Genomic DNA, 229,752 nt, shown 5'->3' on the forward strand with positions numbered 1-229,752 from the left:
GGAAGACACCCTGAACATCTTCAGGAAGCGTTGCCGCAATAGCTTCGGCTTTCTGCCAGTCCTCGCTTTCTGCTCTTTCCTGATCCAGACCTGCGCGGATGGTGGCGAGGATACGCTGGAAGCGTCCGAGATCCAGAATGTTGCGTGACAGGCCCTGAATACGGGCGCGCAACTGGAAGTCCTGATATAATGTGGCAAGCGGCTTGTAGTCTGCGCCGTCTTCAGATGCGACGCCAGAAACCATATCCCAGAGCTGTGTGGCATCAACCTCCGTGAGGTCCGCTGTGGCCGCAGGCTCTTCAGCTTCGCGAGTTGCACCATAGGCATCCAGCTGCGCAAGCAGATCAGGTGGTGGCGGGCGCGTCTCCCGACGAGGGCGGGGTGAGAACTCATGAACGGGTTCGAGAATGATGTCCCGCAGATCTTCGGCCACGACGGGTTCCAGAGGAACCAGTACTGGGCCGGTATTATGGCTTGCTGTTTCTACCGGGCCAATGGTTAGAAGTTTTGGTCGACGCGACAGTGCCGGACCAAGAGCCATGAACTGTCCGCGCGCTAGATCCCTGAAAGACTCTGCGGCACGACGTTCCATGCCCAGAAGATCGGCGGCGCGGGCCATATCGATATCCAGGAAGGTTCGGCCCATCAGAAAGTTTGATGCTTCGGCCGCCACGTTCTTGGCCAGCTTGGCGAGACGCTGGGTAGCGATGACACCGGCCAGGCCGCGTTTGCGGCCACGGCACATGAGGTTGGTCATGGCCCCTAGCGAGAGGCGCCGGGCTTCGTCGGATGTATCCCCGCTTGCGACGGGGGCAAAAAGCTGCGCTTCATCCACAACCACGAGAGCTGGATACCAGTGAGCGCGGGGGGCTTCGAACATGCCGTTGAGGAACGCCCCGGCCGCACGAAGCTGCATCTCGGCTTCCACCTGCTCCAGATTGAGGACAACCGATGCACGATGGGCTCTGACACGTTCTCCCGCGGCACGAAGGCTGGCTTCAGACTGATCTTCAACGTCGATCACCAGATGGCCATAGCGCTCCGCTAACGTGACGAAGTCGCCTTCCGGATCGATCATGATCTGCTGGACGAGTGTTGCGGTCTGTTCCAGCAGGCGGCGCAGAAGATGGGATTTGCCCGAGCCGGAGTTGCCCTGAACCAGCAGGCGCGTAGCCAGCAGTTCCGGCAAATCAATGCAGGTGTCTGAGCCGTCGCGGCCCTGTCCGAGAACGATGGATGTCATGGTGTCAGCGGATACCCGAAACTGACGATTCTAGCCACCCAAGGACGCCCTTTGCAGCGGCAAGACCGGTGGAAAAACATCCCTGCAGGAGATAGCCTCCGGTCGGCGCCTCCCAGTCCAGCATTTCTCCGGCAGCGAAAACGCCGGGTCTGGAGCGGATCATGAAATGCTCGTCCAGCGCATCCTGCCGTAATCCGCCCGCTGTAGAGATGGCGCGATCCAGCGTATCTGTTCCGGTCAGAGTGATTGGAAGCGCCTTGAGGGTGTGCGTCAGTTGATGCGGCGTGGCGTCTTTGGGGGTTGCATTGCGCAGGAGTTCGCGGGCTGTGCTGTCCAGAGCGAATGCTTTTCGCAGACGGTTGGAGAGGCTTTCCCGTGGGCGCTGGGCCTGTAATCGTTTCAGGGCTGCGTCTTCAGGGAGGGTGGGGCGCAGGTCCAGTAGAATGGTCGCGCTGCGGTCTCTGGCGATCGCTTCCCGCAGGCGTGCTGAGAGTGCGTAAAGGGCAGAGCCTTCCAGGCCACGCGCAGTGAGTGTCAGGTCTCCACGGGTTGTTTCGTTCTCGAAGAACAGACCAACGGAATGAAGGATGTTGCCTTCGTGTCTGCGTAGAAAATCGTCTGGCCAGTCGGGCGTAAATCCGCAGTTGGCAGGGGCGAAGGGGGCTGTTTCGGCGGCAAGGAGGTCAGCCCATTTTCCGTCTGATCCCAAACGGGACCAGCTTGCGCCACCCATCGCCAGAAGAACGGCATCGGGAGTGGAGGCGACAGTGCCTTCTGGAGTTTCAAAGCGGATGTGTTTGCCATCCCATCCCGTAAAGCGATGGCGGGTCCTGAGGATGACGCCCTGTTTTGCGAGACGTGCCAGCCATGCGCGCAGGAGCGGGGAGGCTTTCATGCTTCTGGGAAAGACGCGCCCTGAACTGCCGCTGAAACAAGGCTGCCCTAACCCTTCTGCCCATTTGCGCAATTGATCCGGCGGGAAAGCGTGTATCGCAGTAGACAACCAACTCTGTGCAGAGCCATAGCGCGCCAGAAAGAGATCCAGAGGTTCGGAATGGGTCAGATTCAGGCCACTTCTGCCCGCCATGAGCAGTTTCCGCCCAACGCTTGGCATCTGCTCGAAGACCTCGACCCGGCATCCGTGGGCTGAAAGGTATTCGGCGGCGAACAGTCCTGCGGGACCTGCGCCAATGATGGCAACGGAAGGGGGGGTAGGGAAGCGGCTCATGGCTGTCTGATTGCCATGAGCCGGGCCGTTTGTCAGGCATTTACGCCTGAGCATGGTTCTGAGGCCGCAGGTTGATCGGCCTCAGGCAGGAGTGTTTTAGAAACCGGCGCTGATGGAGCCGGTTGCTGCGAAGGGAGCCGCGATGGCGTAGGTCGGGGCTGTGCCCTTGACCATGTTGCCGAAGATCCCCTTCGTTGCGATCGCATTTGTCTGCACACCCAGCGGGAAGCCGAGATAGTGCTTGTTGGCAATGTTGGTGATGTTGAGCTTGATGTTCGGGCTCTGCAGGAAGCCAACATTGCGGAAGCGATAGCCAACCGTCAGGTTCATCCGAACATAGGACGGAACAGCTTCGTCATTCATGAAGGTGGAATACTGCTTGGCAACGTATTTCAGGTTGTACGCGCCAAACAGGTTGCCATCGTCGTAATCCAGGTTGAAGCCAACCTGATACTTCGGCGTTTCGGGAGCGAACTTACCCTTGGTTGGCAGGTAATCAATTGCAGTTCCGCTGCCGCCCTTCAGGTTGCTGGTCGTGCGGGCATCCACATACTCAAACGAGACATAGGGGCGAAGGTGGTAGAAGATCGGTCGTGTTCCGATTTCCGCATCCACACCATTTGTCGTCTGACCGCCAGCGTTGATGTTATTGCTGAAATAGTTCGAGCAGGCATCATCCATGCACTGGCTCTGGGAGAAGAACCGGTTCGTAAAGTCGTAATGAAAATACGTAATCGAAGCCATGACGGTCGATCCCGTATAACGCCAGCCTGCTTCTTCAGAAATCGAGATTTCAGGGTTCAGGTTGGTGATGCCGTGCGTCGCATAGCCTGAGCCCTTGTAATAGGCGCCAGCGTCGAACAGGGAGTAGTTCGTTGGCATACGGAAGTTGGTTGCCCCTGAAATGAAGATCTGGTTTTCAGGATTGATCTGGTATCGAATCGAAGCCGTGGGCAGCGGTTCGTAATACGTCTTCTTGATGTAGGGGCCAGTGGATGTATCCGGCAGCATGTTGTGGGCGTCGCGGGTGACGATGGCGTATTTCAGGCCGCCTTCGATTGTGAGCTTGTTGTTCAGCAGTGACAGGCTGTCACCGATGAACATCGTATGCACGCGCGTTTGGGTCAGGTTGTAGCGGTACTGGTACGTCTGACCATTGTTGAAGAGATAGTTTGCCGCGCCACCCCAGATATCCCACGGCGTACCATCAGCACCAATGCCTGTGGCCGGTCCAGTCTGGAGTTGCTTGGAATACTCGAACCAGTAACCAACCATCAGGCGGTTTACACCTGTGGTGAGTGTCAGCTTCGTAACTGCACCAGGACGATAGGTTGTCGTGATGGACGGTTCATATAGCAGGGTGCCTTTGGCAACGCCTTTGCCTTCCAGAGTGCCTCCCATGCTCGTGGCACCATAGCTGGTCGGAACAGCATATGCGCCGCCACCACTGCCGCTGCCGTACCAGAAGTAAGGCGTTTCCGTCAGCGTCAGGTGATCCGTCAGCTTGAAGGTGGACGGCGCACTGACATAGATGTTGGTGAACGGGTTCTGGTGAAACTTGTAATAATCAGCGTCGCCCTTGGTGGTCTTGCCGTCCGGGTCCTTGTACACACCATTATAGACAGTGTTGGAGATCGTTGCGCCCGTATTGTTCTTGAAGGTTGTGCCATTCGGACGGGTGCAGGTTGCGCCAGCAGAGCAGGGGGCGATGTACTTGTCCTTCACGCCCAGCCCATATTCGTCCCAGGACGCCATGTTCACGGAACGGTTCAGGTAGTTGTAGAGACGGTTGCCCACGATCGCGAGAGAGACGCGGTTGCCGTCACCCCAGTCATTTACGATCTTCCCTTCCGCGTGCAGCTTACGGTTCGTCGCTTCGCTGTGAACGGCGTCTTCCGTAGCATACGAGCCGGAGAAATAGGCGCGCAGGTTTGTGTGGCCAATCTTGCCGGTGTCGAGGCGCAGGAAGCCACGGGTATAATCATAAGACCCGTACGACACGTCGAATGCGCCACCTGCCTTCATCTTCGGGTCGATCATGTACATATCGACCACGCCGCCCGTGGCGCTCAGATGCGGGCTGTCCAGATCTGCCGAGCCCTGAGCAAGATTGACCTTTTGAAGGTTTTCGGAATCCACGATTTCCTGGGAATACGTCTGGAAGGAGCCGACGTCGTTGATTGGGAAGCCTTCAAGCGTGAAGCCCATCTGCGTCTGATCAAGGCCGCGGGAGCTCATGTGGCTTCCCGTCAGACCCGCCGGATCGGAAGACGACACGTTGGCGCCCGGAAGCAGGGAGATGAGCTGCATCGGGTCCTGGCCCGGCGCCTGCTTTTCGATGAAGTCGCGAGACACGCTGGAGACGGATTTTGCTGCGTCCTGCTTTTGCATCAGGCCGCCGCCGACATCACGACGTGTCACGCCATCAAAATACTTGCGATGCCCACTGACCGCGACATGCTCTTCATGAACCTCATCGGTCGGTGCGGTATTGCCCATCATGGACGGTGCGGCAGCAGCTTCCTGGTGGCGGGCTGGTTTGTGATCGGGAACGGAAGGAGCAGTGGCCGCCAGCGCAGGGGCGGTCCCCAGAGCAATAAGCGCGGATGTTGAAAGCAGGCGTGCAAGGCGCATCAGGAAGATGGTCTTTCTCGGATAGTGAAATAGGCGAGAGGCAAAAACCATGCTTTGTCACAATCATCAACAGTCTGACATGTGAAACATTACGACATAAAAAATCGTGATATTTCCGCAACAAAATAGGGTTGGAAAGCTTGCTTTGAGTGCGGAGGGATCTGCGCGCTATAAGTGGTCACTGCTGACGTTCGGAGATTTAGAAAATGCAGAACGCAATCCAGCGCCGGGTCGCTCAGGGACAGGGGCGTGAACCAGCCGATCTGGTGATCCGGAACGTCCGCCTGTTCGATCTTGTAACGGGCGAGCTTGTACCGACGGACATCGCACTCTGCGGAGACCGGATTGTCGGCACTTATGGAGATTATGAGGGCCGCGTTACGATTGAGGGCAACGGGCGCATTGCTGTCCCCGGTTTTATCGACACGCATCTGCATGTTGAATCATCGCTCGTCACACCGTTCGAGTTTGACCGCTGTGTGCTTCCCCATGGTGTAACGACAGCCATTTGCGACCCGCATGAAATGGCGAATGTGCTGGGGCGTGCCGCTTTTGAGTACTTTCTGGCAGCCGCAGAACGGACAGTGATGGACCTGCGGGTCAATCTGTCGAGCTGTGTTCCTGCAACCCCGATGGAAACATCGGGTGCAACGCTGGATGCGGCCGATCTTGTGGCCTATCGCGATCATCCAAAGGTCATTGGGCTTGCGGAGTTCATGAATATCCCGGGTGTGCTGAATGGTGATCCGGGATGTCTGGATAAGCTGGCGGCTTTTGCTGGTGGCCATATTGATGGCCATGCACCGTTGATGCGCGGCAAGGCTCTGAACGGATATCTTGCAGCAGGCATTTCTACGGATCATGAGGCGACGGCTGCTGCGGAAGCTTTGGAAAAAGTCCGGAAAGGCATGACAGTTCTGATCCGTGAAGGATCGGTCTGCAAGGATCTGGAAGCTCTGGTGCCCCTCCTTAATGTGGCGACATCTCCGTTTTTCGCGTTCTGCACAGACGACCGGAACCCACTCGAAATCGCGCATGAGGGCCATCTGGATTTTCTGATCCGCCGGGCAATCGAACTGGGTGTCGAGCCTCTGGCTGCCTATCGTGCTGCGTCGCTGTCTGCTGCCAATGCATTCGGTCTGCGGGATCGCGGACAGATCGCGCCAGGCAAGCGGGCAGATATCGTGTTGTTGGATGATCTGGAGAAATGTCTGGTCTCAGATGTGATTTCTGCAGGACGGTTGGTCAGCGACGATCTGTTCGCACAACGTGACATTATCCCGCCTGTTGGGCTTGGAAGCGTGAAGCTTCCTGGAGCGGTGACGGCTGCAGATATGGAAATTCATGGATCTGGCGTGGATCGCCCAGTGATGGGAATTATTCCGGGGCAAATCATTACAGAGTATCTGCGTCTTACTCTACCTGAAGCGGAGGGTCAGGTGCTGCCTGATCTGAAAGCGGATGTTACGAAGGTCTGCGTCGTCGCGCGTCACGGGCATAACGACAATATCGGACGAGGATTCGTGAAAGGGTTTGGCCTCAGACATGGCGCGCTGGCGTCGTCTGTCGGGCATGACAGTCACAATATTTGTGTTGTGGGCACCAATGATGCCGATATGGCGGTTGCCGTAAACCGGCTGGAAGAAACGGGTGGCGGTTTTATCGCGGTGCGTGATGGTCAGGTTCTGGCTGAACTGCGGCTGCCTGTCGCCGGTCTGATGAGTGATGCGCCGTTCGAGCAGGTTCGGGACGACCTGATTGTTCTGCGCAAGGCCTCAAAGGAGATGGGGGTGTCTTTGGAGGAGCCGTTCCTGCAACTGGCTTTCCTGCCTTTGCCGGTCATTCCTCATCTCAAGATCACGGATCTTGGCATGATCGATGTTCGGACCATGGAATTCGTATAATGCAAAAAAAGCCCGCCTCTCTGCAGAGAGGCGGGCTTTTTCGACAATCCTGAAGGATGTCCTCAGTGCGTGGATGCACCAGTCGCATTCGCGATGCCCTGCTGGGCGCTCGTTGCTGCGTTGGACGTCGCATGACCTACGGCGCTAACGTCCTGACCCGCGCCACGCGTCGTGTTGCAAGCGGACAGGGAGACTGCCGTTCCCGTCAGCAGAGCAGAAACGAGCATCAGGCGGGCGAACGTGGATTTACGGTTGTTGGTCATGCTGGCATGTCCTTCTTCTGAATGTTTCAGTTCGGACATAACTGCCTGTCTTGCCCGAAAGTTGCGTTTTCTTTTTTCGCGATGCTCGGAAAATGGGATGTCTGCGAGGCGTTATGGTGGGCACACTGATTTCCAGTTATCGAAATCTCACAAATCACATAAAATTATGATGATGTAACTAATTTAATGTTATATATGGGGCGAATAAACCAGTCGTCGTATGGCGAAGGGGTAATTCTTTCCTTTCAGCGGCATGTCCTGCGCGGGTGCCGGAGTTCCTTTCCATGAGTGATGCAACATTTCACGCTCAACCCGTTGCGGTACGTCCTCCGATGGTCGGACGTATGCTGCTGGCTGTCGCGTTGGCGGCCATTGCGGGACTGATGTTCGGCTTGGATATCGGTGTGATTTCCGGTGCTCTGGGCTTCATCAAGACCGAGTTTCAGGCCTCTGATTTCGAGCTGTCCTGGATTGTGTCGTCCATGATGGTCGGTGCGACGGTTGGCGCCCTTCTCGCAGGGCGCATGTCCTATGCGCTGGGGCGTCGCAAGTCCCTGACCTACAGCGCGGCCATGTTTGTCATCGGGGCAATCCTCTGCGCTGTTGCACACTCGGTGGCCATTCTGATCATCGGACGCGCCATTCTTGGCCTGGCAATCGGTATCGCCAGTTTTGTCGCTCCGCTCTACATTTCCGAAATCGCGGATGAGAGCCGTCGCGGCAGCCTGATTTCGATGTATCAGCTGATGATCACCACCGGCATTCTTCTGGCCTTCGTATCCAATGCTGTTCTGTCTTACAGCGGCTCATGGCGCTGGATGCTGGGCATTGTTGGTGTTCCGGGAGCGCTGTTCCTGATCGGCTCCCTGTTCCTGCCGGACAGCCCACGCTGGCTCATGCTGCGCGGTCGGGATGAGGAAGCCTTGAAGACCCTCAGCACGCTGCGCCATACGCATCAGCATGCTCATGCGGAAATCCAGAATATTCGGGACCAGTTGAATTCGCAGGCCAAACAGCGTGGTCTGGCCATGTTCCTTGAAAACCCGAACTTCCGCCGGTCTGTCATGTTGGGGATTGGCCTGCAGGTCGTGCAGCAGTTCACAGGCATCAACGTGGTCATGTACTATGCCCCACGAATTTTCGCAGAAGTCGGGTTCGGCCAGGATGGTCAGATGTGGGGAACGGCAACGGTTGGTCTGGTGAACTGCCTTGCGACCTTCATCGCCATTGCTTTTGCTGACCGTTGGGGCCGCCGTCCGATGCTGATCGCCGGATTTGCCATTATGGCTGCTGGGCTCGGGATTCTGGCCATGCTGATGGGAATGGGCGACCATGCAAGCTCCCTGACTCATTACCTCGCAATCTCGGTTCTTCTTTGCTTCATCGCGGGCTTTGCCTTCTCTGCTGGCCCCCTGATTTGGATCCTGTGCGCTGAAGTGCAGCCTCTTCAGGGCCGTGATTTCGGGATTACCTGCTCAACCGTGACCAACTGGGGAACGAACATCATCGTCGGTGCGACATTCCTTGGCCTGTTGAGCACGCTTGGCTCTTCAAACACCTTCTGGCTCTATGCCGGTTTGAACGCCCTGTTCATCATCGTGACGCTGCTGTTTGTCCCTGAAACGAAGGGTGTTTCTCTGGAGACGATCGAAAATCGCCTCAACCATGGTTACCGTCTGCGGGATATCGGGCGGTAAAGATTTCTCCGTTTCTCATGAAAAAGGCCTTTCCGTTTCGGGAGAGGCCTTTTTTGTACTAGGGAGTTTTTCGGATGGCTCAGGCCGGATTGATGGCGACTGTGGCTTCACTGGTCAGCACGCGGAAGGTGAAGCTTTCCTGGATGTAAAGTTCAACCGTCTCGGCAGTATGGCCCAGATAGCCGATCGAGAAATCCTGCCCGATATCGAGTGCCAGATCACCGCCACGTGTTGTGACAACAAACGCGCCTTCAATGGCAGGCGCCCAGATGATCTTGCCGTCGATCATGCTCTCAAGATGTCTGCGGACCGGATACCCATCATCATCGCCACCGCTGACAGCCTGATAGGCTTTGGCACCGAGAACGATGGAATAGGGTCCGTTGACGCCTGCCAGACGCAGTTCGTTCAGGGCATCAGCGATGACGTGGGAATAGTCCTGAATGCTTGCTGGAAGTGTGAGAGGCGTGTTGGACGTTGCTTCGCGGATACCCTTGATGCCCGCAGGGGCGTAGCCGTTGAAAATGGCGCGGTCTTCAGCAAACGCGATCTTCTGGGCGGCATCCTTGACGGGCTGCCAGTCGGAATCTTCTGACCCTCTGTCCACAGCATCGATTTCAGCACGCGAAAGCGTAAAAGGGACGCGCAGTTCGACAACGGGAAGAACCTGACGCAGGGACGCACTGACTCCGTCGTTCGGAGCCTCGATGCTGATCACGCGACCCGTCTCAACGGCGGAAAACTTTTCGCCCTTGGGCTCGGATGTGTCCACGATGCGGCGACCGGCCAGATGGCGGCGCAGCGTGCGGGAGGCTTCATCCTCGATCTGCGCCCAAGCGGCTGTCGAAATCGGGGCGAGATGACGGTGGAGATTGTTCATGTCAGTGATCCTCTTTCAACGAACCGATACCTAGTGAGCCGGATGGTTTTGAAGCTGTGGTGGCTTGCGCGGGAGCAGGGGACTGTTCAGCCGAAGGGGCAGGCATGTCCGGAGCATTATCCAGAAAGTCCGCCGTGGGAATGAAGAAGAGATTGCCTGTAACGGCGCGGCTGACGTCCAGAATGCGATCGTAATTACCGACCGGCTTTCCGATGAACATGTTACGGAGCATCTGTTCGATACGGGACGGGGATTTGGCGTATCCAATGAAGTACGTGCCGTATTCCCCTTTGCCGACTTCACCGAACGGCATGTTGTCCCGCACGATCTGAAGCTGCTCGCCGTTTTCTTCAATGTTGGTCAGAACATTATGGGCGTAACTGGGTTTTTCGGCTTCGCGCAGTTCGATATCCGACAGCTTCTTTCGACCAATGATGTGTTCCTGCACTTCCGTCGGAATGGCGTTCCATTTTTTCAGGTCGTGCAGGTATTTCTGGATGATGACGTAGCTGCCGCCCGCAAAATCCGGGTCTTCATCGCCAATCAGTGTGCAGTCGAGCGCCGCCTGACCGGATGGGTTTTCCGTTCCATCCACAAAGCCGAGCAGGTCGCGCTCATCGAAATATTTAAAGCCATGAACTTCATCGATGATCTTGCCTGCGCCTTCCAGTCTGGACGCGATCGTGGCGGCCATTTCAAAGCACAGATCCATGCGGGCTGCGCGGATGTGGAACAGCATGTCGCCGGGCGTGGACGGGGCGTCATGAACGCCGCTGATAGCCTCGAACGGGTGAAGACCCTTGGGCATGGGAGCGCTGAACAGTCGCGTCCATGCGTCTGCGCCAATGCCCGTTACACAGGAGAGGCGCCCATCGGGAATACGAAAGCCGACGCCGCGAACCAGGGAGGACATGTCCCCGAGCAACTCGCGGATCTGCGTGCCGTCGGAAAGAGTTTCATCCAGTGTCGCGACAAGGAAAACAGAGGCACTGGTCAGTGTTGCTGCGACAGGTTGAGGATTCTGCAAGGCTCTCAGATCTTCTTTACAAAGTGTTGAAGCGTTCTGAGATCACCATAGGAGGGAAACGGATTAAGGCAAGGTTCTGACCCTTACCACTTGTCCTTCGAGCCGCCACCGCCGGAATCTCCGCCGCCGGATCTGTAGCTGTTCCGGTTCCCGGAGTTGCCGCTTCCGCGAGAGTTATTGCGGGCGGCGGCGGAGAGAATGTTGATAAGGAGGTTCAAAAGAACATCCCATGGAACACTGATAAGAAAGCGGTCCAGTCTGGACAGAGGCTCGCCCCGGCTCGCTCGGCGTTGCGCCCGGATCGCGAAGACGGTTCCGACAAGGAACAATAGAAGTCCACCACCGCCAAGAAGCATGTCCGTGCTGGAAAAGCTGACGGCTTCGTCAGGCGCTGCGGTTTCCTGCATTGTAGTATCGCTCTTGCGCAGGGTTTCGCCGATTGTATCGACCATGCCGTTTAGTGCTGCAGCATAGTGTCCGGCTTTCAGGTCGGGTCGCGCCGCAACGAGAATGGTGTGTGTCTGAAGATCTGTCAGATCGCCTTCAAAGCCATACCCGACTTCAATGCGGGACTGTGTGTCCGGAATATCCAGAACGATCAGCAGACCATTGTCCTGCCCTTTCTGCCCGATGCCCGAAGCATGGAAAGTCTCATTGGCATACTGGTCGATGTCCTCCACATGGCCGGGAAGATCGATCAGGATATGCGGGTGGCTCGGGAGCGTTTCGCGGAGGGTCGTGAGTTTGTCGACCAGCTGATCCCGTTCTGCGTTTGACAGGACATTGTGCGGGTCAGTGACAAGCTGGGTCAGTGGGGCTGCTCCTGCTGTGCCAGCCAGAGAAAAGCACAGCAGGGCGAGCGCGCAGAACACAGCATGCAGAATGCGCGTGAGCGGCGGACGGGTCATGGTCAGCACAGTCTGCATGGTAGTTCTGTCAGGTCAGTGTTTTGAAAAATCGACGACGGGCGGCGTCTGGGCAGCCGGTGAGGCTTCGTAATAGACGCGCTGGTGATAGCCCATCACGCCGGCGAGAAGGTTGCCAGGGAAGTGCATGACCGTTTGGTTGTAGGACAGAATGGCCTGCTGAAGGCGCTGACGAGCCACGGTAATGCGGTTCTGTGTGCCTTCAAGCTGCACCATCAGGCTTGAGAAGTTCTGGTTGGCCTGAAGCTGCGGGGACTGCTCGGCAACGGCGGTGATGGCCTTGATCTCCTGAGCGTTGCGCGTCTGGGCATCCAGAATCTTCTTCTGAAGAGCTTCGTCACTGACCGAACGGGGATCAATACGATTCAGCGGTGTTTCACCGGAGCGGGCAGCGGCGTAGTCGGTCAGGGTGTCATGCTCATGTGTGGCATAGCCTTTGACCGTGTTGACTAGGTTGGGAATCAGGTCTGACTGGCGCTGCACTTCGTTCTGAAGCTGGCCCATCTGTTCCTGAACGCGCTGATCCGCACCCATGAAGCGATTGTAGTTCGATCCCATCAGGATGATGAGCCCGATGACCAGAATCGCCGGAATGAGAAGTTTTTTCATCAAGAGTCCTCTGAAATCAAAAATCGGATCATCACTCTGACGTTAGAAGAAAGAGCCAGTCGTGAGGGTCTGTTCCTGAGATCTTTACAACAGATTGGACTGAACGAAAAAACGTTTCTTTTTCGTGTACGATGAAACCCGAAGTATTGGGTCCGTTTGCTACGTTATATCATGGTGAAGCATTGGTTTTATTTGAAGTTCTGGCGGTCTTTTGCGGGGCCGGGAGCCTGTCACGGGGAAGGGCTTTCAAGCATCTGGTATCACGCGCAATCATGCGGCATTAAGGCGGCATGAAACTGCGCTTCGCCCCTTCGCCTACGGGCTATCTTCATGTTGGCAATGCCCGTCAGGCTGTGGCCAACTTCCTGTTTGCCCGTCGTCATGGCGGCAAGTTCCTGCTGCGGATCGACGATACGGACGTCGCACGGAGCAAGCCTGAGTATGAGGATGCCATCCGCAAGGATCTTGCGTGGCTTGGCTTGGACTGGGATGAAGAAGCCCGTCAGTCCTCGCGGATGGAGCGGTATGCAGCGGCGATCGACAAGCTGAAAGCGTCTGGTCGGCTATATCCGTGTTTCGAGACGGAATACGAGCTGAACGCCAAGCGCGAGATGCGCATTCGGGCTGGCAAGGCACCGATCTATGATCGCGCCATGCTGAAACTGACGCCGGATCAGCGCGCGCGCGCGGAAGCCAATGGCAAGACGCCGCACTGGCGCTTCAAGCTGACGGATGGCAGCCGCAAGTGGCAGGATCTCGTCATGGACGACTGCTCCGTCAAGCTGACGGCAATCTCCGATCCAGTCCTGATCCGCGCGGATGGCACGATCCTCTATACGCTCGCCTCTGTCGTTGACGATCTGGAAATGGGCATCACGCATATCGTCCGCGGCGAAGACCATCTGACGAATACGGGTGTTCAGATCGACATTGCTGAAGCTCTGGGTGCAAAGCCGGATCGCTTCACGTTTGCGCATCTGCCGCTGCTGCTGGATTCCGATGGTGGCAAGCTGTCTAAGCGTTTTGATGCGCTGGGCCTGAAATCGTTGCGTCAGGATGGGATCGAGCCGATGTCCATCGTGGCGTATCTGGCGCGCGTTGGTACGTCTGATGATCCGGAAGTCATGACGATGGAAGAGGCCATTGCGGCCTACGAAATCTCCCATGTCTCCAAGTCTGCAGCGCGGTTCGATATGCGCCAGCTGCTTGCTCTGAACCGCAAGGCTCTGCACAACCTGCCGTTCTCGGTCGCCAAGGCCCATCTTCCGGCTGAGGCGACGGAAGAGTTCTGGAATGCGGTGCGTGGCAATGTCGATCTGACGGCAGAAATCCCGCATTGGTGGGATGTGACGCAGGGCACGATCGTCCCTCCGTCACAGCCGGAAGACCGTGAGTTCCTGCAACAGGCGCTCGAGACTCTTCCCGCTGAGCCTTGGGGGGAAGACACCTGGAAGGATTGGACGACAGCTCTGAAGGACAAGTCAGGTCGAAAGGGTAAAGCCCTGTTCATGCCGCTCCGTCTGGCGCTGACGGGGGAGGACAATGGGCCGGAACTGCATGTTCTGCTGGGCCTGATGGGCCATGCGCGGACTGTGTCACGTCTTCAGGACGCTATTGGCGCGTGATTTAGGATGGGAATGCCCTTTGATTGGGGGCATTCCCAATGTCGAGTCTTAGATTGGCTCGACGCTCCAGAAAGCTTCCCAGCTTTCGCCGGGCTGGAGATGAAGCAGACCCGGCTTTTCTGAAAAATCTCCGGCGAAACCAACGGGTGTGGCGTAGCCGTACCAAGGCTCGATGCACAGGAAACCTGCGCCCGGCTTGGTCCAGATGCCAAGATCCTTGAACCCGTCCCAGCGGACGCGCAGGCCGCTGCTGTCCGGGCCTGTGAAATCGACGGCCTTGCTATGGGCATCCAGCATGATGATGGCATCAGCTTCGAACAGGGTGTCTGCCAGCGGAAGAACACGATCCGTGATTGGGGAAGGGACGCCCTCTGGTAGCAGACCGTCCGGACTGATGCGCCGGATCTGAGCGGCTTCGGCCTTCTCGAAAGTCAGGCGATGCCCGGCGCGTCCGGCGTCAGGATTGAGTGGCCACATGAACGCCGGATGCACGCCAAGCGAGGCATGAAGCGTAGCGTCTTCAGAGGGATTGGTCAGAACATAGCCGACATGCAGGCCGGTTTCTTCCATCCGGTAGATGAGATGCAGGCGGAATGCAGCGGGAAACAGAGTTCGCGTGTCGGGAGTATCTTCCAGTTCCAGAACACAGCCGGTTTCCGTGCGCTCCAGCCAGCGGAAGGTCATGTCACGGGCGAAGCCATGTTGCTTCAGTGTGACCGGTTTTCCGTCAAGGGTGGTGTTTTCAGGAGGCTTGCCGACGATCGGAAACAGGACCGGAGAATGACGCTCCCAAGCGGGGCCAGCATTCCAGAGGAGGTCCTGGCCAGAAGCCGTGCGGAGGGAGATCAACTCGGCGCCATGAGCGGAAACAGTTGCCGTTAGGCCATTTTTTCCAAAGCTGTGCTGGGTGTCAGACATGGTGATGGTGCCTTTCATGCGCTGTGGACGGATCAATCGGTTCGTGGTCCCCGTGTTCGGTTGTGTGGAACCGGGTGAAGTCGACCTCGACCCTGCCGTCCGGGCGGTGATGGATCATGTCCGAGAAACGGTATCCGTGTTTCACATGGCCGATCTCGTAGGCATGTCGTGCGAAGAGTGTCTGGGAGGAGATTTCGTCTGTCCCATCCATCGTGATGATGATCTCTGCATTCTGGTCAATGAGCGTGTCTGCGGACAGGCCATAAAGCGGGCTGGTCTCATCAATCATGTGTGTGGCGTTCAGGCTGATCCGGAAGATGGGCACATGGGACTGGATCAGCGTGAGCCTGTCGAAACGGCGCACCAGTCGGCCATGGTCGTCCGGCATCAGGCGCGTCAGGGTCATTTCAACATTGGCGGACAGGATCAGCGTGCGACGACGATTGGCGATGCGGATGGTAAGTGTCGGGATCAGATCATCGTAAGACACGACAGCAACATGGCTGAACAGGATACGGGCCCGGGGCCGGGAAAAACGTGCAAAGACCAACCCTGTGGCAAGCGCGTTGAGCATCATCCCGGCGAGCACTTCGAAAGACACGATGGTGTTGGTCAGCCGTCCGACTGGGGCCATTGTGCCGTATCCGACGGTTGAAATCGTCTGAACGCTGAAGAACACGTCATCAAGGAAATCCCCATGTGGGACGCCGCTGACGCTGTTGGGAATGACGTAATAAAGAGCAGCAAAACCAATATTGATGACAAGATAAAGCATCAGGGACGACCAGAAAAAGGCGGTCCATGTCATGGTCATCAGGTGATGGTAGAGGTCTCCGAAGGAACCGTCCTTCAAGCCGGTGCGGATAATATCGCCCCGGCCGTTTTCTTCCAGAACATGGGCCCGGATACGGTTGGCCGTTTCGACCACCAGCGCCTCAGGCCGTGGATGCATCCGTTGCCTGTGTCGCCAGTGGATCATTGTCTTACCGTCTTGCCTTTCTGGCGCTGACCAGTTCGCTGACCACGCCATGGAGCGTGCGAAGTTCCTGTTCGGTAACTTCGCCTCGTGTGAAGAAATGCCGCAGATTGCGGATCATGCCCGGTTTCTTCTGCTCGTTGCGCAGGAAGCCACAGTCATCAAGTTCCCGCAGCAGATGGGACATGAAGTTTTCCAGTTCGCCCTTGGTGGCCACATGCGTCTCATTCGTCATGAGGTCGCGCGGGGGCGTCATGTCTTCGGTCAGGTACCACTCATAGGCCATGACCAGCACGGCCTGTGCGAGGTTGAGGGACATGAACTTCGGATTGAGTGGGTAACGCACCAGCGTATCGGCGCGGGCCATGTCTTCGACATCGAGGCCAGCGCGTTCCGGCCCGAACAGGATACCGGTGCGCAGGCCACGCGTAGAAGCGACACGGAGTTCCGCCGCAGCGCCGCGCGCTGTCATGACAGGCTTCACGACATGGCGGGGGCGGGGGCAGGTTGCAAAAACACGATGCAGGTCAGCCACGGCATCATCGACCGTTTCGAAAACCTGTGCGTTGTCGAGAATGCGATGGGCGCCGGAAGAGGCTGGCCAGGCGCGTTCCTGCGGCCAGCCGTCCCGTGGGGCAACAATACGCAGATGGAACAGGCCGCCATTCGCCATGGCACGGGCGGTCGTGCCGATATTTTCGGCCAACTGCGGGCGTACGAGAATGACAACGGGATCAAATTCGCCGATCGGTTCCAGATCGGCACCACCATCACGTCCGGTCATGGGATTATGCCTTCCGCCATGTTGTGCCATTGGGGCCGTCTTCCAGCGTGATGCCGTCTGCGGCAAGCTGGTTCCGGATTTCGTCCGCACGGGCAAAGTCGCGGGCCTTGCGGGCTGCCAGACGTTCCTCGATCAAGGCTTCGATGGCGGACGCGTCAACGCCTGAGCGGAACCATTCAGCGGGGGAAACCTGAAACAGACCAAGCTGCTTTCCGGCGGCCAGAAGACCGGATGCGGCCTCCTGATCGCCCTGCATGGCAGCGTCTGCCAGCGGGTGAAGGGCTGCAATGGCGAGCGATGTGTTCAGATCGTCGCACAGGGCATCCAGCACCGTTGCCGGAACGTCTGCACCCTGCTGCGCGTCTCCACGCTCAAGGGCGCGATAGAGGCGATCCAGAATACGACGCGCTTCTTCCAGCTTGTCCCACGTGAAATCCAGCGTCGAACGGTAGTGCGCGCCTAGATAGAGGAAGCGCAGGGGTTCCGCCGGAGACTTTTCCAGAACTTCCCGGATGGTGAAGAAATTGCCCAGAGACTTGGACATTTTCTCCCCGTTGGAGAGCAGCATGCCATTATGGAGCCAGTGCGTGGCGAACTTGCTGCCCGGATAGCAGCACAAGGACTGCGCGCGCTCGTTTTCATGATGCGGGAACAGCAGGTCATCGCCGCCGCCATGGATATCGAAGCTCTCACCCAGATACCGGTGTGACATGGCCGAGCATTCGATGTGCCAGCCGGGGCGACCGCGGCCATAGGGGCTGTCCCAGCCGGGCTGGTCCGGTGTGGACGGCTTCCAGAGTACGAAATCACCCGGATCGCGCTTGTAGGGCGCAACCTCGACGCGGGCGCCAGCGATCATGTCATCCAGCGAGCGGCCAGAGAGTTCGCCATAAGACGGGAAGTTCCGGACGGCGAACAGGACGTGCCCTTCGGCCTCGTAAGCGTGGCCACTCTCGATCAGGCGGCCGATCATATCCAGCATTTCGGGAATATGATGTGTGGCGCGTGGTTCGATATCCGGCGGCAGAATCCCCAGTGACGCCAAATCTTCATGAAAGGCTTCGGTCGTTCGTGTGGTCAGGGCGGAAATATCTTCGCCGTTCTCTTTCGCGCGTGCGGTGATCTTGTCGTCCACATCCGTGACGTTGCGTGCATAGGTGACCTGCGGATACAGGACGCGCAGCAGCCGCACGAGGATATCCGCGCACATCATGGCGCGCAGATTGCCCAGATGGGCGCGGTCATAGACGGTGGGACCACAGAAATAGACCCGGACGTTCTGCGGATCGAGTGGTGTGAACTGTCGCTTTTCGCGCGCGTGGGTGTCGTGCAGACGGAGCACGTGAGGAACGGGATCGGCCATAGAGGCGATCAATGCGCCAGCCGCCGGTTTGGTGCAACAGGGTTTGTTACTCTTGTGCGTATGATCTGGCCTGCGATAGTGAGACTTATGCGTAGCACCTTCAAAGATCCTACTTCCCCCCGCGGACATGCTCTTGCCCTTCTGCGGGTTGCTCTGCCACTGGCCCTGTCGCAGCTCTCCGAAATGTCGATGGGCGTGACGGACACCATTCTGCTGGGCGGTCTGGGTGTTGCGGAAGTGGCTGTCGGTGGTCTGGCTAATACCTTCTTTTTTACCACTATGGTGACGTGTCAGACCATTCTTGGTGGCGCGGGTGTGCTTCTGTCTCATGGACGGGGTGCGGAAGATCATGGACGTGAGGCGCATGATGGCCGGAGCGTGATGAGCGCGACGTTTCTTCTGGCACTTCTGATTTTTGTTCCCTGCGCTTTGTTGCTCTGGAACGTACAGCCGCTGTTTGCGTGGTTGTCTGAGCCGAGCGATGTCGTGACGCAGGGAAGTCACTTCATCCGCATCCTGCTGTATTCACTACTGCCTGATCTTGCTGTCATTGGTGTTCTGCGTGTCGCGCTGCCTTCGCTGGGGGCGGAGACGCTTCTGCTGTGGATCATGCCCGCTATGGCGATCTGCAATGGCATCACCAATGCGGCGCTGATTCATGGCTGGTTTGGTTTGCCCGCCATGGGGCTGTTCGGTTCCGCGACGGCCACGACGCTGACGGGCTGGGCGATCAGTGTTGCCCTGACGGGTCTGTGCCTGATGCATCCGCGTGTACGGGCTGTCATGAAGCCAGCCGCCGTACACTGGCCGGTCATGAAAGAGCTTTTGAAGCTCGGCCTGCCAATGATGCTGGGGGCCGCTGCTGAAATTCTCATGTTCCAGATCACCAGCCTTCGTGCCGGGGAACTCGGGACGCAGAGCCTTGCAGCCCATCAGGTTGCGGTGAATGTCAGTGCGCTCCTGTTCATGGTGTGTCTGGCGATCGGACAGTCAACGAATGTCCGCGTAGCGTACTGGCGTGGGGCGGGACGGATGGATCAGAGCCGCCGTGCGGCCTGGACCGGGATCTGGATTGTGCTGGTCTGGTCCGTGCTGTCTTCGGCGTTGCTGCTGATTTGGCCAGAAAAGATCGTCAGTCTGTATTTCACGGGGCATGCTCCTGATCCGGCAACGGCGGCGCTTGTTATTACCCTGATGAAGATTGCCGGGATCTACCAGATTGTGGACGGTCTTCAGGTTGTCTTTAGTGGTGCTTTGAGAGGCTGTGGCGACACGGTCTGGCCGATGGTGATTGCCGTTTCAAATTACGGCCTGATTGGTCTTGTCTTTGGTGGGTGGTTGGCCTTCCAGCAGCACTGGGGGGCGGAAGGCCTGTGGATTGGCATGGCGACAGCCCTGACGGTCAGTTCTGTCGCTCTTGGTATTCGGCTTTTCAGCGTGATGCGGAGAGCCGAGCCTGTGCCATCGTAATCAGGTAGGCGAGGAAGCCGCCTGCGGAGAGCAGGGCGGACCCCCAGCCAATAGATGCAAGTCCAAGCCCTGAACTGACCAGGAAAGCGCCCAGCCATGCGCCTGCGGCGTTGGCGATGTTGAAAGCCGAGTTGTTCAGGGACGCGGCCAGTGTCTGCGCATCTCCCGCGACTTCCATCAGATGGCTCTGGATGGCTGGGGAAATGCCGATCAGCGTCGCCGGGATCAGGAATGTGATGAGAAGCATGGCGACCGGCGAGGGCAGCAGGAGCCAGAAAGCCAGCATGAACACGCAGCTTGCGGCGAGGGAAAATAGGATCGTCCGATTGATGTTCCGGTCCGCCATGGCACCGCCGAACGAATTACCTGCGACCATGCCTAGGCCCCAGACGATCTGATAGAGCGCCACAGCCCAGTCTGGCAGGCGCGTGACTTCCGACAGTGCTGTGGTGAGGAAGGTGTAGACTTCAAAGAGGCCACCGAAGCCGATGGCGCTTGTCAGGAGTGTCAGCAGAACCTGAGGGCGTTTGAAGGCCCCGAGTTCGGCCAGGGCATTGGCATTCGGATGGGGTTTATCACGCGGAGCGAAGTACCACAGTGCGGCAAAGCAGAGCAGGCCGAGCACGGAAATTGCGCCGTATGCCGTTCGCCATCCAAGGTGATTGGCGGCGTAGGTGGACAGAGGGGAGCCCACCACGGTGGAGAACATGATCCCGGACAGAACGCGCCCAACAGCGCGCCCACGTCTTGCGCGTTCAACCATTGATGCGCCAACAAGTGCTGAAACACCGAAGAAAGCGCCATGGGGAAGCCCGGTAATGAAGCGCATGACTTCAATGTCGAGCAGGTTCGGCATCAGGATCGTGCCGATATTTCCCACAAGGAAGAGCACGAGCATGGCCAGCAGGAGTGTACGGCGGGGGAGTTTTGCGCCAGCAACCGCAATAAGGGGTGCTCCGACCACGACACCCAGCGCATAGGCGGAAATGACGGAACTGGCACGGGAAATGGAAATACCCAGGGAATGGGAAAACTCGGGCAGAAGGCCCATCATGGCGAATTCGCCAGTCCCGATTGTAAATGTTGCCAGCATGAGGGCGAACATGGCTGGTTCGACGCCGTGAGGTGGACGCACCCGCTCGACATCGACTGGTTCGATTAATTCCATATGGAAAAGGTCCGGAATAGGGGGAAATCTGCCCACCATCCGGACCCTGAAATGCTAGCCGGATACGTTCACGTGGAAGTGTCCTGGCTGGTCAGTTCAATTCTCCGTTGGCAGACGGATTGTCTGTCCCGGATAAATGTCATCCTTGCTTGTGACAAGCGGTTGATTTGCATCAAGAAGCTCATCCCCCGAAATATCTTCCGGCAGCTTTTCAGCCACCTCGTCAAGGTTCTGGCTGGTCTTGATTTCCAGGAACTTTGGATCGGGGGTTCCGGGGGGCACCTGAATTTCGGCCTCGACAGCGGCCACGCCAGCGACGTTGCCTGCCGTAAGGATCATCTGGTCACGCGCCTTTGCGGTGTCCGCCTTGCCGCGCAGATAGATTGTGCGGTCATCAATTACGAGATGCGACATGTGCATCTGTGCGAGGCCGAACTTCTTGAAGGCACGCTTGATGGCGCTTTCACCCGGCTTGGGCGGCGCTGGTGCATCAAGGGACTGGATCAGTCCTTCGAAGGACCCTTCGGCAATACGACCAGCCTTGGGATTGAAGCGATAGATTTTCATGGGCAAACTCAAAAAGGCATGGCTCCCCGATCAGAGGGGAGGACCAGACCGTTAGCGCAAACCCCCCGGGAGGGGTTGCGCGCTTTATAAGCATCTGCTGCGAGAAAATAACAGGGGCCAGAATCGGCCTTTGATTGACAAAAGAGCATGAGACCTGTTAGGCGCGGGTCCACTGCCGGAAACGAGGACGTACCGACCGGGCCATTATTGTGGGTTTCTGTACCCTGCAGGCTCCGGTTTTTGGGTGCGCGCCCGTCTTTTCCAATTCGGGGAAGGGCCTACCGGCGCAACAAAACGGCTTGCCATGCAGCATGGGGCGGGCCTGATGTATGAACAGGGGTTAACCCATGTCAAAGCGTCTTGAGAGCAAGTACAAGATCAATCGCCGTCTCGGCGTAAACCTTTGGGGCCGTGCAAAGTCCCCTGTGAACCGTCGTGAATACGGTCCGGGTCAGCATGGTCAGCGTCGTAAGCAGAAGCCTTCTGACTTCTCCATCCAGCTGATGGCCAAGCAGAAGCTCAAGGGCTACTACGGCAACATCAGCGAGAAGCAGTTCCGCAAGTACTACGACGAAGCCGTCCGTCGTAAGGGTGACACCTCCGAGAACCTGATCGGTCTGCTGGAGCGTCGTCTGGACGCCGTTGTGTACCGTCTGAAGTTTGCGATCACGCCGTTCGCAGCACGTCAGTTCGTCAGCCATGGCCACGTTACGGTCAACGGCAAGAAGGTGAACATCCCGTCCTACCTCGTGAAGGAAGGCGACGTCATCGAAGTGCGCGAGAAGTCCAAGCACCTCGCCATCGTTCTCGACTCCGTGCAGACGGGCGAGCGCGACACGCCGGAATACGTTGAAGTCGATCACCGCCAGATGAAGGGTACGTTCCTGCGTACGCCGGTTCTCTCCGATGTGCCGTATCCGGTGCAGATGGAACCGAACCTGGTTGTCGAATTCTACTCCCGCTAATTCAGGTCCCGGGCTTTCGGGCCCGGATCAGAACGCGATCGGAAAACGCCGGATGGGTCTCCCATCCGGCGTTTTTTGTTTGTGCTTGCAGAAGAATGGGAAGAGTTGCGCAGGATTTTACGTTCTTGCTCTATAATTGTATCAATTTGTCTCCGAATGATACTTTATATGGCATATCAAAGAGGGGCGGCAAAAGATGCGCTTTGGGCTGGGTGTGGTTCTGATCTGTGCTGCGGCCTGCGCGTCAGCTAATGCCCGCGGGATCAACACTTTCGTAGCTCCCGATACGCATTATCATCCTCAGCCACCGCCCCATTTACATCTTGTTCGCTGCAGGGATGGAACCGTGATTGTTTCATCCCAGAGATGTCCGATCAGGCCTCCTGTCATGGAGCGCACTGCGGCGGGAAAAGCCGTAGATACTGTCACGGGTGTTGTTCGAAGTCTGACTGGCCATAATTTAGGGTTCAGATGGTAGGTAATAAGTAGAACTTCAGGGACGGACAGATGCGGTCAGGGATGCTGAAAAGTTTCTGTCTGGCAGTATTGGTGGGCTGCACGATGCACCCTTCTGAAGCAAAGGGGATCAACACCTTTGTGCCTCCGTCTTTTGCCGTGCCTCCAGCTTCAGGGCGCTATGATGTAACATCACGGCAAGTCATGCCGGGAGCGTATATAGAAGCGCCTCAACCTCGAATGATTGTGCCACCCGCTCTGACCTGGACGGCCAGTGGTAAGGTATTTCAGTTTCTGAGGCGTCAATTTTCCGGAAATGGTTCAGATCGTGCGGGCGTGGGCGGAGTTCCTGCGGTGCATGATCCCGTTTCCGGGAGTGCGATCGGGCAGTTTGGGGAAGCGTATGCTCAAGCTAGCCCGATGGGGATGACGGGGATTGCGCCACATGGGAATACTGTGAACTGATTTCCGCTTCGTAAAAGTGAAAATTCGCGGAAAAGGCCCGTTAAGCGAGGGAATGCTTGACGGCAAAAGCGGTCTTCTGCACATTGCGCCTCCCGATGGGTAAGGCTTCCATGAGGGCTGTCCTCTGTATTTGCTAACAGGCCATGTGTCTGTCTGGACGTCGCGAAAGCTCCAGTCCCGGATTTTTTCTACGTTGCCGGAGGCATCATGTCAGAGGCGCTGAGCGCTGAAATTACCCGCGAGATCGCTCGTCGGCGTACGTTTGCCATCATTTCCCATCCAGACGCCGGTAAGACGACCCTGACGGAACGGATCCTGCGCGCAGGTGGTGCCATCCAGCTTGCTGGGAACGTGCGTGCCAAGGGTGAGCGCCGCCGGACCAAATCTGACTGGATGGGCATTGAGCGGGATCGTGGCATTTCCGTTGTGACATCCGTCATGACGTTCGAATATGGCAACTGCGTCTTCAACCTGCTTGATACTCCGGGCCATGAAGACTTCTCCGAAGATACCTATCGAACCCTGACGGCTGTGGACTGTGCCGTCATGGTGATCGATGCCGCAAAGGGTATCGAGGACCGGACGCGCAAGCTGTTCGAAATCTGCCGTCTGCGCGATATTCCGATCATTACGTTCATCAACAAGATGGACCGTGAGGCGCAGGACTGCTTCGCCCTTCTGGATGAAATTTCCAATTCTCTGGCGCTGGATGTCTCGCCTGCGACATGGCCGATCGGGCGTGCTGCGACGTTTATTGGCACGTTCGATATCCGCACCCGTGAAGTGCATACCAAGGATCCGGTGGACGAAGCTGATCCGCGGATGGTGCAGCTTCGGGAAGATCTGGAACTGGTGGAGGCCGCGCTTCCCGAGTTCGATCGTGAGTCTTTTGACGCGGGGCATCTGTCTCCCGTGTTCTTCGGGTCGGCCATGAAGGAAATCGGTGTGACCGATCTTCTGGATGCACTGGTCGCTTACGGTCCTGCGCCACGCGCCCAGCCGACGGAAAGCCGTGAGGTCAAGGCGGATGAAGAGCAGGTCACGGCTCTGATCTTCAAGATCCAGGCGAACATGGACCCGAATCATCGGGACCGCATGGCTTTCGCCCGTGTATGTTCAGGACGTCTGACGCGCGGGATGCGTCTCAAGCATGTGCGGACCGGCAAGCAGTTTGCTCTGCATACGCCACAGTTCTTCTTTGCACGTGATCGCCAGTTGGCTGAGGAAGCTTTTGGCGGAGATGTGGTGGGGATTCCAAACCATGGCACACTCCGTATTGGTGATACGCTGAGCGAGAACGAGGAACTGCGCTTCACGGGTGTCCCGCACTTTGCTCCGGAAATCCTGCGTCGTGTCCGTCTTGATGATGCCATGAAGGCCAAGAAGCTGCGTCAGGCTCTGGTAGAACTGGCGGAAGAGGGTGTCGTGCAGCTTTTCCGCCCGCAGGATGGTCTGCCGCCGATCGTGGGTGTTGTGGGAACACTTCAGCTTGACGTTCTTCAGTCACGCTTGAAGGGGGAATATGGCGTATCCATTGGTTTTGAAAGCACGCCATTTACACTGGCCCGCTGGATTACCGGTGATCGTGAAAAGATCGAGATGTTCATGATGACGAACCGCTCATCCATGGCGGATGATCTGGATGGAGACCCTGTCTTCCTCGCCAGTTCGTCCTTCATGATGCGTCGCACCATCGAAATGAACCCCGATCTGGCGTTCCACGACATCAAGCAGATCGGTCTGGCTTCGGTCTGATCTTTCAAGCCTCGCTCCTGTATTTGGGAGCGAGGCTTTTTTATGTCTGCTGCCTGCGGCTCTACGGGCAGCTTTACTTGAGCGTTAGTAAGCTCAGAAAGCCTTCCAGATTATGGACGGTCGGCGCTTCCAGAATAAGGAGACGTCCTGTCTGGAGTGCCTTACGACGCGCTTCCATACGGCTCCCGGGCGTTGTGCAGAGCGAATAATCCGCAACCTGGGCAAAGCCGATGGTGCGGCGGATCATTTCAAGGCCACAGAAGCCTACCGTGTCCTGCAGGATGGCGATCAGGAAATTTTCGAGCAGTTCTTCACGCTGGGTTGCATCAGAGAGTGCCCACACATCGCCGCCGCCTGTTTTCAGAAGCATGCGGAGTTCTGTTGTAAAGCTGTTCCAGAAAGCCTTGATCTCAGCTTCAATCAGACCGTGCTTGCTGGGTGCCGCGCAGGCATGCAGGGCCAGATTTCCCAGATAGAGTCCACAGTCGAAACCGATCGGACCCATCGTGGCAAATTCGCCATCAATAACGCGCACATCGTCCTTGTGCTGCATGATGGAGCCTGTGTGCAGGTCTCCATGCAGAAGTGCCTGTCGTGCGGTCAGGAAGCGGTCCTGAAGGTTACTGACCGCACGGTGAAGGGGCTTGTCCGTGTGCAGGGCTTCTACGTCAGGGAGAAGGGCTGTTTCCGGTGCAGGGTTGCGTGAGCAGGGGCGGAACGGATCGGTCAGGATCAGATCGACCGTGATGCGGGTGAGGGCCGTATTGCCAGCGAAGTCGGCCAGTAATTTAGAGCCGTGTTCAAAGGGTTGGCTGATCCAGCTTGTAGCATGCACGCTGCGGGCCACGTACTGGCCGATAACGGCGGAAAATCCCGGCTGTGCTTCATCGCGGATCAGGGCAGTGCGCAGAACCTCATGTGGGGTCAGGCATTCCATAACGAGAAGGAACATCTCGTCATCGTAGAAATAGAGTTCGGGTGCGGCTGGGCGGACGGCATCCGCAGTTGCCCGCATATAGCGGGCTTCGTACAGAGCCCGCTCCAGAGGCATGGGCCAGTCCGGTGCAACGCGGACATGGGGGAGGGCCTGTTTGCAGCACAGGGAGCCGCCCGAACCATCTACAAGGAAAACGGTATTCAGATTGCCGTCACTGACTTCGCGGATGGTCCAGTCTGCGGGTGAGCCGCCAAGGCGAGACGCAAGGTCCGCGTGGTTTGTGAGCCAGTGCTGAAGGCTGGACGCATCAAGAGTAAAGTACGGCATCAGGAAAGTTCCAGCAGGGCGGCCAGTGTGGGGACGACAGGGCCTTCGGGTGTGTGGTTAGGGCGGATCAGGTGCAATGCGCCATATTCGGCATTCCCCTGCTCGCGACATCGCGTCTGAAGGTCGGAAAAACTCAGGGCTACGTCAATGCGCATCCCGATGTCGACGATGTGTGTGGAGGGATGTTCACAGGCGAGCAGGCATGGCCCGACACGACATTCCGCAGGCGTCAGGCCCAGTTCTTCCTCACATTCCGCAAGAAGCTGGGTCGCTAGGTTTACGATGTTTTCCTGTGCGCGGCTTTCGACATTCCCTGCTGGCGCGCCTTGCCAGTAGCCGGGCAGGTAGATGGAAGTCTCCGCGCGTCGGCCGATCACAACGCCGTCCTGCGCAAACATCAGCCCTACGACAGCCAATGGTTTGAGCACTGTGTCTCCGTAAATGCCGGGCTGCTTCATTTGTGCGAGGACACGACGATATTCGGACCAGTGGCCATGGATATGGGAAGGGGTGATTTCGTCTGCACAAAAGACGCGGCCGTTATAAAGTGCAGGATACGATTTCAGTGCGTCAGCCCAGATACGCGAAACGGCTGCTTCCTGTGCCTCTGTAAGGGCCGGAAGAGGGCGGTCGGCCAGAACATGCACATCTGGCTGAAGGGATATAATGGGCCAGGAAGCAGGGTGTGACATGACGAACCTTGGCTTGGTTGGAAACTGTACAGTCCTTCATGCGGCAAAAGTCTGGAGAGGCAAATACGTCTCAGCTCAGGGAAGATGAAGCCGCACTGAAACGGGACAGTGATCCGAGAGGCCATCTGGCAGGGTGTCGTTCCGGTACGTCATGACCCGCAGGCTGTCCGGGATGAGCCAGGAGCGTGCTTCATTACCGAGCATGATGTGGTCGATGAAGTATTCGCCGCTCCAGCATGGGCTGGCTTTCCCGGCTGTTGTGAGCAGGACGGGGGCATCATGTTCAATCTGCTGCATGAGGGGATCATGGAGCGTCAGCCGGCGATTGAAATCTCCGAGAACAGCGTAGGGTTCGCCTTCATCCTGACGTTCGGCAATCCAGTCTTCAAGAATCTGGAACTGTTGATACAGCGTCGGGCAGGAGTGTTTGCGTTGAGTGAGAGGCTGATCCCAGCACCCGGTTTTCAGATGAACGACCAGAATGCGGAGATGGCTTGTCCCGTCAGAGACTGTGACGTCCAGGCCTGTTCTTAGATGGTGGGATGCATCTGGGGCGGCCACATCCAGAGCAGACAGCTCTTCGTTGACCGTCACATTAAGCGGTCGTTTCACGGCGAGGCCGACGCGCTGGATAACGGGCGCTTGGGAGAGAATGATCTGATAGGTTTGCGGATCGAAGACCCGTGCAGCGGGTTCGGGGCCGTCCACTTCCTGAAAAGCGATGATATCGGCTTTCAGGTGGGTTGCGTAGTGATGCAACCGGATGAAATCATTTGGCTGGCGGCCATGGACATCATCGGGAAGAGCAGGGTCTCCCGTCTGTTTCAGGGAGAGCCAGTCCAGATTCCAGGTTGAGAGTTTGATGTCTCTGGCCTGAGTTGGAATAGCCTCGCCACACATCAGTGCGGCGAGGAGAAGTAGAGAAAAAAACCTCAGACGGCTTCTTTCTCAGTTGCGCCCATTTCGGCGAGGACACTTTCGACGGACCGTGTGGTGCGTGTTTTCTCGTCGAGAACGAGAATTTCACCATTCGGGATGTCGTAGAACCAGCCTTGCAGCGTCAGTTCACCCTGCGACAGGGCGCGGACAACAGCAGGATGCGTGCGAAGATGAGCAAGCTGAAGCAGGACGTTGTATTCTGCAAGCTGGCGGATATCGGCCGGGCCGGCATCTTCCGCCTTCAGGTCACCCATGGCGGCGCGGGCGGCTTCAGCGTTGCGCAGCCAGCTCCGGACGGTGGGGAGGCCATCCAGTTTCGGGGCGTTCAGGTCCAGCAGGGCGTTCATGGCGCCGCAGTTGGAATGACCGCACACAACGACATTCTTCACCTTGAGAGCCGCAACAGCGTACTCAATGGCAGAAGACACGCCACCAAGCATTTCGCCGTAGGCCGGAACGATGTTGCCGACGTTACGGACGATGAAAAGCTCGCCCGGTTCGGTCTGGGTAACGAGGCTCGGGCTGATCCGGCTGTCGGCGCAGGTAATGAACAGTGTGGAGGGGGACTGGCTGGTGGCCAGACTTTCAAACAGCTCCGCACTCTCTGGATAGACGTCCGTCTCGAATGTACGGACACCGCTCAGCAGTTTCGCCAGAGTATCACGACCACAGGCCATGGTGTTCTCCTTTCTATAAACTAATGAGCAGTTAGGAGGCTTTGTCAGGACAGGTAAAGCAGTAAAAGAACGGCTTCATCATTTGTTACTGCCCTGACATACCTTGTCGTTACGCTTTACGACGTAGCCAGACGCTCGCGCAGCATTGCAAAGACTTCTTCAGCATTTGCATTTGGGCCGCCAGCCTGAGCCATATCTGGCCGTCCACCGCCGCCTTTACCGCCCATGACTTCCGACGCTGCACGCACCAGTGTTACGGCATCCAGGCGATCTTTCAGATCGGCTGTCACGGAAATGACAATGCTGCCACGACCATCGGCTTCGGAAATGAGTGCTACAACACCGGAGCCGATCTGCTTGGAAATGCTGTCTGCAAGGCCTTTGAGTTCCTTGGGGCTGACATCGCCAAGATTGCGGGCAGAGAGAGTAATCCCATTAACGGTTTCTGTGGCACTGGTGCCTTCACCCGTCGCCAGCTTGCGCTGAAGATCGGAAATCTGGCTGTTCAGAGACTTCCGTTCTTCCAGCAGGGCGGTAACGCGAGCGATGGTGTCAGACACCGGAACCTTCAGTAGTTCGGCGATCTGCTTGAGACGGCTTTCGGTCTCCAGAGCCAGCGTCTCGGCGGCAACACCGCAGACGGCTTCGATACGACGAACGCCAGCAGAAACACCACTTTCAGAGACGATGCGGAACGGACCGATTTCACCAACGCGTCCAACATGGGTGCCGCCGCAAAGCTCGATGGAGTAAGCCGGGCGGCCTTCTTCACCCTTGCCCATGGAAACCACGCGAACTTCGTCGCCATATTTCTCACCGAAAAGCGCCATAGCGCCTTCTGCCACAGCCTGTTCCTGCGTCATCAGGCGCGTTTCGACAGGTGCGTTTTCGCGAATGCGGGCATTCACTTCGGCTTCGACAGCGAGAAGCTCTTCGTCCGTCAGCGGGCGAGGCTGGCTGATGTCGAAGCGCAGGCGCTCGGGTGCATTCAGGCTGCCCTTCTGCGTGACATGCGTGCCGATCTGGCGACGCAAAGCTTCATGCAGCAGATGGGTGGCGGAGTGATGGCCACGAATAGCGGTGCGGCGCGTATGGTCGATTTCGGCATGAACGGCCATGCCGGGCTTCAGTGTGCCTTCAACGACTTTGCCGTAATGAACGATCAGATCGCCATTGCGCTTCTGGGTATCCGTGATTTCGACTCTTACGCCATCAGCCGTGAGCGTACCGTGATCGCCGACCTGACCGCCACTTTCACCGTAGAACGGTGTTTGGTTCAACAGGATGGCGATGGTGTCAGCACTAGCAGGCGCTTCGGCCAGTTCGTCATTGCCCCGGAAAATGCCCTGAACTTCAGCATCAGCCTTTTCAGAAACATATCCGAGGAACTCACTTGCGCCATGCTTGTCACGCGCATCGAACCATACGGTTTCGGCAGCAGTATCGCCGGAGCCGACCCAGGCCGCACGGGCACGCTGGCGCTGTTCGGTCATGGCGCTTTCAAAGCCGGCTTCATCAACGGTGCGACCCTGCTCACGCAGGGCGTCCTGCGTCAGATCCAGCGGGAAGCCAAATGTGTCATAGAGTTTGAAGGCGACATCGCCGGGAAGGGCCTGCTTGTCGCCGAGGCGGCTGACTTCATCGGACAGAAGTGTCAGACCGCGTTCCAGCAGGGCTGTGAAGCGTTCTTCCTCACCCTTCATGGTTTCGGTGATGAGAGCCTGATGCTGCACGAGTTCCGGATAGGCTGCGCCCATCTGCTGGATCAGGGCGGGAAGCAGACGGTAGAACACCGGATCCTTGGCGCCCATGATGTGCAAATGGCGCATGGCGCGACGCATGATGCGACGCAGGACGTAGCCGCGACCTTCCTTGGATGGCAGAACGCCGTCAGCAATCAGGAATGCCGTGGAGCGTAAGTGATCTGCAACAACGCGATGGCTGGACTTGAACGGGCCGTCTGCGTCCTGGCTCATGATATCGGCGGAGGACTCGATGAGCGCACGCATCGTGTCGGTGTCGTAGTTGTCGCGCTTGCCCTGCATGATGGCGGCAAAGCGTTCCAGACCCATGCCTGTGTCGATCGATGGGCGTGGCAGATTGTCGCGGGAGCCATCGGCCTGATCGAGGAACTGCATGAACACGAGGTTCCAGATCTCGACGAAGCGATCGCCATCCTCATCCGGGCTGCCCGGAGGGCCACCGAAGACGCTCTCACCGTGATCGTAGAAGATTTCTGAACACGGACCACATGGTCCCGTGTCGCCCATGCGCCAGAAGTTGTCAGACGTGGCGATGCGGATGATGCGATCATCGCTCAGGCCGGCCACTTTTTTCCAGAGATCGGCAGCTTCTTCATCGTCGGCGTAAACCGTAGCGAGGAGCTTTTCTTTCGGAAGGCCGAAATCGCGTGTCAGCAGCGTCCATGCGAAATCAATGGCATCAGCTTTGAAGTAATCTCCAAAGCTGAAGTTGCCCATCATTTCGAAGAAGGTGTGATGACGGGCTGTATAGCCGACGTTATCGAGGTCGTTGTGCTTGCCGCCTGCGCGCACGACTTTCTGGGCCGTGGTCGCACGGTTGTAGGGGCGTGTTTCCTGACCCGTAAAGACGTTCTTGAACGGCACCATGCCAGCGTTCGTAAACAGCAGCGTTGGATCGTTCTGCGGCACGAGGGAAGCCGAGGGAACAATGCGATGGCCGTTCGACCCGAAATAGTCGAGGAAGGCTGAGCGGATGTCGTTTGTGCTGGTCATGAGCTGAAGCGTCAGGTTCCGGAGAAGGCGGGAAAAACTAGCCTTACTCCTAGACCATTGTGAGCCGCTTGGAAATGTACGGGTCAGGGAGCTTTCTGCTGAAAGACTTCTGAATTTTCCTGAGGCAACGATATTTGCGGTTCGGGTTCAGGGGAGGTCAGGCCTGCTGCAGGAATTTCTACAGCCATCTGAACAAGTTCCATGGGTGTTTCAGGAACCTTGGCGCGGAAAACCAGTCGTCTGGACAGGTTGAAATTTGCCAGCATTCCGCAGCCAGCGCCAATGGCAAGTGCAACGACCGGGTAAGTGACCGTGAACGGTACGAGGGCGTAAAGCAGGAAAACGGCACCGCGATTGAGGAGAAAGCCGAAAGAATTAGCCAGAAGAAAATGCAGCCATTGCAGGATCAGGTGCTGGTTGTCGGCTGCTGTGGACCGAAATGTCCACAATCGATTGAGAACCCAGTTGAAAGTGGCGGCAGTAAAATATGCTCCGATCGTTGCTGCGATGAGGCCGATTTCAGGTCGCAGAAGATCAACGCTTGCCCAATCCACAAAAAAACCAAGTGCGCCAACAATGCCAAACCGCAAAAACTGGTCAACGATCTGAGGGCGGGATCGTGGATAGAAAATACGGGTGCGTCGCAAAGAGGCGTCTCCGTGGTAGGGGTGAAGTTGCTCTAACGTGAAGTGGAGGGGGCTGCAAATGCCCTGAAACTAAAAAAGGCGTCCCGAAGGACGCCTTTTTCAGAAAACCCGGAGCCCGAGGGCTCCGGCGCCTTATCAAACTGAATTACTTCAGGATGATTTCGACGCGACGGTTCTGCGGCTCGCGGGTGTTCGGGCCTGTCGGAACCAGCGGCTTGCTTTCGCCATAGCCGTGGATGTCGACAGCAGCTGCCGGAACGCCGTCACGAATCAGTTCAGCCTTCACGCTCTGGGCGCGGCGGAGGGACAGACCCATGTTGTAACGCTCACCACGCGGGCCCGGGTGGGCTGCGGAGTTATCGGTGTAGCCGTTAACTTCGATGCGCGTCGTCTGGACGTGCGTGGAAGCCTGAGCTGCCTGAGCAACGATCTCACGAGCGCGGCCCGTCAGGTCAGACTTATCCCAGTCGAAGAACACGAGGTACGTGCGAGCTGGGGTCGGTGCTGGCGGAACAACAACCGGAGCCGGCGGCGGCGGCGGCGGAGCCGTGTCGAACGCATAACGCAGGCCCAGGATGAACTGGTGCGAGAAGCGCGGATCGAAGTTCACGTTGCCCTTGTGCAGGCCGCTGCCGTTACGGTTCCAGGAGGTGGAACGGTAAGCGCCATCAGCAAACTGCTGACCGATGAAGCGGTATTCGGTCGTGACAGCAAGACCCGGAACGCCCGGAATGTCGTAAGCTGCACCGACGATACCCTGATACGCGAAGCTGCCCTGCGTACCACCGACGCGGTTAACCGCACCGTTGGAGTAGTTCGTCGTGATCGGGTTGTAGTGCTGCCACAGGTAGCCAGCGCCAACACCAACGAACGGCGTGACAGGAACGTTCAGGCCGAAGTGGGCCAGATCGATGTCATACAGGACGTTGACGAAGCCGCCATATGCCTGATCGGAACCCTTCGTGGAGCCCGTAGCAGCCGTCTTGTTGCGGTGGTTGATCTGGGAGTAGTTGTATACGCCCTCAACTTCAACGCGCAGACCGTTGCCGAAGCCCCAGCCGAAAGCGCCGAAGCCCGTGAAGCCGTCCTTGTGACGGAACTGGGAGCTGCTGCCAGCATTGCTGGTGGAGCCATCAGCCTGCGTGGTTGGCGAGAAGCTGGCGTGCTGGTTCTGAACCAGGTTGTAACCACCGCCAATGTTGACGTACGGGCCAGTGACCGTGCTGGCCATGGCGAGCGACGGTGCGGCGACCATCGACGTCATGGCAAGGAGTGCCGTGCGGAGACGCATGTTTTCGTCCTCTTAGTGACTAACGTTTCGAGCCAGTGGCAGAACTGCTTCGACCAACGGACCCAGCGCGATGCATAAGCGCATATAGATCGGGTAGTTCCCTCGGACAAAGCCAGACAGAGCATCCCAGATCCACTCGGGGTGGAGGGAGTGACAAAAAAGTCACATTCCATTCCGCCCGGTTTACGATCTACGCCTCGCGTCCCTGTTGCCATAGCTGAACGTTTCTGCGGATGCCAGAGCATCCGCTGGATTTGTGAAAATCAAATGCAGTGAAAAAACAGAAAGTTAGGCTCTTTCATAAAGGACTGTAACAGTCCTCATGGCTGGCAGCCTTCATTTATCAGCAAGTTACGCACACTTTCCATCGGAACGTCACGACTTGTAAAAGCCTTTCCAATACCGTGCAGCAGAACAAAAGAAATGCGTCCATTCTGCATCTTCTTGTCCCGAGTCATGTGGTCGAGAAGTGTTTGTGCTGAGAACGATTCTTTAAACCAGTCAAAACTGGTGGGCATCTCAAGGGAGCGAAGGTGGCTGTCGAGGCGAGCGAGATCTTCTTCTGGCGCGTGGCCAAGCTTTACAGAAAGAGCCATCGCCAGATGCAACCCGATGGAAACGGCTTCCCCATGAAGGATACGACCGTCGTAACCGAGTTCAGCCTCAATGGCATGGCCAAAGGTGTGACCAAGATTGAGGAGTGCGCGTCCGTTCTGTTTGGCTTGTTCTTTTTCATCAGCGGCCACAACGGCGGCTTTGAAAACACAGGCACGGCGAACCGCCTCGGCGAGTGCGGCCGGATCTCCGCTCAGGACATCGCTGCCGTTGTCTTCACACCAGGCGAAAAGATCTGAATCTGCGATCAGACCGGACTTCACAATTTCGGCATAACCGGCAACCCGCTGTCGACGGGGTAGAGTCGCGAGGGCTGAATTGTCGGCCAGCACGATGATGGGTTGATGGAATGCGCCGATCAAGTTTTTCCCGGAGGGAGAATTGATGCCGGTTTTGCCACCGACGGAACTATCGACCTGTGCGAGAAGAGTCGTTGGAATCTGGACGAAGGGAATGCCGCGCAGTGCCGTAGCTGCGACGAAGCCTGCGAGATCCCCAATGACGCCTCCTCCCAAAGCAACGATAGTTGTGCCGCGTTCGATTCCCAGAGACAGAAGGCGCGTCATGATCTCGCCGTAACAGGAGAGGGATTTGCTCTCCTCGCCACCGATGACCGAAATAACCTCGGTCTCAATCCCGGTTTCTGCGAAGGATGCCAGCAGACGTGGAAGGTGCAGGGCAGCGACCGTGTCATCTGTAATGATGACGATCCGCTTCTGGCGCAGGAGGGGAGCAATTCGGGCGCCCGCGCGTGAAATTAGGTCTGAGCCAATCAGAACGTCGTAGCTGTGCTGCGCCAGTGCGACATGGACTTTCTGAGGATGTGTATGCTCCGAAAGGCTTTCGCAAACACGTTGGACGCCCTGTTCCACGGTTTCATCTCCACAATCTATGATGATGTCAGCTTCCGCATAGACGGGGTACCGGACCCCAACCAGACGGGTCATGATGTCTTCCGGGCTGCCCTGAGCCAGAAGTGGCCTGCCCCCTCGACCATGCACGCGCCGCAGAAGGACGTGGACTGGCGCTCTCAGCCAGACCGAAACGGCATGCTTCCGCACAAGCTGGCGCGTCTGCGCGTCCATCCATGCACCGCCGCCTGTTGCCAGGATGCAGGGTGGTCCCTTGATGAGGCGCTGGATGACCCGGCGTTCACCTGCTCGGAAATAGGCTTCTCCGTGACGGGCGAAGATTTCGGGAATCGTGCAACCGGCGGCGCGTTCTATCTCTGCATCGGCATCAATGAACGGCAGGCCATAAACCTGTGCCAGGCGGCGGCCGACAGTGGTTTTTCCGGCTCCCATCATGCCGACGAGAACAACTGTGCTTGTCGGTGTGGGGTGAGTGACCGCCCAATCGGCGGAAAGTGAGGGTGGCAGAGGTGACATGCTCTGCTACCTATCATAGGAGAGGGCATCACGTCCTGCCTGCACTTTGAGACCTGAACATAATGGCCCAATCTGATCGTTCGTCTTCCCGTCTTCCCATGATTGCCGGGGGAGGCCTTGTCATTCTCGCTGTTGTGCTGGGTGGCGGTTTCCTGCGTCTGGGCATGAATGCTGTTCCGCCTGAGCAGACGCAGGTTCACAAAGACATTCCGGCGTCCACGTTTGCGACGACGAGTGCCGCTCCGGCTGCGTTGCCTGCCATGCCGCCTGTGCCAGCCGCTCCTGTTCCGGGAACTGCCCAGCCGGTTGCTGCGCCGGTGGCCCCGACACCTGCGGCTCCGGCCCCTGCTGCTGGTACGGTTCCTGCGCCCGCTCCGGCTGCGTCAAGTGCCCCTGTGCTGACGCCATCTACACCGCTGCCGACAATGCCAGCCCCCAAGCCTGCACCGTCTCAGGGCGCGGCGGTGGCGCCTGCACAGGCGGCACCAGCACACTGAAGGATACGGTCTGCCGGATGACAGAGGTCACGGATCGTCACGTCGAGGCATTTCTGGAAATGCTGGCGGCGGAGCGTGGTGCGGCACTGAAAACCCGGCAGGCCTACGCATCTGACCTGTCTGACTTTGCCCGTCATTGTGCACCCGCGTCGTTGGCGCAGGCGACGGGTGAACAGGTTCGGAATTATCTGGCGTCTCTGTCGCAGGCTGGAATGGCGGCCCGGACGGCAGCGCGGCGTCTCTCCTGCCTGAAGCAGTTTTATCGTTTTCTCATGCTGGAATCGATTCGGTCCGATGATCCGACCGACCGTCAGCAGGCTCCCAAAATCTCTGCTTCGCTTCCGCGTCCGCTGGATGAGAAAGAAATCCGCCTTCTTCTGGAAGAAGGGACGAAGGGGCATGAGAACGAGCGGCGGGATCTTCTGTCCCGGGCCGCTTTGGAACTTCTTTACACAACCGGACTGCGTATTTCCGAATTGCTGTCGTTGCCGGCCAGTTGTGTGAAGGCAAAAGGCGCGATGCTTCTCGTGCGTGGCAAGGGGGGCAGGGAGCGTCTGGTGCCGCTGTCCCGCAGTGCGCGGGAGGCAGCGGAGGCTCTTGTCTATTTTGATCGGGATCTGGGGAGCCCTTATCTCTTTCCGGGACGTGATCCGAGCCAGCCTCTAACCCGTCAGGGGTTCGACAAGATCCTGCTGGCCTGTGCGCTGAAAGCAGGGATTGATCCGGAGCGCGTCAGCCCGCATGTGCTCAGACATTCCTTTGCCAGTCACCTTCTGGCGCATGGAGCTGATCTGCGGGCGCTTCAGATGCTTTTGGGCCATGCTGATATCGCGACCACCCAGATTTATACGCAGGTGATGGCGGAACGTCTGAGGCAGCTTGTGACAGCGCATCATCCTTTGGCGAAAGTTGTGCCTGCGGGCCCCGCTGATTCGGAATAGCACGGGGGGCTGTTTCCGGATGCGCTGGCGTGCTATCCGGCTGGCCATGCGCCAATTCCTAGATTTCGAGAAGTCGGTCGCCGAACTCGAGACCAAGATCGACGAACTCCGCCAGATGGGCAGCCAGGAGAAGGACTCCGGCACCAGCGGCATCAATATCGATGACGAGGTTGCCCGTCTTTCAGACAAGGCGGACAAACAGCTTCGTGCGACCTATGCAAAGCTTACGCCATTGCAGAAGGTGCAGGTTGCCCGTCACGCCCAGCGGCCCAAGGCTCTGGACTATGTTCGTCTCCTGACCACAGATTTCACGCCTCTGGCCGGTGACCGCGCCTTTGGTGATGATGAAGCCATGATCGGTGGTCTGGCCCGCTTCCGTGGAGAGCCTGTCGTGGTGATCGGGACGGAGCGCGGTCACGATACGGAAACGCGTTTGCGCCATAATTTTGGCATGGCCCGTCCGGAAGGGTACCGGAAGGCGCAACGTCTCGTGGAGATGGCTGGTCGTTTCGGTCTGCCGATTCTGAGCTTCATTGATACGGCCGGTGCTTGGCCGGGAATTGACGCAGAAGCCCGTGGGCAGGCTCAGGCCATTGCGAAGTCCATCGACATTTGCCTCAAGGCTCCTGTGCCCCTGATCGCTACGGTGATCGGTGAGGGTGGTTCCGGCGGCGCTATCGCCATTGGTGCCGGTGACCGTGTGCTGATGCTTGAGCACTCGATCTATTCCGTCATTTCCCCGGAAGCCGCTGCCTCCATCCTGTGGCGCGATCCGAAGCTGGCTCCTGCCGCCGCCGAAGCCCTGAAGCTGACAGCGCAGGATCTGCAGGGTCTTGGCTTGATTGACCGGATTGTTGCGGAGCCGATCGGGGGCGCGCAGCGCTCTCCGGACGATGCGGTTCATGCGGTTGGCAACGCGATTGCCGAGGAACTGGCAGAGCTTCAGAAGTTGACGGGGCCAGCTCTTCTCCAGAAGCGCCGGGACAAGTTCCTGTCCATGACCCGTGGGTCTCTGAACTGATACAAAAAAACCGCTGCCCTTTGGAGCAGCGGTTTTTTTTTTGACCTTACGCTTTGTGCGGAGGGTCGCCGCTGACTGGCTCACGGCCATGGGCCATGATGAGGTCGTGAAGAAGTGGTCCTACTGTTGTAACGGCTTCTGCGTCATAGCCTTTGGCGACGAGAGCCGTGCCTTTCGTGCCATCTGTCAGACCGTAGGGATAAGAGCCGAGGTCAATTCCCGGAAACCTGTCCTGCAATCGGCGCAGATCATCTGCGAAATCGCCTTCCTTCAAGCCTGCCGCGTGCCAACTGACGGATGTTAGAGGAGGGCCTTTTTCCAGTTGAGGGACCAGAGCGTCCACCATGGACGCGAAGATGGACGGAACGCCGGCCATCACATGCACATTTCCTATGCTGAAGCCGGGTGCCGCAGAAATTGCATTTTCGATGGGAACTGCGCCCTCCGGAAACATGGCCATCCGCTGTCGCGCGGTATTGAACTTCTCTTTCCCCATAAGAGCTTCAAGCTTCTGAAACGTGGGCTCATGGCGAAGCAGGGGAACGCCCATGGCCTTGGCGATGCATTCTGCCGTGATGTCATCATGGGTGGGGCCAATGCCACCGCAGGTGAAGAGAATATCGAATCGGGCCCGACATTCAGTGACGGTCTGGACGATGTGATTTTCAATGTCTGGAATGACGCGCACTTCGAGCAGCCGGATGCCTTGGGCATTCAGAGCGCGGGCCAGAACCTGTGTGTTGGCATCCTGTGTGCGGCCGGAGAGTATTTCGTTGCCTATGACGAGCAGGCAGGCGTTTTTTTGAAGCATGAGTCTCGTCCTGATAGTCTGATGGATCAAACGTAGCGCGTTGTGCCACGTTGTCGAGCAGGGGCGGACGTCTAGCCCTGCGCAATTTCAAACAGGACACTCATGAGCACTCTGAAGCACCATCTCCCTGAATGTATTCTCGATCTGCGTGCAACGCTGGGCGAGGGCCCTGTCTGGAGTGAGGCTGAAAAGTCGCTTTATTTCGTGGATATTATTGCGGCCAAGGTGCACCGGTTCACGCCGGAAACAGGTGCGCACAAGACGTGGGATGCGCCGGACCGCCTGGGGTTCCTGCTGCCTGTGGCAAACGGAACTTTCCTCGCTGGCCTGCGGGATGGGCTGCATGGCTTTGATCCGGAAAGCGGCGATTTTGAAGCCGGGCCGGAGATCGAGCCTGAGAAGCCGGGTAATCGTCTGAATGACGGTTGCGTGGATCCGTTGGGTCGCGTCTGGTTCGGCACAATGGATGATGGGGAAGAAGAGCCGACGGGTTCAATCTATCGCGTCGTGCATACGGAAGATGGTCTGGACATTACGCATCATAACGAAGGCTATATCGTCTCGAATGGTCCGGCGGTCTCACCGTGCGGGCGTGTGCTGTATGTCTGTCACAGCCCGAAGCAGACGATTTATGCATTCGATGTGGATGAGAATGGCGATCTTTCCAATGAACGGGTTTTCGCCACACTGACGCATGGCTATCCGGATGGAATTGTGACGGACAGTGAAGGCAATTTGTGGTGCGGAGCATGGCTGGGTGGCCGTGTGGTTCGTTTCCGCCCGGATGGAACGGAGCTTCCTTCCATTCCCATGCCTGTGAGCAATGTGACGAAGGTCGCTTTTGGGGGCGATGATCTGAAAACTGTATTCGTCACGACGGCGCGTAAGGGGCTGGATGAGGCCACGTTGGCCAAGGAGCCTCAGGCTGGTTCGCTGTTTGCGTTCCGAACGGATGTGCCTGGTAATCGGCAGGCTGAATTTCAGTTGAACGACTGAGTCAAAGGGGGCTGCTTTTGGGAAAGCAGCCCTTGGGTGGTTTAACCCAAAAGTTCCTGCAAAAGTGGAATGAGTGGCAGATCCGGGTCCGGCATGGGATATTTCGCCAGATCTGCGGCGTTGACCCATGCCAGTTCCTGCCCTTCCCGCGGTGCGGGAACACCCCGCCAGCGGCGCACAATGTAGAGTGGCATCAGAAGGTGGAACGGTCCGGCGTTTTCGCTGACAAACGTAAACGGTGCGAGACATGAGCCTGTCAGGTCCACGTCCAGTTCTTCCTTCATTTCCCGGATGAGGGCCTGTTCCGGCGTCTCTTCCCGCTCAACCTTTCCGCCTGGAAACTCCCAGAGACCGGCCAGGCGTTTTCCTTCCGGGCGACGGGCCAAGAGGATGCGCCCCTGTGCGTCCAGAAGGGCAGCGGCTACGACCAGAAGGGTTCGGGGTTTGGGCGATTGCACGGCAGGAGGTATCGGGGCTTTTTCCTGCATAGGCTGCGGGATAATGACGTCCTGAATGGTAGAATCCTGCTGTAGAAACCCTGAGCGGGTTAATTCATGTACAATGATGGGACATTCGGCCCCACGAGACACGAAGCGTCGGGTGGCGCGGCCTGTTTCCTGAAAACCCAGCTTGTGCAGGACAGCAGAGGAGCCGGGATTATCGACTGCAACATCCGCCGTCAGTTTTTCGATCTTGAGAACCTGCAAGGCCCATTCCACGACGCGCTTTGCCGCAGCCGTTGTCATGCCCTGACCCCAGACCGCTGGAGACGCCCAGTATCCAAGAGAGGCGGAGCGTCTGTCGTCTGACAGGACAAGGCCGACCGCTCCCAGAAGGGTTCCATCGCGCGTTACGGCGAAGTGATGTGCTTCGCCGCGTGCGCTGTCTTCCAGCGTGGAGGCGATCCATTTTTCGGCAAGATCGCGTGGGTAAGGGAAAGGGAGGCGGCTGAGCATGCGGACCACGCTCCAGTCGTTCACGAGGCGATGGACGGCTGGTGCGTCTTCCGGGCGGAGGGGACGTAAAAGAAAATCCCCCGCTTTCAGTTCGGGTGTCATGTCGGGCTTGTTGAATCCTGCTCCTCAGGGACGCCGCAACGGGCCAGCAGACGGCGCAGCGTGTTGATGACGGGGAAGACTTCCTGATTGTGATCGCCGCCCAACTCGTTCCAGGCGGCCTGTTCGAGTTCTACGATATCACGGTCTTCCTTAAAAATCCGTTCCGTGAAGGCGACAAGGAACGGCCATGCCAGATCCAGAACAACGCGGACTTTCGGTTTGCGGACTGACAGAAGGCCGAAAACACGACAGGTTTTTTCGTCGGCATCCTGCGGGACATAGATGATCCACAGATCCATGACCGGCGGTTCGTCACCCGTGGCGATCCTCAGGGTCTGGTAGGGATATTCTGTCCGGATCGTCATGACGTCGCGATGGGCGTAGCGCTCGCTGGCATCCCGGCGCTCGCCAAAGATCAGAGCTTCACCCCAAGGCTGCTTGCCGCTTGTCCGGGCGAAGCTGTAACGGGCTTCGACCAGTGTTGGCTCGTCCTTGCCGCCCAGAAAGCGGGGTTTCATCTGGCCCATCTGCTTCATGTGCATGAACTGATGGTTCATATCCATCAGGTTTTCATGCATGAAGCTGTAGTGGCAGGCGACTTTCTTGCCGAAACGACGCGTCTTGTAGGCCGGGTCGCGAACAGAGCCGAGTGCCGGGAAGGGCGTGGTATCCGCTTTTGCCGGATCTCCTGGGAAAATGAAGATCAGGCCGCCTTCTTCGCGGCATGGATAGGTGCGGACGCCATTCGGAAGTTTGTTCTTGCCCAGATAGGGGACGTCAATGCAGCGGCCTGAGCGGCCGTAAGCCCAGCCGTGGTAGCAGCACTGCACCGCTTCACCGCTGACGCGGCCAAGGCTCAGAGGAACCTGCCGGTGAGCGCAGCGGTCTTCGAGTGCGAAGACGGTGCCATCCAGAGGGCGGACAAGGGCAATCGGCTGTCCGGCATAGCGCGTGCCGATGGTCTTGCCGCGCTGGAGTTCATGGGACCAGGCGACAGGGTACCAGTAATCCGGGTTGGAGCGGATGCGACGCAGGTCTGTATTGCGGGCTGGAGGCTCGTTTGGGGAGATGCTGCTGATAATGGCGTCGGCATCTACTGTACTCTGCGACATTGATATCCCGATCCTTGATGAAGCCGGGCCTTTGAAAGGCATAGTCTTGAAACGAGCCTAACAGGCAAAAGGTCCATACCGGAAGGGGGAAGGCCGTATCGCGGCAAATCGCGTCATTTGGGCAACATGAGGCTGGAAAAGCACAGGTCAGATGTCATTGAAACATCATCCACGGCCTCAAAGGCTTTGCCTAATAAAGATGCTTGGCTAGGACACCGCTTCCCTAATCTTGTGATCCCCCATATTTCCGGAGTATTGGCCTCAGTGCGCAACAAACCCCTGCTTCTGTCGTCTATTGCACTGTTGGCCCTTCACTCTCAGGTCCATGCCGCTGAGGCGACCAAGACGGTTGCTCCGAAGCACCGGCATATGCCGACCCGTCATGATGTGGCTCCTGCTGCCGTTGCGGTTGCGCCTGCTGCGCCCGTAGTGGCGGCAAAGCGCGTTCGTCGCACCAATGTGGAATCCCGTTCGACCGAGAGCGTGTCCGTGACGGCGCGTCAGTTGACGGGACGTGATGCGGAGCAGGCTGTTTCCAAGGCTGTCATGCGGCAGTTCGTGCCGGGCACCAGTCCGTATCGGATGCTGGACCGAATGCCGGGCGTCAGTTTTACGTCTACCGATCCGTTCGGAATCGATAGTTTCGGTGCAAATCTTTACGTCCGTGGCTTCTTTATGAACCAGATGGGTGTGACGGTTGATGGCGTTCCGCTGAACGACCAGACCTACCAGTCTGTGAGCGGCATGAGCCTTGCCTCTGCGATCATTCCGGATGACATCCAGTCCATGCGGATGTCTCAGGGTGCCGGGTCTGTGGAACTGCCTTCCACCAACACGCTGGGCGGGACAATTCAGATCGGGTCGTCTGATCCCAACGACACGCGGGGCGGCAAGGTCAGTCAGTCTTTCGGCAGTTACAACTCCTATCGCACCTATGTTCGACTGGACTCTGGTAAGCTGAACAGCTCTGGCACGAAGTTCTACACGTCCTATGCCCGGACAGATGAAGGCATGTGGATGGGGAGTGGTGACCAGTTCATGCAGCAGGTTGATGCCAAGCTTGTGCAGCCGATCGGGCAGCGCAGCCGTATGTCTGCATTCTTTAACTGGTCCAGTCTGGCGCAGTGGAACTATCCTGATACGTCCATCGGGATTTTGAAGAATCTCGGCTGGCGGACGCCGCATCTTTATCCGAATTATGGTCTGGCGTACCGGATTGCCAATGGAGAAGCGGCGCTTCCGGCAGGCTATGGTGGCGTTCCGGGTATCAATGGTTCTGAAATTGCCATGTATGATGGTGGTCAGGCTGAAACCAATTACATGGGCGGTCTGCATTTCGATCTTGCCCTGACTGATCGTCTGACCTGGAATACGACGGTCTATGGTCACAGTCAGACCGGCTATTACAGTTACACGGACTCTGAAGATCCGTCCCCGAACGGGGCGCCGTTCTCCGAAGAGGTCTGGCAGAACCGTCAGGAGCGCTACGGCCTTGATACGAGCCTTCGCTACAAGTGGGGGCGTCACACGATCGAAGGCGGTGTCTGGTACGAGAACAACACCCAGCAGGCTGGTCTGTTCAATTATCAGCAGCCGGTGCTGGGTGAGGGCGCACCACTTAAGGCGGTCGGTCCCTACAATGTTTACGGACGGGCCTTCCTTCAGGGCTATAATTTCGATTGGACGACCAATGTCATGCAATTCCATCTGCAGGACAGCATTCGTCTGACGGAGGGCCTAACGTTGCACGCCGGATTCAAGTCCATGGTTGCGACGACGGCTGGGGGCGCGAACTATAATAACGCGGACTGGACCGGCTCTGATGAGCTACCGAATGGGTCGCTGACGGCGTCTCAGGCCTTCCTGCCGCATCTCAATCTGGACTGGCACATCAACAACCACCACGAACTGTATGTGGATGTGGCGGAGAACATGCGCGCCTATGAGGTGTCAGCCTATGGCGTGGCGAACTCTGTTTATTCGGTTGAAGATCAGGCGACTTTCCAGGCACAGAAGAAGTCCCTCGAGCCGTCCAAGGCATGGGTTTATCTGGGCGGATATCGTTATACGTCCAAGTATCTTCAGGCGAATGCGACCGTCTATCATGCCAGCCTGATCCATCCGATCCTTGCGGCGGCTGTCGGGTCTTTGACCAATCCGGTGTCTCAGGTCATCGACTTCGGTCATATTTCCATGACGGGTGCCAATGGCGATATCACACTGACGCCCGTTGAAGGGCTGAGCATTAGCAATAACGTCAGCTACAACAAGGGAACCTATGATCGGGATGTTGATACGTCGGGCGGGTTCTATGCATTGGCAGGCAAGAATATCGTCAATTACCCCGCCTGGATGTACAAGACGTCCGTCTCCTACACATGGAAGGGGGCGACGGCGCATTTCGATGCCAACTACTATAGCCGCCGCTACTACAGCTTCATGAATGACACATCTGTTGGTGGGTACTGGCTGGCAAATGCTGGCATGCAGTATCGTTTCGGCAAGCTGAGTGTGCTGAAGGATGTTACGGCGAGCTTCAACGTCTATAATCTGTTCAACACGAAATACATCGCCATGATGGGCCAGAATGATAACCCTGCGACGGGTGATTATCAGTCCATGGAGCGGGGTGCGGTTCGTGAGTTCTTCGGAACGGTCAGCGCGTCGTTCTAAGGAGATCAGATAGAGTATTAAAAAAGCCGCCCAACATTTGCTGGGCGGCTTTTTTTTGTGAGTTCTGGGCCGGTCAGGCGCGGAGTGCGGTCTGAGCTTCCTCTACGGATACGACATACGGACCTGAGCCAGCGATTTCCATGCTCAGCACGGCCATGCCGTCCTCGGCGCGTTCTTCAAGAGAAAGCCATGCGCTTCCTGCCGTCCAGCGGTAGCGGGACGCATCTGTAGGATACCAGCCGGCGAGCGGTGCCTCAGTCTGGTGGGATGTGATCTGTTGTGTGCCTTTGGCATTTGAGATCGTGACGTTTCCAACAGGCACGCCAAGTGTACGGCGGTCGTCCAGGAATGGTCCCACCACGTCTGAAGGGCGGCTGGCACGAGACATGATCTGAATGGCCCGAACCCCTGCTGGAAGCAGGAACTCAACCTTGCCCATTTCAGTCTTGACCGGGCGGAGCGTGCACCCGTTGTCGCACAGAAGGTGCAGGTCTGAATCGGATGTCAGAACAGTCTGTGGAGCTTCTGTATTAGGGGCGACGTGCTCAGCCCGGGCTTCGATCTCACGGAAGATGGGTTCGACAATCGCGCGGTCTGTCGTGAGGGGAGCTGCCGCATCTGCTTCCCAGCTTTTGGCTGGACTCGTCAGGCTGACCACTGTGCCGCTCTGGCTGAACATGCCGCGGTTACCGGTGTTGAGGTATGTCTCTGTCTGTACACCGTCAGCCGTGATGATCGCGTGATCCTCGGTTTCGATATGGTAATAGTCATAAGAGGTAATCGAGCGGTCGTAGGAAATGGAACGGCCGTTCACCAGCATACGTGCTGGGATGAAATGCCCGTTCAGGAAGAGGCAGTGCTCGGCAGTTACCAGAAGATCCTTGAACGGAACGCCTTCAGAAATTGCGTTTTTCAGAATACGGACAGGATAGCCAGCTTCATCATCATGCTGCCACGGAAAAGTCTGCTTCCGGTTTGATCCGGCCCAGATGACTTTCCGGGTTGCTGCCGTACCGTTCGGCAGGGTGATGGAGAGAACATCACCGATTTTCAGATCTTCAACCGCTACCAGGCCATTGGGAGTCTGAATGAGAGTTCCGGCCAGGAAGCATGGATCGAAGCTTCCTGAAGAGGACATCGTGGAGTCCTGATTGAGAGTGTAGTTCTTTCCGTTGTTCGTTACATTCCACTGATTTTTGGACGTGTTGGAACTATAGCTGTAGCTGTAAGATGTTCCAATATTGTTCTTGGATGTTGTTATTATATAATAGCCGCCATGTCCATTTCCTGCGATGATTTCGTTCAGGGACGTTGATCCCCAGGAGTAGTCGTAAGTATAGGAATAAGATGTCCCGTTAGCCGTAAACGACAGGGTCTTGCCGCTTACTGTGACTGTAACATCTGAAAAAACGTTAGAGACCTGACCGCTGCTGCTGAGGTCAGCAAGGGTCAGGGTATATGTTCCGTTGTTTATGACCTGACGGGGTGCCATGTCAGCCATCCTTTGAAATGTTCGTATTATGCTAACCTATACGGTGGTGATAAAAATAAAGAAACAAATAATTGGCGGTGCTTCCAAAATAACCTTTTTATACCGTCAATCGGGTTCGATATTCTGTGCTTGTCGGGCGTAAAATCTGGTTCAGAAATGGGTGCCGAGTTCTGCGCTAAGATCGTCGATGAACTGGGCTGCGACACGGCCGGAGCGGCTTCCTCGTGTGAGAGCCCACTGAAGGGCTTTCCTGCGCAGGTCTTCCGGGGAAATGGGAAGTTTCCGGGCAGTGGCGTAGGTCTGAACGATATCCAGATATTCGTCCTGGCTGGCACCATAGAGGCCGATCCAGAGGCCAAACCGGTCTGAAAGAGAGACTTTTTCCTCAATGGCTTCGGAAGGGTTGATGGCACTTCCGGTTTCGTTCTCGATCATGTCGCGCGGCATGAGGTGGCGACGGTTCGAGGTTGCATAGACAAGAACATTGTCCGGGCGGCCACCGATGCCGCCATCCAGAACGGATTTGAGGGATTTGTAGTCAGCGTCCTGGCTTTCGAAGGACAGGTCATCGCAGAACAGAATGCAGCGGCGATCGGTCGTGCGCAGAACGGCCAGAAGCTTTGGCAGGGTGGAAAGCTCGTCACGCTGGATTTCGATCAGGGCCAGTGTCGGCTTTCCCTTGGCGCGCTGCTCGGCGTTCACCGTGGCAATCGAGGCTTTGACCAACGACGACTTGCCCATACCGCGTGCGCCCCAGAGCATCACGTTGTTAGCCGTGAATCCTTCCGCGAAATGACGTGTATTTGTCATGACCTGAGAGATCTGCCGTTCAATGCCCCGAAGTAGGGAGAGCGACACGCCGGAAACTTTCTCGACAGGAGCCAGCGTTCCCATCGCGGCCTGCCAGATGAACGCATCATGATGTTTTAGAATATCGGCACTCGGCGGCTTGGGGCTCATGCGCTCAAGGCTGTCCGCAATACGTTCAAGGACGCTGAGCAGGGCGTGATCGGTCATGGAATTCGCTTTGTGTCAGGAATGAAGGAAGCGCCCGTCCTTGACGGGGAAGCTCCGGACGATATGGTCCCCGCACGTTTCACTCAAGACTGGACCAATATTCCATGAGCAGTCTGTTCATTTCTTCCGCACAGGCCGCCGATGGCGGCGGGCTTCTCGCGAACCCGACGGTGCTTCAGTTCGCCCCGATGATCTTCATCTTCGTGGTTTTCTATTTTCTGCTGATCCGTCCGCAGCAGCAGCGTCAGCGCAAGCTGCGCGAAGAGCAGGGCGCTCTGCGTCGTGGTGACAAGATCGTCACGGCTGGCGGCATTGTTGGCGTCGTGCAGGCAACCCGCGAAGGAAGTGACGAAGTTGACGTTGAGATTGCTCAGGGCGTTCGCGTGAAGATCGTTCGCAGCACGATTACGAACATCGTGGCGCGCGACAAGGCAGCAAACGACTCCTGATCGGGCCGTAGGGTACAAAGAAAAACGCCCCGCCGGGAGACCGGTCGGGGCGTTTTCTGTTTTCAGGCTGTCTGAAAAATTACGGCCTTATAAAGCTCAGGCAGACTTCAGTTCAGCTTCTGCAAACTCATAGTTCGCCAGCTTGTCCAGATAGTTGGTGATGTAATCCGGACGACGGTTGCGGAAGTCGAGGTAGTAGGCGTGCTCCCAGACGTCGAGGCCGAGAAGGGCCTTGCCCTGGCCTTCGGCAAGCGGGTTGGAGCCGTTGGCCGTCTTCGTCACGGCAAGCTTGCCGGACTTGTCGAGCACGAGCCAGGCCCAGCCGGAACCGAACTGCGTTGTGGCAGCCTGCTTGAATGCGGTCTTGAAAGCATCAACGGAACCGAAGTCTTCCGTGATCTTCTTTTCAAGTGCTGTCGGCAGCTTGCCACCTGTTGGGGACAGGTTCTTCCAGAACAGGATATGGTTCCAGTGCTGGCCGGCATTGTTGAAGACCGGAGCAATGTCAGGCTTGCCATGAGAGAATGCGATGATCTCTTCAAGAGACTTGCCAGCCAGTTCCGGCTTGCTTTCGACGAAGCCGTTCAGAGCTGTGACATAGGCCTGATGATGCTTGCCGTGGTGAAGTTCCAGGGTCTCCTGGCACATGCCAGCGCCTGCGAGCGCGTTGGCGGCGTAGGGCAGTGAAGGCAGTTCGAAGGCCATGATGTTACTCCTTGGCAAAAATGAAGGGGTCGGGTTTTCAGGAACGAAGACCGACCGCTGACACAACCGATCTCATTTATGAGGCGTGTTGGCAACGCTGTGTTCCATCGCGCCGAGCAGGGCTGAGTAATCCTCATCGGCATGACGACGGTTCGAAAGAGCCAGAGCCTGATCTGCTATCGCCATGGCGGGCATGAAAGCTCCGGCTTTCCGTCCTGCATCCATCAGCAACCCCATGTCCTTGGACATCAGGCGTGTTGGGAACTGGGACGGGAAAGACTTGTCCTGCGCCATTTTCAGTTTACGCTTGTGATGGGGGCTGATGACCGCAACCTGCTGAAGGGCATCAAAGAGAACTTCTCGGTCTAGGCCAGCAGAAAGACCGAAACTGACGCCTTCCGCCACAACATTCAGGGTTGCGCCCATGATGCCGTTGATGACGAGCTTGAGGCGCGCTGCTGAACCTATTGGCCCGGCGTGAATCGTCAGCTTTCCGATGACGTCGAGAATCGGTTTTGCGCGTTCAAGGGTTTCGGCGTCTCCACCGGCCAGCATGACCAGTTCGCCTTTTTCAGCTTCCGGTGTACTGCCGGACATTGGGGCTTCCAGTACGATGAAGCCGTGTTCGGCGCCCGTTTTGGCCAGTGCTAGGGCTTGTTCGGGCGAAACGGTAGATGTGTCCAGAACAAGCTTTCCAGCCGAGATCCCGGCCAACATTCCGTTTTCGCCATTCAGGGACTGGTTTTCAGCAGCGTCGTTCGGGACGCAGAGGATAATGACATCTGCGGCTTCGGCGATGGCGCGCGGAGTAGGGAGCATTTCGGTCTCATCTTTGCCGCCTGAGGGAGCGAAGGCCACGACGGAGTATCCGGCGCGTCTGAGGTTGGCGCCCATGAGGCGCGCCATTGCGCCATAGCCAATAAAACCGATTTTCATATCGGACATGCAAACAGGCTCCTTACTATGCGTTGAACAAACTCACGCACTATGGCTGCCAGAGTTTCATCCAGATCGGAAATTGATCATGGCGATTTTCCGCTATCCGCGTCCGCTGCCGTCGGACATCACACCGAAAGATGTTTATCTTTCACGTCGGGAACTTCTCGGGGCTGGGGCTCTGGGTCTGACGGCTGCACTGGCTGGTTCTGCGCATGCAGAGGCTCTGAAAACGCATCCGGGTCCATATTCTGGCGGGTTAACCCCGACGCCTGAAGAATTCGTGACAGGCTATAATAACTTCTACGAATTCGGGATGGAGAAGGATGATCCGGTCTCCCATTCCAGCGACTTTCATCCGTTACCGTGGACGCTTGAAATTGGCGGGATGGTGAAAAAGCCGCAGCGTCTGGATGTGGGGGCGCTGTTGAAGTCCTCTGATATTGAAGAGCGGATCTACCGGATGCGCTGTGTGGAGGCCTGGTCCATGGTTATTCCGTGGGATGGGATACCACTTGCCAAGCTTCTTCAGGCTGCGGAGCCGGACAGCGCTGCAAAATATGTGGCGTTTGAAAGTGTTGTGCGTCCGTCTGAAATGCCGGGGCAGAGCAGTGCGTTTTCCGGGATTTCGTGGCCTTATGTGGAGGGGCTTCGGTTGGATGAAGCCATGAATCCGCTGACTCTTCTTGCTGTCGGAATTTATGGAGAAAGCCTGCCCAACCAGAATGGGGCGCCGATCCGGCTGGTTGTCCCGTGGAAATATGGGTTCAAGGGCATCAAATCCATTCAGCGTATCCGGCTGACGGATAAGCAGCCCCCGACTACATGGAACCGCCTCGCGCCGGAGGAGTATGGGTTTTATGCCAATGTGAATCCGCAGGTGGATCATCCGCGATGGAGTCAGGCCAGTGAGCGTGTCATTGGCTCCAAAACGCTTTTTGGCACGAAGCGCCAGCCTACTCTGATGTTTAATGGATATGAGGAGCAGGTGGCAGACCTGTATCGGGGTATGAACCTGCATGACAATTTCTAGAAGCGGAATGTCTGGATTTGTCTGCCGACAGTGGGCTGTCATTCTCTATCCGCTTGGCCTGCTTCCGGCGGTATGGCTGGTTTGGCAGGGGCAGAACGGAGGGCTGGGGGCAGATCCGGTCAATGTCTTTGAGCGCTCACTTGGTCTGTGGGCCTTTCGTTTTTTGCTGATCTGTCTGGCGTTAGCTCCGCTTCAGCGGATGGTCCGCTTTAATCTTTTGCGTTTTCGTCGACTGACAGGTCTTCTGGCGTTTTTCTACGCCGTCTTGCATCTGGCTGCTTATGTGGCGCTGGATCTTCAGTTCGACATCAGGATTTTCGGGCGGGACCTGACGCATCGGCCCTTTATTATTCTTGGGATGGCAGCACTGGGATTGCTGCTTCCTTTGGCGCTGACGTCCAACCGCTGGTCGATGAGGCAACTGAAGCGTGGCTGGAAGCGGCTGCACCGTCTTGTTTACGGTGCAGCCGTTTTGGCCGGCATTCATTTTTTCCTGTCGTTCAAGACACTGAACAGGACAAGCGCACTTTATCTGGGTTTGCTCGGTCTCGTGCTTGTCGCAAGAGACCCTTTGGTTTGGAGCAGCGTCAGACGGAGGGTCGCAGGGCGGCCTTGATCTTCGGGATCAGTAACAGGAGGGTCTGTTTACGTTGAGCAAGAAGGTCGCTGCTGAGGGGATCTGACGGAAGGTGGCAGGCATCTGCCAGCAGGAGGCCGTCAGGAAGGCGCGTGATGTCGCCGGGTCTGAAGTCCAGGCGGGTCAGGGGGATGCCGCAGGCTCCGAGGGCTGTGATGTGGGCGCTGACGCCCAGAACCAGAACCAGGCGCAGTTGTGTCATGGTTTGCAGTTCGCGGCAGAGTGCTGCGCTGCATGCTTCCAGTTCGTCAGGCTGTGGGATGCCATCTGTTGGCAGCGAGGCGGTCACGCCGGTAATGCGTGCCCGGATGAGGAGAGCGTCCTCATCCGGGGTAAAGACAATGGCATGTTGCTCCAGAAGCGGGGCAAGTGTCTGGGTGGCTTCTGCCGGATCAAGGCAGACGATCAGGAGTTCGGCAGACAAAGGGCCGAGGCCGCGCGGATCTGCCTCAATTTCCGGAAGGAGGTGTGCGCCTAGGTGTGCGGTTGATCCGGTAGAAGCCTGGGGGGTCATGTATCGCTGGTCTCGTCACTGTTGAGGTCTGCTGGATGACGAACGGGAGCCTGACGTGTCCGTTGCTCCGACTGGCGACGCGTGAAGGACGGGGCGATATCGGCCAGTTCCACAAAGCGGTCAGCCTGTCTGCGCAGATCGTCCCCGATCATGGGGGGCGTTGACCGCATCGAGGAAATGACTGTTACGCGCACACCGCGACTTTGTGCAGCCTCGACAGCACGACGCAGATCGGAATCACCGCTGATGATGACGGCGTGATCCAGTCTTGATGACTGTTCGAGCAGATCGACGGTGAGTTCGACATCCATATTCCCCTTGATACGACGTCTTCCTGAATGATCCGTAAATTCGCGGGCATTTTTCAGAATGAGATGGAAGCCGTTATAGGCGAGCCAATCGGTCAGGGGGCGGAGGGGGGAGTAGTCGTCCGTTTCAGGCATGGCTGCGTAATAGAAGGCACGCTGAAACTGGCACTGGCTTTCAAACAGGGAGCGAAGGCTGCGAAAGTCGACTTCAAATCCGAGGTTGCGTGCAGCATGGTGAAGGCTGGCGCCATCAATGAAGAGAGCGGTGCGTTCGTTCTGACGCAGAAGCATTATGATATTCCTGATTGTAAAATGATCTTCCTCACGGGGAGGTACGATAGCCCTGCCATGAACAGGTCAAACGATCTGGGAGACGCTTAAGTTTTCATTGTGATTATGGCAGAAAAGCGGGCACGCGTTGCATTGCCACGATCAGCGTGCTAATGCCAGTTTCTTCTTGTATCCATTTTTTGTAGTTTTACCCGAAGGGGGCCAGTCGTATGGCGCGTGTAACCGTCGAAGATTGCATCGAAAAGGTTCCAAACCGTTTCGAGCTGGTTCTGCTGGCTGCCCAGCGTGCTCGTGCTCTGTCTCGTGGCGAGGAAATGCTGCTTGACCGTGACAACGACAAGAACCCCGTTGTCGCGCTGCGTGAAATTGCTGAAGACAAGCTGAGCCTTACAGGTCTGCGCGATGGAATCATCCGCTCACTGGCTCGTGCGCCTGAGCCGGAGCCAGTAGACGAAGAGGTGATGGACATCATCCCGACCGACCAGAATATTTTTGGTCTGCAGGACGTGTCTTCTGAAGAAGAGCATGCTCACATGGCTGAGCATATGTCTTCTGACGAAGCTGCTGCCATCGAAGCAGAGCTGGGTGGCCGGGGTCGCCGCTGATTTCTTTTCTATCCTGACAAAGAGGAGCGTGCATCATGCCTGACGCATCTCCTCCTGTTGAGCGGACCGCTGTCGCAACGGGAGATTTCAAACCTTCCATCAGTGGACTGCTCCGTCGGATCGAAAGTTACGATCCGACTGCTGATCTTTCCCGTGTTGAGGCTGCCTATGATCTGGCAGCCGATGCTCACAATGAGCAGCGCCGGGATAATGGTGACGCCTACATCACCCACCCCATAGCGGTTGCCAATATTCTCGCGGGTTTCCGGATGGACACGACGTCCATCATCGTTGGCCTGCTCCATGACACCGTGGAAGACACCGGTGTCTCCTGTGCGTCTCTGAAAAACCGCTTTGGCGAGGATGTTGCGTCTCTCGTTGATGGCGTGACCAAGCTCACGCGGCTTGAGCTTCAGTCAGATCGGACGAAGCAGGCAGAAAATTTCCGCAAGCTCGTGCTGGCCATGTCGCGGGATATCCGCGTCCTGATCGTCAAGCTTGCTGATCGTCTGCACAACATGCGTACGTTGCATTATGTCCAGAGACTGGACCGACGACAGCGTATTGCCCGTGAGACCATGGATATCTATGCGCCTCTAGCCGAGCGCATTGGTATGGACCGGGTTAAGACGGAGCTTCAAAACCTTTCCTTTGCCCAGCTTGAGCCGGAAGCTGACGCGACCATCCGGGCGCGACTGAACTTCCTTCGCGGGCAGGGTGCCGATATCATCGAGCATATCCGCAAAGAGCTGATTGGCCTGTGTGCGGAAGCCGGTCTCGACAAGGTGGAAGTCACCGGCCGCGAAAAGTCCCCTTTTTCCATCTGGGAAAAAATGCAGCGCCGGAATGTGGCGTTCGAGCAGCTTTCGGACATCATGGCGTTCCGTCTGCTCGTTCCGACCCGTGATGCCTGTTACATGGCGCTGGGGGCGATTCACGGCGCCTACCCAATGATTGCCGGGCGTTTCAAGGATTACATTTCTACTCCGAAGGCCAACGGTTATCAGAGCCTTCATACGGGAGTAACGCTGCGGCATCCCCGTAACCAGAAAATTGAAGTCCAGATCCGTACAGCGGAAATGCATGACCTTGCCGAAAACGGCGTGGCGTCGCATTGGGCTTACAAGGAAAATGCTACACCCAGTGAGCGTGAAGCTGCTGCGTTGTCGTCTGCTTTCGGGGCTGGTAGCCGCAAGTTGCGCTGGGTTCAGGATCTTCTGGAGATTCTGGAAGACAGTCAGGCTCCGGACGAATTTCTCGAAAATACCAAGCTTGAACTCTATCAGGATCAGGTTTTCTGCTTCACGCCAAAGGGGCAGCTGATTTCCCTGCCGCGTGGGGCAACACCCGTCGATTTTGCTTACGCGGTCCATAGTCAGGTTGGTGATACCTGTGTTGGGGCGAAGGTGAACGGGCGGCTGATGCCGCTGCGTCACGAGCTTCAGAACGGCGATCAGGTTGAGATCATGACGGCTCGTGGTGGCACGCCGTCTCCTTCCTGGGAGCGGTTTGTTGTCACGGGGAAGGCGCGCGCGCGTGTGCGGCGTTTTGTTGCCGCCCAGCAGCGTCAGGTCCATGTGGACAATGGACGTGCGGCTATCGCCAAGGCGTTCCGTCAGGAAGGTGTGGACGGTTCCGAAAAGGTGCTGGATGGCATCCTGAAGGAGCTGCGGCAGGCGTCTGTTGAAGATCTGTACGTTGCTGTTGGCAATGGTCAGATCGGGCCGAAAGACGTGGTCAACACGGCCTATCCTGATCTGAGGCAGACCAGTCGTGCGCCACGGATGGTGCCTGGGCTGTCTCCGCGTTTTGGTCAGTCACTTCTGCTGGGGGCAGGGCATGGGTCGGCAAAACCGGCGCCAGTACAGTCCACCAATATCCTTACGGGGATCGGAACAGGAATCGCCACCAGTTTTGCCGGATGCTGCCGTCCGTTGCCGGGAGATCCGATTGTTGGGATCATTGCCCAGAGCAAAGGGGTGACCATCCATCGTCGTGGCTGTCAGAACCTTTCGAGTTTTGCGGATACGCCGGAACGCTTCATTGAGGTTGATTGGGATTATGAGGCTCTGAGTCGCCGTAAGGATGCAGTGCCTTATACCGCGCGGCTCTCCGTAATTGCTGCCAATGAGCCAGAGGTTCTCGCAACGCTGACCAATACGGCAGCCAAGCATAATGGCAGCGTCGTCAATTTGAAGATCGTCAACCGCCAGCTCGATTTCATGGAAATTCTGGTTGATCTTGAGGTGCGTGATCTGAGGCATCTCTCGTCCCTGATTGCTGCCTTCCGGACGGCAGTGGGTGTCATGCAGGTCGAGCGCGCGAAGGGGTGAAGGCGTGATTTTGGGCATGGGGACGGACCTGTGCATGATTTCCCGGATCGAACGGAGCATTGACAGGTTTGGTGTCCGTTTTCTGGCCCGTGTCTTTACGGAAGCTGAACGTGCCCACGCAGAGCGTTTGTCAGGTGCGGCGCGAATGGGAAGCTATGCCAAGCGCTGGGCGGCAAAGGAAGCCTGCGTCAAAGCTTTGGGAACGGGTGTGGCTGAAGGCGTGCAGCTTCAGGATATTGGCGTGCTGAATGATGACAAGGGAGCGCCAAGGCTTGTTTTGTCGGGTGGTGCCCGCTCTGCGCTGGAACGTTTGACGCCGGAAGGCTGTCGGGCAGATGTGCTTGTCAGCCTGACGGATGATCCTCCCTTTGCGCTGGCGCAGGTGCTCATTCAGTCTGTTAAGGTTTGAAGCGCTCGCCATTGCGGGCAAGCTGCGTTAAGAGCGTCTCATGACTCAGGAGAAAAGCCCCGTGAAGGGTTCAGAGAAGGCTGGCGCGAAGCCAGAAGCCCGTGAAGAATCTCTGGGAGAGAGCGTGCGCTGGCTCGCCCTGATGGTGCTGGCGGTTGTGGCTGTGCGTTCTCTGGTGTTCGAACCATTTAATATTCCGTCGGGTTCCATGATCCCGACCCTACAGATCGGGGACTTCGTTTACGTCTCGAAGTTCAGCTACGGCTATTCACGCTTCTCATTCCCGTTTTCACCGAACCTGTTTGGTGGTCGGATTATGGGATCAGAGCCGCATCGCGGGGATGTGGCTGTCTTCCGCTACACGCAGAACACGTCCATTGATTACATCAAGCGGATTGTTGGTCTGCCTGGCGATCATATCCAGATGACGGGCGGCAAACTCTTCCTGAACGGAATTGAGGTGCCCCGCACGTCTCTAGGGCATTATGAAGTTCTGGACGAGAACAACCGTCTGCTGAGCGGAGAGCGATATCGTGAGAGTTTGCCGGGGAGTGCGGGGCGCCCGGCTGTCGATCATGAGATCCTGAAGCTGACCGATGAAGGTTTTGCCAACGATACGCCTGAATACGTTGTGCCGCAGGGATATTTCTTTGCGATGGGCGATGACCGGGATGATAGCGCGGACAGCCGTTTCCAGGGCGATGGGCCGGACGACCTTGGCTATGTTCCGATGCAGAACCTCGTCGGTCGTGCGCCCATGGTCCTGTTCTCGATCGACCTGAAGCATCCGGCATGGCAGTTCTGGTACTGGCCGGTCGAGATCCGCTGGAATCGCTTTCTGCATCCTGTCACATGAAGCTGTCGCAGGAAGAGGCCATGGAGGCCATGGAGCAGGCACTTGGGCATCAGTTTGCAAACCGGGATCTGCTTCTGGAGGCTTTGACGCATCGGTCAGCTGTGAGTGGGCGTGATCCTCGCAGGGGGAAACGTGCTCAAGGGCCTAAAGGAACGGGTTCGAACGAGCGGCTTGAATTTATCGGGGATCGTGTTCTGGGCCTTCTGATGGCGGAATGGCTCTTTGAGCAATACCCGATGGAGCAGGAAGGGGCGCTTGGTCCGAGGCACGCGCATCTGGTGTCGCGCCCTGTTCTGGCTGAGATTGCTGACGATATCAGACTGTCCTCGGCATTGAGAATTTCCCCTCATGAAGAGGCAGCGGGCATTCGGCGCTTGTCCAGTATTCGCGCGGACGCCATGGAAGCTCTTCTTGGAGCGCTCTATCTGGATGCCGGGCTGGAGCCTGCACGGCAGGTTGTTCGCAAGCAGTGGGGAAGCCGGATTGACAATCAGGCCCGTCCTCACAAGGAGCCGAAGACCCTGTTGCAGGAATATCTTCTGTCGCAAGGGTTGCCGCTCCCGAAATATGAGCTTCTTGCTGCTGAAGGACCGTCTCATGCGCCGGTCTTTCGCGTTGCTGTTCAGGCTCGCGGTCTGACGGGGCGTGGTGAGGCAGGAAGCAAGCGCGTGGCGGAAAGTGCCGCCGCAATTGATCTTCTGAAACTTCTTGGCCAAGACGTAGCGTCGTGAGGCGCATGTGGAAAAGGATAGGAACATGACCACACGCTGCGGTTTCGTTGCCCTTGTCGGGGCGCCGAATGCTGGAAAATCCACCCTGCTGAACCGGATTGCCGGGGCGAAGCTCTCCATTGTCAGCCCCAAGGCGCAGACAACGCGCTTTCGGACGCTGGGAATTGTGGTTCATCAGGATGCGCAGATTATCCTCGTTGATCTGCCGGGCATCTTCAAGCCGCGCCGTCGTCTGGATCGGGCGATGGTGAACGCCGCCTGGACGGGGTCGCAGGATGCTGATCTCACGCTTCTGCTGATTGATGCGAAAGCGGGTCTGCGCGAAGACGTCCGGGAGATCATCGCCAAGCTGGCTGAGGGCAATAAGAAGATCTGGCTTGTTCTGAACAAGACGGATCTTGTCAGTGCAGAGGAGCTTCTGCCTCTCACACAGGAAGTCAGCGGTCTGCTGACTGTTGAGCATGTGTTCATGCTAAGCGCGCGTTCCGGCGATGGTGTTGAAGATCTGATGAACCATCTGGCGCGTGAGTTGCCGGAAGGGCCTTATCTCTACCCGGAAGACGATCTGACGGATCTGCCTGACCGCCTGTTAGCCGCAGAACTGGTGCGGGAACAGATTTTCATGCAGACGCATGAGGAAATTCCCTATCAGGCAACGGTGGAGACTGAGAGCTTCAAAGAGCGGCCCGATGGTTCGGTTCGTATTGAAGTGACGATCTATGTGTCCCGTCCGGGCCATAAGGCCATTCTGATCGGAGAAGGCGGTCACAAGATCAAGTCGATCGGCGCGCGCGCGCGTCAGGAGCTCCAGGGTCTTCTGGAGCGGACCTGTCATCTTTTCCTGAACGTGAAGGAGCGTGCAGGGTGGGATGAAGAAAAGGCCCGCCTGAGAGCGATCGGTCTGGAAGAGTAAAAACAGGTCTGTGTGTTTGAGGGCGTGAGGCGTCTTGTGACGTCTCTCTTCTGACATCGCTTGTTCCCAGCCGTATGCGTCTGTATGAACAGGCGCAAAGTCACCACAATCCAGCAAGAGACGGGCACGATGACCGACAAACGAGAAGAAAGCCCCTCCTACAAGCGCGTCCTGCTCAAGGTGTCCGGTGAGGCACTGATGGGCAAGGGCTCCGGTGGAGTGGACCCGGAAATGGTGGATATGGTTGCTGCCGACATTGCTGCTGTTGTGGCATCCGGCGTGCAGGTGTGTCTGGTTGTTGGTGGCGGTAACATTTTCCGCGGCCTGTCCGCAGCGGCGCGCGGCATGGACCGTGCGCAGGGTGATTATGCCGGTATGCTGGCGACAGTCATCAATGCACTAATGCTTCAGAATGGTCTGGAGCGTCAGGGTCTTGAAACGCGCGTCATGACGGCGATTCAGATGGCGGCGATTGCCGAGCCTTACATCCGTCGCCGTGCGGTCCGTCACATGGAAAAGGGGCGGGTCGTCATTTTCGCTGCGGGAACGGGCAATCCGTTCTTCACGACCGATACGGCTGCTGCTCTCCGCGCCAACGAAATGGAATGTGACGCGCTGTTCAAGGGAACGCAGGTGGACGGAATTTATTCCGATGATCCGCGTCGCAATCCGGATGCCGTGCGTTATGATCAGCTGACCTACATGGACGTGCTGGCCCGGCAGTTGAATGTCATGGATGCGGCGGCCATCAGCCTTGCCCGTGAAAATAAATTGCCGATTGTGGTCTTTAACATGCATGCTCCGGGCGCATTTGCCACCGTTGTGCGTGGTGAAGGCCGCTTTACGAGGGTCATTGAGGCTGGCTGAAAGCCTCATTTTCAACGAACATTTCAGGATAATCTCCTGAACCTTACGTCGATTTTGCAAAGGAACAGCTTATGCCTGCTGACCTGAAAGACCTGATGGATGACCTCACGCGCCGTATGGACGGTGCGATCGAGAGTCTGCGTCGTGACCTCTCCGGCCTGCGTTCGGGTCGTGCGAGCCCGAACCTGCTGGAGCCGGTGCGTGTTGAGGCTTATGGTTCGGAAGTTCCGCTGTCTCAGGTTGGCTCCATTGCCGTCCCTGAAGCACGGATGCTGACGGTTTCCGTCTGGGACCGCACGGTTGTGGGTGCCGTTGAGCGCGCGATCCGTGATAGCGGTCTTGGCCTTAATCCGTCTGCGGATGGACAGACCATTCGCGTACCCATTCCTGTGCTGACGGAAGAGCGTCGTAATGAACTGGCTCGTGCCGCGAACCGCTATGCGGAAAACGGTAAGATTGCCATTCGCGGCGTGCGCCGTGATGGGATGGAGCAGGCGAAGGCGCTCGAAAAGAAGGGTGAAATCAGCCAGGACGATCTGAAGACCTGGTCTGATTCCATTCAGAAGCTGACGGACCAGTACGTCAAGAAAGTTGATGACACGCTCGCGGATAAAGAGCGCGAGATCAAGCAGGTCTGACCTTTCTCTTGACGATCGGATCCGTACCTAAACCCAGTGTGGCCGCTCCTTTGTCTTCTCATGGAGAGAGGAGAGCCGTTCCCGTGCATGTCGCCATGATCATGGATGGTAATGGCCGGTGGGCGCGTTCGCGCAGTCTTCCCGTCGTGGCCGGGCACCGGAAAGGGGCGGAGTCCGTGCAGGACTGTGTCAAATCCGCGATCCGTCAAGGTGTGCGTTATCTGACGCTGTACGCATTTTCTTCAGAGAACTGGCGTCGGTCTGCGGAAGAGATTGGTGATCTGACATCTCTTCTGCGTTTTTACCTGCGTCACAAGCTCAACGAGCTTCACGAACAGGGCGTGCGTCTGAGGGTCATTGGCGAGCCGGAGCGTTTTGAAGGGGCCTTGCGGGAAGAACTGCGGCGGGCTGAAGCCAAAACCATCAATAACAAAACGCTGACGCTCACTTTGGCGCTTTCCTATGGCGGTCGCGCGGATATTGCACAGGCTGCCAGACGTCTTGCCGAGCAGGTCGCAAACGGAGAGTTGGCCTCTTCCGATATTACGGAAGAGCGATTGGCTGGTGCTCTCCAGACGTCAGATATGCCAGATCCTGATCTGGTGATCCGGACGAGCGGGGAATGTCGGCTGTCCAATTTTCTGCTTTGGCAGAGTGCTTACGCCGAACTGGTTTTCATGGATGTGCTGTGGCCGGATTTTGGTGAAGCTGAGTTTGTTCAGGCTCTGTCTCATTTTGCTGGCCGTCAGCGGCGTTTTGGTGGTCGACCGGTATGAGTGGTTCCTCACGCTGGTCTGATCTGAAGCTGCGCCTTTCTTCTGCCGTTGTTCTGGTTGCTGTCGCCGGGGCCTGCCTCTGGCAGGGTGGCATGATTTACAATGCGCTCATCTTGCTCGCGATGTTCGGATTGGTGTGGGAAGGGGAAACCCTGATCCGTCAGCCATTGCCGACATGGCGAGGGATACTTCTTCTGTGCTGGCCACTTGTTTCAGGTGTTGCTGCCCTGCGAGGAGAATGGAGTGGTGCGTTCTGGATGGTCTGGCCAAGCCTTGTGTTTGGTGTGCCTGCCTGCATCCCGGTCATTGTGTCTATTCTGGGGGGGCTTTCGTTGCTTTGGCTGCGGCACCTTCCAGCCGGTTTCGAGAGCGTGCTGTTCGTGCTGTGCGTTGTGATCGCCAGTGATAGTTTCGCATATCTGTCGGGTCGTATTTTTGGTGGCCCCAAGCTGGCCCCTTCCATTTCACCGGGAAAAACACGTTCAGGGGCAATCGGGGGGCTCGTGGGGGCTTCTCTGGCGGGCGGCGCTGTGGCTTGGCTGTCTGGTCTGGGATTTGTTGGTGGCGGTCTGGTTTGGGGCGCTGTTCTGGGTGTTTTCTCCCAAAGCGGCGATTTGCTCGAAAGTGCGGCCAAGCGTCGTCTTGGCGTCAAGGATTCCGGGGTACTTATTCCAGGTCATGGTGGTTTGCTGGACCGGTTTGACGGCCTTCTCGCTGCGGCTCCATTAGCCGCTCTCTTGTCTCTGGCAGCCTTTGGACAGGTGTTCTGGTCTGTCACTCCTGCGGATCTGGTCGGCGGGTCTGCACATCATACCATTCCTCAGGGGAGTTCTTCTCATGACTGACGGTTCTGTGGCCAAGCCTCGCCGGATCAGTGTTCTTGGCAGTACGGGCAGTATCGGCACGTCAACGGTTGATCTGCTGAAGCGCATGGCTGGAGATATCGAGGTTCGTGCGCTGGTTGGTGGTCGCAATGTTGCGCTTCTGGCGGAGCAGGCACGTGAACTGCGTGCGGAGATTGCGGTCATACATGATGAAGGTTTGCATGAGGAATTAAAGTCCCGGCTTGCTGGAAGTGGCATCCGGACGGCTGCTGGCCGCCAGGCGGTTATTGAAGCAGGCGCCATGGAAGCGGACTGGACCATGGCCGCGATTACCGGTGCCGCCGGACTCGAGCCCACCCTTGCTGCTGCCCGCAACGGTCATGCGATTGCACTGGCGAACAAGGAGGCACTTGTCTGCGCTGGGGATGTCATGCTTCGCGCTGTCGGTGAGGCTGGAGCGACGCTGCTGCCAGTCGATTCCGAGCATAATGCGATTGCTCAGGCGCTCGGCGGATGTGACATGAGCACCGTCGAGAAAATCGTTCTGACGGCTTCTGGTGGTCCGTTTCGTCAGTCTTCCCTTGAAGACATGCGTGCCGCGACCCCGGAGAAGGCGCTGAAGCACCCGACCTGGACAATGGGTGCCAAGATCACGATTGATTCTGCGTCAATGGCGAACAAGGGCCTTGAAGTCATTGAGGCTGCCCGCCTGTTTGGCCTGACGGAAGACCGGATTGATGTGCTGGTGCACCCGCAGTCTGTGGTGCATGGGCTGGTACAGTTCCGGGATGGCAGTCTGGTGGCCCAGATGGGCTCCGCCGATATGCGTATTCCCATCGCGCACACTCTTGCATGGCCGCAGCGTATGGAAACGCCGTGTCAGAGGTTGGATCTGGCCGCGTTCGGACGTCTTGATTTCGAAGCCCCGGATGAAATTCGGTTTGTTCCGCTCCGGCTGGCACGACAGGTTCTTCGGGCAGGAGGGGCGGCTCCGGCTGTTTTCTCAGCGGCGAATGAAATTGCCGTTGATGCTTTTTTGAACCGTCGGATCGGATTTCTTGGTATTGGTGAGACGATCGACAGCGCCCTTCAGGCCATGACCGAAAACCCTGAATTGACGACGCTGGACGAAGTTCTGGAATGGGACGCTCGCGGGCGTGCGCTTGCCGAGGAGCATATCCTTCGGGAGAGCGGTCGTCTGCGGAATACAGTGAGCGAGAACGCCCTGCATGCATGATCTTCTGCGCACCATTATTGCCTATGTTCTGATCCTGGGCATTCTGGTTTTCATTCACGAGTTGGGACACTACCTCGCTGCACGCTGGCGGGGTGTGAAGGTCGAGACGTTTTCCATCGGTTTCGGGCCAGCTCTGCGGCGTTGGTATGACAAGTCTGGAACGGAATGGCGTTTGAGCGCTATTCCGCTGGGAGGATATGTCAAACCGCATGGGTTTGAAGGGCCGGACGACGCGACAGACGAGCAGAAAGCAGCCTGGATTCCGGGGCGGACATTCCACGATAAACCTGTGGGCTCACGGGCTCTGGTGATTGTCATGGGACCGGTTTTCAATTTTCTGTTTGCGATCGTTGCCTTCACGCTTTTGTTCGCAACGGTTGGAAAGCCCGAACTTCGGAATGATATTTCTCAGGTTGTTGCGGGGAGTGCTGCGGAAAAGGCCGGTGTGAAAACGGGTGATGTGATCACGCGTATCGGCTCGCTTTCCATTGCTGGTCCGGAAGATGTGATGGGAACTGTCGCGTCTCATCCGAACGATACGACAACTCTCGGAATTCGTCGTAATGGGACAGATCTGACGTTGCCGGTCACGATCGGTGCCGTGAAAGGTGGCTCCCATGCCACTGGCGTGCTGGGCGTGGGTTTTGCTGCTTCTCCTGGGCATCCTGTTTCACCGGTCAAGGCGGCTGTGATGGGCGTGCAGGAAACATGGACGATGTCTGTGCGCACGTTGCAGGGTGTGTGGCAGATCCTTTCCGGGCAGCGCAGTCCGAAAGAACTTGGCGGGACGATCCGAATCGCACAGATGTCTGGTCAGGTTGCCAGCTACGGCATGGCGAGCATCGTGTCATTCATGGCGCTCCTGTCTATCAATCTGGGCCTTATCAACCTGTTTCCAATCCCTGTTCTGGATGGTGGAAGACTGATCTTTTACGCGGTTGAGGCTATCAAGGGACGGCCTGTTTCACGGCGGGTACAAGAGGTCAGTATGCAGGTCGGAATGGCACTTATCGGCGCACTTTTCCTCTTTTCCACGGTGAATGACCTGACAAATATTGGGTTGTTCCACTGGATGTTTCACACGGGAAGCTAGGTTGGGATACGACCCGTAACTCTTCGTGAGTGAAGGGAGATCTTGCATGGTGGGGGGATTTTCGGATACCTCCGCCAATGGCGTATCGTCTCACGCGCATGCGAAAAATCTGTTTACAAGGAAAACCGGTTTGTCAGGATCACGGTCAAGAGGTTCCCGGTCCCCGAACATGCGTCTGATGCTGCTTGCATCTGCATGTCTTCTCCCGACCGCCCTCGGCGTGGCGGAGGCCCGCTCTGTACGTCAGCACCAGACATCCGGTGCAGCCTCAGGCAACAACGTGATCCAGGCCATTACGGTCTCTGGCAACACGCGTATCGAAACCAGCACGGTCCTGTCTTACATGGTCGCCCAGCCGGGGGATTCTTTTAACCAGGATGATCTCGACCGGTCTCTGAAGTCGCTTTATGCGACCGGCCTGTTCAAGGACGTTACGCTTCATCGTGATGGCAACACGCTTCTGGTCAATCTGGTTGAGAATCCTATCGTCAACCGGATTGTCTTTGAGGGTAATCATGCGCTGAAGGACGAAGATCTCCGCAAGGAAATCAGCCTTCGCCCCCGCGCTGTCTTCTCGTCCCAGACCACTGCTGCCGATCGTCAGAAGATCCTGAACCAGTATGCTGGAAAAGCGCGCTTCGGTGCCACGGTTACGCCACAGATCATCAAGCTGTCACACAACCGTGTGGATGTGGTCTTCAAAATCAATGAGGCCCAGCAGACGCTGATCCACAAAATTGTGTTTGTGGGCAACCATGCGTTCAGTGAAGCTCGTCTGGCACAGGTGATTTCCTCCAAGGAAAATGCCTGGTACCGGTTCTTCTCCTCTTCGGATGAATATAATCCTGAACGCATCAAGTACGATGCTGAGTTGCTGCGCCGCTTCTATCTGCATAATGGATATGTTGATTTCCACATGGTGGACGCGACGGGAGAGCTTTCTCCTGATCACAAGTCTTTCTATGTGACGTTCACCATCCATGAAGGCGATCAATATCGTATCGGCAAGATGGACGTTCGCTCCAACGTGCGTCATGTGACGCCTGAGATGGTGCGGCCCAAAATCCAGTTGTTCAAGCATCAGATTTATGATGGCACTGCGATCCAGCACAACACTACAGACATGCAAGAGTGGCTGCAGGCGCAGGGGCATCCCTTCGCTATGGTGCGTTCTGAAATTGCCCGTAATCCTGAGAAACGGATTGTGGATCTGCTCTTTGACGTGACTGAAGGCCCGCATGTGTATGTCGAGCGCATCGACATCAACGGCAATACCATCACGCGTGATAACGTGATTCGCCGTAACCTGCCGATGGCTGAGGGCGACCCGTACACCCCGTTTGACAAGAAGTACTCCAAACTGGCTTTGCAGGATCTTGGGTATTTCAGCACGGTCTCAGTGGATCAGACGCAGGGTTCTGCGCCTGATCGCGTCAACGTTGCAGCGAATGTGGTTGAAAAGCCGACGGGCGAATTCTCGCTGGGTGGCGGTTACTCAACGGACGTTGGTGTGCTGGGTAATGCCTCGATCAAGCAGCATAACATGCTGGGAACGGGTATCGACGCCGGTATTTCCGGAACGGTTGCCTATTACGAGAAGCAGGCTGACATCTCCATTACGGACCCGTACTTCCTGAACCGTAACCTTGTTGCTGGTGCTGACTTCTACTTTATCCAGAACAATTATCAGACATATCAGAGCTATAAAGAGTCCCAGTATGGTATGAGCCTGCGTCTTGGATATGCGTATAACCGCTATCTTTCGCAGTCTTTCAGCTACACACTGGTCGATCGTCAGGTTGGTAACTTCTATGATGCTGCCGCCATTGCTAAAGACCCTGATCTGATGCAGTGGGCTCCTTCCATTTACGTGCAGCAATCTGCCGGATGGTCGGTTCTTTCCCAGTTGAGCACCTCTTTGACCTACGATCGTCGTGATCGTCGCATGAATCCTCATGAAGGATACATGATGAAGGTTGGTGGTGATTTTGCTGGTTTGGGCGGCGACGCCAAGTACTATCGTGTCAAGGCGGATGGTGCTTACTACATCCCGCTGGATCGGATCATGGGCAATCATGACTGGACCGTGCAGTTCAAGGGTGGCGTTGGATATATGGGCGACTGGAGTTCCAGTGGGCGCCGGAATATCATTGATAACTTCTATCTTGGTGGTGAAAACCTGCGAGGCTTCCTGCAGGGTGGTGTCGGACCTCGCTCTGGCCATATCTGCAATGGCCTAACGAGTGAAAATAAATGTAATTATCTTCCGTCTCAGGGACAGGAAGATCTGTTGGGTGGCCGCTTCATGTATACGGCTTCTGCACAGGTCAACTTCCCACTGCCGATGGGAGACGATTTGGGTATTGCAGGGCGTTACTTCCTGGATGCCGGCAGCTTGGCCAGTGTCCGTGTGAAGAACAAGTACACGGATTACTCCCGTCGCAATCAGTCAGACTACCCGTACACCCCGATCACGGGTGACACTCTGACACCTCGTGTTTCTACGGGTCTTGGTATTTCCTGGAAGAGCCCGTTCGGCCTCGTGAACATTGACGGTGCTATTCCGCTGCGTAAGGAAAAGGGCGATCGCCTTTACCCGCTGCGCTTTGGCTTCGGGCAGCAGTTCTAAGACTGCGTGCCCGATTTCAAGACTCACGCAATTCTATCCCCTTCTCCAGAGGTGGTCATGACCCTTCATTCCCTGATGCGCCCGGTTTCAGCCGGTGCGCTTCTGGCGGCGACGATCCTTGCCGTTGCTCCTTCCGCTCACGCTCAGTCTGCCAATAATGGTGGCTGGTTTGTTCCGAAGGCTGCTCATCCGGAGGCTTCTGCTCCGGTTGCGCGGCCAGCGCCTCGTCGCAGCGTACCAGTTGCAGCAGAAGCCCCGGCTGAAGAAGATCAGGGGGCTCCGAATACGCAGCAGGCGCCGCCGGTTCTCCCTCTGCCGCCAATTCCGAATCCGCCTACAGTTGCCAAGGCTGCTCCGCCGCCAGCAGCGATTATCGGTGTGATTAATGTTCAGGCTGTCATGCAGATGTCCTCTGCGGCACAGGAAATCCAGCAGGTTCTGGGTACACGTCGTGACAAGCTGGCTCAGGCCGTGCAGCGCGAAGAAGGGGCCTGGCGTGGAGAGCAGCAGAAGCTGCAGTCCGAGGCCCGTACCCTGACGGCGGATCAGATCCAGCTTCGGGAGCGTCACTTGCAGGAGCGTCGCGCCAAGGATCAGCGCGATTTCGGCAATCAGGCTCGCATCATTCAGGAAGCCGCCCAGGTTGCTTTCCACCAGATCGAGCGCGAGCTTGAGCAGGGCAATGGCATCATTGCGGCTGTTGCTGGTGCGCATAACATGAATCTTGTTCTGCATGCAGAACAGGTTGTGTTGCATGTTGGCGAGCAGGACATCACGGAAGAAGTTGCGAACCAGCTGAATAAAACGCTGCCGCATGTCTTTATTCCGGGTGAGGGCGTTGATCCGGAGCAGCTTGCAAAGTCTGGCAAGATGCCCACCACGGCTGACGAGCAGCGTAGTCCGCAAGGGCCTGAGCAGGCTCCAGCTGCTGCAGCACCGGCACAGCCTGAGTCCGTTCTCCGTCAGCATCACTGAGGTTCGAGCCTGTGGGTGATACGATGTCTACCGAGACCCGTCCGGGCGACGAGCGCTTTTTCCTGAGGGCCGGGCCTTTTGGGCTCGCCCGTCTGGCGGAAGTGTCTGGAAGTGATGTGCGTCCCGCTGCAGAAGGTCAGAATGAGACCGCATTGTTTCGTGGTGTCGCTCCTCTGCATGTTGCAGGGCCTGAAGATGTCAGTTTTCTGGATAACCGGCGTTATTTGCCGTTACTGGAAAACACGAAGGCTGGTGCAGTTATTCTTGCTCCGGCTTTTGCTGACAAGCTGCCAGCCCGGACCGCTGGTTTGGTCTGCAAGACGCCTTATCTTGCCTGGGCGCGAATTGCAGCAGCGTTTCATCCAGCTCCGTCTTCCAGTGGGGTTCGGCATCCTTCGGCTTACGTGAGCGAGAAGGCTGAGATCGGCGATAATGTTGAGATCGGGCCGTTTGCCGTTATTGAAGATGGCGCGAAGATTGGCAGTGGAAGCCTGATCGGGTCGCATGCCCTGATTGGACGAAGCGTTGAGGTTGGCGAGCGCTGCCGGATTGGCAGTCATGTCAGTCTGACGCATGCGCGTGTCGGTCATCGGGTGACGTTGTATCCAGGCGCCCGTATTGGACAGGACGGTTTTGGCTTCGCTGTCGGTCCGGGGGGCTTCGAAACTGTTCCTCAGCTTGGGTTAGTCGTGATCGGAGACGATGTCGAAATCGGTGCCAACTCCACCATTGACCGAGGGTCCATGCGGGATACGGTTATTGGAGCAGGGACGCGGATCGATAATCTGGTGCAGATTGGTCACAATGCTCAGTTGGGTCGATGCTGCATCGTGGTTTCACAGGCTGGTATTTCCGGTTCCACCGAGCTTGGTGATTTTGTGACGATTGCTGCCCAGGCGGGCCTGATCGGTCATATCAAGATCGGGGATAAGGCCCGCGTCGGCGCGCAATGCGGCGTTATGTCCGATGTTGATGCAGGGGCGGATGTCATCGGCAGTCCGGCCATGCCGTTCCGTGAGTTTTTCCGGAACGTGGCGACGTTGCGGAAGCTCTCCAAGAAGAGCTCCGACTGACCTGAACGGGTGATGGATGGTATCCCTTGGCCAGTTTTGCTAAGGGAGGCCCATCGTACTGCTCGGAGAGCAGAAAACTGACAAGATTTCCCCCGAAAGGGTTATGGTGAAGAAGATGGATCGAGTGGACGCTCCGGCTGAAAAGACGACCCCGGCAGAAGGGGCATCAGGAACACATCAGGTTCCTGAGAGCATCGACATTCTGCAGATCATGCAGGCGATCCCTCATCGCTATCCTTTCCTCCTGATCGACAAGATGCAGGAAATCAAGGCAGGTGAATCTGCGGTTGGCATCAAGAATGTCACGGTGAATGAGCCTTTCTTTCAAGGACATTTCCCCTCCCATCCGGTGATGCCAGGCGTTTTGATCATCGAAGCCATGGCCCAAACGGCAGCAACGCTGGTTGTTTTGACGCTCGGCAAGGCTTTTGAAGGCAAGCTGGTGTATTTCATGACCATTGAGGGGGCTAAGTTCCGCCGTCCTGTGGGGCCGGGTGATCAGCTTCGCATTGAGGTGGTCAAGGAGCGTTCCAGGGCGAATGTCTGGAAGTTCAAGGGTATTGCCCGTGTTGACGGCGTTGCCGTTGCAGAGGCAACCTTCAGTGCCATGATCATGGGCTGAACTGATGCAGATTGCAGGAAAACGATCCGAGAGTGCCGAGATCCATGCGACCGCTCTTGTCGATGAGCGTGCGCGGATTGGAGATAACGTCCGTATTGGTCCGTGGTGTATGGTTGGACCTCATGTGACGCTTGGCGACGGTGTGCACCTGCATGCTTCGGTTATCGTCGATGGTCATACCACCCTTCGCGAAGGAGTGGAGGTTTATCCTTTCGTCACGATCGGGATGGCGCCGCAGGATCTCAAATATGCCGGCGAGCCAACGCTTTGTGAGATTGGGGCGAACACGGTCATTCGTGAAAACGTGACGATCCATCGTGGAACGGCACAGGGGCACGCTCTGACCAAGATCGGTGCATCCTGTCTGATTATGGCCAATGCCCATGTGGCGCATGACTGTGTTCTGGGTGATCGCGTGATCATCGTGAACAATGTCGTCATGGGAGGGCATGTTGAAATTGCTGATGACGCCAAGGTCATGGGGTCAGCTGCGCTTCATCAGTTCGTTCGCATCGGTCGTGGCGCGGTTGTCGGTGGGGTCTGTGGGGTCGAGATGGATGTCATTCCCTATGGTAGCGTTCTCGGAAACCGCGCCCGTCTTGTTGGTTTGAACTGGATCGGGTTGAAGCGATCCGGTGTTGGGCCGGATGAGATGCAGGCCATGCGTCGGGCTTTCCGGACATTGTATCCCCGTCACGGGAGCACGGATGTTGTTCTGGAAGCCCGGATCGCAGAAGTTCGCCGTGAATATGGGCATTTGCAGCGCATCGCAGAAATGCTTGATTTTATGGAAGCGCCGAGCCGCCGTGGACTAACGCGCGTAGCCCGGAATGAGGGGCTGTCCGAAACCGAAGGAGCCTGAGTATGCCAGGGGGAGGGTGCGTCGGTATTCTGGCCGGGGCAGGCCCCTTGCCTGCACAGGTGGCTGCGGCTGCTCTGGAAAAAGGGAAGTCGGTTTTTGTCGTCGGCTTCCGGGATTTTGCAGATACGGCTCTTTTGGCCCCTTATCCACATGAGATCATTCGTCTTGCAGCCGTTGGCGAGACCCTGGCGGCGCTTAAAAAACATGGTTGCCGTGAACTGGTTCTGATTGGTCCTGTAAGGCGCCCTGCCTGGCGCGACCTTCGACCTGATGCAGAGGGTGCTCGCATTCTTGCGCGTCTGGGGCGTGCCATTTTCCTGGGAGATGATGGCCTCTTGGGCGCGGTTGTCCGGGTTCTGGGGGAAGAAGGCTTCATTGTCCGCGGAGCGCATGAATTTCTGGATCATGCCACGGGTCGTAGCGGAACGCTTGGTCGCGTTCTTCCTGATGAGCAGGCCTGTCAGGATATCGCGCGGGGTGTACAGGTTCTGCGTGCGATGGCAGCGCTGGACATCGGGCAGGGATGTGTGGTGCAGAGCGGCCTGGTGCTTGCTGTTGAAGCCCTTGAAGGTACGGATGCCATGCTGGGTCGTTGCGGCAAGTTGATGCAGGCTGGCAGCGGGGGTGTTCTTATCAAGATGCCCAAGAGTGGGCAGGATCTGAGGGCGGATATGCCCACGATTGGCCCGGAAACTCTTGAAAATGCTGCCCGGAACGGATTGCGTGGAGTGGCGTTTCAGCCTGGTGTAACCCTTCTGACAGACCCGGATCGCTGCGTGGCTTTGGCTGACCGGTACGGGCTGTTTCTTTATGGGCTGACGACCGAAGATCTTAAGGAAGAAAAATGAGCACATTCCTGCACACGATGGTCCGCATCCGGGACATTGATCGCAGTCTGGCGTTCTACAGCCTTCTGGGAATGAAGGAACTGCGTCGCAAAGAGGTTCGCGAAGGGCGTTATACGCTGGTCTTTGTCGGATTCGCGGATAACGAGCACGGACAGGCCGAAATCGAATTGACCTATAACTGGGATCAGGACGCCGACTATGAAGTCGGTACGGGGTTTGGGCACTTTGCGATTGGCGTGCCCGATGTGGCGGCGTTGGTTGAGACTGTCCGCTCGGGTGGTGGCACTGTAACGCGCGAGGCAGGGCCGTTGAAGTTCGGAACGATCATTATTGCCTTCGTTCAGGACCCGGATGGGTACAAGATCGAGCTTATCGAGAAGAAGCCGACGTCTTCAGAAGACTGAGAGCTTTTTCTAGGGACTGAATGATCGTCTCTGCGTTCTGGCGTACAGAATCGTCTGTGTGGGATGACAGAATGTCGGCGCAGAGCAGGGCAGGAGACAGGGCATTTCGTAAATCGTGGCGGAATGCGCTGGATTCGACCGTCTGAGACGGTGTTGGAGTCGGTTTTTGGCTCATATCCTCAGCTTCCTGGTGGTCTGGCATTGACAGGCGGGGACCCGGTGAGTACAAGCCCGGGTCTCATTCACCGGGCGTTTCGTGCGCCCGATCGACGCGGATGTCCAGAGGGGCGTCTGCATGGTTTTAAAGGATCGATGTCATGAAGCGCACGTATCAACCCTCCAAGCTGGTTCGTAAGCGTCGTCACGGTTTCCGTGCACGTTCTGCTACAGTCGGTGGCCGTCGCGTGCTGGCAAACCGCCGCACCAAGGGTCGCTCGAAGCTTTCCGCCTGAGCGCGAACTCTACAGTTGGCCGCCTGAAAAAGCGGCCGCAGTTTCTGCGTGTTGCCGGGAAAGGGCGTAAAGTCGCTACTCCGGGAATGGTTGTGCAGATTCTGCAGGATGATGCCCAGCCTGAAAGTCGTGTCGGGTTTACGGTCACGAAAAAGGTCGGGAATTCGGTCATCCGAAACCGCACAAAACGCCGCCTCAGAGAGGCGCTGCGTCTTGTAGCGCGTGAGGACGGTCTCCCAACAGGAGACTTTGTCCTGATCGGTCGAGACGGTACGCGCCGACGCGATTTTTCTCTGCTTCAGGAAGATCTCCGCAAAGCCCTTCGTAAGGGTGCGGAAAAATGACTGGCTTTTTTAGTAAGCCTGTCACCCTCTTCCTGCTTGCACTGATTGATTCCTACAAACTTTTTGTTAGCCCTTATCTGGGGCGAAATTGCCGGTTTGAGCCGGGGTGTAGCACTTACGCCATCATAGTGATTAAATCGCATGGTCCCTTGCGTGGAGGATGGCTGGCACTCAGGAGACTCCTGCGCTGTCATCCCTGGTCAAAAGGGGGCTGTGACCTTCCTCCTGAACGCCATCAGCATTAAAAAATACCGCTAGCTATTGTTTTGATCGCGGTTTTCGGCCACTTGAGGCTCAGCATTCCTCCGTAGAGACGAAAGACCGGCATCCGCCCGATGGAAATCAAGCGCATCATTGCGGCCACTATCCTCTCGGCCCTCATCCTGATCGGTTTCGACTATTTCATGCCGAAACCCCATCAGGACAATCATCCCGCTGTCACGCAGACTGCTGCAACACAGTCCCCGTCAACTCCGGCTCAGGCGGCGCCTTCAGAGGCTGCTCCCGAACAGACGGTAACGGCGCGACGTATCGCAATCACGAGCGAAGACGTACAGGGCTCCCTGAACCTCAAGGGTGCGCTTCTGGATGATGCGGTGCTGACGAAGTATCGCGCCACACTCGCGAAGGACAGTCCGCTGGTTCGTCTGCTGGACAGGCCTGGCAGCGAGCATCCGAATTTCTTTGTCATTGGCTGGAACAACGCTCCAGGCTCGAATGCGAAGGTTCCTGATCTGAATACGGTCTGGAGCAGTGCAGACGAGGCTCTGTCACCAGGTCATCCGGTAACGCTGAAGTGGGATAATGGCGAAGGGCTGATCTTTACGATCCAGATCTCGATTGATGAGCATTACATGTTCTCGGTCGTGCAGTCCGTGGCAAACCATTCTGCGCAGCCGGTCGCTCTTGTTCCTTTTCAGCGCGTTCAGCGTGATTATCAGGCTGCAGAAGGGTTCTGGACCGCCCATGAAGGCCCGATCGCTGTCATGGATGGTCGTCTGAATGACGAGACCTACAAGAATGTCCGCAAGGGGGCCGAGCATCCGGATCATACGTTCTGGGCCAAGGCTGGTACCGGCGGCTGGGGCGGCATCAGCGACAAGTACTGGCTGACGGCTGTTGCTCCAGAAGCGACCGCTGCCGTGACGGCCAGTTTTGCGTATGTTCCGGGCAATCCGGGATCGTACCAGATTGGTTTTGCTCCGCAGGCTCCTCAGCAGGTCATGCCAAATGGCACGATCACACAGGCGAGCCACCTCTTCGCCGGAGCAAAGGTTCCAAGCCTGCTTCAGGCCTACAGCCACGATTTGCATATCACGGATTTCGATAAGGCTATTGATTTTGGCTGGTTCAGCTTCCTGACGCGTCCGATCCTGTATCTGCTGCACTGGCTGTATCTGCATCTGGGTAACTTCGGACTGGCGCTGATGGCGCTGACGCTGATCGTCAAGATCGTGCTGTTCCCGCTGGCGTCCAAGGCTGCCACGTCTTCTGCGCGGATGCGTCTTCTGGCTCCGAAGATCAAGGAGATCCGCGAGAAGAACAAGGACTACCCGATGGTGATGAACCAGAAGGTTATGGCCCTGTATCGCGAAGAGGGCGTGAACCCGGCCAGTGGCTGTCTGCCAGTTCTGATCCAGGCCCCGATCTTCTTCTGCCTCTATAAAATGCTGAACATCAGCATTGACGAGCGTCATGCACCGTTCTTCGGCTGGATCCGTGATCTTTCCGTCCCGGACCCGACGAACATCTTCAATCTGTTCGGTCTGATCCCTTTTGACCCGACGGTTTACTTTTCCTTTTTGCACATCAGTGTCTGGGGAGCCGCTTTGGGTGTCACGTTCTGGCTGCTTCAGCGCCAGACGATGGTGAGCATGGATCCGGCGCAGGCGCGCATCATGCAGTTCATGCCGCTGGTTTATGTGTTCGTGATGTCCGGGTTCCCGGCCAGTCTTCTGGTCTATTACACCTGGAACAACCTGCTGACCTTCGCGCAGCAGACCTTTATCCAGAGCCGTGCCACGTTGCCGGTTCCTGTTACCAAGAACGGACGCTGAGACATCATGAAAGAGGTCGCAGGCCCTCCTACTCCTGAGCAGATTGAAGACGGGCGTCTTCTTTTTGCCGGAGAGTGTGAGTTTTTCTTCGGATCGCAGAAGATCGAGCAGTTGCCTCCGGTTGGGCGGCCAGAAGTTGCGTTTGCGGGGCGATCGAATGTTGGTAAGTCCAGCATCATCAATGCTCTGACAGGGCGCAAGGCACTCGCCCGCGCATCTTCCGAGCCCGGTCGTACCAAGCAGCTCAACTTCTTTAATCTGTCAGACCGTATTTCCCTTGTGGACATGCCGGGCTACGGGTTTGCGAAAGCTGCAAAGTCCGTCAAGGAAGATTGGCAGAACATGATGTTCGCTTATCTTCGTGGACGGACGACGCTGGCTCGCGTCATTCTGCTTCTTGATGCGCGGATCGAACTCAAGGCCTCTGATAAAGATGTCATGGAGCTTCTGGACCGGGCCGCGGTTGTTTTTCAGATTGTTCTGACCAAGTGCGATCAGGTGCGGCCTAATGCTCTGAAAGCCAAGATAGCGGATGTGGAGGCCCTGGCGCTCAAGCACGCTGCGGCTTATCCGCGTATTGTTTGCACCAGTAGTCAGACCGGCGAAGGTATCGAAGATCTGCGTGCGGAAATCGCCCGTTTCGCAGATCCTGCCAAGACCTCAGTGGAAGGATAAGTCCGGCCGTGAGCAAAAAGACCCACAGTGACAAGCTGCCGGAAATCCCGCCAGCCGTGAACATGGATGACGCCCAGCAGCAGGCGGCTATCCTTGCCAGTGCTCTTCCCTATCTGCGGCGTTATGCCGGTGACACCATTGTCGTGAAGTATGGTGGCCATGCGATGGGTGAGGGAAAGCTGGCCAGCGCGTTTGGCTACGATATCGCCCTGCTCAAGCTGGTCGGGATTAACCCGATTGTTGTGCATGGCGGTGGCCCGCAGATCAGTTCCATGCTGGATCGTTTGCAGATCCGTTCCCAGTTCATTGATGGCCTTCGCGTGACAGATGCTGCGATGGTGGACGTCATTGAAATGGTTCTGGCCGGCAGCGTGAACAAGCAGGTGGCTGAACTGATCAACCAGGCTGGCGCCATGGCTGTGGGGATTTCAGGCAAGGATGGAAGCCTGATTAAAGCGCGCAAGCTGACCCGCACGCGTCGTGATCCTGACAGCCAGATCGAAAGCGTCATTGATCTTGGGTTTGTTGGTCAACCTGAGAAGATTGATCCGCGCGTCCTTTACGCTCTTCTGGGTTCCGGGCTGATCCCTGTGATTGCTCCGGTTGGTGCGGGCGAGAACGGTGAGACGTACAACATCAATGCTGATACAGCAGCGGGTGCGATTGCTGGTGCCGTGCATGCTTCACGTCTGCTGATGCTGACGGATGTTCCGGGTGTTCTGGATCGCAATGGCAAGCTGATCGAGGAACTGAGTGCTGAGGAAGCGCGCAACCTTATCAAGGATGGTACAATTTCGGGAGGCATGATCCCGAAGGTTGAGACTTGTCTGGATGCTGTTCAGAGTGGTGCCAAAGCGGCTGTCATTCTGGATGGTCGTGTGCCCCATACCTGCCTGCTGGAACTTTTTACACGGGCCGGGCCGGGAACCCTCATCAAAGCCTGAACCGGATTATGGCGCTTCGTAAGAGAAGCGCCATTTTTTTTGCTCATCCAGCGCGTCATGAAGGGCTTGGGTGGCTCGTTCAAGCAGGAGTTCCGGCGAAGAGTCCTGATCGTTTGGTTCCCGGCTGATCAGGCCAATATACAAAGGCAAATGCATCGGCGGGTCTATCAGTAAGGGAATCCCGTGTGCTGTCATGCGTTCTGCGCGTTCGGCCATGGCAAAACGATCCCCGCCGTCCATCCAGAGTGCGAAGGTATTCCCGCTGAGACGCGCGATGGCGTCAGTCGGACGGACGGCTTTGCGTAGCAGCGCGATGCATTGGATCAGTGCCTCTTCTCCAGCCTGAAAGCCGATATTTTGGGTAATGTCTGTCAGGCCGGGAACGTATGCGACCATCAGTGTCGCGGGTAGACATTCCCGATCCAGGCGGGGAGTACGCCTTTTCATTTCATCTTTCAGGCCATCCCAATTCAAAAGATTGGAAGCGAGGTCGTAATGGCATTCTTCCAGGACGCGCCGATGAAGAGCGTCATGCTCCTGTGTGGCGGCGATGAGAGACATGACAGTCTGGAGAAGTTCAATGTCTTCTTGAGACCAGAGTGTCTTTTTCCAGCAGATCAAGCCGAGCGGAGACTGGCTGCGAATGGCTTCGCAAATCAGAACCGCATACTTCGCATCCGCTGAAAACCGGATGGCAGCCAGGCTTGGGACGAAAGTATTTTCCTGCAAACACTCCTGCAAACCCTGCGGGAATGGGGCTGACTTATGAAGAATACTGTCGTCTGTTGGTGGCATAAAGGAGCTGAAGAGAAGAGTATCAGCCTGCAACTCCTCCTGAAGAATTGTGAGGGCAGCAGCGATGCCCAGACGCGGTAGAATGGCCTGGCGCATTGCCGTCAGAACCTTCCGGATTACAGGTAGCGGCGTGGATGTAGACTCCTGCCGCATAAGAGGATCGGGAAGACGCAGTCCGGTATCAGGGTGTGCCATAGAGGCTCCAGGCTGGTGATGAGGTAAAGTCAGCCCTGCAGCTTAGGGCGCAACGGGTTAATCATTCCATGGAACGGCTTTGAATGGGTCAGAAACGTTCTTCGCCGGTTTCTGAAGCAGGATGCCCCTGTGTTTTTTCATAGGCTTAATAGGTTAACGGAAGCTTAATGGGTGAGGTGATCTGGCTGAAAGGGGAAAGAGCCGTTGACAGGTAAAGCCGGGGAACGCATGGTCCGGCGGTTTTCTGCTCCTTTTCCGGATGGTTCTGATGCCTCACGATACGCTTCGCACCGCCATTGACGCTCTTTGGGAGCGTCGTACCACTCTGAACGCACAGACAGACGGAGAAGATCGCGAGGTCATCGAAACCGCGCTTAAAGGTCTTGATGCCGGTACGCTGCGTGTCGCTGAGCCGAGCGAAGATGGCTGGGTTGTGCATGAATGGCTGAAGAAGGCTGTTCTGCTGTCTTTCCGCCTGAATGACAGCCGCGTCATGGTTGGCGGTTGTGGTGGCCAGCCGGCTTTTGACAAGGTTCCTCTGAAGTTCGAAGGCTGGGATCAGTTCCGTTTTGCGGAAGCCGGTTTCCGTGCGGTTCCGGGCGCGATCGTTCGTCGCTCGGCTTTCATCGCCCCGAATGTTGTTCTGATGCCAAGCTTCGTGAATGTTGGCGCGCGCGTTGACAGTGGTACCATGATTGACACCTGGGCGACCGTCGGGTCCTGCGCGCAGATTGGCAAGAACTGCCATATCAGTGGTGGCGCTGGCATTGGTGGCGTTCTGGAGCCGCTCCAGGCTGCTCCGGTCATTATTGAAGATGACTGCTTCATCGGTGCACGTTCGGAAGTTGCTGAAGGCGTGATCGTGGAGAAGGGCTCTGTTCTTTCCATGGGCGTATTCATCGGTGCGTCCACGAAGATTGTGGATCGTGCGACGGGTGAGATCTTCATGGGCCGCGTTCCAGCTTACTCTGTCGTCATTCCAGGTACACTACCGCCGAAGGAGCCGGGTCAGCCATCTCTGGCCTGTGCTGTGATCGTCAAGCGCGTTGACGAGCGTACGCGCTCCAAGACGTCCATCAACGAACTCCTGCGCGACTGAGTCATGCCGACCCCATCTTTCCCAAGTGATCCTGTTGCTCTTGCTCAGGATCTGATCCGTTGCCAGTCCGTCACGCCTGCCGATGATGGAGCGCAGGCTCTTCTGGCCTCGGTACTGGAAGGGATGGGGTTTGAGGTCACGCATCTTCCTTTTGGACCAGAGGATGCGCCGACCCCGAATTTTTATGCCCGGATCGGGACGGGAAGTCCGTCTCTCTGTTTCGCAGGACATACGGATGTTGTTCCCCCCGGTGAGGGCTGGGTGCACGATCCGTTCTCTGCCGAAATCCATGATGGCCGTCTCTATGGGCGTGGCATTGCGGACATGAAGGGGGGCGTGGCCTGTTCCGTTGCAGCTATCGCCCGATTTCTGGAAAGCCGTCCGCTCAAGGGATCGATTTCTCTTCTTATTACGGGGGATGAGGAAGGTCCGGCGCATTTTGGCACGAAGCCCGTCATCGAATGGCTGGCCGCGCGGGGGGAAGTGCCGGATTTCTGCCTGCTGGGTGAGCCAACCAACCCTTCCGTTCTTGGTGATACCATCAAGATTGGCCGTCGCGGCAGCATGAATGCTGAAATTACCGTCCGTGGGGTGCAGGGGCATGTGGCCTATCCCCATCTGGCGGATAATCCTGTTCATCGTCTTCTGGCGGCTCTGACTGAACTGACAGGCTGCTGCCTTGATGAAGGGACGGAATGGTTTTCACCGTCGTCTTTGCAGGTGACGAGTGTCGATGTCGGGAACCCGGCGACGAATATTATTCCGGCTGATGCGCGGGCTCGCTTGAACATTCGATTCAATGACAGCCATACGGGAGATGGTCTGGCGGGCTGGATTCGGGACGTTGTAAGCCGTCATGCGCCGGACAGCGACGTGAAGATCGAGATCAGCGGCGAGGCATTCCTGACGCAGCCGGGACCGGCTGTGAACTGTCTGGAACAGGCTGTTCAGGACGTGACGGGACGTCGCCCGAAGCTTGATACGGGTGGCGGAACATCCGATGCCCGTTTCATTTCTCAGTACTGTGCTGTTGCAGAGTTCGGTCTTGTGGGTGCGACCATGCACAAGCGGGACGAGCATGTTGACGTTTCGACCCTTGAAGACCTGACCCGTATTTACCTGACGTTCATGGAAAGATTTGGCCTGTGACCCCAGACCGCCCGACTGGCATGCCTCCAGCAGGGGGGATGAATGTTCCGCTTGGCGTGTGGCTTCTGGGTCGAGGGCGTGGGATTGGGATCAACTGTTTCGCGCCTGGCATGCAGCCGCTTATGGCGGCGCTGGCGCCGACTGTAGCGATTGCGCTGATCGGAATTTTCGGGGCCTTTTTCATGCCCGCAGAGCAGCGCGGGCTGCGGCTGACACAGGCGTTGGTGCAGTTGGTCTGCACGCTGCTTCAGCTTGTGGTGTCCGAGCGTTATGCGGCCTATGCCGGGCGTAAAGGGCTTTGGTCCCGTTATGCAACGGCTTCTCTGTGGTGTGCGTGGCTGCCTCTGCTGATGATGATTATGGCGCAGGGCGTGATGCGGATGGTCATGCCCGGTAGTGCTTCGTCTCCCGCAGCAGTTGCGGGAGTGGCAGCGGGTGTGCAGCTCTACAGTCTTTGGCTAACCTGGTATGTCACGCGCGTTGGCCTGATGATGACGGCGTTGCAGGCGGTCATCATGACGGTTCTGCAGACACTCAGTGCGCTCTTGCTGTTCGGTCTGCTTTGGCTGCTTCCGCCGCACTACAACGCTCTTGTTGATCTGTTCGGGGGCGTTTGACGTCTTAGGCGAACGGATCTTCAGGGTAGCCGACGCCTGTCAGGCATAAGCCGTCTGGCGGGGATGTCGGCCCTGCGGCACAGCGGTTTTTCGCTTCTAGAATGTCCCGCATTTTTTCTGCTGGCCACTGGCGTGATCCGACCATGACGAGTGAGCCGACCATATTCCGGACCTGATGGTGCAGGAAGGATCGGGCTTGTGTATCGACAAGGACGAGGTCACCCTCACGGTGGATTTTTAAAACATCCAGAGTACGGACCGCGCTTTTGGCCTGACAGGCGATGGCCCGGAAGGATGTGAAATCGTGCGTTCCGAGCAGGAAGTTCGCACCGTCCTGCATGAGATCCACGTCCAGAGGTCGCTTAACGTGCCAGACATGGTTTTCCTGCAAGGCGGGGCGTGCCTGACGGTTGAGGATGGTAAACCGGTAGCTGCGCCACGTCGCGGAGAAGCGGGCGCTCCAGTCCAGAGTGACGGGCGCGGCCTGAAGCACGACGACGGGGTGGGGCTTAAGGTAATACCCCATGCCATCGCGGATCTGACGATCATTGATCGGCGCATCCGCCGGGAAATCGAGATGGATCACCATGCCGGAGGCGTGGACGCCTGCATCCGTGCGCCCCGCTGTGATGCTGGAGACGGCACGGCCGCCGACCAGTTTCGAGGCAGCAGCCTCAATCAGGGTCTGGATGGAGAGGCCGTCTTTCTGGCGCTGCCAGCCGACGTAATTTGTGCCGTCATATTCAATCTTTAAGGCCCAGCGTGCGATGTCGTCCTCAGCCAAGACGGGTCCCCTTCGGGACGGCTTGTCCTCGTACGAAATCGCTGGCGTTCATCATGCTGCGTCCGGGTTTCTGAATACGCTCGATGCGGAGCGCGCCGGTGCCGCAGGCAATCGTCAGAGCGTCATCAATGGCAGTCCCCGCGTCGGAGCCGGACTGTTCAGGCACGGGTGTTGCGGCACCAATCTTGAGCACCACATCATCCAATGTCGTGAATGCGCCGGGCCATGGGGTCAGGCCACGGATCTGACGGTCAATCTCTTCGCAACTGCGGGACCAGTCGATCCGCCCATCTTCCCGCTTGAGCATATGCGCGTAGGTCACGCCCTCTTCAGGCTGGGGGGCGGCGACAGGCTGTTCCTGCAAGGCGCGAACGATCAGTCGCCCACCGATTTCCGCCAGACGGTCATGTAGCGTGCTGGCTGTGTCGGACGCACTGATGGGAGTGGCTTCTTCTAGCAGCACGGCGCCGGTGTCGAGGCCTTCATCCATCTGCATGATCGAGACGCCGCTCTGGCTGTCTCCCGCAACGATTGATGACTGGATCGGGGAGGCACCGCGCCAGCGGGGAAGGAGGCTGGCATGGATGTTCAGACAGCCGAGACGGGGCGCATCGAGCATGGCCTTGGGCAGGATCAGCCCGTAAGCCGCGACGACGGCAGCATCGGCGTTGAGCGCGGCAAAAGCTTCGTGCTCTGCCATGTCCTTGCGGACGCGTGCAGGCGTACGGACGTCTATTCCAGCAGCTTCCGCCGCTTCATGGACAGGCGAGCGACGCACAGCCTTGCCGCGCCCTGCGGGGCGGGGAGGCTGCGTATAGACCGCAACGATCTCGTGTCCTGCGGCCATGAGGGCATGCAGGGCCGGGACCGCGAAATCCGGCGTGCCCATGAAGATCAGACGCATCGGTGATTAACGCCTTCCCAGCTTCTGCTCTTTGGCAAGGCGGCGCATGATCATGTTGCGCTTGAGCGTGGACAGATGATCCACGAACAGGACGCCATCCAGATGATCCATTTCATGCTGGATGCAGGTCGCCAGAAGGCCATCCGCATCCCGCTCGATGATCTCGCCGGCAAGGTCACGGTAACGGACGCGGATCGATTCGGGGCGGATCACTTCGGCATACTGGTTCGGCAGGGAGAGGCAGCCTTCTTCCCGGACGGCCATCTGCTCGGAATCCGTGACGATTTCCGGATTGATCAGAACCATCGGCTCGCGGGGTGCATCTTCCTCGGCGACATCCACGAGGGCAAAGCGCATGCCAAGGCCGACCTGCGGCGCGGCGAGGCCGATGCCGGGGGCCTTGTACATGGCGGAAAACATGCCTGGAAGCCGCTCACGCAGGAACGCCATGTCTTCCGCGCGCACTTCGCGGGCGACCTGACGCAGCACGGGGGCCGGGGCAATCAGGATCGGGGTCGGGGGCACCGCATCGATGCCGGACAGGAAATCGAATTCGCTCATGCTCTGCGATGTAGCGAGGGTGAGGCTTTTGTGCCAGTCCTGAGGGGCATTTCCCAAGGCAGAACTTGCATCTTTGGGGTGCTCCACCATATCCTGTGCTGATGTCAGGTGCCTCATGGAGGGTCTGATACCCATTGTCTCGCTCATGGAGGAGGCTCAAGCCCTATGTCCGGTCGTCTGTTTACGTCACCCATGTTTCTTGGTTTCGATCATCTTGAGCAGATGCTTGAGCGCGCGTCCAAATCTACGTCCGACGGTTATCCGCCCTACAATATCGAACAACTGAGCCAGACAGCCCTGCGGATCACGCTGGCTGTGGCGGGGTTTGTGATGGATGATCTTCAGATCACGCAGGAAGACAACCAGCTTGTGATCCGTGGTCGCCAGACAGATGACAGTCAGGGCCGCGTGTTCCTCCATCGTGGGATTGCTGCACGGCAGTTCCACAAGGCGTTCGTTTTGGCGGAAGGCATCGAAATTGGTGGGGCTTGGCTTGATAACGGCCTGCTGCATATCGATCTTCTGCGTCCCGAGCCGGAAGTTCGCGTAAAGCGGATAGCCATCACGCAGGGTCGTCGGACGACAGGCACGCCTCAGACTGTGCAGCACGAAGTCGTTCCGCCCGTGGTCAAGCCACGCCGGGCACGACCGGTGCGCGATCTTGACGACGAATAAACCGTTTTTTGACAGCTTGTATGTTTTAACCTGACTGGCGCCAGAGAAGCCCACAGGTTTCAGTAAGGATCAGGAATTGAACAATCCGTTCGAAAACAGTGATGGGCACGAAGAGGCGCTCCCGGCAGATCTGAGGCGGATCACGGGACCACAGCTTCGTACGCTGGGCATGTCTCAGCTCGCCTATGTGAGATCCGTCATGCATGACGGTGAGCTGATGGTGGCAATCCATGCTGCCGATGGCACACCCATGGCCGTGGCAGATGACGAGGAAAGCGCCATGGACGCGATCCTCGAACATGAAATGATTCCTACTCTTCTTCAGTAAGGTTCAGGCGTGAGCACCAATCCCGACATTACTCGTCATCTTGAAGAAAACCGTCTGGCCGGTGTCGTGACCCATAACGGTCTGGCCTATCTGGCCGGGCAGGTCGCGGATGACGCTACGCTGGATACGGAAGGCCAGACAGCTGACATTCTGCGCCAGATCGACGCGCTTTTGGCGGATCTGGGTACGGACAAGACGCGTATCCTGTCTGTTCAGATCTTCCTGACCGACATCAACGAGATCGGGAATATGAACAAGGCCTGGGATGTGTGGCTGGATAAGGGGCACAAGCCTGCCCGTGCTACCGTCGAAGCCAAGCTGGCTGATCCGGAATGGCGGGTGGAAATTACGGCGATTGCTGCCCTGCGCTGAACAGAAAGCAGCGCCTCTCAATAAAAAAAGCGGTACGGCCGACGAGGGCTGTACCGCTTTTTTTTGTTTCTCCGGGACCATTCAGATCCCAACCTAAGCGTTATTCAAACGTCCCAGAGACGGAGACAACTGCAGCGAAGCCTGTGCCGACGCTATAGGTTGGCTGGGACGCGGAGAGTGTTTTGCCATAGACGCCGCGTGTTGTTGTGGCATTGCCAGAGAAGCCGTTGACCTGTGCCAGATAGTGACTGTCCCCGACATTCATGAGGCTCAGCATGGCTTTCGGGCGGACCCGACCAATTTTCGGAAGGTAGCGACCCAGCGAAATATCGGACGTGATGTAGGATGGAATGGATTGGTCGTTCATCAGCGTTGCGTACTGGGAGTCCGTATAGCGCAGGTTGAAGTTCGCGAAATTAGTACCGTCGTCGTAGGTTAGGCCCAGAGCGCCGGTGAATTTTGGGGATGCGACTTCCTGCTTGCCCTTCGTGCGGAGATAGTCGCCCTGATAGGCGATGTTGTTGCCGACACGCGTATGCATGAACTGCCCGGACGCATAGGCGCTGATATGGTGCCAGGGACGCGTTGAAATTTCAGCCTGCACGCCTTGTGCACTTTCGCCACCCGCGTCGATCGGCTGGCTGATCATGATGGTGGAGTTGGGGAGATACGAGACGCTGGTGATCTGGTGATGCGTCAGGTTGTAATTGAACAGCGCCACGTTCAGCATGATATCGCCCGAATGGCGGTACCCGATTTCCTCGCCGATCATGTATTCCGGCTGAAAATTAGCCAGCGGAAGTGAAACAGCATTCGCGCTTGTGAAGCTGTAAACCGGAACCTGTGCCTGGAAGGAAGACGGTGCGCGGTAGCCGGTCGTGCCGTTCACGTAAATCTGGTTTTTCGGATCAAACTGGTAGCTGATCAGGACCTGAGGGATGGGAACAAACATGTTCTCCACGGACTTGAAATTGGCTCCTGGCAGATCCTGACTGAAGCTGCGGGAGATCATGTTGGCACGCAGGCCTGCGTCGATGGTCAGGCGGTCATGGAAGAGTTTGACCTGGTCTTCCAGGCCGATGGCGTTCAGTTGCTGGAAGCCATTGATGTTGTACTGACTGACAGACACGTTGTTGAAGGCCGTCAGGTAGCCGTTATTTTCCGTGTACTGACCGGATGCGTTGACCGGATAATGGTTCTGATATTCGGTATGAACCGCATAGGAATACCAGTAGGAGAGCTTCAGCGTGTTGAAGCCGCGATGCCATGCCCCCACAAGATTGATGCCGCTGGACGTCTGGACCCATGGGTGAATACTGATGGCCGTAACATTCCCTGTCTGGCCTTCATACCCGTTCAGGGATGAATACTGCTGGGTGCCAACATAGCCGTTGGATGCCGGAATATTGACGCCGTAATTATTGGGACCAAATGTCTCGATGGCATAGGGTTCTGCATCAAGCGTCAGGCCATGTCCGAAATCGAAATGGTTTTTCAGCGCCCCTACCACGGCATTCGTTGCTTTGGTGTTGAGCTTGTAATAGAGCGTGTCGCCCTTCGTATATGTTGCGTGCGTGTTGTAGCCAGTACCGTATGTTTTCCACTGTGCCAGCGTCGGGTAGAGCCATTCGGTCTGGTTGGCTTTGTTATATCCAAAAATCAGTTCGGAACTGCTTTTGGGAGCCCAGCGCTTTTCGATGGCGGCGTCCACATGCCAGCGATCCATCTGGCCCGGACCGCGCCAGAGATTGGCGCTGGAATAAGAGCCGGATGCAAAAGCCCGAACGCCACTATGCCCGATTTCACCCGTGTCGAACCGGACGAACTCTTTGTTTGTGCTGTGCGTGCCGCCGGAGGCTTCCGCATAGGCTGTCATTTTGTCTGCGGGATGGCGCAGGGACAGTGTCATCTGAGCGCCATCGGCGTTATAAACTGGCGCTGTGAGATCTGATGATCCTTGGCTAACCGAAACAGATCCCAGGTTCTCGTTATCGACCATGGCGGACGTATAAGCGCCATAGGTGAATGGATCGGCGAGAGGAATGCCTTCATACACCATGCCGATCTGCGTCTGATCCAGACCGCGGATATGAATGGTCTCTGCCGTTGTGCTCAACGGTCCTTCGTTAGTGGCCTGCACGCCGGGTAGGCTGGATGCCAGAACGCCGGGCGTAACGGTCGGGGCCTGTTTGGAAATATACTCCTGAGTGATGGCGCTGATGGTTTTGGCTTCCGTATGATGTACCATCATTCCACCGCCCAATACCCGGCGGCTGGCATGGATGCTCATGCTCTCGGCTGAATGGCCTTCCAGATCATGGGGTACTTTCGGTGCAGCTTTTGGAGCAGGGGCAACAGGCGTCTGTTTGATCTGATTTTTCCCGGCGTGATGGACGCGAGCTTGAGCCGGACCGGTGCTGCAGACCAATGCTGGAACGAGTGCGGAGGCACAAAGCAGATAAAAAGAACGTCTTTTGTAGGAAGGCATCGTTATTCCATCACACGGCACGTTTGGCTTGGGGCCGCCTCCCGGAAGGAGGCACGGGTGGAACTACGGACGCTTCCAGATCATTTCAAAGGATGTTTTTATGACTGTGGAATGAAACAAATAAGTCATCATCATAAAACGTTCAAAATATTACAGTTGTCATACGTCTTGGAGTGCTCTGTCATCGCGCCGCCTCTGACAAATGGATGACGTCACATGAACCGCTTTGCGTACGGACTGTTTTTTTCTTTTCTTGGCCTTTCATCTACTGCTTTTGCCGAGGGGTTTCCGAATGATTTACACCTGAATCAGGTTCAGATTATTGGAACCCACAACAGTTATCGGACGGATATTTCGCCTGCTACGTTGAAATGGCTCCAGGCTGTGTCCCCGAAAGCCGCAGAAGCGCTGGATTACAAGCACACAACATTAGATCGACAGCTTGATAGCGGTGTTCGTCAACTCGAAATCGATATTTATGCCGATACTCAGGGCGGCCAGTACAGTCATCCAAAGGGACCAGAGTGGGAACGTAAAAGCGGCATTACTCCCGATACTGATCCGGCGTCTGCTGCTGCCATGCAAGGTACCGATTTCAAAGTCATGCATATTGTAGACATTGACCAGCACTCGAACTGCGAGCCTTTCAGCAAATGTCTTCAGATCATTCGGAAGTGGTCAGATGACCATCCTGAGCATTTCCCGATCTTTATTGATATTGAAACAAAACAGGACATTCCGTTTAAAAGTGACAAGCTGACTTTTACGGTTCCTGAGACATTTACGCCTGTAACTTATGATCGTCTGGACAGGGAAATCACGGATATTATCGGTCGTGATCATCTTCTGATTCCTGATGATGTTCGGGGGACGGCCTCTTCGGTCAATGAGGCGATCCGAACCAAAGGCTGGCCGACACTGGCGTCTGCGCGCGGCAAGATCATCTTTGTGCTGGATCGTCCTCAGGATACGGCCCGTTATGTGTTGAACCACTCGGGTCTGAAAGGGCGCGTTTTGTTCACGAATGGTCGACCGGGTGATCCGGATGCGGCTTATACGGAGGTCAATGAAGGGTTCGCTGGTCAGAAAGGCGCGTCTTTTGATAACGCTGAGGCTGCTCGGAAAATCCCGGAACTGGTGCGACAGGGTTATCTCGTGCGGACACGAGCAGATGCCAACACGATTGAGGCGCGCCAGAATGATCTGAGCCGCCGGGAGGTCTCTTTCAAGAGCGGTGCCCAGATCATCAGCACCGATTATCCGGCTATCGAGCCTGCGCAGTGGCATGATTACAAGGTGCAGTTTGCCAATCAGGCAGTTGCTCGATGCAATCCGGTCAATGCGCCCAAGGACTGTCATGACGGCGCATTGATTAAGGACTGAATTTTTCAGGCTCGCAGATTATGAAGGGCGAGCAGATGCTTGCCCTTTTTTGTAGATCAGAGCGTGGCGTCGAACACGACGTGTTCTGCCGTTTCGTCGCCGCTTTTCATGCAGTACGCCGCGAACATTGCAATCACGACGAAGCATCCCATCGGAACAATGTATGCAAGCTGCATGTTTCCGCCGGTAGCGTCTGAGATGTAGCCTTGCAGAAGCGGAAGAATGCCGCCGCCACTGATGCTCATCACCAGAATGGAGCCGCCATATGCGCGGTCATGACCAAGTTCATCGACCGTCAGGCCATAGATGGTTGGCCAGCACGGACCCAGCAGTCCACTGACGAGGATGGCCGCGTACACAGCCGTGAAGTCATGCACCATGACTGCATAGCCCAGCGCAACGATGCAGAGCAGGCTGTAGACAAACAGAACCCGCGCCGGGCGTGCGTGCCGCATGAAGAAGTTGGCTACCAGCTTGCCGATAAAGAACGCGCAGAATGAGGCGATCAGGTACACTGAGGCCTGTCGTTCGTTAATGTGCCCCAGACGCATGGAGAGGCGGATGATGAAACTCCAGACCCCAACCTGAGCGCCGACATATAAAAACTGTGTCAGGATACCGAGGACGAAGCGCTTGTTAGCGAACAGACGTTTGAGAGCCCCGGTCGTATCCAGTTCGTGGCTACGCTGCTGATCACGTCCTTTGCAGGCCGGATAACGTGTGACGCCAATGGCGATCATGACGACCAGCAGCACCCCAAGGATATAGATGTACGGCTCAAGAGTGGCGTGGATCATGCCAAGCTGATGCTGCCAGGCCTGAGCGGCTGGCATGGCGGAAAGCTGCTCACGAGACAGATCGCCATCCTTGAAAATCAGATAGGCGCCCATGCTGGACCCGAGAATGGCGCCAATTGGCTGAAACGCGCTGGCAAAGTTCAGGCGATGCGTTCCGCGTCCCGGAGGGCCGAGCAGGGTGCAATAGGTATCGGCAGCAGTCTCAATGAAGACCAGTCCCGCTGCGACGACAAAAAGAGCGACGAAAAAGATCTGGTATGTCGCGAAGTGAGCGGCGGGGAAGAACAGGCAGCAGCCGATCAGGTATAGGAACAGCCCCAACTGGATGGACCATTTGTAGCTGAAACGCTTGATGATCATACCTGCTGGAATGCCGAGCACGAAATAGCTGATGTAGAATGAGAACTGCACGAGGGCGGACTGGAAATCCGACAGCATGAAGGCTTTACGGAACTGCCCGATCAGCACGTCATTGAGGCTCATTGCACAGCCCCAAAGAGAGAACAGACAACAGAGCAGCCCAAAGGCCAGCAATGGTGTGCGGTTCAGGTAAAAGCCGTCCGGAAGCTGGACGATAGGGTCAGATTTGGCCACAGATTGCCTCACGGAACTGGATTGAGCGCTAAAGATAAAAATCGCCCCCTTCACGCCGGTGTCAGCATGAAGGGTATGGGTTTGTTGTTATATTAAGTGCACATATCACACATATAATGTTTTAAAAGCGCTATTCCCTGATTTGTTCAATGTCTTGGCTTTTTGAGGGGATCACATTGCATGGAGGTTCCGGGTCAGGGAGAGCGGACTGTGCCATCTGGGATAACGCACGCATGACCCGACACCGGGGCTTATGACGCCATAAATGTAAGGTGTATCGGGATGAAGGGGCTTTTCTAGGGGTTCCGCCCATGCGGGGATAAGGGTAAGTCCCGACAGCCATTTATTCCCAGCTCCCAGTGCCTCCGAGGACCCATGATTCGTCTCGATAACATCAGCAAGCATAACGGCCAGCGCGTCATCTTCATCGAGGCCTCGGCCGCTTTGCTGAAAGGCGAAAAGGTGGGGTTGGTAGGGCCGAACGGCGCGGGAAAGTCCACGCTGTTTCGTCTCATCACGAAACAGGAAGAGCCTGATGAAGGCAATGTCCTGACGGATCGTGGTGTGACCATTGGGTTCTTCAGCCAGGATGTGGGTGAAATGTCTGGCCATAGCGCCGTGGCTGAAGTCATGAACGGTGCGGGGGCCGTTTCGGAAGTTGCGTCAGAGTTGGCTGAACTGGAAGCGGCCATGGCGGACCCGGAACGCATGGATGAGCTGGACAGCATCATCGAGCGCTTCGGTGAAGTGCAGAGCCGGTTTGAGGATCTTGGCGGATACGCGCTGGATGGGAAGGCACGTGAGGTTCTGCATGGTCTTGGCTTTAGCCAGGAAATGATGGATGGCGATGTTGGGCGCCTGTCTGGTGGTTGGAAAATGCGTGTGGCTCTGGCCCGCATTCTTCTGATGAAGCCTGATGTGATGCTGCTTGATGAGCCGAGCAACCATCTTGATCTGGAAAGCCTGATTTGGCTGGAGCAGTTCCTGTCCGGTTATGACGGCGCTCTGCTCATGACGTCTCATGACCGTGCCTTCATGAACCGCATCATCAACAAGGTGATTGAGATTGATGGTGGGAACCTCACAACCTATTCCGGCGACTATGAGTTCTATGAAGAGCAGCGCGCCCTGAACGAGAAGCACCAGCAGGCTCAGTTCGAACGTCAGCAGGCCATGCTGGCGAAGGAAATCAACTTCATCGAACGTTTCAAGGCCCGTGCGTCTCATGCAGCGCAGGTTCAGAGCCGTGTGAAGAAGCTCGACAAGATCGACCGTGTCGAGCCGCCGAAGCGTCGTCAGGCCATGAGTTTTGAATTCGCGCCTGCGCCGCGTTCAGGAGATGTGGTGGTCAACATTCAGGGTGTGGACAAGCGCTACGGAAGCCGCACGATCTATGATGGGCTGGATCTGATGATCCGCCGTCGGGAACGCTGCTGCATCATGGGAGTCAACGGTGCGGGCAAGTCCACGTTGTTGAAGCTGGTGACGGGGACGACTGAGCCGGATGCTGGAACGGTCACGATTGGAAGCAACGTCAAGGTTGGTTACTTCGCCCAGCATGCCATGGATCTTCTGGATGGCGACAAGACCATCTTTGAGACGCTGGAATATGCCTTCCCACAGGCCAATCAGGGAGCGTTGCGCTCGCTGGCGGGTGGTTTTGGTTTTTCGGGCGATGAAGTGGAAAAGAGCTGTCGGGTTCTGTCTGGTGGCGAAAAGGCGCGTCTGGTGATGGCACTGATGCTGTTCGATCCGCCGAATTTCCTTGTGCTCGACGAACCGACCAACCATCTGGACATGGCCACCAAGGAAATGCTGATTACGGCCCTTGCGGATTATGATGGCACGATGCTGTTCGTTTCCCATGATCGTCACTTTTTGGCGGCTCTGTCTAATCGCGTTCTGGAACTGACGCCTGAGGGTATTCACCAGTATGGGGGTGGGTACTCGGAGTATGTCGCGCGGACTGGGCAGGAAGCTCCGGGTCTGCATTAAGGCGTTCCGGGCGAGGGGGATAAAGATGGCAGGTTGGAAGATGTGCCTTCTGATCGGAGCCTGTTTCCTCGCATTCCCTGCGCTGGCTCAGCACTACAACGCGGCTACTGCCCCGTGCAAACAGGCCGGAAGCGGCGTGGACCAAGTCAACTGTCTGACAGTGGCCGCAAAGCAGGCTGATAAGGAACTGGACGCTGTTTACAATCGGATCCTGACGGTATTGGCAGACAGCCGGAAAGCCCAGCTACAGGAAGCACAGCAGGCTTGGCTTCATTATCGTGACAAGACCTGTAAGGCGGAGCACGATCTGTTTGAAGGTGGTACTGCGGGGCTGGCGGCGCTTCCTGCCTGTCGGGAAGCCCTAGCGCGACATCGGATTTCCGATCTCAGGGACGGTTACTGGTGGCTGGCCGAGAAGTTTGGAGCGAGGCAAAACGCTGCTCCTCCGCATCCGCATGGAGAGGCGTCTCCTTGATCGCGGTTATTTTCATACAGGAAATAACCCATTAAATGATAAAAGTTTTTTGTAGAGCATTTTTCAAAAAATTTAAAAATAATATTCGACTGGGAAAGTATTAGTGAAAGTATTATTGCACAGATCCGAGCGATTTATCGCCGTCGTGGCCGTTCAGAACATGCGTCAGTTCATCGACAAGGCATAGTCGGCCGTTGTTGAACTGGTAAAAAGCGATGACTTTGATCTGGCTCTGCTTGCCTGAGAGGCGGGTGGCTCGAGCAATATGCACCGTCGCGGCTTGATTGCCTTGGCAGACAATTTGCTGGATGTCGATTTCGAGCATTTTCAGAAGGCGTCTTAAAGACATAGCGTGGTTTTGAAACTCGTCGAGTGTCATCTCGCGACCATCGACAAACTGGCGGTAGTCCGGTGTCATAAAAGCTGACAGTGCTGCCGGGTCTGACGAGAAGTCGGTGAAAGCTGCAAAAATTTTCCGGATGATCTGTTCTGGATTGAAGTCTGACATGGGGATGTCCTCCGTAAACTTGTAAGGACACGATATCGGGATTGTCTTTGGCGTTCTTCCGATCTCAAGCCATACTTCGACTCATATGCGCCAAATAATAATCTTGGGGTCTGTCCGGATGAGTGACACATCGCCGTGGCTTTTTGGAAAAAACCTGCAACAGGATACGCGACGGGAAACGGAGGGTCACTTGCATGTCGAAGGACAGCTCCTGGGTATTGAAAGCGGTGTAGTGGGCATCAGGGGCGCGGCGGCTTACTGGCTGGTTGGCCCGGGATCGGTTCTCTGGTTGCCTCCCAGGTTTTGCCATGAGGCTCGCTCTCATGGAGCAGTAGCGGGGTGGAGTCTCTATGTTTGTCCTGGGGCGTGTGCTGATCTGCCGCAAGAGCCATTTCTTGCAGAATGTTCCCGCCTTCTTGGGGCTCAGGCAGAGCGGTTGTCGCAAACTGCTGAAGGGTCTCAATGGTCCCCGCCTGTGGCGCGTCTGGCGGAGAGTTTCTGGGACGAATTTCTGTCTGTGCCGCGAAGAAACGCGTCCCTGCCTTTTCCTCAATCCTCCCGGCTTGGTCGGGTGACAGAGGTACTCTGTGCAAATCCGGCTGATCGCCGTGCCCAGAAAGACTGGGCTGCTCTGGCGGGACTGTCTGTCCGCTCATTTGTGCGACATTTCACGGCCGAAACGCAGATGCCTTTTTCAATCTGGAAGCAACGTCTTCGTATCCTGAATGCTCAGGAGAGGTTGGTGCGTGGTGAGACTGTAACCTCTGTTGCTTTCAGTGTCGGCTATGAAAGTCTTGGCGCCTTTGCTGAGGCTTTCAAAAAGAACACAGGATTAAGCCCCAGCGATTACGGCAAACAGCGTAGCGTGCGGCATCTGGGCTAAGCTGCCGGCACTTTTCTGTTGTCAGAGATGCAGTCCGAAGCGTGGTCCGATCCACGTCATTGCACCATACAAGGCAATCGTCAGGCAGCAGCCGAGGGTGAGGGAGATCCAGAAATCATATCCATGCCGTAGCAGGACCGGGATCAACAAAAACATGGGTAATGATGGCATCACATACCAGAATGTCGCCTCGGCATGGGCGGCCATGTTCGCGGGGTCTGGTTTGTCGTTCCACAGCCAGATCATGCCTAGCACCGAAACGAGCGGCAGAGAGGCAATAAGTGCGCCAAAGCCTGGATAACGTCGGGCTAGCGTGGACGCGATCGCGATCAGCATTCCGGAGATCAGGGCTTTTATGGCGAGATGCAGCATGGAGCAGACCCTAACGGCCAATAAGGCAAGAAGCTATCAGGACGTTTTCTTCAACCGGCGTCTCTGGCTCGATTTTGCGATGCCCAGACCTTCGCGGTACTTCGCAACGGTGCGGCGCTGAATGGCAAAGCCCTCTTTTTGAAGCAGGGTTGTCAGGGCATCGTCTGGTAAAATGTCGTCTCCTTCTGCAGCGATAAGAGCGCGCAAACGGTGCTGAATGGCGCTGGCGCTTTGAACGGAGCCGTCACTGGCCTGAAGGGCTGTTGAGAAGAACATGCGAAGTGGCACGATGCCGCGTGGCGTATCCATGTACTTGCCGTTTACAACACGACTGATCGTGCTTTCGTGCACGTCTATTGTTGTCGCGAGCTCGCGCATGGTGAGAGGGCGGAGGGCAGAGATTCCGTCTTCAAAGAAAGCGGCCTGCTGGCGGATGATTTCTGCTCCGACTTTCAAAATGGTCTGGCGACGCATCTTCAGCGCCCGGATGACGGCGCTGGCTTCATTGGCATAGGTTTGGAGTTGTCGCCCTGTCTCCGTGCTGCCGTCGATGTGCCGTTGAATATCCGTGTCCACATGGCAACGAGGCAGGGCGCGATGGTTGAATGTCAGGCGAAAACCGTCCCCGTTCCTGCGGACGATCAGATCGGGCTGGATCGGGTGGACGGGATGACGCGGGTCGAAACCAGGACGGGGATTGAGGGCCTGAATTTCTGTCAGCATATCGAGAAGGTCATCCTGCTCAAGCTGACATTTCTGTCGGAGAAGCCGCCAGTCACGCCGGGCTAGCAGGTCCAGATTGGCCAGCAGGATTTTCATGGCGGGGTCGAGCCGACCACAGCGTTCCAATTGCACAGCCAGACACTCTTCCAGTGATCGGCAGAACAGGCCGGCAGGGTCCAGTCGCATCAGAATGCGTCGGATAGACTCAAGAGCGGCTGTTTCCATGCCGAGAACGTGTGCGATGTCGGAAACAGGCTCGGGAAGGCGCCCTGCATCGTCGAGGCTGGCCAGAAGATAGAGGGCAGCGGCCCGATCCCGGTGTTCAGGAAAGGTCAGGTGGATCTGGCTGCTAAGATCGTCATGGAGGGAAGGGCCGGGAGCGGCGGTTTCAGGTTGTTCCGCTCCTGAGGTGAAACGATCTGGATCGTCGTCATGATAATCGGGCGCTTCGGCAGGTTCTGGAAGCGCGACTGTATCGGCTGGCTCAAGAACGAGCAGGGGGTTGAGTTCTGCAATCTGCTGGAGAGACTGCGTCAGTTCCTGATGACCCAGTTGCAGCATTGCAATCGCCTGACGCAACTGTGGCGTCATAACGAGCGACTGCGACTGACGCTGTATCAGACCGGGACTGAGCATCCCGTCAGATTAGAGCGAGAAGTTCTCTCCAAGATAGACCCGGCGCACATCTTCGTTCGCGACGATGGCTTCCGGTGTGCCTTCCATCAGAACCTGACCGCCATGCATGATGTAGGCGCGGTCAATGACTTCAAGCGTTTCGCGGACGTTATGGTCCGTAATTAGCACGCCGATGCCACGATCCTTGAGGTGGGACACAAGATCGCGAATTTCACCCACGGCGATTGGGTCAATACCGGCCAGAGGCTCATCAAGCAGAATGTAGTTCGGCTGACTGGCCAGAGCGCGGGCAATTTCCAGACGACGACGCTCACCGCCAGACAGCGCCAGAGACGGGGAACGGCGAAGATGCGTGATGCCGAACTCGGCCAGAAGGCCGTTCAACATGGTTTCGCGCTTTTCAGGATCGGATTCGATCACTTCCAGCGCCGCCATGATGTTCTGTTCGACGTTCAGCCCACGGAAAATGCTGGCTTCCTGCGGTAGGTAGCCAACGCCAAGGCGGGCACGACGATACATCGGAAGCTGCGTGATGTCTGCACCATCCAGCGTGATGGACCCCGTGTCAGGCTGAACCAGTCCCACGATCATATAGAAGCTGGTGGTTTTGCCCGCGCCGTTCGGTCCGAGCAGACCCACGGCTTCGCCACGCTGAACCTGAAGCGAGACGTTTTTGACGACGGCACGCTTCTTGTAAGTCTTGCCAATACCGCTGGCGACAAGGCCGGTCTGAAGCACGGGAGCTGTGGAAGGTGTCTCGGTCACTTTGGGGCCTGGCTGCTGTTGGCTTCGTTGGGAACGACAAGTCCCTGAATAGGAGAGTCCGATCCTGGCAGCATCGTGGCAATCCCGGTTTTCATGTTCACGATGGCCTGCGACCCGTTGTTCTGGTTCTGGCCCTGCGTCACGTGAACATGGCCGATCAGGCGGGCAATCTGCGTCGCGAAAACATAGACGCCACGGTCACCCGTTGCGGTCTGGGTCTGCGTGCGCAGGACAACGTGGCCCCAGCCATAGGCACGATCCAGCTTGGACGATCCGCCACCGAGTGGATTACCATCTGTGCTGGCAGGTTGGGGCTGGCCGGCGGGTGCAGGGGAATCCGGGGCGCTGAAGGAGACTAGAACGTCTGCCTTGACCTGCTTGCCATCATTAGTCGTGACGGTTGCATCTCCACGGCCAACGGACATGCGGGTCTTGGAATGATATTCCATGACGTCCCGTGCCGTCAGAACGTCCTGTGGCGTCGTCAGCTTCAGGTGCTTGCCCGTCATGACCATGACGGCCTGATCCATGTCGTACAGGGCGTGATCGCCCCAGCCCTGATCTGTCTGGTTATAGATATGGACGTTCCCGCGTGCCTCGATGCGATACAGCTCAAGCGAGCCGCCCATCGGGTCGGCTTCGCCGCTCTGGCCATTTGCTGGCGGCGGCGGTGTTGGCTGGCCGTCGGGCGCTGTCTTTTTGCGGAGATATCCGATGAGTGTATCGGCATCGACCGTCACATCACCACGGACGGCGCGGGCGCCCCCTGTCAGGGTGACGGTCTGGGCGTTGCGGTCGTAGATTTCTTCGTTTTTCCAGAACAGTTTGACAGCCTCGCCATGAGACATGTCCAGCCCGTCCGCATAGGCGGCGGGAGTGGCTGCGGTCGCGAGAAGAAGTCCTGCAATGGGAAGCAGTCGGCTGATGCGGCTCATCATTTCTCTGTCTTGGCTCCTTCCTGGCGGAGGCGGGCCGCCGGGGAAGGGGGACCGTTATCATCATTGCGGACCGTCAGACCCGGTCCTGTAAACTGCATGATACCCGCATGCTGGTCCAGGAAATAGCCCTGAGCATCCTGCGTGCCAAATGGTCCTTCGGCGTGCACCCAGTCCCGCGATGCAATCACGTCCTGTTTCAGGTCCATATCCGCAGATGGACCGTTCATGAGTGTGCCGTCATCGCGATACAGGACGACGTGGTCATCAAGGTTCAGGGTCTGTTCATGCTGCATGTAAACGCCGCGATCGGCCTTGATATGAGCCCAGGAATTCCCTGAAAGCTCAATATCCGCCACAGGGTCCACCAGATCCACACGGTCAGGCCCCTGCTGATGCGTGGTGCGGGCCGTGATCATGTAGAGATGGTTATGCGCGTCCAGACCGCGATAGACGGCATTTTCCATGTTGCCGCTTTCGACGCGAAGCCGGGCCATTTCTTTCAGGGCCGCACGGTTCTGGTTCACGAGATGGGAAATCTCAGGCCAGGCCGCAATTGAACTGAGCAGAACCAGTGCCAAGCCGGGAAGGGCCCATTTGGCGAAACCCAGCAGGGACCGCCTGCGGGCGAGCTGCTCTGCATTTGGAGCGGTACGCACCCTGTCAAAAGCCGCACGGCGGAGGGCATCGAGTTTGGCAAGGCTCTCGCTGCGGTTCTCGGCGAAATCATCACGCCGGGGGCGTTTGTCGTCCTGAGGCGTGCTCATGCCAGACCAGCCCGCAAAAGATCATGCAGGTGAATGATGCCCTGTGGTTGCCCATCTTCGCCCACGACGAAAAGACTTGTGATGGGTTTGGAGCGTGCATTCATAAGAAGCAGAACGTCCTGTGCCAGAGTCGCGGGGGTGGTCGTGATCGGTGACCGGTTCATCACTTCTTCAGCCGTTGTCGCATCGAGATCACGGTGCAGGGCACGGCGGAGGTCTGCATCCGTGATGAGGCCGCAGAGGACACCTGCGTCGTCTGTAACACCCATGCACCCGAAAGCCTTGCGTGTCATCTCCAGAATAACCGACCGGAGTGAAAGGCTGTTCTTCCCGAGAGGCAAAGCGTCGCCGGTGTGCATCAGTTCCCGCACTGGTCGCAGTCTGGCGCCTAGGCGGCCGCCGGGATGGAAGGTCTGAAAATCATTGGCGGTAAAGCCACGTTTTTCGAGGAGCGCAATGGCCAGCGCGTCGCCCAGAGCAAGCTGGAGAAGTGTGCTGGTCGTTGGAGCCAGCCCCATGGGGCAGGCTTCTCTGGCTTTTGGAAGCACGAGCGCAATTTCCGACGCACGGGCGAGCGCAGATGTTTCAACGGAGGTTATCGCAATCACGCCCAGCTTTTTATGGGCGGCGTATGCCAGAATTGCGGCAAGCTCGGCAGTTTCTCCAGAATTGGACAGGGCCAGAATCAGGTCGCCCGGTGCCACCATGCCTAGATCCCCATGAGAGGCTTCGGCAGGATGCACAAAAAGGGAGGGGGTGCCGGTGGAGGCCAGAGTGGCTTGGATCTTGCGCCCTATATGTCCGGATTTGCCAATACCCGTGACAATCAGACGACCAGCGCAGTTCAGAATACGGTCCACAGCCTGTGTGAAGGCAGATCCGAGCGAGGACTGAAAGGCTGCTTCCAGCGCCTCAAGGCCCTGACGTTCCGCTGCAAGAGTGTGCAGGGCTGAGGGAAGCGGCGAGACAGCGTGGCAGGTCATGATTCCGGAGCCGGATTGTGATTAGGCGCGGTGCGCGAAAATATCGGGATCTTCATATCCCAGAAGGTCAAGACGGGCGCGGGCCGATAGAAAATCAAAGCAGGACTGTGCCAGTTCACGGCGATTTTCACGGATCAGCATGGCTTCCAGTTTCTCCCACAGAGCGTGCAGATGTAGCACGTCAGACGCAGCATAGCGCATCTGGTCTTCCGTGAGGACGTCTGCGCCCCAGTCAGAACTCTGCTGGTGCTTGCTCATCTCGACACCCAGCAGATCGCGGCACAGATAGGCGAGGCCATGGCGGTCCGTGAAGGTATAGACCAGCCGCGCGGCAATCTTGGTGCAAATGACGGAAGAAACGGTGATGCCCAGAGCGTGCTGGAGAACGGCCACGTCAAAGCGTGCGAAGTGCATCAGCTTCGTGATGGACTCATCCGACAGAAGAGCCTTGAGATTGGGGCAGTCATAACCGCGCCCACCCAGGGAAACGGGTTTGATCTGCACAAGATGCGCTTCACCGTCACCGGCGGAAAGCTGCACGAGGCAGAGACGATCTCTGTGGGGATTGAGACCCATGGTCTCGGTATCGATGGCGACAACAGGGCCAATATCAAAATCGTCCGGCAGGTCGCCGTCATGAAGATGGATGGCGTTCTGCTGGCTCATGTTGTTGTCACCAATTTTTTAGAAGCTCAGAGGGGGAGGCTTATAAAGCCTGACCGTCTGTGGTGCCCAGAAGAAGACTCGAACTTCCACGTCCTTTCGGACACAGGTACCTGAAACCTGCGCGTCTACCAATTCCGCCATCTGGGCTCAGAAAGCACCGAGTTTTTCAGTTTCCTGAGGCATCCCGGGTTGGTGAAGAGGCGTTTAGCCCGACTGTAGGGACGCGTCAACTGTCTGTATGAAAGAAAAGAAGAAAATGGAGAAACTTTTTTCCGGGACGTCGCCACGCAAGGTGGCGGTCCTTGGCGGCGGTGGCTTTATTGGCCGCAGTTTTGTCAGGAAACTGGTGGCGACAGGGCATGTCGTTCGGGTTGGTAGTCAAAATCCTGAGGCGATTCAGGGGCTTGGAGCGGCAAGAGGAACGGGGCGTGTCGAGTTCCTGAAAGTCTCTGTCAATGATGCGGAGCAACTGGACCGGCTGTTTGATGGAGCGGATGCGGCGGTTAATCTGGTTTCGGTCATGACGCCGGATGTGCGCGTTCTTCACAAGATCAATGTTGAAGGCGCTCATCTGGCTGCTGTCCGGGCGCAGCGTGCAGGGGTGAAGAGTTATGTTCACATGTCTGCAATCGGGGCTTCGCTCACATCGCCGGGCGCTTACGGCCGGAGCAAAGGGGCCGCTGAGCAGGTTGTCAGGCGTGTGTTTCCGGATGCTGGATTGTTGCGTCCTTCGGTTGTGTTCGGCCCTGAAGACAGTTTCTTCAATCTGTTTGCTCTGATCGCCGCAGTCTCGCCTGTTCTGCCGGTTTTTGCTCAGCACACACGCTATCAGCCGGTTTTTGTCGAAGACGTTGCGGAAGCTTTGCTGCGTTTGCTGCAGCCTGAGCATGTGGGACGTATCGTCGAGGCTGGTGGCCCTGACATTCTCAGTATGCGGGAGATGATGGCGTTTGTTCTGGAGGCATCTGGTCGTCACAGGTTTCTGTTACCGATCCCGACGGCGCTTGCCCGTCTTGAAGCCTCTGTGCTGGAGAAGCTGCCGGGCCATCTGCTGACGCGGGATCAGGTGGCAATGATGTCTGTTGATAATGTGGTGCATCCGGGGCCGGACAATTTGCAGACGCTGGATATCCATCCGGTGTCCATGCGGATGGTGGTGCCGGAGTATCTGAAGACGGGAGTTTTCAAGCTCTATCGACAGCTCAAATCCTAATTGGTCCATATCGGACCTAAATAATGTGGGATTTCTGCAATGAAAGCGGCGATCTAAATGCGGTTTTTAGTTATAGGTAAGTATCACTGACTGTTATCACGTAAAGTGACGGAATAGCTGGTACTCCACCGATTTCGTACGTTCCACGGAACATATGGTTTGTTTAGGAGACACGGCGCATGGCCGAACGGATGTTGCAGTTCGTCAATCACCCACAGATCCTTCCGGAGAAGCGCGATGCTGCTGAGCGTCGTGCGGATTTTGGAGAGATTTATCGTGGGTTTGCGACGAGCCGTGCTGAAGAGCAGGCCTCCCGCTGCTCTCAATGCGGTATTCCGTTCTGCTCCGTGCATTGCCCGCTGGGCAACAACATTCCAGACTGGCTGAAGCTGACGGCGGAAGACCGTCTGCAGGAAGCCTATGAAATGTCTTCGGCTACCAACACTTTCCCGGAAATCTGTGGCCGTATCTGCCCGCAGGATCGTCTGTGCGAAGGCAATTGCGTCATCCAGAAGGGGTTCGAGAGTGTCACGATAGGTGCTGTCGAACGCTTTATTACGGAAAATGCCTTCGAGCAGGGGTGGGTGCAGCCGCGTCTGCCGGATCGTGAACTGGGTCTTAGTGTCGGCATCGTGGGATCTGGGCCGGCTGGTCTGGCCTGCGCAGAGCGTCTGCGGGCGCGCGGCTATGAGGTTCATGTTTATGAGCGTCAGGACCGCGTGGGTGGCCTGCTGACATACGGTATTCCCAGCTTCAAGCTTGAAAAGCATGTCGTGGTCCGTCGTCACAAGCTGCTGGAAGAGCAGGGCATCATCTTCCATCTTTCCACGCCGATCGGTGCGGGCGAGGGGGAGACGTCACTGGATGATCTGCGGACGCGTCATAACGCGGTGTTCCTCGGAACGGGCGTTTATCGTTCGCGCTCTGTGGACGTGCCGGGTGCTGACCTGAACGGCGTTGTGGATGCGATTGACTTCCTGACGGCCTCGAACCGTCGTGGATATGATGAAGATCCCGGCGAAGATGTTGGCCTTCATGCCAAGGGCCGTCGTGTTGTGGTCATTGGGGGTGGTGATACGGCCATGGACTGCGTTCGGACGTCCATCCGTCAGGGCGCCGAAAAGGTCACCTGCGTCTATCGTCGTGACCGTGCGAATATGCCGGGCTCCCGTCAGGAAGTTTACAATGCCGAGGAAGAAGGCGCGAACTTCGAGTGGCTTGCTGCACCGGAAGAGTTTCTTGGCGAGAGCACCGTTGAAGGCGTGAAGGTTCTGAAAATGCGTCTTGGCGCACCGGATGCCACGGGCCGCCGTTCCATCGAAGGCACGGGCCAACATTCCATTATTGAAGGCGATCTTGTGATCCGCGCGCTGGGTTTCGATCCGGAAGACCTGCCGGGCCAGTGGCAGCAGCCGGAGCTTGCCGTGACGCGCTGGGGCACGCTGACGGTTCCGCCGGGTGGTTTCCAGACGAGCCTGCCGGGCGTGTTCGCTGGTGGCGATATTGTCCGTGGTGCCAGCCTCGTTGTCTGGGCCATCAAGGACGGCCGTGATGCGGCTGACGCAATGCATCTTTCTCTGACCAAGACCCTGGCGCTGGAGGCCGCGGAATGACACAGAACACCGATTTCATCCGCGAATACGCTGAGAACGTCGAGCGCCTGAAGGGGCTGTATGACCCGACGCAGGAGCGCGATTCCTGTGGCGTGGGCCTTGTCGCGGCGCTGGATGGCAAGCCGTCCCGTGCGGTCGTGAAGGCTGGTATCGAGGCTCTGGGGAACATCTGGCACCGTGGCGCTGTCGATGCTGATGGCAAGACGGGCGATGGTGCTGGCATCCATGTCGAGATCCCGCAGGATTTCTTCGCCGAAGCCATTCATAACAGCTCCAGCGACGATACGATCGATGGTCGTATTGCCGTTGGCATGGTGTTCCTGCCGAAGACGGATCTGGCGTCGCAGGAAGCCGGTCGTCAGATCATCGAAACCGAGGTTCTGAACTTCGGCTACGGGATCTATGGCTGGCGTCAGGTGCCGATCGACACGGCCTGCATTGGCGAAAAGGCCAACCAGACGCGCCCTGAGATCGAACAGATCATGATCCGCAATACGCTGGGTCGTTCGGAGGATGAGTTCGAGCGTGATCTGTATGTGCTGCGTCGCCGCATCGAGAAGCAGGCGACCCGCCAGCAGGTGGATCTGTATATCTGCTCGCTATCCTGCCGCTCCGTCATCTATAAGGGCATGTTCCTGGCCGAGAACCTGACGGACTTCTATCCGGATCTGCTGGACGAGCGCTTCGTCTCGCGTTTTGCGATCTACCATCAGCGTTACTCGACCAACACGTTCCCGACCTGGAAGCTGGCTCAGCCCTTCCGCAAGGTGGCGCATAACGGTGAGATCAACACGATCTCCGGCAATACCAACTGGATGCGGTCGCACGAAACGCGCCTTTCACATGCGGCGCTCGATCCTTATATGGAGGATCTGAAGCCAGTCGTGCAGGCTGCGGGTTCGGATACGGCCGCACTGGATAACGTCTTCGAACTCATGACCTTCGGTGGCCGCAGCGCGCCGATGGCCAAGATGATGCTCATTCCGGCCTCCAGCGGTGCGAACTCTGCGATTTCTCCGGCAGCGCGCGCCATGTTCCGCTACTGCAATGCGGTCATCGAACCGTGGGACGGTCCGGCTGCGGTCTGTGCAACGGATGGTCGCTGGGTCATCGCCGGGCTGGACCGTGCGGGTCTGCGTCCGCTGCGGTATTCCATCACGAATGACAACCTGCTGATCGTGGGGTCGGAAGCGGGCATGGTCCGTGTGCCGGAAGCGCGGATTCAGCGTCGCGGGCGCCTTGGTCCGGGGCAGACACTGGCGCTCGACCTCAAGGAAGGTCGTCTCTATCAGCCGGATGAACTGCTTGAAATGCTGGCCTCCCGTCAGGATTTCCAGTCCTGGGTCAAGCGCATCCGTAATATCGAGCCGATCGTGCGGGATGTGATCGAGCCGGACGGTATGGCCGCAGACGTGCTGCGTCGCCAGCAGATGGCCGTCAGCCTGACGCATGAAGAGCTGGAAACCATCCTTCATCCGATGGTTGAGACGGCCGCCGAAGCCCTTGGCTCCATGGGTGACGACACGCCGCTTCAGGTTCTGTCCAAGATCTATCGTGGGCTGTCGCACTATTTCCGTCAAGGCTTCAGCCAGGTTACGAACCCGCCGATCGACTCTCTGCGTGAAACGCGGGTGATGAGCCTGATCACGCGTCTGGGCAATCTGGGGAATATCCTCGATGAGCGCCCGGAACAGTGCGATCTGCTTCAGCTTCCCAGCCCGGTTCTGACGGTTGGTGAGTTTGATGAACTGCGGAAAGTCTGCGGTGAGAATGCGGCCCTGATCGACTGTACTTTCCCGGTTGAGGATGGCGAAGAAGGTCTGCGTGCGGCGATCGCCTCCATCCGGGTTCAGGCGGAAGATCATGTTCGTGGGGGTTGCACCCATCTGTTCCTGACGGATGAGAACACCGGTCCGGATCGCGTGGCTGTGCCGATGATCCTTGCGACGGCTGCCGTGCATGTTCATCTGGTGCGTCATTCCCTGCGGACATTCACGTCCCTGAACGTTCGGACGTCCAGCGCTATCGACGTTCACGCCATTGCCGTGACGATCGGTGTTGGTGCGACGACGGTGAACCCGGCGCTGGCTCAGCACAGTATTGCAGACCGTTTGCGTCGTGGCCTGTTTGGCCAGATGACGATGCGTGAGGCGATGGAGCGTTACCGCAAGGCGGTGGACAAGGGTCTGCTCAAGATCATGTCCAAGTTCGGGATTTCAATCATCTCGGCTTACCGCGGTGGCTACAACTTCGAAGCCATTGGTCTGTCCCGTGCGCTGGTGGCCGAGTTCTTCCCTGGCATGCCGTCACGTATTTCCGGCATTGGTCTGCCGGGTATCGCCCGCAACATCCTGAAGGCTCATGCGGCTGCGTGGGATCAGAAGGTTGAAGCGCTTCCGGTCGGTGGCCGCTACAAGCTGCGTCGTCAGGGCGAGACACATGCGTTCTCCGGCCAGCTTGTGCACATGCTGCAAAGTGCTGTCTCGGCCAACAGCTACACGTTGTATCGCCGTTACGCGGATGCGGTGCGTCAGATGCCGCCGGTTGCACTTCGTGACCTGCTGGACTTCAAGGCGCCTCATGCACCGATCCCGGTGGACGAGGTTGAAAGCATCACGCAGATCCGTCGTCGCCTTGTCGCGCCGGGCATCTCGCTGGGTGCCCTGAGCCCGGAAGCGCATGAGACGCTGGCGATTGCCATGAACCGGATTGGCGCGAAGTCTGATTCTGGTGAGGGTGGCGAGGATGCCGAGCGTTCCAAGCCGCGCCCGAACGGGGACAATGCGTCTTCCGCGATCAAGCAGGTGGCGTCTGGTCGTTTCGGTGTGACCGCGCAGTATCTGAATGACTGCCGCGAAATCGAAATCAAGATGGCCCAGGGCGCGAAGCCGGGCGAGGGTGGACAGCTTCCGGGCTTCAAGGTCACGGAACTGATCGGCCGCCTGCGTCATGCGACGCCGGGTGTGACGCTGATTTCTCCGCCGCCGCATCACGATATCTATTCGATCGAGGATCTGGCCCAGCTCATCTACGATCTGAAGCAGGTCAACCCAACGGCAACCGTCACCGTGAAGCTGGTTGCCCGGACGGGTATCGGCACGATTGCGGCGGGTGTGGCGAAGGCGAAGGCAGATGCCATCCTGATCTCCGGTCATTCCGGCGGTACGGGTGCCAGCCCGCAGTCTTCGATCCATTACGCGGGTCTGCCGTGGGAAATGGGTTTGTCCGAAGCGCATCAGGTTCTGATGCTCAACCGTCTGCGTCATCGTCTGGTGCTGCGGACGGATGGCGGTATCAAGACGGGCCGTGACGTGGTCATGGCGGCGATGCTGGGTGCGGAAGAGTTCGGTATTGGTACGGCCGCACTGGTGGCCATGGGCTGCATCATGGTGCGTCAGTGCCATTCCAATACCTGCCCTGTCGGCGTCTGCGTTCAGGACGAAAAGCTGCGTGCGAAGTTCGAAGGCTCCCCGGAGAAGGTCATCAACCTCTTCACGCTGATTGCTGAAGACATTCGCCATATCCTTGCCGATCTGGGTGTTCGCTCCCTTGAGGAGGTCATTGGCCGCACGGATATGCTGCGTCAGGTGTCTCGCGGCGCGGACTATCTGGATGATCTGGATCTGAACTCCCTGCTGGTGCAGGCCGATCCGGGTGAACATGCGCGTTACTGCACCCGTGAGGGCCGTAACGAGGTTCCGGAAACGCTGGACGCGCAGATCGTGGCCGATGCGATCCCGCTGTTTGAGCGTCGTGAGAAGCTGCATCTGCATTACAACGTGCAGAACACGCATCGCGCGATCGGGACGCGTATTTCCGGCATGATCACCCGTCAGTTCGGGATGCATGAACTGCCAGAGGGTCAGCTTACGTTGTCGCTCCGTGGGTCGGCGGGTCAGTCTCTTGGTGCCTTCGCGGTGCAGGGTCTGAAGATGATCGTGGAAGGGGATTCCAACGATTACGTCGGCAAGGGTCTGTCCGGTGCGACGATTGTTGTCCGTCAGTCTCCGGCGTCCACGTGGCGTTCGGAAGAGAACGCGATCATTGGCAACACGGTTCTGTACGGTGCAACGAGCGGCAAGCTCTTTGCGGCTGGGCAGGCTGGTGAGCGCTTCGCGGTTCGTAACTCCGGTGCGACGGCTGTTGTTGAAGGCTGTGGCTCGAACGGTTGCGAGTACATGACTGGCGGCAAGGTCGTGATCCTCGGCGAGACGGGCGACAACTTTGGCGCAGGATTCACGGGCGGTATGGCCTATGTGCTTGATCCAAAGGACCGTTTTGAATCCCGCATCAATCCGGACACGGTGATGTGGAACCGCGTGCAGCCTGGCAGCCGCTGGGACGTTGAGCTACGGGCGCTTGTCGAGCAGCATGTGGAAGAAACGGGCAGTACTTACGCTGCTGACCTGCTGCATTGCTGGGAGCACACGCTGGAGCAGTTCTGGCACATCGTTCCCCGCGAATATGCCAAGGTCATTGGCTATGTGCAGGAAGATCTGTCCAAGCTTTCAGCCTGATTGATTTGATCGAGTAAAGTCTGAAAAGCCCCGCATCAGGTTTTGGTGCGGGGCTTTTTTCTTTGTCTCAGGACTGAAGCTTTTTGGCCAAGGTGGCGAGCGCAACGATCTGACCGGCAATAAACTTGCAGGTAGGTTCGTCTATGAATTTCAGCGTTTCGGGGTCTACTTTCCCTGCGACCATGCCAATCATGACTTCGGGACGATTAAGAACAAAGGCGTCCAGAAACACCATATTCTGTCGGAGGTTGTATTGCGCTCTGGCACCCCCGATCATCCCGGGGGACGCCGTCTGGATGGCGACAGGTTTGCCGCTGAAAGGTTGGGGCGAGACGCGGGAGAGCCAGTCGATGGCATTCTTCAGGACGCCGGGAATGGAATAATTATATTCCGGGGTCACGATGATGACGCCGTCTGCGGCCCGGATCTGTTCCGCCATGGCCAGAACGGGGGGCGGAAAGCCTGCGTCCTGAACATCTGCGTTGTAGTGGGGAAAGTCCCCGATTGATCCGAGCGGGGTAATGGAAACCCCTTCCGGTGCAAGTTCTGGCAAAGCCCGCGCAACCGACGCGTTAAAAGAGGCCTTGCGGAGACTTCCGAGCAGGGTGACGAAATGCAGAGGCGTGTCGTTGGGCATGAACTGGTCTCCGTCGAAAAGCTGGTTTTTCGTTGTCATGACCCGAAGGGAAGCGGATCATGACACAAAGCAGGAGTCAGGCTGCGTTTTTCAGCATTCCATGAGGATCGAGAACGAATTTGCGCGGAGCGCCGTTATCGAAATCATGGTAGCCGCGTGGGGCGTCTTCCAGTGAAATTACGGTTGCGTTGACGATATCGGCGATGGGAAGACGTCCATGCAGAATGGCCTGCATCAGTTGCCGGTTATAACGCAGAACGGGGGTCTGACCGGTGTGGAACGACTGGCTTTTGGCCCAGCCCTGACCCAGTCGGAGCGTTAGGTTGCCTTTCTGCGCCGCAGCTTCATGGGCGCCCGGATCTTCCGTCACATACAGGCCTGGAATACCGATGGCCCCGGCTGGGCGGGTGACTTCCATGGCCTGATTGAGAATGACGGCTGGTTGTTCCTTTCCGTCATATCCCCTGGCTTCGAAACCGACGGCATCAATGAAGCTATCGACCTCCGGTGTTCCGATGGCCTGTTCGATGAGGTCTCCAAGTCTGTCGTGGTTCTGGAGGTTGATAGGTTCAAATCCGACGGACTTGGCATGGGCGAGGCGTTCAGGGTTGAAATCGCCGATCATAACGACGGCGGCCCCGAGAATGCGTGCCGATGCGGCTGCTGCCATCCCGACGGGTCCTGCACCCGCGATATAGACCGTTGAGCCCACACCCACCTTGGCATTGATGGCACCATGGAAGCCGGTGGGGAGAATATCGGTCAGCATGGTGAGGTCTCTGATGCGCTCGAGTGCCTGAGCCTTGTCAGGGAAGCGCAGCAGATTGAAATCTGCATAAGGGACCATGACGTAGCGGGCTTGCCCGCCGATCCAGCCGCCCATATCCACATAGCCATAGGCGCCGCCCGCGCGACTGGCATTCACTGTCAGGCATACGCCCGTATGTTGTTCGCGGCAGCATCGGCAGCGCCCACAGGCGACGTTGAAGGGTACGGAGACCAGATCGCCCTTGCGGACCATCTCGACATCAGAGCCTGTTTCGATGACTTCGCCGGTGATCTCGTGGCCGAGGACCAGCCCGGATGGTGCTGTTGTACGGCCTCGGACCATATGCTGGTCGGAGCCGCAGATATTGGTGGAGACGACTTTGAGAATGACGCCGTGGTCAATCTTCCGGCCATCGGGTGTTTCCATTCTGGGGTCGTCGATCCGCTGGACTTCAACATGATTGGGGCCGAGATAAACGACCCCCCTGTTTTCGTCAGACATGGCTTCTCTCCAGGTTCGGGCAGCGGCCATCCCTTGCGGCCGGGGTCGCCCGGCACGACGAAATATTGTCGTACACTGACCTCAACGTCCGTCGCGTTCAACGGCAACCGTGACATAGAAATACAGCCATATGATCGCTCGATTGTGATGGACACGTCCTGAGAACGGCCTCGTCGGACGTCTAAAAATTCCCCTTCCTGTCAGGCTGAAACAATCAGGCCTTTGAGTGGATTTGTTTTTGGGCCGGGAAAGACCGTTGGAAGCGCCCATGGTGGCAGATGAAGATGATCACACAGGACACCTGCGGCTACGGCACGCAGATCTGTTGTGGGAGCGAGATCCCGGTTTTCAAAGAGCTGGCTGGGGCGAAGGTCGGGCCATGTGCCGCCGACTTTTCCCCTCGCAACGGCACCTCCGGCAAGGAACGTGACAGTGCCGGTGCCGTGGTCCGTTCCGCCGCTGCTGTTCATGCGGACAGTTCTGCCAAACTCCGTCAGGGCAAAGGTGACCGTGCGCTTCCAGTTTTCGCCCAGACTTTCACGCAAAGCTCCAATCCCGCGATCAAGCTGGGCGAGGGGGCTTCCCAGTCGTCCAAGCTGAGCGGCATGGGTGTCCCATCCTCCGATTTCCAGTGCGGCGATCCGGGGACCATGGGATGTGGCCAGCATTTGCCCTGCGGCGGTGGAAAGCTGTGTGAAAGCGTCGATTTTGTGAGGTTTTCCTGTGGCGGCTGGTGTCTTCATGTCCGTCATGGCCGCGTCCGAGAAGCCTCTGGCTTTCAGGCCGTTTCGGAAAGCCGGCCCGGTGATGGGGTCGGATGCGTTCAGGGCAACGATCTGGTTGTAAAGATCCTCGTCCGGGTGCTGGCTTCCAGCGGGCGCATAGCTTCCGACCTTGGCAGATCCGCGGAGCAGAAGGGGAACTGTCAGCCCCATGGCCAGCCCGTATCCATCCGGTCTGTTGGTCTTCCCTTGCAGGACGGATACAGCCCGGTTCAGCCAGCCGCTGCTCAGACGGTTATCGGCACCGCTTTCCAGATAGTCCTGCGCTTCAAAGTGGGAGCGGCTGCGGTAATGGCCTGCCACGGCATGAATAGGCAGCATCTGGCCTTCGCCATAAAGGCGGTGAAGCGTCTGAAGGGAGGGGTGCAGCCCGTAGAAGCCGCCCAGATCGAGGAGGCCGCCATCCTGTCCGGGTTCAGGAAGAACAAGGTCCCGGCGATGTGTTCTGAGATCGGCATCTCCGTATGGGGTGACAGCCGACAGGCCATCCAGTGCGCCCCGAAGGATAATGACCACAAAGCGTGGATCATCCGGCCCGCCGGGTGAACCGGCAAACGCGAGAGAGGAACGCCCGAGTGTCCAGCTTGCAGCCAGACCCAGCAGGGCAGTGCGACGATGGATCATCATAGGTCAACGCCTCTGGAATTCGGGTGAAGAGAAGAGCAGGGCCAGCGTATCCTGACGGGAGCCGGCATGATGCATGGCGAGTTGGGTCTGGGGCCGGAGTGCCGGGCCTAGGGCGATATGGGCGATCTCCATTGGGTCTCCGGCCCGGACATGAGCCGCCATTCGCCATGCCCAGTCCGTGCGGACCAGCATATCCGCAGGTGCACTCCAGTCTGCCGCAGTGTCACTCCAGCCGTTTGGCAATGGGGCCGTCCATAACGGTTGCCCCAGCGAAGCGAAGGCCGCGTAAAGCTGATGGGCGGGAGAATGCGGGTCGTCTGGCTGGCTGGGTTCTCCACCCAAAGACAGGGCCCGCATGACGGCGGTGGCATAGTCCATGGGGGAGCGGAACTTGCTGCCAGAGCGGTTCGTATCGTGAAGGTCTGCCAAGGCAAGAGAGGCTTCCCGCAGATCTCCTTCACTGTCCCGAAGGACAGACGCAATATGGGTGATATCCTGCGGTGAAGGTGTGTCAGAAATGAAATGCCCGACCATCTGGGTTGCGATGTGGCGGTACGTTGCAGGGTGCGTGCCGAGGAAGTGCAGGGCCTGTATGCCGCCCTCTTCACCTTCCGGGAAGGTCTGACCCATGACGGTTTTTTCTCCTGGTTCATGAGCTTTTTTCCGAAGCACGAAGCCGGGTTGTTCGGTCTTCATGTCGATGCTCCAGCCTGTCAGGACGGCTGCGAAGGACGTGACGTCTGTTTGGGTGTAGCCAGAGGCTGGCGAGACCGTGTGCAGTTCCAGACATTCACGGGCCAGATTTTCGTTTAGCCCGTGATGGCTTTTGCGCCGTGCCGGGCTGGTGGGGCCGATGGACGATGTGTTGTCCAGATACATCAGCATGACCGGATGACGCATCACGGCGAGGAGCATATCCGAGAAGCGTCCTGTTACATGTGGGCGAATGGCCTCACGCATATAGGCGCCAATGACCGCTCTTGTGCCGCCCTGACGCAGGCTGACCGTGAAGTGATTGAACCAGAACCAGGCAAGCCGCTCGCGGAATGGCTGGTCCGTCACAAGCAGATTGTCGAGCTGGGTTGCGACTTCCGCCTGAAAGATCGGCTTGATCAAAGGGTCGCCCTGTATTTTGGTTTTGCGCTGTTCCCGCAGAGCGATCAGCCCATCCGGGGATGATCCGACGTTCCTGAAAATGGCTGCATCCGGCTCATTGAGCTGCTGCGAAAGCCATTCCCGGAGAGGCATGTCAGAGGCTTTACTGTCCCGCTGGCCCCAGCCGAATCTGTTGATCGCACTGACAAATCGCATGACACTCTCACGATCTCCGTTGAACGGGCGTGGCTCGATCCTATCGAAAGCTGCTCGTCTTATGTGGCGAAATCTGGACGGCTTTGTATGAAAATGTCAGGCACGTTCTCTGGAACGCATGCTTTTGCAGGCAAACAGATTTTGGGATTGTTTCATATTTAAAATAAAATCAGGATACCCCATAGGGTATAGAGTTAGTCATTACTTTATACCTGATGGGGGTTTATTTGCGATTTTGATGTCTCTCTGGGTATTTACAATGCAAAGCGAGTGATCTTTTCTGCGCCAGAAGATTTGAACAAGGTTGCGGACGCTGGTTTCAGGGCAGTTCAGGAACGGTCGGGATTTCTCTGCCACGACAGGTCGTTGGCTGCTGGTGATCTGCGTTCTGTTGGGGCTGTTTGGACAGCTTGCTCTTCAGAGCCAGTCCATGCCCGATGAAACCCCGCGTGCCACATTTGAGCGCCTGACAGGACTGAGCATCGGACCGGATACGCCTCCAGCCCCATCAGAAGTGATGATGATGCCAATGAGGCACACGGGGATGTCAGGAATGGTGCATCATTCCGGGCATCACCATCATCATGATGCAGCTTGCCCGCTGTGCCCCTTGCTGCATCTTCCAGCCGTTGTTCTGCTGGCAACGGTTCTTGTTCTGCTTACGCTTATCCGCTGGTCCCGCTGGCGCTATCGGAGCCATGCCGTTCGTGCGCCTCCGGTCGGGCGGGTTACGCATCTGCCACCAGCCACCGGGCCTCCGCACTTCGTCTGAAATCACGTCACTGCCGACCGCATCTTTCTCCAGGCCTGGGAGAAAGATGGCCGGCTCTCTGTGTTTCATCGAAGGTTATGGATCATGTTTTTTCCGAATGCTCGGCGTGTGTCACGTCCGGGACTGTTGCTGTGTGGCTGCGCGCTTGTCTTTTCCCTGAACCCGGCTTTTGCGGACGATACGGATAACGCGCAGACCCGGAAGTCTCCTTCCACAGAATTCATTACCGTCAATGGGGTGCGGCACACCGCAACAACGGACCCGGATGTGACAAGCCTGTTCAAGCGCAGTCTGGGGTTTAGTGCCTATTCCGCGGGCGGTGTGTCGGCGCTTCCTGTGCTCAATGGCATGGCCGATGACCGGGTGGCGACATTTGTGGACGGGATGCGCATGCAGGCCGCATGCCCTAATCACATGAATCCGGCCATGTCCTATATTGATCCGGATATGGTGTCGTCCGCTGTGGCCATTGCGGGGATTACGTCGGTCAGCCAGGGCGGGGACAGTACGGGCGGCACGATTGAGGTCAATCGCAAGGACCCGATCTTTTCAAAAAGTTCGAAGATCCTCGTGACCGGTCATGCGAAGGGAGAATATCGCAGTAACGGTGGTGGTTCGGGTGCGTCCGGTTCGGTGACAGTCGCTAATGACTGGCTCAGTCTGCGGTACACGGGATCTTACAGCCATGCGAGCGACTACCATGCCGGAGGTGGCGGGCGACGTGTTTTGTCCACGAACTATCTGAGTTTCAATCATGCTGTCACGCTCGGCGTTCGCAAGGAAAATCATCTGCTGTCCCTGACGGTCGGGCAGCAGGATATTCCGTATGAAGGGTTTCCGAACCAGTACATGGATATGACCAACAATCGGTCCACGTTTGTGAACGGAAAATATACGGGCGATTTCAACTGGGGAACGCTCGAAGCGCGCGGGTTCTGGCAGCGTGTTGATCACGCGATGAACATGCTCTCCGACAAGGGAGGGCATACGGCCTCGACCGGGATGCCGATGAATACGGACACCCGGACTGCGGGTTATTCCATCAAGGCCACGATCCCGCTTGGCCCGAGACATACGCTGGGAATTGGCAGTTCATTCGATCATAACGGCCTGAATGACTGGTGGCCGCCGCTTTTGAACAGCATGATGATGGGGCCGGACACCTTCCATAATGTGAATAACGGGCATCGGGATCGGCTGGGGCATTATATTGAATGGAAAGCCCAGTGGACGTCTCGTTTCTCCACAGAACTCGGTCTGCGCAACGATCTGGTCATGATGAATACGGGAAAGGTAGCGCCTTATTCCTGGACCAGCATGATGAGTATGGCGGATGCCGCCGCTGCAAAGGCCTTCAACGCGGCCTCCCGGGGGCGAACCGATACCAATTTCGACGTCACGGCGACGGGGCGATGGCAGGCGCTTGAGAGTCTGACCATTGAGGGTGGTTATGCACGCAAGACCCGTTCCCCCAACCTTTATGAGCGGTATGCCTGGGGGCGAGGGGCCATGGCGTCCACAATGATCGGCTGGTTCGGGGATGGGAACGGTTATGTTGGCAATCTCAATCTGACGCCTGAAATTGCCAATACGGTCAGCACGACGGTTACGCTGCACGATCCGCATGGGCATGGCTGGGAAATCAAGGTTCAGCCCTATTATACCTACACGCATCACTACATAAACGTCGTGAATATCGGGACGCTTTCCAGTGGACGGTCCATGCTTCAGTTCGCCAACCACAACGCGCAGAGCTATGGCATCAACAGTTCGATGTTCGCCCGGCTTTGGAATAGCACGATGTATGGTCAGGGTGAGGTTCAGGCCAATCTGAACTGGGTTCGCGGGCAGGATCTTGTGTCTCACGCCGGACTCTATCACCAGATGCCAACGAACGGCGTGATAACGCTGCGGGAAACATTCCAGAACTGGAGCGGGCATGTGGATGTCACGCTCGTCAAATCCAAAGAGAGCGTGGATCGACTGCGTCAGGAACCACGGACGCCCGGTTATGCGTTGCTCGGATTGGGTGGCAGCTATCACTGGCGGTATTTTACGCTGGATGGCAGTATCGATAACGTTCTGGATCAGAAATATTATCTGCCGCTTGGGGGGATGTCTCTGGGGGATTATCAGGCGACCGGCTATCTTGGTCCGCTGCTGGGGCTGGGGCGTTCTTTCAACCTGAGCCTGACCGCGTCTTTCTGACAATCATGTCAGTCCCGGAGACTGTCAGAGGTTTTCCGGGACAGACTTGAAGGCAACCTTGCAAGCCCGTTACCCTGCGGTTCATCTGTCGGCATCATGGTGCCAACTTAACGAACAGCAGAGGGGTTCATGGAAAATCACGTCAATACGTTGTGGGGCCAGTTTTACGGCTGGCTACCAACACTTCTGAGTTACGCTGGACAGCTTGTTCTGGCGATTGTGGTGCTACTGGTTGGCTGGTCCATCATCAATATGGTAACCCGCGGCATGGGGCGCATGATGGCCGCCAGCAATATTGAGCCGACGCTTCGCGGCTTTCTGCTGAGTGTTGTCGGCTTGCTGCTGAAGGCCCTTCTGCTCATTAGCGTTGCATCGATGGTGGGTATTGCCACGACCTCCTTCGTCGCTGTCCTGGGGGCGGCTGGTCTTGCTGTCGGCATGGCTCTTCAGGGCAGTCTCGCGAATTTTGCGGGCGGTGTGCTGATCCTGCTGTTCCGTCCGTTCAAGGTCGGGGATTCTATCACGGCTGCAGGCAATACAGGAACGGTTGTCTCAATCGAGATGTTCCGAACCGTGTTGCAGGATTCCACGAACGACATTGTGTATGTTCCGAACGGTACGCTCTCGAACAATGTCGTCATTAACAGCTCACAGTCTGAACGGCTGCTCGCATCGGTGAGTCTGCTGATTGATTACAATGACGATATCGACAAGGCCCGCGCGCTGCTTCTGGACCTGTTTCAGAACGATGCTCTTGTTCTCAAAGCACCGGCTCCATCCGTTTCATTCCTGCCTAAGCCAGCCAATATTGCCGTGACGCTGGGCTTCTGGTGTGCGCCGGGTAATGTGACACCGCTGGTTGCCAAGTATTCTGAAGCCTCCATTCAGGTTTTGAAGAAAGAAGGCTTCCGTCTGGGTGTTACCGCTCGTACTGCGGCCTGAGTAGAGCTGGCCTGTTGGAGAAGTGTTTCCCAGCAGGTCACAGACATTTTCTATTGATCCGTATGATGAGGTTATCAGGGTGAGGCGACTGTAATCTGGGTAGGCCGTCATCAATGGTATTTTGATAGGAGGATGTGATGTCCGGCAAAGCATACCATATCCTGCGTGTCGTCTTGGCTGTGTCATGTTTTTCCGTCTGTGCGACGGCTCATGCTGCGCTTGATCTCTCAGCAGAGGGGGAGCGCCAGCTCATTATTGCGGATAACGATTACAACGGGCCAGGAGGCTCGGACATCCAGTCTCTCATCCCGCTCCTGGCGTCCAAAAAAATTTAATTTCTGGGTCTGACTGTGGCAACAGGAGATGGATGGGAAAATGCCGAATCAGAACATCTTCGCAGGTTTCTGGAATTGGCAGGAAGGACGGATATTCCAGTTTTTGATGGGGCGATATATCCGCCTCTGAATACGGTTGATCGTATGCGTCTGCATGAGGAACAATATGGTGTTCTTCCGTGGAAAGGGGTTTGGGGTGGCAGTGGGTCCATTAAGGACGCACTCGCAGAGGAACCCGTTTTGACCCCGCTTCCTGAAGGCAGACCTGTTTTGCAAGCGAGCCATGAACAAGCAGCCCAGTTTATGATCCGGGCCGTGCACGCTCATCCCCATCGAGTAACGATATTTGAAGCGGGCGCAATGACCAATCTGGCGCTTGCAATCAGGCTTGACCCGGAGTTTCCCAAACTTGCCCGACAATTGATTTTTATGGGCGGCCTTGTGGATACCAATATGTCCGCAATTAATGGGAATGCCGCGTTTACAGATGATTTCAACATGGTGTTTGATCCCGAAGCTGCGCATATCACCCTAACGGTTCCGTGGGCCAAAATCACAGTTGTTGGGAATATTTCATCTGACCTGGTCCTGTCCAAAGAGCATCTTGCCAATATTGCTCAATCCCGGCGTCCGGTTGCGCAGTATGTTGTAAAATACATGAAACCCATGCTGCTCTGGGACGAGATGGCTGCGGCGATTGTTGTGGACCCGTCCCTTATTACGAAATCTCAGGAATTATATATGGATGTCGATACCATTCCGGGGATTAACTACGGCCGTGTGCATCTTTGGAAACGCGATCAAGCTCCATTTCGAACGGGAGTGAAATCCATGACAATCGTTGAAGGCGTGGATGAACAGAAATTCCTTGATAGGTTTATTCAGAACGCCAAAGCGCTTTAAACGGACGGACGGACGGTAAATCAAAGGATACACAATGTCAGAATGGAAGCTGAAAAAGGACGGGAACCTCGATATTTCGAGTGTAACAGCCTATCGTACAGTTGTTGTACAGGATGGTGCTGTCGTGTTGCAGATCAAGTCTGCAACGTCTCCCGAACACTTGCCTGCAGGAGACAAGCTTGAGCAGTTTTCACTTTCTCCTCAAACTGCGGCCGAACTGGGGCGTGAGTTACTGGAGGCCGCTCAGGTTCTTTTGAAGAAACAGTGAGGGTATAATCCCGGCAGGCATGAAGTGATCTGAGTAACAGAGATCGCTTCGTGTTTCTGCTAAAGACAAACGCTTTAAGATCAGTGCGAGACAGGGAATGGTTAGACCACTCTCAAACCTGCTAAAAACTAATAATTTCTGAGATTGGTGGTGGACCCGACTCAACTAGATAAATCTATGGAAAAACAAAGTTTTATCGGGTCAAACCATCTAATCTATTCTGTGGAAAAACAACGCGCGAATCTGTGGACTGTCAAACCGGATTCAGCTTGTCTGCTTGCTCAGGCAGCCGTTTCCGTCATCGGCAACCCCTTATCCTTGATCAGACGTTTGAGAGTATGGATGACCTGCGCACCTGTGATCAGACGGGTACATTCAAACTGCCTGTCAGTTCCTTTATGCCGTGGACACCAGAAGAAATCCTGATGATCGAACTGATGCTTCGGGTCATTCCAGCAGGAATTGCAGGTGTGCCAGTTGATGATGCGGTACGGCGTGGCAAACTCGTTGTCCGGATGCGTAAAACCGGAAATCATCACAACCGGCGTCCCTGCCGCATGTGCCAGCCATGCCAGACCGCTGGAGAGGCCAATGAAGAAACTGGCATGCTTCAACCAGCGCGCCCGCTCCGACAGAGGCCGGTTCCCCGTCTCATCCTCGGCGCCATGAGGAATGTGATTGTACACATACCCCGTCCCATGAAACGTCTTCTGATCAATGCAGATTACGCGATACCCTGAAGCCTTCAGAAATGCGATGACCTCCTGCCAGCCTGCCGGGTTGTTCCAGTATTTGCACTGCGTACTGGCCTGCGTGGCAATGACAACATACGGTCCCTCGATGGGAGGCGTATCGCCATCCTGGATCGTGATGGGTGGCGGAGTATCATCCCAGGGATTAACTCCCAGAATATAGGCTGCCGTCCGATGCAGGCCGACATGACGGAAATCCGTCGGCTGATGCGTGAACTCGGTGTCTGTAAAGAACAGACCGATATTGTAGCTGGCGTAGAACCCCGCCGTGAAATCCTTGTTCGCCTTGGCCTCATCATGACCCACAAGCGTGATATCCGGGTTAGCTTCCTTGACCAAAGGCAGGATCACGTCCGCAACAGAACACGTCACCTTGGCGCCACTTTCCTGCGCTAGGCGCAGAACCGCAGGCAACCAGGCAATGGTATCGCCAAGCGTTCCAACAGGAAGCTGTACCAGAACCGGTTTCCCTTCCAGTGACAACTCGTGATGCAGCACGCTTTCACGGGTGCCATCCGGCTTTTCCAGCCAGACATCAATCAGGAACGGGACAAAGAACTTCTTGGTCGAGGCGACCATTCCGCCCTTCAGGCGGGCATCGAACAGAATATTGCCCGTGGCATAGTCCGACAACCGGACGTGCCACTGACCAATCTCAGGGGCTATGTCTGGCACCATGACCCGCGCGCCGTCATTGAAGTCAAAGCGCACGCCCTGACCGCCTTCGACGACAGGAACAGGAGAAATGGCAAGATAGGGAGATTTCGTCTCTGTCTCGACGGCAGGCGAAGCACCCGAACCAGAGGACTGGAGAGGCACTGGAGCCTCCTCTGTCTGGGTTGGTATGGAAGTCACATCAGACGCAGACATACGCCTCCTTCAAATCGCACGCTAGAGCATTAAAAAAGGATCTGATAAAACAAGAAGGTCATGATTATTGACCATTTATAATATGGAAGCCAGTACCAAAATATTGGTCATCAAAAGCTACCTTCGGGATCGTAAATTTACGCTGGATTCGGACATAAATGCCGAATCGAAGGAATAATATTTACAAAGAAAATTATCGTTTTCTCGAATGAAGGGATTTTCTATCAAAAATTATTACGATCAAAAATCTTCTTATCATTTCTACATTTTTTCAAATTCCTCTTTGAGAAAATAAACGTTGTCCCCTGTTTCATTAAGAAATCGTTAAAACGAGAGGCGAAGCCAAACGCAAAAAACGCTTGAGATGAAACACTAGGACATGGAGGGTTCGAAAAACCCCCTGGTTTTGAGGTCTGCTCTGTGATTCCATTCGTCCGATTCTGACTGAGGGAATGACGCTATGAAGCAGCCGGGATTTTTTGACGTTGAAGAGCGGCTTGCCCGGTTGAGCGGGCTGGGTGATCAGCTCGAAGCATTTTCCCGGATTGTGGATTTTGAAGTGTTCCGTCCTGATCTGGAGAAGGCACTGGCTTATTCAGACGGAAGCAAAGGCGGGCGACCGCCATTTGATCCTGTGCTGATGTTCAAAATTCTGGTGATCCAGACGCTGAACAATCTGTCCGACGAGCGGACGGAGTATCTGATCAATGATCGCCTGTCCTTCATGCGTTTCCTTGGTCTGGGACTGTCGAACCGTGTGCCGGACGCCAAAACACTCTGGCTGTTCCGCGAGCGCCTGACGCGGGCTGGTGCGATTGAAAGGCTGTTTGATCGTTTTGATACAACCCTGCGCAACGCGGGCTATCTGCCGATGTCGGGCCAGATCCTGGATGCAACATTGGTAGCGGCTCCGAAGCAGCGCAATACGAACGCTGAGAAAGCCGACCTCCGGGCAGGACGTATTCCAGAAGACTGGCAGGACAAGCCGGCAAAGCTGTCGCACAAGGATCGCCATGCGCGCTGGACGCTGAAGTTCACGAAAGCAAAACGGCAGGATGACGGGACGATCCCCACAACGGATCTCGCTATCCCGTTCTTTGGCTATAAATCGCATGTTTCCATCGATCGGAAATACCGGTTCATCCGGAAATGGAAAACAACGCATGCCGCCGCCAATGATGGCGCGCGATTGAGAGAGGGGCTGCTGGATAAAACCAATACGGCCTCAAGTGTTTGGGCTGACACGGCCTATCGCTCAAAAGCCAACGAAGACTTCATAGAAAAGCAGGGCTTTGTCTCCAAGGTTCATCGCAAAAAGCCGCATCTCAAACCGATGCCCCGGCATATCCAGCGATCCAACGCAGGGAAGTCCGTGATCCGATCCCGCGTCGAGCACGTCTTTGCCGATCAGAAATCTCAGACCGGACTCTTCATCCGAACTGTCGGTATCACCCGGGCCACCATGAGGATCGGGCTCGCCAATATCGTCTACAACATGCGCCGCTTCCTCTTCCTCGAGCGGATCAGCGCGAGCGCGTAGTCATCCAGAGGGGGCAGCAATCAATCTGCTCAAAACGCAGACCGGATGCCATCGCAGAAACCGTTAATTACATCGCCAGAAGCCTGAAATCACAAACGAAGCACATAAACCAACGGTTCTTCGATCGCTCCACATGGTTTGGTTTTTCCTCTCACTGTTGTTGCTCAAAAGATAACACTCGAGCGCTCCGGTGAAACTGTTCAATGAGCCACCATCCACGACATTTTTCCTTCGTTTCTTGTGGCTTGTCGGTGAGGATAAAAGACCATGGCGACTTATAACGTTTCGTCGGGGCAGGTTGCTTCGAATGAGCTCGTGTATGGAGACGTTGAAACCGTCTCGAGCGGCGGCGTTACGCAAGACCAGCACAATGGCGGTCAGCGGTTTGTTCTTTCCGGCGGTATCGTCCGTAACGGCGTCGTCAGTAGTGGAGGTAAGGATTATATCTCCAGTGGAGGGTCCTCATTCCAAGGGGTCATTCAGAGTGGCGGCATTCGATATCTCTCTGCAGGTGCAACGGCTGACAATCCGTTCATCGCGGGAGGTGGCACTGTTAGTGCTGCAACCGGCGCAACAGTGCTGGCTGTTAACGCCTTTAGTGGTGGTGTTTTAAGCGCCGCCACCGGAGCTGTGATCAGCGGCGGTAATGTGGCAACAGGAGCCGTGATTACAGCAAATGCTGGAACGCTTCTGGAGGGCACAATCAACGTCTCTTCAGGCTCTACAGTGACAAATGGGACGCTTACCGGCTCTGGTGCAGCGCTGAGTGCTTATACCGGGTCTGTTATTAGCAACGTCAGTGTCGGGAGCAGCACGCGCCTCTATCTGGGGTCTGGTGCTACGGGGTCTGCCAATCTCGTCAATGGTGGCACACTTGAGATCGCAGGGGGAGCTACCCCCAGCAATAACCGATTTGGAAGCGGAACGGGTGGAACTATCATCATTGATAGTGGCACTACCTGGAGCAACAATAACACGACAAGCTTGGGCGTAACTTCTGGTAATACTTTGATTGTCCAGAGTGGAGGTGTTGTCACAGGCACTGTGATTGCATCCGGCGGAACGACAGTTATTTCTTCCGGCGGTATTTTACGCGGGACGCAGGCGGTTGTTTCCGGTGCTACCCTTTCCATTAATACCGTTAATTCCGGCGCAACGGTTAATGTTCAGTCGGGAGGTGTCGTATCGGGCCTTACCACAGTCGCGAGCGCGGGTGTTCTCAGTGCTGCCAGTAACTATATTTATAGTGGCACTGTAACCAATTATGGAGCGGTTTACGGCGGAACACTCTCAGGTTCTGCGCAGTTGATTGCTTCGGGGTCGGGGGCAAACTCCCTCACGTCAGGTGTATCGATTGAAAGTGGCGGGCGCCTGTATCTGGGCTCTGGCGCAACCGGATCCGCTAATCTGGTTAACGGCGGAACTCTGGAAATTGCCAGCGGCGCAACCCCAAGCAGCAATCGGTTTGGCAGTGGAACTGGCGGCACGATTATCATTGATAACGGGGTAACATGGAGTAATGCCAACAGCGCGGCTTATAACGTAACATCCGGAAACACGCTTGTTATTCAGAGCGGAGGTACAGTTTCTGGCACTGTGATTGCGGCTGGCGGTAAGACTATTATTTCTTCCGGTGGTGTTATCGCGGGTACGCAAACCGTCTCTTCCGGTGGTACACTGGTTCTGAATGGAACTGCGGGCACCGGCGTTGTCTCGCTGGCGGGTGACGGTGCAAATCTGGTCATCAGCGGCACGACAATGCCGACCAACACCATTTCCAACTGGTCTCCGACGGATACGATCGAGCTTGCGTCCATTCCTGCCGCAAGTGTCACCAGTGTTACTACAACATCTACCGGCATCACATTTTACACCAAAGGTGGCAGCTACTCGCTGAACGTACCGGGTGCCAGCAACTACGGTTATACGCTCTCGTCTGACAGCAATGGCGGCCTGATCTACACGACTTGCTTTGCAGAAGGCACCTCGCTGATGACGCCGGATGGCGAAGCAACTGTCGAAACCCTCGTGCCCGGTACCTTGGTCATGACGCCGAAGGGCGCGATGCCCGTCAAATGGTTGGGTCATCGTTCCATCACGGTAGCAAGCCAGCCTGTTCCTGAAGACAACTGGCTCGTTCGCATCCGTGAGGGCGCTCTGGCTGATGGTGTTCCGTCCCGTGATCTGCTGGTCACGCAGGAGCACTGCATGGTCTTCGAGGGCAAGCTCGTCCCGGCCCGTATGCTGGTCAATGGCACCTCAATCCTGATTGATCGCACGATCAACAGCTACACCTACTACCACGTTGAACTGGACAGCCATGAAGCGGTCTGGGCTGAAAACGCACTGACCGAGAGCTATCTCGACACAGGCAACCGTGATCAGTTCGACAACCACACCGTAACGGCCCTTTTCGGAGGCTCCAGAAAAACGGGCGGTTCATCAACGCTACCGCTGGAAACCTCCCGCGCCTTCGTTGAGCCGATCCATGCAGCCATTGCGGCACGTGCCACCAGTGCTGCGCCTCAGCCGGAACTGACCACAGACCCGGACCTGCATCTGGTCACGAACTTTGGCCAGGTTATTCGTCCGCTGCGTACGGCGCACGATCGGGTCATGTTCATGATCCCCGCAAATGTTGCGACTGTGCGTCTCATCTCCCGGACCAGCCGTCCGAGTGACACGATCGGACCATTTGTGGATGATCGTCGTGATCTCGGTGTGCTGGTAGGAGAGGTGTCTCTGTTTGCCGCTCGTCAGACAACGAACCTGACAACACATCTGTCGATAGCTGATCTGTCAGGCTGGCATGGTCTGGAATCCTCCACCTATCGTTGGACGGATGGCAACGCGGCTCTGCCACTCCAGAGTCATGTCACGCTGAACAGAGACCCCAGTGTGCTTTCCATTCAGATCGTCTCTAGCGGACCCTATCTGATGGACGCTCCTGTGGCTCAGACCGAACTGCGTCAGGTCGGTTAACAGGCTCTAAGGGCCAATGGGGAGGCATTTGCCTCCCCATTTCATAATTTAATTACTCAACCAATTAAAAGCTGGCTCTACGCCAAGCCCCAATAAATATAGACATTTCATTTCGTTCAGAGGTGCTAACTCCGGCATGCTCGGACCTGATCACGAAGTCCGATATAATCTCCTATCCAGCGCATCACCTGCGACTGCGGGCTTTTTCGGATCTCACTCGCTAATTCCTTTTGCTCAGCATCTGAGTACGAAACGAGGGTAGGGCACATAGCGGATAGAGGTGCAGCTTGTTAGGGCAAGCCCGAGAACAATCCACTTCATGCGTTTCCTCTGTTTGATCGCGCTAAAATGTCGCTCTCAGTCGCTGGTTTATCTGTTTCAGCTTGGGCCATAGTTGAGGTCCGATAGAGTGCGTCTTCTGCCTCTTTGACGTCCTGGTCAGCCCTATCGGCTTTCTGCGATTTGCCCCCTGAGGAAGGTGTCAAACCTGCCGAAAAACTGGCGGAAGATAGCAATTTCTGAGATTGGTGGTGGACCCGACGCAACTAGATAAATCTATTCAAAACAGTAGCTTATCTCGTCAAACCATCGAATTCCTACAACGGAAAGTCCACGCGCGAATCGACGCTGTGTCAAACCTTATTTTATGATCGTTGGTGTCATTCTGATAGCGATAGTTATGGCAAAATTTATTTTGGGAAACAGAAAATGAAGAATTACAAAGAAGACTTTGACGAATTCATGATTGGTGTGAATGGAGATAACCCCATAGGAATTTGGTGGTCGCTTGGTCTTAGCGATCATGATGAACTTTCGTTAAAAGAGAAGTTCAATTTATTTAAAGAATTTTTCTGTTTTGCAATAAAAGAGAATAGGATTATTGAATACGATTTGAAAAAAAATGTCGCTATTTTTTCTAGAGATGAGCCTGACGTAGTTTTTGATAGAATATTCTCAGATTTCCCGTGGGATAAAGTCGATGAAAATTCTAGTGATGAAAATAAGTATTTTGATATATACATGCATACAAAGTTTGATGGATGGGCGACTTTGTGTGCAGGAACGCATCTATTTATTCCGGAATAATAAATTTTCTTATCTATTGAATATTGCAGAATTTATGGATGCGAGACATTTGGATCGCGCTTTGAATTAAGGCAGGACAGTCCTGCCTGTGTGTGCGGATCTCGGCCGCCATTTCCTTCTGGAAATCAGCCATCCAGGGATGCAGGGCAGGGCACACCACCTTGATGCGTGGTTGCCCACACCCAGCCAGCACCAGGCACAATAGAACAGCTCGCATTATGCTTTTCCCTTATTTAGAGCATCCAGAAGCTCATCAACGGCCTGCGGAGCATCTGCACCGCGCTGTTCCATGGCTCGCAGCTGCGTCACCTGAGACTCTGCGTCTTTGACGTCCTGATCAGCCGTATCGGCCTTCTGCGATTTGCCCCCGGCTCGATAGAGCCCGAGGGCCGACGCCACAGCCACAAGGACCATGACGCCGACAATCGCCAGATTGGCGGTATTCACTGAGCTGGCGCCTGAGTGACGGGACCAGCAGCGATGACGCGCTCCAGATCCGTGGCACCTTCCAGTGTCTTGGTCAGAGCAGCATCGAATGCCGTGATATCAACATGCTCGGCCAGCTTCGACATGGATGCAGCCAGAACGCCCTGAAGCACGAGGCCACCAACGCTGATGCCCTGCTGAACCGTAGGCGTGTCAGCCTTGCCCAGAGACTGATTCACGAGACCTTCAAGGGCCGTTACAGAACTAAAAGCCATAACTGTTTCTTCCATAAAAAAAGCCACCTCGATGGGCGGCGTTGCATCCGACGGTCTGACAGCAGGATTGCTGCCTCCTTCGGAGATCTGAGGAATGAGGATGATCGAACCGGGTCCGACGGACGGGTTCAGTCAGGTAGGCGCTTTGGGCTTGCCCTTGCTGTCCAGGATTGGCACGCCACTGTCTGCGCCTGCCTTTTTCAAGAGCGGTGCTTCAGCCCGTGTCGTCATGACGGCCGTGAGCCCGATCTTGTACATGGCGGCAGCATATTTCTGCTCGAAGGCCAGAAAGCTCAGAAGCTGATACGGCCTCACCCAGATCGATCCCGGATCCGGCGGCGCAATCCTGGACCGCAGGAAGCCGCAGAGATTCAGCAGCATCGACGTCAGAACAAGAAAGATGCCACCCCAGAGCAGGACTTGAGGCGGGAGCAAGCCGAGAAGGTCAGACCATTGCATGGCTCGGCCCCATGACTGTCCGCTTGCCCAGGAACACGTCCCGTTCATAGGCGCGGCGCGTGGTCAGACCAGCCAGTTCGACCAGGTGCCCTTTCACAGTTGCCTTGTTCCAGCGTGTCAACTCATTGGCCGCACCAACGTAACAGCCGGCATTGAGCTTGCGCAGCAGCGTGGAACTTTCCACGGCCGGTGTGCCGACGTTGTACTGCCAGGACAGAAGAGCGGCCCGCTGGACGTCTGAAAGCGCAACCTTGACCAGGCGTGACAAAGAGGCGTCCAGAGCCATGACAGATTGCAGCAGCAGGCTGGCAGCATCCGCCTCACTGATAGGGGGCGTTTTGGCCGTGACGGGCTTGCCGTCCTTCAGCCAGCGGCTGCCGTAACCGATCGTCCAGTACCCGGCAGGGCAGACATACGGCTTCGACCGGAATCCTTCGAAACCGGGCAGCTTTAAGAGCGTCATGGCGAGCACGACGGCAGTTTCAGTCATAGGATTAATACCTAACAATTATTTTTTACGGATTGTGAGTCTGGATCTAAGTCGATTATGGTTTCATTGGAATAACCAAAGGAAAAACCAATGCCATACGTAGTAAGCTTTGAAGACTACAAAAAGAAAGCAATCATGTCCGCTTTTATAAAGGCGGGAGATATTGCTTTTTACGCTCAAGGCAGAGCAAATATAATGTTATCTCAATTACATAAAGATAGAAGTCATCAATCGGACTATGAGGAAGACTTTTTTCATTTTAAGATTGACTATGATTTTTTCAAGGAGAACGGCTTTATAGATTTCCGAGATGGAAGAATATTTTTCTCGGAAAAAAAGAAGCCTGATCTTAAATCCAAGAATTATGTCGCAATTTTGCTACATAATCCTTTAGAAGATATACCCAATTACGAAAACGATGATGCGTGTATAGATTGGGTGTATGTATCATTTTCTAAAATAGAACACGATTTATTCTTAAAAAAATATCCTAATGCGAAAATTATTTCGGTTTAGTTTTATTTTATAGATACAACAAGGTGAACTACTCCGGATCCAAGAATTGACGTCGCTAGGGTGACAAGTGCTGTAACCACAGCCTTGCCACCCATGACCCGATCAACCTTGGATCCGAGAGCTTTGATTCCGGCTTCCAGATCTTCCTTCAGGTCGTTAATCTGGGTGCGCAGGGACGCGATCTCCGAGCGCATTTCCACCCGAAGATCGGAATACTTGTCCCCCAGTCCTTCGACCTGAGTTTCGAGCTTCAGGGCGCGATCCTGCAATTCCCGGATCAGGTCGTCTTTGCTGGATGGTGCGATCTGGAGTGGCAACGGGGTCAGAGCGTCAGGCATGGTTTTTCCATAAAAGAAGCCGCCCGGAGGCAGCTGTCAGAGAACGTCAGAAAAGAAGGGCCAGTGATCAGGCCATGATTGGGTCAGGCCGCGCCGGCAAAGCCGTGCTGGTCGTGTCCGTGCCATCCGCGATGGCTGCGATCGCCTTCACATAGGCCTTCATCGGATCCGTGAAGGCTTCACCCATCGCGGCGGCCAGGTTGACCTGATACTGGATCCAGGCCTGTTCGGATTTTGCCTGGTCAGGAAGTGGCACAGGAACAGGCGGCGGCGTGTAGTCGATCAGCTGGCCGTCCTGAACGCCCTTGTTTCCCTTGTCCGAATAGTCTCCACCCAGAGCCTGCCAGTCAGCAGCGGACAGAAGCAGGAGATCATCAAGCGCCGGGAGGTTCTTATGAGACCCAAGGGTCCACAGGTCGTACCAGCCCGTAACAGCAGCAGGCTGCGCGGCCGTATGATCGAATTTCGCTGCATAGCGGCTGGCATAGACCAGAGCGCCGCCTGAGACCGGAATATTCGTCGCCCCAACCGTTTCGGCAAACTGGTCTGCTGTCAGGGCAATCAGATCAGACACAGCCGGCAATGCCAACACATTGATCTGTGCCTGGACGTTGTTCGTAGTCCCGGCCCAGACGTCCAGGACACCCGTGACGACAGATCCGTCTGTGGTTGCATAATAGCGGGCGGGATAGGCTGCTTTGATTGCATCGAGTGCAGTTGTCATATCGTTTTGTCCTATCGAGGCCCGGACGCAATCACAGAAATCTGCTGCGAGGCGTTGGAGTTCGAATTGATTGTAAATCCGCCTGAGTCGGCGTTGGTCCACCACAGATCAAGGCGCTGGGTTGTGTTGAAATTGATGCTGTCCGGGCTTCCGGAAAATCCGGACGGGAAATTCACCCGCTGACCATTCTGGATGACGACCTGCCAGCAGTGCAGCTTTTTCGACCTGTCCAGCGGCAGGTCTCCGATCTGGGCCAGAATGTAACTGGTGAGAGATCCGTCCGGCTTGTAACCGCTCAGGTAAGGCGCATTGGCGCTGTTGCTGAAATTGACTGCGTTGATCTTCAGATCCCCACTGGATCCGGAGGTTGTCGGCTGCGTCGTGACGTACGTGCCGGTCGGCTGTTTGTTATTGATCTGGCTCTGAAGATAGGCGGCCGTGTCCGTCAGGGCCTGTGACTGCGCATAGTTGCCAATGGGCTGGGCATAACTGCGGATCTGGTTGGAGACGTTCGCGTTCGTGGGGACAGCCAGAGCGCCCCAGGTCGTCAGGAACTGGAAATAGGCAGCGCTATTGTCCTCGGTCGGGGCATTGACCAGCTGGATATTCAGGACTGGCAGGTTGCCACCACCGACATCCTTGTTGATGAACCGGTTCTGGGCATCGACAGCGGGCAGAGCCTGCTGAGACCCCCAGTTCGTCACGGACGGAACAAGCGCCTCGACAATGACCTGAAGCCGGGACAGAGATCCACTTTGTGCCGTGATATCACCCCGCAGCGCCAGAGACCCGTTGCTATCGAGGACAGGCGTGTAGGACGCTGGCACCCAGGAATAGACCCGAACGGTTCCAGTGAAATTCAGCGCCTGCGCCGTATTCTGCGTCGTGCCTGTCACGGTTTGCCGGCTCAGGGTATTCGGTGTCCCGACTGCCAGGACGCCCACACCCCATTCGGCCTGCGTGCCATCATCAGCAAAATAGAACACCTGCCCGCCACCCGGAGCCGCCGAGGCGAAAGAGCGTCGGTCCTGGACGGCACCATTCAGCACGAACGAGGCCGTGCCCGGATTGGTGGCCGTCTCCAGGACAAGATCAAGAAGAAGCGGTGCTGCCACGTCAAAGCCTTTCCGTCAGTGTGAAGGTTTGGGCATGCCGGTCGGCTGGCCCGAAGGGATTGGAGAGATCACCGCCCGACAGACGCCCGAACAGTGCCGTGTGTGCCAGCGCAGCCGAACTGACAGACGGATCCGGCACGAACAGGATATTTTGCCCCGTAGCTGCGACACGCTGGATTTGTCGCAGCACCACTGCATCCGCATCGCCGTAGGACTGATGCGCGATCGACAGTCCGCGCTGGACGTAGCGTGCATCTACGAACTCGCCACCTGACAGCGTCGTGGTGCTCTGTTGCCCCACCGTCAGGCTTTCGGTGCTTTCGGAGGAATAGTTCCGCACGGGCTGCCAGAGTGGCCCGGCATAGGCCAGCGGGATCGAAATGAAGCCGTCCGGATTACTGGCATCCCAGACCGTGATTTCAAGAGAGTCACCAGACACAGGCGCTGCCAAAATCCGCAGGCACTGCCCGTTCTGGATATTGGCACCAGCCGTCTGATCGAACGTCACGGTCGCACCGTTCCGGATCTGGATGCGCCAGGTTGCTGCTGTCGTCAGGTTGGTCCGGTGCAGGCTGATCGCCCGGATCGACTGGACAGAGCCAAGTGCTGCCTTGACGTCAGCACTCCATCCGGTGCCCCCGGCTGCCACGCGCCAGGCTAGGCTTGCCGCGCCCTGCTGGTTTTGCAGGTTGGTAACGGGCAGGCCAGAAACGCCATTGCCGGACAACGCAGCCGGCAGCAGTACATTCTGCCAGCCAATGCCGCAGTTTTGCATTTTCAGACCAGTATTGTGAGGGTTGTCGTATTGCCGGAGCTGGTGACGTGTTCACTGACCACAATCCCCGGAACAGCGGATTTCGCACCTGGCACAGGCGCCTGAAGCGATACCGCATCCCCGAGATCCACAGCCAAAGCCACGGATTGCGGCACGTCTACCGCCCAGAGGTGACGGCGCTTGCCCCAGACCGATCCGTGCCAGTGCGCTATCCCCACGGCATCCGCCTGATTGGCCAGAGCCGTGGAGATCAGCGCGGGATCGTTTGGAACGCGCCACTGAGCTTTGACGGTCGTATCAAACCACACAGCACCCCGGTCGCTTTCGGCAATCAGGGACTGACGATCCGCCGAGGCCTGCGGATGCAAACCGGATCCGGAGGTCTGGATTGTGAAATTGTGCTGCCAGCCAATCCGCCAGCGCCAGGTTGGCGGATCCAGAGAACTGTCCAGAGACACGGGCGAAATCGCGCTGATGACGTCCGTGGTCAGGGTGAGGACCGGATCCCCCGCATCCGCAGGATCCTGCAACCGGATCGGCCGTAGGGTGCCTGTCCGTGTCGGGACCAGGGAAACGCCCAGACCCGACAGCAGCGTGCTGACCGCCTGACGGCCTGTCACACTGCTGGACCCGTCCCAGAACCAGCCGCCCGCATACGGTGCCAGGCTGGACGTCGCAGTCCAGGCCGCATCGATATAGGCAGAGGGCATCACCATGTCTTCGATCAGGAACTGTCGCAGAACGTCCAGAACGTTGGCGGGAGCTGCCCCCGATCGAAAGCGCCCCACCGCATCGACGGTGATTCCATAGACGGGTTTGGTGCCCAGTCGGATCCAGGTGCCCGCACTGCTGGACAGAACGGTGTACGTGCCGGGATCCGGAGACGTGGCGTAAAGATCAGTGACGGTACCGCCGAAAGCGATGCCGGCATAACCGCCCTCATACAGCGCCACCACATCAGCGGGACCGTCTGACAGCTGATAGACATAATTGCTGCTGTCGATCAGAACAGGCGTGACGTTGCAGACCGTACCCCGTAGCCGTGGAATGTCACGGCCGACGACGTTGCTATCGCCGTCCAGACGCCCGGTGCCCCCATAAACCGAGACAGGAACAGTCCCGTCCAGCCAGTAGGTGGCATCGAGCAGCGTGATGGACACGCTGTTTAGACCCGGCTGCCAGTTTTTCCCCAGGCCCGCGAACACGGGACGGAGGGAGCCAGAGGCCGGATCCGTCCAGATCTGCCGTGCCGTATCCCAGAGACGTTCGCCCTCCCGGAGCGTAACGGGAAGATGGTCATTCACACGGCTTTGCAGCAGACCATCCAGAACGCCGTCCGGATTGGCCAGCGTCAGGATCCCGATAGAGAACGATCCGCCCAACGCATCTGCTGACAGGGTCAGGGACCGTGACAGATCCAGCGCCTGCGTGACATAGGGCGGATAAGGGATGTGGTTCTCATCCACATAGCCCGCATCCGAGAACCGCAGGGTTTCGACGGATTCCGGATTATCCGGAAACTGCGTCAAAGCGCCCCACGGCACATTTCCCCACCCCTGAACCGCTGCCGGCTGCGTGACGGCCGGCAGAACAATTTCCAGTTCGACTGTGCGAAACCTCATGCCGCCCTCGGCCGTGTGGCGTCGGTGACAGCCTGAAGCTGTTGCTGTTTCTGCATTGCTTCCACCACTTTCAGGAGGGTTGCCATCTGATCCGATACCGCCTTGGTGGCGTCTGTCTGCTGGTTGGCCAGTTTCTGGACCAGATTGGCCGTGATCTTGTCGCTATCCGACTGGCCAAGCGCTTTGAGGATATTCGAAACCTGCGTGAAATCCGTGCTGTATCCGGTGCCAGACCCCTGCCACGTCTTGGACGTGGACAGGAAAGTGCTGGCGTCGGACTGGATCCGCGACAGGGCATCGTAATCCCCGCCCATGGCCGCCTGATAATCGCTCATCAGGTTGTCGTTGGCGCTCTGGTACTGCGCCTGGGCAGACAGCGGCGACGCGTCAGACGTATTCAGCCCCCGCGCATAATCCGTCAGGCTGGAAAACACCGACGTGACAGACTGCTGCGCCTGGGACTGATACTGTTTCAGTTGCGCCACGGACGTGCCGTTGTACTGTTGCTGGATCTGGAGGCGCTCGGCCGCCAGTGTTTTTTCCAGATCGGCCGACTGATCTACGTAGGCCTGCTGGGACGAATACGCATCGCCCAGGAACGAACGCCAGGTGTCTTTCAGCGACTGTCGCTGCTGATCGGCACTGGTATCGAAATTCAGGAGTGCTGCGCCTTCATCATCACCCGTGGCTGTCAGGTAACGCGCCCGGACACCCGCATCAGACTGATTGAGCGTGGTCATGTTGTTCGCATAACCCTGATCGTACAGCGCCTGATACTTGGACGTGATCGAAGACCCATCCAGACCATAGGCCGACGCCTGCGACGCCGCAGCGTCATAGGTCTGTTTCAGCGTCGCCATCTGGTCCACCCAGGACTGTTGCCCTGAAACCGTGGCAGACAGCAGGCTCGGCATCGTCGTGTTGACGAACGTGGAGATCGTGGAGATCTGGGTCTGGAGATCGGACGTGGACAGCGATTTGCCGTCCAGCGCCGTATCGAGCGCCGTTTTCAGATCCCCGGTCGCTTCGGTGAAATTCTGGATCGTGACGGTACCGTCCGAATTGAATTTCGAGACCGAGACACCAAGCTGGTCAACCGTATCCGCCATGGCCTTCAGGCTCTGGATCGCTGCCGTATAGGTGGAGACGTCCGTGATGTCCGAGGGCATCCCCTGAGACAGCGCCTGGTTGAACGTGGCGTCAGAGCTGGTCAGCGTGGAACTTTTCAGAAGATCCGTCAGGGAAACGGACCGCATCGCCGCGTTTTTATTGTTCTTGTCGTTGCGGACCGTGCCCAGATAGCCACCGCCGATATCAGCGCCAGTCGCAGACAGAACGCTGTTGATCGAGGAGATATCCGTCTTCAGCTGCTCCGTGATCGTGTCCGTTTGTGCCTGGTTCCAGGTCTGGCCCAGAGACAGCTGACCATCGATCGTCTGCACCTGGTCGATCGTGTAGGGGTTCTTCTTGTGCCCGAAGAGGCCTCCAAGAAGGCCACCTAAACCGCCGCCCACCAGGCCACCGATCAGCGTCCCAACGCCTGGAATAAACGAGCCGGCCAGCGCACCAATGCCGGAGCCAATTCCGCTGCCCAATGTGCCGTTGGTTCCACCGCCGATACCGCCGAGAGCAGAGCCGAGACCGAAGCCAGCCCCAACGCCGCCAAGCAGGTTGCCGACTGTCGCCGTCCCGAACAGATTGGTTTTCAGTCCGGAGGACAACCACGAGGCACCACCAAGGCCGCCAAGCGAACCATAGGCTGATGCCGCCGACCCCAGCCCACCCAAGGCATCTGCATCGTCCTGTGATCCAATATTCACTGTTGGAATGGAAACGCCTCCCACAGCGCTACCGCCTCCAAAAAGGGAGCCGATACTGCCAAGGGTTGTGCGGCTTTTACCGTCGATGGCACTCAGAAGTGGATTGATGAGCGCCAGCTTGGCGATCATGGAGACCAGCTGGCTTTCGACGCCCTGCATGGCAGATTTGAAAGTCACCCCGCCATTGGAGGCATTGACGAAGGCCTGCGTGAAGTCACCGGAGAGCGTATCCGCTGCTGAGGAAATATCACTGGTCAGCTCATTCAGTGCATCCTGCTGTTGCTGGTAGGCATTCGTGGCTGACTGGATCGCTGCCACGTTCGCCAGATCCGTTTGACTGGCCTTGGACGTGAGATCGGCACCATTCTCCAGAAGGCTGTTCCGCTCTTTCAGGACTGCCATCTGAACCGAAACCGCATCCGAGTTTTGACCCAGAGACGCCGTTTCCGCCTTGATATAATCCAGATCGAGGGACTGGCCATAAGCCTTGCGTGCGGTGGTCACGTCCGCCTGTGCGGCCGCAGACTTGTTCAGGGCATCCGTGAGAGCAGCCAGCTGACGGGCCTGTTCTTTCGTATTCCCTGTCGAGGTATTCTGAATCGTCTCGGACGCTTCCACAGACCGCAGATACTGGTCGAGGCTGCCCTTGCTGCCATCATAGGAAGACAGAAGCGCTTCCTGGGCAGTCGTCTTGCGGGTCATGGACTCGATCGAGGCGTTGAACTCGCCCGTCAGGATCTGCTGTTCCCGCGCTTCAGCCACCAGAATGTCAGCGGTGGAGGCATGGGCCTGACCCATCTTACGGGCAGCGTCCTCGACCTGTTGATCCACCTGGACCATGGCTTTCTGGGCGGCTGATCCAGTCCATGCCGCGTCCGTGGCCTGTTCCTGCTGATGCGCCAGCTCCTGAAGCGGATCCCGGAGTTCGTTCAACGCGCCCTTATGGGTCAGCAGACGATTGGTCAGATCCTGAGTGGACGCCGCATAGTCAGCGTCCGTCACCTTGCCAGCCTTGTGCAGGTCATCCAGTGCCGCCTGGGCAGACGTCAGCTGCTTGATGGCGTTGGTTTGGTCCTGCACCTGGGAGGCCGTAGAACTGTCCGAAGACTTCAGGGCATCGCTGACCTTTCCCTGCATGCTGGCAACAGTCGTGGCACCATAGACTTGGCCGCCCGTCACCTTGTCCGCATAATCCTGGACAGACTGCGGAACAGACTTCGAGCCCTTCAGGTAGGAATCAACATTTCCTTCGCCCCAGTTGTAGGCCATGGCCACAAGCTGCTGATTGCCATCATACTTGGAATAGAGGCGGATCAGGAGCCTTTCAGCAGCCGTCACGTTGCCGGTTGGGTCCGTCAGGTCATTCCCATCAGCATTGGATGGCATCACCTGCATGGCGCCAATGGCCCCAGCAGCCGACATGACCACCTGACCGTTCTTGTACTGACCCGTGGCGCTTTCCACAGGCTGGATCCGGTGTGCCAGGGAGAGGACGTCAGAACTGGCCCCGATCTGAGAACCAACACTGTCAATCAGTCCGGAAATTCCAGACGATGAACCGCTGCGAAGAGTGGCCTGCTGCGCTTCATAGGCCACATGCGCAGGCTGGAAACTGTCCATCCACTTTTTGAGGCTCTGGACTTCCTTTCCCATGGACGCCAGGGCTTCGATCCCCTTGGTAGCAGCAGAAACAATGCCGTCCCCAATAGCATTGGCATAGCTTTTCGCGCCCTCGATCTGAGGAGCCCAGTCGTCCCGCAGGTCATGCAACGACTGTTGGAATGGCGTCAGGCCTTGTTCTGCTGCGCCCTGTGTTGCCGTGCCGACCTGCTGCATGAGCAACTGCCAGGCCTGAAGACGGTTGCCAGAGTTTTGCAGATCTTCGATCTGGCTGACCAAACTCTGATGAACCCCCAGCAGGCCCTTGTCCGCAAAATCCTGGGCCGCTTTGGCCGGATCCGCATAGGCATCCGCCATGGTCTTGGCGGCTTCCGGGACGGTTTCACCCATCACTTCGGCCAGATCCCGAGCCTCGGCTGACAGTGCCTTGAGGCTGGAGCCATCGACTGTCGGCACGGCCGCAAAGGTCGTGGTGACAGATCGGCTATCATCGAGCGATAAGCCGCTGCTGGACGAAAGCTGACGCGCCGCGGCTTCGGCCGACGATGCCATGGCCGTGTAATCGTCGCGGGTCGCTCGCAGGTGCTGTGACAGGGTTGCCAGTTGCTCCTGTTCGGCTTCTGCTGCAGAGCCAACTTTGTAGAGTGCTGCAGCGCCCGCAAGAGCAGCAACAGCTAGACCCCCCGGACCCGCAAGAAAGCCGCCCACGATTTTAACCGTAGAGCCAAAGCCACCCATCACCTGCACCATATTGGGCACCTGATAGAAGGCGGCTTTCATGGCAGAGCCGCCAGACATCACCTGGTCAAAGAACTTATGCGCTTCATCAGCGACGATACCGAACTGATAGCCAGACAGCTTGACCTTGTCGGTCGTGTCCTGGAGCGCATCGCTGGCCCGCTTGGCTGATTTCACTGCTGCGTCATGTGCATCCGACAGCTTCTTGACCTTTGCGGTCTGGGCATCGATCGTGCGGGCAGCTTCTGCCTGCGTGACCTCACCTTTGCGGACACCCTCATTCACCGTTTCAGTGACTTCATTCAGCCTGTCCTGCGCCTTTCGCAGGGCTGTGGCTGATTTCGTGACGGTATCAAGGGTTTTAACCCAACCTTCGGCCGTTTTGGTCGTGCGGGTAATTCTGCTGTCTGTAACTTCGATCGACTCACCAACCCGGTCAAGACCATCCGCAACCTTGTCCAGGGCATTGGCATCTGCCTGCGCCGCAGCTGCGATCTGGCCACGATAGGAAACCTCGATCTGCTCAACTGTCGGCATGATGAAACCTCAGGTTCTTCGGGTAAGTATCAGAGCCGGATAGGTGATCGCTTTTCCGGCTGTTCGGTCTTTGGCGCGTCCATTGCGACGCAGGATGTAGGGCGCATTGTCCAGCAGGCCGGACGGCACCGTGACAAAGGCCCGGGCCGCGTTCACGGTCGGGAATTTTCGCTGAATGGATTGGCGCACAGCTTCGACAATTCCGGGCGGAACGCTCATTTTCATGGCGCCAGTGTCGATCTTGCGAGCGTAAGGCTGAGGATTAACAATCATCACCTCTTTGCCCTCCGGGACGTCAGCCACGTCGTCTGTCCAGGGCTTGCCCTCGACCACGACCACCCAGCTGTCCCGATACCGCCCGGACCGGACAGGGGAACGCTCCTTGCAAAGCTGGAGCGCAGCCTTGGCCGCCAGACCCATCACGTTGAACTTGTAGAGAATGAACCCGTCAGGCCGGACAGAGCTTTCCGGCGCACCCTGACGCCCATCCACGTTCGTGGTCCAGTGCGGAGGAGCATCACCGCGCCTTGCGGCCGTGTCACGGGCATTGATAGCAACCCGTGCCAGATAGGCCGACTGGGCCGCCGGTGACAGCGCCTGATCCCGGAACAGACGGATATTCCGGGCAACACTGCGTGGAGACGCCATGATTATTTCCTCAGAGCGTTCTGGAGATCCTGCGTGATCTGAGTGTTCCGATGCGTGAGGAACACGATGTCCAGAGCCCGCACCAGGCGGAACACAAGCGGGCGTTCGTCCGCCGTGACACCGTTGGCATCACACCACCGATCCACGGCCACCCAGCCGATGGGTTGGGGGCGGGAAATAATCCGGATCGCCCCCATGCCTGCGCCCAGACCATCGGTAATCCAGAGACGGTCGTGCTGGAGATCGTGCCAGGCGCGCCAGGGCACCTCATTCCAGGGATCCGGGAGAACACGGTGCTCCAGAGCCGCTTCGCGGATCTCCGGGATTTCGTTCTCTCCCATGAATTGGCCCCACTCCATCTCCCACTGGAGTGAGGCAATCAGTTTCCCTCAAAAACCTTCGCCTGTTCTTCCCGCTCGGCACCGACACGGCCAGCCGCCATCAGGGACAATGTGACAAGGGCCGGATACTCGCCGCTGGACAGCATGTCGCGGAACGCATCGATCGTCAGATCCTGTCCATCGTCGCCTTCCAGTCCTTTGACGCCCAGCACACATTCCTGGGCCAGAGCCTTGCCCTGACACAGATCGTCGTTCGACGGGGGCAGCGTGTCAGGCGCGTAAAAGCCAGCGCCAGCCCGAACAGAGCGGTTCAGCTCACGCGCTTCTGCCAGACGCAGCGCATACAGCGTGTCACGATAGGCAGGCGTAAAGCCGCGCGTTGTGATGAAGAACGTGTTGCCTTCAGGTCCGACTTCGATTTCTTCGCCCTGGGACACACGGTTACGATCGCGCGAAAAGGCTGACAGCTTTGCCATGTTAATTTTTTCCGTTTGAATTGAGAGTACAAAAAAACCGCCTCGGAGGGCGGCGGATATGTCGTCAGGCTGAATAGCCCCACTGGGCATCGAGCCAGGCGATGCGGCGGACGACCCAGTCCTGAAGATAGAACGGCGCGGAAATCACGTTCGTGCCCCAGGCCGCCGTCTCTTTCAGGTAGAGATCTGATCCGATCGGGCCAGAATATTTCCGGATAATCTCCCAAATATTCTGAGGATCCAGAACACCAGACGTGCGGATCCGGGACCACAGCCGTGCAACGTCTCCTGTTGCTACGAAATAGGAGAACAGTGCGTTCCAGGCCGGATCCCCTGTGTGCACGAAGCCTACATTTTCAGGGAGTGATCCTGCATCTCCCTGATGATTCCAGACACAACCAAGCGTCTCGTCCAGATCGTAGGGGAAGAAATAGGCCGTGCCACCGTTCGCGCTCCAGTCCCAACCGCCGATCATGACGTTGTTATTGAGACTGTCGAACGAGCCGACAATTTCGCAGAAGATCACATAGAGCAGGAACGACGGGACATTCAGAACTGTGTGGGCTGTGGCGGGATCCACAGTGCCGTTCACTACGCCTTTGAAGAAGTCAAAGAACCATTGCACGGCAGCATCTTTTGGCTTCTTTGGAGACGTAAACTCCCATAGATCCGGCTGCCATTCCGTCAGAACATTCTGGGACACATGCTGGGGTTGCAGCAGGTAGTGACCCGGATTTTTCTTGTCCATCAGGAAATCGCCCTCGTCAGCCGAGGTGCGCATCATGCACACGCCAAAGAAAACGCCGTTAAACGACAGGACTGCCGGATGACAGTCTGTCGAAAACAGCGCACTGGTCTGCCGGTCTGTCTGGTTCAGCGTGGCCTGTTTCCAGGTTTCCGGTGGCGCAATCAGAGACGTGGGATAGTCCAGGGAGCGATAGATCCGCCGCCAGAGTTCAGCTGAAACTGATTCACGGACCAAAGACCGATCGAAAAGAGTCGGATTTCCTGGAATATTCCCATACGACTTCAGGGTAATCTTTTTTGACGGCAGCCAGTCTCCAACCGAAACCTCGACGTCGTCGCCCGCAGCATTGGAGACCTTGAGCTTCCAGTTCTTCTTGTCAGCTCCCGCAGAAGACTGGCCCTGAATTTCCAGCGTCGTATTCAGGACCGCCACCGGCTGGCTTCCGACCGAGATCAGAACTGTTCCAGAGACAATATCCCCATTCAGGGGAACACGGGGGACATAAACATCAAAGTACAGGGGACAGTTGCCCCGCTGCAATGACAGAGACGTAGCAGTGAAGACGTCCATTACTGACCTCCAGCAGCCTTGGCAGCCTCAAGAGCAGCAAGTCGCTTTTCCAGATCAGCAATCCGGATCTTCGCAATGCCCAGCATCAGCATGGCAATTTCGTCATACCGGACGGACTGGTGCATCACAGGCTTTCCGGCCGCATCGACTTCCGGGACACGCTTGGACTGGATGCTGGTGCCGATCCGCACGCCTTCCTTGCCGTCTGCGTCCGTGAACTTCTCTTCAACCGGAACAACCATCTGCTCTTCGGTATAAGAGGCATCTTCGCCCCACAGACCAAAGTTGGCTGCATCAAGACCCGCAGCTGAAAATGCAGCCTGGATATCCTGGGCAATGACCCCGATATGCGTCCGAGCATCTGCGCCCTTGGCATCTTCAGCCGCCTTGAGGGTGTAGGTCTTTGGCGTAATCGCATCAAAAACCTGACCGAGCTTGGCACTGTCCGCGTAGGCGGGATCTCCAATCGTGCCGATGACCGTCTTGGCCTGCGCATCAGATGTCTGGATTGTTCCTGTGGCGGCATAGACTGCAGAGAAGCGTGCGCCAGAACTGCCCAAGGAGACGGTGCCGTCTTTCATTGGTTCAAATGAGCCACAATCAATCCGAAGACGTGCATTCGCTGCTGTGCCATCACCACCATCGGCAATCAGAGCGGCGTCGTAAGCCCCAACACTGAACTCGTCATTCGTGGGCGTTCCGTTACGGAAGCTGGCAGGGGCACAGTTGAAGGCCAAAAATTGCCAGTTGCCGCTGTCATGTCTGCCGATAGCGGACTGGATGGAGAAGCCCCGACTGCCAAGAACCGGATTACCCTGCCAACCCCAGGCAACATTGAAGTCCTCAGCCTTCCATGTCGTCGCGTCGTAGCCGTTGTTCTTTTCGAAGAAGGCGAAGCCTCCACGGCCAGTGCCCGGATTGATATTGACCAGGAGCGTGTTGGCATTGATGGCAGAGTCATTCCAGCCAGCCACAGCGCCTTGTCCCAGCATACCATTTTGTTTGGCGCTAAAACTGTTGGCTGCCAGGCACGACACGCCGTCCACAAATCCTGCCACTGACGTTGTCTGCGGAAATTGCAGACTGGTTTTGGCCAGGAAGGTTGCTGTTGCCCCAGAGACAGCATCAGCTGCCTGACCGGCAGCTTGCACAGCCTGGGCAACAGTTTGCTTCAGGGCGGAAAGGGATGTGGCATTCCCAGCCAGGGCCGTGTCGGTGGACAGCAGAAAATCTGCAAGCCTGCGAGAGACCGCGTTGCCTGACGTGTCGTTATACTGAACCGTCAGGGCAGAGGCATCGCCGCCTGTGAACTTGTCGACAGCAACCACGCCCAGGGTGGTTGGGTTTTGATTTGTAGGCATGATTTTCCCAGGTTTCAGAGGGGTGAGAGCAGTGGGCCATTTGCCCAGGTGCCAGCAAAAAACTGGCTGCCATCCGTCATGACGGTTTCACCGTCCGCGTTCAGGGAGAGGCCAGCCGGCAAGGATTTCGTCCCAGCCTGGTACCCAGCTGGCGCGAGGTATCGGCTTCCATCAGCCACCAGATCGGACGGCAGGATCTGCGCATCGGACGGAACAGGGCGCACAAAGCCGTCCTGGTCGATATAGACCCGGCTACCATCCAGTCCGGACACGGCCGTCAACAGGTCTGCCAGCGTGGCGACGGTGTCGCCCGTCTGAAACTGCGTTGCCCCATCCAGCGGAATGGCTGTCGCCAGACGGGCTGGCGTGGTCTGTGTGGCCGGCAGAACCTTCAGCGCCGCGACCAGAGATTTGCCGTCTGTCAGGGACAACTGCCCCAGAGCATCCAGCGCTGCCAGGCCGCCCGCTTTGCCTCGGAAGGAATTTACGGTGTCCGAGGACGCAGTCCCGGCCGCTTCAGCTTTGGCGGCCGCACTGGCAGCAGCCGTTTCCGCAGCCTCTACAGCATCATCCAGACCGATTGCCGCACTGATGGCCTGTGCCAGAACAAGGATTGTGACCTGATTGGCACCTGTTCCGCCGGCTTTGGTGACGATTCCCAGGAGCGCGTCCGTGGAGGACACGCTGTCCGCGAACGGGAGGCCGGAAATCGGCTGCCCTGGTTGATTGGTTGTTGCCATGTTGTCTCTCTATGCGAGCAGCAGCGTGTCTGTTGCCGATCGGAAAACCTGATTGAGCAACGGGACGCCGGCAGGGGATGTGAGGTGACTGGCCCCGTCCGGAGACAGCAGCTGCGCCACGGAAACCTGCTTCACCTGCGAGGTGCCAAGGGTAAGAACCCGGCCATCCGGATCCGTCAGTGCGTTCGGAATGATGGGCGTGCCATCGGCCAGAGATGGCCAGTCCGGCACGTCGTCCGGCTCGCTGTCCAGGTTGATCTGGACAGTCACGGCTTCCGTGTGACGACGCCCCTGCAACGTGTGCAGGGTCAGGCTCACCGGCACCAGTGTGTTCGGTTGGCCACCTGCCAGACAGACAACGGCGAGGCCGTTGACTTTGCCGCACCAGAGCGCTGTCAGGTCCGAGGACGTGACAGGATCCGGAGCCGTGGCAGAGACGGACTGAAGCGTGTCACCCGCATCTGCAAGCCAGCGGCGGGGATCCAGTGCAAACTCCAGGACGTCAGCCGGTGCTTTCGGTGCCCAGCTTTGCCGGATGGAGGGCAGCCGGACACCCCAGAGCGGCGGCGTACTGGACGCCAGCAGCCGCAGGGTCCGCGCCGACGCGACCGTCACGCCTGGACAATGGATGTCAGCCATGACGCAACCTCATGTCAGCCGCCAGAAGCTGGAGGCGTTGCCGGGATCCGGTCGATCTTGAAGGTTCCGCCCGCTGCCAGCGGATTGCCGGAGATGTCGAACGTGGCCACGATCGTGGTGTTCTTGCTGCCGGCATTGATCTGCGGGTTTCGGAGGGCTGCGTTCAGGAATGTGAACACGTAGCTGTTTCCGGCCGCGTCCTTTACCGTAATGGCGATCGGTCCCTGCGTTCCCGCGGCGTAAAGCTGGTATTCATCCCAGGTCTTGAAGAAATACTGGATCTGGCCTGTTGCCAGAATTTCGCCTGGACGGATCCCGCAGGCATCCGCATGGCCCATGCCATAGTCAGCCCCGGAGCCATTCCGGTTCAACGTGATCTGGACCTGACGAATACAGCCAGCAGGTGTCTTGCCCTGAATGGTCAGGCCGGAGAAGTTGCCGACCGTGTCGAAAATCCGGCCTGTCGGGGCTGCCGTATAGGCCGTGGCAGGATCCGCGTCTGCGATGGACTGCCCTTTACAGGTGAAGTCAAACGCGACGGACGAGAAGCTGCCCTGGGCAAAGGTGAGCTGTGCCTGCGTGCAGAAGGAGCCTGGACGGACCAACCATTTTCCGCCCAGCTTTTCGATGACCGTCCAGGTTTTGACGACGGCACCGTTCTGGATCGTGTTGCTGTTCCAGTCTGCCCCAAGGACGGCGGCCAGCATGTCGTCATAGGTGCCATACGACAGGGCACCAGACAGCGTGCCTGAGGTCGTGGTCTGTGTGACGACTTCCTGAGAGGCTTCGATGTCCGTATTGATTTCATCCGGACGCTGCGTTGTGTCCTGAGGGCGGAAGTTTTCGCCCGTGAAACGGGTGCTCTGGAATGTCCCGGTCGCCTGGACGCCGTAAGTCTTCTCCAGACCATAGGCAATGGCCGTGTCATTAGACTGGGCACCGGCCTGATACCCTGCTGTCGAGCCCGTGAAGGCCATGGTTTCACCTCATAAAAAAAGCCACCGCGAGGGTGGCTGTGTCAGACAAAATCAGGGGGATGGCAGAGGCAGGACGATGTCCTGGTACCGATAGGTCACGGCCAGACTGAACCGAACCCACTTTCCTGTCTGGTCACTATCGGGCGGATCGTAAGACTTCCCGTCATAATAGAGACCTTCGGGTGCGGCACCGTCCGGGACGCGGAACGCGACTGACAGGGCCTTGCGGCGTTCGAGCGCAGGCAAGGCCCCATAACCGCGTGGCACGAACAGGTGCAGCCAGATCTGGCCAGTTTCTTCGTCAACAATCTCACCGACGCCAAGGCGATCGCCGTCCGCGCTAGCAACTTCGAACAGAACCCAAGGGTGCTGCTGATCCTCCGTAGCCTGCGCCATCGCATCCAGCACCGGAATGCCAAAAGGCGCCATGGCCGCAGACGCGCGCTGGAACCCGTCCATCCAGACGACCGGAGAGGTCATGTTCCACCTGCTGCAAAGAGTTTCCAGCCGCAGATCTGATCGCCGTCATAAACAGCTGTCGCATCTGTCAGCGTGTAAATCCGATCGCCGTCCTTCAGCTGGTCCATATTGCGCGGGCGACCATATCCAGCAGCTTGCAGCTCATCATTCAGGATTTCCGCCGCGAACGGCATGACCGAAACGCCGGCTTCCAGCGCTGCCCTAGCAGGCGGCGCGGAATAGGCGATCAGGTTCACCGCAACGGGAGCAGGAAGGCTGCCATTATTCGCACGGGACAACGCCATCATGCGGCCTTTACGTCGGATCTGACGACGCCGGCGTTCTGTCTGATACCCCATCAGGCACACCCTGCACTGCGGAAACGTTGCACCAGCCCAGCCGCTTCCGGTGTCAGTCCTCCTAAGGAGGGATCCAGAACAGCCCAGCTTGTGGAGCCCACGCCCTGTTCATTTTCTGATTTCAAAGTCGGATCACGGCCCTGAGCATAGTAGGAGGCAGCTGCGACGCGCCGCACGGCCAGGCAAATGGCTCCCGGAAAATTTCCAGGCTGCACGGTTCCGTCATCCAGAGTGACGGACGGGGTATAACCCGCCTCATAGGTCACGTGATACCGGCCTGCCGGCCAGAAAGGCTGTGTGACATCAGGCCGGTAAAGTTCGCCGCAGTCGTCATCGATGACCAGATCGTTGATGGTGTCTTGCTCAAGCGCTGTTCCGTTTCGTGTGACAGCAATCACGTTGTGAACGGGATAGACGCCAAGGAGCAGAGACAGCGTGCGAGGGAAGGGACGCACAAAGATTTGGTCCTGCCAGGTCTGGGACAGAAGAGGCCGGCCGATAAATGTCAGAACGGCCTCAGTCGCATCCAGAAGGTATCTCTGGAGGTTCGTATCAGACTGGGCATCTGTGATGCCCAGGTCCGCTTTCAGATCCGCCAGAGAGGCCAAAGGCACCAGGGCAGGAGCTGACCCGAGGGGAATGCTTCTCATCGATCAGTCTCCTGCTTGAGGTTAGCCGCCGTTCGCCGGCGCTGCGCCTGTCTGGAGCGCCTTGATGGCCGTACCGGCACCAGGCATGCCGCCGCCGAAGCGCGCATATCCGAAGAAGGCGGTCTGGAGAGCATCGGCATAGCGCTCATTCAGGCGCACGACCGACAGGCCTTTCACGTTTCGGAACTTGTAGTTCTTGAAGTTGCCAAACAGCATCGCCTTATTGCCAGCCCCAATGTCAGGCATGCTCTGATTGATGTTCAAAGGCGAGCCCGCGAACATATCCGGTGCGCCTGCAGCAATGGATGGAGACCAGAGTGGGCGGCCTTCATTGTCCTTCAGCTTGCGCAAAGCCTTGAACGTCATATCGTTCAACATGAACGAAGCGCCCTGACGATAGGCTGGATCCACACTGTGCTGCAGGTCGAGAATGTCATCATAGCCGATGGCAACGGTGGCCGTGGTAGCGCCTACTCCTGCGGCCGTGCAGACACCCTGCGGCATATTCGTGCCGGTCCCTACAGTCAGATCATCTGCCAGAGTACGGCCAAAGCGCGTGGCCAGAGCCGTACGCAGGAAGGCGTCCAGATCAAGGAAGGAATCCTGCATCAGCGTCCAGGGCACTAGTACGGCATCCGTAGCGTACAAATAGGCCAGGACGTTGGAGATTCCGAACTTCAGGTCGCTGGTGCTGATCGTAGTGTTTTCACCAATGATCTTGGCGCGAGCAGATGTGTCGTCGTTCGTTGGCCAGGGAAGGGGCGCACCGGACCCTGTCTGGATCTCGTCGAACAGATCCAGGGACGTGAAGTACCCCTTCAGAGCGACCAGGAGCTGATCGGCAAAGAGGGGAGGAACGAGATAGCCGCCAGCCTGACCGGACTGGGTGCTCTGTGCGGCCCGGAACTCAGTGCCCAGGCGTGCCTGGTTGAGGGCGAAGACACGGTCCTCTCCGGCAAGGTTGTCCATGCCACCACGTAGCCATGCGCCGAAGACACGGACTTCCTGCGTTTCACGATCGCGCTGTTCGTCTGCGCCTCGGCCTTCACCTTCGCCACGGGCCGCAATCTGCACAGCCAGTTCCGCTTCAGCAGCTTCTGCTGTTTCAATGCGATCAATTCGAGCCTTCAGTTCATCTGCCTCGGCCATCATGGCATCGAACTGGGTATTCTGTTCTGCGGTGACGGTTTCGCCGTTGATCAGGGCGCGGGCGTCAGAAATCAGCTTCGCACGCTTGGCGCGTAGTTCCTTGGAACGCATGGAATGTCCTGTTTTAGATAGGAAACGGGCACGCTGCGCCTGAGCGGCGCGCTGCCGTAAATTCATGTCTGATTCTGCCTCCCCTGGAGGTCAGTCAGAGCATGGTCAGAGGGTGTTTTCGGCCTCGGCCAGACGGGCCACGCGTCGACGCGAGCAGAGCGCCATATCGGCCGCCAGTGCGAGGACATCCTTGTCAGGTGTCAGGTCGATCTTGGCGGATGGCGAGGTCGTGCGGTCATCATTCACGATGACATCGGCCAGACCTGCATCTTTGGCCTCTTCGGCCGTAAACCAGGTCTCGGCATCCATCAGTGCAGAGATCTCTTCGACACTCTGGCCTGTTTTGCTGGAATAGAGAGCCGCCATCTGGCCATCTATCTTAGCCATGACACCGGCCGTGGATGTCATGTCGGCTTTGTTGCCGACAACAAGGCCCCAGGCATTGTGAATCATCATGAAAGCATTGGGTGCGATCATGAGCGTATCGCCCGCTAAAGCAATATAGGAGGCTGCCGAGGCTGCCAGACCGTCGATGATGACATTGACCGTGCCATCATGCTGCTTGAGTGAGGCATAGATGGCTAGACCATCGAACACGTCACCGCCTGGGCTGTTGATGCGCAGGTTGATGGGTCCGGGACCGACCTGCGCCAGCTGGTTGGCAAAATCCTTTGCCGTCACCCCCCAAAAGCCGATTTCGTCATACAGCAGGATCTCGGCCGGTTGCCCATCTGCACGGGGACGGCTGGTCAGGGTCTGGGGAAGCCCTGCCTGTGTAAAGGCCAGCAAGGCACGGTTTGAGAACCGGCCTGCCTGGGCATTGTAGCGTTTCATTCCTGTTGCCCTGGTGAAGGTTGAGGAACAGGCGGGGCATTATCTGGCCCCTTCGCTGCCTGTGTTGTCAACGGCACGTTGGTGCTGTTGATCAGTGGCGTGTCGCCGCCCTTCACGGGGGGCCGGTTCTTTTTCCGGCGTGCCTCATTGATGGTGCTGACACCACTGGAAATCTCACTTTGCATGACCGTGGCTGTTTTGGCCGGATCCATGGACAGCAGGCCGTCCCGGTCAAATTCTGCGAACAGACGGGTGCCCGAGAATAGCTTGTAATTCAGCTCGCTTTCGATCCGCCGCAGATCTGCATCGAGCGAAAAGATCAGATACGCCAGCGTATTTTCAGACAGGCCTGTGCCCCACGACGTGGTCTTGTCCGTCTCGTTCAGGAGATGGAGCGGGACGCCAAAGAAGCGGGAAATATCCGCCACTTGGTAACGTCTGGCTTCGATCGTCTGGAGATCCTGTGGCGAGAGCTGAAAGGGCGTGTATTTCGACCCTTCATCTGCGATGACTGTTTTACCCCAGTTGGCCACACCCGATTGAGCCTGTTCCAGCTGCCGTCGAAGCCGATTGAAAGCTGGATCAGACATTTTTCCAGGCACCTGCATAACGCCGCTTGGCATCGAGGCGTTCTGGTGAACACGGCCAGTGCGCTCTTCCATCGAACGCGCTAGGCCGACCGATCCGCGCGCAAAAGACTGGATCCGAGATAGGCCCTTGATCCCGTCAAAGCCCGGTCCGGGAATGTGCAGCATGTCTTCCTGATGCAGCACTTCGCTGTTGCCGTCGTCGTCCGTACAAACGTAGAAATTGATTCCCCGCTTGCCTGGTAGACGGACCACCTGGACCTGCCAAGGCATATAGGCGTCAAAGCCGATGACACGGCCAGCGCCATCGTAGCGGATGGCACTGTAATGATTGCCCCAGAGCAGCATGTTCACGCCCCAGAGTTCCCGCCAGGAGAAAGCTGTAAGAGCGCGCCCTGGAAAAGGTGCAGTCTGCAGCAGTGGCATCAGCCGATGGTTTGGCAGTTCTTCGCGCTGCCCATCTGCCGACAGGCGGTAAATCTTGAGTGGAAGTCCTGCGATGACACCCGCTTCCAAGGTCACGCACCGGTAGACAGCCGAACAGGCCATAGCGGTGCGTTCACTGACAGGTGGCATCCAGTCATCGCTAGTACCTGGAAGACCTAGAAATTCGCCCCAACTGCCAATCTCGGAAAGAGGCGTGCTGGGGTTCTCTAGGCTGTGGGCCATTATAGCTGGTAAGACAGGCTCTTTCCGATCCGATTGAGGACGTTGAGAGCCGCCGAAAATTGAATTCAGGAATCCCATAAATCCTCACGGTCAAAAATGCTTTTGGATCCGGGTGGCTCCGGGTTTTTGGACATGCAGGCCACGGCATCGAACGTGGCCATCAGGGGATCGATCTTCTTTCCGCCCGCCAACTGCTTGGTGATTTCGATGTTGTTGCCGCGTGCCTGGGCTTTGGCATTGCCGACGGCCCAGGCCATGATAGGGCGTCCGCCATGATGGAAAGACCCGTCAGCCAGCTTCCGCTCTAGGGTCTTGATCGGTCCGGTGAGCTTCCATCCCTGGCTCACACCAACGATTTGGCTTTCCTCGATCCCGCGACGGCGAAGCTCAAAAACGATTTCCGCGACCCCAGCCGGATCGAGCCCGATCAGGGCAAGTTTGCCCGTTCGGTTGAGATCCTCTGCGATGTCGCCCAATTCAATGATGTCATCCTGCATGAGTGTGACCAGGACGAGATCCCCTTGTTTCTCGAAGTCGAGATATCGGGGCGCTTCTTCTTTGCGAGTTTTGAGAACATCGCAGAAGACCCAGCTGCGTTGCCAATGCAGCCACTCTTCATTTTCCTCATCACAGCCCAGAACAACCATGGATAGGAAGTCATCCAGCCCACCGCCGTCAATGCCGACGACGAGGACACGAGAGCGTCTGACAAGCTCTTTTAGGGTCAGGTCCGGATCGCCGCACTTTTCCCAGTATTTCGCACCGGCCCAGGCTTTTTCTCTGAGAGAGAGACCGACCTCGACGTTGAGGTGCTTGGCCATCCAGACCCGTAGTGGGCCTTCACCGGCTTCTTTTTGCTGGTCAAACTGACTGAGCAGAAAGTCCTCACTGACTGACAGCCCATAGTTCGGATTGGTGATGTACCAATTGTCCGGATCTTTGTGTTTCTCAGCCTCGATAAGAGAGGCGGGAAACTCATAGATGACCGGAAAGAACTTCTTGTTCTCCAGCTTTCCATCCCGGACAGACCGGGCATACTCCAGCTTCGATTTAAAAACGCCAGCGGGCTCTTCTTCCGACTGGGTGGAGAGGTAGATCACAAAGCCTTCCGGCCGTGAGGACATGCCGCCCATGGCCTCCATGATCATGTTCTCGCCTGTCGGCTTCTTCCCAAATTCCCACAGTTCGTCGATCAGGATCCCGGTGGCCTTCTTACCCACGACTGCCTGCCCATCAGCGGCCACGACCTTGAGCGTGGCACCAGTCTGCCGATGGGTGATAACGCGATTGTACTGCTGGACATGAAAGATTGCGTCCAGGTCGGGATCGTTCAGCACCATGTCCCGAGCCGGTTTAAAGGCGTTGTCAGCTGCTTCCTTGGTCGGTGCCAGAATGAGAAATTCAGCAGACCGCCGCCAGTTCAGGACTAGCTGGGTCAGCATGACGCCGGCAGCGATGGTGGACTTGGTGTTCTTCTTGCTGACCAGCAGGAAGAATTCGTTGATGTGTCGGACGCCTGTATCCGGATCGTAGGATCCGAAGAAGGATGCCGCGAAATCCTTCAGCCAGGGACGGCAGGACTCCCCAATCGTCGGCTCGCCCATCACATCGACGAGCTTCAGGGCATTGAAAACGTCCATGCCCTGCTTGGCAGCGGCAGGGAAAAGAGGTGCGCAGGGGATCAGGCTTTCGCGGGCAACAATCCGCTGTTCCCAATCATGGCAGGCCGTTGACCAGGTGAGGCTCGCAACGGCCGCTGTAATAGCTGCCACCTGTTTGACCGCTTTTTTGATGCCCGATCGTTTTGACGTCGTTTTCCGTACCCGAGAGGTTGTTTTAACCGTCCCGTCGCTTGCCATTGTTCACCACCAGTTTGGGCTGTGTCATGGGAGCAAACCGACCGGAGGACGCCTTTTCAGCTTCATCCTTTTGCTGCTCTTTCTTGCCTTTTTTGGACCCAGCTTTGCCACCTAGGAGCGTGACAGTCTGCGCAATCGTCTTCAGGATATTCGCTCGCATCGAGTGACTGACGGCTTTCATCATCTCAGCCTGGCGTCGTGGACTTTTGTCGTCAGCAGTTTCATCACTGATGGTCTCGATGATTTCATCGAGGTGCTCAGTCGAATGCTCAAGCTCTTCGGTCATACGCCCAGCCAAGCAGAGCAAACGCTCTTCCAGGTCTTCGGGAATGGCTTCCGCGACGACAGGTGAGGGGCGTTTGTGCGCAACTGGACGTTGGTGCGCAGTGGTGCGCACTTTTGGGGTAGAAGTGCGCACCTTTTGCGCGCCCGTTTTCTCCCATCCTTCAGACGCGATGCGCTTGCGCAGGGTGCTTTCAGCAATCCCGAATTGCTTGGCAATCTGGCGGTTTGACAGGCTTCCCGCGCAATAAGCGTTGGCAATTTCCGCCCAGTCTGTTGGCGGTTTCTTCGACATTCTGGACCGTCCTGCGCAGGATGGTGCGCACCTCATTTCGTAATTTCAGGAAAAATTTTCACGCGTGGGACTGGCGCGGTTACGCCCCCTGGGCCGGCCTGAAGATCCGACCCACCCCCTTAAATCCGTACCATTTCGGTATGGTTTAACGTGCCGAGATGAAAAAACAGCAGTTTTCCGCCACTTTCACCAGTTTTTGGCAGTACGCCTTGCTCTGGCCTGCGCCGTCTTGGCCGTGTGGCACGAACCACAGAGCAGCTGGACGTTCTTTGGGTCCAGCTTTGCACCGCCGTCCTTCAGTTCAACGATGTGATCACCGAAGATCCGGCAGCCCGTGCGGCCGCAGCGCTCGCAGACGCGTCCACGCTGTTTGAGGATGGTGGCCATGAGGCCTCGCCATTCCTTCGACACGTAGAACGCATCCGCAGTCTTGGGAGGAACGCGGGTAATGCTGGTGTCCAGCACTGCTAACCCGCTGTTGATGCAACGTAGCAGTGCCATGACACTCTCCCGTGTGGTCTAGTTAGAGATCAGAACTTCACCGCGCTTCCCAGCTGCGTTGGGATTGATCGAGTAGTTCACGTCCACGCGTTCAATCCGGAACCGGTTGAATGTCTCCCGAACCTCAGGGCGATCATTCAAAGACAAGATGAAGCGGCCTTTGATCGATGCCAGAGCATCAGCCATCTGCATGAACTGGTCGCGGCTGAAAGCCGCTGCATAGTCGTTCTCGTTCCCCCAGTAAGGCGGATCCAGGTAGAACAGCGTTTCAGGCCGATCATAACGCGTGATGACATCTGCCCAGGGCAGACACTCGATGACGACGCTTGAGAGGCGTGCATGTACGTCTTCAAGGATCGGTCCAAGCGTAGCGACGTCAAAGCGGGCAGGGCGTCCAACTGAGACGCCGAATGCCTGAACCTTGGTCTTACCTCCGAATGCCATGCGCTGGAGATACAAAAACCGAACAGCACGCTCCAGATCAGTCAAACTGCTCGCTTTAGCACGCCGGAGTCGTTCAAACTCGTCTCGGCTTGTCACCTGCCAGCGGAGCATGTCCATGAGTGGCACGTAATGCCGCTGGAGGATCCGGAAGAGGTTGGCAACATCACGGTTCAGATCGTTGATGACTTCAGCCTTCGACCTGAACGGACGCCGCAGAAATACGCCACCCATGCCAACAAATGGCTCAACATAGGTGGTGTGCGGAATGTCCTTGATCCGGTCGCTAATGGTCTTTGCAAGACCACGCTTTCCACCAAGATAGGGCGCAACAGGACGCACTGGTGCGACAGGGATAAGTCCCTGATTCGACTCCCTCATTTATTTACCCGATAAAAAGCCCCGCCACTGCAGTGGTCGGTGGGGCAGCTTCGCTGTGGGTGTTAGTCGCACCCGGATCAGCTGTGTAGGCAGCTTATCCCCCACCACAAGACTGCGTCCAATCAAATGGCAGGAAGCTGTTCAGGCCTTGGCGATGTCCAAGGGCACCTGAATGAACGCGCTGTCCGGTGATGCGCGCTCGTGGAAACGGATGTAACTGCGAGAGGCATTGACCTTCACCGCGTCAGTGATGGCCTGCATGGCGCGCTTCCATTCCTCATCGTCAATCGAAAGCCGGCGCAAGCCCAGGATCTTCGAGACGTTCAGCTTGCCTTCCTTACCGACATCAAAGGCATCGGTGACGACAGCGCGGATGTTGGCGTTTCCGCCTTCTGTCCAGCGTGTCAGGCAGCTGTCCACTAGCTCCTTGGCGATCTGGAGTTCAGGACCGAACGTGATGGTGTCGCTGATGGCGATAGTGATGCGCTCGCAGCCATCATAAGTCGCCAGCGTCAGATTGCCCTTCGCGCCACCTTTCTTGGCTCCATACTGCTCAGCCAGCAGGTCGAGAAAAGCCCGGATATCGCTGTCAGCATCCTCACGAAACTGGCGCATCCCATCTCGAATGGAGCGGGCACGCTCGAAGAGTTTCTTAACCAGTTCGTCCTGGAGAAGGTCTTCCGGCTTCACGTTAGCACGCGGGACAAGACGTCCTGCGGAATCTGTCATGTAGTCGTCAGGATTGTGGCTCATGCCTGTTCTCGCTTGCGCTTGGCTTCAATCTCACGGGCACGGCGCGCCTCGGCAGCCGCCCAGAGCTTCATTCCAGGCATTCGGGCGTATTGTGCCGTGCGTTCGTAACGCTCGGCGGCGCGTGTCCAGAAATTCACGTTCTCGGCTCTGATTTCATCAGGCGTCTCAGGGCGTCGTCGATATCGGGTGCTCATAGCGTTCTCCAATAATGGCCGACGCCGCGTTTTCGTGAGGCGTCAGTCTTTCAGGTAATTGCCGCCGCCATCGCCCTCTCGGACGTGGGCGTATCGTGTTGTGGTCTTCAGGTCCGAATGTCCCAAAGTCTGCTGGACGACGTGCGCTGGCGCGCCATTGTCCAGGGCGTGTGAGGCGTGGGCGTGCCGGAACCAGTGCGCAGAGGCATCAGGTAATCCGGCACGCTTCGCCGCCCGCTTCACGAGGCGATGTGCCGCTCTCAAGTGAAGAGGGCTCCCATCGTGGCCGGGGACGACAGGCGTATCGGGACGCCAGTCGTCTGCTCTCACAGCCACGATCTCTTTCCACAGCTTTGCGGGGACAAGCACATGGCGTGTCTTGTTTCCCTTGCCGAACACGGAGGCCACGCCTCCCTGTTGACGCCGTGTCATGTCTCGCCATTTGAGGGCGCACATCTCTGAGATGCGCAGCCCCATGAAATACAGAACGCGGAGCGCGACCCGCTTTCGCGGGCAGGGCTCCTGTTCGATGATGCGCTTTACATCCTCTTCCGTGAGGATCCGCTCACTGAGACGATCGTGCCCGCGCTCCAAGCGAAGCGCTGCGCCAACGTCCACATCCAGAAAACCAACGCGGACCCCGAAGGCCAGAGCCGATTTGACGGACGCCAACTTTCGACGGCGCGTGGCGTCTGATCCTGTGAGGCTGTCAAACCAGCCTTGCAGGTCATCCAGGACAACATCCGCAAGCGGCTTACCTGCCCACTGGCGGAATGCGTCCACATCTGCACGATAGGCGCGGGACGTGTTCGTAGACCTGTTGTGAAGCCACATATTCACGAGGCGATCATCATCAGAGATACGGGGCCTTTTCGCGTCCGTCGCTGGCGCCATTGGCCCAACTCTCCGACAAGGTATTGAATTATAAAGGTTTCCGATCCTGCGGAGACCCTGAAAAACCGTCAGATAACGCTGATTATCTGACGGGTTATAGACCCATCCAGAGGGTTATCTGACACTCTGTCCTGATAGGCGTGTCAGATAACTCCGGGTTATCGTGTCGGCTTTTGCCCCGATCAATCAGACGGCGATCCGCCTTTCTTTCGACCACAATCACCCAGCTTAGGACCGCGTGCCAGGACAGATTGATACAATCCTGAGCCACCAGCTTCTATTGCCTGGGCTTCGAGATCCCGACCAAAGCTGGCGAGGATTTTTCGTATTGTTGCGGGACTGGCCTGCATGATGCGGCTGTCCCAGGCGTTGCTGTCCCAGGCGTTGCTGTCCCAGGCGTTGCTGTGCCAGCGATGATCTGTGCACCGAACGACCGTAGAACCTGCCAATCGCAGGAATTTTTCGCGCTTTCCGCCCCAGACTGAGACATCGGCGCGATGGATAAAGGTGCGATTGAAGATGACGGGCACGCAAAGTGCCCGCGCACCATTTACCGCCAGCACAAAATAGTGCTGCGCGCCGCGACGGCACACGTCGCCTGCGCTCGCAGGTGCGAGTGTCCGCATTTCTGATTCACTTTTGGGGGAGGCGAAACGCCAATAAAAAAAGACGTGGACCGTTTCCAGTCACACGCCTTCGTAGAGCTTAGATGTCTACAGTCCGTTCCTGTTTCAGGTCAAGCAATTCGTAAAATTCGTTCATGAAAATCACACCATTTTCGCTGTGCAGCGTCTAAGTAATGCCGTTTGAAAAGCATATAAATCGAAAACTTCTGTTCAAAATAATGCCAAGGACGACGTTGTCTGACCTCGATTTTAATTAGAGTAAAAAAACAGGCTGTTCGTCTATCAAAGCTATATCATCCGTATGATCCAAAAAAAGTTTTTTTACAATATGTTTCTAAGTCTATTTTCGTGTGATAATGAGCATAGGCGACAATGTGTCGAATTTTACGGTAAGTAAAAATAATTAATTTTGGGGGTTTTTGTCGTGGCAAAAAGAATTAGCATAATTAATTTTAAAGGCGGTGTCGGTAAAACTACACTATCTTTCAATTTAGCTGCAGGATTGGCGCGGTATCATAATAGTAGGGTTCTTTTGGTTGATGTTGATCATCAAAGTAGCCTTTCTATAGTTTCTTTAACTGCTTCAGTTTGGTCTGAATGTGTTGATAATCACCGTACTGTGAATGAGATATTTGAGACATTTGTTGGGCAAGGGCATTTCATGCCTGGTGCTGATATCATTGAGAGGAGGGCGGTAAAGAATTCTAGAAACTATAATTCTTTAGATGTACTACCAGCAAGTCTTGAACTTGATGATATTGAAATTGACCTGACAGCTTCACATCAGGGTAATGCCATTCATTCAGAATGGAATAAAAGAACTCTTATCTGTCAATGGCTTGAACATGCAAATATTGATGATGAATACGATTATATCATATTTGACTGTCCTCCTGCGACAAAGATTGTTTCACAGAATGCTATTGCAGCCAGTCATGGTTATATATTGCCGGTAGTGCCTGAGGCGGTTATGGAGCGAGGGGCACCGCATTTAGTCAACATGATTCGTCATGGGATAGATGAACGATTGAATGCACTTTCTCGCATGGGCTCGCACCGGTCGATGTATGTCCGGCAAACTCAACTGATCGCTCTGGCGATCACTCGCATTAGAACGCATGGACCTGCTGCCTCTGGTTATACTAATGATCACACTCTTCATCTTGCCTCTTTGCAGCGGCGTTGGGGACCTAATTTAGTCCAGCCATATATCGAAGAGGGTGTTGGGGTGTCAGAATGTTTGGCTTCAGGAAGACCAGTTTATGATCACCCGCAGGATCAAAACGTAGGTGGTAGGAACTTAGATAGCATGTATCGTCAGCTTACCGACGTCCTCAAAGCTCGGATTGACCGTCTATGAAAAATAAAACACCAATATCAAAAAAAACTACGGCTCATGATCTTTTTTCAGATCATGAGCTTTCGCGCTTTCTTTTAAAGCTGGCAAATCAATATAATGATAAGGTTTTTGGTAATATCAAACTATCGGCTTCGTTACGTGATTTGGCAGGAAGATTAAAGAATGATAAAAATCATAATTTATTAGAAGAGAATTCTAAAAAAAATATCGATTACTCTTACGAATACTATGTTGGTTCTCGTGAAAAAATATCTGACGTCACTGTTGATTGGGTTATAAATATAATCAAAAACAATAAGGCTACTAAAAAATATTTAGTTGATATAGGTCATTTCAGATTTGGAATACCTGAAGCCTCTCTGAAAAAATTGAATATTGAGGGAGTAAGAAATGTTATACTTAATTCCTGTAGTCATGAAATGTCTATAAAAACCATAGAAAATGCAGCTTCGTCTTCAGGGAAGACTAGAAAAACTTAAGCATAAGATAGTTTTATGATGTAATCTTTAGTAATTTTCTAAAATTACTAAAGATTTTTATTTTAATTATTTAAATAATATTTCCATAGTGATCCACTAGCTGTTCTAAGAGCATCTCTACTGCTCCAGTAATTACTTGACGGTTTTTTCTGTATTGCTCAGCAATCTTTCCCAGCGACAGTCCGTCCAACACCAACAGCACCAGCAGATCCGACGCATAACGCCCCAATGTGCGCCTGACTCCCTCACACCGCGCTACTGCGGCAGAACGGGCAATCAGCATGTCGTGGATGTCGCCACCGCCAGATCCACGACGCTCAGGATCTGATGCTCCCATGATTCCAGTCTCGAAATCCCGCGCCCAACGTTGGGCGGCGTCGACGTGGCGTTGGGTGATCGTGCCGGAACGCAGCAAGCCGTAGAGGCCAGCTCCACGGCGTAGGACGTTGGTTGGTGGTCTGTCTTTTCCTTGCTCCAGTTCAGCTAGAGCGATGCGGTTTTTCCAAGCCCCCTGCATGGGGACGGCGTCTTCAATTGGTCGAGTTGCCTCAGCGGCAGTAGTCATTTGCATTCCACGTTCATGTGGGGTTGCGCTTCATAAATCGGCCGTCGGCATCCCGGTTCGAGGTGAGCCGAGCCAGACGGGCCTGGAGTGTGACAATCTCCAGGGCTTGATCCGCCACGGTCCGCTCCAGTGCCAGGGCAGCACGCTGCGCCTGGTCACGTTCAGAGCGGACCGTGAGGAATTCAGAATGGGTGAAAGAGGCGAGGGCGCGCCGGAGTGCCTTCATGCGGCCTGAGCCTGCGGGCGGTACCAGTCCAGATACGCGGCGCGCTCAACAGGGCAGGCGGGAAGAGCATGCTTCTTGGCCAACTCCGGCCATTCGCGCTTCACGGCTGAGTAGTCCCGCTGGAGGTGGAATGCTTCACTCCAAATCTTCTGCGCCTTGGCATAAGCCTCCAGCGCACGGTCTTCCCAGTCTTCACGAGGGGTAGGCTCTGGCACTGGGGTAGTCGAAACGCCGGCTTGATGATCCGCCCAGAAGCGTTCGATAGGCTTGCGAAAGGCGCCCATTTTATACGCTGTGTCGCCGTTCAGAGCCATTTTCTCGGTGTGCTGCTTTACAGCCTCGACCAGAACATCAGCCGGGATGCCGTCCCGAAGGAAGCGACCGCAAATGCTCTTGGCGAAACCAGCCTGACCGTCCGGGAGACGTCCAATCTTGAGAACGCGGGCGACGGTCTGGGAGATCAGGGCTTCTGAAATCTCAATAGCCGGTTTCCCGGTTTCGGTTTCAGCCGGTTTCGTAGAATTAGAATCAGAAGCGGATATATCTTTCTCTACTTCTAGATCTACGGGAAACCCAGAAACCGGTTTTGAAACCGAAACCCCGGAAACCAAAACCGTTTTTGAAAACTGGTTTTGGTTTTCAGTTTCGGAAACTGCCCCACCACTGATTGATGACAGCAGTCGCATTTCACGCTGCTCGACGGCTTCGCGCTCACGGCGTTCCCGTGCCTGCTTGGATGTCTCGCCTTTGCGTGGGCGTCCACCTTTGGCGGCATTCGTACGAGAGGTCATCACTTTCACTGAGGCTTCCGGTGCGAACTCTCCAGCGTCCTGACGCTCCTGGAACTCTTCCAGGCGGCGTTGCTTTTTAGCGCGGGCCGCAGCGCGTTCTTCGCGCCGGATCTGACGTTCCACGAGGTGAGGGCTGTAGAGCGCGCCGTCTTCATCGCGCAGTATGAACCGTGTGAACTCGAGTTCCGGCAGTACACGTTGCAGCACATCGACACGCTCGCACGCCATCTGCGCCACTTGAGCATCATCCAGTGCACGGCCGCCAACGCGGAACACGACGTCCCGAGCAGCTTTGAGGGCATCCATCAGAGAGTGGAACACACCCCGCTGTTCAGCCGGCAGAACCTTCAGGAATGCCATCGATGGAACATCGTCACGGTCAAACGTGGCAGGGATCTGGATCGTCATGGCTGCGATCCCTTCTTGATACGGGAACGAACGGCACGAAGACCATGGCTCACTGCCGTCTGCAGCTTGCAGAGTTCGGCTTCGAGTTCGACGGCTTCACCATCATCGATAACGCCGTCTGCCATGATTCGGACAGTCGTCGTCATCGTGTCGCCTGCGCGCTTGGCCACCAGTTCCATGCTGGATGGAATATGTCCTTCCCCGACATGAACTGGCACCAGGACATATCCGAGATGTTGCGCCATGACCGAGAGAATCAGGGGTTCCTGGGCAAACTCATCGAGGGCGACAGCCACGTCCACCGGAATGACCGAGGGAGAATGGCGCTTCTGGTATTCAGAGATCCGCGCACGACTGACACGCGAAACCTCAGCCGCTGGATCTACACCGCCGATAGCTTTGACGGCCATCTGAGTGGCTGTCTTGATGCGGGAAACCAGCGTCATGCGCGATCTCCTTGCATAGTGGTCGAGGACTCGCATCCTCGACCACGATCGTCCATCCTGTAGTCACCACAACAAACAGGAGACGATTCCATGAATGGATTTATGCCTGAAGCAAGATTAGAGGCTTTAGAAGAGCAGGTAAAACTTCTCGTTTCTGGACTGAATGCGATTTCAAACGACAAGATACCAAGAATAACTGTCTCAGAAATTGAGGGCGCTACAGTCATAGACACCATTATTGATGACGACACGATTAGTGACGTTGAAGCTGCTATAAGTGATGCCAAGCGTCTCTCAGAGAAAGCCCAGCAGGACACGCGCCGCCTGGAAAGTTCAGTGCGGATTTTGCGATACATTTCTGCAAGGCTTTTAGAGGCTGCAATCACGCTAGACCCTGAAGATGTTCTCCAGGAAGCTGAAAGCTGGATTAATGATGCAGGCGCAGGAAAAATCAGGATCGCAGCAGGGCTTGAAGAGCGTGCTGCCCTCAAAGAGATCGAAGAACTAAGAAAAATCGTTTCTTCAATCGAATAAGCAAGCAAGACAGCATCTTGCTGACGGCGGCATGAGCGGAGTTTACGCCTGAGGGTATGAAGGATGCTCATGCTGCTTTATTTTCATCTGAGAAAAGGTCAGGACGAAGCTGATGCGCATCGATACCTGTCACTCGGGACACGGGACCAAGGTGCTTTCTGGGCACTTTTTCCCACTGCGAAACAGCCTGCGTTGTTACATTGCAGGCCGCAGCAATTTCTTTCACTGCGAACCGGCGGCTTCTGATTTGGGAAAGGATCTCCGTGCACATAAAATAACCTTACCGCCGGTAAGGTATTTATGCAACAGAACTAAGAAGGCAGGAATAAAAACGTCTGTCATGTCAGTCTAATGACTGATCGCAAGCCATCTCGAAAAAATCCTCCCACCCCAGCTGCTATAGCAATGGGGAAGCGGATAAGAACACAACGAGAACATTTAGGGTTTACCCAGGCAGAACTTGCAGCCATGCTAGGGGTCAGCGAAAACGCCGTCACACAATATGAATCCGGGCGTTCTTCGCCTAGGAGGGAGCGTGTCCCAGCGCTTTTGAAAATATTGGGTAAATCGATCAACTGGCTACTAACCGGCGAAGAGCCAGAGGAAGAGGTCAAAGCGCAGACTCGGCAAGAGCAAGCGATTCTAATAAAGGCACGTCAGCTCTCTCCGGAGAGCCAAGAAATCCTGTTGCGAATGATAGACGCGCTAAAAAAATAACTTACCGCCGGTAAGTTTTCTCTTGATGGCAAACATTACCGCCGGTAAGGGTTTTCATCGCCAGAATGCGATGGAGATTCTTATGTCGGCGTTTCATTTAGAAACAGTTTGTCATTCAAGCCACCCCTCGACGGTTATCAGTTTCGACGTTGCGAAAGCGCTTATCATCCTGCGCCGCAACATGCCGGACAGCTTTCATAACCTTTCAGGCTTAAAGCTTGTCGCGTCCCGCGCTTATGTTCCTGTTTTCGTCATACTTGGCGAAGCCGATCACTGGGACATGGTTGCGAATTATGCCCTGCAGCATCAGGACGCGCTTCTGCCCAATGGTATCCGTTGGGCATTCGTGACGGTTTTCCGTGACATTGCGAACACATGGCGCTGCCGTGCGCCTTCGCGCCAGCTGACCCATGACCTGGGAGCTGCAGCATGATGCGTCCGCTTCATCCTCTCCTGCGTGGTCATACCGATCAGACGTTTGCAGAATATCTGTCTGATCGCCCGCTGGCAGTTCAACAGAAAGCACGGGAGCGGCGCGTGTGCCTGGTGCATGCACGCGCAAGAGCTGCTGATGCGTCTATTCCGGGCATCGCCAAGGCGTATGCCGCAACGGCTGAAGCTGTTGAGGCGGAACTAGTCGCTCTGCTGCACGCCACAAAGCCGGCAGAGGCCATCCCGTTTCCAGAGCCTCCGATGCGTGGTCCTCAGACCTTGCAGGATCTGCTGATGCGTACCGAGGCCGCAAAGGCGTCCGGTCGCCTTGCTGGCTTCCTGCGTTTTTGCACCGACCTTCTGCCAGGAGAGCGCGATGTTCACTGACCTTCTGGATCTGTTGCTGCCGTGTGGGCTGGTGGCTTTCATTTACGGGGCAGGGCTTGTGACCGGGTTGATGATCAAGTCTGCCGACAATTGGGCACAGTCTTTCAATGGGAGGACCGCGCCATGAAAGGAGAGGCAAGATCTCCGGACATGTTCACGGTCTGCATGCTTGGCGTTCGCCCTCGTCCATACGCTGGTCAGCGTTACGCGGAATACCGGGATGCCGAACGTCAGGCCAAGGAAGATGTCCGCACGACGTTCTGTGATCACGACATCTATTTGGGTATGCGTCTGGTCGCGACTGTCTGTGCGCCGTCCATGGCCGGAAAAATCAAGGTTGACTTGACCGAACTGGGGAGCCGCTACGCATGAGTGGCCGTATCGTCCAGATGGCTCCCAAGGTGCTGGATATTGGGGATGCTGCGTCCTATCTGGCGATGTCAGTTGGGACATTCAGGGCGCATGTTCTTCCGCATGTGCGTCAGATTGCTTTGTCAGCGCGGCGTCGGGGCTATCTGGTGTCTGACCTGGATCGCTGGATTGATCTGCAGGCGGGTGGGGAAGGTGTGGCAGTCTCTGTTTCCGCCAATCCCTGGGACGCGATGAGTTGACCACGCTGCGACTGCCTTACATTCAGCGTTTTAAGGATCGGCACGGGAAAGTTCGGTATTACTTCCGCAAGAAGGGGCAGAAGAGCATTCCGCTGCCAGATCTGCGCGATCCGGGCTTCATTGCTGCGTACCAGGCTGCTGTTTCTGGTGCTGAGCCACGAGGGCTCGATGCTGCAAAGGTTACGCCGACGGGAAGTCTGAGGGATGTGATCGAGTCTTGGTACGCCACGGCTCATTTTAAGACGCTCGAAGAGAGTACCAAGGCTGTGTACCGGCGCTTGCTGGAGCGTATGCGCGGCGCGGATTATGCTGCGAACCCGGTTTTACTGATGGAAAGCCGGCATGTCCGGATGATCATGGCCCGGCATAATGACTCGCCCACGACGGCCAATCGAATGTTGCGGCTGCTCTCAATGTTGATGGAGCACGCCATTCATATGGGGTGGGCGGAGAATAACCCGACGGCGGGCGTTCCGCGCATGAAGATCAAGAGCGATGGCATCCGCTCATGGACGGATGACGAGATCGCTCGATATGAGGCGCGCTGGCCAAGTGGCACGAGAGAGCGTCTGGCACTGGCTCTTCTGCTCTACACGGGGCAGCGCCGCAGTGATGTTGTGAAGATGGGGTCGCGCTCACTGACGGGTCATGGCATTCATGTCCGGCAGCAGAAGACAGGCACTGAGTTGGTTATTCCCATTCATGAGCAGTTGCGGATCGAACTGGATCAGTGGCAGCCGAATGGAGCAGGGACGTTTCTGGCGACTGAGAAGGGTCGCCCTATGTCCGTGAACAATTTCTACAATCAGTTCATCGACTGGTGCCGTGAGGCGGGTCTTCCGCCTGGATGCAGTCCGCACGGGTTGCGCAAAGCTGCGGCCCGTAGATTGGCAGAAGCTGGCTGCACAACGCATCAGATCGCCGCCATTACAGGACACCGGAGTTTGGCAGAAGTGGCCCGCTATACGCGGGCTGCCGAACAGGTGGAGTTGGCACGTTCCGCGATATTGAGGTTGAGGGGTTGAACTGAACTGAACGGAACTGAATCTTTCCGATTTGGTTGACAAAACAATAATAATTTCGTATTTGGTTGCGGGAGAGATCGTCAAGCCAAACGGGAGTGTAAAAGATGGCTGATCCAGAGCTTTTTTTTAAAGATCAGCTGTCAGTTCGTAGCCAGGCAGCCATCCCGACTGTATTCAAAACGGCTTACGCCGCTGCTGAAAGTCTGATTCAAGAGAGTCCCATTCTCCAAGTTGAAAGCGCCCGTGATAACAAAGGGCGTGTTATAACTTGGTCAGTAGATCTTGCGATCAAAAGAGCTATCGAAACAGGAGCAATCTCATGTGACTACCGATGGCAGCCGTTTGCGAAACCTACGGGTCGATACCTGGAATTGATATTTTCTCACTCGACTGCTTCTATCAGCCAGGTTGACGATCCTCACAGGCAGCCTCGGAATGTTGTATTTCGAGAGAATGCTAGACTTAATTCTCCGGATTTGTTGACCCCTTTAGAAAGTGAAGCACCTGTAGTTGGCCGTCCTCATTTCATTCTGGTCCACGGTTATCAAACACTAGAGTTTGCTCACTTTGGTATACCTTCTTCGCGTTCGAAGAGGGCATGGGCTTGGCTGTCTCCCGACTTAATGAAGCTTCCACATGCCGTGCCATTTGAGGGGCCGGAAGTAGAAGATACAGATATAGACTTTAATGAAGTGGGCCTACTGAAAGATGAGATCGAGCGTTGGGTGAAGGACAATGATGAATAACAATAATATCCTTCAGTTTCCGACGGCCGCCCAGTCTTCACGTGACGGGCGGCTTTTGATTCCTGCTCGTTTTACTGAGGCAAGATTGGCTGCGCGTCTTACTCAAACTGAGTTGGCGTCACGTATTGGTGTGAGTCGTCAAGCCGTCTCGTCGTATGAGATGGGTAGCAAACAGCCTGCTCCGGAGGTCTTACTACAGATATCAGAAGAACTAAGGCAGCCGCTGAATTTCTTTACTAAGCCAGAGACCGAAACATTTGGGCGTCAAACTGCAAACTTTTTCAGAAAAAAAGGAGCAGATACAAAGCGGCGGGATCAGGCATGTGAAGTCTACTCAAAATGGTTCGCAAGAACTGTTTATGCCTTTGACCATATTGCTAACTTTCCAAAAGTGGATTTGCCTAGCTTTGAGCCTGCCCATACTCAAGCGGAGGGATATTCTGATGAAGAAATTGAGCATTATGCCGAAGAAACACGGCAACATTTTGGATTGGGTCTAGGGCCGATCTCCAACGTGATTCGCCTTTTGGAAACAAAAGGAGTCTCGATTTGTAGATTTGAAATGCCTGCCGAAAATGTGGAAGCTTTTTCTTATTGGGTTGGCGAGCGGCCATTCATTTTTTTAGCTTCTGATAAAAGAAGTGCCGTTCGCCGTCGTTTCGATGTGGCGCATGAATTGGCACATTTATGTCTGCATAGGTGGGTCGGTGAAGAGGAGTTGGATGATCCTCAAAGACTTAAAAGAATTGAAGCGGAAGCCGATCATTTCGCGGGAGCTTTTTTGCTTCCACGTAAGTCGTTTCCCAATGAAGTATATTCAACTCGTGTCGAATCTTTCGTAGATCTTAAAGCCAGATGGAAAGTTGCAATTCAAGCGATGGTTTATAGGTGTAAAGACCTAGGAATTTTCGATGAACGACAAATTGTAAATATGTACAAGCAGATCTCTTATAAAAAATGGAGAACTGTGGAACCGCTGGACTCAGGTGTGACGGCAATTGGATTTGAAGATCCAATCCTACTTAAGCGAGTAGCCGAGCTTGTCTTTAAAAGTGGACGATACCCAGTTGATGAATTGAAAGCGGATCTGGCGCTTTCTGGCTCTACTTTGGAGCAATTGCTAGGTTTGGATGAAGGGTCTCTGACTCGACGCACAGATGTGCGTTGGGAGCCTACACTAAAGTAGAGAAAAATTATTAAATCTTGGAAAAAAGGCTCTAAAGCTCACCTTGGGCTTTAGAGCAATTGTCAAACCCGTCTTGGAAGGTGTCAAACCTACCGAAAAACTGGCGGAAGATAGCGATTTCTGAGATTGGTGGTGGACCCGACGCGATTCGAACGCGTGACCTTTGCCTTCGGAGGGCAACGCTCTATCCAGCTGAGCTACGGGTCCGTCGGGTTTCCAATAGACGGTTCAGGATGGGCTTGCCAAGCCCCAATCGGCATTTTGTTCAATCACGGTTGAGCTGTTGCTTTCCAGAGGGCTGCGGCAATGTCGCCGCCCGAGGGTAAAGCTTGGTCTGGCGTCAGTATCCATGAGGCTACGTCTTGTGCGGTAATCCGTTTGTCACGGCTTATCAGATGGTGGGCTGTCGGAAATTCATCCAGTCGGACGGCGGCGGGGAGGCGCTTCAGAAACCGTGCGGTGTATGAGGGCAGGACGAACTGGTCTCGACCGCCGAATACCATGAGCATTGGCGTTCTGATGTATGGGGCGGCGTTGAACGCTGCGGTCATGAGGTGGGTCAGGCCAGCAAGTGGATGAACTGTTGAACTGTGCTGGGTCAACGGGTCGAAATACATGCGACGCAGGGCATGAATGTTGTCGCTTGCAACGTGTTCTCCGGGGACGGCTGATCCATCCAGTTTCCAGTGAGGGGCGACTGTGTCGATACCATCCAGAACAGTCTGCCATGGCTCACCGATTTTCATGATGGCTGGAGCGAGCAGAATTGTGCCTGATAGCTCTGGTGGCGGATCGGTGGCGAGAAGCAGGGCGACCGCTCCGCCCATGCTTTCGCCCATGACATAAAGAGGGAGGCCGGGATAACGGCTGTGAAGCCACGCAAGCTCTTCCCGCGTGTCCTGAATCATGCGCGCTGTGCTGCTCCAGCCACCTTCGTCCTGTGTTGCGCCGAACCCGCGCTGATCCGGTGCAACGATTTCGATACCGGCAGCGCTTAGGGGCGGGGCAAAGAACTCCCACGCATCCCGGCTGTCTCCGAAGCCATGAAGGGCCAGAATAGCGGCCTTCAAGGAGTGTGCGGCGGGATAAATTCTTAAAGGAATGTGAGCGCCATCCGACATGCTGAGCGTCACATCCGGGAGGATGAGGGCTGTTTCTTTTGCTGTTGGGTGCAGGTCCGGCATTGGGCGGTGTGTGCAGGCTCCGAGAAGCAGCGTACAGGCTGCAAAGCAGACGAAGGTGCAGGAAAGACGCCGCAGGCGGTTTGAAACGGAGGGGAATGAGCCTATCATCGCAGGGATTTTAGAGCGTCCGCCCCTTCCGGGCGAGAAGGGAGATATTCGTGCCGTCTGAAACGCCTCATCTGGTTCTGATTGATGGGTCTGGGTTCATTTTCCGTGCTTTCCATGCCCTGCCGCCCATGACGAGCCCGGATGGCGTGCCGGTCAATGCGGTTTATGGCTTCACGAATATGCTGACGCGCCTGCTGCGCGACCATGTTGGCACACATCTGGCTGTTATTTTTGATGCCGGACGGTACACGTTCCGCAACGAGATTTACCCGCAGTACAAGGCACATCGTCCCGAGCCACCGGAAGATCTGCGCCCGCAGTTCGGCCTGATTCGGGATGCGACTGCGGCTTTTAATGTGCCTGCGATTGAACTGGCCGGTTGGGAAGCGGACGATCTGATCGCGAGCTATGCCAAGGCCGTTGTGGCACAAGGCGGCCGCTGTACGATCATCTCGTCGGACAAGGATCTGATGCAGTTGATCTGCCCTGGCGTCGAACTGATGGACCCGATGAAGCAAAAGCCGATTCGGGAAGCGGAAGTTGAGGCCAAGTTTGGTGTGCGGCCGGATCAGGTTGTCGATGTTCAGGCCCTAATGGGGGACTCTACCGACAACGTGCCGGGCGTGCCGGGCATTGGTGCGAAGGGCGCGGCCCAGCTTATTAATGAATATGGCACGCTGGAAAAGGTTCTGGATGCTGCGGAGGGCATGAAAGCCTCCAAGCGACGTCAGAACCTGATCGAGTTTGCGGATGCCGCCCGGATGTCTCGCAAGCTGGTTCTGCTGGCGGATGATGTGCCGTTGCCGCAGCCGATTGAGGAACTGGGGTGCCGTGAGCCGGTTCAGGAAACGCTCCGGGACTGGCTCGACACGATGGGCTTCCATTCCACGATCCAGCGGATGGGCCTTGGCTTGGCCGCAAAGCCAAGGCCCACGCCTCGTCCCAAAGCAGCCGCTCCGGCAGAGGGTGAAGCGCCGACCGTGACGCTCTCTGAAGCGTCCTATGGGCCGTATGAGACCGTCACGGATTTCGAGGCGCTGGATCGCTGGATTGCCGACGCACGGGCAGCCGGATTTGTGGCTGTGGATACGGAGACGGACAGTCTCAATGCGCGTCAGGCCAATATGGTTGGGTTGTCGCTGTCTGTCGCGCCGGGGAGGGCCTGTTATGTGCCGTTCCTGCATGAGGGCAAGCGGGATCTGTTGCAGGATGGGCCGGACGATCAGCCGACCGATCAGCAGCTTGATCGTACGGAGACGCTGAAGCGCCTTGAGCCGTTAATGCGCGATTCATCCGTTCTGAAGATCTTCCAGAACGCGAAATATGATCTGACGGTGTTCCGTAAGGCCGGGCTGCCTGAAATTACACCGATCGACGATACGATGCTCATCTCCTATGCGCAGTCTGCGGGAGAGCACGGGCAGGGCATGGATGAACTGTCGCAGCTTCATCTAGGGCATACGCCGATCACGTATGATTCTGTGACAGGGACGGGTCGTAAGCGCATTCCGTTCGCTGAAGTGCCGCTGGATCAGGCGACGGCCTATGCGGCGGAAGATGCTGATGTCACGCTGCGGCTATGGCAGGTGCTTCGTCCGCAACTGCGTCTGCGTCAGTCACTGGCCCTCTATGAAGAAATCGAGCGTCCTCTGATTGAAGTTCTGACGGATATGGAAGACGTCGGGATCAAAGTGGATGCGGTCGAACTGCGGCGCATGTCGGCCGATTTTGCGACGCGTATGGCTGTGATCGAGAAGGATATTCACGAGCAGGTTGGGCGCAGTTTCAATGTGGGTTCTCCCAAGCAGCTTGGTGAGATCCTGTTCGATGAAATGGAGCTTCCGGGCGGGAAACGCACCAAGAGCGGCTCCTGGGGAACGGACTCATCCGTTCTGGAAGCACTGGCGGAGCAGGGGCATGACCTGCCGCAGAAGATCCTGTCCTGGCGTCAGTTGGCCAAGCTGAAATCCACTTACGCCGATGCACTGGTTGAGCAGATGGACCAAGGGACGCAACGTGTTCACACGTCCTTCCAGATGGCCATTACGACCACCGGACGTCTCTCTTCCAATGAGCCGAACCTTCAGAACATTCCCATTCGGACCGAAGAAGGCGCGCTGATCCGCAAGGCCTTCGTGGCGGCTCCGGGACATGTTCTGGTGTCGGCGGATTACAGTCAGATCGAATTGCGACTTCTGGCCCATGTGGCGAAGATCGAGCCTTTGCTGGAGGCGTTCCATCTGGGGCAGGATATTCATGCCCGCACGGCCTCCGAAGTGTTCGGTATTCCCATTGAAGGTATGGACCCGCTGACCCGTCGTCGGGCCAAGGCCATCAACTTCGGCATTATTTACGGGATTTCAGCGTTCGGTCTGGGGCGCCAGCTTCAGATTTCGCCGGGTGAGGCACGCTCTTACATTGATGCGTATTTTGCTCGCTATCCCGGTATTCGCGCCTATATGGACCGAACCAAGGAAGAGGCGAAGGAACATGGTTACGTTCTGACGCCGTTTGGTCGCCGCTGTTATGTGCCGGGCATCAAGGACAAGAACGGCGCTCGCCGGTCCTATGCGGAACGTCAGGCCATCAATGCGCCGCTTCAGGGTGGCGCTGCTGACATCATCAAGCGCGCGATGGTGCGTCTGGCGAGAAAACTGCCTGAGACGGGCCTGAAGGCGCAGATGCTGCTTCAGGTGCATGACGAACTGCTCTTCGAAGTTCAGGAGCAGGATGCGCAGAAATTGGCGGATTTCGTCCGTCAGGAAATGGAAAGTGCCGCAAAGCTGGATGTGGCGCTTGAGGTTGAAACCGGTATCGGCCCGAGCTGGGCTGACGCACACTGAGAGACTGAACGAGCATGGAAACCCAACACGAACGCCGCAAGCGGGTCAGCAATCGCATTATCTGGGGAGTGCTGGCAGTTGCGGCGGTTCTGGCCGGGGTCGGCTTCCAGTTGGCCTCTCATGGCGGGCCGGGACTTCTTGTGCAGTCCAACGGAAATGAAGTCGGTGGCAGCTTCCGCCTTGATTCCCTTGGGGAAAGTACGGTCACGGAAGGAGACTTCCACGGAACCTGGATGCTGGTGTGGTTCTTCGACACGAACTGCCCGGAAGATCGCTGCCAGCCCGTGCTGAAGAGCATGGAGCAGGCTTATCAGACGCTCCATGCAGAAGGCGTGCGTGTCTCGCCGCTGGCAGTGTCTTTAGATCCGTTTGATGAGAATGAAGCTCTCAGGAACTACGTTATTCCGGTTGCGCCTCATGTCATGCCGTTCACGGGAACGCCCAACATGATCAAGGCCATGACGGCCGAATATCATGCACCGGATGAAAAAGAGGGCGACCATTACGTTCCGGCTCCGCGGATTGTCATCATGGATCCGAATGCCCGGTATGCGGGTACGATTGATGCGACCGGTGATGCCGATGCCCTGATTGCGCGCCTGCGCCAACTTGCAAAGCGCTGAGTGACGATGCGGTTGTCGGCTCTGGTCCTTGCCTTGTCTCTTGGTGTGGCAGGAAGTGCCCTTGCACAAGAGCAGACACCGCCAGATTGGGATGGGCAGACGCTCGGTAGCCCGCATCGTGGAGGGACGCTCCGTCTGACGGCGGATGGTCCAGGAGGAACGCTGGACCCGCAGGTCAATTACGGCACGCAGTACATGCAGGTGTTCGTCAACATGTACGACCCTCTGCTGACGTTCCGTCAGGCGCGCGGTCCTTCAGGGCTGGATGTTGTGCCTGATCTGGCCGAAGCCATGCCGACCATCAGTCCGGATGGTTTGACATGGACGCTGCATCTGCGATCTGGCCTGAAATTTTCGGACGGATCGCCTGTCCGTGTTGAGGACGTCGTTGCGTCTTTCCGCCGGATCTATCGGGTTGGTAGCCCGACGGCCGCCTCGTTTTATGGTGGGATTGTCGGGGCAAAAGAGTGCCTGGATGCGCCAGATCATTGCACGTTGCCAGGCGTTGAAGGTCATCCGGATGGCACAATTGTTTTTCATCTGACGCATCAGGATGGAGAGTTTCTCTACAAGCTGGCATTTCCTCATGCCGTCATTCTGCCCGCCGGAATTTCGTCTCACGATCTTGGAAATGCGACAGCACCGGGGACGGGACCTTACCGGATCACGCATTACGATCCCGAGCACGGACTATCTCTGGAGCGGAACGCCTACTTTCACGTCTGGAATCCTCAGGCGCAGACGGATGGGTTCGTCGATCATATCGAGTACAGTTTTGGTCTGTCGGACGAAGCGCAGATTACGGCCGTTGAGCAGGGGCAATATGACTGGATGCTGGATGCCAAGCCCTCCGACCGACTGGGAGAACTGGGGGCGAAATATACGTCCCAAGTGCATATCGAGCCGCTTCTTGGTCTCTATTATCTGGCGATGAATGTTCATGAAAAACCGTTTACGGATCAGCGGGTCCGGCAGGCGGTCAGTCTGGCGGTAAATCGTCATGCCATGACGATCCTGTTTGGTGGGAGTGCCATTTCTGAACCGCTCTGCCAGATGGTGCCTCATGGTATTCCGGGTGCGGATCTTGGGTTATCCTGCCCTCAAAATCTTGAAGAAGCGCAGCGGTTGGTTCGGGAAGCAGGAGCGGAGGGGCAGGCGGTTACATTGGTTGTCCCTAATCGCGCTATCGAACTGGGCATGGGGACGTATTTGCGAAACGTGCTCCAGCAGATTGGCCTGAAAGCGCAGTTACGTCCGATTACAGCGGGTCTGGCGGACTCTTACGAGCAGAATACGGCGAACCATGTTCAGATCGCTCTGGCCTATTGGTTTGCCGACTATCCGTCCGCGTCGACGTTTCTGGATGATCTGTTCGGGTGCGATAACTACCATCCAAATTCCGCCATTTCCCCAAACTTTACCGGCTTCTGTGATCAGCATGTTCAGAGCCTGTTCGAGCAGGCTAAGGCGCAGACTGACCCCGCCAAAGCCGCGCCCATCTGGCAGGAGGCGGGGCACGAGATCATGCGGCAGATGCCGGGTGCACCGATGATCCAGATGAAAACCATTGATTTTGTATCGAAAAGGCTGGGGAATTATTATTCTACGCTTTTGAACCACATGCTGTTTTCGCATATCTGGGTGAAATAGCGCCCGAACGAGAATAATATTGTGTAAATAGTCTTTGCTGATGCCTCCCCTGTATTGCGTGGCCTGCAAGGAGACGATTCATGAGAGTTTTGTTCGTTAGACTCATGGGCGTGTGTCTTGTTGTTTTGAATATCGGGAAAGCGAGTACGCAGGAAACACAGAAATCATCTGATGACTGCATCAAGGCTGCGGTTGTTCTTCCTCTGCTGGGTGGCCCGGGAGACGCCCCGATTATTCCGGTCAAGGTCAACGGCGTGGATGCGGCCATGTATGTCAGCCCAATGTTCGGGCGCGTTATGGTTCACGATGCCGGAAAGCTGTGGTTCCCGCGTGGAGCGGAGATGCCCTTGAAAGCCCAGAATGGCGCGGTGACGTTAACCTCCCGAACGCTCCTTGATGATGTGCAGATCGGACCAATGGATCTGGGAGAAATGGCTGCCAATCTTCTGGACGGTCAGGCTGAGCACCGTGTCGATGGCCGGCCCCTTATTGGAATGCTGGGACTGGGGAACGAGGTATTCTCCGGGACCGATGTTCTCTTCGACATTCCCAACGGAAAGCTGGCGTTTCTGAAGTTTCGAACAGACAGGGCCTGCAAGGATGCGGCGCATCGTCTCATGGGGGCTCAGGCACATGTTGTGGAACTGCGGCGTGGAGCACTGATTGCTGTTCGCGCCAATACAACATCTCAGGATATGATTCTTGACCCGGATTTATCAGAAACGGTTTTACCGACATCCTGGGAAGACGCCCTGAGCCTGACGTCGGATGACATCCGGCATGAACCGATCGTGACGACCCGGTATGTCGGGATATCGGTCGGGCACCAGTCTGTTCTTAATGGGCTGGATATTGGCGGTTATAATCCAGGTCCTCTGAATGTGCTGTTCCAGTCTGATATTTCGACTGCAGCCCTTGGGGGAGATGTCTTCAGGAAGGCGGCTGTTTTGCTGGACAGGCACGCTGGTCAGGCGTTTTTCCTTCCTGAACCAGACAATACGTCTCGCCCGACGCTGCATTTCCATTTTGATGAAAATCACGCTGGACATACAGCCGTCACACAGAGTACCGGACAGATTGAGGCGGGTGTGAAGTGAAGCTTTATGCAGGGATTACTTCACACCCATTGGGTATTTTTACAGCCCAATATCCGTACGTAAAATTTTGTCTTCCCACTGAATGGCTGACGCGCCTTCATAAGCAAGACGACGGGCCTCTTCTGGCGTAGCGGCCTTGGCGCAGACTGTCAGAACGCGTCCACCATCCGCGACAAGAACGCCGTCGACCAGCTTTGTTCCGGCATGAAAAACCGAGACGCCCGGGACGGCTTCGGCGCGGTCTATGCCCGAAATGCGTCCACCTTTTTTCGGAGCATCCGGGTACCCGTTGGCAGCCAGAACCAATGAGATGGAGGCTTCGTCGGAGAACTCGGCGGCGGCATGGTCGAGATTACCATCTGCGAGAGCGGCAAGGATCGGGAGCAGGTCTGACTTGAGGCGGATCAGGAGTGCCTGTGCTTCCGGATCACCGAAGCGGACATTGTACTCGATCAGCTTTGGGCCTTCATTGGTCAGCATCAGGCCAGCGAAAATCACGCCACGGAAAGGTGTTCCGCGACGCACCATTTCCGCCAGCATCGGACGAACGCTGAGGTCCAGAGCTTTTTCCTGAGCCGTGCGATCAAAGCCGGGCGGAGGGGAGATAGCGCCCATTCCTCCTGTGTTCGGCCCTGTGTCTCCGTCGCCCAGACGTTTGTGGTCGCGGGCAGCACCGATCAGAACGGCCTTGTCGTCTGAGCAGAACGCGAACAGCGAGACTTCTTCGCCCACCAGACATTCTTCAATGACCAGCGGCATACCGAGCTTGCGAATGGCGTCTTCCGCTTCTTCGATGCTCTGGGCGACGACCACGCCTTTACCGGCTGCCAGACCATCTGCCTTTACAACGATCGGCGCACCGCGACGGCGAACGAATTCAAGGGCCGGGGCTTCGTCTTCGAAGCGTTCCCATTTTGCTGTTGGAATATCAGCGGCATCCGCAACGTCTTTGGTGAACGCCTTGCTGCCTTCCAGAAGGGCTGCAGCCTTGGTAGGGCCAGCGCAGGGAATGCCAGCTTCGGCACAGGCATCCGCCAGACCGACCACCAGAGGTGCTTCAGGGCCGGGAACGATCAGGTCGATGTTCTGCTCTTTTGCAAAAGCGACAAGTCCTGCAACGTCATCGGCCTTCAGGGGAACGAGCGTTGCCAGAGAGGCCATGCCCGGGTTGCCGGGAGCGGCATAAAGCGCTGAAAGACTGGGCGAGCGCGCCAGACATGTTGCCAGGGCGTGCTCGCGCCCTCCGGAACCGACCAGCAAAACGCGCATTCCGCTCTCCCTTTTCATCTGCGGGTCCCTGAGATCAGGGCTTCGTCTGAGGGCGTGCGTAGCATAGACTGGCGCCATGATGGAGAGTGATGCCGCGTCCATGCGCGGGAATGTGCCGCAATATTCAGTTTCCGAGATTTCCGGAGCCATCAAGCGCACGCTTGAGACCGGATTCGGTCGCGTTCGGGTGCGTGGAGAAGTCACGGAGCTTAAGCGCTACCCGTCCGGGCATGTCTATCTGTCCCTCAAAGATGAGGGCGGAAAGATTTCCGGCGTGATCTGGCGCGGAACCGTGTCCCGTCTGGGGATGGCGCCTGAGAACGGCAATGAAGTCATCGCGACGGGGAAGGTCTCGTCTTACGGAGAGCGGTCCAGTTATCAGCTCATCATCGACCGCATGGAGTTTGCGGGCGAGGGCGCGCTTCTGGCGAACATTGAACGCCTGCGTCGGAAACTGCTGGAAGAGGGCCTGTTCGAGGCTGACCGCAAAAAGCCGATCCCGTTCCTGCCGACGCTTGTCGGTGTTGTGACGTCCCGCGCGGGGGCGGTGCTGCACGATATTAAGACGACGATCGAGCGTCGTTTTCCGCGTGATGTCCTGCTGTGGCCCGTGACTGTGCAGGGGGAAGGGGCTGCGGCCCAGATTGCAGCAGCGATTGAAGGGATGGCGCAAAGACTGCGCCGACCGGATGTTCTGATTGTTGCGCGTGGCGGCGGGTCGCTGGAAGACCTCATGGCGTTCAATGACGAGCGCGTTTTGCGTGCCGTTGCGGCGTGTCCCATCCCGGTGATTTCTGCGGTCGGGCATGAGACGGATACGACGCTGATTGATCTCGTCTCCGATCGACGTGCGCCAACCCCAACGGCGGCGGCGGAAATGGCCGTTCCGCTACGCTCCGAACTGGTGGCCGATTTGGCGCATCGTACGGCTCGTCTGGCGGGTGGGTTGAGCCGGATCATGCAGGTGTCTCGCGGGCGGCTTGAACAGGCTACGGCCGGGTTGCCGGATCTGCCGTCTCTTCTGGCGACCGCACGCATGAGACTGGACGATCGCAGTCAGCGCCTTGAACTGGCACTTCCGGCCTATGTGATGCGGATCAGAAGCCGGCTGGATGCGCCTTTGCATCAGTTGCCCTCGCCGGAACTGATCGTCAGTCGTGCCCGGGCGGCGTTGACTGCACCCTCCCGTCAGCTTCCGTCACCTGTGCTGATGATTGAACGCCGGGGAAGTGCGCTTCAGAAGGCAGAAACAGCTCTGGTGACGGCATGGCAGAACGTGGCGCAGCGTTTCCATCTTCGTGTAGAGCGGCAGCGGTTGTCTCCCGAGACGCTTAACGGGGCCATTCGTCTTCAAAAAGCACGTCTGGCAGGGTTAGGAAGCCATCTGGAAGCCGTGTCCCCCAAAGCCATTCTGAGCCGTGGTTATGTGCTGGTTCAGGATAGCAAAGGGCGCCCGGTTACCAGTTCGAAGGCTACTCCTGTTAATGACCGTATTGTTCTCTCTTTCGCTGATGGCGAACGTGGGGCAAAACTGGATGCTCTGACGTTTCAGGGCGATCTCGGGCTTTAATCATGAAGTGCCGGGCCGTTGCCCGGCTTGTAATCCGGAGTTCACATGCGTCCGTTCTGGTTGAGCCTTGTTGTCCTGCCTCTTCTGGCGGCTTGTGCCGAACAGCCTGCTGCTCCAGCCCAGACGGCTGTGCAGGCTCCGGCACAGAAGATCCCTCCGCAGGATTTTGCACCTGGGCTGGCTGAAGAAGCGCCACATACAGGGCAGAAAGTGCTGCTCAATGATCCTTCTGCACCAATAAATACGCCTTTGTGCGGCACGGCGCTGCATGAAGCCAATCAGGCTGGTGCAGCAGTCTATGCTCAGGGGCTGGCAAGCACTGCGTCCTCCTGTCCGCAGAATGCCTGTTTCGAGCCTTTGACGGGCACGTTTATTGCGGCTGATGGCAACAAGAGCGTGTGCCGGTAAAAGTTTTCAGCTCAGATTGAGCTGTCGCATTTCCCTATCATTCACCGTGCTTTAAGATGCGCCTCACAAAAGAGTGAGGCTTGCGATGACTGATAATCTGAAGTGCCCCAAATGTGGGTCCGAACATGTCTATCCGGATGGTACCCTCTGGGTCTGTCCGGATTGTGCAAATGAATGGAATCCTGAAGCCGAAGGCCAGGGTGATGCGGGTGAGGGAAGCTCCGTCATCAAGGACGCGAACGGAAATGTTCTCGTCGATGGGGATAGTGTGACCGTTGTGAAGGACCTTAAAGTCAAAGGATCTTCGCTCGTCGTGAAAAGCGGCACCAAGGTGAAGAACATCCGTCTGGTTGATGCGACGGACGGGCACAACATTGCCTGCAAGATCACCGGGATTGGCGCTATGAATCTCAAGTCGGAATTCGTCAAAAAATCCTGATTGCCCTTCTGGTCAGGTTGATTTTCCCATTCGGCCCTTGCGGATCTTCCGTGAGGGCCGAATGCGTTTTGGCGATTTTCAGGAAAGGGGATGTGCAGGCATGGATGTTATTCTGGGTGGAACAGGCCATGTGGGGCGGGCTGTAGCAGAGACTGTTCGGGCTGCAGGTCACGATGTGACGATTGTGGGTCGGCATGTTCGTGCGGAAGCGGGCGAGGGGTTTAAAGCTGTCTCTTTGGACGTACTGGATACAATGGCTTTACGAGCCTTGTTTCAGACAGCGCGCAGGGTATTTGTTCTGAACCCACCTGCTGCTGTGTCAGGTGATACGGATGTTGAGGAGCACAGAACAGTTCGTTCTCTCCTCACAGCGCTTCAGGGCGTTCGTTTGGAAAAGCTGGTGGTACTCTCAACTTATGGTGCCCAGCCTGGCGCGCACTGCGGAGATCTGGGCGTACTTTACGAACTGGAACAAGGTGTTGCTAACCTGAATATGCCGGTTTGTATTGTGCGGGCTGCCTATTACATGACGAACTGGATTGGGCTTCTGGAGAGTGTCAGAGCCACAGGGGTGATGAAGACGCTGCTGCCGTCTGCTCAGGCCTTCCCGATGGTGGCGCCAGAAGATGTTGGGCATTTCGCAGGGCAAATTCTGCTTTCCGAAGAAGGTCAGGGCGAGATCTACCATATCGAAGGTCCAAAAACTTACACGCCAGACGAGGTCGCAGAAGTGCTCTGTGATCTTCTGGGACGACCTGTTCGGGCTGAGGCTGTTCCTCAGGATCAGTGGTACGCGACTTACCTTGCCAATGGCTTTTCTACTGAAGCGGCTCGATCTTATGCCACGATGACAGGAATTTTTGTTCATCAGTGTTATGAGGCGCCAACAGGCCCGTGGCGCGGTTCAACAGATCTTGCCACCTGTCTGAAACGCTACCTTTAGGATTTGGAAACAAGCAACAAAAAAGCCGACCGGAGGGGTATCCGGTCGGCTTTTTTTTTAGACGTTATGGAAACGTTTCTTAGCGCTTCCACCATCCGACGCGGCGTGTCGCCGGGGGAAGTTCGTCAATGTTGATTGGCTGAAGAGTATTGTCTTCACCCGTCGTGTCTTCGGCCTTGGCTTTTGTAGCCTTGGTCGTGCGACGCGTGCGCTTCGGCTTGGCCGGAGCCTCCTCCTCGGGAACGGGTGCCGTTTCGACTGTCGCTTCCTCAGCCTTGGTGGCTGCGGCTTTTGTCGTGCGACGGGCGCGAGTGCGCTTTGGCTTGGCTTCGGCCTCTTCAGTTGCTGCCGGAGCAGGAACCTCGACGGCAACCTCTTCCACCACAACTGGCGTCACGATGTCTGCCTTGACCGCCTTCGTGTTGCGGCGACCGCGGCCACGCTTCGGTTTTTCCTGTGCTTCAGGAGCAGGCTCAGCCACTGTTTCCGTGATGGTAGCAATCGGAGCTGCTTCAATCACGATCGGGGTAGGCTGTGCTGTAGAGGTGCGAACCGGGCGGGCTGCCTGTTCCATCTCTGCCTGTTCAATCACGTCGAAGATGTCGAAGCTGCCACCGAACGGATCAGCCGGTGTCGGTCCAACATAGCTGCGCTGCTGAAATGCCGGACGCTCTTCGCGACGACGCTGGTTGTGCGTCGGTGCCTGACGAGGCTGCTGCTGCAGGGGAGCCTCAGGCTGCGCAGGTGCAGGCACTGGGGTTTCGGCAACAGCTTCGTCTTCCTTCTGAACGCGCTTGAAGCGGGTCCGGCGACGTCCCGGAATGAGCCCGGTTTCTTCGTTGTCCTGCTCCTGAGGCTGCGAAGGCTGCTCGACTTCGGTCTCAGAAACATTCTGCTGAATCGTCTCGTTCTCGGAAGACTGATCCCGGCGACCACGACGACGACGACGACGGCGGCGGCGATTGCCGTTGTTGCCTTCCTCCTCGTCACTGGTCTCCAGCTCGACGTCTTCGGCCCGCACAGATGCCGTAGCAGCCTCTGGAATAATAGCCTGCGGAAGCGTCGGAGCTTCGTCTTCGATGATCTCGATCGTACGAACCGTCTGAGGCGCTGCAACTTGAGCAGGGACATGAGCGGCAGCGGCCGTCTGCGGCCGCAGGCGTTCGATGCGCATCTCGGATGCTGGCAGGTCTTCTTCTGTCCGGAAGATCACACGCATACGATGGCGCTGCTCGATGTCCGACAGCCAGTCGCGCTTGTGGTTCAGGATGTAGAGCGCAATGCTTGAACCGATATAGACTTCGATTTCAGAAGCCCGCTGGCGGGTGCCTTCTTCGTCAATGGCGCGAAGCACATGCAGGGCGGAACTTTCCGTGCCGCGGATAAAGCCGGTGCCCTGACAGTGCGGGCACGGCGTCAGCAGGGATTCCGCGATGGACGGACGCAGACGCTGACGGGACATTTCGAGCAGGCCGAAATGGGAAATATGCCCGACCTGAATGCGTGCGCGGTCCGTACGCAGGGAGTCCTTGAGGCGCTTCTCGACCTGGGCGTTGTGACGGCGGCTCTCCATGTCGATGAAATCGATCACGACGAGACCAGCCAGATCACGCAGGCGGAGTTGACGTGCGACTTCTTCCGCAGCTTCGAGGTTGGTCCGCAGGGCGGTTTCCTCGATGTTGCGCTGGGAGGTGGACTTGCCGGAGTTCACGTCAATGGCGACCAGTGCTTCCGTCTGGTTGATGACGAGGTAGCCACCAGACTTCAGGCGTGCTGTCGGCGAGAACATCGCATCCAGATGGCCCTCAACGTTGTAACGCGCGAAGAGGCTCTGACCGCGGTTCTGCCACAGCTTCACCTTGCCAGCGTTGTGCGGCATCAGCAGGCGCATGAATTCGCGGGCACTCTTCCAGGCAGATTCACCGTCGACCATGATGTCTTCGATGTCTTTGGAGAACAGATCGCGGATCGCGCGCTTGATGAGGCTTGCTTCTTCATAAACCAGCGTCGGCGCGACGGAAGACAGCGCATGTGAGCGAATGTCATCCCACAACTGGAGCAGGTATTCGCAGTCGCGGATGATTTCCGGTCCCGGGCGTCCTGCACCGGCTGTCCGGACAATCATGGCCATCGACTTGGGCAGGTTCAGTTCCGCAATCAGATCACGCAGACGACGGCGATCGGTGTCGGACGTGATCTTGCGTGACACGCCACCGCCACGCAGGGCATTCGGCATCAGGACACAGTAGCGACCGGCGAGGGAGACATAGGTGGTCAGGGCAGCGCCCTTGTTGCCACGCTCTTCCTTCACGACCTGCACGAGCAGGACCTGACGACGGCGAATGACTTCCTGGATCTTGTAGTTGCGCAGGAAGCGGGCCGTGCGACGGGACGCGGCATTTTCCTCGCCGGTGTCGTGTTCACCACCGACGGTTTCCGGGGCGCGACGATCCTGGTTTTCGGTCTCGTCGGTGTCGTCAGAGACGGTTTCTTCTTCACTTTCCGGAAGATCAGTGCGCTGTTCGGACGCAACGTCTTCTTCCTGAAGGGCCAGAAGTTTTTCGCGGTCTGCAACCGGGATCTGGAAGTAATCCGGATGAATTTCGCTGAAGGCGAGGAAGCCGTGACGGTTTCCGCCGTATTCTACGAAAGCGGCCTGAAGGCTCGGCTCAACGCGAATGACCTTGGCGAGGTAGATGTTGCCCTTGAGCTGTTTCTTGGACGATGTCTCGACGTCGTAATCTTCAACGCGGTCACCGTCCATGACCACAACACGCGTTTCTTCCGCGTGTGTGGTGTCGATAAGCATACGCTTGGTCATGGAAAACTGAACTCCACGATGTTCCAGTGTGGCGCTTTGGGCCAGAGGGAACACCTGATTGTACGGGGTGGAGGGGGCGCATCAGTCGGAATACCAGTCCGCGGGACGCATCTGGTCCCGTTCCGGCTAGGCTCCTGACTGTGATCACGTCGCGTGACATTCGACCCCTGACAGACGTCCGGTCCATGGTCTGGTCCCGGATGAAAACGCATTCCGGTCAGGGTGTTATCCTGTGCCGGACTGAACTAATCCTGCCGGAGTAACCCGATCAGGACATGGCACAGAAAATGTCAGGCGCATGTCAAACGATGGGGCGTCACGGCTCGGACAATGGAGGCGGGAGCGCTGCGGGGAAAAGGGTAAAAGCCCACAAACGATCAGACCGCTCTCTTCAGGTCCTTGATGTGCAGGATGACTTAAAGAAGGGCTGCTGGCAAGCGGGGCTTTTGCGGGCTCTCCAAAAGGTGCGTCGCCTTGTTTCAGACATTGTCCTGTGTCTGTATTGTTCAGGGTCATGAAACGATCGAAAAGACGCAGGATAGACGAATGCTGACGCGACGCACGGTACTGGAAGGTCTTGCCTGTCTGTCAGCGGCAATCCCGCTGGATGCAACTGCCCGCACGAAGCATTCTACGCATCATCTCCCGACCGGAGGAACGCTTCATGCGCCTGCGGTACATCGTAATGTAGCCCCTCCAAAACCGCTTGTGATGCTGGACCCAGGCCATGGGGGAAAAGATCCGGGCGCCATTGGTATTTCCGGTACGTATGAGAAACATATTGCGGAGGCCGCCGCGACGGAACTTCAAAGACAGCTTCTGGCATCGGGGCAATACCGTGTCGCAATGACACGGTCTGAAGACCGGTTTATCCCTCTAGAGGGGCGTGTCGAACTGGCGCAGCAGCATCAGGCGCATCTCTTTATTTCCATGCATGCCGATGCGCTGCATGACCGCGATGTCCGTGGGGCCAGTGTCTATACGCTCTCCAGCGGTGCATCAGATGCGCAGACCGCGGCTTTGGCTCAAACGGAAAACAGTGCGGACCGTTTTGGTGGCCCTGCGTTTCATGGGATGTCCCCGGATGTGCAGCAGATCCTGTCCAGCCTTGTTTCGGAAGAAACCCGACGTGGGTCAGCGCATATGGCATCGAGTGTGGTCGGGGCGTTCCGGAACCGGATTGGCCTGCTGACGCATCCGTCCCGGCATGCCGCGTTTGTTGTTCTGAAATCTGCAGAGATACCGTCTGTTCTTGTTGAGATGGGGTTCATGTCTAACCGGTTGGATGAAGCGGCTTTGCGTCAGGCTGTGCATCGAATGCAGGTAGCGAGTGCGATGAAAACCGCTGTTGACAGATATTTTTCTGCGCAGCCCAGGCTTATGGCTGGCTGATTTTTGGCCGACCTTGGCGGAACGCATGGCAGAGTTTTTGGTCATGTGGGTTGCGCATAACGAAAGAATCGGACATTTTCCGTCGCCATGACATTTCTTTCGATCCTCTCGCTTCGACTTATCGGCCCCTGAACGCCATATCTTAGGCGGGCAGCGTTCCGTTGCGTTCAGGGGATGACAGACCAGAAAATTTCCTGACCAGCGAGAAGATCAAGACATGACTTTCCAACATCCGTCTTTCGGTACGATTTCCGACGACCGCGTTATCATTTTCGATACAACGCTGCGTGACGGTGAGCAGTCCCCCGGTTTCTCCATGAACCTCGAAGAGAAGCTCCGCATGGCGCATGCGTTGAGCGCTCTGGGAGTGGATGTTATTGAGGCAGGCTTCCCGGTTGCTTCCAAGGACGATTTTGAAAGCGTTCGTAGCATTGCCGAGCAGGTACGCGGATCTGTGATCTGCGGTTTGGCCCGTAGCGGTGGCAAACGCGACATTGAGTCCTGCGGTGAAGCCCTGAAGGGCGCTGAACGCTCCCGTATTCATAACTTCATTTCCACATCTCCGCTGCACATGAAGTACAAGCTGCGAATGGAGCCGGAAACGGTTCTGGACATCATTGCGTCTGGCAACCAGAAGGCCCGTCAGTACACGGACGATGTAGAGTGGTCTGCTGAAGATGGTTCTCGGACGGATCCGGACTTCCTGTGCCGCTGCGTTGAAGTCGCCATCAAGAATGGTGCGAACACCATCAATATTCCGGACACTGTAGGCTTTGCGACACCGGAAGAAATGCGCCGCATTTTCACGATGCTGCGTGAGCGTGTCCCGGGTGCGGATCAGGTGATTTTCTCCACGCATAATCACAACGATCTGGGTCTGGGCGTTGCCAATACACTGGCTGCTGTCGAAGGCGGTGCGCGTCAGATCGAGTGCACGATCAACGGTATTGGCGAGCGTGCCGGTAATGCTGCGCTGGAAGAAATCGTGATGGCGCTGCGGACGCGTCACGATCAGTACGGCAAGGTGACCGGCATCGAGACGCCGAAGCTGCTGGGCATGTCCCGGATGCTGGCAACGATTACGGGCTTTGACGTGCAGCCCAACAAAGCCATCGTTGGCCGGAACGCTTTTGCGCATGAAAGTGGCATCCATCAGGACGGCGTTCTGAAGAACGCAGCCACTTATGAGATCATGACGCCGGAAAGCGTGGGCTGGAACAAGAGCTCACTGGTGATGGGCAAGCATTCCGGCCGTGCCGCATTCCGCGACAAGCTGGCTCAGCTTGGTTACCCGCCGCTGGAAGAAGAAGCCCTGAACGCCGCCTTCGCGCGTTTCAAGGATCTGGCTGACAGCAAGAAGGTCGTGTTCGATGACGACATCTGCGCGCTGGTCGATGATGAAAGCCGTGATCATGAGCGCATTCACCTGATCTCGCTGGAAGTGGCTTCGGGGACGAAGCAGAAGGCGCAGGTCAAGCTGGAAATCAGCGTCGATGGTGCGACGCAGTATGCGGCCGTAAGTGGAAATGGGCCGGTTGACGCGGCATTCCGGGCTATTGGTGAAGCTTTCCCGCACTCTGCTGAACTGGCACTGTTTTCCGTGGCAAACGTGACGGAAGGAACCGATGCTCAGGCCCGCACGACCGTTCGTTTGCAGGAAAACGGCAAGCTTGTAGACGGCCAGGGTGCGGATTCCGACACGGTTGTATCCGCCGTGCGTGCTTATATCCATGCCCTGAACAAGCTGCTGACCAAGCGTGAGCGCACGGAGCCTGAAGCGCTCTGAGCGTTCGCGATTGATGAGAGATCCTTAAAGAACGAATAATTATCGTTCTTTAAGGATCTGGACAAAGATATCACGATTGATATTGTCTTCTTCTAAATTTGGAAGGGACAGCTATGCCGCATTCGTGGCTTTATTCGGCATCTGGTCTATTTGTAGGCTTTCTGGTTGGTATGACCGGAGTGGGGGGTGGGTCCCTCATGACGCCGTTGCTGATCCTGCTTTTTGGTGCCAAGCCGCAGTCAGCTGTTGGGACAGATCTTCTTTACGCCGCCATTACGAAAATCGTTGGAACGGGGCTCAACCGCCATATGGGGGTTGTGAATTGGCGGATTGTGGGCTGGCAGATGGCTGGCAGTATTCCTGCGGGTCTGGTGTGCCTGCTGTTCCTGCATCACGAAGGCATGTCTGACGCGGCATCCCGGTTGATCCGGATTGTTCTTGGCGTTGCTCTTCTTTTGACGGCGCCGGCTATTCTTCTGAAGCCCCGACTTAGGCGCTGGGCAGAAGGGCGCATACCCCTGAGTGAGCGGATGGAGACAATCCTGACGGTTCTTCTGGGTGTTCTTCTGGGAACGCTGGTGACGCTGTCTTCGGTTGGGGCGGGTGCTGTCGGAATGGCCGCGCTGACGATGCTTTATCCGCGCTTAAACACCCGAACGCTTGTTGCAACCGATATTGCTCATGCTGTGCCGCTGACGCTGATTGCAGGCGGCGGCCACTGGCTTGAAGGTGCCGTTGATACGGCTGTTCTTCTGGCGCTTCTGGTAGGATCCATTCCCGGGATCATTCTGGGTACATTGTGTGCAGGGAAGCTGCATGAAGACACACAGAGATGGGTTCTGGGTATTCTTCTGGCTGTCATTGGTATCCGGATGATCTGACATCCGGATACCGTTAAGCCTCAGTAGCCGTAGTTGCTCTGCTGAGGATAACCATTGTTGTAACCCTGCGGGTATCCGTTCTGGCAGTTCGTGTTGGGCGGACACCGATACTGCTGTTGCGGATACGTCGGATACTGGCCGTTCTGCTGGTATCCCTGCTGAGGGTAATTGCCCTGTTGCTGGGGATAGCCGTTCTGGTACCCGCCCTGCTGATAGCCCGGACGGTTTGGGGTTGTTACGGCCCCTGTTGCAGCACCGAGAGCGCCACCAGCCAGAGCGCCAATTGCCGCGCCGCGGCCACCACCCGCCAGAGCGCCGATTGCAGCGCCTGTTCCGCCACCTAAAAGGCCGCCGCCCAGAGCACGGGAGCCTGGATCATAGTTCCCCTGGCAGCCGCCGAGAGACAGAACGGTCGCGAAAGCTCCAATCAGAGCCATTCCCCGGAAAGCGGGGCGGGCGATAACGGACCTCATATCAAAAATCCTTAGATATCATGGTTACTGAGCCTGTATAAGACTTAGTAACTGTTCCGTGAACGTCGGCTTGGCGTTGTTGCAGCGCCGACTGCCGCGCCTGTACCACCGCCTGCCAGTGCGCCGATAGCTGCGCCGCTACCGCCACCAGCAATGGCTCCGAGCGCAGCGCCCGCACCTGCGCCGATGAGGGCACCGGATCCAGCGCGCGCGCCGCTGTCGTATGGATTGCCGCAGCCAGCAAGCGCTGCGCCGCACAGGGTCAGGACGGCAATGAGGCGAGGAGTCTTCATGTTGGTCATGTGTTTTGTCCTGTTCGATGCTCCGTCTCCTTCTGCTGACTGCAGAGGGGAAAGAGTTTGGAAACCCAATTATGGTAACGTAGGAAACGTGACTGAAGGGTGGCGGGATTAAGGCTGTAAAAAATTTTTTTCCGTGTCTGACAAGCGCGTGATGAAAAGTTGTTCCTGTTTGATGACATTATACGGCACGGAACCCTTGCTGAACGGTGGCCGCGACGTTAAGTCCACCCGCGGGGAGCCCGCCCCGCATTACACTCTGTGATCTCTCCGCTCGCAGAGCTGCGCCAGGAGTTTTGGATGTTTTCTCGTCTGCTGGGTCTCATGTCTGCTGACATGGCGATCGACCTCGGCACTGCCAACACGCTCGTTTACGTCAAAGGCCGGGGCATTGTGCTCGATGAGCCGTCTGTTGTTGCCATTGCTGAAGTGCGTGGCAAAAAGCAGGTTCTTGCGGTTGGCAACGAAGCCAAGCAGATGGTCGGGCGAACACCTGGCAACATCACGGCGATCCGTCCGCTGCGTGATGGCGTGATTGCGGATTTTGAAGTTGCTGAAGAGATGATCAAGCACTTCATTCGCAAGGTGCATAATCGCCGGGCTTTTGCGAGCCCGCAGATCATCATCTGTGTTCCATCCGGGGCAACGGCTGTTGAGAGACGCGCGATTCAGGAAAGCGCAGAAAGTGCTGGCGCTCGTAAAGTCATGCTGATCGAGGAGCCGATGGCTGCCGCGATCGGTGCTGGCCTTCCGGTCACGGAGCCTTCGGGCAGCATGATCGTCGATATTGGCGGTGGTACGACGGAAGTCGCGGTGATTTCGCTGGGCGGCATCGTCTATGCGCGTTCTGCCCGTGTGGGCGGGGACAAGATGGATGAAGCCATCATTTCCTACATCCGCAAGACCTATAATCTGCTGGTCGGTGAAAGCTCGGCTGAACGCATCAAGATCGAACTTGGTGCGGCCATGATGCCGGATGATCCGTCCAACCCGGATGGACCGATCACGGAAATCAAGGGACGTGATCTGATCAACGGTGTTCCTCGTGAAGTGATGGTCAGTCAGGCGCAGATTGCTGAAAGTCTGGCAGAGCCTGTCATGCAGATCGTGGATGCGGTGACGACGGCGCTTGAAAATACCCCGCCTGAACTGGCTGCCGATATTGTGGACAAGGGCATTGTTCTCTCGGGTGGTGGAGCGTTGCTGTATCGTCTTGATGAGGTGCTGCGTCTTTACACCGGCCTTCCGGTCACTGTTGCCGAAAATGCTCTCTCCTGCGTGGCGCTGGGAACAGGTCGCGCACTGGAAGAAATGCGTCGTCTGCGCAGCGTACTGAGCAGCATGTACTGACCCCGGACTCTCACCGGTGTTTTCCATCCATACCCGGCAGGTGCTTGCGAGAGCGGCCCTGCCAATTCTGATCCTGCTGGCGGTGGCGTTGGTATTGCTCGGGCTGGTCCGGCGACCGGTGGTGGATGGGGTGCGTCTGAGGGCGACGGATATTCTGGCTCCTGCGTATCAGGCGCTTGTCTATCCGCAGACGCGGGTTCAGGAATGGCTGGTCGATTTGCGCGGGGCGACGGATCTCGCCAAGGAAAATGTCAGTCTGCGCGATGAAAACCGTGCATTGCGGCATTGGTACGACGTGGCGGTGGCACTTGCAGCGGAAAATGCGCGCCTGAAAAACAGTCTGCACTGGATACCGGAAAGCGCTCCTCAATACGTGACGGGCCGTGTGACGCGGGATGATGGTGGCCCTTATTCCCGTGCTGTGCTGTTGGACGTTGGAAGCGGGCATCAGGTGCATACGGGGGATGTGGCGCTCGATTCGGCAGGTTTGCTTGGGCGTGTGACGGAAATTGGCCCGCATACTGTGCGTGTTTTGCTGATCAATGATGATGCAAGCCGTATTCCGGTGACCCTTTCTGGCTCTCACGGTGATGCCATCATGGCGGGTGATGACACGGATAATCCACGTCTGATCTATTACCCGCAGGATCATCATCCGGTTGAAGGTGAGCGGGTCGAGACACATGGTCAGAGCACCATGCCAGCCGGGCTACCCATTGGAACCGTGCATTATCTGGCCCCTAATCGGCCTGTGGTTATGCCGGATGCCGATCTGCGGCGGCTGGATATTGTTCGGGTGTTTGATTACGGAGAGGACGGAGGCCAGGCCCCGGATGCTCCGGGCCGCGTCAAGGTCCGTCGTCCCTCCGAGGAACCCTCCCTGCCAGGTGGATTGCCTTTTCCAAAACTGCCCGGAATGCCGGAGACCTTGGGAAAGGGGGGGCAATAAGCCATGGTGGCCGAAAACTCTACGCCCCATCTGCACTCTGCTGTGGAGCCACGCCAGACATTGCGTCGGCGGCTGGACATTATCGCGCGGGCGGCCATGCCTTCGCTGTTCATTGTGCTGGTTGCCGTTCTGCTTTCTGCACCTTTTGGTATCCCGGGGCAGTCTGAGCTTCAGTTCGGAATTGCCATATGCACTGTCTGGTTCTGGGCTTTTAGCCGGCCAAGATCCATGCCAGCCTGGGCAGTCTTTCTCTGTGGTCTGAGTGTTGAGATTTTCAGTTTTGGCCCACCGGGGGCCGTTCTGTTGTCCCTGCTGGTTATTTATGGCGTTGCCCATCACTGGCGATACGGACTGTCGCGTCTGGGCTTTGTGTCCTGCTGGCTGATTTTCAGCTTTTTTGCGGCTCTGGCATCCTTTTTTCAGTGGGCTCTCGTCTGTATCCATGCTTTTGCGCTATTATCTCCGGCTCCGGGCCTCTTTCAGGCTGCGCTGACAATCGGTATCTATCCCAGCCTGACTGCGTTGTTTGTCTGGGGACGCCGCACGTTTGCCAATCCCGATCAGGCCTGACTGCGCAATTTTCGCGTGTTTCACGCAAAATGCTGCCTTTTTTCCGGACTTGAACGCCAGACCTGATGTCTTCCAGAAAACGCCCTTTTTGGTCCCTGATGCGCTCACGACGCCAGGATGCGCCCGTGCGCTCCGGGCGGGGTGTTTTCACGCGTCGTGCGCTGGTCGTGATGGCCGTGCAGGCGGGCGTTCTTGGGGCATTGGGGCGACGGCTTTATAATATTCAGACAGTTGAGGGCGATCATCTGCGTCAGCTTGCGGAGCGTAACCGCACCAGCAAGCGCCTTTTGGCGCCAGCACGCGGAACAATTCATGATCGCTTTGGAGTGGCGCTTGCAGACAACAAGGTGAGTTGGCGTGCGCTGCTGATGCCGGAGGAAACGACGGACATTGCCGCGGTGATTGATCGGTTCTCGCAGATTGTTCCGTTGGATGAACACGACCACGCCCGGATTGAGCGTGATCTGAAGCATGTTCACAAATATGTGCCAGTCACGCTGCATGAGTTTCTGTCCTGGGACGACATGGCGCGGATTGAGCTGAATGCTCCATCCCTTCCGGGTGTTCTTGTCGATGTCGGGTCGACCCGACTGTATCCGTTTCAGGATCTGACCGCTCATCTTGTTGGCTATGTTGCGCCTCCGAATGAAGAGGATGTAGCTAAGGATACGACGCTTTCCCTGCCCGGGATGCGTGTCGGGCGTGCAGGGATCGAGCAGACGCAGGAAGTTTTACTGCGCGGTGATCCTGGCTCTGTGGAAATGGAAGTCAACGCGCTGGGTCGTGTGATCGGCGAAATTGATCGCGTTGAGGGACAGCAGGGCGAGGACGTACGTCTGACGCTAGATGTGGACCTTCAAGGAAAGGTTCTGGAGTATCTCGGAGACCGTGTGGCCAGTTCCGTTGTGATGGATTGCCGGAATGGCGAGGTCCTTGCGATGGTTAGCACGCCGTCTTTTGATCCATCACTGTTCGATTCAGGCGTAAGCCATGCCCAGTGGAACGAATGGGCGAATGATCCACGCACCCCGTTGGTCGACAAGGCTGTGTCTGGTCTTTATCCGCCGGGATCGACGTTCAAGCCTGCCGTCGCACTGGGCGCCTTGAAAGCGGGAGCGGTCACGGCGCAGGATCGCTTCAACTGTCCGGGTTATTTCGACATGGGCGGGGTGCGGTTCCACTGCTGGAACCGCTGGGGCCATGGTATGGTCAATATGCGTGATGCCCTGAAATATTCCTGCGACGTCTATTTTTACGAGGTGGCCCGCCGATGCGGAATGGATCCGGTCAAGGCAGTCGGTAACGCCATGGGACTGGGTGTCAAACTGGATATCGAACTGCCACATGTTCGCTCCGGGGTGATTCCGACACCCGAGTGGCGTCAGCAGCATGGTTTTCACTGGAACGGTGGGGATACCGTCAATGCGGGTATCGGGCAGGGCTTTGTGCAGGTGACGCCGCTGGCGTTGGCGACTTATGTGTCTCGCATTGCGTCGGGCAGGAATGTCCAACCTCATCTGATCCGGGCCACGAATGATCAGATGTCGAGCCTGGCATCGCTGGACGCCGTTCCGGTGGTGGACGTTCCGAAGGAACATCTGGATGTCATTCGGGGCGGAATGTTTGCGGTGGTGAACGAACCGCATGGATCGGCTCCCAAGGCGCGGCTGGATTTACCGGATGTGCAGATGGCAGGCAAAACCGGGTCAGCGCAGGTGCGGCGTGTCTCTCGTGCGTTGCGGGAGTCCGGGCATTTCAATTCCATGAATCTGCCATGGGAATATCGCCCTCATGCGCTGTTCATCTGCTTCGCGCCTTATGATAATCCACGATATGCGGTGTCTGTCGTGGTTGAGCATGGCAATGCTGGTGCTGATGAAGCGGCACCTTTGGCTAAGCAGATCATGATGGAAGCTTTGGCGCGAGACCCTGCGAATCAGCCTCAGCCAACGGGGCAGACCGTGGCGCAGAAGGAGCCTGTTCAGGGATGAGAGGCGGTGTCGTGAATGCATTCGGCTTTCTGAAGTCCGACAAGAGACTGCTGCGGGCAGAGCCGGATTTCCGCCCCATGGCCCGGTTGCTTCAGGTGAACTGGCTGTATGTTCTGCTGGTTTGTCTGTTGGCTGGTGTTGGCTATATCGCGCTTTATTCGGCCGGAGGCGGATCGGCAAAGCCGTTTGCCGGGCCGCAGATGGTCCGGTTCGGCTTCGGGCTTGTAATGATGATTGCCGTGGCGCTCGTCAGTCCGCGGATCCTTCGCATGGTGTCCGTTCCGATTTATCTTCTCTCTATTGCGCTACTTGGTCTCGTGCTGCGGATGGGGCATGTGGGCAAGGGGGCCGAGCGCTGGATCAATCTGGCAGGAATGCAGTTTCAGCCGTCTGAATTTGCCAAGATCGGTCTGGTTCTGATGCTGGCGACCTGGTTCCACAGGATTGGAAACGAGCGGATGGGCAATCCGCTGCGTCTCGTCATTCCCGCTATCCTGACGCTTCTGCCTGTTGTTCTGGTTCTGAAGGAGCCAAATCTGGGAACGGCGACCATTATTGGCGTTATCGGGGCCACTTTGTTCTTCGCGGCTGGAATGCGGCTCTGGCAGATCGTTCTTCTGGTGGCACCCATCCCGTTTCTGGGGAAGTTCATTTATGGCCATCTGCATGACTACCAGAAGGCCCGCATCGATACCTTCCTGCATCCTGAACATGATCCTCTGGGGGCTGGCTACAACATCATCCAGTCCAAGATTGCCTTGGGTTCTGGTGGCATGTGGGGCGAGGGGTATCTGCATGGCAGTCAGGGGCAGCTGAACTTCTTGCCGGAAAAGCAGACGGACTTCATTTTCACCATGATTGGTGAGGAATGGGGTTTTGCGGGCGGTATTGCCGTCATCGGTCTGCTGATGGTTCTGACGTTGGGAGCAACGCTCATTGCCATACGGAGCCGCAATCAGTTCGGGCGACTGCTCGGGCTTGGCATTGCGATGGATTTCTTCCTGTATTGTGCTGTCAATCTGTCGATGGTGATGGGCGCCATTCCAGTCGGTGGGGTGCCGCTCCCGCTGATTTCCTATGGCGGTTCGGCCATGCTGACGATGATGTTCGGTTTTGGGCTTCTGATGTCCGCCTGGGTTCATCGCAATGAGCGTGACCCAGGATTTGAGGACGAAGACGACTGATTTTCAGAGTTCCAGAAGAACTTTGGATGAGCTTTTTCGGTCCAGAGACGCGTCAAAAGCGTCTTTGTACTGAGCCAGCGGAAAGCTGTGGGTGATGAGACCGTCCGCAATCCACGGATTGTCTGCGAGGATTTTCAGTGCCTCTGCGAACTCTTCATCAAAGCGGAATGTTCCTCGATAGTCGATTTCCCGCGCGATAATCTGTCCTAGAGGGGCTGGTACATCGCCCGGTGGGAAAATCCCGACCTGACCGAGGGTGCCGCCTTTCTGTGTACGGGCGATTGCGGTCGGGAGGGCAGGGATGACGCCCGTGGCCTCAAAAACGATTTCGTACTCTGCGTCATGAGTGTCACGACCAGTGTTGACTGTGCCGGTTGCGCCGAGTTTGTGTGCGACGTCGAGGGCAAAGTCTTGCAAGTCGGTTGCGACAATCTCTGACGCGCCAGCGACTTTGAGACCTGCCACAATCAGGGCGCCAATCGGGCCGGCTCCCTGAACCATGATGCGTTTGCCCTTAACATCCCCGGCGCGCGCAATCGCATGGAGGGCGACAGAGAAGGGTTCGGCAAGGCTGGCGCGTTTCACGTCCAGACCTGCTGGCAGCGGATAAAGCTGGGATGTTTCGACAACCATGTCCCGCCGGAAACCGCCATCCGTATGGGGAAGAAATGCAGCGCTGCCAAAAAAGCGCATATTCCGGCACAGATGCTTCGCGCCTCGCTCGCATTCGGGGCAGTGCCCACACGGGCGAGCCGGATGAATGGCGACAGCCTCGCCGATCCGGAAGCGTGTCTCGTCGGGGCTGACAGCTTCCACAATTCCGGAAACCTCGTGGCCAAGAATCATTGGTTCGCGCAGGACGGAAGCGCCAGCACCGCCATGCAAAAAGTAATGCATGTCCGACCCGCAGATCCCACCCCAGGCGGGACGTATGAGCGCCTGACCTGCTTTGAGTGGCGGCACGGCAACGGTTTCCAAACGCAGATCACCTTTTTCATGAATAACCAGAGCTTTGGTTGTCTGAGGAGCGGAAATGCCGGGCATGGCTTTGCCTCTTTCATCTGAGCAGCGTAAATGACGGTCCTCAGATATGGCCGATCTTGTGCGCTAAAGGCAGTCACGTTTGGGCGACGCGGAAGGCATGTGAAGCTGTCGGGCTGCCATCTGTAATCAGATGGATCTTTATACTGTGGGAGAAGATCGAATTGAGGGGTTCGCGTGCGACGCTCTGTGGAGACTCCAACGCCATCCACTGCGATCCGGGTCCGTGTTGAGGAACGTGGCGACTGGGCCGGACCACCACGCTCCCATCAGATTCAGCCCTCGATCTGACCGAAATCGGCGATCAGGGCTGTGGTTGTGCGGAAGGTCGCCAGAAGCTTCAGGCGGTTGGCGCGAATGTCAGCTTCCGGGGCGTTGACGGTAACAGCATCGAAAAAGCGGTCCAATGTCGGGCGCAGTGCTGCAATCGCCTGCATCGCATCGGTGAAACGCTCGTTTTTCAGGGCCGTCTCGATTGCAGGCACGGCACTGTTCAGACCATCTGCCAGAGCGCGCTCTTCATCCTGTGCGTAGAGAGACGCATCCGGTGTTCCCTTGTGAGGGCCGTCCTTCTTGTCTTCGATGCGCAGAATGTTGGCGGCGCGCTTGGCTGCGGCGAGAAGGTTCTTGCCGTCTTCCGTCTGGATCATGTCAGACAGCGCCGAGGTACGAGCCAGAAGGCGTACAAGATCGCCATCCAGACCGCCTGCCAGTGTGGCGGCCAGAACGTCATGGCGTTCGCCTTCGCTGCGGAGCTGAACGCGCAGACGGTCTGCCATAAAGTCCGGAAGTTTGGCGAGTTCCCCGCCGGTGCGACCATTGGCCGCCTTGGCAAAGAGGTCCGTCAGATTCAGACGCAGACCGTTGTCACGAATGGTGCGGATCACACCCAGCGCAGCCCGGCGCAGGCCATACGGGTCGCCCGAGCCGGTTGGTGTCTCGCCAATCGCAAAGAAGCCAGCCAGCAGATCCAGACGGTCCGCAAGGGCTACGGCAACCGAGACAGGGGCCTTTGCCGTATCGTCGGACTGCCCGCGCGGCATGTAATGCTCGGCCACAGCCTTCGAAACAGCGTCGCCTTCGCCATCATGTGCTGCGTAATAGCCGCCCATGACGCCCTGAAGTTCCGGGAACTCGCCGACCATACCGGTTGTCAGATCAGCTTTAGACAGCAGACCTGCGCGCTTTGCCTGTTCGATCTGCTCTCCGCTCAGGCCTATGGCCGCAGCGACCGTTCCGGCAAGATCGGAAATCCGCTTCGCACGCTCGCCCTGTGTTCCCAGCTTCGCATGGAACGTCACGGCATCGAGGGCTGCCACGCGGTCCGCGAGCTTGGTCTTGCGGTCTAGATCCCAGAAGTGTCGGGCATCGGCGAAACGGGCACGCAGAACGCGCTCGTTTCCGGCGATCGTCAGCTTGCCGCCGTCCTTGAACGGCAGGTTGGCAACGAAAGCGAAGAACGGCGCGGCTTTGCCGTCTGCATTGCGCAGGGCAAAGTAACGCTGATTGATGCGCATCGAGACCTGCATGACTTCGGCGGGCAGATCCATGAAAGCATCGTCGATGCGGCCCAGAAGCGGAACCGGATATTCGACCAGACCGGCGACTTCATCGACCAGTCCTTCGTCTTCCACAACCGTAATGCCCTGCTGTTCAGCCAGACGGTGGACACCGGTACGGATCATGTCGCGGCGCTTGTCCGCGTCAACGATGACGGAGCGTGTTTCCAGCTCTTCCAGCCAGTGATCTGCCGAACGGACTTCAAACCCGCCGGGCGCCAGAAAGCGATGGCCTTCGGACAGGTTGGAGGACTTCAGGCCGTGGGCATCGTCGCCATCGCGGGCGAGCGAGAAGGGAACAACCTTGCCATCAAGAAGGCAGGTGATGCGGCGGAGCGGGCGCACCCATGAGAAGTTTGAGCCTGCACCCCAGCGCATGGACTTGGCCCAGGGGAACTTCCACAGAAGGTCCGGTACAACTTCGGCGACGCGGCTTTCCGCGCTCACGGGATCAAGCTGTTTGTTGAGAACCCAGAAGCCATTTTCCAGCGTGAGTTCGTCAGTCGTTACGCCATGCTTGCGGGTAAAGCCTTCCAGAGCCTTTTCCGGTGCGCCTTCGCGAGGGCCGCGCTCGGAGACGGTACGAGCTGGGATTTCGGCATCGACGTTCAGAACGGTCGCGATGCGGCGGGTGCCGTAGAACGTCTGAACATCGGATGGATTAAGGCCATCGAGCGCCTTGGTCAGAAGGGCGCCGAGTTCGCTGGCAGCTTTGGGCTGCATGCCTGCCGGGATTTCCTCGCAGAACAGTTCAAGCAACAGTTCAGCCATTGGACGTCTCCTCCTCGCCAGCAAGCCACGCTTCACAAGAGGCTTTCGCCAGCGTCCGGACACGTCCGATATAGGATGCGCGTTCAGAGACGGAAATCACGCCGCGGGCATCCAGAAGATTGAAATAATGGGAAGCCTTCAGGCACTGATCGAACGCAGGCTGTGCGACGCCCGCTTCCGCCAGACGAATGGACTCTTTTTCCGCATTGTTGAAATGCGTGAGCAGCATCTGAGTGTCGGCCAGTTCAAAGTTGTGACGGGAGTAGTCACGCTCGGCCCGCAGGAATACATCGCCATACGTCAGGCCCTTGCCGTTGAAATCCAAGTCGTAAACGTTCTCGACGCCCTGAACATACATGGCCAGCCGTTCCAGACCGTAAGTCAGTTCGGTAGAAGGCATGACGGTCGGGATACCGCCAACCTGCTGGAAATACGTGAACTGCGTGACTTCCATGCCGTCACACCAGACTTCCCAGCCCAGACCCCAGGCGCCGATCGTCGGGTTTTCCCAGTCGTCTTCTACGAATCGGATATCGTGCTTTTCGGGATCGATCCCGATGGCCCGATAACTCTCCAGAAGCAGGTTCTGGCTCTCTTCCGGGGTTGGCTTCAGCAGGACCTGATACTGGTAATAGTGCTGGAGGCGGTTCGGGTTCTCACCGTAACGACCGTCGGACGGGCGGCGGCAGGGTTGCACATAGGCGGCGGCCCATGGCTTTGAGCCCAGCGCGCGCAGGGTCGTATGAGGGGAGAGCGTTCCGGCTCCGACTTCTGTGTCGTAGGGCTGCAAAATGGCGCAGCCCTTTTCAGACCAGAATTGATGAAGGCGCAGGATCAGATCCTGAAAGCTGAGCGGCCGGGTCGCAGACAATTCGATAGGCTCCGGTTGGCAAAATTGGCCGCTACCTTACAGCCTGCGGTTCATAACCGGAAGTGAGGGGAATGACGAAGCTGCAGATCAGCGTTCAAGGAGCATTGTAAAAGGTGTACGTGCTCTTCAGGGCGTTTCAGTGTGAGAATGCGTAACGCTAAAAACGGCCGAGGACAGGCAACTTCTGAGCATGGCTGCATGTTGCATGGTTCAGCTATGCTGACTTGGAGCGCGAGATGCCGCTGACAGGCATTATGTGCATCCCTTGTCGATTAAGCTTGGGTGCCTCATATGATGAGGGAACGTAACTTCTTCGTCTGGAAGGATCAGAGACGATGAACAACGAAGAACGCGAAGTCATCTCCCGCTTTATTGGCCGTGTTGGTGGTGTGCAGCAGGGTGGTGGTTTTAGTCAGCAGCAGACGCCTGCGCTGCCGCCAATCGACCCGGAAGCTGATCGCTTTATTGCTGAGAATTTCCAGAAATATCCGGAAGCCCGGTATCGCGTGACGCAGATGGCTGTTGTGCAGGAAGCGGCTCTGGCTCAAGCGCAGAACCGTATCCGCCAGCTTGAGTTCCAGCTCCAGCAGGCTCAGCAGCAGCTTCAGCAAGCGCAGCAGAACCGGTCGTCCGGTAGCGGCGGCGGGCTGTTTGGCGGGTTGTTCAGTGGCGGTAATCGTCAGCAGGCGTCCTCGCCACCTCCGGGTTGGGGACCGCAGGCTGGTGCAATGCCGCCTCCGAACTTCCAGCCTCAGCAGCAGTATGGCTATCCGCCGGGATATCAGCCTGGCATGTTTCAGCGTGGCGGGTCCGGCTTCCTCGGCTCTGCTCTGACGACTGCAGCCGGTGTTGCCGGTGGCATGATGGCAGCCAACGCGCTTGAAGGCCTGTTCAGCGATCACCATTCAGGCAGTGAAGCCGGTGGTTTTGGTGGTGGCGAGACCATCATCAATAATAACTATGGCGATGCGGGCAGCGATCCGTTCGGTGGTGCTGGCACTGATGCAGGAAACGGCTTCTCCGACTCTGACTTCGGCGGTGGCGATTTCGGTGGCGGAGACTTTGGTGGCGGTGGCGACGACATGTTCTGACAGGCTGCCCTGTTTCGCCTGATATTGAAGAGTTTCAGAAGACCCGCTTGGTTCCGCCCAGCGGGTTTTTTGCTGTTTGCCAACCCGAACGCTTATGGTGCGTTGGCTTCGTAACGTGTTTTTCCATTTCCAGGGGTTTTCTGATGAGCACCAATGACTTCCGCGATCTGGTAGCCTTCAAGGATCTCGAGGACGGGCAGATCACCTCTTTTTCCATCAATGGAACCTCCGTTGTTCTGGTGAAGGACGGCGAGGATGTGCATGCCCTTGGAGGAAAGTGTCCGCACAAGGAAGCACCAATGGAGCAGGGTGCTTTCTGTCGAACTGAGAAGGGCAGCGTACTGGTCTGTCCGTGGCACAAAGCGGTGTTTGATGCGGTGGATGGAAGTCTTGTTGAGCCACTCGCTCTTGAGCCGCTGCCGCGTTACCCCGTTGAGATCGTGGATGGTCGTGTTCTGGTTGGAAGCGAGCCAATGAAGCGTGAAGCACCATTGGAGAGGCAGGAGGATGAGAGTGTTCTCATTCTCGGTGCAGGAGCGGCCGGGATTATGGCGGCAATTACTCTGCGGCAAGAGGGTTTTGCGGGCACGATCACGATGGTCACTGAGGAGAAGTATCGTCCTTATGACCGTACGGCCCTAAGCAAGACCGTTCTGCTTAGTGAGCCCGAGAAAGCGCACGCTCCTTCGCTTCGTAGTGAGTCTTTCTATGGCCAGAACCGGATCAGTGTGAAGCATGGAAGAATTGCGGCCTTTGACCCCGCAACGAGAATGGCGACACTCTCGGATGGCAGTGTTCTGACGGCAGATCATGTTCTGATCGCGACTGGAAGCCGGTCGCAGATGCTGGACCTTCCGGGCGCTGATCTGAAGCGCGTCTTTACGCTTCATAGCGAAAAAGATGCAGAGGGCATTGCCCGTGTGATTGATCCCGATCAGGCGGTTACCATCATTGGAGCAGGATTTATTGGTCTTGAGGTGGCATCCTGCCTGCGTCAGCGCGGTGTCGGCGTGACAATCATCGCGGATACGGACGTGCCGATGGAGAAGCATTTTGGTCGTGAGATTGGAATGCGTCTGCGGCAATTGCATGAAGATAATGGTGTAGCGTTCATTTCGGATGCCAAGGCTGTCAAAATCTACGGAGACAAAAAAGCCGAAGGCGTTGAACTGGATGATGGGATGAAGCTTCCGGCATCTTTTGTACTGGCTGGCGTCGGGGTGACTCCCGTAACGGATTATATCGACGGACTGGATCGGGACGAGGATGGCGCGATTGTCGTCGATCGTCTGATGCGTGCGGCTCCGGGCGTTTATGCAGCAGGCGATGCCTCGGCGATCCTTCATGATGGTAAGCCGCGGCGAATCGAGCATTGGCGTCATGCGCAAATTCAGGGCCGCATCGCCGCGCTGACCATGATGGGGCATGAGACGACCCATCTGCCGACGCCCTGGTTCTGGACGCAGCAGTTCGGCAAGAAGATCGAGCTGCTTGGATGGGGCGAAGGGTTCGATAACGTCAGCCTTGAGGGAGATATCAAGGGCTTCAGCTTCCTTGCGACCTATCTCAAGGACGGAAAGCCCGTTGCGCTGGCGGGTGCTGGTCATGCGTATGACATGGCCAGAGCCGCCGTTGATTTCGATGGATTTGTGCAGGAAAAGGTCTGAACCGCGCACGAAGCTTGACATGAGCGGGCCGTCCCGGCTTCCTGCGCCCACTTATCCGCCAGGACGTTGAAGAGGCCCGACATGCATCCATACCGCACCCATGACTGTAGCGCCCTGCGTGAACAGGACGCCGGACAGACCGTCCGCCTGTCCGGCTGGGTGCACAGCAAGCGCGACCATGGTGGCCTGCTGTTCATCGATCTGCGTGACCATTATGGCGTCACGCAGGTTGTTATCCCGGCTGGCACGGACCTGCTGGAAAAGGCCGAGCGCCTTCGCGTTGAGAGCGTCATTACCGTCACCGGCAAGGTTGTGGTCCGTCAGGGTTCCCAGCGAAACCCGAACCTGCCGACGGGTGATATCGAAGTTCTTGCCGAAGAGCTGGAAGTCCGTTCCAACGCGGCTGTTCTGCCGTTCCAGGTGGCAGGTCAGGAAAACTACCCTGAAGAGCTGCGCCTGAAGTACCGCTACATCGATCTCCGTCGCGAGAAGATGCACCAGAACATCATGCTCCGCAGCAAGGTCATCACCAGCCTGCGTCAGCGCATGATCGAGCAGGGCTTCACTGAGTTTCAGACTCCGATCCTGACGGCATCTTCCCCGGAAGGTGCGCGTGACTTCCTTGTGCCGGCGCGTCTGCATCCGGGCAAGTTCTATGCGCTTCCGCAGGCTCCGCAGCAGTTCAAGCAGCTTGCGATGGTGGCGGGTTTTGACCGCTACTTCCAGATTGCTCCGTGCTTCCGCGATGAAGCTTCCCGCGCTGACCGTAGCCCGGGCGAGTTCTATCAGCTCGACTTTGAGATGTCCTTCGTCACGCAGGAAGACGTCTTCACGGTTCTGGAGCCGGTTCTGGCTGGAGTGTTCAATGAATTCACGCCCGAAGGCTGGAAGATCACGGACGGTGCATTCCCGCGCATTCCGTATGCTGACGCCATGCGTGATTACGGCTCCGACAAGCCGGATCTGCGGAACCCGCTGATCATCAAGGACGTGACGGAGGCCTTCCGGGACTCCGGTTTTGGTCTGTTCGCCAAGATTGCGGCTTCCGGTGGTCAGATCCGTGCGATCCCGGCACCGGGTGCAGGCGATCGTCCGCGTGGCTTCTTTGACAAGCTGAACACCTGGGCGCGTGAAAGCGGTGCGGGTGGTCTGGGCTACATCATTTTCGAGGCAGAAGGCGGCAAGGGGCCGATTGCCAAGAACCTTGAAGCTGATCGCGTCGAGAGCATCCGTGAGATCTGTGGCCTGAAGGCTGGCGATGCCGTGTTCTTTGCTGCTGGCAAAGGTGACGAAGTTGCCAAGTTCTCTGGTGTTGTCCGCACAAAGGTAGCGACAGAGCTGGACCTGATCGAGAAGAACGCCTTCCGCTTCTGCTGGGTCGTGGACTTCCCGATGTTCGAGCTCAACGAAGAGACGGGCAAGGTCGACTTCTCCCACAACCCGTTCTCTATGCCGCAGGGTGGTCTGGACGCGCTGAACACGCAGGACCCGCTGACGATCAACGCCTACCAGTACGACATCGTCTGCAATGGCGTGGAACTGTCTTCCGGCGCAATCCGGAACCATCTGCCGGAAGTCATGCTGCGCGCCTTTGAAATCGCAGGTTATGGCCCGGAAGTGGTGGAAGAGCGCTTCGGTGGCATGCTGAACGCCTTCCGTTACGGCGCTCCGCCGCATGGTGGTGCTGCTCCGGGTGTGGACCGTATCGTGATGCTGCTGGCGGATGAGCCGAACATCCGTGAGGTCATTCTTTTCCCGCTGAACCAGAGCGGCGAAGACCTGATGATGGAAGCTCCGGCCCCGGTCGAGCCTGCCCGTCTGAAGGAACTGCATCTGGCGCTGGATCTGCCGAAGCCAAAGCCTGCCGTTACGAAGTAAGAGTTCCCACTTTTGAGAACGAACAAGCCGATGCTCCAGATGGGGCATCGGCTTTTTTATTGGGAAAACAGATTTTTAATGAAAGGTATAAAACCACCTTCCATCATTGTGTATTCAATATCATTCGTTTCCGCTCTGGTAGAGTCTCACAACTGTATTTGAATAGACCGCACGCGGTTGTCTGCATTCGGAATATGATTTTGAGAGTAAAAAACTTTTCCAGAGAATGACCGTTTCTTGAGGTATCTGTAGCGATCAAGAAAGGTTATCCGGTGAGTAGCACCCTTCCAGAACAAAGCGGCGGAACTGTCCAGGACCGTGTGCAGCAGGGCCGCCGGAATGCGTTTCTTTTTGCCGGGGCTGCTGGTCTCGCCGGGCTGATGTTTGGTCTGGATACGGGAGTGATCGCGGGGGCGCTCAAGTTTCTGGGCCAGGACCTGAAGGCGAATGATCGTGCGCTGGAATGGATCGTCTCGTCCCTGATGCTGGGGGCCGCGGCGGGCTCTCTGCTCGCCATTCCGCTGTCCCACCATCGCGGGCGGCGAGGGGCCATGTTTTATGCGGGGTTACTGTTCCTGCTCGGAACCGCGCTTTGTTCCCTGACATCGTCCATTCCCGTCATGATTCTGGGCCGTGTCTGCCTCGGGCTGGGCGTCGGTTTCGCGTCTTTCTCTGCGCCGCTCTATATTGCCGAAATCACTGAGAAGAGCCGTCGTGGCAAGATGATCTCCATGTATCAGCTCGTCATTACGGCGGGTATGCTGCTGGCGCTCCTGTCAGACAGTCTGCTGTCCTACGGGGGGCACTGGCGCTGGATGCTGGGTATTCTGGCAGTCCCTACGGTGGTGTTCATTCTCGCAACGATGCAGGTGCCGTATTCGCCGCGCTGGCTGGCCATGCGTGGGCGGCGGAAAGAAGCGCATACTGTTCTTCAGCAGGTTCGGGGATCCAAGCAGCACGCGACGGAGGAACTGAACCGGATTGAGGAGAACCTTCGAAAGACTGAAGGCAACGGGTTTGCATTCCTGAAGTCTTCACCAGGCTTCCGGAAAACCTTTACACTTGGAATTGGATTGCAGGTTTTTCAGCAATTCGCGGGCATTAACATCCTGATGTATTACGCTCCGCATATTCTGGAGCATCTTGGCTTTTCCACGTCAGCGGCAGTCTGGTGCACAACCTTGCTCGGTCTGGCCAATATAGTCTCGACATTTGGGGCAATTCTACTGATTGACCGATGGGGGCGGCGTCCGCTCTTACTGGTCAGTACGGTCGTGGCCTCTCTGAGCCTCGCTATATTCGGAACGCTGCTCTATCTGCACGTTGGCGGGGTGTTTGGTCAGATCGCCATTGTCAGCCTGCTTGTGCTGTTCATTCTGGGTTACGCTTTCGGGGAAGGACCGATCCCCTGGACGATGTGCACCGAAATTCAGCCGCTTCAGGGGCGTACGCTGGCCATCGCATGCTCTACGTTTGCCAACTGGATGACGAACTGGCTCATCAGTAACGTGTTCCTCTCCGTGATGGGGGCCATTCATGACTACGGTGTGTTCTGGCTGCTGGCGGGCTTCAATGCAGTGTTTTTCCTGATTGGGTATTTCTTCGTTCCGGAGACAAAAGACTGCTCGTTGGAAGAGATTGAGGATCGGCTTAAGGCCGGGTTCCCTCTCCGGGAAATCGGACAGCCCAGCCGCTTGAAGGCGGATACAGCCATGGTTGTGCAGGAGCGTGACTCGCTTCCTGTCTGATACAAAGACGCTTGCAATGTAAGGCCTTGTTTCGGGGGAGGGGGCTTATGTTCATAATGACGGCCAGAACGTCTGGAAGATCTCGGTATGTCGCTCCCCGATGAAATGTCCGTTCTTCGCCGCGCTCGTTTGGGCGCGGAATTTCTGGCCCTTTATGGTGGTGGACCAATTCTTGTTCTGCTGGAGCGTCGGGCCGGATTACTCTTTGGCTTAATCTGGACTGGCGCTCTTCTGGCTTTTCTATGGATGCGTCATGATCGTCCCAAGCCATATGTATTCAGGGTCGAGATTTGGAAAATATTTGTCAGGTTTGCGATTTTTGCACCATTGATAGCGCTGCTGACGTGGTTTTTCTGGCCCGATACGTTCCTGAGCCTGCCACGACAGAAGCCGCTCTTCTGGCTGATGATCATGTGTTTGTATCCGCTGCTCTCCGTCTGGCCTCAGGAAGTTCTGTATCGGGCATTTCTCTTCCGTCGATACAGCAATCTTTTCCGAAGTATTCCAGTGACGATCGTAGCCAGTGCCGTTGCATTTGGCTTTGCACATATTCTGTTTCTGAACTGGATTGCCGTGGGCATGACGCTCATAGGGGGAATGCTGTTTGCTGGTGACTACAGTCGTCATCGTTCTCTTACCCTGACCTGTTTTGAACACAGCCTGTATGGATGTCTCATTTTCACGGTGGGGTTAGGACGGTTTTTCTATACAGGTGCGGCGTGGAATCAATGATAAATGGAAATCTTACTATTCCATGATGTCTATATTGAACATGATGAGTGGAGCTTATCGTAAGAGCAAGGTTTCAGGGAGAGCCGATGCTTTCCTGACCTCTTAACGGAGCAGACATATGGCCAGCTTTACGACATCTGACGGAGCAGAAATTTATTTCAAGGATTGGGGAGCAGGAAAGCCCGTCCTTTTCAGCCATGGCTGGCCGCTCAGTGCAGATATGTGGGATTCACAGATGCTGTTTCTGGCGCAGAACGGTTACCGCGTGATTGCTTTTGATCGGCGCGGTTTCGGACGGTCTAGCCAGCCTTGGGACGGCAATACCTACGACCGCTTTGCCGATGATATTGCAGAACTGATCGAAACCCTGGACCTGAGAGACGTGACGCTGGTCGGCTTCTCGATGGGGGGCGGGGATGTCACCCGGTATCTGACGCGCCATGGTAGTGACCGTGTTGCGAAGTTGGTGCTTCTGGGGGCTGTCACACCTGTTTTCATGAAGCAGAATGATCATCCGGAAGGGGTCGAGGCGGCGGTTTTCGATGGCATCATCGAAGGCTTGGTGAAAGACCGTGCCCAGTTTCTGAAAGACTTCGCCGTTCCCTTTTATGGGATTAATCATGGGGCGGAGATTTCTGATGGCGTTCTGGGGCAGACGCAGCAAATTGCCCTTCAGGCATCCTTGCGGAGCACGATTGAATGCGTCAGGGCGTTCTCAGGGCTGGATTATCGGGAAGACATGAAACGGATCACGGTCCCGACCCTGATTATTCATGGGGATGATGATCAGATTGTGCCTTTTGAAGCCACGGGTGCCTTGACGGCAAAACTGGTTCCAGATGCGGTTCTCAAGGTCTATGCGGGTGCACCGCATGGTTTTGCGGTCACCCATGGTGACCAGCTCAACGCGGATCTTCTGTCTTTTCTGCAATCCTGATCAGAAAGACCCCGGCCAGAAACAGGCCGGGGTCTTTTTTGCTCAATGCTACGCCGCGTCAGCGTAAAACGGATAGTCGGTATATCCGCGTGCATCGCCGCCATAGAAGGTGGAGCGATCATAGGAGTTCAGAGGCCAGTTCTGACGCAGCCGCTCGACCAGATCCGGGTTTGCGAGAAATGAGCGACCAAAAGCAATCAGATCCGCCTCTCCGGAAGTCAGCAGGGCTTTGGCGCTTTGCCGGTCAAATCCGCCGGCAGCAATAATGGTGCGGGAAAAGACCTGCCGAAGCGTCCCTGCATCCACAGGGTTCGGTTCTGCATCGCCCCCGATGCGAGGTTGCACGACGTGGAGATACCCAGCGCCCAGACGATCCAGTTCAGAGGCCACATAGCGGAATGTTGCCGGGCGATTGCTGTCCACCATGGAGCCATAGCGTCCGCTTGGGGTCACACGCACACCAACGCGATCCGGTCCCCACACGCTCATGGCAGCCTGCGTGACTTCCAGCAGGAAGCGGGCGCGATTTTCGAGCGAGCCGCCATAGTCATCTGTCCGGGTGTTACTGCCATCCTGAAGAAACTGGTCTGGCAAATATCCATTTGCACCATGGATTTCCACGCCATCACATCCGGCTTTCAGGGCGCGTTCGGCAGCCTGTTCGTAATCCTTGATGATTCCGGGAATTTCATTCCGATCAAGCGCGCGGGGCATGTCGTAAGGCACCGTTCCATTGAGCGTCCAGGCGTCTCCATCGGCACGAATGGCCGATGGAGCAACGGGGGCAATGCCATCCGGCTGAAGGATGCGTGCTGATTGACGGCCAACATGCCAGAGCTGAAGAATCATTCTGCCGCCCTTGGCGTGAACGGCATCCGTGATGTTCTTCCATCCCGGGATTTGGCTGTCATCATAGATTCCGGCGGCGCGTTCGAAGCCATACCCCGTGAGCGAGACGGGGGAGGCTTCGGAAATCAGCAACCCTCCTTCCGTTGCACGCTGGCTGTAATAGGTCCGCATCAGGTCATTCGGGAGATTGCCTTCACTGGCTCTCATTCGGGTGAGGGGGGCCATGACAATGCGATGGCTCAAGCGTGTTGGCCCAACGAAACGTGGTGTGAACAGAAGGTTCGTCATGATGCGGTTCCGGTCTTTGAGGAGACTGTCCGGAGTGGATGCGTCTCATGACCGTGAGAGTGGCTATTCTCATTAGGCGGATGTAGACTGTTTTTAATAATATTTGTTATTCTCAAAAGGAATAAACATGGACCGCTTTCAGGCTATGACGGTGTTTGCTCGTGTTGTGGAAGCTGGTTCTTTTTCAGGCGCTGCCCGGTTGTTGAATATGGGGCAGCCCTCCGTTTCCAAGATCATTGCACAGCTTGAAGCGCATCTGGGCACAATCCTCTTGTTGCGCTCGACGCATGGTCTTGCGCCGACAGAGGCAGGTCAGCGCTATTACGAACGCATCGTCAGAATTCTTGAAGACGCCATGGAGGCTGACAGTCTTGCCCGAGGGAGTGACAGAGAACTCACAGGGCATTTGAGGATTGCATTGCCGACGACTTTCGGCCGTCTGCATCTGATACCCAGACTGGGAGAATTTACGGCTCGGTATCCAAATCTTGCTCTGGATGTGCAGATGGATGACAGGCGTGTGGATCTGATTGCGGAAGGGATCGACATGGCCCTCAGGATTGGTCGTCCGGAAGAGACGTCCGTCGTTGGGCGGCGTCTGGCGTGGGGTCATCGTTCCCTTCTGGCCAGCCCGGCCTATCTGGAGCAGACGACCATGCCGACTTGCCCGGAAGATCTGAAGAATCATCGGATGATTCTTTATTCGCAGGCTCGTCAGATTCGAACGACATTCACGAAAGGAGAGGAAACGCAGGACGTCTCTTTGCACCCCGATCTATGCCTGAGTGCGGCGGAGGGAATTCGTGCTGCCGTCCTTTCAGGGCAGGGAATGACCGTTGCAGCAGACTGGATGTTCGCTCCCGAACTGATTTCCGGTGAGGTGCAGCGTTGCTTGCCTGACTGGTCTCTGCCGCCGGTGGAACTCTAGCTCTTGCTTCCAGCCGGGCGGATGGTCAGCGCCAAGGTTCGCGCCAGGGCTGATTTTTTTGCCGAGCGGGTACAGCCGTCTTTGGGTTTGGAAAATTGAATCTTCTGAGCCGCGGAGACGTTACAGAATGAAGATCGGAATCTTTTTTCCGCCACAGATCGGCCCAATCACTGCCTTGTGAGATCTGCAAAGTGCCGCCTTTCACACCGTTACCGTGAAAGGAGCGAGACGTATGCTGAAACATCTATCGGGCTTGCTCGCTGTTTCGACACTTTTTGTGGGTGCAATGGCATTGCCGCCGCTGAGCGGGACAGCGCATGCTCAGTTTGTCCCCTATAATGGACCGTATCGACAGACGCCTCCCCCACCGCCTCGTCCGCCTAGGGAGAAAATTCCTCCTCATGCGAGAGGGATGCGATGGGTTCCTGGACACTGGGTCTGGATTGGAAACGGTTATCAGTGGACGCCGGGCCGTATGGTCCGCATCCGGCCTCCTGCACCTCCACGGCCGGCTCCCGCCCCGTTTTATCCCCGATAAAAGTTCTAAGACCGCCCCAGTTGGACGGTCTTTTTTTAGCTTAAGGTGACGAGGACAGGAACGTGATCGGACGCTTTTTCTGTAGCCCGCTCGTCACGGTCGATTGTGAAAGAGACAAGCCGTTCGGCCACACGCGGGGACAGAAGGGCATGGTCGATGCGTAGGCCCGAGTTCCGCTGGAACGCAGCGGCCTGGTAATCCCAGAAGGTATAATGGCGGCCCGTCGGCTGAACAGCGCGCAGGGCATCCGTCAGACCGAGCCATTGCAGGCGGTTGAATGCTGCCCGGGTTTCAGGGCGTACCAGTGCGTCGGTTGGGGATAGGGCACCAGGCGCAAGGTCTTCGTCCGTCGGGCAGACGTTGTAGTCGCCGATGAAGGCGAAGGATTTTTCGCTTTCGAGAAATGACTTGGCCCGGTTGGCGAGGGCATCGAAGAACGCCATTTTCTTGGCATAACCTTCTTCGCCGCCTGAATTGCCGTTTGGCAGATACAGATTGCCAATCGTGAGACCATCCATGTCCGCTTCGATATAGCGCGCGGTTGGATCTTCAAAACCGGGAAGGTGATGGGTCGTCACTTCAAATGGGCGGCGGCCAATCAACGCAACGCCGTTATAGGCTTTCTGCCCGGTCGTGGCCACGTGTAAGCCAGCCTCATGGAAAACAGTCGGGAACTGGCTGTCCTCGCATTTGATTTCCTGAAGGCAGAGCAGATCACATTCTGGATGGCGTTCCAGCCAGTCCTGAACGAGATGGGCGCGGGCGCGGATGGAATTGATGTTCCAGCTTGCGAAGGTAAAGGACATTCTATCAGGCCAGCGAAAAGCTTGTGCCGCAGCCGCAGGCTGAGGCGGCATTGGGGTTCGTGACCGTGAAATGCGCACCCATCAGCTTGTCTACGAATTCCAGTTCGGCGCCTTCCAGAAGATCGAGGCTGGTTTCATCTACATAAACCGTCGCACCATTGCGTTCGATCACGACGTCATCGTCATTCTTCGTGCGATCCAGCTTGAACTGATACTGGAAGCCGTTGCAGCCACCGGCCAACACGGCAACCCGCAGAGCCAGCCCTTCAGGTTCCGGCTGGGCGGAGATGATTTCCACGATCCGCGCAGCCGCGCTGGCAGACATGGTGAAGGTGGGTGTTTCGGACATGGCTCGTTCCTGATTTCTGAAGCACTGCTGCAAGGCAGGACGGTTCTGGTCCTGATTATATGGCCTGACTACCCCCAAGGGCAAAGGGGGTGAGTTGCGTTGCCATCAGCCTGTCGTAGAATAACATCTATGATCCGGCGAACAGCGTGCGTTTTGCGCCTGCGGATCATCAGGAGAGGGTGTTGATGGCTGCCATTTACGCGGTTCAGGAAAAAGGCGCTCGCGGGAGACTGTATCCGGAAGTGGAAAGCCCGGTTCGTTCACCCTGGCAGCGGGACCGGGATCGTGTTCTGCATTCGGCCGGCTTCCGGACCTTGCAGTACAAGACGCAGGTTTTCATCAACCATGAAGGCGATTTCTTTCGCACCCGTCTGACGCATTCCCTTGAAGTTGCGCAGATTGCCCGTTCAATTGCCCGCAGCCTTGATCTGAACGAGGATCTGACGGAAGCGCTCGCGCTGGCGCACGACATGGGCCACACGCCGTTTGGCCATGCTGGGGAAGATGCTCTTGCTCTGGCCATGCAGGACTGGGGCGGCTTTGATCACAATACGCAGTCCCTTCGTCTCGTAACGTCTCTGGAGACGCGGTATCACGCTTTTGATGGCCTGAACCTGACATGGGAAACGTTGGAGGGGCTGGCCAAGCATAACGGTCCGGTCAAGCGTCCGACACCGTATCTGGCAGAATATGACGCGAAGCATCATCTCGACCTCAGCAGTTATGCGTCTGCCGAGGCACAGGTCGCGGCGATGTCGGATGATATTGCCTATCATGGTCATGATCTGGATGACGGGTTACGTGCCGGGCTGCTGACGTTTGAGGATATTGAGGATCTTCCACTTGTCGGCGATGCGCTTCGTGCCTCCCGTGAGATGGAGCGCCCGACAAATCGTGATGCGGCGGATCAGGCGCAGCGTGTGCGTCATGAAACCATTCGCGTAGTCATTAACGCTCTGGCGACGGATCTGACGGAGCAGACGCGCCGGAATCTGGAGGCTCTTAACCCGCAGTCAGCGGATGATATCCGTCATGCCGATCATGCGGTTGTGGCGTTCAGTCCGGAAATGCGGGAAAAGAACAAGGCGATCCGCAAATTTCTTTATGCGCGCATGTACCGTCACTGGCGGGTCAATCGTATGGCACGGAAAGCCAAGATCGCACTGGCCGAAATCTTCACGATTCTTTCGGAAGAACCGGGCCTTCTGCCAGACCCGCTCAAGGACCGCGCCAAGGCTGCCGATGACATGGAACGGCGGCGTCTGGTGGTAAATTATATTGCCGGAATGACCGATCGTTTCGCGATGGAAGAACATCGACGGTTGACGGACCTCTCCGTGCTGGGCTGATAGAGCCTCTTCAAGACGTTACAGGTTACAGGAATCGAACTGAAAATGGTCGCTGCACCCATTGCCCATACGACTGACTGCCTTTTTGCCCGCACCCGAGACCAGGTGTGCGAGGCCCTGCGGTCCGTTGTCCCCGGCCTGCCGGAAGAGGTGGTGCAGCGCGTTGAAGTGACGCCCCCGCGTGATCCGTCTCACGGTCATATGGCGACGAATGCTGCTTTGCTGGCTGCCAAGCCTGCGAAGCGTAAGCCTGCCGATATTGCGGCCGAGCTGGTGCTGAAGCTCGCCGAACTGCCAGACGTCGATCATGCCGAGGCCGCAGGGCCGGGCTTCGTGAACATGACGCTCAAGCCGCATGTGCTTCAGGGTATTGCCAAGACCGTTCTGGAAACAGGCGAGGCTTATGGCCGTTCCACGATGGGGCAGGGCACGCGGGTCAATGTAGAATACGTCTCCGCCAACCCAACCGGCCCGATGCATGTCGGTCATTGTCGTGGTGCCGTGGTGGGTGATGCGCTGGCCAATCTGCTTCAGGCCGCGGGTTTTGGCGTCACGCGCGAGTATTACATCAACGATGCCGGAACGCAGGTTGTGGCTCTGACATGGGCGACATACTGGCGGTATCTTCAGGCGATCGGTACGCAGATTGATGCCGAGACATTCAGTCCGCTGACGCCGAATGGTCTTCAGTATCAGGGGGATTATCTGATCCCGGTGGCTGAGAGCATTGCGGCCAAGCATGGTCGCGCGCTCGCCAACGAAGATGGCAGCCCGGCTGATCCGTCCGTCTGGTTCGAGATCGTCCGTCGTGAGGCGCTTGAGCAGATGATGGCGGCGATCCGTCTGGATCTTGAAGCCCTCGGTATTTCGCATGAAGTGTTTGCCAGCGAAGCCGAAACGCTCGCCAGCGGACGCGTTGATGCCGCTATCGCCAAGCTCGAAAGCAAGGGCCTGCTCTACGAAGGTGTTCTGGAGCCTCCGAAGGGCAAGATGCCGGAAGACTGGGAAGCGCGCCCGCAGACGCTGTTCCGCTCCACGGATTTCGGGGATGATCAGGATCGTGCGCTCCGCAAGTCTGACGGCACGAACACCTATTTCGCCAATGACATCGGGTATCATGCCCAGAAGGCCGAGAATTCAGACGTTCTGATTGACGTGCTTGGCGCGGATCATGGCGGTTACGTCTCCCGGATGCGCGCTGCGATTTCTGCACTGACGGATGGCAAGACCGGCTTTGAAGTCGTGATGTGCCAGATCGTTCGCGTTGTGAAGAACGGCGAGCCGGTAAAGATGTCCAAGCGTGCCGGCACGTTCGTGACGCTGCGTGATCTGTTGGATGAAGTCGGGCGTGATGCCGTGCGCTTTACGATGCTGACCCGTAAGGCTGACGCGCAGATGGAGTTCGATCTGGATGCTGTCGTCGCCCAGACGCGTGATAATCCGGTGTTCTACGTTCAGTACGCTCATGCCCGCTGCCGTTCAGTCCTGCGTTCTGCCGAGACGATGTTCGGAGCTGACGCCGTGACACCTGAAGCCTTGGGCAAGGCCGATCTTTCCGGTCTGTCTTCGGATGTGGAACTGGCGGTGCTGCACCGTATCGCGTCTTTCCCGCGTTCGGTGGAAGCTGCTGCTGCTGCGCGTGAGCCGCACCGTATCGCGACCTATTGCATTGATCTGGCGTCTGACTTCCACGCTCTGTGGAATCGTGGACGTGAGGATACGACTCTGCGCTTCCTGCATGAAAATGACCGTGAGATGAGCCTCGCCAAGCTGGCTCTGGTCTCCGCAATCGCTGGAACGCTGCGGTGCGCACTGACCATTCTTGGCGTTGTTCCGGTGGAGGAAATGCGATGACCCCTGACAGCGACGACGATCGGAATTTCCGGGACCCGGGAGACTATGGCTCGGGACCTGCTACGCCACCACCGCGTGGCGGGCGTGAGCGCCTGAGCAGCGATTATGACGAAGACGCACCGCCGCGCCGTCGTCCTGCACCGGCTGCGGGGAATATGGAGCGGGCAGGGGGTGTGGCCTCCTTGCTGGGCAGTGATCCGGCAACCCGCAAGCTTGTTGGTGGAGCGGTCGGTATCGGCGCGGTGCTGCTTCTGGCCGTGGGGGGCTGGTCCTTAATGGGTGGTCATCATGGTGGCATTCCCATCATCGGGCCGCCGCCGGGGCCTGTGAAAGATGTTCCAGCCGATCCGGGTGGCATGCAGATCATGGGCAGCGATAGCGGCGACACGGATCTGACCGGGAACGGCGAGGCGCATCTGGCTCCTGGTCCCGAGCAGCCCGATGCAAAGGCGCTGGCGCGCCAGTATGGCGTCCAGCCCGGCACGCCTGCGGCCCCGGCTGACAAGCCTGCCGCAGCGTCGGATGCACCGTCTTCTGACGCTAAACCGTCTGATGGTGCTGTCCCTGCCTCCCCGGATGCGTCTGCTGATAAAGCTCCGGCTGCGGTTCCGGGAACGGCTGCTACGCCCGATGCTGCCAAGGCGCCTGCGGAAACTGCGGCACCTGAAGAGGATGCCGACGACGCAGAGCCAGCGAAGCCTGCTCCGGAGAAGCCGGTCCCTGCGCCGAAGCCGAAGGCTCCTGAAGCCCCGGTTCACAAAGCTGCGCCAGCTGCTCCGGCCAAGCCTGTGCAGAAGCCGCTTCCCCCACCGGAGCCGGTGCCTGAAAATGTTGCGCCAGCCCAGAAGGCAGCCGCAACGCCGAAGGCTGAAACGGGTGGAGCGCGTGAAGTGCAGCTTGCCGCACTCGATAGCGAAGCTGCCGCACGTAAGGAATGGGAGACCCTGCGCCATCAGGCTCCTGCTTTGTTTGCCGGACACTCACCGCTGTTCGAAAAGACCACGCATGGTGACAAGACGTTCGTGCGTCTGCGCATTGGTGGCTTTGAGGATCTGAAGGCGGCCCGTGCGTATTGCGTGAAGCTGCACGCGCAGTCCATCGCCTGCACTCCGGCCCAGTTCTGAGAGACCGGGCTTGAGCGAGGTTCTGCATCTGACGCTGGATGGGTTCGAGGGGCCACTTGATCTGCTTCTCGACCTCGCCCGTGCCCAGAAAGTGGACCTCGCAAAGATTTCCATTCTTCAGCTTGTTGAGCAGTATCTGTCTGTGGTCGAGCAGGCCCGGGCGGAAGCTCGTGCCTTGCGTCTGGAACTTGCGGCGGACTGGCTCGTCATGGCGGCGTGGCTCGCGTGGCTGAAGTCCAAGCTTCTGCTGCCTGCGGAAAGTGGTGGGGAAGACGCGGAAGAGGCGGTCGAGCAGCTTCAGGAACGGTTGATTGAGCTGGAGCGGATGCGTGCTGCGGCTGCATGGCTTATGGAGCGTCCTCGCCTCGGCATTGATGTGTTTCGCCGTGGGGAAGGCGAAGACCATACGGAAATTGATCGTTCCGGCCTGCGCGTTGATCTGTCGGCCCTGATTACGGCCTATCTGTCTGCCCGGCGCCGTACGAACCGTAAGCGCGTCTATGCACCGCGGACGCGTCGGTATTGGAGTGTGCAGGACGCTCTGGCGCGCCTGCGCCGAATGTTGGGAACGGATGCCGTTACGGACTGGCAGACGCTGACATCCCTGCTGCCCGAACATCTGGCCGATGATCCGGAAACCGGTCCGTATGGACGTAACGCTGCACTGGCAGGAACGCTGCTGGCCGGGCTGGAAATGGCGAAGGGCGGGGCCGTGGAACTGCGTCAGCCCGAAGCTTTTGCTGAAATTGAATGGCGGGCGGTGTCGTGACGTCTGACGAGATGCAGCGCGGCTGCCTGCTTCTGGAAGCCCTGATTTTTGCCAATCCGGAACCGGTGCGGCCGTCTGTCATGGCGGAGCTTCTGAAGGCTCAGGGTCTGGATCTGACAGTTCCGGATGTTTTGGCTGCGCTGTCCGAGCGTTATGCGTCTCATGCGATCGAACTTGTCGAGGCTGCCGGGGGCTGGCAGTTCCGGACACGCCCGGAATATGCCTCCGCGCTGACAAAAGTCGTCGAAAAACCGCGTCGTCTGAGCCGAGGGGCGATGGAGACGCTAGCGATCATTGCGTATCATCAACCCTGTACGCGGGCTGAGATCGAAGCCATTCGCGGTGTGTCTCTGGGCCAACCCATTCTGGATGCGCTGCTGGAAGACAGCCTGATTGCTCCAAAAGGGCGCAAGGAAGTTCCCGGCCGCCCGGTTCTGTGGGGCACGACGCCGGCTTTTCTGGAAAGTTTCGGCCTGCCGGATCTGGGTTCATTACCCAAGCGGGAAGATTTCCTTCTGGACAGGGCCCCGACGGAAGCGGCACCAGAAGCGCCTTCCCCCGTAGGCGAGACTGACGGGACGGGCTAGGATTGTTGCATGTTTGACTTCAGTTTCTCGGAAATAGCCCTGTTTGTCGTCGTGGCGATGATTTTCATTCGCCCGAAAGATCTGCCGGTTGCCATCCGCACGCTTTCGAACGGCATCAAAGCCATGCGCCGGATGGCAGGTGAGTTTCAGTCCCATATCGACGATATGGTGCGTGAGGCAGACCTGTCCGAGACGCGCGATCAGCTTCGGGATCTGAAGAATTTCAATCTGCGGGATCGTGTGACCCGCGCCATTGATGGCGATAATTCGATCCGGCGCAGCCTTGAACTGGATACGACCGGCGCATCATCCCGGCCGTCCACGCTCAATGATCTGCCGCAGGTGCCCGCGCCTCCGCCGATGCCACCACCGTCTTTCGGTGGGGGCGAGAGCAAGCCTTACAACGCCATGATGCAGGATCAGGCGGAGGAAGGGCTGAACGACGATATCGTTGATGCGCCTTCCATTCTGCCGCCTGCGACGGCGCGCCGCCTGATGCATGAGCGCCCGCGTTGGCGTGCTCCAGACATTCTGCCTCCCGTCATGGCTATTCATCACGGCAGACGCGTCGCCATTTCAAGCACGGAGAAAGACGCGTGACGGACTCGGATGCCATCAACGACACCCCGATGCCTCTGCTCGATCATATTGTCGAGCTACGCCGTCGGCTGATCTGGTCCATCGGGACGTTCGTGATTGCTTTTGCCATCTGCTATCATTTTGCAGGCGATATCTATCGCTTCCTTGCCGCCCCGCTGGGGGACATCATGCGGCAGAAGGGCGAGCAGCCGCATCTGATCTATACCGCGCTGTATGAGGCGTTCTTTACCTATATTCGGGTGGCAGTCTTCGGGGCGACGTGCCTGTCTTTCCCGATGATTGCCATTCAGGCGTGGATCTTTATCGCGCCTGGTCTGTATCGCAGCGAGAAGAAGGCTTTTGCCCCGTTCCTCGTGGCCACGCCCGTCATGTTCACCATTGGCGCTGCGCTGGCCTACTATGTGGTTTTCCCGTTCGCCTGGAAGTTTTTCCTGTCGTTCCAGACATCCGGAAATGGCGGGATGGATATCGAGCTTCAGGCCAAGGTCTCTGAATATCTGACGCTCGTGACGAAGATGATCCTCGCCTTCGGGATCTGTTTTGAACTGCCGGTGATCCTGACGCTGCTGGTCCGTGTCGGGTTGATCGGAACGGCGCAGCTCAAGAAATTCCGGCGTTATGCAGTTGTGGCGTCCTTCGCCGTGGCGGCCGTGATTGCTCCGCCGGATGCGATTACCATGCTGAGCCTCGCCATTCCGCTTGTGGCGCTGTACGAGGTATCCATTCTTGTGGCGCGGCTGGTTGAGCCGAAGCCCGTGACTGATGAAGAAGACTGACGGAGCCCTGAACCATGCATGACCTGAAAGCCCTGCGCGCCGATCCGGCCGCATTTGACGCTGCTCTTGAGCGTCGGGGCCTGTCACCTGTGGGGCAGAAAATCGTCTCGGAAGATGAAGAGCGCCGTGCCGCTCTGGCCGCGTTGCAGGAGGCTCAGGCCACCCGCAAGACCTTGGCCAAGGAGATCGGACAGGGCAAGCGCACGGGTGCTGATACATCCGCTCTGGAAGCGCAGGCGGTCGAACTGCGTGACCGGATTGTGGGTCTGGAAGAGCGTGCGGCCATCATTGAGAAGAGCATCGACGATGTTCTGGCGTCCCTGCCAAACCAGCTTGACCCGTCCGTGCCGGATGGGAAGAGCGAGGATGAGAACGTCGTCGTTCATTATCGCGGCGAGAAGCGTGACTTCACGTTCGAGCCAAAGCAGCATTTCGAGCTGGGTGAAGCTCTAGGCCTGATGGATTTCCCGACGGCGGCCAAGCTGTCCGGGACGCGCTTTGTCGTTCTCCGCGGTACTCTGGCCCGTCTGGAGCGTGCACTGGGTCAGTTCATGCTGGACACGCATACGACCGAGTTTGGTTACAGCGAAACCAGCGTTCCGCTGCTGGTCAATGACGATGCCATGTATGGCACGGACAAGCTGCCGAAATTTGCGGAAGATTCTTTCCGTACGGAAGATGGTCGCTGGCTGATCCCGACAGCAGAAGTTCCGCTGACGGCCTCTGTCATGGGCGATATTCTGCCGGCCGATGCGCTGCCGATCCGTTTGACGGCATTGTCCCAGTGTTTCCGTTCTGAAGCAGGCTCTGCGGGCCGTGATGTGCGCGGGATGCTGCGCCAGCATCAGTTCACGAAGTGCGAACTCGTTTCCATCGTGAAGCCCGAAGACAGCGATGCCGAACATGAGCGCATGACACAGGCTGCCGAGACCATTCTGGAGCGCCTTGGCATCACGTTCCGCCGTATTCTGCTCTGTGCTGGTGATACGGGTTTTGGTGCAGCCAAGACGTATGATCTGGAAGCGTGGATCCCTGGCCAGCAGGCCTGGCGCGAGATTTCATCCTGCTCCAACACCCGCGCATTTCAGGCACGGCGTATGAAAGCCCGGTATCGCTCCGAGAATGGTCCGGCCTTCGTGAATACGCTGAATGGTTCCGGTCTGGCTGTCGGACGCACCATGATTGCCGTCATGGAAACGTACCAGAACGAAGATGGCAGCATAACCATTCCGGAAGTCCTGCGTTCCTATATGGGTGGATTGACCCGTATAGGTTGAGGATTATTTCTGACATGATGACACGCCGTTCTGCTTTGTCTGTTCTGGCTGGGAGTGCTTTTGCTCTCACGGCTTGTGCGGAGGCCCTGAAACCGCTCAGTGGAACGGTCACATATCGCGAGAGAATGACACTCCCTGCAGGTGCGGTTCTTGTCGTCAGGCTGGAGGATGTGTCTCTCGCGGATGCCCCGGCAAAGATTTTGGCGGAAAGCACTCAGAGCATTCAGGGGACACCGCCTCTTTCATACATTCTGCATGTGCCGGTACTTGAAAGCAGTCGGCGTTATAATCTGCATGCTGAGATCCGTGTCGGCGAACAGCTCCTTTTCACGACTGAGGACGCTCATTCTCCAAGTGAACCTGACATCGTGGTTACAAGGGTCGCAGCGCCCGCAAATGACTTTCCTTACGGCAGTTGGGCTGTTCACGCTCTGAACGGAGAAGTGATCCCTGAGGCAGTTCGGGCCCCTACATTGACGCTGGCGCGTGATGGTCATGTCTTTGGAAGCGGCGGATGTAACAGACTGATGGGACAAGCCGTCCTTGCAGGAAACCGTCTGAAATTTCAGCCTTTTGCAATGACAAGAATGGCTTGTATCGGTTCGGGCATGAAAACCGAGAATGCATTTGTAAAAGCGTTGGATGCAGTGCGCTTTTGGTCTCTGGATCAGAAAGGAAGCCTGATTTTTCAATCTGAAAATATGAAGCCGTTGATAGTCCTGCGCTCTGAAGATATTTCAGAAAAACAGAAATAAAATATCCGAATATTGGAAATATTCTTTTTTGTATTTTAGCTAAGGTAAAATTATCTGTCAGTTTATTATAAACTTCGCGTTGAAATAAAAATTATTTGCAAAACCTCTACGTTTTTACGATAGCACCCTGATTGTTCGTGTTTTTTCTGGTCTTGAGAGCGTGTCTTTTAAAGGCTGAAAGGGGCATGGAACCTGAAGTGTTGTGAAGTCGTGGCGTCAACGACCAAGAGGTAAAGCCGATGGGCTTGGTTGGTAAAGTCGCCATGATTATTTAAGGGTGAGCTTGGGGCGTGTGATGTCTGGCTGCATTATCCGCAGGCTCTTTTCAGGGTGGGGCAGATATTGAACGTAGGGTGGATGAAGGAATGAGTGACGTAACGGACGATACCGCGAAGACACGGATTTCGCCGGGTCTGGAACTGGGGCGACGCATTCGTCTGCTGCGGGAAATGGCTGGCCTCAACCAGCAGCAACTCGCCAATAAGGTCGGGATTTCACGTTCTGCTGTGGCGTTTTGGGAAACTGGGCGTTCAGGCCATGTTGGCAAGCATCTTGGTGCGCTTGCTGAAGCGCTGGGAGTAGATGCCGAAGTTCTGCTCACCGGAATGGCCTATAAGGAAATTCAGGAAACGCTGACGCCGGACGAAAGCATGTTCCTGAACCTGTATCGTCAGCTTAGTCCCCTGATCAAACTTCAGGCGCAGAAATGGGTTGAACGTCGGGTTCGTCAGGCTGAGGAGGACGCGGAGGGCTGAAAAAGCTGTCCCTGTCTGTTTTTTCAGAAAAGAGAAAGCCCCTCCCGTTAGAATGGGAGGGGCTTTTTTTAGCTTCGTTTCCGTGGGCCAGAGGGTTTCCCACGCTTTTTGAAGCCCTCCTTGAAGGGGGGCTTGCCAGATTTGCCAGCGAAGGGCCGATCCCTTCGTTCTTTGGGCTTGAAGTTGCCGCGTTGCTGCTTCTGGCTTTCGCGCATCCGGCTCTGGGTGCGGAGAACCTGTTCGATCCAGTCATTCAGAATGGACGTATTGATTTCTGCGTTTTGTTGCGCCGGATAGGCCTCTGGAAAACGCAGAGCCAGCCAGCGCCATGCGACGAGACGCTTGTGGCGTTTTTCAGCGCGTTCGAGTTCTTCGCGACCTGCCTGTTCCGGATGGGGCAGACGACCGGTGCCTGGGGGAGGGACGGGGCGACCCGCGGCATGGTCAGCAGCCCAGGACACCAGACGCTGGATGCCATTGTCCCGCTCATCAATCGGACACATGGCATAGGTCCAGCGAGTGGTCAGATCCAGACCTTCCACGCCTTCCAGTGCTGCCGCAATCTCAAGAGACTGCTCCATGTCCGCCAGACGGTAATTGGGATCATCCGGGCGTAGAACCGCGCGTTTGATACGGGTCAGAACACCGTAAAGGCTATCGCTGCCAATTTCTTCGGCAACGGCTCGAACGATGTCGGAATCCGGCTGAACCAGAGGGCGTAGTTCCGTGACCGGCTCCGGTGGGGCCGCCAGCATCTGTCGCACAAACGCAGGGCTTCCGGATTCTGCTAGAACACAGACCAGACCTTCTTCGTGCTTGCCGAAACGTCCGGCCCGGCCACCAATCTGTTTGACTTCCTGCGAGATGAGATCGCGTGTCTGGCGTCCGTCAAACTTCCTGAGAGCGCTGAAAACGACGCGACGAATGGAGAGGTTAAGGCCCATCCCGATGGCATCGGTGGCGATCAGAATATCCGCGTCGCCGCTGTTGAAGCGGGCGGCTTCCGCGCGGCGGACTTCGGGGCTGAGAGCGCCATAAACCACCGCAACCCGTCGCCCGCGCGCCATGAGTTCGGCGCGCATGTCCAGCACTTCGCGGCGTGAGAACGCAATGACCGCATCGCCAGCTGTGAGTTCGCTGAGATGAAGTGTGCCGCCCGCCTTGAGGGGGCTTTTGCGTTCGAGGTGGATTTCGTCTACCGGGTCGTCGCAAAGTTCGGCAATGCGTTTGACCAGCGGGATGCAGTCGGCGGCCCCCAGAATAAACACATGGCGTGCTGGAACGCCCATAATGGCGGCGGTCCATGCTGCGCCACGATCGGGGTCCGCCAGCATCTGGGCTTCGTCGATGATGGCGACGTCCACAGGCTTGTGGAACGGGCACATTTCAACCGTCGCCGCCAGATGGCGTGCGCCCGGCATCTCGATGCGCTCTTCACCAGTAGCAAGGGATGCAGGGACGCCACGATTAAGGAGGGCTTCCCGGAATTCGTGCGCCAGAAGACGAAGGGGCGCGAGGGCCAGACCGCTTTCCGCGTTGGCGAGGGCGTTCAGCGCTGTATAGGACTTCCCCGAGTTGGTTGGTCCCGTAACGAGTGTGATGCGGCGCTTGAGGGAACGTGCTGTCCGGAAATGAGCGGCAAACCGGTCCAGCGCGGCAACGCGGGCGATGGCGGCATTACCGACTTTGGTGCCACGTTCCAGAACTTCTGGTCGGGCCGGTGTTGTTCCGCGCCATTCGGGAAGGCGCGCCCGCAGCTTCTTCAGTTCGTCCGGATCGAAGAAGAACAGTTCGATCCCGTCATCACGCGTTTCGCGCTTGGCGATAGGGAGACGGTTTTCGGCAACCCAGCGCAGGGCTTCACGCCGTGAGCAATGGAGAATGCCTGGGACCTCATCGAAGCTGACAAGATTGGCTTCCCATTCCTTCAGACGCTCGAGTTCGCGCTCCCGACGGCGCTCGGCACGGGCCTGAATGTCAGCCTGTTCACGGGCGCGACGCTCTTCGGCCAGACGAAGGTCGTCCTCGAAGCCCAGATCAACGCTGCCGAAAGCGCCTGCAATGCTGCGGGACAGCTTTTCAAGCTGACCGCCTGAAAGAATCAGCCCGGCATCCGCCAGATCAGCCCGGACTTCTTCCAGAACGCTGCGTGGCGAGTCTCCAAGATCCTGCCAACGCGAAACCAGAACATCGTCCAGCGTCAGACGCAGAGCCGCAATGTCGGCACGGGGATCGTGCGTGCGGGCAGCGGCTTCCTGTGTGTCGGCTTTCGTGACCCAGACTTCGCCGGCGCGACGGGCCACATTCATGAGCTGGGAGGCCCATGTTTTGCGGCGCACAATACACAACGCGTCGATCAGGGCTTCAGGAGGGAGGGTCGCCTCGTTCCCCTCAAGCCGACGCGCCACCTGCCGCAAAAGGGCGGGTCGCTCACGCGGAGTAATATCCAACGGCGTTCCGAAGTCGGCTTCAGCCTGATTCAGGGCGCGTTCGGCGGGGGAGAGAGGGGCGTCGCTCACGGAGTCGTCTGTCATGAAAAGACTTTTGCGTCATTCAGCTATCAGGTTCAACGCAGATGGGTTTTCCGAAATGTGATGATTGCGCTAAAAGGTCCGGCTCTTATCAGTCCGAGACCTTTTATCCGCGCCACACCGGAGACAGAAACCGATATGTCCACACCGAGTTTTGCCGCCCCGACTCCTGAGATCGACGAGCCCCTGACGGGCCTGGCACCGTATGAAGGCCATCCGAAACAGTACCGTCTGGCCGAGCCAAGCAAGGAATACGCTCATCTGTATCCTGCAAAGGTTTTGACCGTTCATCACTGGACGGATCGTCTTTTCAGCTTCACGACAACGCGCGATCCGGGCCTTCGGTTTGAGAACGGCCAGTTCGCGATGATTGGCATCGAGGTCGAGGGCAAGCCGCTTCTGCGTGCGTACTCCATTGCCTCAGCCAATTATGAAGATCACATGGAATTCCTTTCCATCGCTGTGCCGGATGGTCCGCTGACCTCCCGTCTGCGTCATGTGAAGGTTGGGGATACGGTTCTGATCGGTCGCAAGCCGGTAGGGACGCTGCTGCTCGACAACCTGAAGCCGGGCCGCAACCTGTACTTCCTGTCCACGGGCACGGGCCTTGCGCCGTTCATGAGCCTCATCAAGGACCCGGAAGCCTACGAGCGCTATGAAAATGTGATCCTCAGCCACACGGTCCGTATTTCGGGCGAACTGGCTTATGAGAACCACATCCGTCATGAACTGCCACAGCATGAATTCCTGGGTGAATTCGTTGCCGAGAAGCTGAAGTACTACCCGGCTGTGACGCGTGAAGATTATGCCGTCACGGATCGCATCACAAAGCTGATCGAAAGCGGCAAGATCTTCGAGGATCTGGGTATCGACAAGCTCGACCCCGAGCATGACCGCGTCATGATCTGCGGTTCGCCGGAAATGCTTGCGGATACGGAAGCACTGCTTGAGCGTATGGGCTTTGAGGAAGGCAACATGAGCCGTCAGGGTTCTTATGTTGTCGAGAAGGCGTTCGCAGAGCGCTGAGACCAGAGGCACGGAAGGCCGGGATTTATGCAGGAATTCGATCTTTTCGTCATCGGAGCCGGGTCGGGTGGGGTACGTTGTGCGCGTATCGCTGCTCAGAACGGCGCGCGCGTCGCGATTGCGGAGCGTCGTCACTGGGGCGGAACCTGCGTCAATCTCGGCTGCGTGCCGAAGAAGCTGATGGTCTACGCGGCGGAATATGGCCGCGAGATCGACGATGCCCGCGCCTATGGGTGGGACGTGACGCCAGGGCCGCATGACTGGCGCACGCTGATTGATGCCAAGGACCGCGAGATTGAGCGCCTGAACGGCATTTACGTCTCAATGCTGAAGAAAGCTGGCGTTGAGCTGTTCACGGGCGATGCGCGCTTTGTGGACGCAAATACGGTTGAAATCGGCCCGTCTGAGCTTGCCCCGGATGCCACGGTTCAAACCGTTCGCGCGAAGAACATCGTCATTGCGACGGGTGGTGCACCGACGCGCCTCGATATTCCCGGCGCAGAGCATGCGATTGTTTCGGATGATGCGTTTCATCTGGAGAACCGGCCCGAGCGCGTTGCCATTATTGGCAGCGGTTATATCGGGATTGAATTTGCAGGGATTTTCGCGGGCCTCGGCTCGCAGGTGGACTTCGTTTACCGTCAGGACCTGCCACTGCGCGGGTTTGACGAGGAAATGCGTCGCCATATCGCAGAACTGGTGCCTCTGAACGGCATCACATCCCATCCGGGCAGCACGCCGGAACGGATTGAGAAGACTCCTGAAGGGTATCGCCTCCACCTGAAGGGTGGAAAGGTCATCGAAACCGACTGCGTCTTCATGGCGACAGGACGGCACCCAAACCTGACATCCCTGCGGCTGGATCTGGCCGGGGTTGAGGTCACGGATGGTCGTATTGTCACGCGTATTGAAGATGCCAAGACGAATGTTCCGGGCATTTATGCCATCGGGGACGTGACCGATACCTATAATCTGACGCCGACCGCTATTGCCGAAGGTCATCTTCTGGCGGAGCGTCTGTTCGGTGAAACGGGCCGTGAATGGTCTTTTGCCACGACGCCAAAAGCCGTGTTCTTCAGCCAGCCGCTCGCTTCGGTGGGTCTGACGGAAGAAGAGGCTGCTGAATACCATACGCTTGATATTTACACCTCGTCTTTCACGCCGATGCGCCAGTCGTTGTCCGGCCGTAAGGGCAAGGCGTTTATGAAGCTGGTTGTGGATTCAAAAAGTCAGGTCGTGCTGGGTGCGCACATGATTGGCCCGGATTCACCGGAAATCATCCAAGGGCTGGCCATTGCCGTCACAGCAGGTCTGACCAAGCGTGATCTGGACCGCACGATCGGTCTTCACCCTACAAGTGCGGAGGAGTTCGTGACCATGCGGACGCCAACGCGCCATGTTCCTCCTTCTTCCGACAAACAGAACTGATACTCCGATGGTTCATGACGATCCTTTGCCGCCCCTGAAGATCATGAGCCATCACATAACAGAGCAGGTGCAGGCGTGAAACTCGGTTGGCTGTTTGCGCCGTCCATCACGTCTGTGATGTTTGCCCTGCGCACGACGATTGCTGCTTTGCTGGCACTTGCGATTGCTCTGTGGATGGAGCTTGGTGAACCGCAATGGGCGGCAATGACGGTCTGGATCGTTGCACAGAACTCGCGCGGCGAAAGTATTTCCAAAGGGCGCTGGCGGCTTGTCGGCACAGTTGTCGGCATGATTACTGCCATCGCCTTGATGGGGATGTTCCCGCAGTATCCTTGGCTCTTCCTGCCAGCGCTGGCGATCTGGGTCGGGCTTTGTGCCGGCCTCGCCACGCTGACGCATAACTTCCGGGGGTATGCACTCGTTCTGGCGGGCTATACCTGCACGATTATCGCGCTTGGTGCCGTTAAAGAGCCAGACAATGTGTTCAATATTGCCATGGCTCGCGGGACATATATTTTTCTCGGCGTAATCTGTGAGATGGTTATGGGAATGGTATTCGTTCCCAATGTGGCGGATCGGGCTCGGGAAGAGCTGCGCAAACGCCTTCAGGCCATTCTTACCAAAGCCAGCGCGGCTCTGACGGATGTTCTGAACCAGAAGCCGAACGCCACGGATACGCTTTGTGCGCTGATGGGGTCGCTTCAAGCGTCCAGTGATCAGATCGAGTTCTCTCGCATCGAAATTCGCAGTCAGGGCAATGAAGTCGAACATGCCTATGTGACGCTGGGTCTTGTAGCGCGTGTGCTGTCACGCGGGCTTGGTCTCAAGACGCGTATGACCTCTGTGTCTCATATTCCGGAAGCGCTTCTTCCGTTCTTGCGGGATATGGGGGTGGCGATTGAAGGGCTGCCCGCACGTCTGGAGAGCGATCGACGCGGTATTGCGGCTCTTGTTCAGACCGAGGCGCTGCTGGCGGAATGTCGAGGGCGGATGCAGGCCGTCCTTCCAAAGGACGATGAGGACTCTCTGAATGAAGGAATCATCCTGACGGGTGTGGAGGTCATGATTTCGGATCTCTGTGAAACGTTGAGATCCTATCGTGCCAGTGTGGACGGCGCACCGATTTCTGAGCGTCACCGCCTCACACGCAATACGGACTGGCGAGCAGCCGTCCGAAACGGGGTGCGGACCATGGCTGCGCTTCTTTTTGGCGCGTATGTCTGGGAAGTAACGGCTTGGCCGCAGGGCAGCGTCTTCCTGACCTTTATTGCGGTGGTCTGTGCCCGGTTTGCGACTTTTGAAAATACCGTTTTGCTCAGCGCGGCGTTTTTCTATGGAGCCGTTTTTGCGGCGTTGGCCAGCATTATTCCCGTGTTTGTCGTGATGCCAGTTACAGCCAGTTATGTGTTTTTCTGTCTGACAGTCGGCTTCTTCATGATGCTTGGCGGCCTTGCGACCCGTAATCCGGCCACGGCTGTTATGGCCGCGTCTTACGGAACGTTCTTCCCCTTCCTGCTAGGCATGGACAATCAGGGACGTATGGATGAGCTGTCCTGGCTCAATACAACAATTGCGCTTCTGTTGGGTCTTGGGGCCGGTGTGGTGATCTTCCGGGCTGTTCTGCCGTTTACGCCGCGTCGGGCGGCGGAAGTTCTGCGTTATCAGCTCAAGCGCAGTCTGCGGCGGCTGGCGCTGCCGGGTGTTGTGATGGACGAATATGTCTGGATCAATGACGGTACGCAGAGCATGGAGCGTGCGGTTCGCTTTGCTGGATCTCTGGAGAGTGACCGTGCGGAAGAAATGCTGCGCGGCACCCTGTCTGTCATGACCGTAGGGCGAAACGTGCTGATGTTGCGAAAGCTGGCCCAGCATGGAAGCCTGCCGGATACGGCGGTGGTCGCTGTGGATGGACTGATCCGGAACCTGCTACGCCGCAAGCTGCCGCTGACCCACACGGCAGCGACTATCGAGCCGACACTCGCAGAACTTTATGCGCTGGAGCGGGAGTCACAGGACACATCCATCCGGCATGACCTCGTTCTCGCCATTGGGTCCCTGCTGATTGTGCAATCGGAACTGCCAACCAGCAGGGCATTCCTCAGAGCGACGACCTGAAGCAGGTCGTGCTGTTCAGGACGCGAGGAACTTCAGAAGATCCTCGTTGACCTGTTCCGCGTGGGTCAGGAACAGACCGTGCGGAGCACCATCATATTCCAGGAAGACTGATCCCGGGATCAGATCTGCTGCGCGGCGTCCAGCGATATCAGCTGGAACGGCGCTGTCGGCAGTGCCGTGGATGATGAGTGTTGGAATAGTGAACGCCTGAAGGTCACTGCGGAAATCTGTTTTTCCCCATGCATCCACGCAGTCGAGGGTTGCCATCGGGCTTGCCATGCTGGCCAGCGTGAAGGACCAGTCGAGCACGCCTTCGCTGACCGGATGATGCAGCATGCTCATGCCATAAAAGCCGGGGAGGAAGCTTTTCAGGAACGCAAAACGGTCCTGCCGGATTTCCTGCTTGATTCCGTCGAACACGGAGATATCGACGCCGTCCGGATTGTCGCCGGTTTTCAGCAGGAACGGAACGATGGATGCCAGAAGCACGGCTTTGGAAATTCTGGCGCGGCCATGGCGGCTCAGATAACGGGCGACTTCACCGCCACCCATCGAGAAACCGACAAGTGTTGCGTCCCAGAGGTCGAGCTGTTCCAGAATGACGGCCAGATCGTCTGCCAGAACGTCATAGTTGTAGCAGTTGATGGGGTGGCCTGAGAGACCGAAGCCGCGACGGTCATAGGTAATGACACGATACCCGGCTTCAACAAGGGCGAGGGTCTGTTTTTCCCACATATCCCCCGTTAGTGGCCAGCCATGAATGAGAACAACGGGGCGGCCTGCGCCCATATCCTTCACATGAAGTCTGGTTCCGTCAGTCGCAGTAATATAGGGCATGGGTTCTGCTCCTCATATGATCTGGCTGGATGATACCAGCCGCATCCTGAAGAGCAGAACCCCGCTGTGTCGGATTGGTTGCGTCTTACCAGCCGTTGCCGCGAGGGGCCGTCCAGCCGTTTCCGGTCGCATCGCCCAACTGCCCGGACTGGGTGTTGTTGCTGCCTTGATAGGCTGAGCCGAACTTGGACAGATTGGCGCCTGTTACGCTGTCACGCTCAACGCCAGCTTCATGATCCGGATCAGGGCCATGCTCGAATTCAGTGCTTGGGGCATCCTGATATCCGGGCGGGAGAGAACGATGGCCACGGGCACGGAAATGCTCGCCGCCATTGGTTTTCTGCTGCGTGGATGGAGCCTGTGCCTGCGTGCTGTTCTGTTGAGGGGCGGCATCGTATGGCTGACCAAATGTCGTGGTCTGAGCCTGAGCTACCCCGCCCAGCAGGGCGGTTGCCAGCAGAGCGTGGCAGAAGAAGCGGGAAAAGGGCAGCATGGAGTCTGGTCCTGAACCAATCATGGAAATCAACGGCCCCATCACCATATGGGAAGCAGAACCGCATACTCTCTTTTATAATCGGCCCGGTTGGGCTGCGGTTCAAGAGTTCTTTTCCCGGATCAGGGAAGCGGGGGATGATATGGAGGATCTCTTTGCGACGCTGAGATGTCGTACCGACATTGCGGAGGGGGCGGTGCTTCTTCCCGGTTTTGCCATATCTTGTGCAGAGCAACTGCTGGAAAGTATCCGGCATCTTGCTCTTGAAACGCCCTTTCGGACCATGAAAACGCCGGGCGGCCGGACCTTGTCTGTTGCGACAACCAGTTGTGGGGACTGTGGCTGGTATACGGATCAGAGGGGATATCGATATGTTCGGACAGATCCGTTAACCGGGAAGCCATGGCCCCAAATGCCAGATATGTTTTTTGAACTGGCCTGTGCCGCAGCAAAAGAGGCTGGCTACCCGGATTTTTCTCCATCTTCATGTCTGATCAACCGCTATAAGTCCGGAGCAAAGATGGGGCTGCATCAGGATCGGGATGAGGATGATCTGTCCTCCCCCATCGTTTCGGTCTCTCTAGGGGTTCCGGCCCGCTTTGCGTTTGGTGGTTTATTAAGGACGGACCCGGTGCAACGGCATGATCTCTTCCATGGAGATGTGGTCGTGTGGGGAGGCATCTCCCGCCTTGCCTGGCATGGGGTTTCGCCCATACGCGAAACATTCCATCCGCAGACAGGTGCCATGCGTTACAATCTGACTTTTCGCGCTATCAACGCGGCGCTTTTTCAGCCATAAACAGCGCCCCGCAATTCTGTTCACTTACTGACCCCCGGAGGGCATTCAATGCACCCCTCGACCAAGACCCAGACGTCCGACAACACGATGTCATGGTCTCCTGCAAGCTGGCGTTCCCGTCCGATCGTCCAGGCTCCGTCTTATGAAGACGAAGCTGCGCTTGCCGCTGTCGAGGCGCGTCTGCATCGATATCCACCGCTGGTTTTTGCGGGGGAAGCCCGCCGTCTGAAGACGCGTCTGGCCGCAGCCTCCCGTGGAGAGGCCTTTGTGCTTCAGGGCGGCGCCTGCGCTGAGAGCTTTGACGAGTTCACGGCCGATATCGTCCGCGATACGTTCCGTGTGCTGCTTCAGATGGCCGTGGTTCTGACATTCGCGGCCAAGGTGCCGGTCGTGAAGATTGGGCGTATGGCAGGTCAGTACGCCAAGCCGCGTTCATCCAACACGGAAACGATCGATGGTGTGACGCTGCCGTGCTACCGCGGTGACATCATCAATGGTCCGGAATTCACGGCAGACGCCCGTATTCCTAACCCGGCCCGTATGGAGACCGGATACTTCCAGTCGGCTGGCGTGATGAACCTGCTGCGCGCTTTCGCAAATGGCGGTTATGCAAACCTGCATCAGGTTCATAGCTGGAACCTCGGCTTTGTTGAGCGTTCCCCGCTGGCGGCGCGCTATCGGGATCTGGCTCATCGCATTGATGAGACGCTGTCCTTCATGCGGGCCTGTGGTTTTGACGCGGCTGCGTCCCAGATTGATGAGACAGAGTTCTACACCTCTCATGAGGCGCTTCTGCTGCCATATGAGCAGGCTCTGACCCGCATCGACAGCACCAGCGGTGACTACTACGACTGCTCTGCGCACTTCCTGTGGATTGGGGATCGCACCCGTCAGCCGGACGGCGCTCATGTAGAGTTCCTGCGCGGCGTTCAGAACCCGATCGGCATCAAGGTTGGTCCGACGACCACGGTTGAGGATCTGGAAAAGCTGCTCGAAATCCTGAACCCGAATGACGAGGCAGGTCGTATCACGCTGATCTCGCGTATGGGTAAGGACAAGGTGCGCGAGCATCTGCCGCCGCTTCTGGATGCCGTTATCAAGACGGGCCGTACGGTCACATGGCTGTGTGACCCGATGCATGGCAACACGACGACGACGTCCAGCAAGGTCAAGACGCGTTCCTTCGAAAGCATTCTCGGAGAAGTCCTTGGTTTCTTCGATGTTTTCGAGGCTGCAGGCCGTCGTCCCGGCGGTATTCACCTTGAAATGACGGGTCAGGACGTCACCGAATGCATTGGTGGCGCGCAGTGTCTGACGGAGGCCGATCTGGGAGATCGGTATGAAACATTCTGTGATCCGCGTCTAAATGCGGAACAGTCGCTTGAAATGGCGTTCCTTCTTGCTCATGAACTGACAGGACGACGAGCAGGAAAGCAGGAATGAACTCTTCCGTTTCTCAACGTGCACTAAACCAGTCCAGCGGCGTCCTTGGCCCGCTGGATCGGAAAACAATAGAATCCCGGACGGACGCGTATTTCGCGCGAACCCGACAGATCGTTGAACATTTCGGGGACTCACAGGTCACCTATGCAGTGTTCATCCGGCGTCCGGTGATTGCGGCTTGTGGCATTGCCGTCACCTGGCTTCGCAACGTCGCCCAAGAGCAGGGCTTCGATCTTCACATCCGCGAGGTATATGAAGAAGGGCAATGGATTGGAGCCGGTGAGCCCATCCTTTACCTGACCGGCCCTTTCAGCTGCCTCGCTCCTCTGGAAACACTCTTGCTTCAGCGTCTTGGGGCGTGCTGCGTGGCGGCACATAATGCCTATCAGATGTCCATGGCGCTCCCGGATGTTGCATTTCTGGCTATGGAAGCACGCCACTGTGCCGGTTTCGAAATGCAGGAGCAGATGGGCTATGCGGCGGCCGTCGGATCTCAGGCCGCCCAGAAAGAAGGGGCTCGCGGGTTCATTGGGAATGCCAATGACGCGACGTCGGGTTTCTTCGGGCAGGATCATGGGCTTGGCACAATGCCTCATGCTCTGATTGGGTATGCGGGTTCGACCCTGCGCGCTGCTGAAATGTATGTGGATGTTTATCCGGATGATCCGCTGACAATTCTGGTAGATTATTTCGGACAGGAAGTGACGGACGCTCTGGAAGTCTGCCGGCGGTTTCCGGAAAAAGCGGCAGCCGGTCAGTTGAGTGTTCGTCTGGATACGCATGGTGGTCGCTTCCTTGAGGGGCTGGACCCCCAGTCTTCCTATGCCGTACTGGAACGCTACACACCGGGTACGATCCGCCGTTATCGCTCGGATGCGGAATTGCGTGATCTGGTCGGGACGGGGGTTTCGGCCGCTGCCATCTGGCGCATGCGGGAAGCACTGAATGAGGCTGGTTTTCCGAAGGTGAAAATCACGGTGTCTTCAGGGTTCAATGCGTCCAAATGCACCACGATGCGGGATGCTCATGCGCCGATTGATGTGGTTGGAAGTGGTTCTTTTATTCCGGATCGCTGGTCCGAGACCTATGCAACAGCGGACATCGTGGCTTATGACGGCACGCTTCGCGTCAAGGTTGGGCGTGAATTTCTGCTGAACAAGGCACGAGCCGAACAGGGGGCCTCATGAGCGACGAACCGGAAAACACCGAAGCCGAGACCGCAGGACAGGCCCAGTCCTGGAATGTCCGGATTATTGATCTGTCCGGTGCATCCGAGGATGACACTGTTGAAGTCGTGAAAGACTTTATGGATCTGATGCACGCGAATGCCTATGCCCGCGCCTATGTGCGGGATAGCATTGAGCGTTGCCGGGTTCCGGGTGCGACGAGCAAGGAAGTTCTGGAAAGCTGGTTTGCGTTCGGTGAGAATGCCGAAGTGGTGGATGCTGGGGAAGATGGCTGGAAATCTTCCACGGAACTGGAAGATTTTGCCGCCAATCCGGCAACGGATATGGAGCGCGACTGGCGTGCCATTGATCCACGCCGGCTGGTGGATGACGATGAAATCGCCGGGCCGCCAGATGTTGATGACGAAGACGATGATGAGGATGACGAAGACGCTCACGAAGTTATTCGTCACTAAAAAGGATCGCCCCTGCAATCGCAGGGGTTGTCACCCTGCCATGAGAGGCAGGTCATAAAATATCCACATGACTCTGGGATTGTAACTGTTACGTTACATTGACCGATACACCAATAAAGTCATGTCGATGCATATTTTTCAGAAGACATTTCTAGCCGTTTCTCTGCTTGCAGGGCTGGTCTGCTCAACGGCTTATGCCGCAGATATGGCACGCGAGACTTTGCCGAATGGTATGCGTGTCGTTGTGGTTCGCAATCCGCTTGCGCCTGCCGTCAGTGTGCAACTGACCTATATGGTAGGGTCTGCCGAGGCGCCAAAAGGCTTTCCGGGAACTGCTCATGCGCTGGAACACATGATGTTCCGTGGAACGCCCTCTCTGAGTGGGGATCAACTCTCAACGGTGATGGGAACGCTGGGCGGTCAGTTCAATGCTTTCACGCAAACGGACCTGACCCGTTACTACTGTTTGATCCCGGCGCAGGATCTGGATGTGGTTTTGCATATGGAAGCAGACCGGATGCAGCATCTTTCTCTGGACGCGGGGCAATGGGCGAAAGAGCGGGGAGCCATTGAGCAGGAAGTCTCGATGGATCTTTCAAATCCGGGGTACAAAGCGAAAGAACAACTTCTGCCTGTTCTGTTTGCCCATAGTTCTTATGACCATGCCCCTCTCGGAACGCGGTCCTCCTTTGAGGCAACAGATGTAAAACTGCTGCGGGACTTCTATACCAAATGGTATGTCCCGAATAATGCGGTTCTGGTCATTGTAGGGGACGTTGATCCTGCGGCGACCCTGAAGAAAGTTGGGAGGACTTTTGGTTCCATCCCAGCGCGTCCATTGCCAGAGCGTCCACCCATTCCCGTTGAGGGTGTTGTTCCGCAGGCGCTCACTGTGCAAACGAATTATGCCGTTGATAGCGTGGCCCTGCTCTGGAGAGGGCCATCCCTTCGGGACAAGGACGGCCCTGCGGCAGCCGTTCTGGATGCCGTCCTTTCAAGCCGCCGCGGCCCTCTTTACCCGCTGGTTCTCCAGCACAAGGTCTTGGCGGCGGGACTGAACGTCGACAGAAACATTTATACAGGAACCATTAAGGCTTCTCTGACAATTCCCAAAGGGGGTGACACGAAGGCTGCTTTGGCTCTTCTCAAGGCGACGCTTGATGATATCCGGACCAAAGGCGTGTCGTCAGATGTCGTGGAAGGCATGAAAAAGCGGTGGCTGGCATCAAAAGACTTTGAAAAAAACTCCATCCTAGACTTGGGCGACCTCTGGTCCGGTGCTGTTACAGCAGAAAATACTGATAGCCCTGATGCGTCCTTTGATCGCTATGCGAAAGTGACTGTGCAGGACGTCAATGCTCTGGCTCGCAAGCTGCTTGATCCGGAACATGGTGTTGCGATGACGATGTTGGCCTCAGATCATGGCAAGCCGCCAGCCGGTCAAGGCTTTGGAGGCTCGGAAAGTTTCGCAGGGCAGGGAAGTGCGACGGGACCGCTTCCGGATTGGGCCCAACCTGTTAGAAACGTACCCGCACCGCCAGTTTACACAGTCCCGGATGCGGATTTCACACTTCCAAACGGGCTCCGTGTTGTGGTGAGAACCAAGCATGTCAGCCCAACGGTTTTTCTATTCGGCCATATAAAATCCAATGAGAATATTCAGGCACCGGCTGGGAAAGAGGGTGTCGGCGCTCTGACGGCCCAGTTGTTTCCATTTGGTTCAGTAACGCGCGATCGGGAGACACTGGAGAAAAGCCTGGATGACCTGGCGGCCAATGCCGGAGGCGGCGTAAATTTTTCCGTCAGTGGACGGACGCAGGATTTCGATGCGGCTCTCGCTATTCTGGCAGATCTCGAATTGCATCCCGCATTCCCGCAATATGCGTTTGATCTGACGCGCCAGAATATGATCCGCGTGCAGGCTGGTGTTGAGCAGACGCCTGGCTATCGCCTTCAGCAAACCATTACGAAGACACTGTATCCTGCGAACTCTCCGGCGCTTCGTGTGCAGAGTGGGAAGAGTCTTTCTGGCCTGACGCGTGAAGACGTGCTCTCCTATTATCAATCCGTTTATCGGCCAGACATGACGACGATAGAAGTTGTCGGCGATATTTCTGTTGAAGAGGCCCGTAGAAAAATTACGTCAGCGTTCGGGGAATGGAAAGCCACCGGGCCAAAGCCGGACGTTGATCTGGCGGCCATTCCGTTCAATCCGGTTCCAGCGGTTCAGTCTGTCAGCGATCCGGTCCGGTCACAGGATGTCGTCATCATGGCACAGATTAATGCTCATGGATGGAATGACCCCCAACGTTATGACATGACATTGGCCGACATCATGTTGACCCACGGGTTCGACAGCCGTTTGTATCAGGATCTTCGGGTCAGGACGGGTTATGTCTATACGGTTGGATCACAACTCGCCCTTCAGAAGAATTTTGGGAATTACCTGTTCGCTTTTGGTGCAGACCCTGCCTCTGTGAAGGCCGCGCGACAGCATGTCGTGCAGGACCTTCAAGCCATGGTGGAAAAGCCGGTTCCTGTTGAAGAACTGGCCAGAGCCAGAGCGCACATGATTCGGGACATGATCCTGTTAAACGCCGTCGTGACGGCTCCAAGTCGTCTTGATGAAGCCCTGATGTCTCATGGATTGGGCTGGGAGCATCTGAACGATGCAGCCAAAGCCTTTCAGGCAGCGACGCCCGAAAGTGTTCAGGCAGCTTTGAAAAACTATGTTCGCCCGGATGGATTTGCGACCTTCGTGCTGGGGCCGACGCCTTCGGGTTTGAACTGATGGAAGAGCAGAAAGTATTCTGTTTTCGGACCGATGAGGGTATCAGGGGATGAACGCCCCCGACGCCCCGACAGGATAGTGCCGCTTGTGAAGAACCGAATTCTGGTCAGCGCCTGTCTGCTGGGTCAGCCTGTCCGATACGATGGCAAGGCAAAGACCCTTCTGCATCCGCTGCTTCAGCAATGGCAGGAAGAGGAGCGGCTGGTCGTGGTCTGTCCGGAGCTTGCAGGCGGGATGCCTGTTCCACGCCCGCCAGCGGAAATTGGGGCACGGCAGGATGGAAAGGACGTTCTTCTGGGCGAAGCGCGTGTGACTGATACGTCCGGTGCAGATGTAACGGATGAGTTCATAGCGGGAGCTCGGGTTGCCCTGACTGTCGCGCAGGCACAGGGGTGTCGGTTCGCGTTACTCATGGAGGGCAGCCCGTCCTGCGGAAGCCAGCTAATTTATGACGGCAGTTTCAGCGGGCAGAAACATGTCGGAGCGGGTGTAACAGCCGCACTTCTGCGTCAGAACGGGATTCAGGTCTTCAGTCAGGACACGATTGAAGATCTGAGGGCCGCGCTTCAGCAGGCCAGTTAAATCCCGCTTTAAACGGCGTCGGTTCATTTACTACAGATTTGTCATCAACCGCCCGTTTGACCCGGCGGCAGGGATGTCTAAATTCAAAGGATGAACAGTCAGAATCTCTCCGCGGCCACAGGCCTTTCTGCTCCTTCAGCCGAGAGCGTGACTCCGCCGCGCTGGGACCTGTCCGATCTGTACGCATCTCTGGACGATCCTGCGATTGAACAGGATTTCACGGCGCTGACATCCGCTGCCAGCACGTTCAGTGAAACCTGGAAGGGGAAACTGGGACAGGCTGACGGCGCCGCGCTGGCCGCTGCTTTTGTCGAGTATGAGCGGATCGAGGAAGGGCTGGGGCGCATCGGCTCCTTCGCCCAGCTTGGCTTTGCCGCTCATACGACGGATCCGACCTGGGGTCGTTTCACACAGGGTGTGCAGGAACGCATCACGGATATTTCGGCGGATCTGTTGTTCTTCTCGCTGGAACTAAACCGTCTTGAAGATGACGTTCTTGCAAAGATTTCTGCGTCACCGGACATGGCAAAATGGCAGCCGTTCCTACGGGATCTGCGTGTTTTCCGCCCTTACCAGCTTTCCGATGAGGTTGAGCAGGTTCTGATGGACAAGTCGGTGACGGGGCGCAATGCTTGGAACCGACTGTTCGATGAAACCATGGCCAGCCTGACTGTCACGCTTGATGGGGAGACAAAGCCTCTCGGTGTGGCGTTCAACACCCTCACGAGTACAGAACGTGAAAAGCGTGCTGCGGCTGCGGAGCAGATCAGTGCTGTTCTGGCCGACAATTCCCGTCTTCTGACAATGATTACGAACACGCTCGCCAAGGACAAGGCGATCGGGGACAAGCTCCGAGGCTACCCACGTCCGTCCAGCAGTCGCAACCGTGGCAATATGGTTGAAGACGAAGTTGTGGACGCGCTGGTCAGCGCTGTTGATGAGGCTTATCCGCGTCTGTCTCATCGCTACTATGCAATGAAGGCCAAGTGGCTTGGTCTGGACAAGCTGGAGCACTGGGACCGGAATGCGCCTCTGCCGGGCGTGGCGGATACAGTGATTTCTTGGGAGACTGGTAAGGAGATTGTTCTGAACGCCTATACGGGTTTCGATCCGGCGCTTGGGACACTGGTAGACCGCTTCCTGACGCACCCGTGGATTGATGCGGAAGCTGCACCGGGCAAATCTTCGGGTGCTTTTGCCCATCCGACCGTACCGTCCGTTCATCCCTATATCCTGATGAACTATCATGGCCGCTCTCGCGACGTGATGACGCTGGCTCATGAACTGGGTCATGGTGTGCACCAGATTCTTGCAGGTCAGAAGCAGGGTTATCTGAACTCCGCGACACCTCTGACGCTGGCTGAAACAGCGTCTGTCTTCGGTGAGATGCTGACGTTCCAGTCTCTGCTTGATCGAGAAACCGATCCGAAGCGCCGCCGCCATCTTCTGGCGGCGAAAGTGGAGGACATGCTAAACACGGTAGTCCGCCAGATTGCG

At 56.9% G+C, this 229,752-nt stretch carries 217 protein-coding genes and 2 tRNA genes (2 of these 219 cut by a window edge); 117 read left to right on the plus strand and 102 right to left on the minus strand.

The features are described from left to right. The 3 genes from HKD32_RS01805 to HKD32_RS01815 all read right to left on the minus strand — a co-directional run. A protein-coding gene (locus HKD32_RS01805; protein ID WP_194257400.1) for an ATP-binding protein crosses the window boundary here: on the minus strand, positions 1–1,243 show its 5' portion. The gene continues 200 nt to the left of window position 1, outside the view; only the first 1,243 of its 1,443 coding nucleotides appear in the window; it begins with the start codon at positions 1,241–1,243; the stop codon falls past the left edge of the window. A 4-nt stretch (positions 1,244–1,247) separates the two neighbouring features. Next, on the minus strand, positions 1,248–2,471 hold the full coding sequence (locus tag HKD32_RS01810; RefSeq protein WP_194257401.1) for a TIGR03862 family flavoprotein: 1,224 nt from the start codon (positions 2,469–2,471) through the stop codon (positions 1,248–1,250). A 96-nt stretch (positions 2,472–2,567) separates the two neighbouring features. Continuing rightward, positions 2,568–5,105 (minus strand): TonB-dependent receptor, encoded by a 2,538-nt coding sequence (locus HKD32_RS01815; protein WP_194257402.1) that lies wholly within the window; start codon positions 5,103–5,105, stop codon positions 2,568–2,570. A gap of 206 nt (positions 5,106–5,311) precedes the next feature. On the opposite strand from HKD32_RS01815, the gene ade reads away from it, so the two are divergent. Then, on the plus strand, positions 5,312–7,009 hold the full coding sequence (ade, locus tag HKD32_RS01820; RefSeq protein ID WP_194257403.1) for an adenine deaminase: 1,698 nt from the start codon (positions 5,312–5,314) through the stop codon (positions 7,007–7,009). Between the two features lie 62 nt (positions 7,010–7,071). Here ade and HKD32_RS01825 read toward each other — a convergent pair whose 3' ends face one another. Then, complete coding sequence (locus HKD32_RS01825) at positions 7,072–7,311, minus strand: entericidin A/B family lipoprotein (RefSeq protein ID WP_010501157.1); 240 nt, start codon at positions 7,309–7,311, stop codon at positions 7,072–7,074. 245 nt (positions 7,312–7,556) lie between these two features. Between HKD32_RS01825 and HKD32_RS01830 the strand changes: the two genes are divergently transcribed. Continuing rightward, positions 7,557–8,969 carry a sugar porter family MFS transporter gene (locus tag HKD32_RS01830; protein WP_061932543.1) on the plus strand — a complete coding sequence of 471 codons (1,413 nt, stop codon included), beginning with the start codon at positions 7,557–7,559 and terminating at the stop codon, positions 8,967–8,969. Between the two features lie 79 nt (positions 8,970–9,048). Here HKD32_RS01830 and HKD32_RS01835 read toward each other — a convergent pair whose 3' ends face one another. The 4 genes from HKD32_RS01835 to HKD32_RS01850 form a co-directional block, all read right to left on the minus strand. After that, positions 9,049–9,849 carry a family 1 encapsulin nanocompartment shell protein gene (locus HKD32_RS01835; protein ID WP_194257404.1) on the minus strand — a complete coding sequence of 267 codons (801 nt, stop codon included), beginning with the start codon at positions 9,847–9,849 and terminating at the stop codon, positions 9,049–9,051. Position 9,850: 1 nt separating this feature from the next. Beyond that, positions 9,851–10,876, minus strand: a complete 1,026-nt coding sequence (locus tag HKD32_RS01840) for a Dyp-type peroxidase (RefSeq protein WP_194257405.1) — start codon at positions 10,874–10,876, stop codon at positions 9,851–9,853. An 83-nt stretch (positions 10,877–10,959) separates the two neighbouring features. Further along, a complete protein-coding gene (locus tag HKD32_RS01845; RefSeq protein WP_194257406.1) occupies positions 10,960–11,802 on the minus strand; it encodes a TPM domain-containing protein in 843 nt (280 codons plus the stop codon). A gap of 15 nt (positions 11,803–11,817) precedes the next feature. Continuing rightward, positions 11,818–12,411, minus strand: a complete 594-nt coding sequence (locus tag HKD32_RS01850) for a LemA family protein (RefSeq protein WP_007282522.1) — start codon at positions 12,409–12,411, stop codon at positions 11,818–11,820. A gap of 290 nt (positions 12,412–12,701) precedes the next feature. Here HKD32_RS01850 and gltX point away from each other — a divergent pair, with 290 nt between their 5' ends. Then, positions 12,702–14,036, plus strand: a complete 1,335-nt coding sequence (gltX, locus tag HKD32_RS01855) for a glutamate--tRNA ligase (protein ID WP_194257407.1) — start codon at positions 12,702–12,704, stop codon at positions 14,034–14,036. A gap of 48 nt (positions 14,037–14,084) precedes the next feature. Here gltX and HKD32_RS01860 read toward each other — a convergent pair whose 3' ends face one another. Genes HKD32_RS01860 through cysS form a run of 4 tightly spaced genes read right to left on the minus strand, consistent with a single transcriptional unit; the run spans position 14,085 to position 18,077 of the window. Continuing rightward, a complete protein-coding gene (locus HKD32_RS01860) occupies positions 14,085–14,954 on the minus strand; it encodes an aldose 1-epimerase family protein (protein ID WP_228118690.1) in 870 nt (289 codons plus the stop codon). Beyond that, complete coding sequence (locus HKD32_RS01865; protein WP_228118691.1) at positions 14,947–15,933, minus strand: ion channel; 987 nt, start codon at positions 15,931–15,933, stop codon at positions 14,947–14,949. Before HKD32_RS01865 ends, HKD32_RS01860 begins: the two co-directional genes overlap by 8 nt. A gap of 4 nt (positions 15,934–15,937) precedes the next feature. Beyond that, positions 15,938–16,714, minus strand: coding sequence for an RNA methyltransferase (locus tag HKD32_RS01870; RefSeq protein ID WP_007282518.1), 777 nt, complete (start codon positions 16,712–16,714; stop codon positions 15,938–15,940). Between the two features lie 4 nt (positions 16,715–16,718). Further along, the gene (gene cysS, locus HKD32_RS01875) at positions 16,719–18,077 is read right to left on the minus strand and encodes a cysteine--tRNA ligase (protein WP_194257408.1); all 1,359 of its coding nucleotides are present in this window, start codon (positions 18,075–18,077) and stop codon (positions 16,719–16,721) included. Positions 18,078–18,164: 87 nt separating this feature from the next. Between cysS and HKD32_RS01880 the strand changes: the two genes are divergently transcribed. Further along, complete coding sequence (locus tag HKD32_RS01880) at positions 18,165–19,547, plus strand: MATE family efflux transporter (RefSeq protein ID WP_061929152.1); 1,383 nt, start codon at positions 18,165–18,167, stop codon at positions 19,545–19,547. Here HKD32_RS01880 and HKD32_RS01885 read toward each other — a convergent pair. Both HKD32_RS01885 and HKD32_RS01890 read right to left on the minus strand, forming a co-directional pair. After that, complete coding sequence (locus HKD32_RS01885; RefSeq protein ID WP_194257409.1) at positions 19,510–20,754, minus strand: MFS transporter; 1,245 nt, start codon at positions 20,752–20,754, stop codon at positions 19,510–19,512. The genes HKD32_RS01880 and HKD32_RS01885 overlap by 38 nt on opposite strands. A gap of 57 nt (positions 20,755–20,811) precedes the next feature. Continuing rightward, positions 20,812–21,282: a BON domain-containing protein gene (locus HKD32_RS01890; protein WP_010501175.1), complete on the minus strand. Its 471-nt coding sequence runs from the start codon at positions 21,280–21,282 to the stop codon at positions 20,812–20,814. 347 nt (positions 21,283–21,629) lie between these two features. Here HKD32_RS01890 and rpsD point away from each other — a divergent pair, with 347 nt between their 5' ends. The 3 genes from rpsD (at position 21,630) to HKD32_RS01905 (ending at position 24,923) form a co-directional block, all read left to right on the plus strand. Continuing rightward, a complete protein-coding gene (rpsD, locus tag HKD32_RS01895; protein ID WP_010501177.1) occupies positions 21,630–22,247 on the plus strand; it encodes a 30S ribosomal protein S4 in 618 nt (205 codons plus the stop codon). A gap of 507 nt (positions 22,248–22,754) precedes the next feature. Continuing rightward, positions 22,755–23,168 carry a hypothetical protein gene (locus HKD32_RS01900; protein WP_194257410.1) on the plus strand — a complete coding sequence of 138 codons (414 nt, stop codon included), beginning with the start codon at positions 22,755–22,757 and terminating at the stop codon, positions 23,166–23,168. A 207-nt stretch (positions 23,169–23,375) separates the two neighbouring features. Beyond that, the gene (locus HKD32_RS01905; RefSeq protein ID WP_010501183.1) at positions 23,376–24,923 is read left to right on the plus strand and encodes a peptide chain release factor 3; all 1,548 of its coding nucleotides are present in this window, start codon (positions 23,376–23,378) and stop codon (positions 24,921–24,923) included. A 73-nt stretch (positions 24,924–24,996) separates the two neighbouring features. On the opposite strand, the gene mtnK is transcribed toward HKD32_RS01905, so the two are convergent. The 8 genes from mtnK to aroB all read right to left on the minus strand — a co-directional run bounded on the left by mtnK (position 24,997) and on the right by aroB (position 35,192). Beyond that, on the minus strand, positions 24,997–26,187 hold the full coding sequence (mtnK, locus tag HKD32_RS01910) for an S-methyl-5-thioribose kinase (RefSeq protein ID WP_194257411.1): 1,191 nt from the start codon (positions 26,185–26,187) through the stop codon (positions 24,997–24,999). After that, complete coding sequence (locus HKD32_RS01915; RefSeq protein ID WP_194257412.1) at positions 26,187–26,879, minus strand: hypothetical protein; 693 nt, start codon at positions 26,877–26,879, stop codon at positions 26,187–26,189. The genes mtnK and HKD32_RS01915 overlap by 1 nt, the downstream gene beginning before the upstream one ends. 75 nt (positions 26,880–26,954) lie before the next feature. After that, positions 26,955–27,779: an endonuclease/exonuclease/phosphatase family protein gene (locus tag HKD32_RS01920; RefSeq protein WP_061929160.1), complete on the minus strand. Its 825-nt coding sequence runs from the start codon at positions 27,777–27,779 to the stop codon at positions 26,955–26,957. A gap of 32 nt (positions 27,780–27,811) precedes the next feature. Continuing rightward, positions 27,812–28,495 (minus strand): carbonic anhydrase, encoded by a 684-nt coding sequence (locus HKD32_RS01925; protein ID WP_010501191.1) that lies wholly within the window; start codon positions 28,493–28,495, stop codon positions 27,812–27,814. 116 nt (positions 28,496–28,611) lie between these two features. Further along, a complete protein-coding gene (alaS, locus tag HKD32_RS01930) occupies positions 28,612–31,251 on the minus strand; it encodes an alanine--tRNA ligase (protein ID WP_194257413.1) in 2,640 nt (879 codons plus the stop codon). Between the two features lie 83 nt (positions 31,252–31,334). Next, positions 31,335–31,898, minus strand: a complete 564-nt coding sequence (locus HKD32_RS01935; protein ID WP_194257414.1) for a GtrA family protein — start codon at positions 31,896–31,898, stop codon at positions 31,335–31,337. A 145-nt stretch (positions 31,899–32,043) separates the two neighbouring features. Then, a complete protein-coding gene (locus HKD32_RS01940; RefSeq protein WP_010501197.1) occupies positions 32,044–33,189 on the minus strand; it encodes an OmpA family protein in 1,146 nt (381 codons plus the stop codon). A 320-nt stretch (positions 33,190–33,509) separates the two neighbouring features. Beyond that, positions 33,510–35,192 carry a 3-dehydroquinate synthase gene (aroB, locus tag HKD32_RS01945; RefSeq protein WP_194257415.1) on the minus strand — a complete coding sequence of 561 codons (1,683 nt, stop codon included), beginning with the start codon at positions 35,190–35,192 and terminating at the stop codon, positions 33,510–33,512. Between the two features lie 62 nt (positions 35,193–35,254). Between aroB and HKD32_RS01950 the strand changes: the two genes are divergently transcribed. Genes HKD32_RS01950 through HKD32_RS01960 form a run of 3 tightly spaced genes read left to right on the plus strand, consistent with a single transcriptional unit; the run spans position 35,255 to position 37,651 of the window. Beyond that, positions 35,255–35,689 (plus strand): hypothetical protein, encoded by a 435-nt coding sequence (locus tag HKD32_RS01950; RefSeq protein WP_061929166.1) that lies wholly within the window; start codon positions 35,255–35,257, stop codon positions 35,687–35,689. Between the two features lie 17 nt (positions 35,690–35,706). Then, positions 35,707–36,630, plus strand: a complete 924-nt coding sequence (locus HKD32_RS01955) for a tyrosine recombinase (RefSeq protein ID WP_061929168.1) — start codon at positions 35,707–35,709, stop codon at positions 36,628–36,630. Positions 36,631–36,676: 46 nt separating this feature from the next. Further along, complete coding sequence (locus tag HKD32_RS01960) at positions 36,677–37,651, plus strand: acetyl-CoA carboxylase carboxyltransferase subunit alpha (RefSeq protein WP_194257533.1); 975 nt, start codon at positions 36,677–36,679, stop codon at positions 37,649–37,651. 46 nt (positions 37,652–37,697) lie between these two features. Here HKD32_RS01960 and HKD32_RS01965 read toward each other — a convergent pair whose 3' ends face one another. Beyond that, positions 37,698–38,462, minus strand: a complete 765-nt coding sequence (locus tag HKD32_RS01965) for a competence/damage-inducible protein A (protein ID WP_026017392.1) — start codon at positions 38,460–38,462, stop codon at positions 37,698–37,700. Positions 38,463–38,564: 102 nt separating this feature from the next. Between HKD32_RS01965 and HKD32_RS01970 the strand changes: the two genes are divergently transcribed. Beyond that, on the plus strand, positions 38,565–39,458 hold the full coding sequence (locus HKD32_RS01970) for an SMP-30/gluconolactonase/LRE family protein (protein ID WP_034881105.1): 894 nt from the start codon (positions 38,565–38,567) through the stop codon (positions 39,456–39,458). Between the two features lie 41 nt (positions 39,459–39,499). On the opposite strand, the gene HKD32_RS01975 is transcribed toward HKD32_RS01970, so the two are convergent. Together HKD32_RS01975 and HKD32_RS01980 are read right to left on the minus strand one after the other, a co-directional pair. Continuing rightward, positions 39,500–40,516 carry a bifunctional GNAT family N-acetyltransferase/(deoxy)nucleoside triphosphate pyrophosphohydrolase gene (locus HKD32_RS01975; RefSeq protein ID WP_061929172.1) on the minus strand — a complete coding sequence of 339 codons (1,017 nt, stop codon included), beginning with the start codon at positions 40,514–40,516 and terminating at the stop codon, positions 39,500–39,502. Continuing rightward, positions 40,513–41,628, minus strand: a complete 1,116-nt coding sequence (locus tag HKD32_RS01980) for an aromatic ring-hydroxylating oxygenase subunit alpha (RefSeq protein ID WP_194257416.1) — start codon at positions 41,626–41,628, stop codon at positions 40,513–40,515. Before HKD32_RS01980 ends, HKD32_RS01975 begins: the two co-directional genes overlap by 4 nt. A 126-nt stretch (positions 41,629–41,754) precedes the next feature. Here HKD32_RS01980 and HKD32_RS01985 point away from each other — a divergent pair, with 126 nt between their 5' ends. Further along, complete coding sequence (locus HKD32_RS01985; RefSeq protein WP_061929253.1) at positions 41,755–44,301, plus strand: TonB-dependent receptor; 2,547 nt, start codon at positions 41,755–41,757, stop codon at positions 44,299–44,301. A gap of 73 nt (positions 44,302–44,374) precedes the next feature. Here HKD32_RS01985 and HKD32_RS01990 read toward each other — a convergent pair whose 3' ends face one another. Both HKD32_RS01990 and HKD32_RS01995 read right to left on the minus strand, forming a co-directional pair. Next, positions 44,375–45,793: a Hint domain-containing protein gene (locus HKD32_RS01990; protein ID WP_228118693.1), complete on the minus strand. Its 1,419-nt coding sequence runs from the start codon at positions 45,791–45,793 to the stop codon at positions 44,375–44,377. Positions 45,794–45,943: 150 nt separating this feature from the next. After that, positions 45,944–46,810 carry an ATP-binding protein gene (locus HKD32_RS01995; protein ID WP_061929178.1) on the minus strand — a complete coding sequence of 289 codons (867 nt, stop codon included), beginning with the start codon at positions 46,808–46,810 and terminating at the stop codon, positions 45,944–45,946. 104 nt (positions 46,811–46,914) lie between these two features. Here HKD32_RS01995 and yajC point away from each other — a divergent pair, with 104 nt between their 5' ends. Further along, a complete protein-coding gene (gene yajC / locus HKD32_RS02000; RefSeq protein ID WP_010501225.1) occupies positions 46,915–47,259 on the plus strand; it encodes a preprotein translocase subunit YajC in 345 nt (114 codons plus the stop codon). A gap of 96 nt (positions 47,260–47,355) precedes the next feature. Here the strand turns inward: yajC and HKD32_RS02005 are convergent, their stop codons facing one another. Then, a complete protein-coding gene (locus HKD32_RS02005; RefSeq protein WP_023944982.1) occupies positions 47,356–47,964 on the minus strand; it encodes a superoxide dismutase in 609 nt (202 codons plus the stop codon). Positions 47,965–48,036: 72 nt separating this feature from the next. After that, positions 48,037–48,909, minus strand: coding sequence for an NAD(P)-dependent oxidoreductase (locus tag HKD32_RS02010; protein WP_061929180.1), 873 nt, complete (start codon positions 48,907–48,909; stop codon positions 48,037–48,039). A 79-nt stretch (positions 48,910–48,988) separates the two neighbouring features. On the opposite strand from HKD32_RS02010, the gene msrP reads away from it, so the two are divergent. Beyond that, positions 48,989–49,933 (plus strand): protein-methionine-sulfoxide reductase catalytic subunit MsrP, encoded by a 945-nt coding sequence (gene msrP / locus HKD32_RS02015; RefSeq protein WP_061929182.1) that lies wholly within the window; start codon positions 48,989–48,991, stop codon positions 49,931–49,933. Between the two features lie 7 nt (positions 49,934–49,940). Further along, a complete protein-coding gene (msrQ, locus tag HKD32_RS02020; RefSeq protein WP_194257534.1) occupies positions 49,941–50,549 on the plus strand; it encodes a protein-methionine-sulfoxide reductase heme-binding subunit MsrQ in 609 nt (202 codons plus the stop codon). On the opposite strand, the gene HKD32_RS02025 is transcribed toward msrQ, so the two are convergent. Both HKD32_RS02025 and HKD32_RS02030 read right to left on the minus strand, forming a co-directional pair. Further along, positions 50,521–51,084, minus strand: a complete 564-nt coding sequence (locus HKD32_RS02025; RefSeq protein WP_194257418.1) for a uracil-DNA glycosylase family protein — start codon at positions 51,082–51,084, stop codon at positions 50,521–50,523. The genes msrQ and HKD32_RS02025 overlap by 29 nt on opposite strands. Continuing rightward, the gene (locus HKD32_RS02030; protein ID WP_010501236.1) at positions 51,081–51,683 is read right to left on the minus strand and encodes a LabA-like NYN domain-containing protein; all 603 of its coding nucleotides are present in this window, start codon (positions 51,681–51,683) and stop codon (positions 51,081–51,083) included. Before HKD32_RS02030 ends, HKD32_RS02025 begins: the two co-directional genes overlap by 4 nt. 209 nt (positions 51,684–51,892) lie before the next feature. Here HKD32_RS02030 and rpoZ point away from each other — a divergent pair, with 209 nt between their 5' ends. The 25 genes from rpoZ to argB all read left to right on the plus strand — a co-directional run bounded on the left by rpoZ (position 51,893) and on the right by argB (position 74,850). Next, positions 51,893–52,288 carry a DNA-directed RNA polymerase subunit omega gene (gene rpoZ, locus HKD32_RS02035; RefSeq protein WP_023944991.1) on the plus strand — a complete coding sequence of 132 codons (396 nt, stop codon included), beginning with the start codon at positions 51,893–51,895 and terminating at the stop codon, positions 52,286–52,288. A gap of 35 nt (positions 52,289–52,323) precedes the next feature. Next, entirely contained in the window at positions 52,324–54,621 is a 2,298-nt protein-coding gene (locus HKD32_RS02040; protein WP_023944993.1) for a RelA/SpoT family protein, read from the plus strand. A gap of 4 nt (positions 54,622–54,625) precedes the next feature. Beyond that, entirely contained in the window at positions 54,626–55,030 is a 405-nt protein-coding gene (gene acpS / locus HKD32_RS02045; RefSeq protein ID WP_061929189.1) for a holo-ACP synthase, read from the plus strand. Positions 55,031–55,070: 40 nt separating this feature from the next. Then, complete coding sequence (gene lepB / locus HKD32_RS02050) at positions 55,071–55,886, plus strand: signal peptidase I (protein WP_194257419.1); 816 nt, start codon at positions 55,071–55,073, stop codon at positions 55,884–55,886. After that, on the plus strand, positions 55,883–56,617 hold the full coding sequence (gene rnc / locus HKD32_RS02055; protein ID WP_010501246.1) for a ribonuclease III: 735 nt from the start codon (positions 55,883–55,885) through the stop codon (positions 56,615–56,617). Before lepB ends, rnc begins: the two co-directional genes overlap by 4 nt. A gap of 25 nt (positions 56,618–56,642) precedes the next feature. Further along, positions 56,643–57,530: a GTPase Era gene (era, locus tag HKD32_RS02060; protein ID WP_034881121.1), complete on the plus strand. Its 888-nt coding sequence runs from the start codon at positions 56,643–56,645 to the stop codon at positions 57,528–57,530. Positions 57,531–57,659: 129 nt separating this feature from the next. Further along, a complete protein-coding gene (pyrH, locus tag HKD32_RS02065) occupies positions 57,660–58,397 on the plus strand; it encodes a UMP kinase (RefSeq protein WP_010501250.1) in 738 nt (245 codons plus the stop codon). Positions 58,398–58,468: 71 nt separating this feature from the next. Then, positions 58,469–59,035, plus strand: coding sequence for a ribosome recycling factor (frr, locus tag HKD32_RS02070; protein WP_010501252.1), 567 nt, complete (start codon positions 58,469–58,471; stop codon positions 59,033–59,035). A gap of 83 nt (positions 59,036–59,118) precedes the next feature. Continuing rightward, complete coding sequence (gene uppS, locus HKD32_RS02075) at positions 59,119–59,811, plus strand: polyprenyl diphosphate synthase (protein ID WP_156471969.1); 693 nt, start codon at positions 59,119–59,121, stop codon at positions 59,809–59,811. Further along, on the plus strand, positions 59,808–60,656 hold the full coding sequence (locus HKD32_RS02080; RefSeq protein ID WP_061929194.1) for a phosphatidate cytidylyltransferase: 849 nt from the start codon (positions 59,808–59,810) through the stop codon (positions 60,654–60,656). The genes uppS and HKD32_RS02080 overlap by 4 nt, the downstream gene beginning before the upstream one ends. Continuing rightward, positions 60,649–61,872 (plus strand): 1-deoxy-D-xylulose-5-phosphate reductoisomerase, encoded by a 1,224-nt coding sequence (dxr, locus tag HKD32_RS02085; RefSeq protein ID WP_061929197.1) that lies wholly within the window; start codon positions 60,649–60,651, stop codon positions 61,870–61,872. Before HKD32_RS02080 ends, dxr begins: the two co-directional genes overlap by 8 nt. Beyond that, a complete protein-coding gene (gene rseP, locus HKD32_RS02090; protein WP_061929200.1) occupies positions 61,865–62,965 on the plus strand; it encodes an RIP metalloprotease RseP in 1,101 nt (366 codons plus the stop codon). Before dxr ends, rseP begins: the two co-directional genes overlap by 8 nt. Positions 62,966–63,134: 169 nt before the next feature. Then, positions 63,135–65,594 (plus strand): outer membrane protein assembly factor BamA, encoded by a 2,460-nt coding sequence (gene bamA, locus HKD32_RS02095; RefSeq protein ID WP_010501263.1) that lies wholly within the window; start codon positions 63,135–63,137, stop codon positions 65,592–65,594. Between the two features lie 57 nt (positions 65,595–65,651). Next, positions 65,652–66,569 (plus strand): OmpH family outer membrane protein, encoded by a 918-nt coding sequence (locus HKD32_RS02100; protein WP_010501265.1) that lies wholly within the window; start codon positions 65,652–65,654, stop codon positions 66,567–66,569. A 23-nt stretch (positions 66,570–66,592) separates the two neighbouring features. Next, positions 66,593–67,642 carry a UDP-3-O-(3-hydroxymyristoyl)glucosamine N-acyltransferase gene (lpxD, locus tag HKD32_RS02105; protein WP_039792133.1) on the plus strand — a complete coding sequence of 350 codons (1,050 nt, stop codon included), beginning with the start codon at positions 66,593–66,595 and terminating at the stop codon, positions 67,640–67,642. A 103-nt stretch (positions 67,643–67,745) separates the two neighbouring features. Continuing rightward, positions 67,746–68,264 carry a 3-hydroxyacyl-ACP dehydratase FabZ gene (gene fabZ, locus HKD32_RS02110; RefSeq protein ID WP_007282468.1) on the plus strand — a complete coding sequence of 173 codons (519 nt, stop codon included), beginning with the start codon at positions 67,746–67,748 and terminating at the stop codon, positions 68,262–68,264. A 4-nt stretch (positions 68,265–68,268) separates the two neighbouring features. Next, complete coding sequence (gene lpxA / locus HKD32_RS02115) at positions 68,269–69,126, plus strand: acyl-ACP--UDP-N-acetylglucosamine O-acyltransferase (RefSeq protein WP_023945016.1); 858 nt, start codon at positions 68,269–68,271, stop codon at positions 69,124–69,126. Positions 69,127–69,128: 2 nt separating this feature from the next. Next, positions 69,129–69,974 (plus strand): LpxI family protein, encoded by an 846-nt coding sequence (locus HKD32_RS02120; protein WP_061929202.1) that lies wholly within the window; start codon positions 69,129–69,131, stop codon positions 69,972–69,974. Further along, on the plus strand, positions 69,971–70,378 hold the full coding sequence (gene gloA / locus HKD32_RS02125; protein ID WP_061929204.1) for a lactoylglutathione lyase: 408 nt from the start codon (positions 69,971–69,973) through the stop codon (positions 70,376–70,378). The genes HKD32_RS02120 and gloA overlap by 4 nt, the downstream gene beginning before the upstream one ends. 317 nt (positions 70,379–70,695) lie before the next feature. Further along, on the plus strand, positions 70,696–70,830 hold the full coding sequence (gene rpmH / locus HKD32_RS02130; RefSeq protein ID WP_010501271.1) for a 50S ribosomal protein L34: 135 nt from the start codon (positions 70,696–70,698) through the stop codon (positions 70,828–70,830). Continuing rightward, positions 70,827–71,174 (plus strand): ribonuclease P protein component, encoded by a 348-nt coding sequence (rnpA, locus tag HKD32_RS02135; protein WP_061929208.1) that lies wholly within the window; start codon positions 70,827–70,829, stop codon positions 71,172–71,174. The genes rpmH and rnpA overlap by 4 nt, the downstream gene beginning before the upstream one ends. Then, a complete protein-coding gene (yidD, locus tag HKD32_RS02140) occupies positions 71,171–71,419 on the plus strand; it encodes a membrane protein insertion efficiency factor YidD (protein ID WP_082905287.1) in 249 nt (82 codons plus the stop codon). The genes rnpA and yidD overlap by 4 nt, the downstream gene beginning before the upstream one ends. Before the next feature lie 90 nt (positions 71,420–71,509). Continuing rightward, a complete protein-coding gene (gene yidC / locus HKD32_RS02145) occupies positions 71,510–73,231 on the plus strand; it encodes a membrane protein insertase YidC (RefSeq protein WP_194257420.1) in 1,722 nt (573 codons plus the stop codon). A 6-nt stretch (positions 73,232–73,237) separates the two neighbouring features. Then, the gene (yihA, locus tag HKD32_RS02150) at positions 73,238–73,906 is read left to right on the plus strand and encodes a ribosome biogenesis GTP-binding protein YihA/YsxC (RefSeq protein ID WP_010501280.1); all 669 of its coding nucleotides are present in this window, start codon (positions 73,238–73,240) and stop codon (positions 73,904–73,906) included. Positions 73,907–73,968: 62 nt separating this feature from the next. Beyond that, positions 73,969–74,850 carry an acetylglutamate kinase gene (argB, locus tag HKD32_RS02155; RefSeq protein WP_194257535.1) on the plus strand — a complete coding sequence of 294 codons (882 nt, stop codon included), beginning with the start codon at positions 73,969–73,971 and terminating at the stop codon, positions 74,848–74,850. Between the two features lie 6 nt (positions 74,851–74,856). Here argB and HKD32_RS02160 read toward each other — a convergent pair whose 3' ends face one another. Beyond that, the gene (locus HKD32_RS02160; protein WP_082905288.1) at positions 74,857–75,840 is read right to left on the minus strand and encodes a GGDEF domain-containing protein; all 984 of its coding nucleotides are present in this window, start codon (positions 75,838–75,840) and stop codon (positions 74,857–74,859) included. A 268-nt stretch (positions 75,841–76,108) separates the two neighbouring features. On the opposite strand from HKD32_RS02160, the gene dapD reads away from it, so the two are divergent. Genes dapD through HKD32_RS02175 form a run of 3 tightly spaced genes read left to right on the plus strand, consistent with a single transcriptional unit; the run spans position 76,109 to position 78,705 of the window. Then, entirely contained in the window at positions 76,109–76,939 is an 831-nt protein-coding gene (dapD, locus tag HKD32_RS02165) for a 2,3,4,5-tetrahydropyridine-2,6-dicarboxylate N-succinyltransferase (RefSeq protein WP_061929215.1), read from the plus strand. Between the two features lie 3 nt (positions 76,940–76,942). Beyond that, positions 76,943–78,088 (plus strand): succinyl-diaminopimelate desuccinylase, encoded by a 1,146-nt coding sequence (dapE, locus tag HKD32_RS02170; RefSeq protein ID WP_061929217.1) that lies wholly within the window; start codon positions 76,943–76,945, stop codon positions 78,086–78,088. Further along, positions 78,085–78,705 (plus strand): hypothetical protein, encoded by a 621-nt coding sequence (locus tag HKD32_RS02175; protein WP_061929219.1) that lies wholly within the window; start codon positions 78,085–78,087, stop codon positions 78,703–78,705. The genes dapE and HKD32_RS02175 overlap by 4 nt, the downstream gene beginning before the upstream one ends. 4 nt (positions 78,706–78,709) lie before the next feature. Here the strand turns inward: HKD32_RS02175 and truA are convergent, their stop codons facing one another. From truA to def, 3 genes are read right to left on the minus strand one after another with little or no spacing between them, the layout of a single operon-like run. Continuing rightward, positions 78,710–79,489, minus strand: coding sequence for a tRNA pseudouridine(38-40) synthase TruA (gene truA / locus HKD32_RS02180; RefSeq protein ID WP_061929221.1), 780 nt, complete (start codon positions 79,487–79,489; stop codon positions 78,710–78,712). Continuing rightward, positions 79,482–80,393 (minus strand): methionyl-tRNA formyltransferase, encoded by a 912-nt coding sequence (gene fmt / locus HKD32_RS02185; RefSeq protein WP_061929223.1) that lies wholly within the window; start codon positions 80,391–80,393, stop codon positions 79,482–79,484. Before fmt ends, truA begins: the two co-directional genes overlap by 8 nt. A gap of 6 nt (positions 80,394–80,399) precedes the next feature. Further along, entirely contained in the window at positions 80,400–80,954 is a 555-nt protein-coding gene (gene def / locus HKD32_RS02190; RefSeq protein ID WP_167347205.1) for a peptide deformylase, read from the minus strand. 165 nt (positions 80,955–81,119) lie between these two features. On the opposite strand from def, the gene HKD32_RS02195 reads away from it, so the two are divergent. The 3 genes from HKD32_RS02195 to HKD32_RS02205 all read left to right on the plus strand — a co-directional run bounded on the left by HKD32_RS02195 (position 81,120) and on the right by HKD32_RS02205 (position 82,329). Continuing rightward, the gene (locus HKD32_RS02195) at positions 81,120–81,629 is read left to right on the plus strand and encodes an Hsp20 family protein (RefSeq protein ID WP_061929225.1); all 510 of its coding nucleotides are present in this window, start codon (positions 81,120–81,122) and stop codon (positions 81,627–81,629) included. Positions 81,630–81,705: 76 nt separating this feature from the next. Then, positions 81,706–81,957: a DUF1150 family protein gene (locus HKD32_RS02200; RefSeq protein ID WP_010501299.1), complete on the plus strand. Its 252-nt coding sequence runs from the start codon at positions 81,706–81,708 to the stop codon at positions 81,955–81,957. A 9-nt stretch (positions 81,958–81,966) separates the two neighbouring features. Beyond that, entirely contained in the window at positions 81,967–82,329 is a 363-nt protein-coding gene (locus HKD32_RS02205) for a RidA family protein (protein ID WP_010501302.1), read from the plus strand. 100 nt (positions 82,330–82,429) lie between these two features. On the opposite strand, the gene HKD32_RS02210 is transcribed toward HKD32_RS02205, so the two are convergent. Beyond that, entirely contained in the window at positions 82,430–84,817 is a 2,388-nt protein-coding gene (locus HKD32_RS02210; RefSeq protein WP_061929227.1) for a TonB-dependent receptor, read from the minus strand. Between the two features lie 216 nt (positions 84,818–85,033). On the opposite strand from HKD32_RS02210, the gene HKD32_RS02215 reads away from it, so the two are divergent. Next, complete coding sequence (locus HKD32_RS02215; protein WP_061929229.1) at positions 85,034–86,200, plus strand: phosphatidylinositol-specific phospholipase C1-like protein; 1,167 nt, start codon at positions 85,034–85,036, stop codon at positions 86,198–86,200. Between the two features lie 56 nt (positions 86,201–86,256). Here the strand turns inward: HKD32_RS02215 and fucP are convergent, their stop codons facing one another. Next, on the minus strand, positions 86,257–87,591 hold the full coding sequence (gene fucP, locus HKD32_RS02220) for an L-fucose:H+ symporter permease (protein WP_010501308.1): 1,335 nt from the start codon (positions 87,589–87,591) through the stop codon (positions 86,257–86,259). 375 nt (positions 87,592–87,966) lie between these two features. On the opposite strand from fucP, the gene HKD32_RS02225 reads away from it, so the two are divergent. After that, positions 87,967–89,586: an ABC-F family ATP-binding cassette domain-containing protein gene (locus HKD32_RS02225; protein WP_010501311.1), complete on the plus strand. Its 1,620-nt coding sequence runs from the start codon at positions 87,967–87,969 to the stop codon at positions 89,584–89,586. Positions 89,587–89,611: 25 nt separating this feature from the next. Continuing rightward, positions 89,612–90,061 (plus strand): lysozyme inhibitor LprI family protein, encoded by a 450-nt coding sequence (locus tag HKD32_RS02230; protein ID WP_061929231.1) that lies wholly within the window; start codon positions 89,612–89,614, stop codon positions 90,059–90,061. Positions 90,062–90,173: 112 nt separating this feature from the next. On the opposite strand, the gene HKD32_RS02235 is transcribed toward HKD32_RS02230, so the two are convergent. After that, positions 90,174–90,569, minus strand: coding sequence for a nuclear transport factor 2 family protein (locus HKD32_RS02235; protein ID WP_061929234.1), 396 nt, complete (start codon positions 90,567–90,569; stop codon positions 90,174–90,176). Positions 90,570–90,687: 118 nt separating this feature from the next. Here HKD32_RS02235 and HKD32_RS02240 point away from each other — a divergent pair, with 118 nt between their 5' ends. Beyond that, positions 90,688–91,452 (plus strand): AraC family transcriptional regulator, encoded by a 765-nt coding sequence (locus tag HKD32_RS02240; protein ID WP_061929236.1) that lies wholly within the window; start codon positions 90,688–90,690, stop codon positions 91,450–91,452. Positions 91,453–91,473: 21 nt separating this feature from the next. Here HKD32_RS02240 and HKD32_RS02245 read toward each other — a convergent pair whose 3' ends face one another. From HKD32_RS02245 to HKD32_RS02280, 8 genes are all read right to left on the minus strand, one after another. Then, entirely contained in the window at positions 91,474–91,824 is a 351-nt protein-coding gene (locus HKD32_RS02245; RefSeq protein WP_061929238.1) for a DUF3147 family protein, read from the minus strand. A 36-nt stretch (positions 91,825–91,860) separates the two neighbouring features. Beyond that, on the minus strand, positions 91,861–93,183 hold the full coding sequence (gene rpoN / locus HKD32_RS02250) for an RNA polymerase factor sigma-54 (protein WP_082905289.1): 1,323 nt from the start codon (positions 93,181–93,183) through the stop codon (positions 91,861–91,863). 9 nt (positions 93,184–93,192) lie between these two features. Continuing rightward, positions 93,193–93,948: an LPS export ABC transporter ATP-binding protein gene (gene lptB / locus HKD32_RS02255; protein ID WP_061929239.1), complete on the minus strand. Its 756-nt coding sequence runs from the start codon at positions 93,946–93,948 to the stop codon at positions 93,193–93,195. After that, a complete protein-coding gene (locus tag HKD32_RS02260) occupies positions 93,945–94,886 on the minus strand; it encodes an LptA/OstA family protein (RefSeq protein WP_061929241.1) in 942 nt (313 codons plus the stop codon). The genes lptB and HKD32_RS02260 overlap by 4 nt, the downstream gene beginning before the upstream one ends. Next, the gene (gene lptC, locus HKD32_RS02265) at positions 94,883–95,650 is read right to left on the minus strand and encodes an LPS export ABC transporter periplasmic protein LptC (protein ID WP_023945057.1); all 768 of its coding nucleotides are present in this window, start codon (positions 95,648–95,650) and stop codon (positions 94,883–94,885) included. The genes HKD32_RS02260 and lptC overlap by 4 nt, the downstream gene beginning before the upstream one ends. Next, positions 95,647–96,633: a KpsF/GutQ family sugar-phosphate isomerase gene (locus HKD32_RS02270; RefSeq protein WP_061929243.1), complete on the minus strand. Its 987-nt coding sequence runs from the start codon at positions 96,631–96,633 to the stop codon at positions 95,647–95,649. Before HKD32_RS02270 ends, lptC begins: the two co-directional genes overlap by 4 nt. A 21-nt stretch (positions 96,634–96,654) precedes the next feature. Next, positions 96,655–97,299 (minus strand): ribonuclease D, encoded by a 645-nt coding sequence (locus HKD32_RS02275; RefSeq protein ID WP_061929245.1) that lies wholly within the window; start codon positions 97,297–97,299, stop codon positions 96,655–96,657. Between the two features lie 60 nt (positions 97,300–97,359). Continuing rightward, positions 97,360–97,446: transfer RNA gene (locus HKD32_RS02280), tRNA-Leu, on the minus strand. A gap of 109 nt (positions 97,447–97,555) precedes the next feature. Here HKD32_RS02280 and HKD32_RS02285 point away from each other — a divergent pair. The 3 genes from HKD32_RS02285 to gltB all read left to right on the plus strand — a co-directional run bounded on the left by HKD32_RS02285 (position 97,556) and on the right by gltB (position 104,642). After that, complete coding sequence (locus HKD32_RS02285) at positions 97,556–98,512, plus strand: complex I NDUFA9 subunit family protein (RefSeq protein ID WP_228118696.1); 957 nt, start codon at positions 97,556–97,558, stop codon at positions 98,510–98,512. Between the two features lie 179 nt (positions 98,513–98,691). Then, positions 98,692–100,125 carry an NAD(P)-dependent oxidoreductase gene (locus tag HKD32_RS02290; protein WP_194257421.1) on the plus strand — a complete coding sequence of 478 codons (1,434 nt, stop codon included), beginning with the start codon at positions 98,692–98,694 and terminating at the stop codon, positions 100,123–100,125. Beyond that, the gene (gene gltB, locus HKD32_RS02295) at positions 100,122–104,642 is read left to right on the plus strand and encodes a glutamate synthase large subunit (RefSeq protein ID WP_194257422.1); all 4,521 of its coding nucleotides are present in this window, start codon (positions 100,122–100,124) and stop codon (positions 104,640–104,642) included. Before HKD32_RS02290 ends, gltB begins: the two co-directional genes overlap by 4 nt. Positions 104,643–104,709: 67 nt before the next feature. On the opposite strand, the gene HKD32_RS02300 is transcribed toward gltB, so the two are convergent. The 4 genes from HKD32_RS02300 to HKD32_RS02315 all read right to left on the minus strand — a co-directional run bounded on the left by HKD32_RS02300 (position 104,710) and on the right by HKD32_RS02315 (position 109,269). Beyond that, a complete protein-coding gene (locus HKD32_RS02300; protein ID WP_010501331.1) occupies positions 104,710–105,279 on the minus strand; it encodes an NADPH-dependent FMN reductase in 570 nt (189 codons plus the stop codon). A 76-nt stretch (positions 105,280–105,355) separates the two neighbouring features. Beyond that, on the minus strand, positions 105,356–106,549 hold the full coding sequence (gene fdhA / locus HKD32_RS02305) for a formaldehyde dehydrogenase, glutathione-independent (protein ID WP_061928428.1): 1,194 nt from the start codon (positions 106,547–106,549) through the stop codon (positions 105,356–105,358). A gap of 200 nt (positions 106,550–106,749) precedes the next feature. After that, positions 106,750–107,958 (minus strand): DUF1501 domain-containing protein, encoded by a 1,209-nt coding sequence (locus tag HKD32_RS02310; RefSeq protein ID WP_061928430.1) that lies wholly within the window; start codon positions 107,956–107,958, stop codon positions 106,750–106,752. A 3-nt stretch (positions 107,959–107,961) separates the two neighbouring features. Next, positions 107,962–109,269, minus strand: a complete 1,308-nt coding sequence (locus HKD32_RS02315; protein ID WP_194257423.1) for a DUF1800 domain-containing protein — start codon at positions 109,267–109,269, stop codon at positions 107,962–107,964. Positions 109,270–109,573: 304 nt separating this feature from the next. On the opposite strand from HKD32_RS02315, the gene HKD32_RS02320 reads away from it, so the two are divergent. The 6 genes from HKD32_RS02320 (at position 109,574) to HKD32_RS02340 (ending at position 114,697) form a co-directional block, all read left to right on the plus strand. After that, entirely contained in the window at positions 109,574–110,041 is a 468-nt protein-coding gene (locus tag HKD32_RS02320) for a DUF2946 family protein (RefSeq protein ID WP_228118697.1), read from the plus strand. An 84-nt stretch (positions 110,042–110,125) separates the two neighbouring features. Continuing rightward, the gene (locus tag HKD32_RS02325) at positions 110,126–112,249 is read left to right on the plus strand and encodes a TonB-dependent receptor (RefSeq protein WP_061928432.1); all 2,124 of its coding nucleotides are present in this window, start codon (positions 110,126–110,128) and stop codon (positions 112,247–112,249) included. Between the two features lie 129 nt (positions 112,250–112,378). Next, on the plus strand, positions 112,379–113,191 hold the full coding sequence (locus HKD32_RS02330; protein ID WP_023945074.1) for a mechanosensitive ion channel family protein: 813 nt from the start codon (positions 112,379–112,381) through the stop codon (positions 113,189–113,191). A 137-nt stretch (positions 113,192–113,328) separates the two neighbouring features. Next, on the plus strand, positions 113,329–113,526 hold the full coding sequence (locus HKD32_RS15140; protein WP_228118698.1) for a hypothetical protein: 198 nt from the start codon (positions 113,329–113,331) through the stop codon (positions 113,524–113,526). A gap of 15 nt (positions 113,527–113,541) precedes the next feature. Next, a complete protein-coding gene (locus tag HKD32_RS02335) occupies positions 113,542–114,429 on the plus strand; it encodes a nucleoside hydrolase (protein ID WP_234781696.1) in 888 nt (295 codons plus the stop codon). 34 nt (positions 114,430–114,463) lie between these two features. After that, positions 114,464–114,697 (plus strand): hypothetical protein, encoded by a 234-nt coding sequence (locus tag HKD32_RS02340; protein WP_010501346.1) that lies wholly within the window; start codon positions 114,464–114,466, stop codon positions 114,695–114,697. 281 nt (positions 114,698–114,978) lie between these two features. On the opposite strand, the gene HKD32_RS02345 is transcribed toward HKD32_RS02340, so the two are convergent. Continuing rightward, entirely contained in the window at positions 114,979–116,295 is a 1,317-nt protein-coding gene (locus HKD32_RS02345; protein ID WP_408870748.1) for an autotransporter strand-loop-strand O-heptosyltransferase, read from the minus strand. Between the two features lie 484 nt (positions 116,296–116,779). On the opposite strand from HKD32_RS02345, the gene HKD32_RS02350 reads away from it, so the two are divergent. The 3 genes from HKD32_RS02350 to HKD32_RS02360 all read left to right on the plus strand — a co-directional run bounded on the left by HKD32_RS02350 (position 116,780) and on the right by HKD32_RS02360 (position 121,927). Then, the gene (locus tag HKD32_RS02350; protein WP_194257425.1) at positions 116,780–117,859 is read left to right on the plus strand and encodes an IS5 family transposase; all 1,080 of its coding nucleotides are present in this window, start codon (positions 116,780–116,782) and stop codon (positions 117,857–117,859) included. 267 nt (positions 117,860–118,126) lie between these two features. Next, positions 118,127–120,841 (plus strand): Hint domain-containing protein, encoded by a 2,715-nt coding sequence (locus HKD32_RS02355; RefSeq protein WP_061928404.1) that lies wholly within the window; start codon positions 118,127–118,129, stop codon positions 120,839–120,841. Positions 120,842–121,549: 708 nt separating this feature from the next. Next, a complete protein-coding gene (locus HKD32_RS02360) occupies positions 121,550–121,927 on the plus strand; it encodes a hypothetical protein (protein WP_194257426.1) in 378 nt (125 codons plus the stop codon). A gap of 216 nt (positions 121,928–122,143) precedes the next feature. Here the strand turns inward: HKD32_RS02360 and HKD32_RS02365 are convergent, their stop codons facing one another. From HKD32_RS02365 to HKD32_RS02380, 4 genes are all read right to left on the minus strand, one after another. Further along, entirely contained in the window at positions 122,144–122,374 is a 231-nt protein-coding gene (locus HKD32_RS02365; RefSeq protein ID WP_194257427.1) for a hypothetical protein, read from the minus strand. After that, positions 122,371–122,628: a hypothetical protein gene (locus HKD32_RS02370; protein ID WP_194257428.1), complete on the minus strand. Its 258-nt coding sequence runs from the start codon at positions 122,626–122,628 to the stop codon at positions 122,371–122,373. Before HKD32_RS02370 ends, HKD32_RS02365 begins: the two co-directional genes overlap by 4 nt. 132 nt (positions 122,629–122,760) lie before the next feature. Continuing rightward, positions 122,761–123,087, minus strand: coding sequence for a hypothetical protein (locus HKD32_RS02375; protein ID WP_194257429.1), 327 nt, complete (start codon positions 123,085–123,087; stop codon positions 122,761–122,763). Then, a complete protein-coding gene (locus tag HKD32_RS02380; protein WP_228118699.1) occupies positions 123,074–123,577 on the minus strand; it encodes a lysozyme in 504 nt (167 codons plus the stop codon). Before HKD32_RS02380 ends, HKD32_RS02375 begins: the two co-directional genes overlap by 14 nt. Before the next feature lie 90 nt (positions 123,578–123,667). On the opposite strand from HKD32_RS02380, the gene HKD32_RS02385 reads away from it, so the two are divergent. Beyond that, entirely contained in the window at positions 123,668–124,093 is a 426-nt protein-coding gene (locus HKD32_RS02385; protein WP_194257430.1) for a hypothetical protein, read from the plus strand. 2 nt (positions 124,094–124,095) lie between these two features. On the opposite strand, the gene HKD32_RS02390 is transcribed toward HKD32_RS02385, so the two are convergent. The 28 genes from HKD32_RS02390 to HKD32_RS02525 form a co-directional block, all read right to left on the minus strand. Beyond that, entirely contained in the window at positions 124,096–124,431 is a 336-nt protein-coding gene (locus HKD32_RS02390) for a hypothetical protein (RefSeq protein WP_194257431.1), read from the minus strand. 67 nt (positions 124,432–124,498) lie between these two features. Then, a complete protein-coding gene (locus tag HKD32_RS02395; protein WP_194257432.1) occupies positions 124,499–125,155 on the minus strand; it encodes a hypothetical protein in 657 nt (218 codons plus the stop codon). Positions 125,156–125,166: 11 nt separating this feature from the next. Then, positions 125,167–126,270 carry a hypothetical protein gene (locus tag HKD32_RS02400; RefSeq protein WP_194257433.1) on the minus strand — a complete coding sequence of 368 codons (1,104 nt, stop codon included), beginning with the start codon at positions 126,268–126,270 and terminating at the stop codon, positions 125,167–125,169. Position 126,271: 1 nt separating this feature from the next. Further along, a complete protein-coding gene (locus tag HKD32_RS02405; RefSeq protein ID WP_194257434.1) occupies positions 126,272–127,045 on the minus strand; it encodes a hypothetical protein in 774 nt (257 codons plus the stop codon). Positions 127,046–127,047: 2 nt separating this feature from the next. After that, positions 127,048–128,667 (minus strand): hypothetical protein, encoded by a 1,620-nt coding sequence (locus HKD32_RS02410; RefSeq protein ID WP_194257435.1) that lies wholly within the window; start codon positions 128,665–128,667, stop codon positions 127,048–127,050. Next, a complete protein-coding gene (locus HKD32_RS02415; protein WP_194257436.1) occupies positions 128,664–133,382 on the minus strand; it encodes a phage tail length tape measure family protein in 4,719 nt (1,572 codons plus the stop codon). The genes HKD32_RS02410 and HKD32_RS02415 overlap by 4 nt, the downstream gene beginning before the upstream one ends. A 9-nt stretch (positions 133,383–133,391) precedes the next feature. Then, positions 133,392–134,030, minus strand: coding sequence for a hypothetical protein (locus tag HKD32_RS02420; protein WP_194257437.1), 639 nt, complete (start codon positions 134,028–134,030; stop codon positions 133,392–133,394). Positions 134,031–134,032: 2 nt separating this feature from the next. Next, positions 134,033–134,371, minus strand: coding sequence for a hypothetical protein (locus HKD32_RS02425; protein WP_194257438.1), 339 nt, complete (start codon positions 134,369–134,371; stop codon positions 134,033–134,035). A gap of 38 nt (positions 134,372–134,409) precedes the next feature. Further along, positions 134,410–134,847 (minus strand): hypothetical protein, encoded by a 438-nt coding sequence (locus tag HKD32_RS02430; RefSeq protein ID WP_194257439.1) that lies wholly within the window; start codon positions 134,845–134,847, stop codon positions 134,410–134,412. Between the two features lie 64 nt (positions 134,848–134,911). After that, the gene (locus HKD32_RS02435; RefSeq protein ID WP_194257440.1) at positions 134,912–136,165 is read right to left on the minus strand and encodes a CotH kinase family protein; all 1,254 of its coding nucleotides are present in this window, start codon (positions 136,163–136,165) and stop codon (positions 134,912–134,914) included. Continuing rightward, on the minus strand, positions 136,165–137,526 hold the full coding sequence (locus tag HKD32_RS02440) for a tail fiber domain-containing protein (protein ID WP_194257441.1): 1,362 nt from the start codon (positions 137,524–137,526) through the stop codon (positions 136,165–136,167). The genes HKD32_RS02435 and HKD32_RS02440 overlap by 1 nt, the downstream gene beginning before the upstream one ends. A gap of 14 nt (positions 137,527–137,540) precedes the next feature. Beyond that, positions 137,541–138,266, minus strand: a complete 726-nt coding sequence (locus HKD32_RS02445) for a hypothetical protein (RefSeq protein WP_194257442.1) — start codon at positions 138,264–138,266, stop codon at positions 137,541–137,543. A 9-nt stretch (positions 138,267–138,275) separates the two neighbouring features. Beyond that, complete coding sequence (locus HKD32_RS02450; RefSeq protein ID WP_194257443.1) at positions 138,276–138,905, minus strand: phage fiber-tail adaptor protein; 630 nt, start codon at positions 138,903–138,905, stop codon at positions 138,276–138,278. Positions 138,906–138,919: 14 nt separating this feature from the next. Next, positions 138,920–139,882 (minus strand): phage tail tube protein, encoded by a 963-nt coding sequence (locus HKD32_RS02455; protein ID WP_194257444.1) that lies wholly within the window; start codon positions 139,880–139,882, stop codon positions 138,920–138,922. A 51-nt stretch (positions 139,883–139,933) separates the two neighbouring features. Then, positions 139,934–140,362, minus strand: coding sequence for a hypothetical protein (locus HKD32_RS02460; protein ID WP_194257445.1), 429 nt, complete (start codon positions 140,360–140,362; stop codon positions 139,934–139,936). Continuing rightward, on the minus strand, positions 140,359–140,700 hold the full coding sequence (locus HKD32_RS02465) for a hypothetical protein (protein WP_194257446.1): 342 nt from the start codon (positions 140,698–140,700) through the stop codon (positions 140,359–140,361). The genes HKD32_RS02460 and HKD32_RS02465 overlap by 4 nt, the downstream gene beginning before the upstream one ends. After that, the gene (locus tag HKD32_RS02470) at positions 140,700–141,350 is read right to left on the minus strand and encodes a phage head-tail connector protein (protein ID WP_194257447.1); all 651 of its coding nucleotides are present in this window, start codon (positions 141,348–141,350) and stop codon (positions 140,700–140,702) included. The genes HKD32_RS02465 and HKD32_RS02470 overlap by 1 nt, the downstream gene beginning before the upstream one ends. Before the next feature lie 21 nt (positions 141,351–141,371). Then, positions 141,372–142,610 (minus strand): phage major capsid protein, encoded by a 1,239-nt coding sequence (locus HKD32_RS02475; protein ID WP_228118700.1) that lies wholly within the window; start codon positions 142,608–142,610, stop codon positions 141,372–141,374. Between the two features lie 105 nt (positions 142,611–142,715). After that, on the minus strand, positions 142,716–143,444 hold the full coding sequence (locus HKD32_RS02480; RefSeq protein WP_194257449.1) for a head maturation protease, ClpP-related: 729 nt from the start codon (positions 143,442–143,444) through the stop codon (positions 142,716–142,718). Further along, positions 143,441–144,700: a phage portal protein gene (locus HKD32_RS02485; RefSeq protein ID WP_228118701.1), complete on the minus strand. Its 1,260-nt coding sequence runs from the start codon at positions 144,698–144,700 to the stop codon at positions 143,441–143,443. Before HKD32_RS02485 ends, HKD32_RS02480 begins: the two co-directional genes overlap by 4 nt. A 65-nt stretch (positions 144,701–144,765) precedes the next feature. Beyond that, complete coding sequence (locus tag HKD32_RS02490; RefSeq protein ID WP_194257451.1) at positions 144,766–146,559, minus strand: terminase large subunit; 1,794 nt, start codon at positions 146,557–146,559, stop codon at positions 144,766–144,768. Further along, a complete protein-coding gene (locus HKD32_RS02495; protein WP_099181147.1) occupies positions 146,537–147,136 on the minus strand; it encodes a terminase in 600 nt (199 codons plus the stop codon). Before HKD32_RS02495 ends, HKD32_RS02490 begins: the two co-directional genes overlap by 23 nt. A gap of 186 nt (positions 147,137–147,322) precedes the next feature. Then, positions 147,323–147,637: an HNH endonuclease signature motif containing protein gene (locus tag HKD32_RS02500; RefSeq protein ID WP_194257452.1), complete on the minus strand. Its 315-nt coding sequence runs from the start codon at positions 147,635–147,637 to the stop codon at positions 147,323–147,325. A gap of 18 nt (positions 147,638–147,655) precedes the next feature. Then, positions 147,656–148,459, minus strand: coding sequence for a DNA adenine methylase (locus tag HKD32_RS02505; RefSeq protein WP_194257453.1), 804 nt, complete (start codon positions 148,457–148,459; stop codon positions 147,656–147,658). A gap of 141 nt (positions 148,460–148,600) precedes the next feature. Next, the gene (locus tag HKD32_RS02510; protein ID WP_194257454.1) at positions 148,601–149,212 is read right to left on the minus strand and encodes a DUF3164 family protein; all 612 of its coding nucleotides are present in this window, start codon (positions 149,210–149,212) and stop codon (positions 148,601–148,603) included. Then, on the minus strand, positions 149,209–149,406 hold the full coding sequence (locus tag HKD32_RS02515; RefSeq protein WP_010504887.1) for a hypothetical protein: 198 nt from the start codon (positions 149,404–149,406) through the stop codon (positions 149,209–149,211). The genes HKD32_RS02510 and HKD32_RS02515 overlap by 4 nt, the downstream gene beginning before the upstream one ends. A gap of 42 nt (positions 149,407–149,448) precedes the next feature. After that, on the minus strand, positions 149,449–150,300 hold the full coding sequence (locus tag HKD32_RS02520) for a tyrosine-type recombinase/integrase (protein WP_194257455.1): 852 nt from the start codon (positions 150,298–150,300) through the stop codon (positions 149,449–149,451). Between the two features lie 182 nt (positions 150,301–150,482). Further along, on the minus strand, positions 150,483–150,926 hold the full coding sequence (locus HKD32_RS02525) for a hypothetical protein (RefSeq protein ID WP_228118702.1): 444 nt from the start codon (positions 150,924–150,926) through the stop codon (positions 150,483–150,485). A gap of 424 nt (positions 150,927–151,350) precedes the next feature. Here HKD32_RS02525 and HKD32_RS02530 point away from each other — a divergent pair, with 424 nt between their 5' ends. Next, positions 151,351–152,286: an AAA family ATPase gene (locus tag HKD32_RS02530; protein WP_194257456.1), complete on the plus strand. Its 936-nt coding sequence runs from the start codon at positions 151,351–151,353 to the stop codon at positions 152,284–152,286. Then, positions 152,283–152,765 carry a hypothetical protein gene (locus tag HKD32_RS02535; RefSeq protein WP_194257457.1) on the plus strand — a complete coding sequence of 161 codons (483 nt, stop codon included), beginning with the start codon at positions 152,283–152,285 and terminating at the stop codon, positions 152,763–152,765. The genes HKD32_RS02530 and HKD32_RS02535 overlap by 4 nt, the downstream gene beginning before the upstream one ends. 70 nt (positions 152,766–152,835) lie before the next feature. Here HKD32_RS02535 and HKD32_RS02540 read toward each other — a convergent pair whose 3' ends face one another. Genes HKD32_RS02540 through HKD32_RS02555 form a run of 4 tightly spaced genes read right to left on the minus strand, consistent with a single transcriptional unit; the run spans position 152,836 to position 155,201 of the window. Beyond that, entirely contained in the window at positions 152,836–153,330 is a 495-nt protein-coding gene (locus HKD32_RS02540) for a hypothetical protein (RefSeq protein WP_228118704.1), read from the minus strand. 13 nt (positions 153,331–153,343) lie between these two features. Then, complete coding sequence (locus HKD32_RS02545; RefSeq protein WP_194257458.1) at positions 153,344–153,556, minus strand: hypothetical protein; 213 nt, start codon at positions 153,554–153,556, stop codon at positions 153,344–153,346. Beyond that, positions 153,553–154,755, minus strand: a complete 1,203-nt coding sequence (locus tag HKD32_RS02550) for a hypothetical protein (RefSeq protein WP_194257459.1) — start codon at positions 154,753–154,755, stop codon at positions 153,553–153,555. Before HKD32_RS02550 ends, HKD32_RS02545 begins: the two co-directional genes overlap by 4 nt. After that, a complete protein-coding gene (locus tag HKD32_RS02555) occupies positions 154,752–155,201 on the minus strand; it encodes a phage regulatory CII family protein (protein WP_194257460.1) in 450 nt (149 codons plus the stop codon). The genes HKD32_RS02550 and HKD32_RS02555 overlap by 4 nt, the downstream gene beginning before the upstream one ends. Positions 155,202–155,291: 90 nt before the next feature. Between HKD32_RS02555 and HKD32_RS02560 the strand changes: the two genes are divergently transcribed. From HKD32_RS02560 to HKD32_RS02605, 9 genes are all read left to right on the plus strand, one after another. Then, positions 155,292–155,735, plus strand: a complete 444-nt coding sequence (locus HKD32_RS02560) for a hypothetical protein (RefSeq protein WP_194257461.1) — start codon at positions 155,292–155,294, stop codon at positions 155,733–155,735. A gap of 351 nt (positions 155,736–156,086) precedes the next feature. Further along, positions 156,087–156,452: a helix-turn-helix domain-containing protein gene (locus HKD32_RS02570; RefSeq protein WP_063904155.1), complete on the plus strand. Its 366-nt coding sequence runs from the start codon at positions 156,087–156,089 to the stop codon at positions 156,450–156,452. 82 nt (positions 156,453–156,534) lie between these two features. Continuing rightward, positions 156,535–156,885 (plus strand): hypothetical protein, encoded by a 351-nt coding sequence (locus HKD32_RS02575; RefSeq protein WP_194257462.1) that lies wholly within the window; start codon positions 156,535–156,537, stop codon positions 156,883–156,885. Then, on the plus strand, positions 156,882–157,271 hold the full coding sequence (locus HKD32_RS02580; protein ID WP_194257463.1) for a hypothetical protein: 390 nt from the start codon (positions 156,882–156,884) through the stop codon (positions 157,269–157,271). Before HKD32_RS02575 ends, HKD32_RS02580 begins: the two co-directional genes overlap by 4 nt. Positions 157,272–157,394: 123 nt before the next feature. Then, on the plus strand, positions 157,395–157,643 hold the full coding sequence (locus HKD32_RS02585; RefSeq protein WP_194257464.1) for a hypothetical protein: 249 nt from the start codon (positions 157,395–157,397) through the stop codon (positions 157,641–157,643). Beyond that, positions 157,640–157,882, plus strand: a complete 243-nt coding sequence (locus tag HKD32_RS02590; protein WP_194257465.1) for a transcriptional regulator — start codon at positions 157,640–157,642, stop codon at positions 157,880–157,882. The genes HKD32_RS02585 and HKD32_RS02590 overlap by 4 nt, the downstream gene beginning before the upstream one ends. Further along, positions 157,879–158,907: a site-specific integrase gene (locus HKD32_RS02595; RefSeq protein ID WP_228118705.1), complete on the plus strand. Its 1,029-nt coding sequence runs from the start codon at positions 157,879–157,881 to the stop codon at positions 158,905–158,907. Before HKD32_RS02590 ends, HKD32_RS02595 begins: the two co-directional genes overlap by 4 nt. Before the next feature lie 104 nt (positions 158,908–159,011). Then, on the plus strand, positions 159,012–159,653 hold the full coding sequence (locus HKD32_RS02600; protein WP_194257466.1) for a hypothetical protein: 642 nt from the start codon (positions 159,012–159,014) through the stop codon (positions 159,651–159,653). Then, positions 159,643–160,839, plus strand: a complete 1,197-nt coding sequence (locus HKD32_RS02605) for a helix-turn-helix domain-containing protein (RefSeq protein WP_194257467.1) — start codon at positions 159,643–159,645, stop codon at positions 160,837–160,839. The genes HKD32_RS02600 and HKD32_RS02605 overlap by 11 nt, the downstream gene beginning before the upstream one ends. 130 nt (positions 160,840–160,969) lie before the next feature. On the opposite strand, the gene HKD32_RS02610 is transcribed toward HKD32_RS02605, so the two are convergent. Then, a tRNA-Arg gene (locus tag HKD32_RS02610) sits at positions 160,970–161,046 on the minus strand. Between the two features lie 62 nt (positions 161,047–161,108). Next, entirely contained in the window at positions 161,109–162,131 is a 1,023-nt protein-coding gene (locus HKD32_RS02615) for an alpha/beta hydrolase (RefSeq protein ID WP_228118706.1), read from the minus strand. A 50-nt stretch (positions 162,132–162,181) separates the two neighbouring features. Between HKD32_RS02615 and polA the strand changes: the two genes are divergently transcribed. The 4 genes from polA to HKD32_RS02635 all read left to right on the plus strand — a co-directional run bounded on the left by polA (position 162,182) and on the right by HKD32_RS02635 (position 168,344). Beyond that, the gene (gene polA, locus HKD32_RS02620; RefSeq protein ID WP_061928402.1) at positions 162,182–164,974 is read left to right on the plus strand and encodes a DNA polymerase I; all 2,793 of its coding nucleotides are present in this window, start codon (positions 162,182–162,184) and stop codon (positions 164,972–164,974) included. Positions 164,975–164,988: 14 nt separating this feature from the next. Further along, positions 164,989–165,597: an SCO family protein gene (locus tag HKD32_RS02625; protein ID WP_010502643.1), complete on the plus strand. Its 609-nt coding sequence runs from the start codon at positions 164,989–164,991 to the stop codon at positions 165,595–165,597. A gap of 6 nt (positions 165,598–165,603) precedes the next feature. Beyond that, entirely contained in the window at positions 165,604–167,247 is a 1,644-nt protein-coding gene (locus HKD32_RS02630; protein WP_061928400.1) for an ABC transporter substrate-binding protein, read from the plus strand. An 80-nt stretch (positions 167,248–167,327) separates the two neighbouring features. Then, positions 167,328–168,344, plus strand: a complete 1,017-nt coding sequence (locus tag HKD32_RS02635; RefSeq protein ID WP_194257468.1) for a hypothetical protein — start codon at positions 167,328–167,330, stop codon at positions 168,342–168,344. A gap of 39 nt (positions 168,345–168,383) precedes the next feature. Here HKD32_RS02635 and purD read toward each other — a convergent pair whose 3' ends face one another. Then, positions 168,384–169,613 carry a phosphoribosylamine--glycine ligase gene (gene purD, locus HKD32_RS02640; RefSeq protein WP_061931487.1) on the minus strand — a complete coding sequence of 410 codons (1,230 nt, stop codon included), beginning with the start codon at positions 169,611–169,613 and terminating at the stop codon, positions 168,384–168,386. A 76-nt stretch (positions 169,614–169,689) separates the two neighbouring features. On the opposite strand from purD, the gene xseA reads away from it, so the two are divergent. The 4 genes from xseA (at position 169,690) to HKD32_RS02660 (ending at position 172,973) form a co-directional block, all read left to right on the plus strand. Beyond that, complete coding sequence (gene xseA, locus HKD32_RS02645; protein WP_061931489.1) at positions 169,690–171,183, plus strand: exodeoxyribonuclease VII large subunit; 1,494 nt, start codon at positions 169,690–169,692, stop codon at positions 171,181–171,183. A 45-nt stretch (positions 171,184–171,228) separates the two neighbouring features. Further along, positions 171,229–171,591 (plus strand): hypothetical protein, encoded by a 363-nt coding sequence (locus HKD32_RS02650; RefSeq protein WP_061931491.1) that lies wholly within the window; start codon positions 171,229–171,231, stop codon positions 171,589–171,591. Between the two features lie 85 nt (positions 171,592–171,676). Beyond that, a complete protein-coding gene (locus tag HKD32_RS02655) occupies positions 171,677–172,030 on the plus strand; it encodes a zinc ribbon domain-containing protein YjdM (protein ID WP_010502654.1) in 354 nt (117 codons plus the stop codon). A 100-nt stretch (positions 172,031–172,130) separates the two neighbouring features. After that, the gene (locus HKD32_RS02660) at positions 172,131–172,973 is read left to right on the plus strand and encodes an NmrA family NAD(P)-binding protein (RefSeq protein ID WP_061931492.1); all 843 of its coding nucleotides are present in this window, start codon (positions 172,131–172,133) and stop codon (positions 172,971–172,973) included. 79 nt (positions 172,974–173,052) lie between these two features. On the opposite strand, the gene HKD32_RS02665 is transcribed toward HKD32_RS02660, so the two are convergent. Next, a complete protein-coding gene (locus HKD32_RS02665) occupies positions 173,053–175,794 on the minus strand; it encodes an Rne/Rng family ribonuclease (protein ID WP_228118707.1) in 2,742 nt (913 codons plus the stop codon). A 546-nt stretch (positions 175,795–176,340) separates the two neighbouring features. On the opposite strand from HKD32_RS02665, the gene HKD32_RS02670 reads away from it, so the two are divergent. The 3 genes from HKD32_RS02670 to HKD32_RS02680 all read left to right on the plus strand — a co-directional run bounded on the left by HKD32_RS02670 (position 176,341) and on the right by HKD32_RS02680 (position 179,853). Continuing rightward, positions 176,341–177,186, plus strand: a complete 846-nt coding sequence (locus HKD32_RS02670) for an N-acetylmuramoyl-L-alanine amidase family protein (protein ID WP_228118708.1) — start codon at positions 176,341–176,343, stop codon at positions 177,184–177,186. Positions 177,187–177,403: 217 nt separating this feature from the next. After that, positions 177,404–178,972 carry a 2-isopropylmalate synthase gene (locus HKD32_RS02675; RefSeq protein WP_010502658.1) on the plus strand — a complete coding sequence of 523 codons (1,569 nt, stop codon included), beginning with the start codon at positions 177,404–177,406 and terminating at the stop codon, positions 178,970–178,972. A 113-nt stretch (positions 178,973–179,085) separates the two neighbouring features. Further along, positions 179,086–179,853 carry a sulfite exporter TauE/SafE family protein gene (locus HKD32_RS02680; RefSeq protein ID WP_026017496.1) on the plus strand — a complete coding sequence of 256 codons (768 nt, stop codon included), beginning with the start codon at positions 179,086–179,088 and terminating at the stop codon, positions 179,851–179,853. Between the two features lie 20 nt (positions 179,854–179,873). On the opposite strand, the gene HKD32_RS02685 is transcribed toward HKD32_RS02680, so the two are convergent. Beyond that, positions 179,874–180,326 (minus strand): hypothetical protein, encoded by a 453-nt coding sequence (locus HKD32_RS02685; RefSeq protein ID WP_061931501.1) that lies wholly within the window; start codon positions 180,324–180,326, stop codon positions 179,874–179,876. A 44-nt stretch (positions 180,327–180,370) separates the two neighbouring features. Continuing rightward, positions 180,371–180,628, minus strand: a complete 258-nt coding sequence (locus HKD32_RS02690) for a hypothetical protein (protein WP_010502664.1) — start codon at positions 180,626–180,628, stop codon at positions 180,371–180,373. Between the two features lie 297 nt (positions 180,629–180,925). Here HKD32_RS02690 and HKD32_RS02695 point away from each other — a divergent pair, with 297 nt between their 5' ends. The 5 genes from HKD32_RS02695 to rodA all read left to right on the plus strand — a co-directional run bounded on the left by HKD32_RS02695 (position 180,926) and on the right by rodA (position 186,669). After that, entirely contained in the window at positions 180,926–181,975 is a 1,050-nt protein-coding gene (locus HKD32_RS02695; RefSeq protein WP_007283695.1) for a rod shape-determining protein, read from the plus strand. Between the two features lie 16 nt (positions 181,976–181,991). After that, positions 181,992–182,924, plus strand: coding sequence for a rod shape-determining protein MreC (gene mreC / locus HKD32_RS02700; RefSeq protein ID WP_194257470.1), 933 nt, complete (start codon positions 181,992–181,994; stop codon positions 182,922–182,924). Between the two features lie 3 nt (positions 182,925–182,927). Beyond that, entirely contained in the window at positions 182,928–183,494 is a 567-nt protein-coding gene (locus HKD32_RS02705; protein ID WP_061931503.1) for a hypothetical protein, read from the plus strand. A gap of 65 nt (positions 183,495–183,559) precedes the next feature. Next, complete coding sequence (gene mrdA / locus HKD32_RS02710) at positions 183,560–185,485, plus strand: penicillin-binding protein 2 (RefSeq protein WP_061931505.1); 1,926 nt, start codon at positions 183,560–183,562, stop codon at positions 185,483–185,485. Beyond that, positions 185,482–186,669, plus strand: a complete 1,188-nt coding sequence (gene rodA, locus HKD32_RS02715; RefSeq protein ID WP_010502676.1) for a rod shape-determining protein RodA — start codon at positions 185,482–185,484, stop codon at positions 186,667–186,669. The genes mrdA and rodA overlap by 4 nt, the downstream gene beginning before the upstream one ends. 3 nt (positions 186,670–186,672) lie before the next feature. Here rodA and HKD32_RS02720 read toward each other — a convergent pair whose 3' ends face one another. The 3 genes from HKD32_RS02720 to HKD32_RS02730 all read right to left on the minus strand — a co-directional run bounded on the left by HKD32_RS02720 (position 186,673) and on the right by HKD32_RS02730 (position 190,911). Then, a complete protein-coding gene (locus HKD32_RS02720) occupies positions 186,673–187,713 on the minus strand; it encodes an L-idonate 5-dehydrogenase (protein WP_194257471.1) in 1,041 nt (346 codons plus the stop codon). Positions 187,714–187,985: 272 nt separating this feature from the next. After that, entirely contained in the window at positions 187,986–190,040 is a 2,055-nt protein-coding gene (glyS, locus tag HKD32_RS02725; RefSeq protein WP_194257472.1) for a glycine--tRNA ligase subunit beta, read from the minus strand. Continuing rightward, the gene (locus HKD32_RS02730; RefSeq protein WP_194257473.1) at positions 190,033–190,911 is read right to left on the minus strand and encodes a glycine--tRNA ligase subunit alpha; all 879 of its coding nucleotides are present in this window, start codon (positions 190,909–190,911) and stop codon (positions 190,033–190,035) included. The genes glyS and HKD32_RS02730 overlap by 8 nt, the downstream gene beginning before the upstream one ends. Before the next feature lie 335 nt (positions 190,912–191,246). Here HKD32_RS02730 and HKD32_RS02735 point away from each other — a divergent pair, with 335 nt between their 5' ends. The 6 genes from HKD32_RS02735 (at position 191,247) to HKD32_RS02760 (ending at position 198,964) form a co-directional block, all read left to right on the plus strand. Beyond that, positions 191,247–192,002 carry a DUF2076 domain-containing protein gene (locus HKD32_RS02735; protein WP_061931511.1) on the plus strand — a complete coding sequence of 252 codons (756 nt, stop codon included), beginning with the start codon at positions 191,247–191,249 and terminating at the stop codon, positions 192,000–192,002. A 143-nt stretch (positions 192,003–192,145) separates the two neighbouring features. Then, positions 192,146–193,669 (plus strand): FAD-dependent oxidoreductase, encoded by a 1,524-nt coding sequence (locus tag HKD32_RS02740; protein ID WP_194257474.1) that lies wholly within the window; start codon positions 192,146–192,148, stop codon positions 193,667–193,669. A gap of 81 nt (positions 193,670–193,750) precedes the next feature. Further along, positions 193,751–195,547, plus strand: a complete 1,797-nt coding sequence (gene aspS, locus HKD32_RS02745) for an aspartate--tRNA ligase (protein ID WP_194257475.1) — start codon at positions 193,751–193,753, stop codon at positions 195,545–195,547. Between the two features lie 272 nt (positions 195,548–195,819). Beyond that, entirely contained in the window at positions 195,820–197,295 is a 1,476-nt protein-coding gene (locus HKD32_RS02750; protein WP_194257476.1) for a sugar porter family MFS transporter, read from the plus strand. 87 nt (positions 197,296–197,382) lie between these two features. Next, on the plus strand, positions 197,383–198,027 hold the full coding sequence (locus HKD32_RS02755) for a CPBP family intramembrane glutamic endopeptidase (protein ID WP_194257477.1): 645 nt from the start codon (positions 197,383–197,385) through the stop codon (positions 198,025–198,027). 118 nt (positions 198,028–198,145) lie between these two features. Continuing rightward, the gene (locus tag HKD32_RS02760) at positions 198,146–198,964 is read left to right on the plus strand and encodes an alpha/beta fold hydrolase (protein WP_061931521.1); all 819 of its coding nucleotides are present in this window, start codon (positions 198,146–198,148) and stop codon (positions 198,962–198,964) included. A 48-nt stretch (positions 198,965–199,012) separates the two neighbouring features. Here the strand turns inward: HKD32_RS02760 and HKD32_RS02765 are convergent, their stop codons facing one another. Beyond that, positions 199,013–200,101: an alkene reductase gene (locus HKD32_RS02765; protein ID WP_194257478.1), complete on the minus strand. Its 1,089-nt coding sequence runs from the start codon at positions 200,099–200,101 to the stop codon at positions 199,013–199,015. Between the two features lie 127 nt (positions 200,102–200,228). On the opposite strand from HKD32_RS02765, the gene HKD32_RS02770 reads away from it, so the two are divergent. After that, positions 200,229–201,029, plus strand: a complete 801-nt coding sequence (locus HKD32_RS02770; protein ID WP_228118710.1) for a LysR family transcriptional regulator — start codon at positions 200,229–200,231, stop codon at positions 201,027–201,029. A 573-nt stretch (positions 201,030–201,602) separates the two neighbouring features. Here the strand turns inward: HKD32_RS02770 and HKD32_RS02780 are convergent. Together HKD32_RS02780 and HKD32_RS02785 are read right to left on the minus strand one after the other, a co-directional pair. Then, positions 201,603–202,373 (minus strand): exodeoxyribonuclease III, encoded by a 771-nt coding sequence (locus tag HKD32_RS02780; protein WP_194257480.1) that lies wholly within the window; start codon positions 202,371–202,373, stop codon positions 201,603–201,605. Between the two features lie 4 nt (positions 202,374–202,377). Further along, the gene (locus tag HKD32_RS02785) at positions 202,378–202,722 is read right to left on the minus strand and encodes a HesB/IscA family protein (RefSeq protein ID WP_061931529.1); all 345 of its coding nucleotides are present in this window, start codon (positions 202,720–202,722) and stop codon (positions 202,378–202,380) included. A gap of 185 nt (positions 202,723–202,907) precedes the next feature. Here HKD32_RS02785 and HKD32_RS02790 point away from each other — a divergent pair, with 185 nt between their 5' ends. The 10 genes from HKD32_RS02790 (at position 202,908) to HKD32_RS02835 (ending at position 212,568) form a co-directional block, all read left to right on the plus strand. Next, complete coding sequence (locus HKD32_RS02790; RefSeq protein WP_010502697.1) at positions 202,908–204,071, plus strand: deoxyguanosinetriphosphate triphosphohydrolase; 1,164 nt, start codon at positions 202,908–202,910, stop codon at positions 204,069–204,071. A gap of 45 nt (positions 204,072–204,116) precedes the next feature. Then, entirely contained in the window at positions 204,117–205,925 is a 1,809-nt protein-coding gene (gene argS, locus HKD32_RS02795) for an arginine--tRNA ligase (RefSeq protein WP_194257481.1), read from the plus strand. Continuing rightward, on the plus strand, positions 205,922–207,049 hold the full coding sequence (locus tag HKD32_RS02800; protein WP_194257482.1) for an SPOR domain-containing protein: 1,128 nt from the start codon (positions 205,922–205,924) through the stop codon (positions 207,047–207,049). Before argS ends, HKD32_RS02800 begins: the two co-directional genes overlap by 4 nt. Before the next feature lie 10 nt (positions 207,050–207,059). After that, positions 207,060–207,818, plus strand: coding sequence for a segregation and condensation protein A (locus tag HKD32_RS02805; RefSeq protein WP_061931536.1), 759 nt, complete (start codon positions 207,060–207,062; stop codon positions 207,816–207,818). Next, positions 207,800–208,405: an SMC-Scp complex subunit ScpB gene (gene scpB, locus HKD32_RS02810; RefSeq protein WP_061931538.1), complete on the plus strand. Its 606-nt coding sequence runs from the start codon at positions 207,800–207,802 to the stop codon at positions 208,403–208,405. The genes HKD32_RS02805 and scpB overlap by 19 nt, the downstream gene beginning before the upstream one ends. 9 nt (positions 208,406–208,414) lie before the next feature. Next, positions 208,415–209,005: a Sec-independent protein translocase protein TatB gene (tatB, locus tag HKD32_RS02815; protein ID WP_061931540.1), complete on the plus strand. Its 591-nt coding sequence runs from the start codon at positions 208,415–208,417 to the stop codon at positions 209,003–209,005. Continuing rightward, the gene (gene tatC, locus HKD32_RS02820) at positions 209,002–209,781 is read left to right on the plus strand and encodes a twin-arginine translocase subunit TatC (protein ID WP_010502703.1); all 780 of its coding nucleotides are present in this window, start codon (positions 209,002–209,004) and stop codon (positions 209,779–209,781) included. Before tatB ends, tatC begins: the two co-directional genes overlap by 4 nt. 14 nt (positions 209,782–209,795) lie before the next feature. Then, entirely contained in the window at positions 209,796–211,058 is a 1,263-nt protein-coding gene (gene serS / locus HKD32_RS02825) for a serine--tRNA ligase (RefSeq protein WP_061931543.1), read from the plus strand. Positions 211,059–211,072: 14 nt separating this feature from the next. After that, entirely contained in the window at positions 211,073–211,813 is a 741-nt protein-coding gene (locus HKD32_RS02830) for an META domain-containing protein (protein ID WP_061931545.1), read from the plus strand. A 365-nt stretch (positions 211,814–212,178) separates the two neighbouring features. Next, positions 212,179–212,568 (plus strand): helix-turn-helix domain-containing protein, encoded by a 390-nt coding sequence (locus HKD32_RS02835; RefSeq protein ID WP_010502708.1) that lies wholly within the window; start codon positions 212,179–212,181, stop codon positions 212,566–212,568. Between the two features lie 68 nt (positions 212,569–212,636). On the opposite strand, the gene HKD32_RS02840 is transcribed toward HKD32_RS02835, so the two are convergent. Then, positions 212,637–215,102: a helicase-related protein gene (locus tag HKD32_RS02840; RefSeq protein ID WP_194257483.1), complete on the minus strand. Its 2,466-nt coding sequence runs from the start codon at positions 215,100–215,102 to the stop codon at positions 212,637–212,639. A 135-nt stretch (positions 215,103–215,237) separates the two neighbouring features. Between HKD32_RS02840 and HKD32_RS02845 the strand changes: the two genes are divergently transcribed. The 3 genes from HKD32_RS02845 (at position 215,238) to HKD32_RS02855 (ending at position 219,668) form a co-directional block, all read left to right on the plus strand. Next, positions 215,238–216,125: a ferredoxin--NADP reductase gene (locus HKD32_RS02845; protein ID WP_194257484.1), complete on the plus strand. Its 888-nt coding sequence runs from the start codon at positions 215,238–215,240 to the stop codon at positions 216,123–216,125. Positions 216,126–216,152: 27 nt separating this feature from the next. Then, positions 216,153–217,553 carry a glutathione-disulfide reductase gene (gene gorA / locus HKD32_RS02850; protein ID WP_194257485.1) on the plus strand — a complete coding sequence of 467 codons (1,401 nt, stop codon included), beginning with the start codon at positions 216,153–216,155 and terminating at the stop codon, positions 217,551–217,553. 75 nt (positions 217,554–217,628) lie between these two features. Further along, positions 217,629–219,668, plus strand: coding sequence for an FUSC family protein (locus tag HKD32_RS02855; protein WP_061931549.1), 2,040 nt, complete (start codon positions 217,629–217,631; stop codon positions 219,666–219,668). A gap of 15 nt (positions 219,669–219,683) precedes the next feature. On the opposite strand, the gene HKD32_RS02860 is transcribed toward HKD32_RS02855, so the two are convergent. Together HKD32_RS02860 and HKD32_RS02865 are read right to left on the minus strand one after the other, a co-directional pair. Next, positions 219,684–220,505 carry an alpha/beta fold hydrolase gene (locus HKD32_RS02860; protein ID WP_061931551.1) on the minus strand — a complete coding sequence of 274 codons (822 nt, stop codon included), beginning with the start codon at positions 220,503–220,505 and terminating at the stop codon, positions 219,684–219,686. Positions 220,506–220,590: 85 nt separating this feature from the next. Continuing rightward, on the minus strand, positions 220,591–221,046 hold the full coding sequence (locus HKD32_RS02865; RefSeq protein WP_026017498.1) for a hypothetical protein: 456 nt from the start codon (positions 221,044–221,046) through the stop codon (positions 220,591–220,593). Between HKD32_RS02865 and alkB the strand changes: the two genes are divergently transcribed. The 7 genes from alkB to HKD32_RS02900 form a co-directional block, all read left to right on the plus strand. Further along, a complete protein-coding gene (gene alkB, locus HKD32_RS02870; protein ID WP_228118711.1) occupies positions 220,997–221,797 on the plus strand; it encodes a DNA oxidative demethylase AlkB in 801 nt (266 codons plus the stop codon). The genes HKD32_RS02865 and alkB overlap by 50 nt on opposite strands. 48 nt (positions 221,798–221,845) lie before the next feature. Next, positions 221,846–223,240: a class II 3-deoxy-7-phosphoheptulonate synthase gene (locus HKD32_RS02875; RefSeq protein ID WP_010502725.1), complete on the plus strand. Its 1,395-nt coding sequence runs from the start codon at positions 221,846–221,848 to the stop codon at positions 223,238–223,240. Beyond that, a complete protein-coding gene (locus HKD32_RS02880; RefSeq protein ID WP_010502727.1) occupies positions 223,237–224,427 on the plus strand; it encodes a nicotinate phosphoribosyltransferase in 1,191 nt (396 codons plus the stop codon). The genes HKD32_RS02875 and HKD32_RS02880 overlap by 4 nt, the downstream gene beginning before the upstream one ends. Further along, the gene (locus HKD32_RS02885; protein ID WP_061931555.1) at positions 224,424–224,882 is read left to right on the plus strand and encodes a hypothetical protein; all 459 of its coding nucleotides are present in this window, start codon (positions 224,424–224,426) and stop codon (positions 224,880–224,882) included. The genes HKD32_RS02880 and HKD32_RS02885 overlap by 4 nt, the downstream gene beginning before the upstream one ends. Before the next feature lie 127 nt (positions 224,883–225,009). Further along, positions 225,010–227,673, plus strand: a complete 2,664-nt coding sequence (locus HKD32_RS02890) for a M16 family metallopeptidase (protein WP_061931557.1) — start codon at positions 225,010–225,012, stop codon at positions 227,671–227,673. Between the two features lie 87 nt (positions 227,674–227,760). Continuing rightward, positions 227,761–228,255, plus strand: a complete 495-nt coding sequence (locus HKD32_RS02895; RefSeq protein WP_194257486.1) for a 2-thiouracil desulfurase family protein — start codon at positions 227,761–227,763, stop codon at positions 228,253–228,255. Between the two features lie 90 nt (positions 228,256–228,345). Beyond that, positions 228,346–229,752, plus strand: the 5' portion of a protein-coding gene (locus HKD32_RS02900) for a M3 family oligoendopeptidase (protein ID WP_194257487.1). Its footprint extends 411 nt past the window's final position; 1,407 of the gene's 1,818 nt are visible here — the first part of the coding sequence; it begins with the start codon at positions 228,346–228,348; the stop codon falls past the right edge of the window.

The sequence above is a fragment of the Gluconobacter japonicus genome, from assembly GCF_015244665.1.
Lineage (GTDB): Bacteria > Pseudomonadota > Alphaproteobacteria > Acetobacterales > Acetobacteraceae > Gluconobacter > Gluconobacter japonicus.

Bases quoted from the DNA above. Each gene is read 5' to 3' on its own strand.
- HKD32_RS01810 (WP_194257401.1), bottom strand. From the start codon at position 2,471: ATGAGCCGCTTCCCTACCCCCCCTTCCGTTGCCATCATTGGCGCAGGT.
- HKD32_RS01815 (WP_194257402.1), bottom strand. From the start codon at position 5,105: ATGCGCCTTGCACGCCTGCTTTCAACATCCGCGCTTATTGCTCTGGGG.
- ade (WP_194257403.1), top strand. From the start codon at position 5,312: ATGCAGAACGCAATCCAGCGCCGGGTCGCTCAGGGACAGGGGCGTGAA.
- HKD32_RS01825 (WP_010501157.1), bottom strand. From the start codon at position 7,311: ATGTCCGAACTGAAACATTCAGAAGAAGGACATGCCAGCATGACCAAC.
- HKD32_RS01830 (WP_061932543.1), top strand. From the start codon at position 7,557: ATGAGTGATGCAACATTTCACGCTCAACCCGTTGCGGTACGTCCTCCG.
- HKD32_RS01835 (WP_194257404.1), bottom strand. From the start codon at position 9,849: ATGAACAATCTCCACCGTCATCTCGCCCCGATTTCGACAGCCGCTTGG.
- HKD32_RS01845 (WP_194257406.1), bottom strand. From the start codon at position 11,802: ATGCAGACTGTGCTGACCATGACCCGTCCGCCGCTCACGCGCATTCTG.
- HKD32_RS01850 (WP_007282522.1), bottom strand. From the start codon at position 12,411: ATGAAAAAACTTCTCATTCCGGCGATTCTGGTCATCGGGCTCATCATC.
- gltX (WP_194257407.1), top strand. From the start codon at position 12,702: ATGAAACTGCGCTTCGCCCCTTCGCCTACGGGCTATCTTCATGTTGGC.
- HKD32_RS01860 (WP_228118690.1), bottom strand. From the start codon at position 14,954: ATGTCTGACACCCAGCACAGCTTTGGAAAAAATGGCCTAACGGCAACT.
- HKD32_RS01865 (WP_228118691.1), bottom strand. From the start codon at position 15,933: ATGATCCACTGGCGACACAGGCAACGGATGCATCCACGGCCTGAGGCG.
- HKD32_RS01870 (WP_007282518.1), bottom strand. From the start codon at position 16,714: ATGACCGGACGTGATGGTGGTGCCGATCTGGAACCGATCGGCGAATTT.
- cysS (WP_194257408.1), bottom strand. From the start codon at position 18,077: ATGGCCGATCCCGTTCCTCACGTGCTCCGTCTGCACGACACCCACGCG.
- HKD32_RS01880 (WP_061929152.1), top strand. From the start codon at position 18,165: ATGCGTAGCACCTTCAAAGATCCTACTTCCCCCCGCGGACATGCTCTT.
- HKD32_RS01885 (WP_194257409.1), bottom strand. From the start codon at position 20,754: ATGGTGGGCAGATTTCCCCCTATTCCGGACCTTTTCCATATGGAATTA.
- HKD32_RS01890 (WP_010501175.1), bottom strand. From the start codon at position 21,282: ATGAAAATCTATCGCTTCAATCCCAAGGCTGGTCGTATTGCCGAAGGG.
- rpsD (WP_010501177.1), top strand. From the start codon at position 21,630: ATGTCAAAGCGTCTTGAGAGCAAGTACAAGATCAATCGCCGTCTCGGC.
- HKD32_RS01900 (WP_194257410.1), top strand. From the start codon at position 22,755: ATGCGGTCAGGGATGCTGAAAAGTTTCTGTCTGGCAGTATTGGTGGGC.
- HKD32_RS01905 (WP_010501183.1), top strand. From the start codon at position 23,376: ATGTCAGAGGCGCTGAGCGCTGAAATTACCCGCGAGATCGCTCGTCGG.
- mtnK (WP_194257411.1), bottom strand. From the start codon at position 26,187: ATGCCGTACTTTACTCTTGATGCGTCCAGCCTTCAGCACTGGCTCACA.
- HKD32_RS01915 (WP_194257412.1), bottom strand. From the start codon at position 26,879: ATGTCACACCCTGCTTCCTGGCCCATTATATCCCTTCAGCCAGATGTG.
- HKD32_RS01920 (WP_061929160.1), bottom strand. From the start codon at position 27,779: ATGTGTGGCGAGGCTATTCCAACTCAGGCCAGAGACATCAAACTCTCA.
- HKD32_RS01925 (WP_010501191.1), bottom strand. From the start codon at position 28,495: ATGGCCTGTGGTCGTGATACTCTGGCGAAACTGCTGAGCGGTGTCCGT.
- alaS (WP_194257413.1), bottom strand. From the start codon at position 31,251: ATGACCAGCACAAACGACATCCGCTCAGCCTTCCTCGACTATTTCGGG.
- HKD32_RS01940 (WP_010501197.1), bottom strand. From the start codon at position 33,189: ATGCGTCTCCGCACGGCACTCCTTGCCATGACGTCGATGGTCGCCGCA.
- aroB (WP_194257415.1), bottom strand. From the start codon at position 35,192: ATGTCACCTCTGCCACCCTCACTTTCCGCCGATTGGGCGGTCACTCAC.
- HKD32_RS01950 (WP_061929166.1), top strand. From the start codon at position 35,255: ATGGCCCAATCTGATCGTTCGTCTTCCCGTCTTCCCATGATTGCCGGG.
- HKD32_RS01955 (WP_061929168.1), top strand. From the start codon at position 35,707: ATGACAGAGGTCACGGATCGTCACGTCGAGGCATTTCTGGAAATGCTG.
- HKD32_RS01960 (WP_194257533.1), top strand. From the start codon at position 36,677: ATGCGCCAATTCCTAGATTTCGAGAAGTCGGTCGCCGAACTCGAGACC.
- HKD32_RS01965 (WP_026017392.1), bottom strand. From the start codon at position 38,462: ATGCTTCAAAAAAACGCCTGCCTGCTCGTCATAGGCAACGAAATACTC.
- HKD32_RS01970 (WP_034881105.1), top strand. From the start codon at position 38,565: ATGAGCACTCTGAAGCACCATCTCCCTGAATGTATTCTCGATCTGCGT.
- HKD32_RS01975 (WP_061929172.1), bottom strand. From the start codon at position 40,516: ATGACACCCGAACTGAAAGCGGGGGATTTTCTTTTACGTCCCCTCCGC.
- HKD32_RS01980 (WP_194257416.1), bottom strand. From the start codon at position 41,628: ATGTCGCAGAGTACAGTAGATGCCGACGCCATTATCAGCAGCATCTCC.
- HKD32_RS01985 (WP_061929253.1), top strand. From the start codon at position 41,755: ATGAGGCTGGAAAAGCACAGGTCAGATGTCATTGAAACATCATCCACG.
- HKD32_RS01990 (WP_228118693.1), bottom strand. From the start codon at position 45,793: ATGGCACCCCGTCAGGTCATAAACAACGGAACATATACCCTGACCCTT.
- HKD32_RS01995 (WP_061929178.1), bottom strand. From the start codon at position 46,810: ATGACCGATCACGCCCTGCTCAGCGTCCTTGAACGTATTGCGGACAGC.
- yajC (WP_010501225.1), top strand. From the start codon at position 46,915: ATGAGCAGTCTGTTCATTTCTTCCGCACAGGCCGCCGATGGCGGCGGG.
- HKD32_RS02005 (WP_023944982.1), bottom strand. From the start codon at position 47,964: ATGGCCTTCGAACTGCCTTCACTGCCCTACGCCGCCAACGCGCTCGCA.
- HKD32_RS02010 (WP_061929180.1), bottom strand. From the start codon at position 48,909: ATGTCCGATATGAAAATCGGTTTTATTGGCTATGGCGCAATGGCGCGC.
- msrP (WP_061929182.1), top strand. From the start codon at position 48,989: ATGGCGATTTTCCGCTATCCGCGTCCGCTGCCGTCGGACATCACACCG.
- msrQ (WP_194257534.1), top strand. From the start codon at position 49,941: ATGTCTGGATTTGTCTGCCGACAGTGGGCTGTCATTCTCTATCCGCTT.
- HKD32_RS02025 (WP_194257418.1), bottom strand. From the start codon at position 51,084: ATGACCCCCCAGGCTTCTACCGGATCAACCGCACACCTAGGCGCACAC.
- HKD32_RS02030 (WP_010501236.1), bottom strand. From the start codon at position 51,683: ATGCTTCTGCGTCAGAACGAACGCACCGCTCTCTTCATTGATGGCGCC.
- rpoZ (WP_023944991.1), top strand. From the start codon at position 51,893: ATGGCGCGTGTAACCGTCGAAGATTGCATCGAAAAGGTTCCAAACCGT.
- HKD32_RS02040 (WP_023944993.1), top strand. From the start codon at position 52,324: ATGCCTGACGCATCTCCTCCTGTTGAGCGGACCGCTGTCGCAACGGGA.
- lepB (WP_194257419.1), top strand. From the start codon at position 55,071: ATGACTCAGGAGAAAAGCCCCGTGAAGGGTTCAGAGAAGGCTGGCGCG.
- rnc (WP_010501246.1), top strand. From the start codon at position 55,883: ATGAAGCTGTCGCAGGAAGAGGCCATGGAGGCCATGGAGCAGGCACTT.
- era (WP_034881121.1), top strand. From the start codon at position 56,643: ATGACCACACGCTGCGGTTTCGTTGCCCTTGTCGGGGCGCCGAATGCT.
- pyrH (WP_010501250.1), top strand. From the start codon at position 57,660: ATGACCGACAAACGAGAAGAAAGCCCCTCCTACAAGCGCGTCCTGCTC.
- frr (WP_010501252.1), top strand. From the start codon at position 58,469: ATGCCTGCTGACCTGAAAGACCTGATGGATGACCTCACGCGCCGTATG.
- HKD32_RS02080 (WP_061929194.1), top strand. From the start codon at position 59,808: ATGAGTGGTTCCTCACGCTGGTCTGATCTGAAGCTGCGCCTTTCTTCT.
- dxr (WP_061929197.1), top strand. From the start codon at position 60,649: ATGACTGACGGTTCTGTGGCCAAGCCTCGCCGGATCAGTGTTCTTGGC.
- rseP (WP_061929200.1), top strand. From the start codon at position 61,865: ATGCATGATCTTCTGCGCACCATTATTGCCTATGTTCTGATCCTGGGC.
- bamA (WP_010501263.1), top strand. From the start codon at position 63,135: ATGCGTCTGATGCTGCTTGCATCTGCATGTCTTCTCCCGACCGCCCTC.
- HKD32_RS02100 (WP_010501265.1), top strand. From the start codon at position 65,652: ATGACCCTTCATTCCCTGATGCGCCCGGTTTCAGCCGGTGCGCTTCTG.
- lpxD (WP_039792133.1), top strand. From the start codon at position 66,593: ATGTCTACCGAGACCCGTCCGGGCGACGAGCGCTTTTTCCTGAGGGCC.
- fabZ (WP_007282468.1), top strand. From the start codon at position 67,746: ATGGTGAAGAAGATGGATCGAGTGGACGCTCCGGCTGAAAAGACGACC.
- lpxA (WP_023945016.1), top strand. From the start codon at position 68,269: ATGCAGATTGCAGGAAAACGATCCGAGAGTGCCGAGATCCATGCGACC.
- HKD32_RS02120 (WP_061929202.1), top strand. From the start codon at position 69,129: ATGCCAGGGGGAGGGTGCGTCGGTATTCTGGCCGGGGCAGGCCCCTTG.
- gloA (WP_061929204.1), top strand. From the start codon at position 69,971: ATGAGCACATTCCTGCACACGATGGTCCGCATCCGGGACATTGATCGC.
- rpmH (WP_010501271.1), top strand. From the start codon at position 70,696: ATGAAGCGCACGTATCAACCCTCCAAGCTGGTTCGTAAGCGTCGTCAC.
- yidD (WP_082905287.1), top strand. From the start codon at position 71,171: ATGACTGGCTTTTTTAGTAAGCCTGTCACCCTCTTCCTGCTTGCACTG.
- yidC (WP_194257420.1), top strand. From the start codon at position 71,510: ATGGAAATCAAGCGCATCATTGCGGCCACTATCCTCTCGGCCCTCATC.
- yihA (WP_010501280.1), top strand. From the start codon at position 73,238: ATGAAAGAGGTCGCAGGCCCTCCTACTCCTGAGCAGATTGAAGACGGG.
- argB (WP_194257535.1), top strand. From the start codon at position 73,969: ATGGATGACGCCCAGCAGCAGGCGGCTATCCTTGCCAGTGCTCTTCCC.
- HKD32_RS02160 (WP_082905288.1), bottom strand. From the start codon at position 75,840: ATGGCACACCCTGATACCGGACTGCGTCTTCCCGATCCTCTTATGCGG.
- dapD (WP_061929215.1), top strand. From the start codon at position 76,109: ATGCCTCACGATACGCTTCGCACCGCCATTGACGCTCTTTGGGAGCGT.
- dapE (WP_061929217.1), top strand. From the start codon at position 76,943: ATGCCGACCCCATCTTTCCCAAGTGATCCTGTTGCTCTTGCTCAGGAT.
- fmt (WP_061929223.1), bottom strand. From the start codon at position 80,393: ATGCGTCTGATCTTCATGGGCACGCCGGATTTCGCGGTCCCGGCCCTG.
- def (WP_167347205.1), bottom strand. From the start codon at position 80,954: ATGAGCGAATTCGATTTCCTGTCCGGCATCGATGCGGTGCCCCCGACC.
- HKD32_RS02195 (WP_061929225.1), top strand. From the start codon at position 81,120: ATGTCCGGTCGTCTGTTTACGTCACCCATGTTTCTTGGTTTCGATCAT.
- HKD32_RS02210 (WP_061929227.1), bottom strand. From the start codon at position 84,817: ATGCCTTCCTACAAAAGACGTTCTTTTTATCTGCTTTGTGCCTCCGCA.
- HKD32_RS02215 (WP_061929229.1), top strand. From the start codon at position 85,034: ATGAACCGCTTTGCGTACGGACTGTTTTTTTCTTTTCTTGGCCTTTCA.
- HKD32_RS02225 (WP_010501311.1), top strand. From the start codon at position 87,967: ATGATTCGTCTCGATAACATCAGCAAGCATAACGGCCAGCGCGTCATC.
- HKD32_RS02230 (WP_061929231.1), top strand. From the start codon at position 89,612: ATGGCAGGTTGGAAGATGTGCCTTCTGATCGGAGCCTGTTTCCTCGCA.
- HKD32_RS02235 (WP_061929234.1), bottom strand. From the start codon at position 90,569: ATGTCAGACTTCAATCCAGAACAGATCATCCGGAAAATTTTTGCAGCT.
- HKD32_RS02240 (WP_061929236.1), top strand. From the start codon at position 90,688: ATGAGTGACACATCGCCGTGGCTTTTTGGAAAAAACCTGCAACAGGAT.
- HKD32_RS02245 (WP_061929238.1), bottom strand. From the start codon at position 91,824: ATGCTGCATCTCGCCATAAAAGCCCTGATCTCCGGAATGCTGATCGCG.
- rpoN (WP_082905289.1), bottom strand. From the start codon at position 93,183: ATGCTCAGTCCCGGTCTGATACAGCGTCAGTCGCAGTCGCTCGTTATG.
- HKD32_RS02260 (WP_061929241.1), bottom strand. From the start codon at position 94,886: ATGATGAGCCGCATCAGCCGACTGCTTCCCATTGCAGGACTTCTTCTC.
- lptC (WP_023945057.1), bottom strand. From the start codon at position 95,650: ATGAGCACGCCTCAGGACGACAAACGCCCCCGGCGTGATGATTTCGCC.
- HKD32_RS02270 (WP_061929243.1), bottom strand. From the start codon at position 96,633: ATGACCTGCCACGCTGTCTCGCCGCTTCCCTCAGCCCTGCACACTCTT.
- HKD32_RS02275 (WP_061929245.1), bottom strand. From the start codon at position 97,299: ATGAGCCAGCAGAACGCCATCCATCTTCATGACGGCGACCTGCCGGAC.
- HKD32_RS02285 (WP_228118696.1), top strand. From the start codon at position 97,556: ATGGAGAAACTTTTTTCCGGGACGTCGCCACGCAAGGTGGCGGTCCTT.
- HKD32_RS02290 (WP_194257421.1), top strand. From the start codon at position 98,692: ATGGCCGAACGGATGTTGCAGTTCGTCAATCACCCACAGATCCTTCCG.
- gltB (WP_194257422.1), top strand. From the start codon at position 100,122: ATGACACAGAACACCGATTTCATCCGCGAATACGCTGAGAACGTCGAG.
- HKD32_RS02300 (WP_010501331.1), bottom strand. From the start codon at position 105,279: ATGCCCAACGACACGCCTCTGCATTTCGTCACCCTGCTCGGAAGTCTC.
- fdhA (WP_061928428.1), bottom strand. From the start codon at position 106,549: ATGTCTGACGAAAACAGGGGGGTCGTTTATCTCGGCCCCAATCATGTT.
- HKD32_RS02310 (WP_061928430.1), bottom strand. From the start codon at position 107,958: ATGATGATCCATCGTCGCACTGCCCTGCTGGGTCTGGCTGCAAGCTGG.
- HKD32_RS02315 (WP_194257423.1), bottom strand. From the start codon at position 109,269: ATGCGATTTGTCAGTGCGATCAACAGATTCGGCTGGGGCCAGCGGGAC.
- HKD32_RS02325 (WP_061928432.1), top strand. From the start codon at position 110,126: ATGTTTTTTCCGAATGCTCGGCGTGTGTCACGTCCGGGACTGTTGCTG.
- HKD32_RS02330 (WP_023945074.1), top strand. From the start codon at position 112,379: ATGGAAAATCACGTCAATACGTTGTGGGGCCAGTTTTACGGCTGGCTA.
- HKD32_RS15140 (WP_228118698.1), top strand. From the start codon at position 113,329: ATGTCCGGCAAAGCATACCATATCCTGCGTGTCGTCTTGGCTGTGTCA.
- HKD32_RS02340 (WP_010501346.1), top strand. From the start codon at position 114,464: ATGTCAGAATGGAAGCTGAAAAAGGACGGGAACCTCGATATTTCGAGT.
- HKD32_RS02350 (WP_194257425.1), top strand. From the start codon at position 116,780: ATGAAGCAGCCGGGATTTTTTGACGTTGAAGAGCGGCTTGCCCGGTTG.
- HKD32_RS02355 (WP_061928404.1), top strand. From the start codon at position 118,127: ATGGCGACTTATAACGTTTCGTCGGGGCAGGTTGCTTCGAATGAGCTC.
- HKD32_RS02360 (WP_194257426.1), top strand. From the start codon at position 121,550: ATGAAGAATTACAAAGAAGACTTTGACGAATTCATGATTGGTGTGAAT.
- HKD32_RS02370 (WP_194257428.1), bottom strand. From the start codon at position 122,628: ATGGCTTTTAGTTCTGTAACGGCCCTTGAAGGTCTCGTGAATCAGTCT.
- HKD32_RS02375 (WP_194257429.1), bottom strand. From the start codon at position 123,087: ATGCAATGGTCTGACCTTCTCGGCTTGCTCCCGCCTCAAGTCCTGCTC.
- HKD32_RS02380 (WP_228118699.1), bottom strand. From the start codon at position 123,577: ATGACTGAAACTGCCGTCGTGCTCGCCATGACGCTCTTAAAGCTGCCC.
- HKD32_RS02385 (WP_194257430.1), top strand. From the start codon at position 123,668: ATGCCATACGTAGTAAGCTTTGAAGACTACAAAAAGAAAGCAATCATG.
- HKD32_RS02390 (WP_194257431.1), bottom strand. From the start codon at position 124,431: ATGCCTGACGCTCTGACCCCGTTGCCACTCCAGATCGCACCATCCAGC.
- HKD32_RS02395 (WP_194257432.1), bottom strand. From the start codon at position 125,155: ATGACAACTGCACTCGATGCAATCAAAGCAGCCTATCCCGCCCGCTAT.
- HKD32_RS02405 (WP_194257434.1), bottom strand. From the start codon at position 127,045: ATGCAAAACTGCGGCATTGGCTGGCAGAATGTACTGCTGCCGGCTGCG.
- HKD32_RS02410 (WP_194257435.1), bottom strand. From the start codon at position 128,667: ATGAGGTTTCGCACAGTCGAACTGGAAATTGTTCTGCCGGCCGTCACG.
- HKD32_RS02415 (WP_194257436.1), bottom strand. From the start codon at position 133,382: ATGCCGACAGTTGAGCAGATCGAGGTTTCCTATCGTGGCCAGATCGCA.
- HKD32_RS02420 (WP_194257437.1), bottom strand. From the start codon at position 134,030: ATGGCGTCTCCACGCAGTGTTGCCCGGAATATCCGTCTGTTCCGGGAT.
- HKD32_RS02425 (WP_194257438.1), bottom strand. From the start codon at position 134,371: ATGGGAGAGAACGAAATCCCGGAGATCCGCGAAGCGGCTCTGGAGCAC.
- HKD32_RS02430 (WP_194257439.1), bottom strand. From the start codon at position 134,847: ATGGCAAAGCTGTCAGCCTTTTCGCGCGATCGTAACCGTGTGTCCCAG.
- HKD32_RS02435 (WP_194257440.1), bottom strand. From the start codon at position 136,165: ATGGACGTCTTCACTGCTACGTCTCTGTCATTGCAGCGGGGCAACTGT.
- HKD32_RS02440 (WP_194257441.1), bottom strand. From the start codon at position 137,526: ATGCCTACAAATCAAAACCCAACCACCCTGGGCGTGGTTGCTGTCGAC.
- HKD32_RS02445 (WP_194257442.1), bottom strand. From the start codon at position 138,266: ATGGCAACAACCAATCAACCAGGGCAGCCGATTTCCGGCCTCCCGTTC.
- HKD32_RS02450 (WP_194257443.1), bottom strand. From the start codon at position 138,905: ATGGCTGACATCCATTGTCCAGGCGTGACGGTCGCGTCGGCGCGGACC.
- HKD32_RS02455 (WP_194257444.1), bottom strand. From the start codon at position 139,882: ATGGCCTTCACGGGCTCGACAGCAGGGTATCAGGCCGGTGCCCAGTCT.
- HKD32_RS02460 (WP_194257445.1), bottom strand. From the start codon at position 140,362: ATGACCTCTCCGGTCGTCTGGATGGACGGGTTCCAGCGCGCGTCTGCG.
- HKD32_RS02465 (WP_194257446.1), bottom strand. From the start codon at position 140,700: ATGGGGTATCAGACAGAACGCCGGCGTCGTCAGATCCGACGTAAAGGC.
- HKD32_RS02470 (WP_194257447.1), bottom strand. From the start codon at position 141,350: ATGAGAAGCATTCCCCTCGGGTCAGCTCCTGCCCTGGTGCCTTTGGCC.
- HKD32_RS02475 (WP_228118700.1), bottom strand. From the start codon at position 142,610: ATGCGTTCCAAGGAACTACGCGCCAAGCGTGCGAAGCTGATTTCTGAC.
- HKD32_RS02480 (WP_194257449.1), bottom strand. From the start codon at position 143,444: ATGAAACGCTACAATGCCCAGGCAGGCCGGTTCTCAAACCGTGCCTTG.
- HKD32_RS02485 (WP_228118701.1), bottom strand. From the start codon at position 144,700: ATGGCCCACAGCCTAGAGAACCCCAGCACGCCTCTTTCCGAGATTGGC.
- HKD32_RS02490 (WP_194257451.1), bottom strand. From the start codon at position 146,559: ATGGCAAGCGACGGGACGGTTAAAACAACCTCTCGGGTACGGAAAACG.
- HKD32_RS02495 (WP_099181147.1), bottom strand. From the start codon at position 147,136: ATGTCGAAGAAACCGCCAACAGACTGGGCGGAAATTGCCAACGCTTAT.
- HKD32_RS02500 (WP_194257452.1), bottom strand. From the start codon at position 147,637: ATGGCACTGCTACGTTGCATCAACAGCGGGTTAGCAGTGCTGGACACC.
- HKD32_RS02505 (WP_194257453.1), bottom strand. From the start codon at position 148,459: ATGAGGGAGTCGAATCAGGGACTTATCCCTGTCGCACCAGTGCGTCCT.
- HKD32_RS02510 (WP_194257454.1), bottom strand. From the start codon at position 149,212: ATGAGCCACAATCCTGACGACTACATGACAGATTCCGCAGGACGTCTT.
- HKD32_RS02515 (WP_010504887.1), bottom strand. From the start codon at position 149,406: ATGAGCACCCGATATCGACGACGCCCTGAGACGCCTGATGAAATCAGA.
- HKD32_RS02520 (WP_194257455.1), bottom strand. From the start codon at position 150,300: ATGGCGCCAGCGACGGACGCGAAAAGGCCCCGTATCTCTGATGATGAT.
- HKD32_RS02525 (WP_228118702.1), bottom strand. From the start codon at position 150,926: ATGCGGACACTCGCACCTGCGAGCGCAGGCGACGTGTGCCGTCGCGGC.
- HKD32_RS02535 (WP_194257457.1), top strand. From the start codon at position 152,283: ATGAAAAATAAAACACCAATATCAAAAAAAACTACGGCTCATGATCTT.
- HKD32_RS02540 (WP_228118704.1), bottom strand. From the start codon at position 153,330: ATGACTACTGCCGCTGAGGCAACTCGACCAATTGAAGACGCCGTCCCC.
- HKD32_RS02545 (WP_194257458.1), bottom strand. From the start codon at position 153,556: ATGAAGGCACTCCGGCGCGCCCTCGCCTCTTTCACCCATTCTGAATTC.
- HKD32_RS02550 (WP_194257459.1), bottom strand. From the start codon at position 154,755: ATGACGATCCAGATCCCTGCCACGTTTGACCGTGACGATGTTCCATCG.
- HKD32_RS02555 (WP_194257460.1), bottom strand. From the start codon at position 155,201: ATGACGCTGGTTTCCCGCATCAAGACAGCCACTCAGATGGCCGTCAAA.
- HKD32_RS02560 (WP_194257461.1), top strand. From the start codon at position 155,292: ATGAATGGATTTATGCCTGAAGCAAGATTAGAGGCTTTAGAAGAGCAG.
- HKD32_RS02570 (WP_063904155.1), top strand. From the start codon at position 156,087: ATGACTGATCGCAAGCCATCTCGAAAAAATCCTCCCACCCCAGCTGCT.
- HKD32_RS02575 (WP_194257462.1), top strand. From the start codon at position 156,535: ATGTCGGCGTTTCATTTAGAAACAGTTTGTCATTCAAGCCACCCCTCG.
- HKD32_RS02580 (WP_194257463.1), top strand. From the start codon at position 156,882: ATGATGCGTCCGCTTCATCCTCTCCTGCGTGGTCATACCGATCAGACG.
- HKD32_RS02585 (WP_194257464.1), top strand. From the start codon at position 157,395: ATGAAAGGAGAGGCAAGATCTCCGGACATGTTCACGGTCTGCATGCTT.
- HKD32_RS02590 (WP_194257465.1), top strand. From the start codon at position 157,640: ATGAGTGGCCGTATCGTCCAGATGGCTCCCAAGGTGCTGGATATTGGG.
- HKD32_RS02600 (WP_194257466.1), top strand. From the start codon at position 159,012: ATGGCTGATCCAGAGCTTTTTTTTAAAGATCAGCTGTCAGTTCGTAGC.
- HKD32_RS02605 (WP_194257467.1), top strand. From the start codon at position 159,643: ATGATGAATAACAATAATATCCTTCAGTTTCCGACGGCCGCCCAGTCT.
- HKD32_RS02615 (WP_228118706.1), bottom strand. From the start codon at position 162,131: ATGATAGGCTCATTCCCCTCCGTTTCAAACCGCCTGCGGCGTCTTTCC.
- HKD32_RS02625 (WP_010502643.1), top strand. From the start codon at position 164,989: ATGGAAACCCAACACGAACGCCGCAAGCGGGTCAGCAATCGCATTATC.
- HKD32_RS02630 (WP_061928400.1), top strand. From the start codon at position 165,604: ATGCGGTTGTCGGCTCTGGTCCTTGCCTTGTCTCTTGGTGTGGCAGGA.
- HKD32_RS02635 (WP_194257468.1), top strand. From the start codon at position 167,328: ATGAGAGTTTTGTTCGTTAGACTCATGGGCGTGTGTCTTGTTGTTTTG.
- purD (WP_061931487.1), bottom strand. From the start codon at position 169,613: ATGCGCGTTTTGCTGGTCGGTTCCGGAGGGCGCGAGCACGCCCTGGCA.
- xseA (WP_061931489.1), top strand. From the start codon at position 169,690: ATGATGGAGAGTGATGCCGCGTCCATGCGCGGGAATGTGCCGCAATAT.
- HKD32_RS02650 (WP_061931491.1), top strand. From the start codon at position 171,229: ATGCGTCCGTTCTGGTTGAGCCTTGTTGTCCTGCCTCTTCTGGCGGCT.
- HKD32_RS02655 (WP_010502654.1), top strand. From the start codon at position 171,677: ATGACTGATAATCTGAAGTGCCCCAAATGTGGGTCCGAACATGTCTAT.
- HKD32_RS02660 (WP_061931492.1), top strand. From the start codon at position 172,131: ATGGATGTTATTCTGGGTGGAACAGGCCATGTGGGGCGGGCTGTAGCA.
- HKD32_RS02665 (WP_228118707.1), bottom strand. From the start codon at position 175,794: ATGACCAAGCGTATGCTTATCGACACCACACACGCGGAAGAAACGCGT.
- HKD32_RS02670 (WP_228118708.1), top strand. From the start codon at position 176,341: ATGCTGACGCGACGCACGGTACTGGAAGGTCTTGCCTGTCTGTCAGCG.
- HKD32_RS02675 (WP_010502658.1), top strand. From the start codon at position 177,404: ATGACTTTCCAACATCCGTCTTTCGGTACGATTTCCGACGACCGCGTT.
- HKD32_RS02680 (WP_026017496.1), top strand. From the start codon at position 179,086: ATGCCGCATTCGTGGCTTTATTCGGCATCTGGTCTATTTGTAGGCTTT.
- HKD32_RS02685 (WP_061931501.1), bottom strand. From the start codon at position 180,326: ATGAGGTCCGTTATCGCCCGCCCCGCTTTCCGGGGAATGGCTCTGATT.
- HKD32_RS02690 (WP_010502664.1), bottom strand. From the start codon at position 180,628: ATGACCAACATGAAGACTCCTCGCCTCATTGCCGTCCTGACCCTGTGC.
- HKD32_RS02695 (WP_007283695.1), top strand. From the start codon at position 180,926: ATGTTTTCTCGTCTGCTGGGTCTCATGTCTGCTGACATGGCGATCGAC.
- HKD32_RS02705 (WP_061931503.1), top strand. From the start codon at position 182,928: ATGGTGGCCGAAAACTCTACGCCCCATCTGCACTCTGCTGTGGAGCCA.
- mrdA (WP_061931505.1), top strand. From the start codon at position 183,560: ATGTCTTCCAGAAAACGCCCTTTTTGGTCCCTGATGCGCTCACGACGC.
- rodA (WP_010502676.1), top strand. From the start codon at position 185,482: ATGAGAGGCGGTGTCGTGAATGCATTCGGCTTTCTGAAGTCCGACAAG.
- HKD32_RS02720 (WP_194257471.1), bottom strand. From the start codon at position 187,713: ATGCCCGGCATTTCCGCTCCTCAGACAACCAAAGCTCTGGTTATTCAT.
- glyS (WP_194257472.1), bottom strand. From the start codon at position 190,040: ATGGCTGAACTGTTGCTTGAACTGTTCTGCGAGGAAATCCCGGCAGGC.
- HKD32_RS02735 (WP_061931511.1), top strand. From the start codon at position 191,247: ATGAACAACGAAGAACGCGAAGTCATCTCCCGCTTTATTGGCCGTGTT.
- HKD32_RS02740 (WP_194257474.1), top strand. From the start codon at position 192,146: ATGAGCACCAATGACTTCCGCGATCTGGTAGCCTTCAAGGATCTCGAG.
- aspS (WP_194257475.1), top strand. From the start codon at position 193,751: ATGCATCCATACCGCACCCATGACTGTAGCGCCCTGCGTGAACAGGAC.
- HKD32_RS02755 (WP_194257477.1), top strand. From the start codon at position 197,383: ATGTCGCTCCCCGATGAAATGTCCGTTCTTCGCCGCGCTCGTTTGGGC.
- HKD32_RS02760 (WP_061931521.1), top strand. From the start codon at position 198,146: ATGGCCAGCTTTACGACATCTGACGGAGCAGAAATTTATTTCAAGGAT.
- HKD32_RS02765 (WP_194257478.1), bottom strand. From the start codon at position 200,101: ATGACGAACCTTCTGTTCACACCACGTTTCGTTGGGCCAACACGCTTG.
- HKD32_RS02770 (WP_228118710.1), top strand. From the start codon at position 200,229: ATGGACCGCTTTCAGGCTATGACGGTGTTTGCTCGTGTTGTGGAAGCT.
- HKD32_RS02780 (WP_194257480.1), bottom strand. From the start codon at position 202,373: ATGTCCTTTACCTTCGCAAGCTGGAACATCAATTCCATCCGCGCCCGC.
- HKD32_RS02785 (WP_061931529.1), bottom strand. From the start codon at position 202,722: ATGTCCGAAACACCCACCTTCACCATGTCTGCCAGCGCGGCTGCGCGG.
- HKD32_RS02790 (WP_010502697.1), top strand. From the start codon at position 202,908: ATGGCTGCCATTTACGCGGTTCAGGAAAAAGGCGCTCGCGGGAGACTG.
- argS (WP_194257481.1), top strand. From the start codon at position 204,117: ATGGTCGCTGCACCCATTGCCCATACGACTGACTGCCTTTTTGCCCGC.
- HKD32_RS02800 (WP_194257482.1), top strand. From the start codon at position 205,922: ATGACCCCTGACAGCGACGACGATCGGAATTTCCGGGACCCGGGAGAC.
- scpB (WP_061931538.1), top strand. From the start codon at position 207,800: ATGGCGGGCGGTGTCGTGACGTCTGACGAGATGCAGCGCGGCTGCCTG.
- tatB (WP_061931540.1), top strand. From the start codon at position 208,415: ATGTTTGACTTCAGTTTCTCGGAAATAGCCCTGTTTGTCGTCGTGGCG.
- serS (WP_061931543.1), top strand. From the start codon at position 209,796: ATGCATGACCTGAAAGCCCTGCGCGCCGATCCGGCCGCATTTGACGCT.
- HKD32_RS02830 (WP_061931545.1), top strand. From the start codon at position 211,073: ATGATGACACGCCGTTCTGCTTTGTCTGTTCTGGCTGGGAGTGCTTTT.
- HKD32_RS02835 (WP_010502708.1), top strand. From the start codon at position 212,179: ATGAGTGACGTAACGGACGATACCGCGAAGACACGGATTTCGCCGGGT.
- HKD32_RS02840 (WP_194257483.1), bottom strand. From the start codon at position 215,102: ATGACAGACGACTCCGTGAGCGACGCCCCTCTCTCCCCCGCCGAACGC.
- HKD32_RS02845 (WP_194257484.1), top strand. From the start codon at position 215,238: ATGTCCACACCGAGTTTTGCCGCCCCGACTCCTGAGATCGACGAGCCC.
- gorA (WP_194257485.1), top strand. From the start codon at position 216,153: ATGCAGGAATTCGATCTTTTCGTCATCGGAGCCGGGTCGGGTGGGGTA.
- HKD32_RS02860 (WP_061931551.1), bottom strand. From the start codon at position 220,505: ATGCCCTATATTACTGCGACTGACGGAACCAGACTTCATGTGAAGGAT.
- alkB (WP_228118711.1), top strand. From the start codon at position 220,997: ATGGAGTCTGGTCCTGAACCAATCATGGAAATCAACGGCCCCATCACC.
- HKD32_RS02865 (WP_026017498.1), bottom strand. From the start codon at position 221,046: ATGGTGATGGGGCCGTTGATTTCCATGATTGGTTCAGGACCAGACTCC.
- HKD32_RS02875 (WP_010502725.1), top strand. From the start codon at position 221,846: ATGCACCCCTCGACCAAGACCCAGACGTCCGACAACACGATGTCATGG.
- HKD32_RS02880 (WP_010502727.1), top strand. From the start codon at position 223,237: ATGAACTCTTCCGTTTCTCAACGTGCACTAAACCAGTCCAGCGGCGTC.
- HKD32_RS02885 (WP_061931555.1), top strand. From the start codon at position 224,424: ATGAGCGACGAACCGGAAAACACCGAAGCCGAGACCGCAGGACAGGCC.
- HKD32_RS02890 (WP_061931557.1), top strand. From the start codon at position 225,010: ATGCATATTTTTCAGAAGACATTTCTAGCCGTTTCTCTGCTTGCAGGG.